Origin of the sequence: Stenotrophomonas sp. CASM114 (assembly GCF_049384325.1) — a bacterium.
Taxonomy (GTDB): Bacteria; Pseudomonadota; Gammaproteobacteria; order Xanthomonadales; family Xanthomonadaceae; genus Stenotrophomonas; species Stenotrophomonas muris.
The window spans coordinates 114,527-338,727 of the sequence record NZ_JBMRGJ010000002.1 but is presented as its reverse complement, the minus strand read 5'-3'; the positions used below and the strand labels follow the sequence as shown (position 1 = coordinate 338,727).

Sequence of the window (224,201 nt, the reverse complement as noted above, 5' to 3'; positions counted from 1 at the left end):
CCATCTCGCGCCTGCCCGGCCTGGCCGCCCAGCGCGTGGCCGGGCGTGCGCAGGTGATCAGCGTGCGCGGCCTGTCGCCGGACTTCGCCACCACCCTGCTCAATGGCCGCGAAGTGGTCAGCACCGGCGACAACCGCGGCGTCGAGTTCGACCAGTACCCGTCCGAGCTGGTCAACGGCGTGACGGTGTACAAGACCCCGGACGCGGCGCTGGTCGGCCAGGGCCTGTCGGGCACCATCGACATGCAGACCGCGCGCCCGCTCAGCTTCGGCGAGCGCGTGATCGCGGTCAGTGGCCGCTACCAGAAGAGCTCGCTGGGCCGCGCCGCCAACACCGATCCGTACGGCAACCGCTTCAGCGCCAGCTACATCGACCAGTTCCTGGACAAGACCCTGGGCATCGCCATCGGCTACGCGCACAGCGACATGCCGATCCAGGAGAACCAGGTCGGCCTGTACGAGCCGTGGACCACCGAGCACACCGACAAGGGCGACCGCCCGGGCGTGGGCGCCGGCACCTACTTCTCCGATGGTATCAAGGCGCTGCGCCGCACCGGCAACAACAAGCGCGACGGCGTGATGGCCACGATCCAGTTCCGCCCGAACAACAGCTGGACCAGCACCTTCGATGCCTTCCACACCGAAGCCGAGCAGATCGACACCGCCAACCAGTTCGAGCTGAACCTCAGCAACTACAACGGCAACTACACCCCGGGCCTGCTGGTCAGCAACCCGCATGTCAACGCCAACGGCTCGTTCACCGGCGGCACCGCCAGCGGCGTGTATCCGCTGGTGCGCGGCATGTACAACAAGCGCAAGGACAAGATCGATGCGTTCGGCTGGAACAACGAGTTCAACTTCGGCGGCGTCAAGCTGGTCGCCGACCTGAACTACTCCAAGGCCACGCGCGACGAGCTGAACCTGGAAAACAACCTGCAGCTGACCCCGATGCCGCAACTGGATACGGTCGGCGTGTCGATCCGCCAGGACGGCTTCTCGCAGATCAGCCCGGGCCTGAACTACTCCAACCCCGATGCGCTGTTCCTGACCAACACGATCTACGGCTCCGGCTACGGCAAGGTGCCGCAGGTGGAAGACCGCCTGAAGGGCGGCAAGCTGGCTGCCACCATCGCCCTTCCTGATGCCATCGCCTCATGGGCACCGGACATCGACATCGGCGTGAACTATGCCGACCGCCGCAAGGTGAAGACCCAGTCCGAAGGCAACATCCTGCTCGGCGCACAGGGCGATGCCAACATCGCCTCGGACCTGCAGTACCGTCCGGTGGACCTGGGCTTCGCCGGCCTCGGCACCATTCCGGCCTGGAACGTACCGGCCGCTGTGGGTCGTTACATGACCTTCAACCCGGTCGACAACCTGGACTACCTGATCCCCAAGTCGTGGACGGTCGAAGAGAAGATCACCACCGCCTGGGCGCGCCTGAACATCAACACCGACATCGGTGAAGTGGGCGTGCGCGGCAACATCGGCGTGCAGATGCAGCACACCGACCAGAGCTCGGATTCGCGCTACTGGGACAGCTCGCAGTCAGCCGGCAACAACGTGCAGCCGTATTCGAACGGCCGCACTTACAACGACTGGCTGCCGAGCTTGAACCTGGCCTTCATGTTCCCCCACCAGCAGACGCTGCGCTTCGCCGCCGCCAAGCAGGTCGCGCGCCCGCGCGTGGACCAGATGCGCGCCGGCCTGGAGTTCGGCGTGGATACCGGCACCGGCCGGCCGGGCGGCAGTGGTGGCAATCCGCTGCTGGATCCGTGGCGCGCCACCGCGCTGGACCTGTCCTATGAGAAGTACTTCGGCGAGAAGGCCTACGTGGCTGCCGCGATCTTCTACAAGGACCTGAAGAGCTACGTCTATACCCAATCGGTGGACAACTACGACTTCACCGCGCTGCTGGGCAGCTACGTGCCGCCGCCGGGCATGACCGCGCCGGTGCTGACCACCGGCACCTTCTCCGCGCCGCAGAACGGCAAGGGCGGCACGTTGAAGGGCCTGGAACTGACCGCATCGTTCCCGCTGGACATGCTGACCGACAGCCTGCGTGGCTTCGGCCTGCAGGCCAGCGCGACCTTCAACAAGAGCGACATCACCATCCTGGATCCGGAGAGCGCCTCCAGCGTGGGCAGTGACCCGATCAGCCTGCCGGGCCTGTCCAAGCGCGTGTACAACTTCACTGCCTATTACGAGCGCAGCGGTTTTGAAGCACGCGTCAGCCAGCGCCGGCGGTCGGACTTCATCGGTGAGATCGGCAACTTCAACGGCAACCGCAGCCTGCGCTATGTCGTCGGCGAAAACGTGACCGATGCGCAGGTCAGCTACACCTTCAGCGACAGCAGCGCCCTGCGTGGCCTGACCCTGCTGCTGCAGGGCAGCAACCTGACCAACGAGCCGTACCGCACCTACGCCGGCAGCAAGGACCGCCCGCTGGAGTACATCGAATGGGGCCGCACCTACATGCTGGGCGTGAACTACAAGTTCTGAGGCAGCGCCGGGCCCTGCCCGGCAGCCCGGACCCGGTAGTGCCGGCCGCTGGCCGGCAACAGAAAACAGGGAGCAGGACCGGAAACCCGCTGCGCAGGCAGCGGGTTTTCCTTTGCGCGGATGCCGGCCGCTGGTCGGCAAGGCCCAGCCACAAAAAAGGGACGGGGCGCTTCGGCCCCGTCCCCGCAAGTACCGCCACCGGAGAAAACGGTCAGCTGCGTCGGGCGCAATACACCGCGCGTGGCGGCAGCTGGAGTTCATTGCCCTGCACCGTGCCCGCATCCGGGCCCGGTACCACCACCTGCTGCCAGTTGCCCGGCGGCAGCGGATGGCTCACCGCTTCGGCCGACAGGTTGAAGGCCAGCAGGAGGGTTTCATCTGCAAGCATACGCTCGAACAGCAGCACGGGCTCGGCGCTTTCAAGAAATCTGATGCTGCCATGCAGGAGGGCCGGCTGGGTATGCCGCCAGGCCAGAAACGCGCGGAACGCCGCCAGCACCGAATGCGGGTCGCGCTCCTGCACGGCGACCGCCGCGGCCCGGTGTTCGGCCGGGATCGGCAGCCAGGGCTGGCCGGTGGTGAAGCCGGCCAGCGGTGCATCGGTCCACGGCAGCGGGGTACGGCAGCCGTCACGGCCCTTGAAATTCGGCCAGAAGGTGATGCCATAGGGGTCCTGCAGGGCCTCGAACGGCACCTCGGCCTCGGCCAGGCCCAGCTCCTCGCCCTGGTACAGGCAGACCGAACCGCGCAGCGAGCACAGCATCGCCACCAGCATCCGCGCCAGGCGCGGGTCGGCGGGGTGGCCGCCCCAGCGGCTGACCGCGCGCTCCACATCGTGGTTGGACACCGCCCAGCATGGCCAGCCTTCGGTCATCGCTGCTTCCAGGCGCGAGACCGTATCGCGGATGTAGGCCGCACTGTAGTCGTCCACCAGCAGCTCGAAGCTGTAGCCCATGTGCAGGCGGCCATCGCGGGTGTACTCGGCCGTGGTGGCCAGCGAGTCTTCCGAAGAGATCTCGCCCAGGCTGACCGCCCCCGGGTAGTCGTCCAGCAGCGCGCGCAGGCGCTCCAGGAACGGCAGGTTCTCCGGCTGCGTGTTGTTGTAGTAGTGGTACTGGTAGGCGTACGGGTTGTCCGGGCTGAAGCCGCGCCCCACCCGCTTGTCGGCGGGCTTGGCCGGGTTGTCGCGCAACTGTGCGTCGTGGAAGCAGAAGTTGATCGCATCCAGGCGGAAGCCATCCACGCCGCGGTCGAGCCAGAAGCGCACGTTGTCCAGGGTCGCCTGCTGCACGTCCGGGTGATGGAAATTCAGGTCCGGCTGGTCGACCAGGAAGTTGTGCAGGTAGTACTGCTCACGGCGCGGCTCCCACTGCCAGGCGCAGCCGCCGAACAGCGACAGCCAGTTGTTGGGCGGGGTGCCATCCTCGCGCGGGTCGGCCCAGACGTACCAGTCGGCCTTCGGATTGCTGCGGTCCTGGCGGCTCTCACGGAACCACGCATGCTCGATCGAAGTGTGGCTCAGCACCTGGTCGATCATCACCTTCAGGCCCAGGCCGTGGGCCTTGGCCAACAGGCGGTCAAAGTCGTCCAGGCTGCCGAACAGCGGGTCGACATCGCGGTAATCGGCGATGTCGTAGCCGAAGTCGGCCATCGGCGACCTGAAGAACGGCGAGATCCAGATCGCATCCACGCCCAGCGCGGCAATGTGGTCCAGGCGCTGGATGATGCCGGGCAGATCGCCCACGCCATCGCCGTTGGCATCGAGGTAACTGCGCGGGTAGATCTGGTAGATGACGGCTCCGCGCCACCATGGATAGTGCGACATCGACAGCCCCCCTCCGGGCATGCGGGACCCGCCGGCAGCGGGCCGAAATCCTGATCCGGCAAGCTTAGCGGCGGGCTCCCAGGCATGGCGCAACCTGCATACGTATTCACGCGGAGGGCCGCGCAGGCCGGGCTGGAATTGCCGCTCGGGCCGGTTTGCGCCCGAATTCACGGCCAGCGCCTATAATCGGTGGTGAGCCTGAAAGCCTGATCGCATGACCATCACCGAAGACACCCGTCCCGCCCTGGGCCTGCCCCAGATCCAGTCGCTTGCCGCGGCCGACATGGCCGCCGTCGACGCCCTGATCCGGCGCCGGCTGTCCTCGGACGTCGTGCTGATCAACCAGATCGCTGACCACATCATTTCCGCCGGCGGCAAACGCCTGCGCCCGATGCTGGTGATGCTGGCCGGCCATGCGGTCGGCCAGGCCGGTCCGGAGCACCACCAGCTGGCGGCGATCATCGAGTTCATCCACACCTCCACCCTGCTGCACGACGACGTGGTGGACGAATCCAGCCTGCGCCGCGGCCGCAGTACCGCCAACGCACTGTGGGGCAACGCGCCCAGCGTGCTGGTCGGCGACTTCCTGTACTCGCGCAGCTTCCAGCTGATGGTCGAGCTGGAGCGCATGCCGGTGATGCAGATCCTGGCCGACGCCACCAACCGCATCGCCGAGGGTGAAGTGCTGCAGCTGCTGCACGTGCACAACCCGGACACCGACGAAGCCGCCTACCTGCGCGTGATCGAGCGCAAGACCGCGGTGCTGTTCGCCGCCGGCACCCGCCTGGGCGCGCTGGCCAGCGGCGTGGATGAAGCGACCCAGCAGGCCTTGTTCGACTACGGCATGCACCTGGGCTACGCGTTCCAGATCGCCGACGACGTGCTGGACTACTCGGCCAACGCCGAGGAGCTGGGCAAGAACCTGGGCGACGACCTCGCCGAGGGCAAGGCCACGCTGCCGCTGATCCACGCGATGGCCCACTCCGACAACGCCACCCGCGAGCGCCTGCGCACCATCGTGCAGGACGGTGACGCCTCGGCGATGCCGGAAGTGCTGGCCGCGATCCGCGCCACCGGCGGCCTGGAGTACAGCCGCGCGCGTGCAGAGGAATATGCCGAAGCCGCCGAGCGCGCGCTCGATGGCCTGGGCGACAACGATGCCGTGGCCGCCCTGCGCGGCCTGGCCCGCTACGCGGTGCAGCGCTCGCATTGACCGGCTGAGGTGTGCCGACCAACGGTCGGCACCCACCAAACCGGCATTCCGGTGGGTGCCGACCGTTGGTCGGCACTGAAGCATCGGTAGTGCCGGCCGCTGGCCGGCATTCCCGATGACATCCGCAGCATCATGAGGTTGCCGGCCAGCGGCCGGCACTACCACTGCACGAATCAACGTTTCTCGAAGCGTTCCTCGAAGAACTCATCCAGCGCCTTCCACGCGCGCTTGGCCGCCCGCTCGTTGTACTGGCACCCCGGCGGACTGTTGGCATCGCGCTCGGCGAAGCAGTGCACCGCCCCGCTGTAGTTGGTGAACTCCCAGTCGACCTTGGCCGCGTTCATTTCCCTCTGGAAACCAGCGATGTCCTCGGCAGTCACGCTCCTGTCGTCTGCGCCGTTGAGCACCAGCACCGACGGATGGCTGCCACCGGCCTGCGCCGGCAGCGGTGAACCCAACCCACCGTGCAGGCTGACCACACCGGCCAGCGGCGCACCGGCACGAGCCAGTTCCAGCACCGTGGTGCCGCCGAAACAGAAGCCCACCGCGCCGATCCGGCCGGCATCGAGCGGCACCTTGCCCGCCTGCGCCCTGAGCACGTTCACCGCCTCCAGCGCACGTGCGCGCAGCAGCGGCCTGTCATTGCGCAGCTTGGTTGCCACCGGCCCGGCCTCGGCATCGGTCTTCGGTCGCACGCCCTTTCCGTAGACATCGGCCACCAGCACCACGTAGTCATCGCCGGCCAGCTGCTTGGCCTTTTCGACCGCCGATTCGTTCACGCCCTTCCAGTTCGGCACCATCACCAGGCCCGGGCGCTTGTCGTTGTCGCCGTCGTCATAGACCAGCACGCCACTGAAGGTCGTGCCCTGGTGTTTCCATTCCACCGGCTGGGTCTTCATCGCCGCCCACGCCGGCATCGCCGCCAGCCCCAGGATCACCGCCACACCGCATCGCCAACGATTCATGCGCCTGCTCCGCAAGAAAAAGGGGACGGAGGGGATTAAGCCGCATTTGCCCCTCCCGCGTCGCATTCTGCATTGGCGACGTGACGCAGGTGTGGTTGGATACGACTTAATCCCCTCCGTCCCCATTTTCCGTATGAACATTGTTGACCGCTTTCTGTCTGGCCTGAACCCGCGCCTGCCTGCTGATGACGCCTCGCAATGGATCCACGTCCAGGGCGCCAGCGCCGAAGACCTGCAGCGCCTGCGTGTGCAGTGGCCGCAGGTGCCGGACAGCCTGGTCGAACTGCTGTCGCGCGTGGATGGCACCCACTTCCGCGAGTACCCCGGCGGCGAGGTCTGCGTGCTGATGCTCGGCTCGGACGTGGAGGACGGCGGCTATCCGTACTACCTGCGCTCGGTCGCACAGATCTTCGAGGACCAGCGGCAGTGGCACGACAGCATCCGTTCCATCTATGAAGAGTGGCTGGATGACGAACCGGAGATCCTCGGCGAGGGCATCGACGCGGATCTGCCGATGAGCCGTCGGCTGTGCTTCTCGCACTGCATGAACAATGGCGGCACCTCGATGCTGTACCTGGATTTCGATCCCGCACCGGGTGGCACGGTTGGACAGGTGGTGCGCTACCTGCATGATCCGGACAGCTACGCGGTGATCGCGCCCAGCTTCGATGCCTACCTGCAGCAGCTGATTGACGGCGATTACGCGTTCATCGACGAAGATCTGTAGATCCACGCCATGCGTGGATAGCTGCACAGGATCCCGCCGGGGTCAGAGCCCTTTCCTGCGGAAAGGGATCCGACCCCTCACCCGATACCCAGCCCGGAAATCGCGCTGATGCTGTCCGGATCGAAGCCGGCCAGCTCGGCGAAATGACGTCCGCGCGCCACGTAGTCGCGGTATGCACCAAAGCTCGGTGCACCCGGCGACAGCAGCACCACCCCGCCCTGTTCGCCCAGCGCGGCGCGCGCCAAGGCCATCGCCTCGGCGAGATCGCCCGCCGCATGCAGGCCGAAGCGACCGGCGTCGGCCAGCGGCTGCAGCATCGCGTGGATGCGCGGGCCGTTGCTGCCCATGGTCACGATCTCCACCGGCGGCACATCGTGCGCCATGTGCTGCATGAAATCGGTCCAGTCCAGGCCACGGTCGTGCCCGCCCACCAGCAGCGCGATGCGCTGGCCGGCGAAGCACTCCAGCGCAGCCAGGCTGGCATGCGGCGTGGTGCTGATCGAATCGTTGACGTAGGTCAGGCCATCGGCCACGCCGATGCGCTGCAGGCGGTTGGGCAGCGGACGGAAGTCCTGCACCGCCGGCGCAAGCGCCGCGCCATCCAGCCCCAGCGCTTCCAGCGCGGCCAGCACCGCGCACAGGTTGCCACGGTTGTGGCGGCCCGGTAGCGGCGTGTTGCGGGTATCAAACACGGCCTGCTCACCGCGATGCACGATGTCGCCGCGCATGTGCCAGCCCTGCGGCTGGTTGAACCAGACCACTTCGCTGTCAGGCAACGACAGCGCGGCAAGACGCGGATCGGCGGCATTAAGCACGGCGATGCGCGGTGCGGCTTCAGTCACCAGCCGCAGCTTGTCTTCGATGTAACGCTGTTCGCTGCCGTGCCAGTCCAGGTGTTCCGGGAACAGGTTAAGCACCACCGCCACCTGCGGGCGGGCGCCACTGCGTGCCACCTCACCGGTCTGGTAGCTCGACAGTTCCACCGCCCAGTACTCGGGCGCGGGCTGGGGATCCAGCACTTCCAGCAGCGGCAGGCCGATGTTGCCGACCAGGCCGGTGCGGTGGCCGGCCGCGCGCAATAGATGCGCGACCAAGGCGGTGGTGGTGCTCTTGCCCTTGGTACCGGTCACGCACACGGTGTCGTGCACGATGCCATCGTCGGCCGCGTGTTCGGCGAACCACAGCGCGGTGCCACCAATGAAGCTGGTGCCCTGCCCTGCAGCCGCCAGCGCGATCGGCTGGTAGGGGCTGATGCCGGGCGATTTGATCACCACGTCGAACGCGGCCAGCGCTTCAGCGGAAGGCTCGCCACGCACGTCCAGCGCGCCCTTCGTTTCCGCACGCGCCGCCTCGACCTCGGACGCCGGGCAGAACAGGCTCAATGCCAGCGTGGGCAGGCGCGCGCGCAGCACCGCAAACGCGGCGCGGCCCTCACGGCCCCAGCCCCACAGCGCGACGCGCTTTCCTTCAAGCTTCGAAATCTTCACGCACCCGTTCCCACAGCGCAGCTGGAACACGGTGCTCACCCTGCAGCTGCAGCAGCGGTGCCAGTTCCAGTTCGGCGGCATCCAGCTGCGGCTGGATCTCGTTGCAGAAGCGCTTCACCAGCACGTCTTCCTTCCACTCCGGGCGCTGTGCCAGGGTCGCCATCGCCGCACGCGATTCGCGGCCTTCGCCCACGCACTCGAACGGCTTGTGGTCCTGGAATTCAAGCAGCGCATCGAAGCCAGCGGCCTGCTCGGCATCGTCCAGCAGGTTGCGGCCGAAGATGCGCACCAGGCGCGTCTTGGGCATGAATGGGGCCAGCGCCAGGAACACGAAATGGCATTTCGGGCAGACGCCGCACCAGCGGTTCACCGGGCGCTCGCCGAGGATGTGGAAGTTGCGGTTGCAACTGGAGAAATGCGCGTCGTAGAAGTCACTCTTGGCGAACTGGCGGGCCACCGCCAGCTCGGACATCGGGCGCAGCAGCGAGTAGTACTGCAGGTCCGCCGCCACGTACTTCTGCACATGGCTACCGAAGGCCTGCTCGCAGGCCCACCCCTTGGACCACTGGTGGTTCACTTCGCCGGTGCCTGGAATCTGGCTGCCGTAGCTGGCCGAGCGCTCGTTGGAGAACACGACCTGGTCCACGCCGTGCAGCAACGCGGCCAGCACCATGATCGCCGAGTTCACCACCGTCACCGGGATATGGCCGTTCCAGGCGCCCTGGCGGTTCAACTCGAACAGTTCCGGTGCCAGCGTGCGGCCCAGGTTCAAGGTCGGCAGGCCAGTGCGCTCGGCGCACGCACGGATCAGCTGCGAGCCACCGATCCAGGTCACGGTCTCGTCCACGCCGGCACGGCGCAGCGCTTCGATGCTGACCAGCGAATCCTTGCCGCCGCCGATGGCCACCAGCGCATGCGGCTGCAGGCCCAGCGCCGGCGCCTGCACGGCCTCGCCCTGCACCGGCAACCGGAAGCGGCCGCGCAGGTTCAGGCCGTTGCGGTAGGCGAATTCGCCCAGGCCGTTGAGGTAAATGGTCTCCACCAGCGCGGCGGTATCGGCATCGATGCTGTAGCTGTCGATGCTGACCGTATCCGGTACGCCGGCCTTGTAGTAGCTGACACCGGCGATCAGGTGCAGCAGCTGCAGCGCGCGCTGCACGGCGGCGCTACGCGCTTCGTCCAGCACGAACGGGGCGCCGGGCACGGTGATGGTTTCCACCATCTCCGGGCCGTCATCGAAGGCGTAGACCAGCCTGGCCACGCCGGTATCCGCGGCGAATTCGCAGCGGACGAAGCGGAAGCGGGAAACCTGGTGTTTGTCGAAAGCAGTCATGGTGTATCCGGTCAGGCACGGGCCCGCGCGATGGCGCGGGGCGTGTCGGTGGGCGGGTGCAGGGCGCGCGCGGTGGTCATTCGATCACGTCTTCGCGCGGCAGCATCCGCTGGTTGTAGGTGTTGGCCATCACATAGCCGTACGCGCCGGCGTCGGCGATCAGCATCACGTCGTCCGGCGCAGTTGACACCGGCAGCTTGCGGCGCTTGCCGAACACATCGCTGGATTCGCAGATCGGGCCGACCACATCGAACGCCGCTTCGGCATAACCACCCTGGCGGCTGAGGTTCTCGATGTCGTGCCAGGCGTCGTACAGCGCCGGGCGCATCAGCGTGTTCATGCCGGCATCCAGGCCCACGCGGCGCACGCCGTCCTTTTCCACCACCTGGGTGGCATGGGTCAGCAGCACGCCCGATTCGGCCACCAGGTAGCGGCCCGGCTCGATCGCCAGGCGGAATGCCGGGTGCAGCGCCTTGACCTCGGCCAGGCCCTCGGCCCAGGCGTCCAGGTCGAACGGCTCGTCTTCGTCGCTGTACGGAATCGGCAGGCCGCCACCGATGTCGATGGTGTGCACGCTGCCGATGCGGCGGGCGAAGCCGGCCAGCTCATCGCACATCAGGCGCCAGTGCTGCGCGGTTTCCACGCCACTGCCCAGGTGCGCATGCAGGCCGACCACGCGGCTGCCCAGCTCGGTGGCCGCGCGCACGAACTCGTCCACGCGGGCGATCGGCAGGCCGAACTTGGACTCCTTGCCGCCGGTGCGGACCTTGGCATGGTGGCCTTCGCCACGCCCCAGGTCGACGCGCAGCCACAGCTCGCGGTTGCGGAACAGGTCCGGCCAGCGCTGCAGCGCTTCGACGTTGTCGACGGTGACGGTCACGCCAAGGGCGAACGCCGCCTCGTACTCGCTGCGCGGGCAGAAGCTGGGAGTGAACAGCACGCGCCGCGGCGACAGCTCCGGCAGGTGCTGGAACACATGCTTCAGCTCGCCGTACGAGACGCACTCCAGCCCGAAGCCCTCGGCTTCCAGCAACTGCAGGATGGCCGGATGGCTGTTGGCCTTGATCGCGTAGTAACGCTGGTCGATCGGCTTGATCGCGGCCAGCGCGCGGGCGCGGGCGCGTACCGTCGGCAGGTGGTAGACATAGCGCGGCGTACCGGCATCGGCCAGCTGCAGCAGGTGCGCACGCTGGCCGCGCCACCACGGCGTGCCGCGCGGGCGCACGGTGCCGGCAATCTCGCGCCAGCGCGGGCCGAACACTTCGGTTTCTTCCACCGGCATCGCACCGCTGTCGATCAGCTCGGCATGCAGGATCGGCAGCAGGCCATCGGCATCGGCCTCGTCGATGACGAAGGTCAGGTTCAGGTCGTTGGACGACTGCGAAATCATGTGCACGCGCTCGCGGCCGAAGGTGGCCCACACGTCCGACAGCTTGTGCAGCAGAGAACGCATGCCACGGCCGACCAGGGTGATCGCCGCGCACGGCACGATCACCTTCACCTTGCAGATCTGCGACAGGTCGGCCGACAGCGCGGCCAGCACATCGGTGTTGACCAGGTTCTCGGACGGGTCCAGCGACACGGTGACGTTGGTCTCGGCCGAACCGATCAGGTCCACCGACAGGCCATGCTTCTTGAACAGGTTGAACACATCGGCCAGGAAGCCGACCTGCTGCCACATGCCGATGCCTTCCATCGACACCAGCACGATGCCGTTGCGGCGGCTGATCGCCTTGACGCCTGGTACCGGTGCAGCACTGCCGTCAATGCTGGTGCCCGGTAGTTCCGGACGCTCGGTATCGAGGATGGCCATCGGCACGCCTGCATCGCGGCACGGCTTGATCGAGCGCGGATGCAGCACCTTGGCACCAGTGGTGGCGATTTCCTGCGCCTCGTAGTAGTCCAGGCGGGTCAGCAGGCGCGCGTCCGGCACATCCTTCGGGTTGGCACTGAACATGCCCGGCACATCGGTCCAGATTTCCACGCGGCTGGCGCCGAGCAGCGCGCCGAAGTACGCCGCCGAGGTATCCGAGCCACCACGGCCGAGGATGGCGGTACCGCCATCGGCATGCCGCGAGATGAAACCCTGGGTGATCAGCAGGCGGGTCGGCTGCGCGCGGAAGCGCTGCATCCACTCCGCGTCGGCACGCCACTGGCAGTTCACCGACAGGCGCTGCGACCAGTCGCTCTGGTTCGGCTGCGGCGGCATCGCGTCCAGCCACTGGCGGGCATCCATCCAGCCCATGTCCAGGCCCGAGGCGCGCAGGTAGGCCGCGCCCAGCGTGGACGACAACAGTTCGCCCTGGCCCAGCACTTCGGCCTGCCACTGCAGCGGACGGGTGGCCGCACGCGGGTCGTCGAGCAGGCCCTGCAGTGCCGCCAGGCGCTCGGCCAGTACTTCGCGGCCCAGGCCCAGTTCGGCCAGGAAGCCTTCATGGCGTTCGACCAGCGCGGCCACGCGATCACGGCTGTCCGGCGCGCCATCGGCGATCGCGGTCAGTTCGTTGGTGACCCCGGACAGCGCCGACACCACCACCAGCACGCGCGAGCCGGTCTCTTCCGCGCGTTTTTTCGCCAGCTTCCCGATCGTGTCCCAGCGGTGACGACGCGACACCGAAGTGCCGCCGAACTTCAGTACGATCCAACGATCGACAAGGGGGGAAGCTGACATGGATTGGCTATGTAGAATGTGGGGAAGCCGCCCTTGGGGGCGGAACCTTTGATTCTAAGCGCAATATCCCCGTAGATGGCCCTCCTCCGTTACCTGCAGCTCGATGTCTTCGCCTCCCGCCCCGGAACCGGGAATCCACTGGGTGCCCTCCTGGACGCCGATGCGCTCTCCGGCGAGCAGATGCAGGCCCTGGCCGCCTGGCTGAACCTGTCCGAGACGGTGTTCTTCCTGCGCCCCAGCGCGCCCGGCGCCGACTACCACATCCGCATCTTCACCCCGACCCGTGAGCTGGCCTTCGCCGGCCACCCGAGCGTCGGCGCGGCCTGGGCGGCGGTGAGCTGCGGCCTGGCCCAGCCTCGCGACGGCGCCCTGCTGCAGCAGTGCGCGGCGGGGGTGCTGCCCGTGCGGGTGAGCGGCCCGGCCGAAGCACTCCAGATCCAGCTGGCCAGCCCACCGGCGCGGCAACTGGCGACTGGCGCAGATGCGGCACCCGAAACACTGCTGGCCCTCGCCGCCAACGGGCACGTGCCCGAACTCTGGGACAACGGCGCGCGCTGGTGGCTGCTGCCGCTGCGCGATGCCGCCGCTGTGCGCGGCCTGGCGCCGGACATGGCCGCCCTGCGTGACTGGAGCCTTGCCACCGAGGCCACCGGCGTGGCCGTATTCGCCGACGAAGCCGGTACCGACCACACCCGTGTGGTGCGCGCATTCTGCCCCGCCGATGCGGCCAGCGTGCCGGAAGATCCGGTCACCGGCAGCGCCAATGCCCTGATCGCTGCCTGGCTGCGGCAGCGCAACGCCCTGCCCGGCCGCGAGGGCCACTACGTGGCCAGCCAGGGCCGCGAAGTCGGCCGCGATGGCCACGTGCAGGTGCAGGTCGACGCGCAGGGCACGGTCTGGATCGGCGGCCAGGTGCAGCCGGTCATCGACGGCCACCTTCGCTGGTAGCGCACGAAAAAAGGGGACGGAGGGAATTAAGTCGCTTATGGCACTTGGGGCACAAGCGACTTAATTCCCTCCGTCCCCTTTTTTGTGCCCCGCGCTACGCTATGCCGCCTGTTTACTGGAGTCCTGCCTGATGTCCACCCGCCGTTTCCTGCAGCTGGATGTGTTCTCCCCGCGCGCCGGTGCCGGCAATCCGCTGGCCGTGGTGCTTGATGCCGAAGGCCTGGACGATGCCAGCATGCAGGCCATTGCGCGCTGGACGCGCCTACCCGAGACCACCTTCGTGTTCCCGCCGCAGGTCGCAGGCGCCAGCTACCGGCTGCGCATGTTCAGCCCGCAGAAGGAGGTCCCGTTCGCCGGCCATCCCAGCGTCGGCACCGCGCATGCGGTGCTGCAGGCGGGCCTGGCCGCGCCAGTCGACGGCGTGCTCGTGCAGGACGGCATCGCCGGTGCGCTGCCGCTGCGCGTGAGCGGCGAGGGCGCGCAGCAGCGCATCGCCATCCGCACCCCGCGCGCGCAGCTGGCGGAGATCGCCGAGGCCACCGACCCGCGCCTGCAGGCGGCGCTGAAGGATTGGCCGCTGGGCTCGCTGCCGCCGGCGCGCATGCAGGGCGGGCGCAGCTGGTGGGTGGTGCAGGTGGCCGATGAAGCGGCACTGCGCGCACTGCGCCCGGACTGGGACGCGGTCGCGGCTCTGGCCGAATCCACCGACAGCATGGGCGTGTTTGCCTACGCCTTCAGCGATGGCGGCGAAGGCTTCGATCTGGCGGTGCGCGCCTTTGTCGGCAATGGCCGCCGCTTCGAGGACGCCGCCTCCGGTGCTGCCAATGCGGTGCTGGCCGCATGGCTGGACCTGCGCGATGCGCTGCCGCGGGGCCGTGAATCGTTCGAAGTCAGCCAGGGCCGCGAAGTCGGCCACGACGCGCGCCTGACCCTGCGCGTCGATGAAGACGGCGAGGTCTGGTCGGGCGGGCAGGTGCAGACGGTGATTACCGGCACCCTTGATTGGTGATCGCGCTGGCGGGTGGTAGAGCCGAAGGCAGCGGCAGGAGCCGCTGCCAACGTCGGACGCGACGGCCCGGAGGGTGGCGGCCAGGAAGGCCACCATAACGCTGGCCGGCTGCTACATGGACCCCGGCATCATGCGGTTGCCGGCCCGCGGCCGGCACTACCGTGGCTCAGCCCAGTTCGGCTTCCAGGCTGATCGGCACCGCGCTCAGCGCCTTGGACACCGGGCAGTTCTGCTTGGCGTCATCGGCAATGGCACGGAACTGTGCGGCGTCGATACCCGGCACCATCGCCTTCACCTTCAGCCGGATCTGCGACAGCTGCGGCCCGCCCTCCAGGGACAGATCTACGTTGGCCTCGGTGTCCAGCGAGGTCGGGGTGAAGCCGGCCTCACCAAGCTTGGCCGACAGCGCCATGGTGAAACAGCCGGCGTGCGCGGCGGCGATCAGCTCCTCCGGATTGGTGCCCTTCTCGTCGCCGAAGCGGCTGTTGAAACCGTAGCGGGTCTTGTCCAGCAGCCCGCTCTGCGGCGTGCTCAGCTGTCCCTTGCCCGACTTCAGATCGCCTTCCCAGTGCGCGGTGGCGTGTCGCGAGATTCCCATGTGCTGCTCCTGCGTGGCGGTGATGAACGGCCACTCTCGCACGGGACGCGTTAGCCCTGCGTCGCTCCGCCGCATGCCGCACGTCCGCCGGACATCGGACAGCTGGTCACTTCTTCGCCAGACCGACGTGGACTTTTCCCTTGTTTTCAGTGGTTTCGCACATTCCAGCAACGGGCAGGCAGCAGCCATCGCGCACGCTGCAGCGCCCCCGTCCCCCACCGCCGGCCATGTACTGAATCGGCCTGGATATGAAAAAACATGCACTTTCCGCGCTTCGGGCTATTGGCGGCGCCCGAGAGTTGCCCTACATTGCGCTTGCCGACGGGGTTCGGCGCCGACCACACAACCAACCGTTCACGGAACAGGAAACCATGGCAAAGACCGCTAAGAAGGCTGCCCCGAAGAAGGCAGTGAAGAAAGTCGCGACGAAGGCAGCCGCCAAGCCGGCCGCTCCGAAGCCGATCAAGGAAGTGCTGACCAAGTCCGGCCTGGTTGCACACATCGCTGAAGCCTCCGGCGTCATCGCCAAGGACGTCCGCGCTGTGCTGGCCTCGCTGGAAAGCGCCGTCGCCTCCTCGGTGCACAAGAAGGGCGCTGGCTCGTTCACCCTGCCGGGCCTGCTGAAGATCACCACCGTCAATGTGCCGGCCAAGCCGAAGCGCAAGGGCATCAACCCGTTCACCAAGGAAGAGCAGTGGTTCGCTGCCAAGCCGGCCACCACCAAGCTGAAGGTGCGTCCGCTGAAGAAGCTGAAGGACGCCGCGCTGTAAGCGCGCGCCCCAACGCGGATTCCGACGGGACGGCTCTGGCCGTCCCGTTTTTTTTTGTCCGCACCACACCCCGCAACACAGCGTTGCCGCGGCCCCGGCAATCCCCGTACAGGCCCGCCAGCATTGGCTGCCGGTGCTCCGCAAAGGGCGCGGAACGTACCGGGTGGAACACTGCGTGCAGCGCCGGCCGTCGCCGCCAGCCGTGGCCTTGCCTATGGTGGGCACATCCTCCACAGCCACGGCGAGCACACCCTCATGGCCAGCCCCTCCACCCGCTACCGGATCTCGGTAACCCCGATCGAAAAGGACGGGCTGCAGTGCACCGGGCGCTGCACCATCGAACTGGAACACCGCGCCGGCCGCGACCTGATGCGCCTGCTGGAAGCGGCCCCGCGTACCGCCGGCATCAGTGGCGACGAGCGCGCGACCCTGGTGATCGCCACCCAGCTGCTGCGCGACATCGTACAGCGCCACGCCGAGACCGACGGCCACGCACTGGCCGCCATCGCCGGCCAGGTCCTGCCGGCGCTGGACGCGCTGGAGCAGCTGCCCTCCTCCCGCTGATAGCGGCGCAACCGATACACTGCCGCCCTCCAGGTTGCCTCGGGGAGGAGGCGGGCATGCGCAGGATCCTGTTCCTGATCGCACCACTGGTGCTGCTGGGTTGTTCACGCCCGGCGGCACAGACGAATGATCACATCACGGCAGCGTCCGCTCCCGTCGCCGCAGCAGCGGACACCGGTCCCGGTCCCGTTCCCGCAGCATTGCAGGCGAGCGATATGACGCTGCTGTCCGCCGTCGACGACGGCGCAGAGCCGCCGTCGACGATGCTCAACCGCTACGTCGCCGCACTGCTCAACCGCGACCGCGCCGCCAGCGATGCTGCCTGGACGATCCCACCCGGCGACCCGCGGCATGCAGACGACGCCGCGCTGCGGCAGCTGCAGGACCTGCGCACGCTGCGCCTGCACAGCGATACCCCGATCGCCCGAGATGACCGGCAGCCACCGCGGCTGCTTGAAGTCCCTGTGCAGATCCGTGCGGTCACCGCCAATGGCACGTTCCGCTTCGGCGGCTGGTACCGCGTGCAGCCCAGCAGTGACGGCAGCGCCTGGCAGATCCAGTCGGCACAGCTGCGTCCAACGCTGGACTGAACCGTTGCAGCGGCATGCACGCGCGATTCAGCCTGCGCGGCTACTCTTTGATCCATCCATCTGCTTCCCACCGGTCACCGACATGCGCCTGCGTTCCTTGATGACCCGCCTCGCGGCCTCCACCGTGCTGATCGCCGCTGCGATCGGTGCACAGGCGGCTCCCTCCATTTCCGGCCGCGAACTGTCGGTGGGCGCCAGCGACGTGCAGCAGTACCTCGATGGCAGCTTCCCGCGCACCCAGGACGCCCTCGGCGGCCTGATCGCCCTGACCATGAGCCACCCGCAGCTGAGCCTTCCGGCCGGCGAACGGTTGAACCTGGGCATGGACGTCGCGCTGGCCACCGCCGGCGGCAACCCGGCCCGACTGGGCACGGTGAAGCTCAGCAGCGGCCTGCGCTACGACGCGCAGACCCAGGGCTTTCACCTGCAGCAGCCGAGCGTGGATGACTTCACCCCGGCCAACCAGGGCGGCCGCCTCGACTCGCGCACCCGTGGCCTGCTCAATGCGTGGCTGAGCGACTACGCCCAGCGCGAACCGATCTACAAGCTGGACCCGGCCGTGGCCGGGGTGCTCGGCGCCCTGCAGGTGCAGTCGGCACAGGTGAAGAACGGCAAGCTGGTGGTCACTTTCAACCAGAACCTGGGCAACCTGGTACCGGCAGGCCTGCTGGGCAAATGAGGTGGTGCCGGCCGCTGGCCGGCAGCACGTCACTGCATCTGCCGGCCAGCGGCCGGCACTACCGGTAGCGCATCAGGCGGCAAGCGCTTTTACCACCGCCTCGCTGAAAGCCGGAATGTCATCCGGCTTGCGGCTGGTGATGACGTTGCCGTCGACCACCACCTCGGCATCGCGCCATGTCGCACCCGCGTTCGCCAGATCCTGCTGCAGGGAAGGCCAGGAGGTCAGCTCGCGGCCATCGGCCAGGCCGCTGTTGATCAGCAGCCACGGGCCATGGCAGATCGCCGCCACGGGCTTGCCGGCTTCATCCACTGAACGGATGAAGGCCAGTACGGCATCATCGGTGCGCAGTGTGTCCGGATTGATGACCCCGCCGGGCAGAACCACCGCATCGAAGCGTGCAGGATCCGCCTCATCCAACGGGATATCCACCGCGACGGCGTCGCCCCAGTTCTTCTCCTTCCAGCCCTTGATCGTCGCTTCCTTTGCGGGCGAGACCACGCTGACGCGCGCCCCTTCCGCTTCCAGCAAACGCTTGGGTTCGATCAGTTCAGACTGTTCGAAGCCGTGGGTGGCAAGGATGGCAATCTGCTTGCCCTTCAATCGCTCTGCCATGGAGGCACTCCGGTTGGGGGAGCCCACAGAATGGAAGAACGGCCCTTGCGCGGCGGTGACCCTGTCGTGCACGGCAGGTGGAGAGCCGCCGGGTGGTGCCGGCCGCTGGCCGGCACCTGGATTGCGCCTTGCCGGCCGGCGGCCGGCACTACCCGGTACCGATCAGCGCTTGGGCTGCAGCATCGTGCCGGTGCACTTGGGCGAGCCGCAACGGCACTCCCAGATCTTCTTCAGCTTGGCGGTGTGGCGCTCGGCCAGGGTGATGCCGTAGTTGTAGGTCAGCTCCTCGCCGGCCTTGATATCACGCAGTGCCTCGATGAACACCTTGTCGCCCCGGCTGTCGCCGTCCTCGTCCTCCTCGATCACCGCCTCGCAGTTCGGGTCGCAGCTGTGGTTTATCCACCGCGCGTCGTTGCCCTTGTAGTTGGCGTCGATCACCCAGTCATCGTTGAGGGTGAACAGGAAGGTATGGCCACTTTCGACGTCGCCGCTGTCATCGGCATCAACGTCGCCGTGGCTGCGCAGCAGGCCCTTGTACTGGATCACGCGCTCGCCCTGCTTGATCGGGGCCACGGCGAACACGCCGTTGCCATGGATGGCGGACTTGCGGGCTTGGATCTTCTTCGGCATCGGCGAGGGCTGTTTGCAGCGAATGGAATGGGGATTCTCGCCCATTCCGGGTGATTGCGAAAATCACCCCGTTGGCGCAGCATTGCGCCCCGGCAACGGCCGCGGTGTGTCCTCCCGGCCTGGCCCAAGCGCCGGCTGAATGCCCGGGTTGGATGGTGGCGAATAAAAGCGTACAATTTCAGTCCGCTTTAAGAACCACTCGCATCCCCATGTTGCGCGTCACCAAACTCACCGATTACGCCACCGTCGTGCTGACCGTGCTCGCCGCCCGTCCGGGCGAAGTGCTCAGTGCCACCGAGCTGGCCGAATTCACCGGTCTGGAGCCGCCCACCGTCAGCAAGGTGCTCAAGCCACTGGCCCAGGCCGGCCTGGTCGAAGGCCTGCGTGGCGTCCGTGGCGGCTACCGCCTGACCCGCCCGGCCATCGAGATCTCGCTGTTCGAAGTGGTCGAAGCGATGGAAGGGCCACTGGCCCTGACCGAATGCAGCCACGACCACCACCAGTGCGGCATGGCGCCCAAGTGCGGCGCGCGCAGCAGCTGGCGGCTGATCAACGACGTGGTCTCCGAGGCCCTGCGCGATGTCACCCTCGCGCAGATCCTGCCCCCTCTCCCCCTTGCCGATGACGAACAGCGCCGCACCATCGCTGTCGACGTCGTCTCCTGATCCGTAGGCAGCCCCCCATGGCCACCGAAACCATCGAAAACGTCGCCCACGACGACACCCCCAACCGCGAGATCCACGAGCAGCTCGGCCGCAAGTATTCGGCCGGCTTCATCACCGAGATCGAGTCGGACTCCCTGCCGCCGGGCCTGGACGAGGACGCCATCCGTGCCCTGTCGGCCAAGAAGGACGAGCCGGAGTGGATGACGCAGTGGCGCCTGGATGCCTACCGCCACTTCCTGACCCTGCCGATGCCGGACTGGGCCAAGCTGGAGATCGCGCCGATCGACCTGCAGGCGCTCAGCTACTACTCCGCGCCGAAGGGCCCGAAGTACGCCTCGCTGGATGATGTGCCGAAGGAACTGCTCGACACCTACGACAAGCTGGGCGTGCCGCTGCACGAGCGCGCCAAGCTGGCCGGCGTGGCGGTGGATGCGGTGTTCGACTCGGTATCCGTGGGCACCACCTTCCGCAAGGAACTGGCCGAGAAGGGCGTGATCTTCTGTTCGATGTCCGAGGCCATCAAGGAACACCCGGCGCTGGTGCGCCAGTACCTGGGCACCGTGGTGCCGGTCGGTGACAACTACTTCGCCGCGCTCAACTCGGCGGTGTTCTCCGACGGCAGCTTCGTGTTCATTCCCAAGGGCGTGCGCTGCCCGATGGAACTGAGCACCTATTTCCGCATCAACGCCGGCCACACCGGCCAGTTCGAGCGCACCCTGATCGTGTGCGAGGACAAGGCCTACGTCTCCTACCTGGAAGGCTGCACCGCGCCGATGCGCGATGAGAACCAGCTGCACGCCGCGGTGGTCGAGCTGGTCGCGCTGGAAGATGCGGAGATCAAGTACTCCACGGTGCAGAACTGGTACCCGGGCGACGAGAACGGCGTCGGTGGCATCTACAACTTCGTGACCAAGCGTGCCGAATGCCGTGGCGCGCGCAGCAAGGTCACCTGGACCCAGGTCGAGACCGGCTCGGCGATCACCTGGAAGTACCCGTCCTGCGTGCTGCTGGGCGACGATTCGGTCGGTGAGTTCCACTCGGTCGCGCTGACCCATCACCGCCAGCAGGCCGACACCGGCACCAAGATGATCCATGTCGGCAAGCGCACCAAGAGCAAGATCGTCAGCAAGGGCATCAGCGCCGGCCGTGGCCAGAACACCTACCGCGGCCTGGTGCGGGTGGACCGCAACGCCGAGGGCGCGCGCAACTACACCCAGTGCGACTCGCTGCTGATCGGCAAGCAGTGCGGCGCGCACACCTTCCCCTACATCGAGGTGAAGAACCCGGGCGCCACCGTCGAGCACGAGGCGACCACTTCCAAGATCTCCGATGACCAGCTGTTCTACTGCCGCGCCCGTGGCATCAGCCAGGAAGACGCGGTGTCGATGATCGTCGACGGCTTCTGCAAGCAGGTGTTCCGCGAACTGCCGATGGAGTTCGCGGTGGAAGCCAAGAAGCTGCTGGAAGTCTCGCTGGAAGGTTCGGTCGGATGAAGGCCCTGTTCGCCTTGGCCCTGCTGCTCGGCACCGCCGCGCCGGCATGGGCGGCCAGCGCCGACGCCGACGGCTGCAATCCGGAAGGCACGCAGATGGAGCTCAACGCCTGCGCCGACCGCGATTTCCGCAAGTCCGACGCCGAGCTCAACGTGGTCTACCGGCAGGTGCTGGCCAAGCTTGCCGGGCAGCCGGTGGCACTGGCCCGGCTGAAGGACGCGCAGCGCCTGTGGGTGCAGCTGCGTGATGCCGATCTGGAGGCGCGCTACCCGGTCGGCAAGGACGAGAATCCGCGCGTCCTGTACGGCTCGATGTACCCGATGCTGTATCTGCACGCCAAGTCCAGCCTGACCGATACGCGCACCGCCTACCTGCGCAGCGAATTCCTGGAGCGCAGCGAAGACGACCTGTAAGTCGCGCTGCCTGCCATCCCCCATTCGACAAGACGACCATTCCAATGCTGAAGATCGAAAATCTCCACGCCCGCATCGGCGACAAGGAAATCCTCAAGGGCCTGTCGCTGGATGTGAAGCCCGGCCAGGTGCACGCCATCATGGGCCCGAACGGCGCCGGCAAGTCCACCCTGGGTAACGTCCTGGCCGGCCGCGACGGCTACGAAGTGACCGAAGGCAGCGTGCAGTTCGACGGCGTCGACCTGCTGGAGCAGGACCCGGAAGCACGTGCCGCCGCGGGCCTGTTCCTGGCGTTTCAGTACCCGGTGGAAATCCCGGGCGTGAACAACACCTACTTCCTGCGCGCGGCACTGAACGCCCAGCGCAAGGCGCGCGGCGAAGAAGAACTCGATTCCATGCAGTTCCTCAAGCTGGTGCGGCAGAAGCTGGCCGTGCTGCACCTGAAGGACGAACTGCTGCACCGTGGCGTCAACGAAGGCTTCTCCGGCGGCGAGAAGAAGCGCAACGAGATCTTCCAGCTGGCCGTGCTGGAACCGAAGCTGGCGATCCTGGACGAGACCGACTCGGGCCTGGACATCGACGCGCTGAAGAGCGTGGCCGACGGCGTCAACGCACTGCGCGGCGCCGACCGTTCGTTCCTGGTCATCACCCACTACCAGCGCCTGCTGGACTACATCAAGCCGGACGTGGTGCACGTGCTGGCCGATGGTCGCATCGTCAAGAGCGGCGGCCCCGAGCTGGCGCTGGAGCTGGAAGCGCACGGCTACGATTTCCTGAAGGACCGGGTCGTGCCCGAGGCGGCGGTCTGATGAGCGCCCTGCTTGACTCCATGGCCCAGGCCTTCTGTGGCAGCGATGCGCGCCGCGAAGTGCTGGATGCGGCCCTGCGCGACGGCCTGCCCGCCGCCCGCAACGAAGCCTGGAAGTACACCTCGCTGCGCCAGCTGGAACGGCGTGCGTTCGCTGCAGCGCCGCTGCAGGGCCCGGCGCTGGACGCCGCGCTGCTGGACGACATCCCGGCGCCGCGCCTGGTGTTCGTCAACGGCCGCCTGGATGCCGCGCTGAGCGATGTGCAGGCCCTGCCGTCCGGCGTACAGCTGCAGCCGCTGTCGGCCGCACTGGCCGCTGGCGAAGACGCCGTGCGTTTCCTTGGCCGTCGCTACGAGCGCAGCGAAGAGATCTTCGCCCGGCTCAACGCCGCGCTGGCCGATGAAGGCGTGGTGCTGCGCGTGGATGAAGGCGTGCAGGTCGAAACGCCGCTGCAGCTGGTATTCGCCAGCGTCGCCGGCGAAGCCGACCTGGCCTGGCACCATCGCCACCTGATCGAACTGCGCGCCGGCGCCAGCCTCGGCGTGGTCGAGCACCGCTTCAGCGTGGGTGACTCCGCCCACCTGGACAACACCGTGCTGCATGCCCACGTCGCCCGCGACGGCGTACTCAAGCACGCCCGCGTGCAGGCCGGCAGCGTCCGCCAGACCAGCTTCCTGCGTACCGACGCGGTGCTGGCCCGCGACGCGCAGTACCACCGCGTGGACCTGGAACTGGGCGCCGCGCTCAGCCGCCACGAACTGAACGTGCGCCTGGAAGGCGACAACGCCCGGCTGACCGCCAACGGCGTGCTGCTCGGCAATGGCCGCCGCCACGTCGAGACCCGCCTGGGCATCGACCACATCGCGCGCGATACCGCCTGCGAGCTGCTGTGGCGCGGCGTTGCCGCCAACCGCAGCCGCGTGGTGTTCCATGGCGGCATCCAGATCCGCGAAGGCGCCGACGGCACCGACGCGAACCTGTCCAACAAGAACCTGCTGCTGTCGGCCGATGCCGAGATCGATACCCAGCCGACGCTGGTGATCGACGCCGATGAAGTGAAGGCCGCGCACGGCGCGACCGTCGGCCAGCTCGATGCCAATGCGCTGTTCTACCTGCGCTCGCGTGGCCTGCCCCAGGTCCAGGCGCAGGCACTGCTGAGCGCTGCGTTCTGCCATGAACCGCTGAAGATCCTGCCGGAGGCGTTGCGCGAGCAGCTGGCACGCCGCCTGGACAAGGCCCTGGCCGAGGCGGGTGTGGCATGAACCTGTCCACGCCACGCCCGATCGAAGAACGCACCGGCGCCCCGGACTGGGATCGCGTCCGCCTCGACTTCCCGCTGCTGATGCGTGAAGTGCACGGCAAGCCGCTGGTCTATTTCGACAACGCCAACACCGGCCAGAAGCCGGTACAGGTGATCGGCGCGGTGGATGAGTTCTACCGCCGCTACAACGCCAACGTCAGCCGCGCGGTGCATGCACTGGGCAGCGAAGCGACCGACGCCTACGAAGGCGCACGCAACAAGCTGGCACGCTTCCTCAACGTGCGCGCCAGCGACCTGGTGCTGTGCAGCGGCACCACCTTCGCCATCAACCTGGTGGCCTACTCGTGGGCGCTACCGCGATTGAAGGCCGGCGACGTGATCCTGATCACGCGCATGGAACACCATGCCAACATCGTGCCGTGGCAGCTGGTCGCGCAACGTACCGGCGCCACCATCCGCGTGGCCGAGATCACGCCCGATGGCGCGCTGGACCTGGATGCGCTGCGCGCGGCGATGACCCCGGAGGTCAAGCTGCTGGCGGTCACCCATGTCTCCAACGTGCTGGGCACGGTCAATCCGGTGCGCGAGATCTGCCGTGAAGCGCGCAAGCGCGGCATCATCACCGTGGTCGATGGCTCGCAGGCGGTGCCGCACCGCAAGGTCGACGTCGCCGCGATCGGCTGCGACTTCTACGCCATCACCGGCCACAAGATGTGCGGTCCGACCGGCACTGGTGCGCTGTGGGCGCGCCGCGAGCACCTGGACGCGATGCCGCCGTTCCTCGGCGGCGGCGAGATGATCAAGGAAGTCAGCTTCGACGGCACCGTGTTCAACGATGCCCCGCACAAGTTCGAAGCCGGCACCCCGAACATCGCCGGTTTCATCGGCCTGGGCGTGGCCGCCGACTACCTGCAGCAGCTCGGCCAGGAGAACGTGGAAGCCCGCGAAGCCGAACTGCTGGCGCACTTCACCGAGGAGCTGCGCCGCGTCGACGGCCTGCGCATCATCGGCGAAGCGCCGGAGAAGGCCGCCGTGGTCTCGTTCCTGATCGATGGCGCGCATGCGCACGATCTGGCCACCCTGCTCGACCTGGAAGGGGTGGCCGTGCGCTCGGGGCAGCACTGCGCACACCCGCTGCTGCAGTACTTCGGCGTCGCCGCCACCTGCCGTGCCTCGCTGGCGTTCTACAACACGCACGCCGAGATCGAGCGCTTCATGACCGCGCTGACCAAGGTACGCAAGCTTCTGGGCTGAGCCGGCACACCGGGGTCAGATCCCTTTCGCGACGCGAAAGGGATCTGACCCCACCAGTATTCCCGACAGCCGCCGCTGCGACCGCAATGCCCGCCGGATCGCGACCAGATGAACGCGGCATACCGCCCGCAGCACACCGGGGTCAGATCCCTTTCGCCACGCGAAAGGGATCTGACCCCACCAGCATTCCCGACAGCCGCCGTTGCGACTGCAATGCCCGCCGGATCGCCAGCAGATCCCCCGCCTGAATACCCGCCTCGATGAACTCCACATAGCGCCTGCACCGTTCATCCGCATCAGAACCCATCAGCTCAAATGCCGAATGCGGCTCGAGCAGCGCATTGGGCCTGCCACGCGCATTGGCACGATAGCTCGACCAGCGATAGTCACCGGGATGCGCCACCTTCCCCGCCCGAACCGGGTTGAGCTCGATGTAGCGCTGGCAGGCCAGCAGATAGCGATCCGTATCCACCACCGTGGAGTGGAAGCGCCCTTCCCATAACGTGCCGGTGCGGCCCTGCCGATCATTCACCCGACGTACGTAGGTCCGGTTCACGGCCTGCATCATCCGCGACAGCCCGCCGCAGAGATCAGGCGTTGCCAGAAGATGGACGTGATTGTCCATCAGCACATAAGCGTGGACCCGGCAGTGCTGCTGGTCTGCGTGATGACACAGCAGACGCAGGTAGGCCACGCGGTCGTCATCCGTGAAGAACACGGGCTGGCGATTGTTGCCGCGCTGGACGACATGTTGCGGGTATCCGGGCGCATCGACCCGTCGTGGCCTCGGCATGGGCTGCTCCTGGTAACAGGGGGTCAGAGCCCTTTGCTGCACAAAGGGATCTGAACCCGAGCATCTGCCGATTCCGGGCCCGTGCCAGTCGGTCCATCGCCTGCCGTTGAGTCAGTAGATACCGGGGGCAGATCCCTTTCGCGTTGCGAAAGGGATCTGCCCCCTCCTCCCCCATTTGCGCCCGCCCACGCCCCACCTAGAATGGGGCCATGAGCACCCTGACCTTCCGCGCCGCCACGCCGGCCGACATCCCCGCCCTGATCGCCCTCGTCACCTCGGCCTACCGTGGCGACGCCAGCCGCGTGGGCTGGACCACCGAAGCCGACCTGCTGGATGGCGCCCGCATCGACGCCGAAGGCATCCAGGCCGACCTCGACCGCCCGCGATCGGCCATCCTGCTGGCCGAGCGCGAAGGCGTTCTTGTGGCCTGCGCCCACGTTGCCGACGTCGACGGCAAGGGCTACTTCGGCATGTTCTCGGTCGATCCGGCCCAGCAGGGCGGCGGCGTCGGCAAGCAGCTGATGGATGCCGCCGAAGCACACGCCGCGCGCGAATGGAACGTACCGGTGATGCAGATGACCGTCATTGACGTGCGCGACGAGCTGATCGCCTTCTACGAGCGCCGCGGCTACAGCCGTACCGGCATCAAGAAGCCGTTCCCGTATGGCGACGAACGCTTCGGCATCCCCAAGCGCGACGACCTGCGCTTCGAGATCCTGGAAAAGCCGCTGAACGGAGCCGCCGCGTGAGTGAGGCCTGGACCTTTGTCTGTGCCGGCAACGAGCTGCTGCCGGGTGAAATGAAGAGCGTGTTCGACGAAGTGACCGGCACGCCGATCGTGGTATTCAACCTCGACGGCGAGCTGTACGCACTGGAAGACCAGTGCACGCATGAAGAGTTCGAACTGTCCTCGGGCGAGTTCAACACGACCGAAGGCAGCGTGGAGTGCGTGCTGCACGGCGCGCGCTTCGACGTGCGCGATGGCCGCGCCCTGTGCGCCCCGGCCTACAGCCCTGTGCCCAAGTTCCCGGTGAAGCGCGAGCACGACGCGGTCTGGACCCGCGACGACCGGGATTGAGGCGGCGCTCGGCCCGGAGAGCCCCCCCAGAGGGCGCCTGGCGGAGAGCATCCACCCGTGAGGTGGAATCTACTGGAGTGCACTGAGGGGCCCTCCAAGGCCCTTCCAGGCCATCCAGATCGGCAACCCGATTGCGCATATGCGAATCATTATCGTTGATGTTATTCTACGTAACATCTTCGTAACGACATCGCCCCTGCGCCATGGCCTCGCCCGCGCCCACTGCCACGCTGTGCCAGCTCGCCCGCCAAGGGTGGCCACTGCTCGTGGCCGTGCTGCTGACGTTGCTGCTGGGCTGGTCGGCCTTGCACGAAGGGCGTGGCGGCGATCCGGCTGCGCACGGCTGGCAGGCACACGCTGAAGATCTGCTGCAGGCGATGCCGCTGCCGCAACCGCCAGCCGACGAATGCCCGCAGCACGCCGCACCAGCACCGGAGCCTCCGTTCGATGGCGAGGGCACCTCGCCCTGCACCGGTCTGGTCCCTGCACGCGCCGCTCTGGTCGCGCGTATCCCGCTGTGGCGCTCCGATGCCCTGCGCTGGCAGTTGCATGATCCCGCGCTGCGGTTGAACCCCGGCCACGCACCGCCCGCACCGCACGCCAGCTGAGGCGCCCTGCGGCCGTTGCCGTGCGCCTGATTGCGTTTCCCGCCAGCCGAGCCTGGCTCGGCTCTACAGCACCCACTTCCCGCCTGTCGCCGCATGCCCATCTGCGCCGGCTCGCGCTCGCCCTTTCCCGATCCAAGCCACTACCCACAGTCATGACCCACATCACGTCCCGCAAGCACGCCCCGCGCGTTTCCCTGCTCGCCACCGCCACCCTGGCCGCGGGCTTTGCTCCGCTGGCTGCGCAGGCTGCCGACGGCGCCGACGCCGGTTCCCGCAACGCCACCGAGCTGGACAAGGTGCAGGTGCGCGGCAGCTGGTTCAACCCGTCCTCGCCTAAGTTCACCGCCGAGCTGCTGGACACCCCGAAGTCGGTGTCGATCGTGTCGGAGAAGCTGATCGCCGAAACCGGTGCGACCAACCTGCAGGATGCGCTGCGCATGGTGCCGGGCATCACCTTCGGTGCCGGCGAAGGCGGCAACCCGACCGGCGACCGTCCCTTCATCCGTGGCTTCGATTCGCAGAGCAACGTCTTCGTCGATGGTCTGCGCGACGTCGGCTCGCAGACCCGCGAGATCTTCGACCTGGAGCAGGTGGAAGTAGTCAAGGGCCCGAGCTCGGCCTACGGCGGCCGTGATTCCGGCGGTGGCAGCCTGAACCTTGTGAGCAAGACGCCGAAGCTGAAGAACGAGACCAGCGCCAGCATGGGCATCGGCACCGACAGCTACGCGCGCGGCACCGTGGACGCCAACTACGTGCTGGGCGATGGCATCGCCGCGCGCCTGAACCTGATGAAGCACGAATCGGACATCGCCGGCCGTGACGCCGCCAATGTCAGCCGCTGGGGCATCGCGCCGTCGATCGCGTTCGGCCTGAACGGCCCGGCCCAGCTGATCGCCAGCCACTACCACATGCAGAGCGATGACCTGCCGGACGCGGGTGGCTTCCCGTATGGCAACCCGAACGGTGCGCCGGCCTCGAAGTGGGTCGACGGCCGCCCGATGGTGCCGGACCGCAACAACTACTACGGTCTGGTCGACCGTGACTTCCAGCGTACCCGCGCCGACATCAGCACCCTGGATGCCAGCTACGACTTCGGCGGCCACAAGCTGCGCAACATCGCGCGCCTGGGCAACACCAGCAACGACTACCTGTGGACCCAGCCGGACGACAGCCAGGGCAACCCGAACAACTACGGCACCCTGTGGCGCCGGACCAACAGCCGTGCCGTCGACGTCAAGAGCTTCGCCGACCAGCTGGGCCTGACCGGTGCCTTCCAGACCGGTGCGCTCAAGCACAGCTACAGCGCGGGCGTGGAATACAGCGACGAGAAGATGACCCGCGGCAGCTATCTGATGACCCCGGGCACCAGCAACCCGCTCACCGGCAACAGCAAGTGCCCGACCACCGGCGCGGCCACCGGCTACAACTGCACCGATTTCGCCAATCCGAACCCGCGCGATCCGTGGGCGGCCACCCATTCGGTGTACCGCAGCGACAAGGCACTGGACGTAGAGCAGCGCACCAGGACCACCTCGGCCTACGTGTTCGACACCATCGAGCTCAATGAGCAGTGGATGATCAACCTCGGCCTGCGCTACGACGACTTCCGCACCACCCTGACCACCCCGGTGGCCGGCAAGGCACCGACCCGCGTGCGCAACAGCAACGACTTCCTGAACTACCAGGCCGGCGTGGTGTTCAAGCCGGCCGCCAACGGCAGCATCTACCTGTCGTGGGGCACCTCCTCGACTCCGCCGGGCATGGACGGTGGTGATGGTTCGGACGGCCTGAGCGCCGCCGTGGCCGACCTCAAGCCGCAGGATACGAAGAACCTCGAGCTGGGCACCAAGTGGGACCTGTTCGACCAGCGCCTGAACCTCACCGCGGCGATCTTCCACACGGTGATGAACAACGCGCGCGTGACGGTCGACAACGGCACCAGCCAGAATGCCGGCAAGAAGGAAATCAACGGCTTCGAGCTGGGCTTCACCGGCCAGCTGACCGACGCCTGGAGCCTGTACGGCGGCTACACCTACCTGGACTCGGAACTGAAGGACAACGGCTTCGTCTGTGGTGCACCGGTCGGCCGCACCTGCCCGTCCAACGTCTACGTGCCCTCGCCGTACAACGGCAACGTATTCCCGAACACCGCCAAGCACAGCGCCAACCTGTGGACCACCTACCGCTTCCCCATCGGCCTGACCGTCGGTGCCGGTGCGTTCTACTCGGACAAGCAGTACGGTGACGTCGCCAACACCAAGTGGATCGCCAGCTACACCCGCTTCGACGCGATGGCCAGCTACGCGATCCAGGACAACATCAGCCTGCAGCTCAACGTGCAGAACCTGACCGACAAGACCTACTTCACCAAGGCCTATGCCTCGCACTACGCGAGCATCGCCCCGGGTCGCTCGACCACCCTGGCACTGAACGTGAAGTTCTGATGTAGCTTCGCTCCCCCACGGCGGCAGGCTCTCCTGCCGCCGTTTTTGTTTCCGGCGATACTCACCCCATGGCAACCCGTACCCCCATCGACAGCGACGCCCTGGCCGAGCTGCTGCAGCACGATCCGCAGGCCGCGTTCGCACGCGTGCGCGACGCTGCGCAGGCTGGGCAGGTCGATGCACAACTGCTGCTCGCGCAGATGCACATGGAAGGCAAAGGCACCGCGCAGGACGCCTCGGCGGCGCTGCTCTGGTACGAAACCGCCGCCAACAACGGCGCGCCGATGGCGATGAACATGCTCGGCCGCTGCCATGAGCTGGGCCACGGCACGGCGGTCAACCTGGCGCTGGCGGCGGTGTGGTACCGGCGCGCGGCCGACACCGGCCTGGACTGGGGCCTGTACAACCTGGCCAACCTGCTGGCCACCGGCCGCGGCATTGCGCAGGACCGCGCGCAGGCACTGGCCCTGTACACCCGTGCCGCGCACCTGGGCCACGCCAAATCGATGAACCTGCTGGCCCGCCACCTCGAAGACGGGCTGGATACCGCACCCGATCCGCAGGCGGCGCTGGCCTGGTACCAGCGCGCGGCCGAGGCCGGTGATTTCCGCGGCCAGGCCAACTACGCCTCGATCCTGCTGCAGGCCGGCCAGGTCGAGCAGGCCGTGCACTGGCTGCGGCTCGCACTGGCGCACGGCAGCCCGGCATTCATGGCGCACATCGTGCCGGAGCTGGCCGCGTCACCGCATCCACAGGTGCGCGCCCTGGTCGCACCGCCGTCCCTCTGAGGAGTCCCGCATGCTGCTGCACATCCCCGACATTCTCAGCGCCGACCAGGTCGCCGACTTCCGCCGCCGCCTCGACGCCGCCGACTGGACCGATGGCCGCGAAACCGTGGGGCATCTGGGCGCACAGGCCAAGCACAACCAGCAGCTGCCCGAGGCTTCGCCGCTGCGCCGCGAACTGGGCGAGATCATCCTCGTCGCGCTGGCCCGGCACCCGCTGTTCTTCAGTGCCGCGCTGCCGCTGAAGTACCTGCCACCACGCTTCAACCGCTACAGCGGTGGCGGCACCTATGGCTACCACGTCGATGGCGCGGTGATGAACCTGGCCAATGGCGAGCAGCTGCGTTCGGACATCTCCTGCACCCTGTTCCTGTCGGCGCCGGACGAATACGAAGGCGGCGAGCTGATCATCAGCGATACCTACGGCGAGCACGAAGTGAAGCTGCCGGCCGGCGACCTGATCGTGTACCCGTCCAGCAGCCTGCACCAGGTGCGGCCGGTCACCCGCGGCGCGCGCGTGGCCTCGTTCTTCTGGGTGCAGAGCATGATCCGCGACGATGTGCAGCGCCGCCTGCTGTGGGAAATGGATGGCGCGATCGAGCGCCTGCGGCAGACCGGCGGCGACGCCGAGGCGGTCCTGCAGCTGACCGGCGTGTACCACAACCTGTTGCGGCGCTGGAGCGAAGTCTGAGCCTTGCCGGGCCGGCCTGCGACATTTTGGCAATCATTCTCATTTGCAACGGCTAACAGCTCTCATTACAATCACGCCCCGTTGATGCCGGCCGCTGCCGGCAGACCCTTGGGGACCCCCGCTTGCTGCGCCCGCTTCGCCCTCGCCCACTCGTCCATCGCAAGATGGGCACCGCCATGCGCGGCCATCGTCCCGCGCTGGCCAGCCTGCTGGCGTGGGTGGCGATGCTGGCGTTGCTGCTGGGCACCCTGCCGCTGCTGCCACAGGCCCACGCCGGCATGGCTGTGCAGGTGCCGTTGGAGGAGCGCGGAGGCGAAGCGCCCCTGCAGGAAGAGGCGCCGGCCAAGCTGCGCCGCTGCGCCTCCGCTCCGGTGAAGTCGGCCGAGAAGGCACGCCCGCCGTTGCTGCTGGCCAGCCACTGGCTGCGCACTGAGCTCGACCTCGTACCCGCCATGCCGGCCATGCCCGGCGTGCGCCCGGACTGGCCGCTGGCCGCTCCGGACACGCCCTGGGCCGATGCGCCCGGGCGCCGTCAGCAACGCGGCCAGGCGCCGCCGCTCGCCTGATCCACGGCCCGACGTGACCGCCTGCGCGGTCGCGCCTGCACGCCGCTGCCTGCTTAATCCCTGCCGCCCCTGACCGGCCCTTCCGTGCCTGCCGCGCCCTTCGCGCACGGCACCGCGCCACCCTGCATCCTTCGAGGTAACTGCCATGGCCCAGCGCCATCGTGTCCGTTCGTCCCTGTCCCGTACCCTGCTGACCAGCGCCGTGCTGGCGGCTTTCGCCAGCCCCGCCTTCGCCCACGGTGACGCCGCAGGCGCGCCGCAGACGCTGGACAAGGTGGTGGTCACCGCCGCCGGCTTCGAGCAGAAGGTGATCGATGCCCCGGCCAGCATCAGCGTGGTCAGCCGCGAGGAACTGAGCAAGCGCCCGTACACCAGCCTGGTCGATGCGCTGCGCGACGTCGAAGGCATCGACGTCGGCCTGGAAGCGACCGACAAGAACGGCCGCGCCACCGTGTCGATGCGCGGCCTGCCGTCCGAGTACACCCTGGTGCTGATCGACGGCCGCCGCCAGAGCAATGTCGGCCAGATCTATCCGAACAACTTCGGTGGCGGCCAGTTCGCCTACCTGCCCCCGCTGGATGCGATCGAACGCATCGAAGTCGTGCGCGGGCCGATGTCCACGCTGTACGGTTCGGACGCGATGGGCGGTGTCATCAACATCATCACCCGCCGAAACCAGGACAGCTGGCACGGTTCGGTCAGCCAGGGCTTCACCGTGCAGCAGGACGACCAGTTCGGCGATGCACGCACCACCGACCTCTACCTCAGCGGCCCTTTGCTGAAGGAGCGCCTCAGCCTGGCAGTACGCGGCAGCTACTACGACGCGAAGGCTTCCAACCCGGAATGGGATGCGTTGTCCCTGCCCGACGGCACCCTGTGGGAGCGCAGCATCGGCTTCGGCGGTGGTGGCAAGTCGGTGGCCAACACCAACTGGAACAGCGGCGTGCGGTTGGACGTCCGCATCAACGACGATCACGAACTGTGGCTGGACTACGACGTGTCGCGGCAGAAGTTCGACAACAGCGAAGGCCAGACCGGCACCCTCGACAGCCTGGCCAGCCTGTGGCGCGTCGGCAATGCCGTCATTCCCAACCCGAACGGCAGCGGTACCATCACCCGTCGCGTGGTGCAGCCGCGCGTGGGCTACACCGCCTACCAGCGCTACGAGCGCGACCAGTTGTCGCTGACCCATCAGGGCCGCTACAGCTTCGGTACCTGGCAGACCTCGCTGACCCGCAGCAAGAGCAGCAACCTGGGCCGTTCGCTGCCGCTGACCCTGGAAGAGCGCGCCAACCTGCAGACGCTTTGGAATGACGTCTGCCGCCGCACCGGTACTGCCAACAACTGTGCGGCCGGCCGCGGCAACGCCCTGGCTGCCCTCAACCCGAGCGAGATGGCGCGCCTGCAGGCGTTCCTGCCGCGCCCGCTGCGCACCATGGAACTGGAAGGCTACGTGCTCGACACGATGCTCGACCTGGACTTCGGCGCGCACACGCTGACCGTGGGCGGCCAGTACAACGACACTGACATGGTCGACGGTGTGTTCGGCATGGATGGCGCCGGCTACCGCAGCAACGTCAAGCAGACGCACCGCATGTGGGCGCTGTTCGCCGAGGACAACTGGGCGCTGACCGACACCCTCACCGCCACCTTCGGCCTGCGCTACGACGACCACAACGTATTCGGCAGCCATGTCAGTCCGCGTGGCTACCTGGTGTGGAATGCCAGCGATGCGTGGACCTTCAAGGGCGGCGTCAGCACCGGCTACAAGACCCCGCGTCCGGACCAGCTGTTCCCGGGCATCACCGGCTTCGGTGGCCAGGGCGTGCTGCCACTGGTCGGTTCGCCGAACCTCAAGCCGGAAACCAGCACCAACTACGAGCTGGCCGCTTACTACGAAGGCCAGCGCTGGGGCTTCAACGTCACCGGCTTCTTCAACACGTTCGAGGATAAGATCGCCAGCGGCGGCACCTTTGCGAACTGCGAAGTGGCCCGCGCCGGCAGCGGCTACTGCGTGGACATCGGCCCGGGCTGGGCGGCACTGGGCTACAGCACGTTCACCCAGAGCGTGAACATCGACAAGGCCGAGACCCGCGGTGCCGAACTGGCCGCTCATGTCGACCTGCTCGACACCCTGCAGCTGCGCGGCAACTACACCTGGACCAGGAGCGAGCAGACCAGCGGCGCGCAGAAGGGCCTGCCGATCAGCGGCACGATGCCGGCCAGGCACATGGCCAATGCAAGCCTCAACTGGCAGGTCAACGAAGCGATCAGCCTGTCGCTGATCGGCGAAGGCCGCTACGACCGCTACCGCGACACGCTGCTGGACGCCAACGGCGCCAGCCACACCCGCTACTACGAGGACTACACCATCTTCCATCTCGGTGGCAGCTGGAAGGCCACGCCATGGCTGACGGTGAACGCACGGGTCAACAACCTGTTCGACAAGGACTTCGTTTCGCAGTCGTGCCTGCTGATCAGCCAGAGCGAGTTCAACTGCGTGGACGACTACGCGACCAAGGACCAGCGCCGCAGCTACTGGATCTCGTTGAACGCGAAGTTCTGATCGCCGCGCCCGGCCCCGGTGGGTGCCGACCTTGGTCGGCACCGCTTCATCCACGCGTGGCGTGGATCTACCGATCGGTAGTGCCGGCCGCTGGCCGGCAATCGCCCTCCAGCGATACAGAACGACACGCAATTGCGAGCTATTCTCATCAATGATGTAATGGGCAGTCCCCGTCCGCCTCGAACCGTGCCGTGAGCCGTCCTGCCTCTTCCACCGTGGCGCAGCAACAGAACCGTGGCTTCTGGCTGCGGACGCTGCACCAGTGGCACTGGATCAGCTCGGCGGTGTGCCTGATCGGCATGCTGCTGTTCGCGGTGACCGGCCTGACCCTCAACCACGCCGCGAAGATCGAAGCCAAACCCCAGGTGCAGAACCAGCATCTGGAACTGCCGGCCGATCTGCTCGGCCAGCTCGGCACGCGCGAAAACGGCAATGCACCGATTCCGCGCCCGGCCCGGCACTGGCTGGACACGCAGCTGGGCATCGCCATCGGCGGGCGCCCGGCAGAGTGGTCGGCCGAGGAGATCTACCTGTCGCTGCCGCGCCCCGGCGGCGACGCCTGGCTGAGCATCGATCGCGGGACCGGCGCGGTGGAGTACGAATCAACCTCGCGCGGCGCGGTGTCCTACCTCAACGACCTGCACAAGGGCCGCAACGCGGGCCCGGCGTGGGGCTGGTTCCTGGACCTGTTCGCCGTGGCCTGCCTGGTGTTCTGCATCACCGGCCTGTTCCTGCTGCACCTGCATGCACGCCAGCGGCGCATGACCTGGCCGCTGGTCGGCCTGGGCCTGATGATTCCGCTGCTGATCGCCCTGCTGCTGATCCACTGACTTTCCTTCGTTTCCGGAGCCGCCCCATGCGCGTCACCCTGACCATCGCCCTCAGCGGCCTGCTGGCCACCTCGCCGGCGTACGCCACCACCCTCGACATCAACGTCGAAGTGCCCAAGCTCAACGTGGCCGAGTACCACCGCCCGTACGTGGCGGTGTGGCTGGAAGGCGCCGACCAGAAGGTCGCGGCCAACCTGTCGGTCTGGTACCAGCAGACCAGCAACAGCGAAGGCCACGGCACCAAATGGCTGCCGGACCTGCGCCAGTGGTGGCGCAAGAGCGGCCGCACCCTGCAGGTGCCGGTGGACGGCGTGACCGGCCCGACCCGCCCGGCCGGCAAGCACGCGCTGTCGTTCAACGACAGGCAGCCGGCACTGAAGCAACTGGCCCCGGGCAACTACACCCTGGTGGTGGAAGCGGTACGCGAAGTCGGTGGCCGCGAACTGCTGAAGATCCCCTTCACCTGGCCGGCCACCGCCGCGCAGAACGGCAAGGCGCAGGGCGCCACCGAACTGGGCCAGGTCACCCTCGCCGTCAAACCATAACTGCCTGAGCCGGGGTCGGATCCCTTCCGCAGGAAGGGCTCTGACCCCATCGCCCTATCCCTCGGGGTCAGAGCCCTTTCCGCTGGAAAGGGATCCGACCCCTTCCAACTGGAGTCTTCCGCATGAAGCGCACGCTCGTCCTCGCCGCCGCCCTGGCCGCTGCCCTTCCCTTCTCCGCCCTGGCCCACAAGGCCTGGCTGCTGCCCTCGCAGACCGTGATCGCCGGCAACGCGCCGTGGATCACCGTCGACGGTGCGGTCTCCAACGATCTGTTCTACTTCAACCACGTGCCGCTGCGCCTGGAATCGCTGGTGATCACCGCGCCGGACGGCAGCACCGTGCAGCCGCAGAACGCGTCGACCGGCAAGTACCGCAGCGTGTTCGACATCGAACTGAAGCAGTCGGGCACTTACCGCATCGCGTCGGTCAATGACGGCCTGTTCGCCACGTACGAGCAGAACGGCGAGCGCAAGCGCTGGCGCGGCAGCGTGGCTACCTTCGGTGAACTGCCGAAGGATGCGAAGAAGCTGGAAGTGAGCCAGTCGATCGGCCGCGTGGAGACCTTTGTCACCAACGGTGCGCCGAACGACACCGCGCTGAAGCCGACCAACCGTGGCATCGAGCTGGTCGCCGTCGGCCACCCGAACGACCTGTTCGCCGGCGAGGAAGCCACCTTCCGCGTGCTGGTCGATGGCAAGCCGACCGCCGGCCTGCAGTTCGAGATCGTGCGTGGCGCCACCCGCTACCGCAACGCGCAGGACGAGCTGAAGCTGACCAGCGATGCCAAGGGCGAGATCAAGGTGACCTGGCCGGAAGCCGGCATGTACTGGCTGGAGACCGGCACCGAGGACAACAAGACGTCGGTGAAGCAGGCCGCCAAGCGCCGCCTGAGCTACGTCGCCACGCTGGAAGTGCTGCCGCAGTAATGTGGACCGCGATGCCGGGCGTTCCCCGGCATCGCCACCGCAACGCATCACCATGACCGATTCCCATCTCGACATCGCCCGCCTCGGTGGCACCACCATGGGCACCACCTGGAGCGTGTCGCTGGTCGCGTCGCGCCAGCGCGACCTGCACCCGCTGCACGCCGGCATCCAGGCGCGGTTGGACGACGTGGTCGCGCAGATGAGCACCTGGGAGCCCGGCTCGGATCTGAGCCGCTACAACCGCGCCGACGCTGGCCAATGGTGCGTGCTGCCGGCGGAGACCCGCCACGTTGTGACCTGCGCACAGGCCATCGCTGCCGCCAGTGACGGCGCCTTCGATCCCACCATCGGTCCGCTGGTTGCACTGTGGGGCTTCGGTGCACATGCCGGTGAACGCCGCCAGCCCGACGCCGCTACCCTGCAGGCCACCCGTGAGCGTTGCGGTTGGCAGCGCCTGCAGTGGCAGGATGATGCGCTGCTGCAACCGGGCCGGCTGGAACTGGATCTCTCTGCGATCGCCAAGGGCTTCGGCGTCGATCACGTCGCCGCCTGGTTGCGTAGGCAAGGGATTGGGGCGGCGCTGATCGAAGTCGGCGGCGAACTGGCCGGCTACGGCCGCAAACCGGACGGCCAACCGTGGCGCGTGCTGGTGGAATCCGCACCGGAAGAGGATGTGCACACCGAAACCCCGCCACGGGTGCTGGCGCTGGACGGCAAGGCGGTGGCCACTTCGGGCGATCGCTGGCACCAGTACCAGGCCGATGGCGAGGCCTACAGCCACAGCCTCGACCCGCGTACGGGCAGGCCGGTGCAGCAGGTCGCCGCAGCGGTCACCGTCGTGGCCGACGACGCCATGCACGCCGATGCCTGGGCTACCGCACTGACCGTGCTGGGTCGCGAACAGGGTATGGCGCTGGCCGAGCGCGAAGGACTGGCCGCGCGCTACCTGCAACGCACCGCAGACGCCCCGCAGGAATTTCTCAGCAGCGCCTTCCAGCGCCTGCTCGACGGGCAGGACGCATGAGCACTCGGCCATCGCGTGCGTGGCTCGGCAACACACTTGTACTGATCGTACTGGCGCTGATCGCCTGGGCGCTGCTGCGCCTGCACCTCGGCGACGCCTGGTGGCAGGGCGCACCGCCGGCACGGCAATCGCAGATCGCCATCATCGCCACCGCGCTGTACGCGCTGGCCTGCGCAGCCCTGTGGTGGCGCACTCGTCCGCGCGATGATGCGGCGTCCGCCGATACCGCACCGCTCCTGCTGGTCTGGTCCAGCCAGACCGGCTTTGCCCGCGAACTGGCCGAACGCAGTGCCGAGGCCCTGCGTGGTGCCGGCGTGCCGGTGCGTGTGCGCGGACTGCACGAGGTGGATGCGGCATTGCTGGCCGACAGCCAGCGCGCGCTGTTCATTGCCAGCACCACCGGCGAAGGCGATCCGCCCGACCACGCCCTGCGGTTCCTGCGCGGGGTGATGGCCGCGCCGCCTCCGTTGCAGCATCTGCAGTACGGCGTGCTAGCGCTGGGCGACCGCAGCTATGGCCACTTCTGCGGATTCGGCCACCAGCTGGACCAGTGGCTGCGCCAGCATGGCGCGCACCCGCTGTTCGATGCGATCGAGGTCGACAATGCCGATCCGGCGGCGCTGCGACATTGGCAGCAGTTGCTGGGACAACTTGGCGGAGGCGCCACTGAACTGCCTGACTGGAGCCCGGCCGAGTATCAGCCGTGGACGTTGCTGCAACGCCAGCATCTGAATCCGGGCAACCCCGGCGGCCCGGTGTACCGGGTGCGCCTGCAGCCACCGCCTGGCGTCGATGTGCAGTGGCAGGCCGGCGACATCGCCGAGATCGGCCCGCAGCACCCACGCCACAGCGCGCGCGCCTGGCTCGATGCACAGGGCTTCAATGCAGACACCGTGCTGGATGACGGGCAGGCGTTACTGGCCCGTATCGAGCGCTCGCATCTGCCCTCGCTGGTTCCCCCGGGTGATCTGCCCGCACTGCTGGCAACCCTGCAACCGCTGCCGCATCGCGAGTACTCGATCGCCTCGGTGATGGCCGACGGCGCGGTGGAGCTGCTGGTGCGCCGCCAACTGCGCGCCGACGGTACACCCGGCATCGGCAGCGGCTGGCTGTGCGACCACGCGCCCATCGGCGAACCGGTGCAACTGCGGCTGCGCCGCAACGACAATTTCCATGGCGTGCCCGCCGATGTACCGCTGCTGCTGATCGGCAACGGCACCGGCATCGCCGGCCTGCGCGCGCACCTGCACGAACGTGCCCAGCGTGGCGCGCGCCGCACCTGGCTGCTGTTCGGTGAGCGCACCGCCGCACACGACTTCCATTTCGGCGACGAGCTGCAGGCAATGCTGGCGAGCGGAACGCTGGCACGGCTGGATGCAGTGTTCAGCCGCGACGGCGGCGCGCATCGCTATGTGCAGGACCGGCTGCAGGCCGAAGCGGCGACGCTGCGGCAGTGGGTCGATGAAGGCGCGACGATCCTGGTCTGCGGCAGCCTGCAGGGCATGGCCCCGGGCGTGGATGCAGTGATCGAGCGGGTGCTGGGTACCGCAGGCAGGGAAGCGCTGCTGCTGGCCGGTCGTTACCGGCGCGATGTGTATTGAACGAACCGTCGGGGTCGGTTCCCTTTCCGCAGGAAAGGGCTCTGACCCCAACCACAGCCGCACCATGACGGCGTGTCCAGGCATGGTGGCAACCGCACGGCAGTAGATCCACGCCATGCGTGGATGGCGCCCACCGGCGCCCAGAAATCATGCCCCCGCCGCGCTCACCCGTATCGCCAACAACTCGCCACCACCGCTGAGCGCATGCCGTTGCCTCTCGCCCCCCGCCAACCACGCGGTGTCTCCCGCCTGCAGCGCCGGCAGGCCACTATCGGCACCGAACTGCGCCTGTCCGGCCAGCAGATGCAGCGCCCACGCAACGCCCGGTTCGCAGAAGAAGAACATCGACCCCACCAGCGGCCGGTGCAGCAGTTCGGCCTGCAGCAGCTCGCGCTTCCACATCAGGTTGAAGTCGTGGGTGGTGCCATCGACCAGTTCACCGTGCAGCGTTTCCTCACCGGCAAAGCGCACCCGCCCGTGCGGCGGCAGCACCTGGGCCACGCGGCCATCCTCGAAACGCAGGCGCACGCCATTGCCCTGCAGCAGCACCAGTTCGCGCTCCACGCCGGGGAAGGTGGAGAACGCAGCGTCCTGCTCGATCTCGGCCACCGACAGGCGCAGCGCCCAGTCATCACCCTGTGCGGGCAGGCGCAGGATCTCGCGGGTCCAGCCAAGTCCATTCCGCCAGCGTTCGCGACGATAGTCCAGGCTGGAAATGACCTGGCTCGGAGTGTGCAACAGGGAGTCGACGTTCATCGGCACATTGCATCACGCCACGCGCCATCATGCATCACCGCGTAGCGAGCGTGCCCTGGCCACCGCATCCGCCGGCCAGCAGCTGCGAGTGCTTCAGCCAATCCTGGTCAGGGTAGTAAGCAAACACCATCGTGCCGCCACGCAACGCATCGATCAGCGGCTTGGCCACCGAAAGGCGCACCGCCGGGCAACCCAGGCTGCGACCCAAGCGCCCCTGCAGCTGCGCGGTGGCCGGGTTCACGTACGGCGCACCGTGGATGACGATCGCGCGTTCGCGCGCACGGTCGTTGAAGCCCGGCTCCAGCCCGGCCAGGCGCAGCGAATATCCATTACCGCCCATGTAGGTCTCCTGCGCGGTGAACGCGCCGAGGCTGGACATGAAACTCCCATCGCGGTTGGAGAAGTGCTGGGTGCGGTTCTCGCCGCTGTTGCGGCCATGCGCCACCCATTCCTCGAACAGCAGGCGCTGGTGGGCTAGGTCGAACACCCACAGGCGCGGCTCGGTGGACGGCCGCGAATAATCGATCACGCTGAGACGATCACCGTTGATGCCCAGCTCCGGCCGCTGCAACGCACAGCGCATGGCGTGCGCCGCCAGCTGCAACACGTGGCGGTCGGCCTTGGGCGCACTGCGCGACAGCAAGGCAGCCAGATCATCAGCGCTGGTGGCAAGGGCGGGCGTCTGTGCCAGCGCCGGGGCGCTGGCCGAGGTCGCCAGCAGGCCGAACGCGGCCAGCCGGCACAGGCGGGATGCAGTCATGGGCACAACGAGGGGACTCAGTTGCCCTTGAGGGTGGACCCTGGCGGCTCGGATTCCAAGACCGGCTGCATTCCGGATTCAGCCGGGCTTGGGCGGACCGCCGGCAACGAGGTCACCAGCAGGGTCGTGCCCGGCACCAGCACCTGGTACAGCTGGCGGGCAAAATCGGCCGGCAGCGCCATTGGCAACGAGGGCGTGGCCAGCAGGTCCGGGGTGGCCTGGGCACGATCCTGGCCCAGCAGCGGATAGGCCGTCCACTGGTGCAGGCGCTGGTTCACGTCCAGCGGGCTGGGCGTATCGCTGTAGCCCTGCCCCATCACGAACAGCGTGGTGCCCTGGAATGCCGGCAGGGCGTCGGCCTTCAGCGGCGACTCGCCGATCATCACGCCATCGCGCAGCACGTACAGGCGCTGGTCATGCAGGCTGACCAGGATGCCGACCTGCCCGGCCGGGGCTGCGCTGTCGTCCCACCAGGCCTGCGCCGGGGCCCCGCCCTCGGTTTCCGGCAAAGCCTGGCCGCGCGCGTTGACCGGGGCCAGCACCGAAGGATAGGCCAGGGTCATCGGCGAACTCTTGGCGTCGGCCACCACCACCGTATCGCCGCGCTGGGTTTCGCTGAACAGCTTCTGCGCGAACGCCTGCGGCAGGCGCACGCAGCCATGCGAGGCCGGATGCCCGGGCAGGCTGCCGCCATGCAGGGCGATGCCATCCCAGGTCAGCCGCTGCATGTAGGGCATCGGCGCGCTGTTGTAGAGGTTGGACCTGTGGTCCTTGTCCTTCTGCAGGATGGTGAACACGCCGGTCGGCGTCTCGTGCCCGGCCTTGCCCGAGCTGATCGTGGTCAGGCCGATGGCGATGCCGTTGCGGTAAACGTAGGCACGCTGCTCATCGAGGCTGACCACCAGCACGATCGGGCCGGTCGGCGAGATTTCCGGATGCCACAGGTACTCGCCCGGTTTCAGGTCGGTCGGCCCGCGCACGTCGGCGGTGCTGGCTTCGGCCGCAGGCTTGGCTGTCGGCGTCGGCGCAGCGGCATGGGCCAGCAGTGGCAGGGTCAGTGCCAGGGCGAGCATCAGGGTCGTGGGGCGGTGCACAAGCATCCAGCGGGGTCCTTTCCATGCGGAGCGGCCACCGTACACCATCGGCCCGTGGTGGCCGCGGCAAAACCAGGCGCCGGAAATGAAATTGCCCGGCGACACAGCCATGTGTCGTGCCGGGCAATCGTTACGTCCTTGTCGGCCTGCTGCCGCCCCCTCGCATCCTGCGCTGTGGGGGTAGCGTTGCATCCTGCACGCGGCCGCGTCTGTCCTGTTTGTATCTCAGCCCCTTCCACAGGTCTGTGATGCCACCATCCTGGTGATTGGTGCCGCGTCCTGCGGCGGTCGGTGGTCACGGCCTTCCTGTCCGTGACCGGTGAACCAGCCTCCTGCCGGTTCCGACGATTCCTGCTGTCAGCGCCTGGGTACGGTCCGCACCGGTACCGATCCGGGTACCGGATCCGCCGGCAACAACCTGTTGCCTACGGTGATCCGCTGTCGATTCCGTTCGACGATCGCTTTCCCTATTCCCTTCACCTGCGTCAGGTCCTCGACGCGATGAAACGGGCCGTGTCTGCGCCGGTGCTCGACGATCGCCTCGGCCTTGGCGGCTCCGACCATCGTCAATCCCTGCTGCAGCGCCTGGGCATCGGCGCGGTTGATGTCGATCGGTTCGGCGGCATGCGCCCCAGCGATCCCCACTACCAGCACCAGCGCCCTCAACACGACAAACCAAGGCACGACGTGTATCTCCCTGTGATTCTGGCCGCCCCGACCGGCAATCCCGTCGGCAGGAACAGTGTCCGTCACCACATGTGCACAGCCTATCGGTTTCCCGGATTTCCGTAAGCCAGCCAAATACCCGACGTGATGTAGGAAAAACCCTACCCGCGGCACAGGCGTAGAATGGCCGGATCAGCCCATGCAACCGGAGTTTCAGATGGACAGCGCCAAGCTCGGCCAATTCGTCAATGACAAGTGGGACAGCGAAATCGTCCCGCAGTTGGTCGACTACATCCGCATTCCCAACAAGTCGCCGATGTTCGACGCCAATTGGGTGCAGAACGGCTACATGGAACAGGCGGTCACCCTGATGGAGAACTGGGCCAAGGCCCAGCAGCTGCCCGGCCTGAAGGTTGAAGTGGTGCGCCTGGAAGGCCGTACCCCGCTGATCTTCCTGGAAATTCCGGCTACCGGCGCCGAAACCGGCGACGACACCATCCTGCTCTATGGCCACCTGGACAAGCAGCCGGAAATGACCGGCTGGGACGACGACCTCGGCCCGTGGACCCCGGTCCTGCGCGGCGACAAGCTGTACGGCCGCGGCGGTGCGGACGACGGCTACGCGATCTTCGGCTCGCTGGCTGCGGTACTGGCACTGCAGGCCCAGGGCCTTCCGCACGCCCGCTGCGTGGTGCTGATCGAAGCGTGTGAAGAGTCCGGCAGCTATGACCTGCCGGCCTACGTCGACCACCTGGCCGACCGCATCGGCAAGCCGTCGCTGGTGGTCTGCCTGGATTCGGGCTGCGCCAACTACGACCAGCTGTGGTGCACCACCTCGCTGCGCGGCCTGACCGGCGGCAATTTCACCGTGAAGGTGCTCAACGAAGGCGTGCATTCCGGCGATGCCTCCGGCGTGATCCCGTCCAGCTTCCGCCTGCTGCGCCAGATCCTTTCGCGCATCGAGGACCAGGACACCGGCCGCATCCTGATCGACGGCATGAACGTGGAGATCCCGGCCGAGCGCCTGGAACAGGCCAAGCGTGCCGCCGAAGTGGTGGATACCGAGATCTTCGAGAAGTTCCCGATGGTCGACGGCCTGCGCCCCATGAACGAGGACCTGACCGAGCTGGTGCTCAACCGTACCTGGCGCCCGGCGCTGTCGGTCACCGGCGTCGGTGGCATGCCGCCGCTGGAATCGGCCGGCAACGTGCTGCGTCCGCAGACCTCGGTGAAGCTGTCGCTGCGCCTGCCGCCGACCGCCGATGGCAAGACCTGCGGCGAGCTGCTGAAGGAAGCACTGCTGCGCGACCCGCCGAACGGCGCGCAGGTCACCCTGGACCTGGAAAAGGCCTCCACCGGCTGGAATGCCCCGGCGATGGCGCCGTGGCTGACCCAGGCCATCGACGACGCCAGCCAGGCCTTCTTCGGCAAGCCGGCGATGTACATGGGCGAAGGCGGCTCGATCCCGTTCATGGGCATGCTGGGCGAGAAGTTCCCGGGCGCGCAGTTCATGATCACCGGCGTGCTCGGCCCGCACTCCAATGCGCATGGCCCGAACGAGTTCCTGCACATCCCGATGGGCAAGAAGGTCACCGCCTGTGTGTCCAAGGTGATCAGCGAGCACTACGCCGCCAGCCTGCGCGGCGAGACCAGCGGCTCGCCGGTGGCTGCCGACAGCGGCACCCGCCACGGCGACCACGGCTGCTGCTGATCCGGCACTCGTGACGGACGCAGCCTGGCCTTGCTAGGCTGCGTCCACACTCAAGCGGAATCCGCGCGCATGAATGGTCTGTTCGGCAGCAGCAGCTGGCTGTACATCCTGCTGGTCGGCTTCTTCGTCGGCCTGCTCGGGCGTTTCTTCATGCCCGGCAACAACCGCATGGGCTGCCTGCTGACCATCGTGCTGGGCATCCTTGGTGCCCTGCTGGCCGGTTGGTTCGGCCAGTACATGGGCTGGTACGCCCCCGGCGAACCGGCCGGTTTCCTCGGCGCGGTGGTGGGCGCGGTGGCCGTGCTGGCCGTCCTGCGCCTGTTCAGCGGTCGCCGCTGACGCCGCTCCCCCTTCCCTTCCTGTTGCCGACGTTGGCGCGCCCGGCGCGCCCGGATATGCCCGCATGACCGAACCCGCCTCCGATCCCCAGCGCAGCGCGCAGCGCCTGCAGTGGGCCCGTACCCAGCTCGATGATGCCAACGCGGTGGTCGAACGCGCTTCGGTTGACGCCGGCATGCGCAGCTACTGGCGCACCACCAGCACGCGCGGCAGCCACATCGTGATGGACGCCCCGCCGGGGCTGGAAGATCCGCGGCCGTGGCTGCGCATGCGCGGCCTGCTGCACGACAGCGGTCTGCGCGTGCCCATGCTGCTCGCGCAGGACCTGGATGCCGGCTTCCTGCTGCTGGAAGATCTCGGCGGCCCGACCCTGGCCAGGATCCTCGACGAGCGCAACGCTGACGAATGGTTCGGTCGTTCGATCGAGCAGCTGCTGCGCCTGCAGGCGATCCCGGTGCCGGCCGACTTCGGCCAGTTCGGCGAAGCACTGCTGCAGCGCGATGCCGGCCTGTTCGACGAATGGTTCCTGCAGCGCCACCTGAACCTTGAACTGGACTGCGGCGAGATCGAAGGCCTGCAGCTGGTGCATCGCCGCCTGATGGACAACGCGCTGGGCCAGGCCCAGCTGATGACCCACCGCGACTACATGCCGCGCAACCTGATGCCGGTCGACGACGGCCCCGCGGTCCTGGATTTCCAGGACCTGGTGCGCGGCCCGATCGCCTACGATGCGGTGAGCCTGTTCAAGGACGCCTTCCTGAGCTGGCCACTGCAACGCGTGGACGAATGGCTGGCGCAGTATCACGAGCGCGCCCGCGACACCGGCCTGCCGGTGCCCGACCGCGCCACCTTCCTGCGCGATGCCGACTGGATGGGCATCCAGCGCCACGTGAAGATCCTGGGCCTGTTCTGCCGGCTGCGTTACCGCGACAACAAGGGCCATTACCTCGACGACGCACCGCGCTTCATCACCTATCTGGATGAAGTGCTGCCGCGCTACCGCGAGCTGGCACCGCTGCAGCAGCTGCTGGACGACCGCATCAAGCCGGCACTGGCCGAGCTGGGCGCGCCGATGCGCGTGGCCCGATGAAGGCGCTGGTCTTTGCCGCCGGCCTCGGCGAGCGCATGCGCCCGCTGACCCTGCACACGCCCAAGCCGCTGCTGGAAGTGGCTGGCAAGCCGTTGATCGTCTGGCACCTGGAACGCCTGGCCGCACTCGGCGCGCGAGAGGTGGTGGTCAACACCGCATGGTTGGCCGAACAGTTCCCGGCGACGCTTGGCGATGGCAGCCAGTGGGGCCTGCGCCTGCATTTCCTGTACGAAGGGCAGACCCCGCTGGAAACCGGCGGCGGCATCCTCAACGCCCTGCCGGTGCTGGGCGATGCCCCGTTCCTGGTAGTGAACGGCGACATCTGGACCGATTTCGATTTCGCCACGCTGCCGCGCGAGCCGCAGGGCCAGGCGCACCTGGTGCTGGTCGACAATCCGGTTCAGCACCCGAATGGTGACTACCGCCTGGATGCACAGGGGTTCCTGCACCACGACCGCGAAGGACCATGCCTGACCTATGCCGGCATCGGCGTGTACCGTCCTTCGATCGTGGCCGACTGGCGCGCGGTGATCGGCGATGCGCCGGGCAGCGAGCGGCTGCCACCGAAGTTCTCGGTGGTGCCGCTGCAGAAGCACTTCATGGCGCAGGGGTTGATGACCGGGCAGCACCATCGCGGGCGCTGGACCGACGTCGGCACCGTGGATCGCCTGCGCGCGCTGGATGCGGAGTTGGCGGCGAACGGCTGAGCCCCTCGTGGCTGGACGTTTTGAGAGCAGTAGCCTTGCTTGGCCGGGCGGGGTGGATTCGCGGGGGACGCCGTGAACCCGTCCCTGGGGGCTTGGCCGCGGCATCCATGCCGCGGACACCCCCGCGAACCCACCCCGCCCGGCCTCTGACAGTTTCCGTGCGCGTCCAGCCACGGAAGAAAGAAAGAAAAGCAGAAGCGGGTCGCTTCGCTCTGGTGACGACCAACGGTCGTCACCCACCACAAGCAAGACACGTATCGACCAAGGTCGACACCCACCAACAGCAGTGCAGTACAGAGACCAGGCAGATCGCGGGAACCTGTCGAAGGCGGGGCGCTGTGGGCTTGCGGGGTGTGAGCCGCATGGATGCGGCGACCAAGCCCCCAGGGACGGGTTTACGGCGGCCCCGCAAGCCCACAGCGCCCCGCCTCCCCTCAGGAAGCCAGCTTTTGACGTTGACGTTGCTTCTGCGGGTGCAGGGCGCAGCCCTGCCGAACAACATCCCTCAGTAACGAGGCCGGCCTTCTTCCAGCACCTGGCGCAGGAACGGCACGGTGATCCGCCGCTTCGCCGCCAGCGATTCGCGGTCCAGCCAGTCCAGCAGGGTGATCAATCCACCCAGCTCACGGCCGGTGTGCGACAGCAGCCACTCGATGGCCGCTTCGTCGATGGCCAGGCCGCGTCGCAGTGCACGCTCGCGCAGCACCGCCGCCCGTCCTTCCTCATCCAGCGGCTGCAGCAGCACGCGCACGCACTGGCCCAGCCGCGAGCGCAGGTCCGGCAGCACCAGGCCCAGTTCGCCCGGCGCCTTCTGTGCCGTGTACAGCACGGTCACGCCCGCAGCGCGCGCACGGTTGTGGAAATCGAACAGCGCGATCTCATCCTCGCGGTTGCCGGCAACCTCGTCCAGGCCGTCCAGCGCCACCAGTTCGCGCGCTTCCAGCCCATCAAGCGCCGCACGGACACGGCCGGCGGCGCTGGCCAGCGGCACGTACGTCGGCAACCGTCCGGCCTGCTCGGCGCTAGAGCACATCGCCAGCGCCTGGTGGGTCTTGCCGGTTCCCGCCGCACCTTCCAGGTAGACCCAGTCGTGGCTGGCGCCAACCGCGATCGCGCGCAGCTGCGCCAGCGCGCCATCCGGCGCGCCGATGAAGGTCTCCAGGCGCTGGTCCCGCGGGTAATGCAGGGCCAGCGGCAGTTGCGGCACACCCATCACTTCAGGTCGGGGCCCTTGTCGTCCGGAACGATGATATGGGGCGCGTCGACCACGCCATCAAGCACGATCGCCGGCTTCTCGCCCACGTACAGTTCGCTCTGCCGATAGCGCTGGTGGGCATAGCGCAGCAGCACGTTGGTCACCGCCGCTACCGGCAGCGCCAGCAGCATGCCGAGGAAGCCGAACAGCTGGCCGCCGGCCATCACCGCGAAGATCACCGCCACCGGGTGCAGGCCGATCTTGTCGCCGACGATGCGCGGGGTCAGCACGTAGCTTTCCAGCAGCTGGCCCACGGTGAACACCACGCCGACCAGGATCAGCAGCTTCAGGTCGAAGCCCTGCGCCTGCACCAGCGCGGCGATCACCGCCATCAGCACGCCGGTGGTCGCGCCCAGGTACGGGATGAAGCTGATCAGGCCGGCAATCAGGCCGATCAGCAGGCCCAGCTTGAGGCCGACCAGCGACAGGCCACCGGCGTAGATCACGCCCAGCGCCAGCATCACCAGGAACTGGCCACGGATGAACGCACCCAGCACCTCGTTGGATTCACGCGCCAGCGCGCTGATGGTGCCGATCTGGTTGCGCGGAATCACCGAGGCCACCCGCTCGACCAGCTTGTCCCAGTCGCGCAGGAAGTAGAACGCCAGGATCGGCAGCAGCAGGATGTTGACCACCCAGGTCACCATCGCAAAGCCCGAACGCGAGACGTAGCCCATGAACGTGGTGGCGAAGCCGCCGGCCTGCTGCCAATGGCTGCGCACCCATTCGATCAGGCGGTCCGGATCCAGCCACTGCATCACTTCCAGGCCGGTCTTGTGCTCGAACCAGGGGATGCCGGTCTGCATCAGCCACGCCTGCGCCTGCGGCGCGGCCGCGATCAGGGTGGTGATCTGGCGCTCGATCATCGGCACCAGCACCAGCAGCAGTGCCACGATCACCAGCACCATCGCTGCGAACACCAGCACCACGCCGGTCATGCGCGAGCGGCCGGTGGCCTCGATGCGGTCCACCAGCGGGTCACCCAGCCAGGCCAGCGCCAGTGCCAGCACGAACGGGGTCAGGATCGGCGCCAGCAGCCACACCACCCAGCCGATCAGGCCGGCGAACAGGATGTACTTCAGCCGGCGCAGGAACTGCGCGATTTCAGCTTCCGGGCTCAGGATCATCGCAGGCGGTACTCGTTGCTGACCGGCGCGGCCACCGGGGCACCGGTGGTGTCATCGATCGGGGTCGGCAGGGCCGGCAGCGGCGCGCTTGGCACCAGCACGCCGTTGTCGCCAAGCATGCGGTTGAAGCCGGCCAGGCCGGTGGTCATCTCCACGCTCAGCTCCAGTTGGCCGGCCGAGGCGTGCAGCGGGGTGACGTTGCGCACCACCGGCACCTCGCGCAGGCCAGCGGCCAGCCGCAGGTAGTCATCGGCGCTGTTGATGCCGGTCACCACCAGGCGGTAGGTGCCGGCCTGGCCGACGGCCACGCCGGCCTTGGCATAGCGCTTGACCAGCGCATCGGCGGCACCGTCGGCACCGGCGGCCATCGCGCGCATGGCGTTGGCGTCCTTGCTGGTCCACTTGTTCAGTTCGCGGCCGTTGTCGACGAACACCCAGTCCGCCTGCCAGCCACCGTTGGCGCGGTACAGCTTGCCGATCAGCTGCATCGGCGGCGAGTAGCGCGAGGAGGCACGGGCCACGGCGGCGCTGTCCTGGCGCCAGATGGCACCGGCCAGGGCCTGTTCGGCAGCACCGCCGCTGGGCAGGCCCAGCTTGTAACCCCGCTCGATGGCGCGGTTCAGCAGCGGGCGGGCGGCATTGGCCTGCTGCACGCTGACCAGGCGCGGGCCACTGCCGTCGTCGACGGCCAGCCACAGCACCGGCTTCGGTCGCGGCTGCGGCCACAGCGGCAGGCCCAGCGCCGAGACCAGCGAATCGACGTCGTCCTCGCGGAAGCGGGCCACCAGCAGGGTCCGGAAGCTCGGTGCGCCGCTGGCACCCACGCTCTGGTCCTGCTTGTAGTCGTAGCTGGCCACGTAGTCCTTGGCATTGCGCAGCGCCTGCACCACGCCGGGGCGTGACATCACGTTGCGGTCGCCGGACAGCTTGCCCAGCACCACGCTCAGGGCACGGGCCAGGGCACCGTTGCGATCGGCCTCGGCCTGGCTGTTGACGGGCACTTCGGCCTCGTAGGCCCCCGAAGCGGTGGCGACATCTCCCTCGGTGCGCAGGCCGCTCTGGGCCATCGTGGCCACCGGCAGGCTCAGTGCAAGGAGCAGGGTCAGAATCAGGCTGCGGCGCATCAGGACATCCATTGGCTCGACGAATCCGGGGGAATTGTTGCCCGAATACGGCCTTTGCGCCAATGCGGCCTGTTAAAATCGCTCATTCAACCCCTGCCAGCGCCGACGCCCGTGACCAACACCCCGTCTTCCGCCCCTTCCCCCCTCACCTACCGTGACGCGGGTGTCGACATCGACGCCGGCAACGCGCTGGTCGAGCGGATCAAGCCCCTGGTCAAGCGCAGCTTCCGCCCGGAAGTGATGGGCGGCCTGGGCGGCTTCGGCGCCCTGTTCGACCTGTCCAACAAGTACCGCGAGCCGGTGCTGGTGTCGGGTACCGATGGCGTGGGCACCAAGCTGAAGCTGGCCCACCAGCTGAACCGCCACGATACGATCGGCATCGACCTGGTCGCCATGTGCGTGAACGACGTGCTGGTGCAGGGTGCCGAGCCGCTGTTCTTCCTGGACTACTTCGCCACCGGCAAGCTGGACATCGACACCGCCGCAGCGGTCGTGGGCGGCATCGCCAACGGCTGCACCGAGGCCGGCTGCGCGCTGATCGGCGGCGAAACCGCTGAAATGCCCGACATGTATGCCCCGGGCGAGTACGACCTGGCCGGCTTCACGGTCGCCGCGGTCGAGAAGAGCGAGCTGAAGGACGGCGCCAGCGTGGCCGCCGGCGACGTGCTGATCGGCATCGCCTCGTCCGGCCCGCACTCCAACGGCTACTCGCTGGTGCGCCGCATCTACGACCGCGCCGGCCGCCCGGCCGACCTGGAGCTGGAGGGCGGCGTGAAGCTGGTCGACGCGCTGATGGCACCGACCCGCCTGTACGTGAAGCCGATCCTGGCACTGCTGAAGTCGCACGGCGAGGCCATCCACGGCATGGCCCACATCACCGGTGGCGGCCTGACCGAGAACATCATCCGCGTGGTGCCCGACGGCCTCGGCCTGGACATCCAGGCCTCGTCCTGGACCCTGCCGCCGGTGTTCCAGTGGCTGCAGAAGGAAGGCGCCGTGGCCGACAGCGAGATGTGGCGCACCTTCAACTGCGGCATCGGCTTCGTGCTGATCGTGGCAGCCGACCAGGTCGCCGCCGTGTCCGAGGCGGTCAAGGCGCAGGGCCTGGACCACTGGACCATCGGCCAGGTGGTCACTGCTGAAGGCGCCGAGCGCGTCCGCATCGGCTGAACCCGGCCCCGAGGAGCCCGCATGGACGCAATGCCCCCGCTGCCCCCTACCCCCGTGCCGCCGCCAACGACGGCGGTACCGGCGTTCAGCCCCCAGGACGCCGACCACCTGCGCATGCTGTCAATCGCGCACTACGTGGTCGGCGGCCTGATCGCGCTGTTCTCGCTGATCTTCATCGTCCACATCGTGCTCGGCGTCACCGCGCTCACCGGCAACCTGCCGATGAACTCCGGCGGCCAGCCCTCGTCGCCGGCCGAACAGCGCGTGTTCGGCTGGATGTTCGTCGTGATCGGCTGTGTCATCGTGTTCGGTGGCGTCACCCTGGGCGCGTTCGTGGCCTACGCCGGCCGTTGCCTGGCCCGCCGCCGCCGCTACCTGCTGTGCCTGATCGTGGCCGGGCTGGCCTGTCTGTTCACGCCGATCGGTACCGTGCTGGGAGTACTCAGCCTGATCACGCTGCTGCGTCCGCAGGTCAAGGCCGCGTTCGACACAGCGGGCACGGCGGCATGACGAGCCCGGGCGCACCGCCGCCGCTGCCGCAGCAGACCCTGGCGCACCTTCAGCTGGGCAGCCACCTGCAGACGCTGAAGGTGCTGTTCTACGCGCTGGCGGTTTTCCACTGGATGGCCGCGCTGGCCTTCCTCGGTTTCATCGGCCTGGTTGCCAGCTCGCGCGGGCTGGACGATGGCGCGGTACTGGCCACCGTGTACGGCGTCGTTTCAGCGCTGGCTGCCGCGCTGGGCTTCGTGCAGCTGCACACCGCGCGCCTGCTGTCGCGCCGCACCGGGCTGGCCTGGTGCCAGCGCGCGGCCTGGCTGGCGGTGCTGGCCGGCCCGCTGGGCATGGCCCTGACCGCCTATGCCTGGGTGTTCCTGTCCAAGCCTGACATGGCCGCCCTGTTCGACCGCGGCGACCATCTCCGCGTCTGAACTTGCCGGCAGACGCCCCGCCCTTTCCTGATCGACTTCCCATGTCCGCGCCTGCCCTCCTCACGACCGCTTCGCTCAGCGCCTTCCGTTTCTCGGGCCCCAAGAAGCTGGCCTTCGCTGCCGTGCTGGCGGTATTCGCGGTCAGCTGGATCCAGCCGCTGTGGCCCACCGAGCAGGCGCTGCACAGCACGCTGACCGTGATCGGCCTGGGCGCCCTGCTGTGGGTCGACCGCCGGGGTGGCTGGCTGGGCAACGGTGCCTTCATCGCGATCTGCGGCTTCATCGCGCTGCACTGTGTGGCCGCCCGCTGGCTGTACTCGAACGTTCCCTACGACGCGTGGACGCAGGCGCTGATCGGCTGGTCGCCGAATGCGGCGTTCGGCTGGCAGCGCAATCATTTCGACCGCCTCATCCACTTCCTGTTCGGCGTCTGTTTCACGCCGGCACTGCTGCAGCTGGCACGTCACGCCTGGCCGGCGCTGCGCCGCGGCCAGGCCTTCGCCCTGGTGGTGATGACGGTGATGTGCGCCAGCCTGGTCTACGAGTGGTTCGAATGGGCCATCGCGCTCGCCCTGTCGCCGGACGCCGCCGAGGCCTACAACGGGCAGCAGGGCGACATGTGGGACGCCCATGCCGACATGCTGATGGCCACCGTGGGCAGCCTGCTGACCTGGCCGCTGATCCGCCGGAGTACCCCGCAATGACCGCGCCCACCCGCATTGCCGTGCTTGCCTCCGGCCGCGGCAGCAACCTGCAGGCCATCCTCGATGCCATCGCTGCGGGACGCCTGCGCGCCGAGGTCGTCGGCGTATTTTCCGACCGCCCGGCCGCCGCCGCGCTGCAGCGGGTCAGCGCCAACCTGCGCTGGGCGCATGCGCCGAAGGAATTCCAGGACCGCGCCGCCTACGAGCAGGCACTGGGCGACGCACTGGCCGCGGTCGCACCGGACTGGATCGTCTGCGCCGGCTACATGCGCATACTCGGCGCCGCCTTCGTGCAGCGCTTCAATGGCCGCCTGGTCAACATCCACCCGTCACTGCTGCCGCTGCACAAGGGGCTGGACACGCATGCGCGGGCACTGGATGCAGGCGATGCCGAGCACGGTGCCAGCGTGCACCTGGTCGTACCCGAGCTGGACGCCGGCGCCGTGCTGGCCCAGGTGCGGGTACCGGTGCTGCCCGGCGATGACGCCGACACCCTGGCCGCGCGTGTGCTGGCGGTGGAGCATCCCCTGCTGATCGCCACGCTGCAGCTGCTGTGCGCCGGCCGCCTGACTGAACGGGAGGGCCAGCCGCAACTGGACGGTCACCCCCTGTTTAGCCCGCTGGCCCTAGATTCCGCCGGGAACCTGAACCGGTAACGCCCACGCACACGCCCCGCTGACTGCGGGGCTGGCATCCTGCCCACCTCCTGCGGCTCCTCTCTTCCATGAAGACCACGACCCTGCTGTCCACTTCACTGCTGCTGTCGCTTGTCGTGCTTCCCGGCGTGGGTTGGGGCCAGGCGCAGGCGCCTGCCGCCTCGCCGGCTCCGGCGCCGGTGCCAGCGGTGCAACCGCCGGCCGAAGCGGCGGCCCCGGCCCTGCCGGCCTTGGCGTGGGAACCGCCGCCGCTGCAGCCGTTCAGCGCCACCTACCAGGCCTTCTACAAAGGCAAGGAGGCCGGCGACGCCAGCATGCAGGTCACCCATACCGGCGGCAACCAGTGGCGGGTCGACATGCAGGTGGTCGGCCGCCGCGGCTTTGCCAGCGTGCTGGGCCTGAACATCGAGCAGAGCACGGTGTTCGAGGAGCGCGCCGGCGCCTATGCACCGCTGAGCCAGAGCACGGTGCGCAAGGGCCTGTTCCTGGGCAAGAAGGCGGTCGGCACGTACAACTGGCAGGCCGGTACCGCGCAGTGGACCGGCGACGTCGAGAAGAAGCGTGCGCAGCCGATTCCGCTGCAGCCGGGCGACCAGAGCGCCCTGCTGATCAACCTGGCGATCATGCGGGATGCCCGTCCGGGTGCCACCATGCACTACCGCTACGTGGACATGGGCAAGGTCCGCCAGCACGACTACCAGGCCGCGCCGCAGACCGAGAACGTCGAGGTCGGCGACCTGTCCTACAACGCGCTGCGGGTCTACCGGACCAACGGCGGCAACAACGAAACCATCCTCTGGATCGCCAACGGTGTCCCCACCCCGGTGCGCATCCTGCAACGCGAAGACGGCGAAGACCGCGTCGATCTGCGCCTGATCGAATACCAAGGAGTCTGAGCATGAGCACCCTGACCCGCCCCCTCACCTGGATCGCTGCAGCCGCGCTGTCGGTGGCCAGCCTGCCGGCCATGGCCCTGCAGCCGTTCAAGGCCGATTACCTGGCCAGCTACATGGGCATGCAGGCCAATGGCAGCATGACGCTGAGCAGCGAGGGTGCCAACAAGTGGCGCTACACGCTGCAGGTGAAGAACCAGCTGGCCGACCTGAGCCAGAGCACCGTGTTCGAAGAAGTGCGCGGCCAGCTGCGCCCGCTCAGCAGCCAGGACCGTTCGGCGCTGCTGGTGAAGAAGCGCAACGTGCAGGCCAACTACAACTGGACCAGCAACCAGGCCACCTGGACCGGCGACATCAAGCCGGACCGCGCTGGACCTATCGCACTGAAATCCGGTGACATGGACGCGCTGCTGATCAACCTGGCGATCGCCCGTGACCTCGCCGCCGGCAAGCCGCTGACCTATCGCATGGTCGACGAAGGCCGCATCAAGAACATGACCTACCGCGTGATCGGCAAGGAGTCGATCACCGTGGGCGGCAAGAGCTACGAAGCGACCAAGGTCTCGCGTGCCGACGGCAACAAGGAGCTGATCGCCTGGATCGTGCCGGAGTTCCCGGTGCCGGCGCGCATGCTGCAGCGGGAGAACGACCGCGATGCCCTGGACCTGACCATCAAGGCGATGAACTGAGTGCCGGGGTCGGATCCCATCCCCTCGGGGATGGGCTCTGACCCCGGTTGTGTGGCTGGGGTCGGAGCCCTTTCCGATGGAAAGGGATCCGACCCCGGGCCCCGCGAAAAGAAAACGCCCGCTTTCGCGGGCGTTTTTCTTACTTCTTTTCTTCGGCCGCCGCCGGCTTGAACTCGGTACGGCAGTCCACGCGGATCTGCTCGCCGGTGCTGCGCCAGACGAAGGTGCGGCAATGGCGGTTGCCGTCCTGGCTGTCATTCACCGCAACCGCATAGAACGACTCGATGATCTCGTCGCGCGAGACCGTGCCATCGCCATTCCAGTCCATGTCCTTCTGCTCGATGCCCTGGGTGATGGCGATGTTGGCGTACCAGGCGTAGCCCAGCCACGCCAGCACGATCAGCACCAGCGCCAGCAGCGCCTTGCGACGCGGGCTGAACTTGCCGCGCAGGATCATGGCACGCGCCGGATGGTGGCACCGAGCGAAGACAGCTTCTCTTCGATGTTCTCGTAGCCACGGTCAAGGTGGTAGATGCGGTCGATGGTGGTCTCGCCGCTGGCCATCAGGCCGGCCAGGATCAGCGAGGCCGAGGCACGCAGGTCGGTGGCCATCACCGGTGCGCCACTCAGGTGCTCGCTGCCCCGCACGATGGCGGTGTGGCCTTCGACCTGGATGTCCGCGCCCAGGCGCAGCAACTCGTTGACGTGCATGAAACGGTTTTCGAAGATCGTTTCGTTGATCACGCCGACGCCGTCGGCCACGCAGTTGAGCGCCATGAACTGCGCCTGCATGTCGGTCGGGAACGCCGGGTACGGCGCAGTGGTCAGGTTGACCGCCTTCGGCCGCTTGCCCTGCATGTCCAGGGTGATGGTGTCGTCGGTGGTCTCGATCTTCGCACCGGCTTCGACCAGCTTGGACAGCACCGCGTCCATGGTGTTCGGGCGCGCACGGTTGACCGTGACCTTGCCGCCGGTCATCGCCGCAGCCACCAGGAAGGTGCCGGTCTCGATGCGGTCGGGCAGCACTTCATGGCGGCCGCCGGACAGGCGCTCGACGCCTTCGATGACCAGGCGGGCAGTGCCCAGGCCTTCGATCTTCGCGCCCAGCGCGATCAGGCAATGCGCCAGATCGGTCACTTCCGGTTCCATCGCACAGTTGTCGAGGATGGTGGTGCCTTCGGCCAGTACCGCGCCCATCAGCACGTTCTCGGTGCCGGTAACGCTGACCATGTCGAAGGTGAAATGGCCGCCCTTCAGGCGCTTGGCCGTGGCCTTGATGAAGCCGTTCTCGACCACGATCTCGGCGCCCAGCGCCTGCAGGCCCTTGATGTGCTGGTCGACCGGACGCGAGCCGATCGCGCAGCCGCCGGGCAGCGACACTTCCGCCGCGCCGAAGCGGGCCAGCAGCGGGCCCAGCACCAGGATCGAGGCGCGCATGGTCTTGACCAGCTCGTACGGGGCGACATGCTGGTTGACCGGGCGCGGGTCGACCACGATCGCACTGCCGCGCGACAGCGTGCCCTGGTCGATGGTGACCTTGGCACCCAGTTCACCCAGCAGCTTCACCGTGGTGACCACATCGTGCAGGTGCGGCACGTTGGTGATCTCCACCGGCGCATCGGCCAGCAGGGTCGCGCAGAGAATGGGGAGGACGGCGTTCTTGGCGCCGGAGATGCTCACTTCACCGTGCAGCGCAGCGCCGCCGGTCACAACGATCTTGGCCATGTATTCGGGATCTTCTGCGGTTCAGCCGGCTTCGGCCGGGGTCACGGTTTTCAGCGCCAGCGCGTGGATCGCGCCGCCCATCAGGTCGCCCAGGGTGGCATAGACCATCCGGTGGCGGGCCAGCGGCATCTTGCCGGCAAAGGCCTCGCAGACCACGGTCGCTTCGAAATGCACGCCATCGTCGCCCTGCACGTCGGCGCGGGCGCCGGGCAGGCCGGTTTCGATCAGGTTGCGGATGGTGTCGGCGTCCAACGGGCTTTCCTAATAAAATGTGCCTCCATTCTACTTCCGCTGCGTGGCGTCCGCATGGCCGAATCCCTGTTGCCCCCCCGTTCCGTCGACCCTGCCGGCCTGGTCGCCAGCGGCCGCCGCGTCTTCGAGATCGAGCGGCAGGCGCTGGATGCCGTGGCCGACCGCCTCGGCGAGGCCTTCCAGCAGGCTTGCCAGGCGATCCTGGCCAGCCGCGGCCGGGTGGTCGCCACCGGCATGGGCAAGTCCGGGCACATCGCCCGCAAGATCGCCGCTACGCTGGCCTCCACCGGCACTCCCGCGTTCTACGTGCATCCGGGCGAAGCCGGCCATGGTGACCTGGGCATGATCACCGAGGCCGACGTGGTGCTGGCCCTGTCCTATTCGGGCGAATCGGACGAAGTGCTGATGCTGCTGCCGGTGCTCAAGCGCCAGGGCAACGTGCTGATTTCCATGACCGGCCGCCCGCAGTCCAGCCTGGCCACCGCCGCCGATATCCACCTGGACGTCAGCGTGCCGGCCGAGGCCTGCCCGCTGGCGCTGGCGCCGACCTCCAGCACCACCGCCTCGCTGGCGATGGGCGATGCGCTGGCCGTGGCCCTGCTCGACGCACGCGGCTTCACCGCCGACGATTTCGCCCGCTCGCACCCGGCCGGCAGCCTCGGCCGCCGCCTGCTGCTGCATATCACCGACGTCATGCACACCGGGAAGGACCTGCCCAGCGTGGGGGCCGACGCCAGCCTCAGCGAGGCGCTGGTCGAAATGAGCCGCAAGCGGCTGGGCATGACCGCCGTGGTCGATGCCGACGGTGTGCTGATCGGCCTGTTCACCGACGGTGACCTGCGCCGGGCGCTGGACAGCGCGCTGGACGTGCGCACCGCGAAGATCGCCGATGTGATGACCCGAAACCCACGTACCATCGGCGCCGACCAGCTGGCGGTGGAGGCTGCCCGGCTGATGGAGACCCACAAGATCACGGGCCTGATCGTGGTTGACGACCAGGGCCGGGCGGTCGGTGCCCTGAACATTCATGACCTGTTGCGGGCCCGGGTGGTTTAACCGACAGTCCGTAGACCCCATTCAGTCTGTACCGTCCCAACCCGAATCCACCGAGCCTGCCACCCTGATGCCCTGGTCCCCCCTGCCCGCCTTCCCCGCCCACCTGCATGCCGCCGCGGCCCGCGTCCGCCTGGCCTGCTTCGACGTGGACGGCACCCTCACCGACGGTCGGCTGTACTACGACAAGGACGGCAACGAGAGCAAGGCGTACTTCGTGCAGGATGGCCTGGGCCTGAAACTGCTGCAGCAGCACGGCATCCACCCCGTGCTGATCACCGCGCGCAACAGCCAGTCCGCGCTCAGGCGCGGCGCCGACCTCGGCATCGATACCCAGATCGCCGTGGGCGACAAGCTGGCCAGCGTGCAGGCGCTGTGTGCGCAGCACGGCGTCGGCCTGGAGCAGGTGGCCTTCATGGGCGACGACCTGCCTGACCTGGCACCGCTGGGCGCGGTCGGCCTGGCGGTGGCGCCGGCCAACGCCCACCCGTGGATCGCCGAGCGCGTGCATTGGCAGACCCGCGCCGATGGCGGACGTGGTGCAGCCCGTGAGCTGTGTGACATCCTGCTGGCCGCGCAGGGCCATGTGGACGCGGTCCTGGCGAGGTTCGGCGCATGAACCTGCCGAGCCTGAACTGGCGCACCCTGCTCGGCATCGGCCTGCTGCTGGCGGCCCTGCTCAGCAGCTGGGCGGCCCTGCGCAACCGCGACAAGGGTCCGGCCACTGCCGGCCAGGATGTCGGCGTGGACTACGTCCTGCACGACTTCCAGGTCGTCGCCCTGGATGAGCACGGCAAGGAATCGACCACCCTGCGCGCACCGTTGCTGGAGCGCCAGCGTGGCGACCAGACCATCAACATCGCCACGCCGCTGTTCGAGATGCCGGACAAGGATGGCAAGCACTGGACCCTGCGTGCCGAGACTGGCTGGTTCAGCGCCAAGGGCGACCAGATGAAGCTGCGCGGCAATGTCGCCGGCGACAGCCCGGCCGATCCGGGCGTGGTGCCGACCACCTTCCGCACCGACCACCTGGACGTGTTCCCGAAGGAGAACCGTGCCCGCACCGATGCGCTGGTCACCATGACCCGCCCCGGCATGGAACAGTCCGGCGTTGGCTTCGAGGTGGATTCGAAGAACAACACGTATCATTTCCTCAGCCAGTCCAAGGGCCGTTACACGCCCCGACGCTGATTCCGCCGCCCTCCTGCGACGTCCCCGGACAGGCGCAAGGCAGGCAGCCCACCCATCCGCCCCCGGTTTCCCGGGCGGCCCCACCGGTAGAACGGACCCCGATGAAGATTCCCTTTGCAGCCGTACTCGCGCTCGGTCTCCTTGTTCCCAGCGCTGCCTTTGCCAAGTCCACCGACCGCAACGAGAACATGAACATCGACTCCGGCGCGCAGTCGGGCGTGCTCACCGGCGATGGCAAGACCGTACTCTCGCAGGGCGTGACCGTCACCCAGGGCTCGCTGGACATCCGCTCGTCCGAAGCCGAGATCTACCTGAAGGACGGCGAGGCCGTGCGTGCGGTGTTCACCGGCAAACAGGCCACGATGAAGCAGCAGCTCGACGATGGCACCTGGATGGACGCGGTGGCTGATCGCATCGACTACGACATCAAGACCGAGATCATCACCCTGACCGGCAACTACAAGGTCACCAGCGCGCGCGGCACCAATGCCGGCCAGCGCATGGTCTACAACACCCGTAGCGGCGAAATGAATTCCGGTGGCGATGGCAGCCGCGTGCGCACCGTCATTCCGCCGAAGAACAAGAACGCGGCGGCACAGCCGGCGGCCACGCCCAAGGCGGCGGCGCCGGCCAGCACGTCGGCCAAGCCGGCCGGGAGCAAGAAGTAATGCTCGTCGCCAAGGGCCTGCGCAAGCGCTACAAGCAGCGCGAAGTCGTGAAGGACTTCGGGCTGACCCTCGACGCCGGTGAAGTGGTGGGCCTGCTCGGCCCCAACGGTGCCGGCAAGACCACCTGCTTCTACATGATCGTCGGCCTGGTCGCCGCCGATGCCGGCAGCATCGTGCTCGACGGCAAGGACATCACCAGCGATCCGATGTACACCCGTGCCAAGCAGGGCGTGGGCTACCTGCCGCAGGAGCCGTCGGTGTTCCGCAAGCTGACGGTGGCCGACAACCTCCGCCTGGTACTGGAGCTTCGCGAAGACCTGGATTCGGCCGGCCGCGAACGCGAATTGAACAGCCTGCTCGACGAGCTGCAGCTGGGCCATGTGGCCGACCAGCTCGGCGCCAGCCTGTCCGGTGGCGAACGTCGTCGCTGCGAGATCGCCCGCGCACTTGCCGCGCAGCCGCGCCTGATCCTGCTCGACGAACCGTTTGCCGGTGTCGACCCGATCTCGGTGGGTGAAATCCAGCGCATCGTCACCCATCTCAAGCAGCGTGGCATCGGCGTGCTGATCACCGACCACAACGTGCGCGAGACCTTGGGAATCTGCGACCGCGCGTATATCCTCGCCGAGGGCACCGTGCTGGCCCAGGGCTCGCCGGAGGCGATCCTGGACAACGCCGACGTACGTCGCGTCTACCTTGGGGATTCCTTCAAGCTGTGACCGCAGGCGCCGGGTCCCTTTCCTTCCGTTCGGCACAGGCATGAAGACTCGGCTGCAGACATCGTTGGGACAACAGCTGGTGCTCACGCCCCAGCTGCAGCAGGCGATCAAGCTGCTGCAGATGTCCACGACCGAGCTGGAGCTTGAAATCGCCCAGGCCGTGGAGAGCAATCCGCTGCTGGACTGGGCCGACAGCAACGACAGCAGTGCCGCCAATGAGGCCAGCGACAGCACCGATGCCGACGCGCCCGCCGAACGCACCGACAACGGCGACGACTGGGCGCCGGCCGAACTCGACTGGAGTGCCGCCGGCAGTGGTGGCAGCTTCGACGATGACGATGACACCGGCAGTGCCGCCGAGCGCGTGGCGGAAACCGAAACGCTGGCCGACCACCTGCTGTGGCAGCTGCACCTGTCGCATCTTTCCACGCATGACCGCAGCATCGGCGCTGCACTGATCGATGCGCTGGACGACGATGGTTACCTGCGCGAACCGCTGGCCACCATCGCCGAAACCCTGCTGCCGGCGGTCCATGCCGGTGAGGATGAAATCCTCGCGGTGCTGCGTCGCATCCAGCGTTTCGACCCGGTCGGCGTTGCCGCGCGCACGCTCGGCGAGTGCCTGCAGCTGCAGCTGGACGTGTTGCCTGCCGACACGCCGGGGCTGGCGCTGGCGCGACAGATTGCCGCAGGCCCGCTGGAACGGCTGCCGCGCAGTGGCGTCTCCGGGCTGGCGCATGAACTGAAACAGCCGCTGGACGAGGTCGAGACGGCGGTCGCGCTGCTGCGCTCGCTGGACCCGCGTCCGGGCACGCAGATCGCGCCGCTGTCGCAGGACACCTACGTGGTGCCCGACGTGGTGGTGTGGCGGCAGAACGGCATCTGGCGCGCAGCGCTGGCGGCCCATGCCGGGCCGAAGGTGGTGATCCACCGTGGCTACGAACAGCTGATCCGCCGCTGTGGCGAGGCCGACGCCGGCTACCTGCGCGGCCAGCTGCAGGAGGCGCGCTGGCTGCTGAAGGGCCTGCAGCAGCGCGGCGAAACCCTGCTGCGGGTGGTGCGCAGCCTGATCCTGCAACAGGCCGGCTTCCTCGAATTCGGCGAGCAGGCGCTGCGCCCGCTGACCCTGCGCGAGATCGCCGCCGAGCTGGGCCTGCACGAATCCACGGTGTCGCGCGCGATCGCCCGCAAGCACGTGCGCACGCCACGCGGCACCCTGCCGCTGCGCGCCTTCTTCGCCTCGGGCATCGATACCGAAGGCGGTGGCGAGGCGTCCAGCACGGCCATCCAGGCGATGATCCGCCGCCTGATCGACGACGAGAACCCGCGCAAGCCGCTTTCTGACGCCAAGCTGGCTGACCTGCTCAAATCGTCGGGAATTCCAGTAGCGCGACGCACCGTGGCGAAGTATCGTGAAGCCATGAACATTTCCGCCTCGCACGAAAGGGTCAGAATCGCTTGACGCGCCGCCGCGCCCGGCGGAGAGGTTCATTGGCACATCCGAACACAGGAGAAACCCGATGCGCATCGAAACGTTTGGCAAAGACGTCGAAGTCACCCCGGCCCTGCAGTCCTATGTAGAGGAGAAGCTGGCCCGGATCGGAAAACACTTCGACCAGCACTGCGAAGCGCGGGTGACCCTCAAGCTGCAGAAGACCGAACACCACGTCGACGCCAGCCTCAACATTCCGGGGCAGACCCTGCACGCCGAGGCCGGCGGCCAGACCATGTATGCCGCGATCGACCTGCTCGCGGACAAGCTTGACCGCCTGGTCATCAAGCACAAGGAGAAAAAACAGCAGCACGCACCGCTGCCGGTGGGCGACAATGGTGGCTGATCGCCACCGTTCCCCGCAGACATGCCCCTGACTGACCTCCTGGCGGCCGTGCAGACCCAGCTCTGCACGGCCACCGACCGTGACAGCGTCCTGCAGGCCGCCGCCGGGTTGCTGGCCTGCCGCCAGGCCAACGCCGAACAGATCTATCTGAACCTGTGCCAGCGCGAAGCCCTGGGCAGCACCGCGATCGGCCACGGCATCGCCATCCCCCACGGCCGCGCGCCGACCCTGGACCGCCCCCGTGGCGCCCTGCTGCGACTGGCGACCCCGGTCGATTTCGGCGGCGACGAACCGGTGGACCTGGTGTTCGCGATGGCCGTCCCCGCCCACTACACCCACCAGCACCTGATGCTGCTGTCCGAGCTGGCCGAGCTGTTTTCCGCACCGGACATCCGCCAGGCCCTGCGCGAAGCCGGCGATGCCCGGGCGCTGCGCGAGGCGCTGGACATGACCCCACCTGCGAGTGCCGCATGAATACCAGCATCACCGCCCGTGAACTGTTCGAACAGCAGCGCGAGCGGCTGGGGCTGCGCTGGGCCGCTGGCAAATCCGGTGAGAAACGCGAGCTGGAGGCCGGCAACACGGTCTCGCGGCGTCCGTCGCTGGCCGGCTACCTCAATGCGATCTATCCCAACAAGGTGCAGATCCTGGGCACCGAGGAACTGTCCTGGCTGGACGCGCTGGAACCCCGCCAGCGTTGGGAAACCATCGAGAAGATCATGCAGTCGCATCCGCTGGCGCTGGTGCTGACCCGCAACCAGGCGTGCCCGGAAGACCTGCGCGCGGCCGCCGATGAATCCGGTACACCGCTGTGGCTGTCGCCCAAGCGCGGCCACGAACTGCTCAACCACCTGTCCTACCACCTGGCGCGCACGCTGGCGCCGCGGGTGATCCTGCATGGCGTGTTCATGGAGATCTATTCCATCGGCGTGCTGATCACCGGTGAGGCCGGGTCGGGCAAGAGCGAGCTGGCGCTGGAGCTGCTAAGCCGCGGCCATCGGCTGGTAGCCGACGATGCGCCCGAATTCACCCAGATCGCCCCGGACGTGCTCGACGGCACCTGCCCCGAACTGCTGCAGGACCTGCTGGAAGTGCGCGGCCTGGGCGTGCTGAATGTGCGCGAGATGTTCGGCGACACGGCTGTAAAGAAGAACAAGTACCTTCGGCTGATCGTCCACCTGACCAAGCCGATGACCGAACCCACCCCGCATGGCTACGAGCGCCTGACCGGCGACTCGGGCACCCGCCATGTGCTGGACCTCGACGTTCCGCTGATCACCCTGCCGGTGATGCCCGGCCGCAACCTGGCCGTGCTGACCGAAGCCGCCACCCGCCTGCACATCCTGCGCACCAAGGGCATTGATCCGGCAGCGATGTTCATCGCCCGCCACAGCAATCTGCTGGAACGGCGAACACCCTGATTCCCCTGCCCTTCGAAGAGCCTGTCCATGAGCACCGCCACCCCCTCCGCCCCGACCCTGATCATCGTCAGCGGCCTGTCCGGCTCGGGTAAATCCGTCGCCCTGAAGACCTTCGAGGATCAGGACTACTACTGCTCGGACAACCTGCCGATCCACCTGCTGCCGGACTTCGTGCGCAGCCTGCTGGCCAACCACGACGGCAGCGCGCCGCGCCGGCTGGCGGTGGGCATCGACGTGCGCGGCCAGGCCGACCTGAGCCAGCTGGGCGACTGGCGGCAGCTGGCCACCGACGCCGGCGTGGAAGTGAAGGTGCTGTTCTTCGAGGCCAGCGACGAAACGGTGCTCAAGCGCTATGCCGACACCCGCCGCCGCCATCCGCTGAGCCAGCTGGGCCTGTCATTGCCCGAGGCGATCGCCCGCGAGCGCGAGCTGACCGCGCCATTGCGCCGCGAGGCCGATGCGGTGATCGATACCAGCAACCTCAACGTGCACCAACTGCGGCGGCGGATCATCACCGAGTTCGCGATGGACCATGCCACCGGCCTGTCGCTGCTGTTCGAATCATTCGCCTACAAGCGCGGTGTACCCGCCGAGGCGGACTTCGTGTTCGATGCGCGGGTGCTGCCCAATCCACACTGGGACCCGGACCTGCGTGCGCTCAGCGGCCGCGAACCGGGTGTGCGCGACTACCTGGAAGCGCAACCGGACGTGCAGCGCTACCTGGCCCAGCTGATGGATTTCCTCGATACCTGGCTGCCGAAACTGGGTGATGGCACCCGCAGCTACGTGACCGTGGCGTTCGGCTGCACCGGCGGCAAGCACCGCTCGGTGTTCCTGGCCGAGCGCATGGCCCGGCATGCCCGCGAGATGGGCTGGCAGGACGTGGCGACGTACCACCGCGAACAGGATTGAGGGGGGCCGGCCGGGCTGCGCCCGGCACCCGTCGGTAGTGCCGGCCGCTGGCCGGCAACAGCAACAGCAACAGCAAAAGCGGCATTCCGTGGGATGGCGGGGCGGTGTGGGTAGGCAGGACACGCCGTGACCCCCCCTCCGGGGTCCGGCCCAGCCGCTGGCGGCTGGGCGTTCGGGCGCTTGCGAAGCAGTGCTTCGCAAGCAAAGCGCCCTCACCCATGGGGGCTCGATGGCGCCAACGGTCCTGCCTACCCACACCGCCCCGCCTCTGACAGATTCCGTGCGCTGTTGGTAGGTGTCGACCTTGGTCGACACGATGGATCCACACCATGCGTGGATGAATCGCTGCCAGGCATCGAAAAACGCATGGGGTCGGATCCCTTTTCCAGGGGAAAAGGGCTCTGACCCCGATAACGCTGAATACGGGACACAGTGCCCCTCATCTGCTGCTATCGCCGATTCACCTTGACCTGTTAACGTGCAGTAATGACCTGTGGCATTCTCCTCGTAACACATCCCGGGGTCGGGACCGCCCTGCTTGACGTGGCGACCCGGCTCCTGCGGCAATTGCCGCTGAAAACCGAAGCTTTCGAAGTACCGTTCGACGCAGACATGGACGCCCTGCTCCCGCTCGCCTCGGCCGCCTTGCGGCGGGTCGACAGTGGTGAGGGCGTGCTGATCCTGACCGACCTGTACGGCGCCAGCCCCGCCAACCTTGCAGGGCAGCTGGCCCGGCTGGGGACCCCGGTTCGCCGGGTGTCGGCACTGAGCCTGCCGATGTTGCTGCGGGTGATGAATTATCCGGAACAGGGACTGGATCAACTGCCCGCCACAGCCGCGGCGGGTACCCGTAATGGAGCGATAGTCGACGATGCTTGAACGAGAACTCACCGTCAGCAACCGCCTGGGCCTGCATGCCCGGGCCACCGCCAAGCTGGTGCAGACCCTGGCGCCGTTCCGCTGCAACGTGACCATGGCCGCCAAGGGCCGTGAGATCAACGCCAAGAGCATCATGGGCGTGATGCTGCTGGCCGCCGGCCAGGGCACTCCGGTCACCGTGCGCATCAACGGCGAAGATGAAGCCGCCGCGATGGAGGCGGTGGTGGGCCTGTTCGAACGCCGCTTCGACGAGGACAGCTGAGCGTGCCACGCGCACGCGCCGGCCAGCTCCCTTCCGGCCAACGGCCGGTACAGCTGTTGGCCGGCCATGGCGCGGCGCGCGGAACGGCGATGGGCCGGGCGCGCGTGCGGCTGCCGCATGCACTGGAAGTGGCCGAGCAACGCGTGGCCGCCCACCAGGTCGAGGCCGAACTGGCCCGCCTGCACCGTGCGCTGGATGCCGCGCGTACGGAAATGCACGAACTGCGTCAGCGCCTGCATGGCGCACTGAACCAGGAAGTGGGCGAGTTCCTCGACCTGCACGCGTTGCTGCTGGACGACCCCGAGCTGCTGTATGGCCTGGACGAACTGATCCGCAGCGGCCCGTACAGTGCCGGCTACGCGCTGCGCCTGCAGCGTGACCGCCTGGCCAAGGTCTTCGATGGCATGGACGATGCCTACCTGAAGAGCCGCATGGACGATCTCGACCATGTGATCGGCCGCATCCACGCCTTCCTGCAACCCGAACGCCCGCCGGTGATGAAGGGCCTGGCCGGCGAGATCCTGGTCTGCGACAACATCGCCCCATCCGAACTGGCGCAGCTGCAGGCGCAGGGCGTGGTCGGCATCGTCACCGCCGCCGGCAGCGCGCTGTCGCACAGCGCGATCCTGGCGCGCAGCCTGCACCTGCCCCTGATCGTCAATGTGCCGCAACTGCTCAGCCGCGTCGCCGACGGCGACGTGCTGATCATCGACGGTGCCGACGGCAGCATCACCGTCAACCCGCTGGCCGACAACCTGCGTGACTACCGCGCACGCCTGAAGGAACACGCGCGCGAGCAGCGCGAGCTTGGCCGCCTGCGCAGCAAGCCCAGCCGTACCCGCGACCAGGTCGACATTGCCCTGCTGGCCAATGCCGAATCGCTGGAGGACGTCACCCAGGCGCATGCGCTGGGCGCGCAGGGGCTGGGCCTGTACCGCACCGAATTCCTGTTCCTGCAGCGCAACGAGCTGCCGGACGAAGAAGAACAGTTCCAGACCTACCGTGATGCCGCACTGGGCATGAGCGGCCGGCCGGTGACCATCCGCACGCTCGACCTGGGTGCGGACAAGGCCGATCGTACCGGCCTGACCCTGAGCAACGAAGAGAACCCGGCACTGGGCCTGCGCGGCGTGCGCCTGTCGCTGGCACGGCCCAAGGTGGCCGACACCCAGCTGCGCGCGATCCTGCGCGCCTCGGCCTACGGCAAGCTGCGCGTGCTGGTGCCGATGGTCAGCACCCGCGAGGAACTGCTGGCGGTGCGCCGGCGCATGCTCAAGCTGAGCGAACAGCTGCGCAGCGAAGGCCATATGGTGTCCGAGCACGTGCCGCTGGGCGCGATGATCGAAGTCCCGGCGGCGGCATTGGCGCTGGAGAGTTTCATCGATCTGGTCGATTTCCTGTCGATCGGCACCAACGACCTGGTGCAGTACCTGCTGGCCGCCGACCGCAACAACGAGGCGCTGGGCGAGTTGTATTCACCGTTGCACCCGGCGGTGCTGCGGCTGTTGCAGATGGTGATCGAGACCGGCGCACGCCACCGCATTCCGGTGGCGGTCTGTGGCGAGATGGCCGGTGATGCGCGGATGACCCCGTTGCTGCTGGCGCTGGGCCTGAGCGAGTTCAGCCTGCATCCCGGTACGTTGCTGGAGGTGCGCCGCGCCATCCGCGAAGCCGATCTGGGTGCGCTGCGCGCCCGTGCCCCGAAGCTGCTGGCCGCGCGCGACCGCCGCGCCATCGAACGCTGGCTGGCGCTGGTGGCCGATACGCCCTGACACCACCCGCTCGCCGGGCATGCACGCCTGGGGTCAGATCCCTTTTCCGCGGGAAAAGGGATCTGGCCCCGTCTCGTTGAAGGCAAAGAGGTTGCCGGCCAGCGGCCGGCACTACCGCCACCCGGCGGCTATGCGCTGAAACATCCCCTTGCGATAATGACGCGCTGAACACCCCTGTTGCCGCATCCTTGCCGGGATCGCGGCTTTTCTTATCCCGCGGGAGCTGCGATGGCTGAAGCTGTACGCCACGACAAGACTGCGCGCCAACTGCGGATGTTGTCCGATGCACTGGACAGCGGCCGGCTGGGCCCGGTACGTCGGCTGGTCAACACCCTGGCCCCGGCCGAGATCGGCAACCTGCTTGAATCGCTGCCGCCGGGCAAGCGCGAGGTGGTGTGGGGCCTGGTTGATCCGGAAGATGACGGCGAGGTGCTGGTCCACGTCGGCGAAGACGTGCGCGAGAGCCTGCTCGCGGACATGGACCCGGACGAGATCATCGCCGCGGTCGAAGACCTGGACATCGACGACCTGGCCGACCTGGTCGAAGACCTGCCCGATACGGTCATCGACGAGGTCCTCAAGTCGATGGACCGCGAGAACCGCGAGCGCCTGGAGCAGGTGCTGTCCTATCCCGAGGACAGCGCCGGCCGCCTGATGAACCCGGACGTGGTGACCGTGCGCGCCGACGTCAATGTCGACGTGGTGCTGCGCTACCTGCGCCTGCGCGGCGAACTGCCGGACCATACCGATCACCTGTTCGTGGTCAGCCGGCGCCATCAGTACCTCGGCCGGGTGTCGCTGGCGGCACTGGTGACCCACGAGGACACCACCCCGATCAACCGCCTGATCGACGACGAGCAGCCGGCCATTGACGTCGGCGAGAGCGACCAGGAAGTCGCCCGCCAGTTCTCCGACCATGACTGGATCTCCGCGCCGGTGGTGGACGACAACAACATCCTGATCGGCCGCATCACCATCGATGACGTGGTCGACATCATCCGTGGCCAGGCCGAGCACCAGGCACTGGGCGCCGCCGGCCTGGACGAGGACGAAGACCTGTTCAGCCCGGTCTGGCGCGCCATGCGCCGGCGCTTGATGTGGCTGTCGGTGAACCTGTGCACCGCCTTCCTGGCCTCCAGCGTGGTCGGCCACTTCGAAGGCACCATCGACAAGCTGGTGGCGCTGGCCGTGCTGATGCCGATCGTGGCGGGCCTGGGCGGCAATGCCGGTACCCAGGTGCTGGCGCTGATGGTGCGCGGCCTGGCACTGGGCCAGGTAGGCGCGTCCAACGCGCGCACGCTGCTGTGGAAGGAGGTGCGGGTCGCCTTGTTGAACGGCGTGATGCTGGGTTCCGTGCTGGGGCTGATCGTGCTGGCCTGGTTCCACTCGCCCGGGCTGTCGGCGGTGATCGCCATCGCGCTGACCTGCAACCTGCTGTTCGCCGCACTGGCCGGCGTGCTGGTGCCACTGACCCTGAAACGCTTCGGCTTCGACCCGGCGCTGGCCAGCGGCATCTTCCTGACCGCCGTGACCGACTCGATGGGCTTCTTCACCTTCCTCGGCCTTGCCACGCTGGTGCTGCTGCACTGAACCCTGCAGGGTCCGATCCCCGCCGCGCGGAGTTCCGACCCACGCCAAAACCCACGGTCGGATCTCCGCTGCGCGGGGCTCTGACCCGATCCCAACTGGAACACCCATGGCAACAACGATCGAAAACTATTTCCAGCCCGGCTGGCGCGACCAGCAGCACACCTGCCCGGCCTGCGAATGGAAGGGCAGCTCGCGTGCCATGGAGATGGAGCTGGACGAGGACGCCACCGAGTACGCCTGCCCGGTCTGCGAGAACCCGCTGCTGGTGGTGCTGCATCCGGACATCGCGCAGGTGCAGGCGGCCGCCGCCGACGGCAATGCCGAAGCGCAGGAGCAGCTGGACATCATTGCCAGTTTCCCGCGACCGGAGTGACGCGCCGCACGATGCCGCGTTGACCTGCGGCGGGCTAGGATGCAGCTGACCCTGCCGCCCCGGGAAATCCCATGGTCCGATCGATGTCGCGCTGGCTGCCGCTGCTGGCCTTTCTGATGATGAGCGGTTGCACTTCGCTGCCGGACAGCGCGCGCGGCCGCTTCGAGGGCCGCGCAGTGAAGGTGGACGGCGAGACCGCCTACTACCAGGTGTTCATTCCGGCCGGCGTTCAGGCCACCGCTCCCACCAGACTCCCGGTCATCCTGTTCCTGCACGGCTCCGGCGAGCGTGGCGGCGACGGTGTCAAGCAGACCCATGCGGGGCTGGGGCCGCACCTGCGCAGGCACGCGGCCGACTTCCCCGCATTGGCCGTATTCCCCCAGGTGCCGGGCCACCAGGAATGGAGCGGGCGCAACAACCGCGTTGCGCTGGCCGCCCTGGACGCCACCATCGCCGAGTTCGGTGCCGATCCCTCACGGCAGTACCTGACCGGGATGTCGATGGGCGGCTATGGGAGCTGGAACATCGCGCTGGATGACCCCGGGCGCTTCGCCGCGATCATGCCCGTGTGCGGCGCGGTGCTGGCGCCGCGCGCGGTACGCCCGACCCTGTTCGTCGAGCAGGTCGCCCAAGAAACCGATCCGTATGCGGCCATCGCCCAGCGCCTGAGAGGCACGCCGATCTGGATTTTCCACGGCGCGCTGGATGATGTGGTGCCACCGGACGACGATCGCAGACTGCACGCCGCATTCCGGAGCGCCGCTGCACGCGACGTGCGCTACACCGAGTACCCGGACGGCAACCACAATGCCTGGGACGCCACCTACTCCGACCCGGCGATGTGGGCATGGCTGTTCGCGCAGAAGCGCTGAGCCGCAGCTTCAGTAGTTGCCAACCTTGGTTGGCATTGACTGCCCTGGTAGTTGCCAACCTTGGTTGGCACTGACTGCTCTGGTAGTTGCCAACCTTGGTTGGCACTGACTGCTCTGGTAGTTGCCAACCTTGGTTGGCACTGACTGCTCTGGTAGTTGCCAACCTTGGTTGGCACTGGCCTACCTGAAACCAACCCATTCCCCGATGTTCACTGGAAGCAGGCCCGTCCATGCTTGCTCCATGCAGAACACACGTCTCCTGCTCGGTCGTCGCTCCAGCATCGGCCTCAGCTATATCCTCACCGCCGTCGTCCATGACCGCGCGCCGCTCTTCACCAACGCCGCAGCGGCCGCCTTGGCAGTCCGCGAATTCCAGCGACTGGATCAGGAAGGCTTCACCCGCTCGATTGCGTACGTGGTCATGCCCGACCACATCCACTGGCTGGTCGAACTACGTGCGGGAACGCTGGAAACCGTCATGAAGCGTTTCAAGTCGCGCACAGCCCAGCAGGCAAACCGGTTGCTGGGGCGAGTCGGGCGCTTCTGGCAGGCCTGCTATCACGATCATGCGATCCGCTCTGACGAATCGTTGCACCGGCGTGCGATGTACCTGATGGGAAATCCGATCAGGGCCGGACTGGCGACGCGGCTTGGGCAATATCCCCATGCAAGGTGCGAATGGGAGCTTGGGGCTTCGTGTGATCCGCTCGACAACTTGGGCGCGGATGGATAGTGCCAACCAAGGTTGGCATCTACCAGAGCGGTGCGCGGACAAGCCGCGCGGCAAGTGTGTCAACCAAGGTTGACACCTACCAGAGCGGGTGGTCAGCCCAGCAGGGTTTCCAGCACGGCCATGCGCACGGCGACGCCGTTGGCGACCTGGCGCAGCACCCACGACTGCGGGCCGTCGGCCACGTCGTCGGTCACTTCCACGCCGCGGTTGATCGGGCCCGGGTGCAGCACCGCGGCATCCTTGCCGGCGCGCGCCAGGCGCTCGCGGGTCAGGCCGTACTGGGCGTGGTACTGCTCCAGCGACGGCACCAGGCCTTCTTCCATGCGCTCGCGCTGCAGGCGCAGCATCATCAGCGCGTCGACGCCTTCCAGCATCGCGTCGAAATCATCGCCGACCACGCAGCCCTTCAGGGTCTCATCGTCCGGCAGCAGCGACTGCGGGCCGCACACGCGGATCTCACCCACGCCCAGCGTGCGCAGCGCATGCAGGTCGGTGCGGGCCACGCGCGAGTGCTTCACGTCGCCGACGATCACCACTTTCATCTTCGAGAAATCCGGGCCCTTGGCCTGGCGCAGGGTCAGCATGTCCAGCAGGCCCTGGGTCGGGTGCGCGCTGCGGCCGTCACCGGCGTTGATCAGTGCGGTGCCCTCGCCCGCCGCTTCTGCCAGTGCGGCTACCGCGCCATCCTCCGGGTGGCGCACCACGAAGCCGCGCACGCCCATCGCTTCCAGGTTGCGCAGCGTATCGCAGGCGGTTTCGCCCTTGCGGGTGGACGAGGTCGAGGCATCGAAGTTGAGCACATCGGCGCCCAGGCGCTGCGCGGCCAGCTGGAACGAGCTGCGGGTGCGCGTGGACGGCTCGAAGAACAGCGTGCACACCGCCGAACCGGCCAGCACGTGGCGCTTGTTGCCGACGCGGCCGACTGCGGCATCGCGGATCTGACCTGCCCGGTCAAGCAGCTGCAGCAGGGTCCCGCGCGGCAGGCCCTCCAGGGTCAGCAGGTGGCGCAGGCGTCCGGAGGCATCGATTTGCTGGGCGGTCATGGCGGTGTCGGGCAGTCAGGGAATGGGGGTGGCGTCGTCGGGAGACGACAGCCAGCGGTCGATGATCACCGCCGCGGCCACGGCATCGAGGGCGGCCGCATCACGGCGGCGCTTGCGCCCTTCGGCGCGCTCGACGGCGAAGCGGCGGGCGGCCTCGACCGAGCTGGAACGCTCGTCGATCATCACCACCGGCAGCTTGAAACGTTCCCGCAGCTGGCGGGCGAAGCCCTGCGCGCGCTTGCGGTTGGGTTGGTCCTGGCCGTCCAGGGTCAGCGGGTCGCCGACCACCAGGCCGTCGGGCTTCCATTCCTTGAGCAGGCGTTCGATCGCGGTCCAGTCCGGGCCATTGCCGTGCACATCGACCACCGCCACCGCGCGCGCATGCGCAGCGAAGGCACTGCCAATGGCCACGCCGATCCGCCGCGAGCCGACGTCGAAACCCAGAACGGTGCCGTCACGGCGGATCGCCGGGACAGCAGGAGCCGGTACGGGCGTGGTCGGCTCAGACATGGCCGCTGTAGTCGGTCAGCCGGAACAGGTCCACGCCGATGCGCGAGGCCGCACCCTGCCAGCGCTGCTCCAGCGGCAACTGGAACACCAGCTCGGCATCGGCCGGCACGGTCAGCCAGCTGTTCTCGGACAGCTCGCTTTCCAGCTGCCCGGCGCCCCAACCGGCACAGCCGAGGGTGACCACGGCATTGGCCGGGCCTTCGCCACGCGCCATCGCTTCAAGGATGTCGCGCGAAGTGGTCAGGTACAGGCCGTCACCCACGATCAGGCTGGAATCCCACGCCCGCGCGTCGTCATGGATGACGAAGCCGCGCTCGGGATGCACCGGGCCGCCGTTGAGCACCATGCGCGCCTGCAGGTCGCCGTCACCGGTGGTGATGTCCATCTGTGCAAGCACTTCACCCAGCGTGTACTCGGAAGGCTGGTTGACCAGCACGCCCATCGCCCCGTTCTCGTCGTGCTGGCAGATCAGCGCGACGCTGCGGGCAAAGGTCGCGTCGAGCAGCGACGGCAGCGCGACGAGGAGGTGATCGGCGAGGGAGGTCGGCGTTACAGGCATGGTCCCATTCTACCTGCTGGGGGCGGGATGGTCGCGCAATGGCGGCGAACCGCGATGGGCTAGGATGGTGCTTTGCCATGGAAGGTCATCGATGCAGTCTTCATCGCCCCTGACCCTGCCGGCACGCAGCGCCATCGTCCTGATTGCCCTGCTGCAGGGTCTGATGCTGTATGCCGCGCAGGAACTGTCCGATGCGTGGCCGTTCCGCGATATCGGCTGGCGCTACTGCTGGTACGCCTGGGTGCTGGCCATTCCCAGCGCGGTGGCGCTGAGCCTGGTCGAGCTGGGCCAGCGCCGCCTGTGGCTGCAGGCCGTGCTCGGCTCGGCGGTGGTGCTGGCGCTGGCCGCCTGGATCGGCTGGAACCTCACTGGCGAGACCGCGCTGGAGTCGAGCGCGCTGCAGTTTCCACTGACCCTGGGCATGGCCGTGGCGGTGTTCGTGGTGCTGCCCTGGTGGCAGTTCCAGCTGCAGCACGGGCATTGGCGCGCCAGCTACCCCGAGCTGTTCGAGCGCGCCTGGCAGAACGGTTTGACCCTCGCCCTGGCGGCACTGTTCACCGGGCTGACCTGGCTGCTGCTGTGGCTGTGGGCGGCGCTGTTCCAGCTGCTGGAGGTCACCGTCTTCCGCGACCTGTTCCGCCAGGATGCCTTCATTGCGCTGGCTACCGGCAGCCTGGCCGGGTTCGGCGTGCTGATCGGGCGCACCCAGCACCGTGCGATCCAGATCACCCGCCAGGTGCTGTTCGCGATCTGCCGCGGACTGCTGCCGCTGCTCTCGTTCATCGCCGTATTGTTCGTGCTGAGCCTGCCGCTTACCGGGCTGGAACCGCTGTGGAAGACCCGCTCGGCCGCCAGCCTGCTGCTGGTGCTGTCGCTGTTGCTGGTGACGTTCACCAATGCGGTCTACCAGCAGGGGGACGACACCGCGCCCTACCCCGTCGTGCTGCGCCGTCTGGTTGAAGCCAGCCTGCTGGCGCTGCCGGTCTACGCCGCACTGGCGCTGTACGCACTGGGGCTGCGCGTGGTGCAGTACGGCTGGACCGTGGACCGGTTCTGGGCGGTACTCGTCGCAGTGGCCGTGGCCGGCTATGCCGTGGGCTACGCGCTGGCGGTGCTGCGCCGACAGCGCCGCTGGTTGCAGATGCTGGAGCCGGTCAACCGCTGGATGTGCTGGGCGGTGCTGGCACTGGCATTGCTGGGCAACTCGCCGCTGCTGGACCCGGTGCGGCTGACCCTGTCCAGCCAGCTGGCGCGCCTGCGTGCCGACCCGCCCGCGATCACCAGCAGTGACGTCAACGTGCTGCGCTTCGATCTTGGCCACCGCGGCGTGCGGGCGCTGCGCGAGCTGCAGCGTGATCCAGCCATCACCGCCGATGCCAACGCGCCACAGGTGATCGCTGCCGCGCTGGCACGTACCTCGCGCTGGGATGACGGCCAGCGCCTCGACAAGGGGCCGCAGGACGTCGTCGCCCTGCAGCGCGCGTTGAAGCTGGCCAAGGGATCCAGCTCGCCACCGGACGACTGGTGGCAGGCACTGGCCACGCGCGCGATCGATGGCGAATCCTGCGCCCAGAGCGAGCGCGACTGCCTGATCGTGCATCGCGATCTGGATGGCGACGGGAACACCGACGTGCTGCTGTGCGAGCTGTACACCATCCGTGGGCCGGACTGCGTGCTGTACGCACGTGGCAGGGACAACCACTGGCGCCGGGCCGGTTCGCTGTTCGGCACCGCCAGCGGCCAGGCCGAGGCGATCAACCAGGCGCTGCGTGATGGCAAACTCACTCTTGAACCGCCGCGCTGGCCGATGCTGTCCATTGGTGGGCGCCCCGCAGTGGCCATCGATCCCGAACCCGAATCCAGCGAGTCTTCCCCATGAGCGGCTACTGCCTCATCGCCCCGGGCCATCCGGTGCACGACTACTACCACGCCAATGAATACGGCTACCCGCAGCGTGACGAGCGCGAGCTGTTCGAGCGGCTGGTGCTGGAAATCAACCAGGCCGGGCTGAGCTGGGAAACGATCCTGAAAAAGCGCGAGGGCTTCCGCGCGGCCTATGACGGCTTCGATGTCGACCGCGTGGCGGCCTATGCCGAGCAGGACATCGAGCGCCTGCTATCGGACGCGGGCATCATCCGCAACCGGCTGAAGGTACTGGCCGCCATCCACAACGCGCAGGTGATCCAGCAGCTGCGGGCCAGTCATGGCAGCTTCGCGGCGTGGCTGGATGCGCATCACCCGCGCAGCAAGGCCGACTGGGTGAAGCTGTTCAAGAAGACCTTCCGCTTCACCGGTGGCGAGATCACCGGCGAGTTCCTGATGAGCCTGGGCTACCTGCCCGGCGCGCACGCCGAGGATTGCCCCGTGCATGCGCGGCTGCTGAAGCTGTCGCCGCCGTGGTTGCAGGCCGCCGTCCGCTGATGGATCTCCGCGCGTGGATGCCGGTAGTGCCGGCCGCTGGCCGGCAACCCCGTTGAACGGTCACACGCCCATGTAACGGCCGGGGCGGTGGTTGAACATCAGCACCAGGCTGAGCACCACCGCGCCGATGGCCGAGTACAGCACCTTCGATGGCGACAGCACGAAGAACGCGGCTACCATCAGGCAGGCGTCGTAGGACATCTGCACCTTGCCGGCGCTCCAGCCTCGGGTGCGCTGCAGGTACACCGCCAGGATGCCGATGCCGCCAAGGCTGGCGCGGTGCCGGATGAAGAACAGGATGCCGAGGCCGGACAAGGCACCACCGACGATCGCCGAATACAGCGGGTTGATGTGCGAGAAGTCGATCCAGCGCGGCAGCAGGTCGGTCAGCACGCCACAGGCGGTGACCGCAGCGAAGGTCTTCAGGGTGAATTCCCAGCCCATGCGCCGCAGCGCCACCCAGTAGAACGGCAGGTTGACCAGCACGAACACCAGGCCGAAGTTCCAGCCCATCGCGTAGTGCAGCAGGAAGGCCATGCCCGCCATGCCGCCGATCATCAGCCCGCCCTTGGCGAAGATGGCCAGGCCCAGCGAAGCCACCATCGTGGCCAGCACCATGCCCTGCACGTCCTCGGCGATCGAGTGACGCAGCGCTTTTTCGTCGGCGGTGGTGCCAGCACTGTCGGGCGGCGGGGTCAGCGGACCGGCGGTGACCAGGTGGCCGTCAGCGTCGTCGCACGGCGCGGGGCCATGGGAAGGAAGGGACATGCGGGTGGGGAACAGCGGGTGGGGAGCGGTATTAGACACGATCTGCATGACAGTTGCAGATGAAATCGTTCAGTCAGATTCGCCCATTCAGGTTATCCCGGGACCGCTACAGGCAGCACGGCCAGCATGTCCTCTCCGTCGTCGTCCATCCCGGTCTCGACGAACCCGAAGCTGCCGTAGAAGGCGCCGGCCACCGGATTGCGCGGGTTGTAGAGATCTCGATCTCGGCCAGACCGGGCGTGGCCCGGATCTGCGCCAGCGCGAGTTCCAGCGCGCGTCGACCGATACCACGGCCCTGCCAGTGTTGATCGACCATGAAGCGCCAGATCGACATCCGCTGCGGCGTCTCCGGCACCCACATGAAGAACCCGACCAGCTCGCCATCGGCCTGGATGGCGCGGGTCTGGTAGCCGGGATGAAACGCCGCCTGCACCAGCGACCAGGTATTGCTGGCCACGAAGCCCTGCTGCGCATCGCTGACGTCGAGGTCGCACACCGCTTCGTAGTTGTCGGGGGTGATCGCTTCCAGCGTGACCTGCATGCGGGCGTCCTGCCTGGGGATGGATGCCCAGTCTGCCCGCCCCTGCATCCGGTGGAGCAAGGCCGCCGACAACCGTTCAGCGCGGGGTTGCCTGCTCAGCCCTTGCCGGCCAGATGGTGAGCCACCAGTGCGTTGGCATGGCCATGGCCCAAGCCATGTTCACTCTTCAGGAAGCTGACCAGTTCCATGTGTTTCAGGCCCTTCTTCCCGGCCAGCAACCCGAACCAGTGCGCCACCGGCTGCCCGTAGGTCTTCTCGATGGAGGGGAAATACGAGGCCGGGCCTTTCGGCTTGGTGTCAGTGCTCATGTGCAGCTCCCGTTGAAGTCATTCATTCGACGAACCACAGACGCAGAAATCGACACACCCAAACGTCCGACCCCGCCTCGCCCGACAGGCCGCAGCCAACTGTCGAAGGCGGGGTGGGTCCGGTTGAGGGGGTGTAAGCGGCATGGATGCCGCGACCAAGCCCCCATGGATGGGTTTACGGCGTCCCCCTCAACCGGGCCCACCCCGCCATCTCACGGATAGCCAGTTTTTGAAGTTGACGTGGCCGTTGACGTTGCTTCGGCAGGTGCCGGGCGCAGCCCGGCCGTATCATTTCAGCATGCCCCGCGAAAACCTCAACGACCTGCAGGCCTTCGTCCACGTTGCCCGCGAGGGCAGCTTCACCAAGGCGGCCGCCCAGCTGGGCGTGTCCCAGTCCGCGCTCAGCCATGCCATGCGCGGCCTGGAACAGCGCCTGGGCGTGCGCCTGCTGACCCGTACCACCCGCAGCGTATCGACCACCGAAGCCGGTGCCCGCCTGCTCGACACCCTGGGCCCACGCCTGGCCGAGATCGAGGACGGGCTGGCCGCACTGGCCGAGTACCGCGAACGCCCGGCCGGCACCATCCGCATCAATGCCACCGGCCATGCCGCCGAGTACATCGCCTGGCCGCGGCTGGCGCCGTTGTTGCAGCGTTATCCGGACCTGAAGGTGGAACTGACCACCGACTACGGCCTGGCCGACATCGTCGCCGAGCGCTACGACATCGGCATCCGCCTCGGCGAGCGCCTGGCGCGCGACATGGTCGCGGTGCCGATCAGCCCGCCGCTGCGCATGCGCGTGGTCGGTGCACCCAGCTACTTCCGCCAGCACGTGGTGCCGCAGCATCCGGACGACCTGGCCAAGCACAACTGCGTGACCCTGCGCCTGCCTACGCATGGGGGACTGATGCCGTGGGATTTCGGCCAGGATGGCAACGAACTGAGTGTGCGCGTTGGCGGGCAATGGACGTTCAACACCATGGGCATGACCCGCGCCGCTGCGCTGGCCGGCAGCGGACTGGCCTGGCTGCCGGAAGACCAGGTGCAGCCGATGCTGGACGATGGCCGCCTGCAGTCGGTGCTGGACGACTGGTGCCCGCACTTCGATGGCTACTACGCGTACTACCCGTCGCGCCGCCACGTCACCGTGGCGATGCGCACGGTGCTTGATGCGCTGCGCGGGCCGCTGGGGTGAGGGTCGAGGCGTGCGGACCAACGGTCCGCACCCACCACCAACGGTCCGCACCCAGCTGTTGATCAGCCCTTGGCCTGGGCGGCGCGCTGCGCGTTGTAGCGCTCGCCGACGATCGACACTTCGTCCAGCGCCTGTGCGATGCGTTGCAGCTCCTCCGGTGCCAGCTGCAGGTCGGCCGCGCCCAGGTTTTCTTCCAGGCGATGGATCTTGGTGGTGCCTGGGATCGGCACGATCCACGGCGCCTGTGCCAGCAGCCAGGCCAGCGCCACCTGCGCCGGCGTCGCGCCCCGTGCTGCGGCAATCGTACTGATGCGATCCACCAGCGCCTGGTTGGCGCGGCGCGCCTCCACTTCGAAACGCGGAACGCTGTTGCGGAAATCGTTGGCATCGAAGGTGGTGTCGGCGTTGATCGTGCCGGTGAGGAAGCCGCGGCCAAGCGGGCTGAATGGCACGAAGCCGATGCCCAGCTCCTGCAGCGTCGGCAACAACTCGCGCTCCGGTTCGCGCCACCACAGCGAGTACTCACTCTGCACGGCGGCAACCGGCTGCACCGCATGCGCGCGGCGCACGGTGGCAGCGCTCGCCTCGGACAGCCCGAAGTGGCCGACCTTGCCTTCGGCGATCAGGTCGCGCACGGTGCCAGCCACATCCTCGATCGGCACGTTCGGGTCGACGCGGTGCTGGTAGAACAGGTCGATATGGTCGGTGCGCAGGCGCTTGAGGCTGGCTTCGGCAACGGCACGGATATTCTCGGGACGGCTGTCCAGGCCGTCATCGGTGCGCGCGCCCTTGAATCCGAACTTGGTGGCAATCACCAGCCTGTCGCGGTAGGGCGCCAGCGCGCGGCCGAGCAGGTCTTCGTTGGTGTACGGACCATACACCTCGGCGGTGTCGAAGAAGGTCACACCGCGCTCGACGGCGGCCTGCAGCAGGGCGATGCCCTGGCCCTGCTCGACCGGCTGCCCGTAGGCATGGGTCAGGCCCATGCAGCCCAGGCCGAGGGCGGAAACCTTCAGGCCACTGCGGCCCAGTTCGCGTGTCTGCATCGTCGTGCTCCAGAGGGGGAGTGATGACGATACGCCTGTCGTGGCGCTGGATTGAGCCAGCCCGGCCGCAGTCGGTCATGACCGGAATTCATCAATCCAGCCACGACCGATGCCGGCCAGGTCAACGGATCTCGGAGATCTCCACGCCGTCCAGCCCCTGCGACAGGGTACGTGCGTCGCCGCCCTGGCTGAGCTTGATGCGCAGGCGCACCTCGTTCTGCGAATCGGCGTAGCGCAGCGCGTCCTCGTAGCTGATCTCGCCGGCCTGGTACAGCTCGAACAGGCTCTGGTCGAAGGTCTTCATGCCCAGCTGGACCGAGTCCTTCATCACTTCCTTCAGCTTGTGGATCTCGCCGTCGCGGATGTAGTCCTGCACCAGCGGCGTGCCCAGCAGGATCTCCATCGCCACCTTGCGCGAGCGGCCATCGGGCGATGGCACCAGCTGTTGCGCGACCACGCCCTTGAGATTCAGCGACAGGTCCATCAGCAGCTGGTTGCGGCGGTCTTCCGGGAAGAAGTTGACGATGCGGTCCATCGCCTGGTTGGCGTTGTTCGCATGCAGGGTGCACAGCACCAGGTGGCCGGTTTCGGCGAACGCGATGGCGTGATCCATGCCTTCGCGGGTACGCACCTCGCCGATCATGATCACGTCCGGCGCCTGGCGCAGGGTGTTCTTCAGCGCGGCTTCCCAGCTGTCGGTATCGATGCCGACTTCGCGCTGGGTGATGATGCAGCCCTCGTGCTTGTGCACGAACTCGATCGGGTCTTCGATGGTGATGATGTGGCCGGTCGAGTTCTGGTTGCGGTAACCGATCATCGCTGCCAGCGAGGTCGATTTACCGGTACCGGTGGCGCCGACGAACAGGATGATGCCGCGCTTGGTCATCGCCAGCGTCTTGATGATCGGCGGCAGGCTCAGTTCTTCCACGGTCGGAATGCGCGTCTCGATGCGACGCAGCACCATGCCGACCTGGTTGCGCTGGTAGAAGCAGCTGACGCGGAAGCGGCCGACGCCGGACAGGCCGATGGCGAAGTTGCATTCGTGCGTCTTCTCGAATTCCTCGCGCTGCGCCGGGGTCATCACGTTGAGGACCAGGTCGCGGCTCTGCTGCGGCGTGAGCGGGGTCTGGGTGATCGGCGAGATCTTGCCGTTGACCTTCATCGCCGGCGGCATGCCGGCCGTGATGAACAGGTCCGAGGCGCGCTGGTGCGCCATCAGCTTGAGGAACGAGGTGAAATCGATGGTGGTCGCGGTGCTGTTCACGGCGGGCTCCCAAGAGGGCATGTACCAGGAAACGGTCGGTGGAGGAAACGGCACGGAGACGGCGCCGCACTGGTGCACGCCGCCCGTGGTTGTCCCGCCTTACTCGAACAGGCGCTTGTCCTTGGCGTACTCGCGGGCCTGGTTGCGGGTGATCAGGCTGCGCTTGACCAGGTCCTGCAGGTGCTGGTCCAGGGTCATCATGCCGTACTGCTGGCCGGTCTGGATGGCCGAGTACATCTGCGCCACCTTGTCTTCGCGGATCAGGTTGCGGATGGCCGGGGTGCCGACCATGATTTCCCACGCTGCGGTACGACCGCCGCCAACCTTCTTCAGCAGCGCCTGCGAGATCACCGCACGCAGCGACTCGGACAGCATCGAACGCACCATCGGCTTTTCGCCGGCCGGGAACACGTCGATGATGCGGTCGATGGTCTTGGCCGCCGAGCTGGTGTGCAGGGTGCCGAACACCAGGTGGCCGGTTTCCGCGGCGGTCAGCGCCAGGCGAATGGTTTCCAGGTCGCGAAGTTCGCCGACCAGGATGATGTCCGGGTCCTCGCGCAGTGCCGAGCGCAGCGCTTCGTTGAAACCATGCGTATCGCGGTGCACTTCGCGCTGGTTGATCAGGCACTTCTGCGAGGTGTGCACGAATTCGATCGGATCCTCGACGGTGAGGATGTGGCCATATTCGTTCTTGTTGATGTAGTCGATCATCGCCGCCAGCGTGGTCGACTTGCCCGAACCGGTCGGGCCGGTCACCAGGATCAGGCCCTGCGGCTGCTGGATCACCTCGCGGAACAGCGGCGGGCAAGCCAGGTCCTCGAGGGTGAGCACCTCGGACGGAATGGTACGGAACACCGCACCGGCGCCACGGTTCTGGTTGAACGCGTTCACACGGAAGCGCGCCAGCGACGGGATCTCGAAGGAGAAGTCCACTTCGAGGAATTCCTCGTAATCGCGGCGCTGCTTGTCGGACATGATGTCGTACACCAGCGCATGGACCTGCTTGTGGTCCAGGGCCGGGATGTTGATCCGGCGAACGTCGCCGTCCACGCGGATCATCGGCGGCAGGCCTGCGGACAGGTGCAGGTCGGACGCTTTGTTCTTTACGGAAAACGCCAGCAGTTCGGCGATATCCATGAGCGGCTACTCCCCAATAACGGCTTCGACTGGAAGGATCTTTCCCCGGGCGGCAGTATAGCCTCCTGATTCAACGGAACGCGTTACGTGGCCACTCCCCTGCCCCAGATCCTGAGCAACCTGCATGCCGCCGCCGAGGCGGCCGGCCGGCCTGATCCGCGCCTGCTGGCGGTTTCCAAGACCCAACCGGCCGAGGCCGTGGCCGCGCTGGCCGCGCAGGGCCAGCAGGCCTTCGGCGAGAACTATGTGCAGGAAGCGCTGGCGAAGATGCAGGCGCTGCAGCACCTGGCGCTGGAGTGGCACCTGATCGGCCACCTGCAGTCGAACAAGGCCGAGGCCGTGGCCACCCACTTCGATTGGGTGCAGAGCGTGGACCGGCCCAAGCTGGTAACGGCGCTGGCGCGCCATCGCCCGGCCGCGCGTGGTCCGCTGAATGTGCTGATCCAGGTCAACATCGACGATGAATCCAGCAAGCACGGCTGTGCGCCGGAGGATGTCGAGGTGCTGGCCGCTGCGATTGCCGCCGAGCCCACCCTGCGCCTGCGTGGCCTGATGGCGATTCCCGCGCCATGGCCCGAGGCGGAACGCCGTCGGGATGCGTTCGTGCGCATGCGCACACTTTTCCAGTCGCTGGCCGCCCAGCACGCGCAGGTCGACACGCTGTCGATGGGCATGAGCAGCGACTACGCCGACGCCATCGCCGAGGGCGCCACCCTGGTGCGCATCGGCACCGCCCTGTTCGGCGCGCGCCCGCGCCCGGCCTGATCTTGCAAGGAGAGTTTCATGGCAGCTGATTCCATCACCTTCATCGGCGGCGGCAACATGGCGCGCAGCCTGATCGCCGGCCTGATCCGCCAGGGCTTGCCCGCCGTACACATCCACGTGGCCGAACCGGTTGCAGCACTGCGCGAGTCGCTGGCCACCGATTTCGGCGTGCAGGTGCACGACAATGCCGCCGATGCCGCCGCACAGGGCCGCACCTGGCTGCTGGCGGTGAAGCCACAGGTGCTGCGCGAGGTCTGCCAGTCGCTGCAGGCACTGGCCCAGGCAAGCCGGCCACTGGTGGTGTCGATCGCCGCCGGCATCACCAGCGCGCAGCTGGAACGCTGGCTGGGCGGCAACCTGCCGGTAGTGCGTGCAATGCCCAACACGCCGGCCCTGCTCGGCGCCGGCGTGACCGGCCTGTATGCCACGCCGTCGGTGGATGCACAGCAGCGCTCGCAGGCCGAACAGGTATTGGCCAGTGCCGGCCGTACCGTGTGGATCGAGCGCGAGGCGCTGATGGATTCGGTTACTGCCGTGTCCGGCAGCGGGCCGGCCTACGTGTTCCTGCTGGCCGAAGCGATGGAAGCGGCGGGCATTGCCCAGGGCCTGCCGGCCGACGCCGCGCGCACGCTGGTGGTGCAGACCCTGCTGGGCGCCTCGCGCATGCTGGATGAAGCCGGCGAAAGCCCGGCCGAGCTTCGCCGCCGTGTGACCTCGCCGAACGGCACCACCCAGGCCGCGATCGAGAGCTTCCAGGCCGGAGGTTTCGAAGTGCTGGTGGACAACGCGCTGCGTGCTGCGCAGGTGCGCGGGCAGGAATTGTCTGCGGCGAATGATTGATCCCGATGTGTGCCGACCAACGGTCGGCACCTACCATCATCCACGCATGGCGTGGATGCTCATTGCCCCAATGTGGTCATGACGAAATCGACGAAGCACTGCAGCCGCGGGCGCGGGCGTCGATCGGGCAGGTAGATCAGGTGCATCGGTCGCGGTTCGGGCAGGTAGTCGCGCAGCAGCGGCTTCAACCGCCCGGCCGCGATCTCGCCGGCCAGCAGTGCGGTCGGCTGCAGCACCAACCCGGCCCCGGCCACGGCGGCTTCGCGCAGCGCGAACCCGTCGTTGCAGGTCAGCCGCGCCTCCCAATCCACCTGTTCACCGTTGGCCAACTGCCAGCCATGGCCACCACGCCAGGCAAGATGGCTCAGGCAATCATGCCCCTGCAGGTCCGCCGGCGTGCGTGGCGTGCCGCGCCTGCGCAGGTAAGACGGCGCCGCGCACAGGCTCATCGCATACGGCGGCAGCGGCCGCGCCACCACCTCCTGCGATGGCAACGGCCCGACCCGGATCGCCACGTCGAAGCCGTCCTCGATCAGGTCCACACGGCGGTTGCTCAGATCCAGTTCGATGTTCAACTGCGGCTGCGCGCGCAGCAGGCCGGCCAGCTGCGGCGCCAGCACGCAGCTGCCCCAGGTGGTCGGCGCACTGACCCGCAGCAGGCCACGCGGCTGTACCTGCAGACCGGCCACATCGGCCTCGGCCTGCTGCACCTGCTCCAGCACTTGCCGGCAGCCGGCCAGATAGGCGCTGCCGGCTTCGGTCAGGCGCTGGCGGCGGGTGTTCCGTTGCAGCAGCGCGGTACCCAGATGCGCCTCCAGCTGCTGGATGTACTTGCCCACCATCACCGCCGAGACCTGCAGCTGTTCGGCGGCGCCGGCGAAGCTGCCACGCTCGGCCACGGCAACGAAGGCCTGCATGCATCGAAGGGTATCCATTACTAATCCTTAGTTAGGAATCTGCGAATCATACGCCGCTTACCTAACCCCATTGTGAGGGCGCAGACTGCGCTCACTCCCTTACGCAAGGAACAGCCATGAAGATCCTCCTCGTTGGTGCCAGCGGCACCCTCGGCCAGGCAGTCGCCCGCCAGCTCGGCCAACAGCATCAGATTCTCGCCGCCGGCCGCAGCAGCGGCGAACTGCGCGTGGACCTGACCGATGACGCCAGCGTCGCCGAACTGTTCGCACGTACCGGCCCGGTCGATGCGGTGATTTCCACCGCCGGCAAGCTGCACTTCGGCCCGCTGCAGCAGATGACGCCGGCGCAGTTCAACCTCGGCCTGCAGGACAAATTGCTGGGCCAGGTGAGGCTGGCACTGGCCGCGCAGCATCATCTCAACAGCGGCGGCTCGATCACCCTGACCAGCGGCATCGTCAGCGCACAACCGATCCGCGACGGCGTCAACGCCACCTCGGTGAATGCCGCACTGGAAGGCTTCGTGCGCGCAGCCGCACTGGAGCTGCTGCCGCGCGGCCTGCGCATCAACGTGGTCAGCCCGAACGTACTGATCGAATCGATGGCCGCCTACGGCCCCTACTTCCCGGGCTTCGAGGCGGTAAGCGCACAGCGCGCGGCACTGGCCTTCCAGCGCGCGGTGGAAGGCATCCAGAGCGGCGAAACCATCACGGTATGGTAAGAAAAAGGGGACGGAGGGGATTAAGTCGCAAGTGCACAAACGACATAATCCCCTCCGTCCCCTTTTTGTCGCTCACTCCCAGCGCATCGGGCCGTCGCCGCGTTCGCCGAGGACGTCGCCGGGATTGGCCAGGCGGCAATGCTGCAGCGACAGGCAGCCACAACCGATGCAGCCGGTCAGTTCGTCGCGCAGCAGCTGCAGCATGTGGATGCGCTCTTCCAGCTCGGTGCGCCAGCGCGCGGACAGCCTGGCCCAATCCGCTTTGGTCGGTGCGCGGCCGTCAGGCAGGCTTTCGAAGGCACGGCCGACTGCTTCCAGCGGCATGCCCACCCGCTGCGCCACGCGGATCACCGCCAACCGGCGCAGCACGTCCCGGCTGTAACGACGTTGGTTGCCCGAGGTGCGCAGGCTGCTGATCAGCCCCTTGCGCTCGTAGAAATGCAGTGCGGAAACGGCCACGCCACTGCGCTGGGAGACCTCGCCAACGCTGAGTTCCTGGGATGCCATTGCTTGACCTCAACTACAGTTGAGGTGGCATGCTGCTACCTTCGCCGCCCGTTGACAAGCGCGGCCTGCACCTGACCCGTATGACCCCGACCCTCTCTCCCGCCGACACCCACCTGCCGGCTGACAGCTCGATCCTGTCCGCGCGCTACCGCGCCACGACCATCGGCATGGTCGCACTGGTCGCGCTGCACGCGTTCGAAGCACTGGCCGTCGCGGCCGCGATGCCCACCGTGGCCGAAGCACTCGATGGACTGCGCCTGTACGCGCTGGCCTTTGGCGGCACCCTGGCCACCAGTGTAATCGGCATGACCCTGGCCGGGCGCTGGGCCGATCGCCACGGCCCCGCGCGGCCACTCTGGTACGGCCTGGGCTGCTTCGTGCTGGGCCTGCTGCTGGCCGGCTTTGCGACGCGCATGGGCATGCTGGTGGCCGGGCGCCTGATGCAGGGCCTGGGCGCGGGCGCGATTTCGGTCTCGCTGTACGTGATGGTCGGCCGCAGCTACCCCGAACACCTGCGGCCGAAGGTGTTCGCGGCGTTCTCCGCAGGCTGGGTGGTGCCCTCGATGGTCGGCCCGGCGTTGAGTGGCCTGATGGTGCAGCACCTGGGCTGGCGCTGGGTATTCCTGGCAGTGCCACTGCTGGCGATACCGGCCGCACTGCTGCTGCGCCCGGCACTGGCGCGCATGCAACCTCCCGTTGCGGTCTGCAACGATGGCGAACGCAGCAACGTGGTGCGCTGGGCCTCTGGCGCCTCACTGGCCGCACTACTGCTCTACGTCGGCGGCCAGCAACAGGGCATGGCCGCCCTGCTCTGCATCGGCGTGGCGATGCTGGCGCTGCTGTTCTGCGTGCATCGGTTGCTGCCGGCCGGAACGTTGACCCTGCGCCGCGGGCTGCCCAGCGTGATCGCGCTGCGTGGCATTGCGGCGGCGGCGTTCTTCGCCTGCGAGGCCTATCTGCCCCTGCTGCTGCAGCGCGAGCGCGGGCTCTCTCCGAGTTGGGCCGGTGCGGTGCTCAGCCTGGGCGCCCTGGGCTGGTTCGCTGGCTCATGGCTGCAGGGTCACCAGCAGCGCGGCTGGTCACGCCAACAGCTGCTGCGCGCTGGCACGGCGATGATGACCGTGGGCATTGCCGCAACACTGGCGGTACTGTTCAGCGCGGTGCCGCTGCCGGTGTCGCTGGTCGGCTGGGCGATGACGGGCTTCGGCATGGGCATGATCTACGCCAGCCTGTCAGTGCTGACCCTGTCGCTGTCGGCGCCGCATGAGCAGGGCGCCAATACCTCTGCGCTGCAGCTGAGCGAGGCCCTGTCGGTGGCCACCGCGCTGGCGGCCTCCGGTGCACTGTTCGCCCTGTTCGTGGACAGTGCGCCGCACACCGGTTACCTGCTGTGCCTGGCCATCACCTTCGGCCTGGCGGTGATGGCCGCAGTGATCGCGCGGCGGGTGTAGCGCCGCCGGATTCTGGTAGTGCCGGCCGCTGGCCGGCAACCTCCGCGCACGCGGGAATCCGATGATGGCGACGGCCAGAGGCCGGCATTACCGTGTACCGGTCCCGACATCATCGATATCCCGATGCAGGATGCGGCGCACTTCCAGCACGGCCTGCGGGGTCTCCTGCACGCTGTGGCCGGAAATGATCACCTTCTCCGACAGCGCGCCCGGCAGGTGCGCGCTCCAGTACGGCACCAGCCCGTCATCGGACTTCTCCACCGGCAGCTCCGGCTTGCGCTGGGCGATGATCGAGTGGTACTTCAGGCCCGTTTCGATCGGCAGCTGTGCGGCGGCCTTCACGAACGGATCGCTGGCCTTGAGGTTGTCGATGCTGTTGGGAATCTTCGGCTTGGCGGTGCCGTCCTCCTGCTGCTCCGCCTGCGCCAATGCCAGGAACACATCTTCGAATTTGCCAAGGATGGTCAGCGGCAGGCGCACCAGCCGGCCCAGCAGGCGCCCGACCTTGTTGCCGGCGATGTCCGTGCCCTGGTGCGGCGCGGCGATGAAGATCGCGCGTTCCACGTTCGGCTGCGCCTTGAAATGCAGCAGTGGCCCCAGCTTGGCCTGCACCCGCTTCAGCCGCTCGCCCTTCAGGTCATAGTTGGCCAGCAGGTCATCCCACAGCACATCACCCGAGTCGCTCACCAGCAGCCGCGCGAGCACGCCGCCCATGCTGTGGCCGATGTAGACCATGTCCTTCGATGCGCGCGTGCTGCCGTTGGGGTCGAAGTGCTTGAGCGTGTCATTGAACGCGTTGGCGATCTCGTAGCGGTTCAGCGCGATCGGCGCGTTGGTCGGGTAGTAGACCTGCCACACCTGGAACTGCTGGCGCAGCTCGGGGTCGCCCATGATCTCGTTGGCCAGGTTCACCCAGGCTTCCGGGCTGCTGGCCAGGCCGTGCAGCATGAAGATGATGCGGCGGTTCGGGTCCCACGGCTGCATCAGGTAGATGTGCGGTTCGCCGATGCCCTCACTCATGCCGAACAGGGTGCGCAGTGACTGCCGGGCGAAGCCACTCTGCGCCAGCCACAGGCCGTAGGCAGCGGTGAAGTTGCCCGCCAGCGGCACCTGTTCGCCGTGCAGGGTGATGCGTTCGGTGGCCTCCGGCGAATAGGCGTCCAGTTCGACCCGGCGCGTGCGCATCACGTCTTCCAGGCTGCTGCCTTCGAAACGCAGCAGCGCGGTGACGTTGATCGAGGACATCTCGCTGAATTCCGGCACCGAATCGTCATGCCGATGGCGGCGGCCACGGCGCTCGTCGTCGGCATCATCCGCCGCTGTTTCCGCCTTCGGCCCATCGCCCGCGATCACCGGCGCGACCAGCTTGGGCGGGTCCATCACCATCACCAGCTCGGCACCGAAGCCATCGCGGCGATAGGTGCTGCGCAGGCCGACGAAGCTGACCGTGCCGGCCGGCACCAACTGCGCCGGAATGCTCTTCAGGTTCAACTGCTGGTAGTTGGAGGCCAGCGACCAGCTGCCGACCGAGATCGGCTTCGTATAGTCCTCGCCGGCCAGTGCCGCTGCACGCGCGCGCACGAACAGCACCACCGCCGCCTTCTCGGCGGCGTAGTTGTAGTAGTCGCGCACCTGCGTCTGCCGGTCCTCGAAGGCGCGGTCGGACGGCGAGCGGCCGCTGTAGAACAGGTAGGCATAGGCATAGCGCGCGGCTTCCAGCCAGGCATCCAGCGCCGCATCGCTCATCGGCGGATCGCCAGCGGCGGTCTTCTTCGGCGTCAGCGCCAGCGCGGCCTTCACCCACAGTTCGGACAGCGCCGACAGCCGCTGCTCGACGTTGAGGTCATCGGTCATCAACAACGTGCTGCGGCAGACCAGGAAGTCCTTCTCGCACTGCGACTCATCCAGGCCCGCCGCACTGAGCGTCTCGCGCGCGGCCGGGCTGAGCTTGCCGGTGTTGAGCACATCGGCGCGCTTGTTCACCAGCGAATCGCTGGACTTCACCTGCTTGACAGTCACCATCGCGCAGCCGCTGCTGCCCAGCAGCAGGAAGGCGGCGAACAACACCGGCAGCGCGCGCTGCCAGCGGATCAGGAAGAGTCGGGTCATTACTGCGGGTCCTGCTCGGTGCCGGGCACGCCCTGGCGGATCACGGTGGAGAAGTGGTCGCCGCTGCCCAGGTCCAGCGCACGCTGGGTGATGCGGCCCTTGTCATGCAGTTCGGCATAAGGCACGCCCGGCGTGAGCGCGCCGACCTCCTGTGCGTATTCGGCCAGGTAGCCGGACAGCAGCAGGCGGTAGTCCAGCGGCAGGCGCGGCGCGATGTGGCGGGCCAGATCGAAGACGATGGTGGTGCAGTTGCTGGTGAGCGTGTTGTAGAAGCCCGGCTTCGCATCCAGTTCGCGCGCCTGCGCGATGTACGCGGCGAACAGTTGCTTCAGTTGCGCCTGGTCCATGCCGTGCAGGCGGTACAGGTAGACATCCTCGCCACGCGCGTTGGTGCGGGTGCGGATGATGTCGGTCTCCTCCGCGGCCACCAGGGTCATCTCGAATTTGCGGAAGAAGCCGCCCAGCGCCGAGAACGATTCGCCGCGTTCCTTGCGGATCTCCAGCGAGAACACCACGTGGCGCCCATCCTCGAAACCGAACGAGATCAGGGTGTGGGCGATCGCCGGGCCCATCCAGTACGACAGCACCAGATCGGCCGAGCGGAGTTGGTCCAGGTCGTACGCGCGGCGCACCCAGTGCGCGTCGTAGTCGGTCTCGCTGCGCCAGGTGAAATCACGCACGTTGTCGAGCACCACGTGGCGCCCGTCGAAGGACACCACGTGCAGGCGCTGGGCCACGTCATCGGCCCAGACGCGGTCCTGGCGCGGGGTGAGCAGCAGCCACCACAGGCCGGCCAGCGCCAGCGACGCGCCGAACGCCATGCCCAGGCGACGATGGCCACGGCCACGCGCGACCTGCCACGACGCCCACAGCGCAACCAGCAGCCACAGCACCGCAATGCCATTGGCCAGCCAGCCCGGCCCCGGCACCTGATAGGCCAGCAGCCCGGTCACCCACAACGCTGCCAGCGCCATGGCACTTCCTGTCATCCAACGTCCTGCGGCTCTCACTGGCATCCTGTCGCGGTCCCGAAGCCGCATAGTTAGCCACAAGCGGGTTCACCGTGGCATCTACGGCCCGTTCAGGGACCGCGGCGCACCGTCTGCGGCGGTCCATGCGGCCAGGTTCACCTCACAGGAGCAACGATGGGCATCACTTCCGTGGCCGGCGTTCCGGTCCAACCCCAGCACCGCGCCACCTGCCACTGCGGCACGGTCGAGCTGTTGCTGGACCTCCCGGACGGCATCGTCGACCCGCGCCGCTGCGACTGCTCGATGTGCCGGCGCCGGGGTGCCATCGCCGCCAGCGTCCCCCGCCAGGGCCTGCAGGTGGTGCGCGGGCAGCATCACCTGCAGAAGTACCAGTTCAACACCCATGTGGCCGAGCACTACTTCTGCGGGGTGTGCGGCATCTACACCCATCACCGGCGCCGCTCCAACCCCGACCAGTACGGCTACAACGTGGCCTGCCTGGAGGGCATCGACCCGTTCGCGCTGGGGGTGATCCCGGTCAGCGACGGGGTCAACCACCCATCAGACCGCACCGGCTAGTGGCGCGTGCGCCGCGGTGGCGTGGCCACCTTCTGCCAGGGCGCCATGCCGCTGCGCCCGGCCCGCGCCGGGCGTTTCAGCCAGGGTCGGCGTGACGGTGCCTGTGGCGCGTCCTCGACCGGGGGAGGAAGCGGTCGACGGCTGGGCCAGAGATGGTCGAGCAGCCACATGGCGGGTCTCCGTGGGGGACGCGGACGATCAACACTAGGCCCGGGTGGGCATAGGCGGCGTGAGCGGGACACGACAACGGGATGACGGCGGAGGCGGCGATGAGCCTGCTACACCATGTCCCCGACCAAGGCACCTGTCCTTTTCCGCAGCAACAGGCGCAACACGGCGGCACAGGCGGCGGTCAGCAGCGCCAGTACACGCAGCAGTGTCGCCAGCGCCTCACTACTGGCGTGCTGCAGCTGCATGCGGCTCATCGTCGGTAGCAGTGCCTGCGCCTGTTCCCGCGCCCCCGTGGCCAGATAGGCACCGGCACGCACCAGCGATGCCGGCGACGCGCCCTGCAGCTGATGGCCGATCAGCAGCGCAAGCAAGGCAGTGACTGCGGCCAACGCGATGCCTTCGCCGGCCACCCGCACGGTTCCGAATATGCCTGCGGCCATGCCGGCACGTTGCACCGGTACCACGCTCACCGACAGTCCATCCATCAGCCCCCACGGCAAAGCCGTGCCTGCGCCGACCAGCATCAGCAGCGGCACCCACTGCGCGGGCGACGGGTGCGACGCCTGCCGCGACAACAGGTACAGGCCGGCGGCACACACCAGCAGACCCAGCGTGCACAATCGCGCGCTTCCCACGCGCTCCGCCCAACGCGCGGCCAGCATCGGCAGGAACAGCATCGGCGCGGACAGCGCCAGCATCTGCAGTCCCACCAGCGTCGCGCTCTGGCCATGCACGCCCAGCAGTTGCAGAGGTAACGCGACCAGCAGCACCACGTAGCCGAAGCAGGTCGCCACCGGCAGCAGCTGGACACCGAGGAACGCCGGTTGTGAGAACAGTGAGAGGTCCAGCAACGGTGAGGGGTGCCGCCGTTCGATGAAGACGAACACCCCGCCCAACAGCAGCGTCACCAGCAGCGCCAGCCGCACGCGCGCGGCATGCAGGCCGAACTCGCCCAGCCACAGCAGGGCCAGGGTCAACGCCGCCAGCGTCAGGCTGAAAATCAGCATGCCGCCGATATCCAGCGGTCGGCGCTCGCCATGACTTTCAGGCAACGCGCGTGCCCCCAGGCCGAAGGCCACCAACGTGAGCACACCGCCCGCGGCGAACACGCTGCGCCATCCCAATGTCTGCAGCAGCAGGCCCGCGAGCAGGGGCCCCAGCGCCAGCCCCATGCCGAACGTGGTGCCCAGCAGGGCGAAGACACGGGCACGCGCCGGCCCCTGCCAGGCCTGTGCCAGCAGCGCCGTGCCGGATGCCAGCGCCGCCGCCGCGGCAACGCCCTGCAACCCGCGCGCCAGATCCAGCCATAGCAGCGTGCGAGCAAGGCAGACGGCGGCGGTGGCGGTGGTGAAGCCCGCCGTGCCCAGCAGGAACAGCCGCCGACGGCCATATCGATCGGCCAAGCCACCCGCAGCGAGCAACAGACTGCCGAAGGTGAGCATGAAGGCGTTGGTCACCCAGGCCAGCGCGGTGGGCGATGCCGCCGCGGAACGGGCCAGCGCCGGCACCGCGACTGCACCGGCAGAGAAGGACAACGGCAACGCCAGCGCGGCCAGGCAGACCGCAAGCAGCGCCCAGCGCTGCTGCGCGCGGACAGGTACAGGGAGCATCGAATCCGGGGCCATGCGGGCCTCCATCCATCAGGGGCATTGATGATGGACAGGCCGCTATTCCAGAAAAACAGGCTCGGTGGATGTTGATTGCGGCCAGATGTTCCGCAATCATCCAAGCATGGACTCCATCTCCGCCCTGCTCGCCTTCGTCCGCACCGCGGAGGCCGGCAGCATTGTCGGTGCCGCCCGCGTACTCGGCCTGTCAGCCTCGGCCGTCGGCAAGCGCATCGCCCGGCTTGAACAGGAACTCGGCACGCGCCTGTTCCAGCGCACCACCCGCCGCGTGCATCTCACCGACGAAGGCGAACTGCTGCTGCAGCGCTGCCGGCGTGCACTGGACGAGCTTTCCGAAGCACAGGCGGACTTGGCGCAGCGACAGCACGCCCCCAGCGGGCTGCTGCGCATCGGCCTGCCCACCATCGGCTACCGCTTCCTGCTGCCGGTGCTGCCCGGCTTCCAGCAACGCTATCCGCAGGTGCAGCTGGAACTGGACTTCAACGACCGCATCGTCGATGTGGTCAGCGAAGGCCTGGATGCAGTGATACGCAGTGGCGAACTGGCCGATTCCAGCCTGACCGCACGGCGGCTGGGGGGTTTTCGTTTCATCCTCTGTGCGGCGCCGGGCTATCTGCAGATGCATGGAACGCCCGGCGATGTGGGCGACCTGCGCATGCATACCGCGCTGCGCTTCCGTTACCCCACCACGGGAAAGCTGCATCCGTGGCAGCTGCCCGGCATCGAAGGCGACGCCGGGGCGCGCCTTCCCACGGCGATGACCTGCAACAACATGGAAGCCGTGCTGGCCGCTGCGATCGGATGCATGGGCCTGGCCTGGATGCCTGACTTCCTCGCAGCCGACGCGCTGGCCGATGGCCGCCTGCAACAGGTGCTGCCCACACTGCCCACGCACCAGGGGCAGTTCTCGCTGCTGTGGCCCGGCGGGCGCCATCCCAGTGCACGCCTGCGGGTGTTCATCGACTACGCCGTTGCGCACCTTTTCCGCAGCCCCCCGGAAAAGGGGACGGAGGGGATTAAGTCGTAATTGGTCCTGCTGTGCCTGAAACGACTTAATCCCCTCCGTCCCCTTTTTCCTAGCGGCTGAAGCGGCGCGCGCCGGCGACGCAGATCACCGCGACCAGAGTCACCAGCACCATGCTGAGGCGGACCGACTCGTGCAGCAGCAGCGCGGCCAGGGCCAGGCCGAAGAACGGCTGCAGCAGCTGCAGCTGGCCGACGGCAGCGATGCCGCCCTGGGCCAGCCCGCGGTACCAGAACAGGAAGCCGATCAGCATGCTGAACACTGCCACGTAGCCCAGTGCCCACCACGCCGAGGCACCGACCGCGGTGAACGAGGCCGGGCGCATCAGCACCGTCAGCGGCAGCATCACCGGCAACGCCAGCAGCAGTGCCCAGCTGATCACCTGCCAGCCGCCCAGATGACGGGCGAGCCGACCACCTTCCGCGTAGCCCAGCCCGCACACTACGATCGCCGCCAGCATCAGCAGGTCGGCCTGCAACGAGGCTTCGATTCCGTTGCGCGCGGCATAGCCGACCACGCAGGCACTGCCCAGCAACGAGAACAGCCAGAACGCCGGGCGCGGCCGATCGCCACCGCGCAGCACGCCGAACACCGCTGTACTCAACGGCAGCAGGCCAAGGAACACGATGGTGTGCGCCGACGACGCGTGACGCAGCGCGAGCGCGGTCAGCAGCGGGAAGCCGACCACAACGCCGAGGCTGACCACCACCAGCCCCGGCAGGTCGCCGCGCCGCGGCCATGGCTGGCGCAGCAGAAGCAGCAGCCCCAGACCGAGCACCGCGGCGATGGTGGCGCGTGCGGCGGTGACGAACCCGGCATCCAGCTGCAGCACCGCCAGGCGGGTGGCCGGCAATGAGCCGGCGAAGATCACCACACCGATGAAGCCATTGATCCAACCACTCGCCGACCGTTCCACGCCTGTACTCCTGAAGGTGCCGGACGATGCCCGGCTGCACCTGTATGGAAGCATCCGGCGCGGAACGACCCCAGCTACAATCCAGTACAGCCGCAAGTAACTGTACTGCCCACACTTCCACTACGGTTCCACCATGCCGCGCCCGCTCACCCGCATCGAATCGGTCATCCAGACCGTCCGCACCCGCATCAGTGCACGGGTGGATGGCCCCGGCTCCCGCCTGCCTTCGGTACGTGCGCAGGCGGCGACCATGGGGGTTTCAGTCTCCACCGTGGTCGAGGCCTACGAGCGCCTGGCGGCCGAAGGCCTGATCAGTGCGCGCGCAGGCTCGGGCTTCTACGTCAGTGGCCCGGCCGCACCGCTGGCGCTGGCCGAAATGGAGCCGCGGCTGGATCGCGCGGTGGATCCGCTGTGGGTGTCACGGCAATCGCTGGAAACGCCCGCGGGCGATCTCAAGCCAGGGTGCGGCTGGATGCCCAGTGACTGGCTGTATCACGATGGCGTGCGCCGCGGCCTGCGCCGGCTGTCGCGTGCCGATGCCATGCAACTGGTGGACTACGCCGGTCCGCTCGGGCTGCCCGCGTTGCGCCAGCTGCTGCAAAGGCGCAGCGCCACGCTTGGCATCGATGCACCGATGGAGCAGATCCTGCTGACCGAATCCGGTACGCACGCGGTCGATCTGCTCTGCCGTTTCCTGCTCAAGCCCGGCGACTGCGTGCTGGTCGATGACCCGAGCTACTTCAATTACCACGCGCTGCTCAAGGCGCACCAGGTGCAGGCCATCGGCGTGCCGTACACGCACAGCGGCCCGGACCTGGAGGCGTTCGCGCAAGCCCTGCAGGCGCATTCGCCGCGGCTGTACATCACCAATTCCGGCCTGCACAACCCGACCGGCGCGGTGCTTTCGGCCAACACCGCGCACCGCCTGCTGGGCCTGGCCGAACGCAGCGAGTTGATCATCGTCGAGGACGACATCTTCGCCGACTTCGAACTGCAGCCGGCACCGCGGCTGGCCGCGCTCGATGGACTGTCACGGGTGATCCACGTCGGCAGTTTCTCCAAGACGCTGTCGGCAGCGTCGCGCTGCGGCTACATCGCTGCGCGCCACGACTGGATAGAAGCACTGACCGACCTGAAGCTGGCGACCAGCTTTGGCGGCGGCCATCTGGCCGCGCAGTTGATGCACATCGCGCTGACCGATAGCGGTTACCGCCGCCACATGCAGTCGATACGTTCGCGCCTGGCCGATGCACGCCGGCACACACTGCGGAAACTGCAGGCGCTGGGCATCACGCCGTGGCTGCAGCCGGAAGCCGGCCTGTTCCTGTGGTGCCAGCTGCCCGACGGCCGCGACGCCGCCGCACTGGCGCGGCAATGCCTGCGCGAGGGCATCGTGCTGGCGCCGGGCAACGCGTTCAGCCAGTCGCAGCGCGCGGCCGACTATCTGCGCTTCAACGTCTCGCAGTGCCAGGACCCGAGGATCTGGCAGGTGCTGGCGCGGGCGTTGCGCTGAGCTGGATGCAAGCCGGTCAGCGCAGGCAGGAGCGACCCGCGGCAAAGGCACTTGCATGCCACGGTACAGTGGTATGTCCCTGTTGCAGGAATGCACGCATGTCTTCGTTCTCCGATCCGCAGGCCGTTGCCCGCTATGCCGAGGGCCCGCTGCGCCAGGTGCCGGGCTTCCTCGCGTTGCAGCAGATGAGTCGCCTGCTGCTGGCCGAACACGTTCCTGCGCAGGGCCGCGTGCTGGTGCTGGGCGCCGGTGGCGGGCTGGAGCTGAAGGCATTTGCCGAGGCGCAGCCGGGCTGGCAGCTGCTGGGCGTGGACCCGGCTGCACCGATGCTGGCCCTGGCCGAACAGACACTGGGCCAGCTGATGTCGCGCGTGCAGTTGCTGGAAGGCTACATCGACGATGCCCCCGACGTGCGCTTCGATGGTGCCAGCTGCCTGCTGACCCTGCACTTCCTCGACGGCGCGCAGCGCCTGCACACGCTGCGGGAGCTGCACAGGCGCCAGCAGCCCGGCGCGCCGCTGGTGGTGGCCCACCACAGCGTGCCGCAGGATCCTGCCGGCAAGCTGCGCTGGTTGCAGCGCTACGCCGCGTTCGCCGAAGCCTCCGGCGTTGCCCACGCCGATGCACAGCGCGCGATCGACGCCATTGCCGAGCGGCTGCCGCTGCTGGCCCCCGAACAGGAGGTCGCCCTGCTGCAGGAGGCCGGCTTCGACGATGTGGAGCTGTTCTATGCGGGCTTCAGCTTCAAGGGCTGGGTGGCGTACGCCGGCTGATGCCTACGGCACCACCGTGATGCCGATGCGCTGCATCAACAGCGCCACCTGCTGGACATCCAGCGTGGCGCCACGCAGGTTGGTGCTGCGCAGGTCCAGCTCGCCCAGATCGGAATTGGTCAGGTCGCAGTCGGTGAAGTTGGCGCTGTTCCAGTCGATTCCCTCGAACTGGCCACCGGACAGGTCCGAGCCGGCAAAGCTGGCGCCGCTGACGTTTGCACCGTCCCAGCGGTTCTCCCACAGTTCGCATTTCTCCAGCGTGACCCGCGAGAAATTGGCATAGCGCAGGTTCGACTTCTTGATGAAGGCGCTGCAGAACCAGCTGCGCGTGGTGATCTGGTTCATGAAGCTGGCGTTGCTGAAATCCGCACCCTGCGCGCGGCACTCGCTGATCTCCAGGCCCAGCGCCTTGATGAAGTTGAAGTGGCACATGCTGATGTCGCAGCTGCGGAAGCTGGCCTCCTTCAATGTGGCGCCATTGAAGCGGCAGCCGCTGCGGCTGTCGGCATCGTAGAAGCTGCAGTTGATGAACTCGGTGGCGGTCAGGTCGGCACCGGAAAAATCGCACTCATGGAACTGCTGGTCGACCACTTTCTGGCCGGTGTACTGGTCGCCGGCAATACGCAGGCGGTGATGGACAGCGGGGGTCATGCGATGGAATCCAATCGGGTTCGGTCATTGCGCCGCGTCAGCGGCCACGGGTCGCCAGCAGGCCATTGGCGCCGGCCCACTGGTTGATGTCATCGCGTCGGATGGCAGCGGCCATCAGGCCGGGGAACGCATCGGGCGTGCAGGCGAACGAGGGTACGCCCAACGCGGCCAGCTTGCCTGCCAGCTGCTGGTCGTAGGACGGCGTACCTTCATCGCTCAGCGCCAGCAGCACGATGAACTGCACGCCCGACTCCACCAGCTCGTGCGCACGCGCCAGCAGCTTGTCCTCCACTCCACCTTCGTAAAGATCGGAAATCAGCACGAGGATCGCGCCATGTGGTTCGCGGATAAGCCCCTGGCAATAGCTCACCGCGCGATGGATGTCGGTGCCGCCGCCGAGCTGCACGCCAAACAGCAGATCGACCGGGTCATCCAGCTGCTCGCTCATGTCCACCACTTCGGTGTCGAACACCACCAGCCGCGTGGACACTGCCGGCAGCGAGGCCATCACCGCACCGAAGATGCTCGAATACACCACCGAAGCCGCCATCGAGCCGCTCTGGTCGATGCACAGCAGCACCTCGCGCTGCGGCTTGCGCGCCTTGCGCCCATAACCCACCAGTTCCTGTGGCACCACCGTGCGCAGTTCCGGCTGCCAGTGCCGCAGGTTACTGCGGATGGTGCGGTGCCAATCGATCTCGGCCAGGCGCGGCCGGCGGTTGCGGCGGGCACGGTCCAATGCACCGGTCACCGCCGAACGCATGGGCTCTTCCAGCCGCCGCAGCAGGTCGTCGACCACCGCGCGCACCACCATGCGCGCGGTGTCCTTGGTCTCCGCCGGGATGACCTGGCCCAGGCCGATCAGGTTGGCCACCAGGTGCACGTCCGGCTGCACCTGCTCCAGCATTTCCTTCTCCAGCAGCATCTGGGTCAGGTTGAGCCGCTGCAGGGCATCGCGCTGCATCACCTGCACCACCGAGGAAGGGAAGTAGCGGCGGATGTCGCCCAGCCAGCGCGCCACGTTCGGCGCCGATCCACCGCGCCCGCCGCGCCGGTTGAGGCCGCCCTGGCCCTCCGGTTCGTATAGCGCGGAGAGCGCCTGGTCGATGCCCTGCAGGGGCTTGGGCAGTGCGCCGCAGCTGCCATCGGCCTGCTGGCCCAGGATCAGCCGCCAGCGCTGTTCGCGCGTGGTGGGCAGCTGGCCCACTGTGTCATTGGACAGGTCGTCTGGCGTGCTCATCCGGCAATCCCCAACAGTTCGCGCAGCATCGGCAGCGCGCGCTCGGCGCGTGCCAGGTTCCAGTCCGGGGCTTCGCTGGCCACCGCCTTCGTCACAGTGGCCCGCGCAACCCGGGTGCCCAGGTCGCGGCGGTCAGCCGCCTCGAACGCGGCAAAGGTGCGCCGCACCAGCGGCAGCACGCGCACCAGCTGGGTTTCATCCAGGCTCACCACCCAGTCATCGATCATCCGCCACACCGCATCGTCATGCAGCAGCACGGTGGCGTTGCGGTTGAGAAAGCCATCCAGCCACTGCGCGGCCTGCAGCGGCTCGGCACCCGGCGAGAGTTGCTGCTGCAACTGGGTGTGCACGGTGCCGGCGTCCAGCGCGCCAGTATCGAACAGCAGGCGCAGGCTGACACCACGCAGCAGTGCCGTGCTGGCCTGCGACAGCGCGACCCGGCGCAGCGCCTGCCGCCACGCATCGCGGCCGTCGGCATCGTCGCGCAGGCTGATCGCCCGCTCGGCAGCCAGCACGACCTCGCGGGCCGCTTCCGCGCGTGCTTCGTCCAGTCCGGTCAGCGCCAGCGACAGGCCGATCACCGCGCGTTCCAGCATGCTGTCAAACAGGTGCGCGACCTGCACGCCCTCGGTCTGCCGCACGTTGCCATAGCGATGGATGTTGGCCAGCGGCGGCAGCGCGCCAAGCAGGGCCAGCGGATCGGCATCGGTGGCCGCGCGCGCTTCCAGTTCGGCCGCAATGGCCTGCACGGCCTGCGGCAGATCGGCCAGCAGCACCTGGTCGACCAGCTCGGACAACGCCGGCAGGTCAGCCGCTGCGCGTGCCTGGCTGACCGCCAGGTTCGACGCCGCATCCACCAGCGTCTGTCCATGGCGGCTGGCTTCCACCAGCGCCACCAGGAAATGCGGCTGCCAGGCCAGCTGCCAGAGTTCGTGGAAGGTGCCACGTGCAGCGTGGCCGGAGCGCGCCAACCGGCCCCATTCAATGCCCAGTAGGCGCAGGCGGTGCAGCAGGTGGCTGCGGGCCAGATCGTTGTCCTTGCGCAGGTCCAGGTCGAGGGTCTTTTCCAGTGCCTCGGGCTTCAGCCGCAGGCGCTTCTGCTGCGCTTCCAGGTCACGCTGCAGCGGTACCACCGGCACGCCGTCAGGCACCTGGCCCAGCGCATTGCCAATCAGCAGCTGCTCGCGGATCAACTGCATCGGCGCATCGTCGCCATTGCAGATGATGCTGCGGCTGGCCTCGCCGATCTCCTCAAGGCCAGGCGCCGGGCGCCCGCGCAGGGCCGCCAGGGTATCGGCCAGGCGTGTCGCCTCGATCAGATGCGCGGACGAACAGTCCAGGCCGTGTTCGCGCAGCAGGCGGCCCACCCGCGCATACCAGCCCACCGCACGCTGGCCATGCACCCCGGCATTGCGCCACAGGTGGTCGTACCAGCCCGGTGCATCGACACCGGCGCCGTAGCCGCTGCCTGCGCTCAGGTGGCGGTAGGTCCACGGCACCCACGTGCTCTGCGTTTTGCGCCGGCTCTGGCCCTTCAGCAGGCGGTTGTCGGCAGCCGCACTGTTGGCGCGCAGCGCCGCCGGCTGCAGCGCCGGCACGTGCCACGCGCCGCAGACCACGGCCACGCGGCTGAAGTTCTTGCTTGCCGCGCGCAGTGCCGTGCGCATGTGCGCCTCGCGCATCGCTTCCTGCTCGCCGCGGCGGCCGGGATAATCCAGGGTGTGTTCGCGCAGCGCGGTCATCGCTTCGGCAATCGCCTCGAACAGCCCCTGGCCATCGCCGCGTTCCTCCACCATGTGGTTCCACCAGGCCTCGCCATCGGCGTGGCCGGCGACCCGTGCCAGCCAGTCCAGCGGATCGGCCGGGCGCTCCTCGGCGGCCTCTTCGGCGGCGGCCTCAGCAGCATCGTCTGCCTCGGCATCCTCGGCATCCTCGTCCTGCGGCGGCGCCGGCCGCGCCTGCTCCAGCCACTCCAGCGACAACGCCGGTGGCACGTCCATGAAGCGCACCTCGACCGCATTGCGCGCGGCCCATTGCAGGGCCTGCCATTCCGGCGAGTACAGCGCGTACGGATGGAACACCGCCAGCTGCGGGTCGTCCACGCTGTAGGACAGCAGGGCCACGGGGGGCTGCATGGCCGCATCCAGCACGTGCGGCAACAGGTCCTCGGTACCGGCCGGACCCTCGATCAGCACGCAGTCCGGCTGCAACGCGTCCAGCGCGGCCAGCAGGCTGCGCGCGCAGCCCGGGCCGTGGTGACGGATGCCGAACAGGGAAGTCCCTTCACTCATCGGCGCGGGCCTGCTCAGGCGTGTTCGCGGAAGGCGCGGTACAGATCCTTCCACTCACTGCGTTCCTTCACCACCGTCTCCAGGTATTCCTTCCACACCAGCGCGTCCTGCACCGGGTCCTTGACGATGGCGCCGATCATGCCAGCGGCCATGTCCGCCGGGCGCAGCACGCCATCGCCGAAGTGGCCGGCCAGCGCCATGCCATTGTTGATGACCGAGATGGCCTCGGCGGTGGACAGCGTAGCGGTCGGGCTCTTCAGCTTCGACTTGCCATCCTCGGTGACGCCGTTGCGCAGCTCGCGGAAGATACGCACCACGCGCGCCACTTCCTGCAGCGCCGGCGGCTCGGCCGGCAGGTCCAGCGCCGTACCCAGTTCACCCACGCGCTTGAGCACGATGGCCACTTCGTCTTCCTCGCTGGACGGCACCGGCAGGATGACCGTGTTGAAGCGGCGCTTGAGTGCGCTCGACAGCTCGTTGACGCCCTTGTCGCGGTTGTTGGCCGTGGCGATCACGCTGAAGCCGCGCACGGCCTGCACTTCGCTGCCCAGCTCGGGCACCGGCAGGGTCTTTTCCGAAAGCACGGTGATCAGCGCATCCTGCACGTCGGCAGGAATGCGGGTGAGTTCCTCGATGCGGGCGATCTTGCCCAGGCGCATCGCGTTCATCATCGGGCTGGGCACCAGGGCCTTTTCGCTGGGGCCGTTGGCCAGCAGCTGCGCATAGTTCCAGCCGTAGCGGATCTGCTCTTCGCTGGTGCCGGCGGTGCCCTGCACCAGCAGGGTCGAATCACCGCTGATGGCCGCAGTCATGTGCTCGGACACCCAGGATTTGGCCGTGCCCGGCACGCCGAACAGCAGCAGCGCGCGGTCGGTGGCGATGGTGGCCACGGCGATTTCCATCAGCCGGCGGTCACCGATGTACTTGGGGCTGACCACGAAGCCGTTGTCCAGCGTGCCACCCACCAGATAGGTGACGACCGCCCACGGCGACATCGTCCAGTTGGCCGGGCGCTGGCGGTTGTCCTGGCGGCGCAGCTCCTCCAGTTCCTCGGCGTATTGGTGTTCGGCGTGCTGGCGCAGGACGGCAGTGGTCATGGTGGCTCCGTGTGTAAGGGGTTCGATCAGAAGGGGGAATACAGGGCCTGGCGCAGGGCCAGCAGCGCACGCGCCTGTTGCGCGCAGTGCAGCATCGCGTCGGTGGCCGTGGCCGGCGGCTCGGCGATCTGCACGCCGGCCAGCGTGGACGGATGCAGCACCGCCAGCAGTTCCAGCAGGCGGTCGCGCAGCAGGTAGTCGTAGCGCAGGCGTTCATCGCCGAACAGTGCGCCCACGCTGGGGGCCAGCGCCTGCGAATAGGCCGCACTCAACGACTGCGCCGCGCCGGTGCTGTCCAGCACATCATCGAGCAGGCCCTGTGCGATCAGGTCCTGCAGCTTGGCCGGCCAGTACCGCTCGCGCTGCGCCGCAGGCAGCAACGCCAGCAGCTCGCTCTTGCGCGCATGGGTTTCCTTCAGCGCGACCAGCGCTTCCACCCACTCCGGTTCGCTGGCATCCACGCGCTCCAGCCACGCGCGCAGCAACGCCTGGTACCAGTCGCCCTCGCGCGCCCAGGCCACGACCTCGGCGGCCGGCTTTTCCAGCGTCCGGCACCACCAGGCCAGCGGCAGCTGGCGCGCCAGCTGGTACAGCCACCAGGCCCGCTCGCCCAGCACTTCGCCGTTGGGCCGCTTGCCGTCGATCGCCGCTTCGGCCCAGCCCGGGTCAAGCGTGGCCGGCGCCTCCAGCGTCCACGCCAGGCGACGCAGCAGGCCGCTGCGCGACTGCTGCAGCAACGCCGCCATCTGCGCCTGCAGGTATGCCGCGTGCGCCGAGTCGGGCAGTCGCGCCAGCATCGGCCCGGCCAGCGCGCGCACCTCGCGGCTGCGGTCCTTCAACAAGGCCTGCAACAGCGGCGCATCGTCCGCGCCCAGGCCCGCCTGCAGCGCGGCCACGAACGCGGCACGCTCGCGTGCGGGCAGTTCCTTCAGGCTGTCCTGCAACCGCGTACGCGCCGCCGCTACATCCTCCAGGCGCTGCTGCTGGAACACGGCCAGGCGTGCCTCGCTGGTGCCCTCTTTCCAGACCTGCTCGACCTCCTCCGCGCTGGCCTGCGCTTCCAGCGGTGCAGACGCATAGCGCCACTCCGGATTGCAGGCCGCCAGCCAGTAACCGCGCACCCCCAGCACCGCACGCAGCGCCTCGCGCAGCACGGCCAGGCGCGCGCCTGCCTCCAGCGCCTGTGGCAGCACCGCCACCGGCAGGTGCCGGCCGTGTGCGGCCAGCTGCGCGCAGGCCTGCAGCCGCAGCCGCTTGCCCCAAGGCGAGAACTGGCCGGGCTGGAACACCGTGGCCAGCAACGCAACCCACGGGTGGTCGGCCGCCAACTGCAGTGGGTCATCCGCCACTGGTGGCGGCACGCTCACCGCTGCGGCCGTGCGCACGGCGGCGCGCTCGCAGGCGGCGAGCACGCCCACTTGGCGGCTGTAGGCCAATGCCGGTTCGTCCGCATCGGCCACCGCCTGCAGCAGCACATCCAGCGCGCCACCCACGGCAATCACCTGCGGGCGGTCAATGCCCAGCAACGCCGGCTTCAACCAGGCCTGGTTCATGCGGCACTCCTTTCCCAGCGCTCGTCGCGCGCATTCCATGCCGACAGTGGCAACAGCACCTGGCCGTCCCACTCACCCATCACGCACACCGGATGACCACCGGCAAACGCCATCAACGCCCACGCCTGCAGGCCCGGCAGCTGCAGCGGCAGCGCGCCTTCGGCATGCTGCAGCCAGCACTGCGTGCCGTCATGGGCGATGTGGACGTCCTGCAGGCGCATCGGCACCTGCGGCAACCAGGGGTTGCGCGCGTACGCCTGCGAGGCCGCGTCGAAGGTATCGGTGCGGGGCGTGGTGGTTTCAGCGCGGGCCGCTTCGAATTCGCTCACCAAAGCGCGCAGCGGCACACTGCCGGCATGGAAATGCAGCCGCGCCGCATGCACGCTGCCAGTGCGCCATTGTTCCTGCCAGCCGCGACCGCCGTGGCTGAAATCCTGCACCAGCGCACTGCGCCCGCTGTCCAGCCCATGCAGCCAGACGCGGCGCTCGACCAGGTTGCCCGGCTGTTCCAGCAGCCATTGCCCCTGCACGTGCCAGCGGTCGTGCACCGCCTCGCCATCGCGCTGCACCGCCTCGCGGTCTACCGGCCAGCCCAGCGCGGCGCGCAGGTCGGCCAGTCGCGCCGGTTCGTACTGCGCACGGCGTGCCACGGCCTGGGTCAGCAGCTGCAGCAGCCCCAGCCGCGCGCCCAGTTCGCCCAGGCCAGCCAGGCCCGGTATGCCCTCGCCCAGCGCAGCCTCCAGCTGGCTGGCCAGCCCCGGCGCCTGCGCATCAATCATGCGCGCGACCATGGTCTGGCCCTGCGCGTGGAAATCGGCGGGCAGGTTGGCCAGGCCCTGGCGGAACTGATCGGCAATCCAGCGCTGCAGCTCGGCTGCACCGGCTTCGATGCGGCCCCAGCGCACCTGCTCGCGCTTGGCGGTAGCCGCAGCCTGCGCCTGCGGGTCCGGGGGCGGCGCAACAGCGGCCGCCTCCACGGCAGCCTCCTTGCGCGCGGCGCGGTCGCGGCGTCCGTTCAGCCATTCGTCCACCCACGCCGGTCGCGCCTGTGGCACGCAGCGCGGGTTGCCGGCGGCATACAACAGCAGCAGGGCCAGCCCGTGCTTGCAGGGAAATTTGCGGCTGGGGCAGGAACACCGGCTGACCAGCGCGGCCAGGTCCACCTGGGTCTGGTAGGGCTTGGAACCGCTGCCCTGGCATTCGCCCCACAGCGCCTCGTCATCGGCACCCAGCAGGCCCCATTTGCCATCGATGGCCAGGCCGCCGCCGGCCTTGGCCGACGCCGCATCCGGCGCAAGCGCGAGTACCTGCTCGCGCGTGAGTCGTACTTCCATATGCGTACCCACTTCAGATCGACCCATCATAGCGAAGGCGGATGACAATGACTGTGGCAACGATCATCACGCACGGGCGTATCACCACGCGAGACCGGCCGCCATCATCCCCTTCGCTGGCGCGGCCGGCCGAATTTCATCCGCAGGCGACGGTAGCCGATCACCACGCCAGTCGCGCACAGCCCCGTACCCGCGACGCTCAGCAGCAACAGCACGCCCAGCCGCGTGTTCTCCTGCCGTAGCATGCCCGGCAGGTCCCAGCTGTGCAGGAAGTAGAACAGCCAGCGGCCGACGCGTTCGCGATGGCCCAGGATCAGCAACGGATCGCCGGTGGCCAGATCGATGTACACCCGCGTGGCGTGTTCATCGCCGAAGTCGGCCACCGCCACCGGGAAGCGCCGCACCGCCGCACCGTTCATCGCCTCAGGCGCGCGGGGATAGAACCAGGCATCCGGTGTATGCAGGATCGTGAATGCACGCAGCGGTGCGGTGCCCAAGACCGGTGCACGCTGCTGCAGCCACGCCACCGGCAGTTGCTTCGCAAGCTGCAGCTGCCCATCTACGCGCGAGACGATGCGCGTACCGCCCTGCCCGTCCAGCAGCACCGCAAACAGCTGGCCATCGATACGCCGCCACTGGATCTCCACCGGCGCAAACCCCGCCCGTGCCGCGGAGGCCAGCAACGCCTGCGGCTGGGCCAGCGCATCATCCAGCGCCACCACCGCACCGCGATAACGCTCGGCATTCGTCGCATCCGCCGGGCTGCTGAACACCTGCAGCGGATTCATCGACATCAGGCCGCTGAAAATCCAGGTGAACACGAAGGCCGCAGCACACAATCCGATCAGATGGTGCCAGCGCATCCACGACTCCACGTACGGCGTCTTCGCACCGGAACGATAGTGCCCACGGAAACGCCAGCGCCATACGCCCACCACGATGCCGCTGATCGCCGCCACCGTACACAGTGCGGACAGCACGATCACCACCCACGTCCACACCGGGTCGACCGACTGCATGCGCAGGAAGTACAGCCAGTGCAGCCAGGCGCCCACATAGTTCCAGCGCTGCTGCACATGCGGAGCGTCCAGCACCACTTCACCGGTACGCGAGGACACATACAGGTCGCCCGGCTGCGCGCCGCCCACCTCCACCCGATACAGCGGCCGATGCGCGTCCAGTGCACGCGAATGCGTCCAACGATCCTCATTCACGCGCATCGCACCCACGAAGGCCTGGCCGCCCGCGAACTGCGCAGCGGATGCTTCGGCGCGCTGTGCCGACACCGGCAGCAGCGCCTGGCCGGTCACGGCAGACCAGGCGCCCACGTTGCTGCCACTGCGCACCACATACGCCGGCTCGCCACGCAGCGTGGTCAATGCCACAGCCTCCGGCTCGGCCTGCACGGCGGCAGGCAGTACCGACAGCCCCTGCAGGTCGCGGGCCTCACCCAGCACCGGCAACGCCGCCAGCCGCTCGCCGGGCGTCAGCTTCGGGTAACCAATGAACAGCATCACCATGCCGCTGACGAACCACAGCAGCATCAGCAGGCATCCGCCGATGCCCAGCCAGCGATGCACCAGGTAGGTCCAGCGCTTGGCGGTGGAACGCATCGTCATCGCCAGCGCCCTCAGAAGCGATGGTCGACGGTGAATTCGACGCGCCGGTCCGCACCCAGCAACCACTGCGTACTGGTGTAGTACGCGGTGGCGTAGTACCCCTTGTCGAACACGTTGAACAATCGCGCGGACAGCCGCGTGTGCGGTGCCGCCTGCCAGGTCAGGGCGAGGTCGGTGGTGCTGTAACCGGGCAACTCCAGCGTGTTGGCATTATCGGCGTAGCGCTTGCCGACATAGCGAACGCCACCCGCCGCGCTCCAGTCCGGCGCGAACTGCCAGCTCAACCACATACTGGCCAGGCGCTCGGCCACGTTCGGCGGCACGTTGCCGTCGCGCGACACCAACACCGCCGGCGAACCCGTGGTTTCCAGGAAGTCCTCGAATTCGGCCTTCAGCACCGTCGCGTTGGCATCGAGCGACCAGCGCGGCGCGAAGTTCCAGTTCAACGACGCTTCAATACCGCGCGAGGTCTGCGCGCCCACCTGCACCCGGCGATCCGGCACCAGCGGATCGCGGCTGAGCAGCCCGGTCTTGCGGATGCGATACGCCGCCAGCGTCCACTCGCCACCGTCGAAGGCCTGCTTCAGGCCAACCTCGATCTGCCGGCCCTTGGCCAGGTCAAAGGCGCCGTTGGCCGGGCTGATCATCAGCAGGCCACTGACCGGGTCCGCCGCCTGCGAATACTGCGCATACAGGCTCAGCGTCGGCTGCAGCGCGAGTACCGTACCCGCACGCCAGCCTGTGCTGCTGTAGGTCTTCGAGAACGCATTCTGGCCACTGATCAGATCGGTGCGATCGATGCGCGCGCGGTCGTGGCGCAGGCCACCCAGCACCGACCAGCGCTCGCTCAGCGCCAGCCGGTCTTCCACGAACAGCGCGTACTGCTCGGCAAGGTTGCGGTAGCGCGGCAGGTTCGGCGCGTCGCTGGCGAACTGGCCCGGGACAGGATCGAACGGATCGACCGGGCCCGAGCTGCCGGCATAGGTGTTGTTGGTGTGCTTGAAGTGCGCGCGGTTGGCATCCAGGCCCACCGCGAAGCTGTTCGCCCAACCGCCCACATTGCCCAGCACGCGCAGCGTCGAGGTCAGTCCGGTCTGGTCCTGGTTGTGGGTGATCTCGGTATTGCCCGAGCGATCAATCAGGCCGGTAGCGCGGTTGTAGACATAGGCCTCGGCATTGCGCCAATCACGCTGGCTGTCGATCTGGTAGACGCGGGTTCGCCATTCCACGTTCGCGTTCGGTGTCCACAGCGCGTCGAGCTGGGTCCAGCGGTCGCGGAAGCGGATCTCGCTGTCGTCCACGTTGTAGTTGCGGTGGCGCAGCGCCTCCAGCTGGCGGCCCTCGACCAGCGGCGTGCCGAAGTAGCGCATCGGTTGCTGGTAGCCCTGCGCATGGGTGAGCATCAGCTGCAGGTCCGCACGTGGCTGCCACAGCAACGCACCGGAGAATGTCGCGTCGCTGTTGCGTCCACGATCAACCCAGCCACCGCTGTAGTTGCCGCTCACATCAACCCGATAGGCCAGCTCAGGCGTCAGCGCGCCACCACTGCCGAAGCCCAGGCGCGCGGTGTCCTCGCTGCCCACGGTCATGCTGATCTGGTTCTCGATGGCGCCGCGCGTGGGCTTCTTCGGCACGATGTTGATCACGCCGCCGATCGCCCCGTCGCCATGGATGACCGAGGCCGGGCCGCGCAGCACTTCGATGCGCTCGATCGACCAGGTATCGAACGGGAACGTGATGCCCACGCCGCCGTACTGGCGCAGCCCATCGTACAGCCGCATCACCGAGGCACCGTCGGTGAAGCCGCGGCTGGACAGCGCACTCAGGCCATTGCCCGGATGCGGCATGGCACTGATCGCACCCGCCCGGCTGATCGCATCGTTGAGGTTGCTGTCGCCGCGTTGCTCCAGCTGCTCGCGCGAAATCACCGTCAGGCTGGCCGGTGTCTGCAGCACGCTCAGGCCCAACGCAGAGCCCGCGCTGGCGGTGGACGACAGTTCACCGCTGCGGGTATCGACCACCCGCACGGTATCCAGCGTGGTCGGTGGAGCCGCGTCAGCGGCAAGTACGGGGGCGGTGTGCAGGAGCAACGCGCACAGGACAGGCAGCGTCGCCCGGCGCAGGCGCGCGGAGTTGGGGTTCGTTTTCATTTTTTCACGGCATGCAAGGCCACCCCGCAATGGCAGGGCAGCAATCAGAAAGGGACAGACACGCGCGTGCGGGCACCGGCCGTGGCCGGCAACCTCATGGAAGAACGTTCAATGCAGCGCGCGTGCGGCTCAGGCGGCCATCAAGGCCGGCGGCCCACGCGCGCCCAACGTGCCGCTGATCCGTTGCGGCAACGCCCGCACCGCGCCGCGCAGTGCGCGGCACACCGGTGCCATCGGCGCCAACAGCAGCACGGCCGCCACCAGCAGGGTGATCAGCCGTGCAGCGATCAGGCAGTAATCGCAGTCCACACCCATCTCATGATCGGCATGTGGATCGGCGGGCGGCTTCTTCGTGGCCCCGCCGTGCGGCATGGCCATTGCGTGATGGTCGTGGTGCCCTTCCATCGCGTGCAGCGCGTGCTCTGCGTGCATTGCGTGGTCCATGGCCGCCACCGGCGCAGCGGCAGCCACGTGACCATGCGCCAGCCAGCGGCTCACCAGCGGGGCGAGCAGCACCAGCAGCATGGCAAGCCATGCCAGGGCCTGGAACCGGCGGTGGAGAACAGAATGGCGCACGCCGCCATTCTACGGGGCCATAGCCAACCTTGGACCCCGTTCAGGGTTTGGCCCCTGCGACACGGTGACGCAGGGGCTCGCCTCCAGCGGCGACATGTGAATGCACCGCACCGCGGTCCCTACGCTTGCAGGCCCCGCCTCGCCAACGTTAGGGTTCAGATGGCCACGGCAAGGAGCCAGAGGGATCCGCATGACCACTCGCATCACACACCGGCTGCGCATCAGCCTGCTCGGCCTGACCGCGTTGCTTGCCGCCTGTGCCGACAAGGGGCCGCCCCCACCGCCAGAGCCGCTGGAACTCTCACAGCCCATCGCCGTGGACACGCCGGGCCAGCAGGTGCAGTTCGAGTTCGAAACCACGGCGCGCAATTTTGCCAGCTACCGCACTTATGCGGTGGAACTGGAACTGCAGCGGCGAAGTCCAGCTACAACGGGCACGCCCGATATAGCAAGTATCAACATCCCATTCGAAGTATCCCTGCAGCGTCGGGAAGGTACTACCTGGCAGGAGATTGCAACACAGGACAGCTATCAGGCACGCGCGCGCAACGGTGTTGAGCCGCTCCCCTCATGGCACCACTCTGAGAGCTGGCGCTATGCCTCGCTCGCATCAGGCAGCGACGGCAGCTACCTCCTGAACGTGACAGCGCTGCCGCTGGAGCTCGACAGCAGATACCGGCTGCAGATTCAAACGGTCCATGCCATATCAGGACTGCAAGACTATTCGGCAAGGCTAGTCGTCCACGCCTCGCGTCCTGCAGGGAAGTGACACCATTCATTCGAAGGAACGAAGGAGTTTCCATGAACAAGCCCCGCTACAGCCTGGACATTGTCATTGCCGCACCCGGCACCCCACTGCTCGATCCCGATTCGGGAAAGCAGCAGCTGACGCCCGATGGCACTCCTGATACTTCCGGGCCTGGCCACATGTTCTACGTTCTGCACGCTCCAGGTAAAGCGGCGCAGAGTTTCGGCTTCGCACCCGTCGAGCATGGCAGCATGAATGGTCCCGGGCGCATCGTCAGAGACGACGTGAAAGTCTATAAGGACCCCGCCCATGTCCGTACCATCGAAATCACCGAAGCCCAGTACAACAAGCTCAAGGCGTTCGGCGACGATCCAGTGGCGCACGGCTTCAGCAAGCACTACGCCGACGTGCGTCACAACTGCGTGGACTTCACCTGGGACGCATTGAATCATGCCGGCATCCAGCGCAAGCACAGCCTGGACGTGAACAGCATCGGCGGCCCCGTCGGCCAATTGCTGCCAGACGTCCGCATTCCGCTGGGCGTCCCGTCACAGGGCAAGGACGGTTATCGCCCCCTGCGCAACATCCATGGCGTGGACAGCATTGAACCGCCCTTCCCCAACAGCGAACTCAACCGCACCACCACCCATCCCCTGCCCGAGCGCAGCTTGAAGCAGCGTCTGCTCAGCGAAACCGATGGTATTGATGGCCCCTTGGGCGAGCGTCTGGCTGCGGACGCGCGCGCACCGGGGCACAGCCTTCATGCCTTGGACCAGAAAGTGCGTACCGCACTCGCCCAGGCCAGCGAACAGCAGGGACTGCCCCCCGGACAGGAGCACGAACGACTGGCCGGCCATCTGACCCACGCGGCGGTGCAGGCCGGCTTCAGCGAAAAGGACACGCTGCAGGTGGCATTCAGTTCAAACAGCACCGCCGAGGCACCCGGCTACGTATTCCTGCATCGCAGCGGCGACACCGCCTCGCCGGACCCTGCCGCCAATCGCCAGCGCCTGTCCCTGCTCGATACGCAGCAGGGCGACGCGGACACGCTGTATCAGCAGGTCAACGTGCAGCAGCAATCCCGCGACGCAAGCCGGCTGGCGCAGGACGAGCAACAGGCACAACAGCAGGCGTCGCCGCGCATGGCCTGACCAAACCGCGTGAGGCGCAGGCACCGTTCCCGCATCAACTCACGTACTGCGCCTGCCCATTGCCAAACGACCAGTTCTCCTTCTTCACCTCCACCAGGTTGATGAACACATCCTCGCGGCGGATACCCACCGCCGCATGCAGGCCATCGGCAATGCCCAGGTACAACGCCTTCTTCTGCTCCAGCGTGCGCCCTTCGTTCCAGGTGATCTGGATGCAGATGAAGTCGTCGGTGCGATCCACGCCCAGGTAGCCGGGGTCGTGGATCAGCGTGCCGGGCGCGTGTTCCTGGAAGATCTGGAAGCGATCATTTTCCGGCACCCCCACCGCGCGCATGGCCTGGTAGATGGTTTCGCCGACGCGTTGCAGGTAGTCGGCGGATTTACCTTTGCGAAGATCGATGCGGGCGAGCGGCATGGTGGCACTCCAGAGTGGATGGGCACGGCAACGGGCTGAGACTACGCCTGCCCGGGGCGGCGGGACAGCGCAGGGATGGAACCCTCTGGCTCCATGCGTGGCATGGTCCCGCCTCGCCGCGCAGGGTGACGCGATTGCCGTGGCGGCGCCGCTCTGGAGTCGTCTCGTGCACGGTCGGCAGGGGCGGCGATGTGCGCCATCAGTGATGGGCCGCACTACTCGCAGGTGTCCGACGGCACACATCGGAAAACGTCTGGCCTGCCTAGGGCCAGTTGAGAACTTTCCTTACAGACTGATGTGATGGCCCGGCTTGAAGATCGCCGCGCCGAGGCAAGACGCCTTGGCCGGGATTGGCGTCTCGAATAAACGAACAGGCTTCAAGGACTGCGAGAGAAATCGCAGTTGAGAGAATGCACCGACTGCCCTCAATGGCGGGCGGTGCGTGGGGATCGCAAGATCCGCCAGGCGTTCTTCTCCCTTGAAGCTTGTTTGCCTTGGCACGCCAACCCGCACCGTCCGCCACCTTCACTCCAGAAGGTGGCCCTACGCCAGTGAGGGTTTCGCCATGACCAACCGAACCGCCATCCATCCCCGCCTGCACGCGCTTATCGGCGACGTCGCAGCCGACGTGCCCGAAGACCTTGCGCGTGAGATCGAATGCGCTCTAGCGGAGCGACTGCTGCCGCCTTCGCGCCCAACGTTCCTTTCCTGCCTCGATGCCATCCGCGCCGGTGATGACCAAGCCGGGCGCGCATGTACCCCGCAGACACTCAGCGCCACAGGCTTCGGCTCGCTCGACCGCTCGCTGGCCGCTTTGAATGCCGTACTGGATCTACTGCATGCCGCCGAACGTGCGCGCCTGGATGGCGATCCGCAGGATCAACTCGGTGACTTCCATCGGGACGGATTGATCGTTGCCGCACGCCAGATCGCGCGCGCTGCACAGGATGGGCTAGGCCATGCCATGGGATTCGCGGCAGGAAGACCTGGCTGATGCACGCGCAGCAAAGATGGCCCATTGCTGGAGGCCCTTTTTGTTCTGCAACATGGTAGGTGGCACAGGGATGGACGCGGCTCTTCTACCCAGCGAAGGCGGCCATTGCGGTATATGATCCACTCGGATCGGTGCACGAACGCCACGGTCATACTGCCTAGTCAAGTCATCTTGGACAGCGCTTTCGGGGAAAGAAAGGATGCATACATTCAAAAGGAACGCGGGCGATGAATCCGCCTGCGCATCAAGGGTTGGAGTTCGTCTCCGAACACTGGTTGCAGCAAGTACTTGGCTACACATTGCGCTGCCAATTGGGCTTGGCCTGCCTCCATCCGCGAACGCTGCAGGTCCGGAGACGGTTACCTACATTCATACCGACGCCCTTGGCTCCCTTGTTGCTGAGAGCGACGCCAACGGCAACGTGATAAAGCGTTATGACTACGAGCCCTATGGGACCCTGGTAGGAGGACAGGTCACCGACGGACCCGGATACACAGGGCATGTGAGCGACTCGACTACGGGCTTGAGCTACATGCAACAGCGATACATGGATCCGGAGCTGGGAGTCTTCCTCTCAGTGGACCCGGTCTCAGCGTATGACCAGCCTGTAGGCCAGTTCAATCGCTATCGGTATGCCAACGGGAATCCGTACAAATTCACTGATCCAGATGGGCGAAATCCAGCCCTGCCATTCATCTATGGCGCGATAGCGGGGGGCCTGTCCAATATTGCCATCCAGAAGCTGATGAATCCGGATAAACCAATCGATCAGACGCAGGCATTGATAGCAGCAGGGGTGGGTTCGGTCTCAGGCGGCGTGGGCGGTATCGCTGTCGCAGCCGTGGAGTCTGGAGTGATTTCTGTCGGCCGAGCCGTTGCCATTCAAGCAGCGGCGAATTTCGTCACTGGCGGCGCCGGTGCCGCCGCAGAGAGCGCCCTCAAGGGAGAGCCGATTTCCGCTGGTGGAGTGCTCACGGCAGCGACCGGAGGCGCTGTTGGTGGTCTGGCAGGTTCCGGTGTTGCAGCTGCAGCAGGCGACTTCGCGGGACCAGCCGCCAAAGGCGCTCTGAATAGGCTGAGCAGCTCCGCATCTCCCGGCGCCCCGAACATCGCCTCCACCACCGCATCAACAGGAGTCGCAATTCCTCGTCAGTCGATCACACAAGCGGGAGCATCACAGCTAGGGCAGAGCACCGCCGGAGCCGCCGTAGATGCGGCACAAAAGACGATGGAGAAGAAGAAGTGAATCCAGTACTACGTGGCTTTCTCGCATACCAAGCCGGGGGCATTCTCGTTCTTGGCGCCCTCTACTTCATTGCGATTCAATCAGGAAATCCACATCCCTTTCGCGCATCATTCAGATTGTGGGCGGCGTATGCAGTTTTCTTTGCTGCCATATCTGCATTTGAGCTAGTAAAGCGACGACGGTATCGCAATCGGCGATGATCGGCCTCTGAAGTCGGGCTGCGCTCAACAATCGAATGAGAATCGAAAAGCGCTGAACCTAAAATCGGTCATCCAGACGTCCTCGAACTTCGACCATCGACTTGCAAGGATACGGATAGTGGAGTTCACGAAGGGTTTCGAGTACGAAAGCGTACAGGTGATAGTGGAGCGGGTAATCGAACGCAGAGACCTGCTTGACTATGTACGCACAAGCCTTTTCGCTAGGGAAAAAGTCAAAGCGGGCCAGGGTAAGCTAGTAGAGTCCCATATCCATCTGACGGCGAGTCACCGGTTACTTGGAGCCGACACGACCTCCATGCACTTACTCTGCGCATACGAAAAAGCCGGCTGAAAGCCGGCTTCTTCATAACACCTGAAAAGTCAGGTCTACTATTTGGTGGGCGGTACAGGGATCGAACCTGTGACCCTTGCCGTGTGAAGGCAATGCTCTACCGCTGAGCTAACCGCCCGGTGTGTTGCTGAGCCGCTCATTATAGGGGCTTTTCAGAGGCCGTCAACAGTTTTTCACAGTCGTGTTCACGGGCATTTCGGGGCACGCAGCCGGGCATGACCCGACGCTACCGGAATCACATCGTATGGGTCGGTTTGTCCGAACCGGTCAGCCCGGCCAGCAGGGTCTCGATCTTGTGGCGCACGCCCTCGCCTTCGGCACCGTCGGCCAGCTGCACGCCGATGCCGGCGGTGCGGTTGCCCTGCGCGCCGGCCGGGGTCACCCAGATCACCTTGCCGGCCACCGGCAGGCGCTCGCTGGAATCGGGCAGCGTCAGCAGCAGGAACACCTCGTCGCCCAGGAAGTAGCGCTTGGGCGTGGGCACGAAGATGCCGCCATTCTTCACGAACGGCATGTACGCGCTGTACAGCGCGGCTTTGTCCTTCACAGCCAGGGACAGGATGCCCTGGCGGGCGTTGCTGGCACTCATCGATTTCCCCTTGCGGCAGGCCGCTCGTTCACCTTGTTCCAGGCCAGCAGCAACTCGACCACCGCAAGGTCTGCACGCACCGTGGTGCGCAGCAGGTCGCGGGTGCGGTTGGCCGCATCGAACCAGGCTGCAAGCTTGTGCAATCGCTCCGGCGTGGTCAAGGCATCGGTGCTGGCCTGGGCCAGCGCCAGGTCGGCAGCGAAGCGCAGGCGCAGCGCCGCGTTGTCATCACCACACCACTTCTGCGCCAGCTCCACCGCGCCGGTCTTGCCGGCGGCCAGCTGTTCCAGATCTCGACCGACTTCGCGGCGCAGGCTCAGGCCGTCTTCGCGCAGCCAGTTGTCGGCCTGGCCGGGATGGCCGCGGGCGGCCTCCAGCGCTTCGCGCGCCGATGCTTCACTGTGGCCCAGCTGCTGCAGCCAGGCCAGTGCTTCGTGCTGCGGCGGCAGCTTGAATTCCAGTCGCTGGCAACGGCTGCGGATGGTCTGCGGCAGGCGTGCCGGGTCGCTGCTGATCAGCCACAGGTAGCGGCCGGGCTGCGGCTCTTCCAGGGTCTTCAGCAGCGCATTGGCCGCCGAGCGGTTGATCGCATCGGCCGGATCGACGATCACCACCTGCGCCACGCCGTACTGCGGGGTCAGCGCCAGCTTGTCGGTGATCTCGCGCACCTGCTCGATGACGATCTCGGTACGCAGCTTGTCGCCGCTCTTGTTCGGAATGAAGCTGACCAGCTGCAGGTCCGGATGGGTGCCGGCGGCGATCAGCTGGCGCGTGCGCGTGGCGTGCGTTGCATCACCCTGCGCCAGCACGTGGTCGGCCAGCGCCAGCGCCACCTCGCGCTTGCCCAGCCCGGCCGGGCCGCAGATCAGCAGGCCATGACCGAGGCGACCGGCGTCGAGCGCGGCCACGGTCTGGTCGAACGCGCGCTGCTGCCACGGCGAAAACGTGCTCATGCGCCCTCCCCGTCCTGCAGCCAACGCTCGACACGTGCGACCACATTGGCGGCCACGCGTTCCTGCACCTGGCCGGCGTCGATCAGCGCGAAGCGCTGCGGGTCCTGCTGTGCGCGGCTGCGGAACACGGCGCGCACGCGCTGGAAGAAATCGTCCTGCTCGCTCTCGATGCGGTCCGGCCACAGGTCGCGGCCGTTGGCACGGGCGCGGCCCACGGCCACGTCCACGTCCAGCAGCAGGGTCAGGCCCGGCAGCAGGCCGACCGCGCGGCGCTCCAGGTCGGCAATCCACTGCGGGTCCAAGCCACGGCCACCGCCCTGGTAGGCGTAGCTGGAATCGGTGAAGCGGTCGCTCAGCACGTAGGCACCGCGCTGCAGCGCCGGCCGGATCACCTGGCGCACATGCTGGGCGCGTGCGGCGAACACCAGCAGCAGCTCGGCTTCGGCGCTGAGCGGTTCGGCAGCGATCTCGGCATCGGGCTTCAGCAGCAGGCCGCGGATGCGCTCGGCCAGTGGCGTACCGCCCGGCTCGCGGGTCAGCACCACCTCGTGGCCGTGGCGGCGCAGGCAGTCACGGATGGCATTGATGGCGGTGGTCTTGCCTGCGCCCTCGCCGCCTTCCAGGCTGACGAAACGCGGGTGGCGAAGCAGCGCGGGACTCATTGCGCCGGGGTCTCCTGGGTACGTTGCTGGCGCAGCTGCTGCAGGTAGCGGGCTACGGCGGCGTTGTGCTGGTCCAGGCTGGGCGAGAACACGTGCGCGCCGCTGCCGTCGCCCACGGCGACGAAGTACAGCGCATCACCGGCGGCCGGCTGCGCCGCGGCCATCAGCGCGTCGCGACTGGGCATGGCGATCGGGGTCGGGGTCAGGCCCGCACGGGTATAGGTGTTGTATGGCGTATCGGTGGTCAGGTCGCGGCGGCGGATGTTGCCGTCATATGCGGCACCGATGCCGTAGATCACGGTCGGGTCGGTCTGCAGGCGCATGCCGATCTTCAGGCGGCGCATGAACACGCCGGCGATCTGCGGGCGCTCGCTGGCCAGCGCGGTTTCCTTCTCGATGATCGACGCCAGCGTCAGCAGTTCGTAGGGCGTGTTGATCGGCAGGTCCGGCGCGCGGCTTTCCCAGGCTTCGTCCAGCGCCTTTTCCATTGCGGCGTGGGCGCGCTTGAGCACGTCCAGATCACTGTCGCCGCGCTGGTAAACGTAGGTCTCCGGCAGGAAGCGGCCTTCCGGGTGCTGGCCACCGAAGCCAAGGCGCTGCATCAACGCGGCGTCATCCAGGTTGTCGGTGGTGTGCAGCAGCGGCTCGGCGCGCTTGAGTGCGGCACGCAGCTGGCGGATGTTCCAGCCCTCGACAATGGTGACGCGGTGCTGCAGCACCTTGCCGGCGCGCATGCGCAGCAACAGCTCGCGCGGGGTCAGCTCGCCACCGAGCGCGTACTCGCCCACCTTCAGCTTGCCGGCCGCATCGAGCTGGCGCGCCAACAGCTGCCACTGGGTGTCCTGGCCCTCGTCCACGCCGGCATCGCGCAGCTTGCGCAGCACGCTGTTCATGCCATCGCCGCTGGCGATGACCACGCTCTCGGCGGTCGGGGTGATCGGGGCGTCGGCGAAGCGGGTCTGCTGGTAGAAGAACCACGCGCCCGCGCCGGCCACGACGGCGGCCAGCACCACCACCAGCGTTACCACGAACAGACACCCGCGCTTGGCTCGCGCCATGGACTACCTCTGAACTCGATTCCGTCGTGCAGGATACCGTGCCGATGGATTGGGGTCATGACCGGGGTGGCGCCTGCGTGCCGACCAACGGTCGATCAGTAGATCCACGCCATGCGTGGATGAACGCCCGGCGGCATGACTGCGGGGGTCAGAGCCCTCGCGCGGTGCGCAAGGGATCCGACCCCGACCGGATCAGCCCTGCTGGCCGAGCGCGCGCAGCAGGCCGCGGGCCTTGGCGCGGGTCTCGTCCAGTTCCTTGTCCGGGTCCGAATCGACCACGATGCCGGCGCCGGTGCGGAAGCTGACCTGGTGGCCATCCACTTCGGCGGTGCGGATCAGGATGTTCAGGTCCAGGTCGCCATCGCGGTTCAGCCAGCCGAACGCGCCGGTGTAGGCGCCGCGCGGCACCTGCTCCAGCTCGCTGATGATCTGCATGCAGCGCACCTTGGGGCAGCCGGTGATGGTGCCGCCCGGGAAGGTCGCGGCGATCACCTCGCCGGGGGTGACCTCCGGGCGCAGGTGGCCGCTGACGTTGCTGACGATGTGGTGCACGTGCGCGTAGCTCTCCACGGTCATCAGCTCGTCGACCACCACGGTACCGGGCATGCAGATGCGGCCCAGGTCGTTGCGCTCCAGGTCGATCAGCATCACGTGCTCGGCGCGCTCCTTGGGGTGGCCGACCAGCTCCTGGATGCGCGCGGCATCATCGTCCCCCTCGAAGCGCGGACGCGTGCCGGCAATCGGACGGGTCTGCGCTTGGCCGGCATGCACCGACACCAGCCGCTCCGGCGAGGAACTGACCACATGGCGGCCGTGCGCGCTGAACAGGCCGGCGAACGGTGCCGGGTTGGCGCGGCGCAGCTGCGCGTACAGCGCCTGCGGGCTGACCGGCGCGGCAAACTGCGCGCTCCAGCGCCGCGACAGGTTCACCTGGAACACATCGCCGGCACGCAGGTACTCGATTACCCGGCGCACACCGTCGGTGAAGCGCTGCGGCGCATCCTCGCCCACCGCCTGCGGCGGCTGCCAGCCCTGCCCGGCTTCGGGCAGCGCGGCCGAGGCCAGTGCCACCAGCGCATCCAGCAACGCCTGCTCGCCGGCCTCGGCGATGACGAAGCTGGCATCGTTGTGGTGGTCGTGCAGCACCGCGGCCGGGCAGCGCAGCGCCAGCGCGGTCGGGCGGCCGTCCTCGCGCGCACGCGCCGGCAGCACCGGTTCGATCTGGCTGGCCACTTCGTAATCGAGCATCAACGCCCAGCCGCCGCGGAACGGCAGGCTGTGGCTGCCGTCATGCGGCAGGCGTTCGCGCTGCCAGGCACGGTCCAGCACCTGCAGGAAGCTGCCGGCGTGCACCGCGTCGTGCTGGTCGCGCACCTGGCCATCCGCATCCAGTCGCAGGCGATCGCCCTGCGCGGCCAGCAGCAGGCTCCAGCGGCCCTGCGCGGTGCCCGAGGCAGTGGATTCCATCAGCAGCGGAAAGCGCGCCGGGTCATGCTGCTGCAGGGCCAGCAGATCGATCGGGTGCGGCAGCGGGTGGATCAGCGGTGCGTGGGTCATGGCGGCCAGTTCGGGGGTTCAGATGCACGGAAGCCGCCTTGCGGCGGCTCCGTAGAACGCGGCGTCGAGCATGGCCCGACGCTACAACTCGGTCAGACGCGCTTGAAGACCAGCGTGCCGTTGGTGCCGCCGAAGCCGAAGCCATTGGACATCACCACGTCGACCTTGGCCTGGCGTGCTTCGTTGGGCACGTAGTCCAGGTCGCAGCCTTCGCCCGGCTGCTGCAGGTTGATGGTCGGCGGGATGACGTTGTCCTGCAGTGCCATCACCGAGAAGATCGCTTCCACGCCGCCGGCAGCACCCAGCAGGTGGCCGGTCATCGACTTGGTGGAGCTGACCATCATCTTGTAGGCGTGGTCGCCGAAGGCGGTCTTCATCGCCATGGTCTCGCCCAGGTCGCCCAGCGGCGTGGAGGTACCGTGCGCGTTGAGGTAGCCCACCTGTTCCGGGCTCACGCCCGCGTCCTTCATGGCCATGGCCATGCAGCGCGCGGCGCCTTCGCCGTTCTCGCTCGGTGCGGTCATGTGGTACGCGTCGGAGCTGGCGCCGAAGCCGGCCAGTTCGCAGTAGATCTTCGCGCCACGTGCCTTGGCGTGCTCGTACTCTTCCAGGATCAGGATGCCGGCGCCGTCGCCCAGCACGAAGCCGTCACGGTCCTTGTCCCACGGGCGCGAGGCCTGTTCCGGGGCATCGTTGCGGGTGCTCATGGCCTTCATCGCGCAGAAGCCGCCCAGTGCGGTCGGCGACGAGCCACGCTCGGCACCGCCAACCACCATCACGTCGGCGTCGCCGTACTGGATCATGCGCATCGCGGTACCGATCGAATGGTTCGAGGTCGCGCAGGCCGACACCGCCGAGAACGACGGGCCCTTCAGGCCGGTGATGATGCTCAGCTGGCCCGGCAGCATGTTGATGATGGTCTTGGGCACGTAGAAGGGCGAGATCTTCTTGCCCTCGTGGAACTCGATGGTCTGCTCTTCGATACCGAGCAGGCCGCCGATGCCGGCGCCGACGATGGCGCCGATGCGATCGGCATTGGCGTCGGTGATCTCCAGGCCCGAGTCGTGCAGGGCCATGAACGAGGCACCGAGGCCGTAATGGATGAACGGGTCCATCTTCTTGGCATCCTTGCCGCTGACCCGGAACTTGCCGAACAGTTCATTGTCGGCGGTGATGTCGAATCCCTTGACCTCACCGGCAATCTTGGTGGTGAACCGATCCAGATAGGCATCCGCAACGTTGGTCAGCGGACCGATGCCCGAACGACCGTGGGTGATGCCTTCCCAGCTGCTGGCCAGATCATTGCCCAACGGCGAGACGATACCCAGGCCGGTTACGACGACGCGACGCTTCATTGCTGATTCTCCTGACCCGGCTGATTTCAACGGGCAACTCGGTTTGCTTCGGTGTGATGCTCAAACACACGGGGCCGCAACTGCGGCCCCATGGGGTGCGGTGCGCGGCGAGCGTGGGCCCGCGCGCGCACTGCCGTCTGACATCAGGCCTTGACGTGGGCCTTGATGTAGTCGATGGCGGCCTGCACGGTGCTGATCTTCTCGGCTTCTTCGTCCGGGATCTCGCACTCGAATTCTTCTTCCAGGGCCATCACCAGCTCGACGGTGTCCAGCGAGTCAGCGCCCAGGTCATCGACGAACGATGCGCTGTTGGTGACTTCTTCTTCCTTGACGCCAAGCTGTTCGACGACGATTTTCTTGACGCGTTCTTCGATGGTGCTCATGGGATCTCGCTCCAGATGGAGTTGTGGTTCAAAAGTGGTCGCCATCAAAGGCGATGGCCGTGGGATAGTGTAGTGGAAACCGGCGCGGCCTTGCATTGCAGCAAAAACCTCCGCAGATCAACCACTTGCGGCGCAATCCCTGCGCCCCTTGCTTACGGCATGTACATGCCGCCGTTCACATGGAGGGTTTCGCCGGTGATGTAACCGGCAGCCGGGCTGGCCAGGAAGGCCACCGCATGGGCGATGTCTTCCGGCGACCCCAGGCGTTCGAGGGCGATGTCGTTGATCAGCGCGGTGCGCGCTTCTTCCGGCAACGCCTTGGTCATGTCGGTGTCGATGAAGCCAGGTGCGACAACATTGACGGTGACGCCGCGCGAACCGATTTCCTTGGCCAGCGACTTGCTGAAGCCGATGATGCCCGCCTTGGCCGCGGCGTAGTTGGACTGGCCGGCATTGCCGGTCACGCCCACCACCGATGCGATGTTGATGATGCGGCCCTTGCGCGCCTTCATCATGCCGCGCATCACCGCCTTGCTGGTGCGGAACACGCTGGTCAGGTTGGTGTCGATGATCGACGCCCAGTCCTCGTCCTTCATGCGCATGAGCAGGTTGTCGCGGGTGATGCCGGCATTGTTGACCAGGATCGAGATCGGGCCGAATTCCTTGGCGATGCCATCGAGCACGCTGTCCAGCGCGGCGGCATCGGTGACGTTCAGCGCGCGGCCGTGACCACCGTGGGCGGCCAGGCGTTCGCCGATCGCGGCAGCGCCGGATTCAGTGGTGGCGGTACCGATGACGGTGGCGCCCTGGGCGGCCAGCAGATCGGCGATGGCGGCACCGATGCCACGGCTGGCGCCGGTGACCAGTGCGATTTCACCCTGCAGGGGCTTGCTCATGATGTTTTCCTCAGGCTGGGGCGACCGCCGCACCCGTGCCGCTTGCCGCGGCCACCGGTACGGTCGGCAGGAACAGGGGGGATCAGGCCGACCATGCCTCGCGGGCGGCTTCGAAGTCGCCCGGCGTGGCCAGCGAACGGCCGTCGATGGCCTTGTCGATGCGCTTGACCAGGCCGGTCAGCACCTTGCCCGGGCCGCACTCGGCGATCCGGGTGACGCCACGGGCAGCCAGCGCCTGCACGCACCCGGTCCACTGTACCGGCTGGTACAGCTGCTGGACCAGCGCGGTGCGGATCGCGTCGATGCCGCTGTGCACCTGGGCGTCGACGTTCTGCACCACCGGCAGCTGCGGCGCGTGCCAGGACAGGCCGGCCATCACTTCGGCCAGGCGGTTGGCGGCTTCGCGCATGAGCGGGGTGTGCGAGGGCACGCTGACGGCCAGCTTGACCGCCTTGCGCACGCCCTTCTCGGCCAGCAGCGCCAGCGCACGGTCGACCGCGTCGGCGTCGCCACCGATCACGATCTGGCCCGGCGAATTGAAGTTGGCCGGCACCACCACCTGGCTGCCTGCCGCTTCGGCGCAGACGTCCAGCACCAGCTGGTCTTCAGCGCCGAGCACGGCGGCCATGGCGCCGACACCGGCCGGTGCGGCTTCCTGCATCAGCTGGCCGCGCAGGCGCACCAGGTGCGCACCGTCATGCAGGCTCAGTGCGCCTGCGGCAACCAGGGCGGTGTACTCGCCCAGGCTGTGGCCGGCCAATACCGACGGGCGCGGACCGCCCACGGCGTTCCAGGCGCGCCACACGCCGATGCTCGCGGCCAGCAGGGCCGGCTGGGTGTATTCGGTACGGTTGAGCATTTCCTCCGGGCCGCCCTGGGACAGCGCCCACAGATCGACGCCGGCACCATCGGATGCCTCGGTGAAGGCTTCACGCACCTGTGGGTGCAGTTCGGCCAGCTCGGCCACCATGCCCACAGACTGCGAGCCCTGGCCGGGGAAGACAAAAGCGAGGGTGGATACGGTCACGCGGTCATCCGCTTGTTGCAATCGAAGCGGGCCATGATAAGGGGGAACATGCCGTGTCGTCTGTACGTGCGCGTATGCACGCGTATGGTGAATGGCCGGGCAAGCGCAACGGGGTCAGATCCCTTTTCCTGCGGAAAAGGGATCTGACCCCTATCAGCCTCAGCAGAACAGCTGCAGGACGTCCAGGTCGCCGTCGGCGAGGAAATCCACGCACAGGCCCACCAGCATCAACACGCCGGCGGTGCTGGCGCCGTGGGCGATGAAGATGGAATGGGCCAGCGCGCGCGCCGAACGGCCCAGCTTCATGCAGACCCGGGCCAGGCTGCGCAGGCGGCCGCTGACCGCATGCACGTGCTCGCGCACCGGTGCCTGAACGTCACCCATCGCCTCGGCCATCATCGCCTGCAGGTGCCCGGGGCGGTCGGCGTAGTACTTGGCCACGCCGTAGCCGAACATCAGCCAGTCGCGGGCCTGCGCTTCGGACAGATCCATCACTTCCAGCGGATCTTCCTCGAAATCGATGAAACCGACCTTCTCGCCATCCCATGTGAGGTTGCGCGGCAACGGCTGGCCGAAATAGGCGCCGCGGGCATGAGCTTCAGCGATGGCCAGCATCGCCGCCATCACCAGCCGATCGCGACCGGCTTCGTCGGCTTCGCGCAGGCAGGTATTGAACGAGCTGCCGTTGTCGCCGATCACCAGCGCGGCATGACCGGTGCCCAGTACGTCCGGCACGTTCACACCCTGCGCCTGCAGTTCCGCGAGGCGGCGGGCCTCGGTTTCGCGTGCGGCGTCGCCACCGCGGTGCGGCGGCGGGCGCAGCGCATCCAGATGGAAACGGCGCGCAACAAAATTGAGCAGGCCCAGGGCCATTGCCCGGCTTCCCTTGCCGTACTGCTTCAGCCAGGCACGTTGCCCTTCGATGACGATGGGCTCAACCATGACAGGTCCTCCTTAAACGCGTTACGGCCCCGGAGGGGCCGTAACGACAAGACTTCACATTGTCGTAACTTGCACTATCAATAGCGCAGCAGGGCCGAACCCCAGGTGAAGCCGCCGCCGAAGGCCTCCAGCAGCAGCAACTGGCCACGCTCGACCTTGCCCGAACGCACCGCGGCATCCAGCGCCAGCGGCACCGAGCCGGAGGAGGTGTTGCCGTGCTTGTCGACGGTCACCACGACCTGGTCCATCGACATCTCCAGCCGCTTGGCGGTGGCTTCGATGATGCGCAGGTTGGCCTGGTGCGGGATCAGCCAGTCCAGGTCGGACTTGTCCAGGCCGTTGGCGGCCAGGGTCTCGTCCACGACCGAGTCCAGCGCCTTGACGGCGTACTTGAACACGTCGTTGCCCTTCATGTTGATGGTGCCACCACCATTGGCGCCGTCCTTGAAGCCGGTCGAAACGCCGACCGGGTTCCACAGCAGTTCCTTCTTGCTGCCATCGGCATGCAGGTGGGTGCTGAGGATGCCGGTGTCTTCGTCGGCCTTGAGCACGACAGCGCCGGCGCCATCGCCGAACAGCACGCAGGTGGTGCGATCGTTCCAGTCGACCATGCGGGTCAACGTTTCGGTGCCGATCACCAGCACGTGCTTGCAGTCGCCGGAGCGGATGAACTTGTCGGCCACGCCCAGCGCGAACACGAAGCCGGAACAGGCTGCGTTGACGTCGAAGGCGGGGCACCCGGCCACACCGAGCTTGGCCTGGATCAGGCACGCGGTGGACGGGAAAATGAGATCAGGGGTGGTCGTGCCGACCACGATCATGTCGAGCTGCGAGGCATCGATGCCTGCGGCTTCAAGCGCGCGCAGGGCGGCGTTGTAGCCAAGGTCGCTGGTGGTTTCGCCTTCGGCCGCGATGTGCCGTTCACGAATACCGGTGCGCGACTGGATCCACTCATCCGAGGTTTCGACCATTTTTTCCAGGTCGGCGTTGGTCAGGACTTTTTCCGGCAAATAGCTACCGGTGCCCGCGATCCTCGAATAGATCCGCTTGCTCATCATGTTTCCTGTTGCGCGGGCCGCCGATCACCGGCACGCCCGGGAAAGAAGGCAAAGGCCGCTGCCCGGAGGCAGCGGCCTTTTCGGCACATCAATCTTCTTCGACGGCCGAGGTCTTGGTCTGGATGACCTTCTTGCCGCGGTAGAAACCATCGGCAGTGATGTGGTGACGCAGATGCACTTCGCCGGTGGTCGGGTCGGTCGACAGCTGCTTGGCGCTCAGGGCGTCATGCGAACGGCGCTGGCCGCGGCGGGACGGGGTAACACGGGATTTCTGCACAGCCATGGGATTGCTCCAAACTCGGTTCGTTTTGCTTCGTCGTATCGTCGCGCAGGACGCCAGCGCCCAGCACACTTTCGCTTTCGCCGCAGCCGCCGACGACAATCCGGCTGCTATTGTTTCTTCAGTGCCGCCAACGCCGCGAACGGGTTGGCCTTCTTCGTTTCTTCTTCGCTCGGTGCCCAGTCCTTGTCGACTGCTTCACCGTCGGGCGACAGCGGCACCACGGGCACCGCCAGCACCAATTCGTCCTCGACCAGATCCAGCGGACGCAGCTGGCCGTCTTCCGGCACCAGCAACGCCTCGTACTCCTCCGGCAGGGACGATTCCTCGTCCTCGTCGCGGATCAGGCCAAGCCTCTGGGTCACCTTCACCGGCAACAGGAATCGCTGCATGCTGCGCTGACAGGTCAGCGGCAGCGCGGTGTCGATGGTCAGTTCCACATAGGATACCCGCAAGACGTCGTCGCGACCGAATTCAAGCGAGTAGACACACTCGCCGTCGGTATCTGCGACCAACCCCTGCAGGCGGGTCAATTCAGCCAGGGAGACCTGACCGTCGAAGCGCCTTCGCGCTACAACCATCCGCCAGGCATCCAGCGTTTCGGGCACGTTCGCGGACATAAGCCGCTGAATACTAAGGATCGCACCGCCCGCTGTCAAATGCCCGCCCTGCAGCACTTGCCGCTGGCGCCGTGGAGGGGCCAGACTGCCGCGCCCTGCCCCGGTATTGTCACATGTCACTGGTCCTGGCCTCCACCTCCCGCTACCGTCGCGAACTGCTGGAACGGCTGGGCCTGCCCTTCGACTGCGCACGCCCGGACGTGGATGAAACCCCTCTGGGCGCCGAGACCCCGCTGGCCCTGGCCACGCGCCTGGCCGCCGCCAAGGCCGCCGACGTGGCCGCCCGCCATCCGGGCGCCTGGGTGATCGGCTCGGACCAGGTGGCCGACCTGAACGGCCAGCCGCTGGGCAAGCCGGGCACGGTCGAGGCGGCCTGTGCGCAGCTGGCGGCAATGTCCGGACAGACGGTGCGCTTTCACACGGCAATCAGTCTCAGGCGGGATGGAGAATCCCTCGCCACCCTGGATCTGACCGAAGTACGCTTCCGCGTGCTGGACCCGCAGGAAATCGTCCGCTACGTCGCCGCCGAGCAGCCGCTGGACTGCGCCGGCAGCTTCAAGTGCGAGGGCCTGGGCATCAGCCTGTTCGAGGCAATCGACAACCGCGACCCGACCGCGCTGGTCGGCCTGCCACTGATCGCGGTGTGCGGCCTGCTGCGCAGGGCTGGATTCGCGGTGCCGTGAACGGTGGAGCCGAGCCCTTGCTCGGCCGCCTTTTTTTTAGGCTGCCCGCCATCTGTAGCAGAAGCAGCCGAGCATCGGCTCGGCTCTACAGGACCAGGGGACCTCAACGAACTTCGAACGGCTGCTCCTGCCACGCCTCCACGCTGCCGTCGCGGCCGTGCAGGCGCAGGCCAAGCCAATGCCGCCCCGGCGCCAGCGTGGTGGTATCCAGCGATGCGTCGAAGCCCACCGCCGGATGCTGCGGATCGGTGCTGTCCGGCCAGGTGTGGCGGATGTCGAACATGCGCCCGTAGCGCGCATCGCCAATCGAATGGCCATCGACCAGCACTTCGATGCGCGCCAACCCCACGCCATCCTTGAATGCCCAGCCCTTGATGGCGAGCGTTCCGGAGACCTTCTCACCGTTGGACGGCGCATCCAGCCAGGCCATTGCCGGCGTCACGCAGGGCCCCTGCGCGCGCTGCACCGGCAGCTGGAACAGCAGGAAGCGCTGGAAACCATGATCGCTGCTGACCACGCGCGGCGCCGGCAACGGCCCCACCTGCTCGCAGATCGCGTGATAGCGCGCCAGCAGATCGCGGTAGCGCTGGTCGCTGGGTGACAGCACCAGCAGCATCGGCGCACTGCGCGGGCCTTCGTGCAGCAGGCCCCACTGTGCCAGCTGTGCGGTCCGCCCATGCTTGTCGTTGAGCGGGTGCGGCAGCACCTCGATATCACCGTTGCCCAGCTGGAAGCCCAGTTCGGCACCGACCTTGAAGTTGCCCGCCAGCACACGCGTGCCCGGCGGCATCTGCCGCAGTTCGTCGCGCACCGCCACGGCCAGCGGCTGCCAGCCGGCAAAGTTGCGCGGGTAGTACTTGCTGCCGGCCATCTGCTCGCGCAGCGCCGGCGTGGACGCCATCAGGTAGTAGCCGAAAGCCAGTACGGTGCCTGCAGCTGCCAGCCACCAGCCGGTGCGGCGCAGCCAGCGTGGCCAGCCGTTGAGGACCACCGGCACGGCCACCAGCAGCGCCAGGTAGCCCGGCAACGGCCAATGGAAACTGATCCGCTCGACATCGGTGAAGAAGCCCAGCAGGAAGATGCCCAGCGTCGACACCCCGCCCACCAGGCCGAAATAGCGCCATTGCACCCGCACACCACCACCGCTGCGGGTACCCGCCAGGGCGACCTTCCACATCGCGATGCACAGGATCGGCGTCACCAGCATCGGCTGGATCACCAGGAACCACAGCCCTTCCCACTCGAACGTCCACGGGTGGCGCTCGACCACCTGGAACTTCAGGCCGGCATCATGGTTGTCCGCATTCCACGCCAGCAACGGCAGCCAGGCCAGTACACCCACCGCCAGCGCCACCCATACGCGCGGGTCGGCCAGCATGCGGCGGCCCTGCGGCAGCGCCAGCAGCGCAATGAAGCCGACACCGATGACGCCAATGAAACGGTAGTGGCTGAGCGCACCGATCAGCAGGCCCAGCGCCAGCTTCATCGCCGACGACGCATCCACGTTGTGCAGCAGGCGCGCACCGGCGTGCAGGCAGATCACCGCCGCAAGCGCCATCGGCACATCCGGCACGGCCAGCAGGCCCAGCGTGGCCGACAGCGGCATCAGCAGGGTCAGGCTGCCCGCCTGCCACCCTGCGACGTTGCCAAACCAGCGCGTGGCGATGCGCACCACCAGCAACGGCAGCAACGCACCGATGGCCAGGAACGGCAGGCGCAATGCGAGCACGTGATGGCCACCGATTTCCACGCCCAGGCGTGCAAGCCATGCTGTCAACCCCGGCAGGTCGGAATAGGCGGCGGCCAGGTGCTGGCCTTCCTGCCAATAGAACGCCTCATCGACGAACAGCGGCAGGCGTGCAGCCACCACCAGCTTGGCCGCTGTGATCAGCGTCCATAACCAGAGAAATATTGCCCGTGCGCGCTGTTCGCCTTGCATTGCTCTATGGATAATCGAGTGGATTCCAGACCTGAGACGATCATGCCAGCCTCGTCCCCCAATCCCAGCATGCTAACCGATCAACTGCGCCAGGCCCTGCGGGAGGCACAGGATCAGGTGAACGCACTGGTACTGGGCAAGGTGCCGGAAGTCAGGCTGGCCTTTGTCGCCCTGCTTTCCGGCGGCCACCTGCTCATCGAAGATCTGCCCGGGCTGGGCAAGACCACGCTGGCGCATGCATTGGCCAGCAGCCTCGGCCTCAGCTTCCAGCGCGTGCAGTTCACTTCCGACCTGTTGCCGGCGGACGTACTGGGCGTATCGGTGTACGAGGCCGGCAGCCGCCAGTTCCAGTTCCACCCCGGCCCGGTGTTCACCCACGTGCTGCTGGCCGATGAGATCAACCGCGCACCGCCGCGCACGCAGAGTGCGTTGCTGGAGGCGATGGCCGAGCAGCAGGTCACCCTGGATGGACAGACGCATCCACTGCCCGATCCATTCTTCGTGATCGCCACGCAGAACCCGGTCGACCTGTCCGGCACCTTCCCGTTGCCGGATTCGCAGCTCGATCGTTTCCTGCTGCGGCTGGCGATGGGCTACCCGAGCGTGCAGGCCGAGCGCGAGCTGCTGCGTGGCAGCGATCGCCGCGACCTGATCGCCCGCGCGGTGCCGAAGCTGGATGACACCCAGGTGCGTGCGCTGCGTGAAGCCGTTGGCCAGGTACACGCCAGCGACGCGCTGATCGACTACGTGCAGGCACTGTTGACCCGCAGCCGCCAGCATGCCGGCGTACGCGTGGGCCTGTCACCGCGCGCCGGGCTGGCCCTGCTGCGTGCCGCCAGGGCGCATGCACTGCTGCTCGGCCGCGGGCATGTGGTGCCCGAAGACGTGCAGACCCTGTTCGTGGCAGTGGCCGGCCATCGCCTGGTGGCGGAGGCCGAATCCAGCTCCGGGCCGGCATTGGCGCGGGCGATCCTGCAGACCGTCGCGGTGGACTGAAGGTGGCCACACGCTGGGCACGCATGCAGCTGCTGGCACGCCCACGCAGGCCCGAAGCCCTGCCGCAGCGACTGGATCGCCATCGCATCTATGTACTGCCGACGCGCTTCGGCCTGTTCGTCGCCACCCTGCTGTCGGCGATGCTGCTGGGCGCATTGAACTACAACAACAACCCGGCCCTGCTGCTGGCACTGTTGCTGGCCGCAGCAGCGATCGCCAGCGCCATTGCCGCGCACCTGCAGCTGTCCGGCATACAGATCGATGCAATCTCCGCCGAGCCGGTTCCGGCCGGGCACCCCCTGCGCCTGCGCGTGGACCTGTCGTTGCGCGACCCGCGCGCGCGCCACGGGCTGCACCTGCAGCTGGGCGCAAGCGAGGCGTGGGTCGCACTGCCTGCACACGGTCGCGGCGAAGTGGAGCTGGATGTCCCCAGCGAGCGCCGCGGCTGGCTGGAACTGCCGCGCATCCGCCTGTCCAGCACGCAGCCGCTGGGGCTGGTGCGGGCATGGTCGTGGGTGTGGCCGGAGCAGCCGCTGCTGGTTTATCCACTGGCCGAGGCACTGGCACCACCCCTTCCGGAAAGTGGCAGCGATCCACTGCACACCCGCGCCCATGCCAGTGGCGACGAGCTGCACCAGCTGCGCCCCTATCGTGCCGGCGACGCCCCGCGCAGCATTGCCTGGAAACACTCGGCACGCCGCGACAGCCTGCTGGTACGCGAATACGAGAAGCCGATCGGCATCGAAGTGGTGCTGGACTGGCGCACGCTGGCGCCGCTGGGCCATGAAGCACGCATCGCGCGGTTGGCACGCTGGGTCGACATGGCCGAGCGCGAAGGCCGGCGCTACACGCTGCTGCTTCCAGCCCATCCCCCGTTCGGGCCCGGCCAGGGCGCCAGCCACCACCACCTGTGCCTGCGCGCACTGGCGCTGATGCCCCATGACTGAGCCTGCCGTCCTGCTCGATCGCAACGCCCGCAGCTGGACCCTGGCCAGCGCAGCGCTGGCGCTGCTGCCACTGCTGCTGCAGCTGCCGCCGGTGCTGGCCGTCGTGATCGCGATCACCGCCGTGCTGACCGCTGCGCTTTCCTGGCGGCGGGTGCTGCCGATGCCGGTGCGCCTGCTGCTGGTGCTGGCCATGCTCGCCACCATCGTCTGGCAGATGGGCATGGTGCGGCCGGGGCGTGATACCGGCTGTGCGCTGCTGGCGGCGATGCTGGCCATCAAATCCAGCGAACTGCGCAACCTGCGTGATGCGCGCAGCCTGCTCGGTTTCGCGCTGTTCTCGCCGTTCGCGGCCTTCCTGCTCGACCAGGGCCCGCTGACCACGGGACTGGCTGCGCTGGCCGCGGTTGCCGCACTGCTGGCCCTGCAACGCCTGGCCCAGGACGAGGGCCGCAGCCCACGCCTGCCACTGCACGGTCAACTGCGCGGCGTCGGCCGCCTGCTTGGCATCGGCCTGCCGCTGGCACTGGCCTGCTTCTGGCTGTTCCCGCGCTTGTCCACGCCGTTGTGGGGCGTACCCGAACGAGCGGTGGGTACACCCGGCCTGGCTGACAGCATGGCGCCGGACCAATGGCTGGACCTGATGGCCGACGACACCCCGGCGCTGCGCGTGCAGTTCTTCGGCGCGGTGCCCGAGCCCGCGCAGCGCTATTGGCGCGGCCCGGTGCTGACTTCCTTCGATGGCCACCGCTGGAGCCGCGATCGCGCGACGGCCCGGCGCCCCGCCCCCGTGGTCGAAGCCGCCGCACAGGGATGGGACTACCAGATCGACTACGAACCCACCGACCGTCGCCTGCTGGTGGCCCTGGACCTGCCCAGCCGCGCACCGGAAGGCAGCAGTTTCGATGCGGACATGAGCCTGCGCAGCGACCGCACGCTGTCCGCGCTCAGCCGCTGGCGGTTGCATTCGGCGCCTCCGCAACGGTTCGACACCGATCTGTCGCCCTACCTGCGCCGTGCCGCGCTGCAGCTTCCCCCCGGCTTCAATCCGCGCACCGCCCAGCTGGCACGGCAATGGCGGCAGGAGGCCGGCAACGATGACGAAGCCATCGTCCGCCGAGCGCTGCAGTGGATCACCCGCGACTTCTCCTACACGCTCGATACCCCGGTGGCCGGGCGCGATCCGGTCGACGATTTCCTGTTCAACTACAAGGCCGGCTTCTGCCAGCACTTCAGCTCGGCCTTCGTGGTGCTGATGCGCAACGCCGGCATTCCGGCCCGGGTGGTGACCGGCTTCGCAGGTGGCACCCGCAACCGCATCGGGGACTACTGGGTAGTGCGGCGCATGGACGCCCACGCCTGGGCCGAAGTCTGGCTGCCCCAGCGCGGCTGGGTCCGGGTCGACCCGACTGCGGCCGTGGCACCGGAACGCATCCTGGACACGCTGGACGACCGCTTGCAGGCCGGCACGGACACCCCGCTGCAGCAGCGCTGGCTGCAGCTGGGGCAGATGGGTGACTGGCTGCGCCGTGGCTGGAACGACCTGGTGCTTTCCTTCGACGCACGCCGTCAGCAGCAGCTGCTCAGGCCGTTCGGGCTGGATGATCTCGGGCCGGCGCAGCTGGTGGCCGGCTTCGTGGTCGCCGCACTGCTGGCATTGGCATGGATGGCCTGGCTGCTGGCCCGCGGCGAGCGCGAGCGCGACCCGCTGCTGCGCGCCTGGCACCGGCTGGGGCGGCGCTATGCACGCCTTGGCCTGGCCCGCGTACCCCACGAGACGGCATGCGACTGGTCACGACGGGTACACGCCGTGCGCCCCGACCCCGCCCTGCTGGCACTCAGCCAGCGTTTCGCCGACGCGCGTTACGCTGGAACTTGCACCGACCTCGCTTCATTATTGCGGGACCTGCGCAGGCATCGCCCGACTTCCGGAGCCTCCCCATGAACACCAAGTTCCTCCTCACCGCTGTGGCCACGCTGGCCCTGTCGGCCTGCGCCACGGCCCCCAAGCCGCTGCAGGGACAGTTCAGCCTGGTCTCCCCGCGCGACTCGGTCGCCACCCAGCAGGTCGGCACGCCGGTCCGATGGGGTGGTCGCATCATCGAGACCAAGCCCGGCCAGGGCGAGACCTGCTTCCAGATGATCTCGCGCCCCCTCAACGCCAGTGGCCGCCCGAACACCACCTCGTCCGACGCCAGCGACGGCCGCTTCATTGCCTGCCGCGCCGGCTTCTACGACCCGGCCGTGTTTGAAGCCGGCCGCGACGTGACCTTCATCGGCAAGATCGACGGCTACCAGAACACCCGCATCGGGGAGTACGACTATCGCCTGCCGAAGCTGTCGGCCGATGTGATCTACCTGTGGCCGGAACAGCGCCAGGTCGATGTGGTGCCCTATCCCTATGGCCCGTGGGGCCCGGGCCCGTATGGCCCGTACTGGGGTGGTTACGGCCGTTGGGGCTGGTGGTGATCGCCACCGGCCATGCGTGATCGAAAAAGGCCGCCTTCGGGCGGCCTTTTTTTCATCCACGCATCGCATGGATCCACTGCGGGCAATGGTGGATGCCAGGCGCTCAGCGCCCCGGCGTACCGAAATGCCCCAGCGGCGCACCGGCCAGCAGGTGCATGTGGATGTGGAACACGGTCTGCCCGGCATCCTCGCGGCAGTTCATCACGATGCGGTAGCCGTCCTGCGCGAACCCTTCGCGGCGCGCATATTCGGCGGCAGCCAGGGCAAGCTTCCCGATCAGGTGCGCCTGCGACGGCTGCAGGTCGTCCAGGGTCGGGATGATCTCGTTCTTCGGAATGAACAGTACGTGCACCGGCGCCTGCGGTGCGATGTCCTTGAAGCCCAGCACCTCGTCGTCCTCGTAGACGATGGTGGCCGGGATCTCGCGACGGATGATCTTGCTGAAGAGGGTTTCGTTGCTCATGGTCGGCCTCGGCGGGAGTGTCTTCCGCATTGTAGGCCGGCCGCGCCGGGCGATGCCCGGGTGGCGCTCAATCGCGGAATTCGCTGCGCGTGCCGAACGCGTGCGACAGCGTGCCGCGGTCAACGTATTCAAGCTCGCCACCGAGCGGCAGGCCCTGTGCCAGGCGGCTGGGCTGCACCTTGCGCGCGCGCGCCAGCTGCGCCAGGTAGTGCGCGGTGGCTTCGCCTTCGACGGTGGCACTGGTGGCGATGATCAGCTCCTGCACCTCACCGTCGGCCAGACGCTGCTCCAGCTGCTCCAGGCCCAGCTCGCGCGGGCCGATGCCATCGAGCGGCGACAGCCGGCCCTGCAGCACGAAGTAGACACCGCGGAAGCCGGTGGCGTTTTCGATGGCCAGGCGGTCGGCCGGCGATTCGACCACGCACAGCTGGCTGCGCTCGCGGCTGCTGTTGGCACAGGTCGGGCACAGCTCGGTTTCGCTGAAGTCGCGGCACTGCGCGCAGTGGCCGATGCGCTCCACCGCCAGCGCCAGGGCTTCGGCCAGTCGCTGGCCACCTTCGCGCTCGCGCTCGAGCAGGTGGTAGGCCATGCGCTGTGCGGTCTTCTGGCCCACGCCAGGCAGCACCCGCAGTGCGTCGATCAATTGTTCAAGCAGGGGTGCGGACACGGCGGCATGCTTTCATGGCGTCGAGCAGGCTCGACGGCTACAGATTCTGTGGCACCCGCTTGCACGGGTGCCACGCTGGCAATCAGAACGGCAGCTTCATGCCCGGCGGCAGCTGCATGCCGGCGGTGGCCGAACCCATCTTCGACTTCGACTCGGCGTCGATCTTGTTCGAAGCGTCATTGAAGGCGGCGGCGATCAGGTCTTCCAGCATCTCCGGGTCGCTGGTCAGCGACGGGTCGATGCGCACCTTGCGGCATTCCTTGGCACCGGTCAGGGTCACGCTGACCATGCCGCCGCCAGCGCTGCCGGTCACTTCGATCCGGGCGATTTCTTCCTGGGCCTTCTGCAGGTTTTCCTGCATCTTCTGGGCCTGCTGCATCAGTTGGGCGATGTTTCCGCGCATGGTGTCTTACTCGTCAAAAGAACGGATGGAATCGGAAACAACCCGCGCGCCGTGCTGTTGGATCAGCACCTGCACTTCCGGGTCGTCCATGAAAACGGCCTCTGCCACCTGCTGCCGCTCGCCACGCTGGCGGTCGGCCCGCTGATGCAGGGTCTCGGCCGGAACGTGTTCGGTTTCCACGGTCTCGACCACGATCTTCGGCGCCTGGCCAAGGGCCTTCTGCAGCATCTCGCCCAGGGCAGCCAGCGCGCGCTCCGAGCGCAGGTATTCAAATCCGGGCGAAAGGCCCAGTTTCAAGGTCCCGTGCTGGCAGCTGATGAACGCGGCGTTGGCAGCCAGCTGCCGCGAGGGGCCGCTCAGGCCGCTGTTGGCGACCAGGTCCAGCCAGTCTTCGGCCGTGGCCAGCTCGCTGACACCTTCCTGCGGCGCGGCGGCATGCGCCGGGGCCGGCTTGGCATGTTCGGCCGGCGCAATGGCAATGCCTTCGGCGCGGAACGGGCGCTCGGGCGGCGCAGGCTCGCTGGGAGCCGCGACGGGAGCCGGCGGTTCGTGCCAGGGCGCAGCCATGGCAGCGTCCGGGCCGGACATCTCGGCCGCCAATGCCTCGTCACGCGCCTCGGCTTCGTCAGTGGCCCACGGCGGCAGGTCGTCGCCTGCCTCTGCAGTGACGGCAGGCGCCGGCACCTGTGGCTCAGCCTTCACCGGCGGCGGCGACACGGGCTCTTCCACCGGAACCGGCTCGGGCTCCGGCGTCGGATCTGGTTCCGGTTGCGGGGCCGGTTCGGGCTCGGGTTCAGGTTCGCGCGGCGCGGCCTGCACCGGCGCGGCGGCCTGCGCCGCTACCGCCGGGCTGCCCGAAGCGGCAGCAGCGGCCGGCGTCGCATCGCGGCTACCGGTACCGGCGCCACCACCGGCAGCGTTGCCACCTGGCGTGCCGCCCAACGCACCGTCGACGGCCTTCGGCACCGGCGGTACCGCTGCGGCTGGACGGAACGCCAGCATGCGCAGCACGGCCATTTCAAAGCCCGCGCGCGGGCTGGGTGCCAGCGGCAGGTCGCGGCGGCCATTCAAGGCCATCTGGTACCAGAGCTGCACCACTTCCGGGCGCAGGCGCTCGGCGAATGCGGCGACATCCAGGCCTTCCGCCGCGGCAGCGCCCGGCACCAGCTGCTGCACCTGGATGCGGTGCAGCCCTTCGGCCAGCGCTTCCAGCACACCACTCCAGTCCGGCGAGAACTCTGCCAGCGCGGCTACCACCTGCAGCAGGCGCGGGCCATCGCCGTCGGCCAGCGCATCGAGCATCGCCGCCACCTGGGTGCGGTCCACGGTACCCAGCATGGTGCGCACCACGTCCTCACGCAGCGCGCCGCCGGCATAGGCGATCGCCTGGTCCAGCAGTGACAGGCCATCGCGCAGGCTGCCGTCAGCGGCCTTGGCCAGCTGCACGATGGCGCTTCCATCGGCCTCGATCGCTTCCGCCGCCAGGATGCGGGTCATCTGGCCCTGGATCTGGTCTTCATCCAGGCGCTTGAGGTTGAACTGCAGGCAGCGGCTGAGCACGGTGACCGGCAGCTTCTGCGGATCGGTGGTGGCCAGCAGGAACTTCACATGTTCCGGCGGTTCTTCCAGCGTCTTCAGCAGCGCGTTGAACGCCGCCTTGGACAGCATGTGCACTTCGTCGATCAGGTAGACCTTGTACTTGCCGCGCGAGGGCATGTACTGCGCGTTCTCGATCACCTCGCGCACGTCATCCACACCGGTGTTGGACGCGGCGTCGATTTCCAGCAGGTCGATGTAGCGGCCGGCGTCGATGTCCAGGCAGGCCGCGCACTGGCCGCACGGGTCGGCGCTGGTGCCCTGCTCGCAGTTCAACGATTTGGCGAAGATGCGCGCGATGGTGGTCTTGCCCACGCCACGCGTACCGGTGAACAGGAACGCATGGTGGACCCGGCCGCTGTCCAGCGCGTTGCTGAGCGCACGGACCACGTGTTCCTGGCCCACCAGCTCGGCGAAACGCTTCGGACGCCACTTGCGGGCAAGGACGAGATAGGACATCGGGCCACCGTTTTCCATCGGATGTTCCATTGTGCCATGCCTGTCCAGCCCCCTCGCCAACAATGCCGCTGGATGCGCCCCTGATCGGGGTGCTTGTGTCCGGCCGCGCCGCCCGCTAGAATCTGCGCCCCTGCTGAGGCGTTTGCCGATGGCAGGGATCCGGAGAGGTGTCCGAGTGGTTGAAGGAGCACGCCTGGAAAGTGTGTAAGCGTCTAAACCGCGCTTCGGGGGTTCGAATCCCCCTCTCTCCGCCAGACAAATGAAGAAGCCGCCCTCTGGGCGGCTTTTTTATTTGGCTGGCGGAGAGCATCGGGCGAGAGAAGCCCTGCCGGGGTTCGACGGTTCTGCAGGAGCAGAACCGGACCGCCGAAGGCGGGTCCCGGGGCGCAGCGCGCACCGGGATCGGGTGCATGGATGCACCCGACAATCCCCCTCTCTCCGCCAGATAACTGAAAAAGGCTGCCTTCGGGCAGCCTTTTTCAGTTATCTGGCGGGGGATGCGAAGTGCGCTGCGCGCGCTTCGCCCCAAACGTTGCTGCGCAACGTTCGGGCCCCTTCCCTTGCCGGCCTCTCCCCGCCCCTGTCGGGGCAGCCCCTCAACAGAGGGGCTTGTTGCTCCAGATCCATCAATGGGCTTCCGTCGTGCGGGGATGCCTGGTCGACCGTCCCGCTTCCACGTTCGATGGCCGTCCAACGACAGGATCTGCCCCACGTCGTGGCACCCCGCGCTTCCTGTCCACGCCCTGACCACTGGCCGTGCCGTGGCGATGCAACGACACGCTGGCACTCACTGCCTGTTGCTATGCTCGGGCCACAGGGGATTGATGCCCGCTATCGGGCCGGATGAGGAACATCAACATGCGGTATTTCATGACGAAGCTAGTGATCACCTCCGCCTTGCTGATCGGCAGCGGCACCGCAGTCGCACAGGGCGGCGGTGCGGCGCAGTTCGGCGCACTGGGAGGCACGCATGCAGGCAATGCCCTGGCGTGCGGCGCAACCCCGGAACAGGCCGCCAAGCTGCGCGCAAGCCACAAGGCACAGGCAAAAACCGTGTTCGGCGCCGAAGCAGGCTTCGACCAGGCCTATGACACGGCCGAAGCGCAGACACAGAAGAAGATCACCGATGCCTGGAAGAAGGGCCAGTACAAGCCCACCAGCGAAGTCTGCAACGAACTGATGAAGCAGGTGCGTTCATGACGCAGAAGCACGGATCGACGATGTCCGCAGTGCGCGCGAGCCTGTTGGCCGCCAGCCTGGTACTGGCACTGGGTGCCTGCAAGCGCGCTGGCGAAGCGCCTGCAGAGGGTGGCGCTTCCTCGGCCGCACCTTCCAGCACCGCAGCCGAACCATCACCGCAGGCGGCTGCGGCCACGGATGGAAGCCAGAAGGCCGCAGCATTCAATGTTGCCGAGCTGCCCGTATCGCAGGCAACGATCGGCAGCTTCCCTTATCTCGGACTGCCGCAGGGCTACACCAGCCAGGACGTCGTAGACAGCGAATTCGATCGCGTACCGTTCTGGACCGGCGATCGCGTGGAATGGATTGAAGGCAAGGTTCATTCTTCGGTCCTGCAGAGCAGCAGCGATCACCCTTATTCGCAGCTGGAGCTCAGCCGCAATGTACAGAGCCTGGTCGAGGCCCTGGGGGGCAAGCGCATTTTCTCCGGCACCATACCGGCCGATGCATCGCGTGACATCGGCAACAGCAAGGCGGCGACCACCTATGTCGGCGGCATCGGCGACATCTACAACGAACCCGCAGAAACCTATGTCATCCATCGCGAAGATCGCGATATCTGGATTCACCTGGGCTCGGGTGGAAACTCCGGCGGCCTGCTCGTCGCAGAGACAAAACCGGTGCAGATCACGGCCAAGGTCATTGAAGCGGACACGCTGAAACAGGCACTGGACAGCAGTGGCAAGGTATCCATCCAGGTGAACTTCGCAACCGACGCCGCCGAGATCCTGCCCGATTCGGAACCGCAGATCGCACAGGTCACCCAGCTGTTGAAGGCCGACCCACAGCTTCGCCTTTCCGTTGAAGGACACACCGACAACAGCGGCAGCCAATCGCACAACCAGACGCTCTCGCAGGCGCGTGCGGAGTCGGTGCGCACGCGTCTTGTCGGCGGTGGAATCGCAGCCGAACGCCTGAGCGCGAAAGGCTATGGGCAGAGCCAGCCGGTCGCCGACAACGCAACCGAAGAAGGGCGTCGCGCCAATCGTCGCGTGGAACTGGTCAAGCGCTGATATCACCACGACGTTACTGCGTTGAAGCACTCCGGAAAAAGCACATGCCCTGCATGTGCTTTTTTTCTTTTCCGCGCCGCACGGTCATTTGTTTTGCCGCGGATGCAACGAGATAAAAACACGCGGATCTCTCATCCCGTTCGAACAAGAAGCAGGCCGTGCACGCGCCCTCTGTAGCGCGCCAATATTCCGGCACCACAAGCCGCCTGCGTGACACAAATATGTCAGTTAAGTGTTAATTTCCTTAACGAAAAGCGGTGCATCTAGCTCAAATTTGACGTGATTATGTGCAGACAATTGTTAATCTGCGATGTGCATCACATTTTCAAATATTTCATTGCATATCGGAAAAACCTGACTTGTATCGTCAATTTTCTGTCGATAGGCTTGGCCCCGTTCTCGAACAAGCGACAAATTTTCGACGAACCAGGGTGTGAGCTTCCTGTCTTTACCTCGCCCTGCCATTAATCAGGATCCCCCAGCGGACACGCCGAATATCCCGCACACCCGGGAGGATTCCTGCCATCAAGGAGGAAATACATGGAACGCAGCCGTCGTCACATCCGTTTTTCCCGTAAGCAGGCCGGTCAGGGCATGACCGAGTACATCATCATCACCGCGCTGATCGCCATCGCCGCGATCGGAGCCGTCACCTTCTTCGGAGGCACGGTTCGCAGCCAGGTGGCAGGCATGTCGAAAGAACTTTCCGGCCAGAGCGCGACGCAGTCGATCAACCGCGCCAAGAACCAGGCCAACAGCGCCCAGCAGGAAGCTGACAAGACCAAGGGCATGGACGCGTACAAGAACAAGTAATACCCCAGCCCTGGCGGCATGAAGCCGCCAGGGCCCTCCCAGCATAATCTCCCTGCGCGCACCGCACGCGGCGCGCGACGGGCAGCCATGGCCTCCGGCCCAGGAATTCGTTATGCGCAGCGCATTGGCTTTGGCACGAAGCCGTGCGGCCCGGGGCGTTTCCAGCCACCGAACGGTCGCCGGCCAAGCAATGGTTCTCGGGCTGGCACTCATTCTGGTTCTATGCATCGGGATTGTCCTGCTGTTCAACACAGGGCAGGTGGTGAACAAGAAGGTGGAGCTGGTCAATGCGGCCGACGCCGCCGCCTACAGCGTTGCGATCCAGCAGGCACGCGCACTGAACTACGCGGCCTACATGAACCGTGCCCGCGTTGCCAACGAAGTAGCCGTGGCACAGACGATCAGCCTCTATTCGTGGCTGAACCAGATGCACACCACCTCCATCGTCATCCGCACCACGCTGGATGTGCTCTCCGCCATTCCCTACATCGGCGTGGTGTTCAAGGCATTGGCAACCGCCTTCAAGGTCGCCGAACGCATTCTCAAGGTCACCCGCCAGACGTTCCAGCCTGTCGCGCAGGCGGCCATCATCGCCATCGACAAGCTCAACATGATGTTCGCCGCCTCGGTGCAGCTCGTCATCGAGGGCGTATCGCGGCTGGACAGCTACACCATCGCCAAGGATGTACTGCAGCGGAACTCACCGCAGGCACAACTGGGCACCATCGGAACCGCGGTGCTCGGCACGCAACTGGCCACGGCCGAGAACCGGCTGCTGCAGCGCTACAGCATTCCCCGTACCGCCAACGGTGGCTCGGCCACGCAGCGCCAGGGCGCCGACCGCTTCCGCAATGTGGTGATGCAGTCGCGTGATGGCTTCAGCAAGAGCCGCAGCGATGATTTCCTCGGCTTCCTGGTGCAGTCCGGCGGCACCGACATGGTCGACTACAACCGATGGGCAGCGCTGGACACCATGGCCGTCGAGCTTCCGCTGCCATGGCCGCTTTCCGATATCGATATTCCGGTCGGCTGGGGCGGTGCGCAGGCCGTGGAAAGCTATCGCAACCAGCGCTTCCTCAACGGCTTCGGCAACGGCAACGGCTGGTACTCGGACTGGGACCGCCGCCGCTACCGCCCGTATGGCGAAGCGGTGCGCCGCAATCGTGGCGCGGCGTGGATTGTCGACCGCAGCCAGGATGCCAACGTGCGCTTCGCCAATGGCCAGCATCGCAAGGCCTTCTTCACCGGCTACAACGGCCTGCGCGACTATCACGACGTCAAGGCCGGGCAGGCACTGCAGCCCTACGCCGAGAATGATCGTGACCGCGACAAGGTCGGCCCGGTCTTCACCATCTATGCCGAGACCGCCGGCACCAGCGCGCGCACCACGTCCGGCGCCGGCATCGGCGCCCCGGCCGGCTCGCAGATGGAACTGCCGGACAGGATGGCCAACAACAAGATCGCCGCACTTTCCTCCGCGCAGGTGTTCTTCGACCGCCCGGTGCAGCTGCGCATGTTCAGCCGCGATGACCGCAAGCGTGAAACCGGAAACCTGTTCAGCCCTTACTGGCAGGCACGACTGGTCAAGACCGATGCCACCACCAAGGCTGCCCTGGCGGCAGCCGGAGCCTTGATGCCATGACGTTTGCTGTTTTCAATCGCTTGCACCTGTCGATCGCCACACTGCTGATCAGCGGCTGTGGCAGCGCGGCGGACAACGGCGAGCCCGCCGCTGCCAGGAACATGCCGGGCATCCATCTTGACCAGATTGCCGAAACCCTGGTGGATGGACGCAACGCGGCGCGCACCAGCTACCAGCAGGCACTGAGCGACTGCCAGGCGGCAGGATTGCCGACCCGCGCACTGGATGACGCCGATGTCGCCCGCCTGGGAACCGTCCGTTACGAAGCCTGGCTTTCCAGCAAAGAGGAAGTGTTCCGTACCCGCGAGTGGCGCCTGCTCAACGATGGCCCTGCGACCAGCTGCCAGTTCCGGCTGGAGGCTACCGGCCTGCAGGAGACCCAGAGCGCCTCCGGCGTGGAGCAGGTCGATCTGGCAACGGGAGAGCGTAGCCAGTCCCCCGCCGACAGCGACGGGCTCACCCGCTTTGCCGCCGAAGCCGACGAAGGCAGCGCCTCGCCGGGCTTCCAGCGCGCGGGCAACCGCAGGGTCGCTGGCCAGCCGTGCAACGTGTGGAAGGACGAGAATGGACGGTTCAGCCAGTGCGTGTGGTCGGCTGGTGCCAGCTGGGGCTTCACCCCCGGTGCACTGAACGACTACCGGCCGAGCCGCTACGCCATTGTCCTGGAGCAGGAACCCCTCGACGGCAATGGCACCCGCCTGACCACGCAGCGCATGACGGTGGGCCAACCCTTTGAACGCGGCGACCTCGAGGTACCGAGCGAACCGTCCTCCCAACGATGACCTGCTGAGGTAGCCATGGACAGGGAACGCCCATTCCGCGGCGCGCGTCGCCAGCGCGGCCAGAGTCTCACCGAAGTCGCCGTGCTCTGCGCCGTGCTGGTGCCGATCTTCCTGCTGATCCCGATCCTGGCCAAGTACATCCACGCCCGCCAGGCCACCCAGCAGGCCGCGCGCGCGATCGCCTGGGAAGCCACCGTATCGCCGGACTACAAGCTGCCGGCCAGCGGCCGCCAGCGCGATCTTGCCGTCGACCGCTATTTCGGGCGTGCCAACGATCCCATCGTCAGCCAGGCGCAGACCGGCGCACGCGATGCCGCCGTCGGCGACGTCCTGATGAATACCTTCTCCAACCAGCCGCTGGTGCGGCGCGGTGACCTCGCCCTGGTCTCCTACACCAGCACGTCGGCAGGCGGCTTGATGAAGAAGATCGGCGACGTGACCTCGATGTTCGGTTCGTTCCCGCCCAACCGCAACGGCCTGACCCAGGCCCAGCTGCGGTTGGATGTGCAGGATCTGAAAAGTGCCAACGGCAGTGCTGCCGCCTATCTGGAACCCTTCGATTCGCTGGGCCTGAAGCTGCAGGCCACCCATGTGGTGCTGGCCGACCCCTGGAATGCAGCCGGTTCCGGGCTCAAGGTCAACTCGTCACGCTCGGTGATCGCGCAGGTCAGGCCACTGGTGCCATCCCAGCACATGGCGGGCATCGCCAAGGCGTTTGACGGCCTCTCCGGCATCCCGATGATCGGGACGCTGAGCAGGCTTGATCCCGGTTACATCGCGCCCGACGTGGTGCCTGTCGACAAGTTGCCTGCCTATGCGCCGTCGCGTTGACCTGCTGGCGGCACTGGCCGCGCTGCTGTTCGCCTGGCCTGCGCTGGCCGCGTCCTGGCCGGACATTCCCGAGCCCGAGGGCGCGCAGAGCGAGTGGGTGGCCAAGGACATGCTCTACAACGGCCTGCCCATGCGCATCTCGCGCTTCACGTCCGCATTGCCGGTGTCGTCCATCGTCAGCTACTACAACCGCGAATGGCCCGGGCAGACCGTGATCAACGAGGTCGGCGGCAAGACCGTGATCGGCCACGCACACGGCGAGTACTACGTGACCATCGAGGTATCGGCCAAGGGCAGTGGCAGCCAGTCACAGATCGGCATTACACGCCTGCTCAAGCGCAAGCCCGATGCCGCGGCCGGCGCCGATTTCCCGAAACCGTCCGGGACGCAGGTGATCAATGACATCACCTACCTGGACACGCCCGGGCGCAGCCTGTCCATGGAAAGCACGCTGTCTCCGTTCCAGACCGATGCCTTCTATGCCAGCCGCCTCCCTGCGGACGGCTGGAGCCGAAGTTCCGGCCCTGCGGGGTGTTCGATGATCGCGCTGCAGTGCGTTGTCCGCTACAGCAAGGGCAGCCAGGAAATGACCATGACCTTCAACCGGCACGAGCAGGGAACCTCGATTGTCGTCAACCAGTCGCAGCACTGAGACCACCGCCATGAGAAAACGCATTCCCCCGTCCCTACGCCGCCAGCGCGGGGCCGCACTGATCGAGTACGCCGTGGTCGCTTCCGTCGGTGTCCTGGTCCTGGTCGCCGAGCCGAACATCGTGCTCGAGCTGATCGATTCACTGCGCAAGGCGTACCAGGGGTTCACCTACATGCTGTCGATGGGAGTCGTATGAAGGCGCTCCCGCTGAAAGCCAACCGCAACGTCGTCTTCATCATCATCGCCCTCGCCCTCGGCCTGTTCGCGGCCCTGGTCGCCGTGCGCTACGTGCAGAAGGCAGTGAACGAGCGTGCCGCTCCGCCGGTGGAAATGGTGCCGGTAGCCGTGCCCAAGACCGACATGGAGCCGGGCAGCATTGTCACCGTTGCCGACCTTGCAGTGCGCGAAGTCCCCGCCGACCTGCCGCCTGCCGATGCGATCACGCCGGACAATGTGTCCGAATACAGCGGCCGCATGCTGCGCGCGCCGATCCGCGAAGGTGCACCGCTGGGTGCCAGTGCACTGGTACCGCTGTACGACCAGTTCTCGCGCGTGATCGCCAAGGGCAACGTGGGCTACACCCTCCAGGTGGACGAGACGAACTCGATCTCCGGCATGATTGCTCCCGGAGATCACGTCGACATCCTGCTCACCGTCGAGCAGGAACAGACCGGTGCCCGGGTGCTGCCGCTGCTTGAGGACATCAACGTTCTGGCAACCGGCAACCGCGTCGGCGAAACGCCGGCCTCGGAAGACCAGCAGGGCTATTCGAACATCACTCTGGAACTGACACCGGCACAGGCGCAGCGACTCACGGTCGCCGCCAAGGCCGGTTCGATGCGGGTGATGCTTCGCCAGGTGGAGGATCGTGGTGCGTTCGGCCTCAGTGGCATGACGCAGAGGGAACTGCTCGGCAACGGCACGCAGGGTCGTGCTGGCGTGCAATTCATCATTGGGGGCAAAGGGTCGACGAATGCGCAGCAATAATGGAATCCGCAGCCTCATCGCCGCCACTGCGGCCATCGCTGTTGTCACCTCGCCACTGCTGGCCGTGGCACAGACCACCGGCACCCAGCTGACCCCGGTACCGGTCATGGCCGCACCGCGCCCTGCTGTCCAGGCGCAACCGCAGCCCAGCACCAACCATGCACCGGTACCCGGTGGGCAGAGCGCCTTCCCGGCGCCGGTTCCCGATCCCGCCTATCGCACCAGCGCGTCGGCCATGCCCGCGGTGCCACTGCCCACCCGCGCCCGGATCTATGCCGGCCAGGCCGCCGTCTACACGCTGCCCAGCGGGCTCAAGCGCGTGGCCGTCGGTAGTGGCGAGATGCTCGAGGTCACCAACGTCGGCCCGCGCGACCTGATCATGATGGGCATGAAGCCCGGCTCCACCACGGTTCACCTGTGGCTGCAGAACGGCAAGCAGCTGCAGGTGCAGGTGGACATCTCCGAGAACGATGCCGTCAGCCTGGCCGAGACCATCCGTACCCTGCTGGCCGACGTGGAAAAGATCAATGTGCATGCGGTCGCCGACCGTGTGGTCATTACCGGCCAGGACATCAACCCGGGCATCGGCAGCCGCATCGATGCGATACAGAAGATCTACCCGACGGTGTTGAATTTCACTACCGCCGATCCGGTGGGCATGCGCCCGATGGTGCAGATGGACGTGAAGATCATGGAATTCGACACCAATGCGCTGGAAGAACTCGGCATCCAGTGGGACAACGTCATCCGTGGCCCGGTGGCGGGCATCGTCAAGGATTTCACCAACAACAACTACTACCGCATCAACCCCGAGCAGAGCCCGGCCAACGGCGTGCTGCTGCCGAACAAGCTGCAGGGAACCCAGGCCTTCTTTGGCATCGCCACGCAGATCGGCTCGGCGATCAACTTGATGATGAACAAGGGCAAGGCGTTCCTGCTGGCCTCGCCCCAACTCAGCGCCCGCAGCGGCGGGCAGGCCAAGTTCCTGGCCGGCGGCGAAGTGCCGATCCCGGTTCCGCAGGGTTTCGGCCAGGTCACCGTCGACTACAAGGAATACGGCATCAAGCTCGACATCGAGCCCCTGGTCAACTTCAACCAGGACATCTCCACCCGCATCCTGGCTGAGGTCAGCCGCGTCGATCCGACGGTGACCGTGCAGGGCGTGCCTGGCTTCACCACCCGCCGCACCGAGTCGGAAATCAACGTCCACGCAGGGGAAACCATCGTCATCTCCGGGCTGATCGACTCCAGCGCGCAGCAGGATGCCAAGCGCCTGCCGCTGCTGGGCGATATCCCGATCCTCGGAAAGCTGTTCCGCTCCGATGGCTTCCGTGGCAATCGTACCGAGCTGGTGATGTTCGTTACTCCGCGCGTGGTGACGCCGGGCTCGCAGGAAAACCTCGATGGCCTGGAGCGTGCGCGACAGATCCAGGAGCGCGGCCAGCAGGCCATGCCGCGCCGGAACAAAGATTTCGTGCAGTGACCGGAGCCGTCGCATGTTCAACATCCTCATCGACACACCCAACCGCGACCAGCGACGTGTCCGCTGCCTGCACCGTGAATGCGGGATCGGCCGTGGCGACGGCAACCTGGTGGTGCTGCAGGGCTGGAGCATCGCCCAACGCCATGCGGCGCTGAAGCGCGAGGACCAGGGCATCTTCATCGAGAGCCTGGGAGGCCGCTCGCCGGTACTGGTGAATGGCGAACAGGTCAAAGGCAGCCGTGGCCCGCTCACCAGCCGTGACCGGGTGCAGATCGGCGACTACCTGCTGCAGGTGGTGGACGACGACCCGCCGGCCGAACCCACCGCCGATGCTGGAAGTTTCAATGCGGGCGCCGCCAACGATGTACCGGTGGACGCCACGCCCGCACCGGCACCCGCACCGGCGCAGCCATCCAGCGAACGCCAGCTGGCGCGGCCAGAGCAGCTGCCGCCGGACATGGCGGTCTATCGTGCAAAGCTGCATGCCTCGCTGGTCAAGCAGATGGATCTGCGCCGGCTCGACGTGCGCAGCATGGACGATGAGTCGCTGCGCAACGCCACGATCAAGCTGATCGATGAAGTGATGCAACGGGAGTTCTCCGAGCTGCCCAAGACGATCAACCCACGCAGGCTGGCCAAGGAGGTGCTCGATGAGGCCATCGGCCTGGGCCCGCTGGAAGACCTGATCGACGATGCGACGGTGACGGAAATCATGGTCAACGCGCACGACCAGATCTTCATTGAACGTGCGGGCCGGATCGAACGGTCCCCCATTGTCTTCACCAGTGACCGCGCGGTGCTGTCAGCCATCGAGCGCATCGTGACGCCCCTCGGTCGCCGCATCGACGAAAGCTCGCCGATGGTCGACGCGCGACTGAAGGATGGCTCCCGCGTCAACGCCATCATTCCGCCGGTGGCGCTGCGCGGCCCGAGCATCAGCATCCGAAAGTTCGCCAAGCGCAAGCTGGAAGGAAAGGACCTGCTCACCTTTGGTTCGCTCAGCCAGCCGATGCTGGAATTCCTGATCGTTGCGGTGCGCGAACGGCGCAACATCGTCGTCACCGGCGGCACCGGCTCCGGCAAGACCACCCTGCTCAACATCCTTTCCAACTTCATTCCCGATACCGATCGCATCGTCACCATCGAGGACGCGGCCGAACTGAAGCTCGTCCAGCCCAACCTGGTTGCCCTGGAAGCGCGTCCTCCCAACATGGAAGGCAAGGGCCATATTTCCATCCGCGACCTGGTGCGCAACGCGCTGCGCATGCGCCCGGACCGCATCGTGGTCGGCGAGTGCCGCGGCGGCGAAGCACTTGACATGCTGCAGGCCATGAACACCGGCCACGAAGGATCGCTGACCACCGCCCATGCCAACAATCCGCGCGAGGCGCTGTCGCGCCTGGAAGTGATGGTCATGATGTCCGGCATGGAGCTGCCGATGACGGTGGTGCGCGAACAGATCTCGTCGGCAGTGGACCTGATCGTGCACCAGAAGCGCTTCCCCTGCGGTTCGCGCAAGGTCAGCCACATCACTGAGTTGACCGGCATGGAAAGCGGAACCATCCAGCTGCAGGATGTGTTCCTGTTCAAGGCACGCTCCACTGCCGGACGCGATGGCAAGGTGGTGGGCGAGTTCGTCGCGACCGGTGCAGTGCCGGAGTTCTATGAAGAGCTTGCCGAGCGCGGCGTCGCCGTTGACCTGGACATTTTCCGTACCGGGGGACGGCGGAATGAGTGACATCCTGCTGATCGCCCTGCTGTGTTTTGCCTGCGTGACGGGCTCGGTGCTGTTGCTGGCGCGTGCCAGCTCCGGCTTCATGGACCGCTACCGCGCCAACTTCATGGACCAGGCGCGGGTCAATCTGGCCGACATGTTCCTGTTCGTCGACCCGCGCGTGCTGTTCAGGACCAATGTCCTGATGCTGCTGGCGATTCCCGTGCTGCTGTGGATCGTCACCGGCGGCAACCTGCTGCTGCCGATCCTGGCCCTGATCCTGCTGGCCATAGCGCCACGCAAGATCTACCTGTGGCTGAAGCAGCGCCGCCTCGACCAGATCCAGCAGCAGTTGCCCGACGGGCTGCTGATGCTGGCCGGCAGCCTCAAGGCCGGCGTCGGCTTCAATCCTGCGCTGGAAGCACTGGCCCATGACGGCCTGCCTCCGCTGGCCCAGGAGCTGGCACTGGTACTGCGCGAGCAGCACATGGGCGTGCGCACGGAGGAGGCGCTGGACAACTTCGCCGCCCGCGTGCCCATTGCCGACGTGAAGCTGTTCGTGGCCGCCGTCAGCATTTCGCGCGAGGTTGGTGGCAATCTCGCCGAGAGCCTCTCCACGCTCGCCGAAACGCTGCGGCGCAAGCTCATCATGGAAGGCAAGGTCAAGGCACTTACCGCGCAGGGGCGCCTGCAGGGCATCGTCATGGCGATGCTGCCAGCCGGCCTTGTCGGCTTCCTCGTGCTGTTCTATCCAGAAACGATGAACCCCATGTTCCACACCTTCATCGGCTGGTGCGTCATGGCCCTGATCGGGGTACTGGAATACCTCGGCTACCGCATGTGCCGCAAGATCATGACGATCGATATATGAACGCCCTGCTCATCCTGGTCGCACTGCTTGCCGCTGCCGCTGTTGGGCTGCTTGCATTCGCGCTGCGCGGACTGGTGCAGTCGGTCGAGGTGGACCAGCGCAACTACCAGGATCCGCTGCCGCTGCTGCTGCGCATCCTGTGGCCGCTGATTACGGTCGCTACGCGCCTGGCCGGGCCGCGCCTGTCCTCGGCACAGCTGGAGCGCGCGCATCGCAGCCTGCAGTCGGCCGGCCAGGACTTCGTGCTGTCACCGGAAGAACTGTATGGCGCACGCATTGTCTCCGCCGCCGTGGCCAGTAGCTTCCTGTTGCTCACCATCATCCTGCTGGGCCGGTTCGGAGTCGGCTCCGTGCTGATGGCCCTGGCATTCGGCGCACCCTTCGGGTGGATGTATCCCACGCTGTGGCTGGGCGAACGGCGGAAAGCGCGCTCCAAGCATGTGATCCGCGACCTGCCTATCTTCCTCGACTTCATCACCATGGCCGTCGAAGCGGGCCTGAACATCACCGGTGCGATCGAACAGTCCGTCGACAAGGGTCCACCCGGTCCGCTGTCACAGGAGTTCTCGCGCATGTTGCGTGATCTGCGCGCGGGCCTTCCGCGCGCCGAAGCACTGCGACGCATGTCCGATCGCGCCGACATCTCCCAGTTGACCAGCTTCACCAGCGCCTTGATCCAGGCGGACCGGGTGGGTGCCAGCCTGAGTGACACACTGCGCTCGCAGGCCATGCAGCGCCGCGAAGAGCGCTTCCTTCGCGCCGAGAAGCTGGCCCTGGAAGCACCGGTGAAGATGATGCTGCCGCTGGTGCTGTTCTTCTTCCCGCTGATCTTCGTCGTCCTGGCCTACTTCATCTTCCTGCAGATGAAGCAGCAGGGCATCCTGTGAGTGCCCGCACATGAGAACCGGCGCCCTGATCCGCGACCACCAGCAGCTGCTCAGCTGCGTCTGGCATGCCGATCGCTGGCACCAGCGGCTGCGCGGCCTGCTGTTGCGCGCGCCACTCCAGCCTGGGCAAGGCCTGCTGATAACCCCCTGCTCGAGCGTGCACACCCTGGCCATGGGGTATCCACTCGACCTGTTGTTCCTGGACCGCGATCAGCGCGCCGTTGGCTGGCGCGAGGCCGTGCGCCCATGGCGCGGCGCCTGGTGCCGCGGCGCCTACTCGACGCTGGAAATGCCGGTGGACAGCCTCAGGCATATTGCCCCGGTGCTGGGCGAGACGTTCCAATGGTGCCCTTCTCCGCCTGCGGCACCGCCATCCACGAGGGCGTTGCAATGAAGCACATCCGCACATCCATCCGCCAGCAGCGGGGCCAATCGCTGATTGAATTCTGCATCGTGGTTCCGGCCTTCGTCTTCCTCATCCTGGTCATCTTCCAGTTCGTCCTGATCTATCGCGCCAAGTCGCTGCTGGATTTCGCCACGCTGCAGGCCGCGCGTGCCGGCGCGGTCAGTGGCGTCAATCATTCCGAGATGCGCAGCGCACTGGAAATGGCGATGGCTCCCCTGTACGCGACCTCGCCGGATGCCGCCGGTGCCGTCGCCGCCCGCGCCAAGGTCGCCCTGCTGTGGAAGAACCCGTTGCTGTCACCGAAGATCGAGGTCATTTCACCCAGCCGCGCGGCGTACAACGAGTTCCGCGAGCGCCAGTTCGATGGGCGCTATGCGCTGCCGAACGACAATCTTGCCTTCCGCGATGCACGTGTCGGCAGCAGCCGCGTCAGCGTGCAGGACGCCAACATCCTCAAGATCAAGGTCACCTATCCGATGCCCCTGATCGTTCCATTTGCCGACCGGGTGATTGCCGGTCTTTCAGACCTGGTCAGCGAAGGCGACAGCTTCCGCCCGGCCTCGATGCTGATCGAGGACCCGATCACCGGCCATCGCCGCATGCCGATCGAGTCCTACGCGATCGTCCGCATGCAGAGCCCCGTGCATGACAGCAACAACCTGGCGCGCTGACATGCAGGTGCTGCTGGCCAGCCTGTTGATGGCAGCAACCTGGGCCGCCGCCGCGCAATCCACGGACGCTGCTGACAACGAACCTCCACAGGCGCGATTGCTGGCACGCGCTTATGGCCTGGGCCCACTCGGTCCAAGCTCGCCTGGTGGTGAGGTCGAGGTCGAGATCCGTTTGCGCGGGCCTGCCATCCGTATTGATTTCCGCGGCGACAATGCGCCCGATGCATGGCTGACCACCCAGGGCCAGCGCGGCCGGGCATGGCTGGTGAGCGAGCGCGGCAACTACACGCTGCCGGTCGCCGACGCCAGTGGTCCCTACTGGTACGATCCTGCCGCCCCATGCCACACGATCGGAGGGCGCTGCTCTCCCGCACCCGGCGAGTTCATCCTGGGGCGCCTCGCTGCTGGCTGGCGCTATGACAATGCGCATGGCCCTGATGGCACCACCTCCGGCACGTTGTGGATCGATACCCGCACGGGCCTGCTGTTGGGTTACCGCGGACGCACCGGCAACCAGCGTACCGAACGCGGCCTGCGGGTTACCGAGGTCACTTTCGATGAGGTGCCGTCGAGCCTGTTCGACCCGCCCGCCGGATTGCGTCGACGCACGCAGGATGCGGCGAACTGAGCGAGGTGGTTGCAGCGCCGACACCGTGGCGCGGGAGGTCTCACTCCCTCCGCGCCGGTAGATCCACGCAGCGCGTGGATCTACCGCTGGCCCGCCCCCCTTAGAAGCCTACCCGCAGGTTGATCTGCCCGCCGACATCGCGGCGGCCATCACCGTGCTGGCCCTGCACGAACATCGACAGCTGGCTGTTGCGACCCAGGCCGACCGCCACGCCGAGCTGGCTGACCAGCGCATTGCGTGCCATCACCGCGCTGTAGACATCGAAGGCATCGCCACCGACCGCGAAGCGGTTGCGGCTGGCCACATCGGTGTCACCCGATGCATGCTGCCAGCCCAGGCCGACGGTCAGCTGCGCCGGGAAGCGCGCGCCGCTACCCACGTCCCAGCGGCCCCGCACGCCCACCGTGCTGACGTTGAGCGTGTCCTTGCCGCCTTCCAGCACCAGTGCGGCACTGCCACCCTGCTCCAGCGCACGATCACTGTCGACCCAGTGCCGGGTGAACTGCACGTACGGCTGCAGTTGGGTCCTGCCATGGGTCCAGGTCCAGCTGCCTTCGACCTGGGCGATGGTCACGTCCGAATCCTGGCGGCTGTACAGGGTCTGGCCCAGCAGAGGCACTTCACGCGTGGTGCGCGTGCGGTAGTCACCGCGCGACACGCTGCCACCGACCGCAAAGCCGTTGTTCCACTGTCCCTGTGCATACAGGCCGAACGTGTTGCCGCGCAGGCGGGCGCGCGAACTGCGATCGTACAGGCGCGTATCCAGCCGTTCGTTGCCGGCCGCCGCACCCAGCACCACGTGTTCACCCAGCTGCCAGTCCACACCCGCCATCACCGCATTGCGGTTGGAACGGATCTCATCGCCATTGCCATCGCCATCCTGCTTGAACACCTTGCCGCTGCCGGCCAGCCAGGCCGAGGCACGCTCACCACGCACGGTCGGCAGCTCACTGCCCAGGCGTTGGCGGATGCCCTCTTCCAGATAGTTGTCGTACAGCAGCACCGCGCGGCTGGCCGCGTGCACTTCGCCGGAGAGCTGGTCGAATGCGCTGCGCGCAGTGCTGGCGTCATACAGCAGCACCGTGTTGTACAGGCCCAGCGCCGCGCCACTCTGCGGCAGGCTGTCCAGCGCCGCAGCGGTGTTGTACTGGTTGCGCGTGTTGGCCACGGTGGTGAACGCCGCCGTCTGCGCCACGTCGATCTGCAGGTTGGCGGTATTGGCGGTGTAGACCGGGGTGATGGTCAGGAAGGCCGACGGCGAGTTCGCCGAGGCGAACTGCCCGCTCACCCCACCGCCCGCATTGATCACCGTGTACTGCTGGCCCTGCTGGTAGCTGGTGCTCGGCGAGATGGTGTTCACCTTTACGGTGCTGCCACCCACGTTGGCGCTGCCGCCCACCTGTACCGTATCGCTGCCGCTGGCACCCAGATCGATGCCCAGCGTGCTGCCCGGCGACAGGGTCAGGTTGCCACCCACGGTGATCGTGCCGGTGCCATTGCCTGTGCCGCTGCCGTTGCCCGGGCCATTGCCCGGCGACAGCACGCCACCACTGGACACCGTCACGCCACCGCCGGTGCCACCGATGGTGCCGGTGCCGGACAGCGTGGTACCGCTGCCGATGGTCCACTGGCCGCCGATGGTGCCGGTGACATTCAGGCCGCCGCCGGTGACCTGGCCGGTACCGTTGAAGCCACCACTGTTGCCGCCGAGGTTCAGGCCACCGGGGCCGGCCTGCACGATGCTGCCGCCGCCGCTGATGTTGCCGCCCAGCGTGGTGGTGCCACCGGTGTTGATCACCAGGCCACCGTTGTTGGTGATGTTGCCGGTGATCGCGCCGCTGGCCCCACCGTTGCCGACCTGCACCGTGCCACCGGCGTTGATGGTGGTGCCACCGGTATAGGTGTTGTTGCCGGTCAGGATCACGATGCCGGTGCCGGCCTGGGTCAGGCCGCCGCTGCCGCTGATGGTGCCGCCGACGGTGGTGTTGCCACCCACGTTGAACACCAGGCTGCCGTTGTTGCTGACGTTGCCGGTGATCGCACCGCTCGCGCCACCGTTGCCGACCTGCAGCGTGCCGCCGGTGTTGATGGTGGTGCCGCCGGTATAGGTGTTGTTGCCGGCCAGGACCACGGTGCCGGTGCCGGCCTGGGTCAGGCCGCCGCTGCCGCTGATGGCGCCGCCGACGGTGCTGTTGCCACCCACGTTGAACACCAGGCTGCCGTTGTTGACGACACTGCCGCCGATCGCACCGGTCGCACCGCCATTGCCAACCTGCAGCGTGCCACCGGCGTTGATGGTGGTCGGGCCGGTATAGGTGTTGTTGCCGGTCAGGGTCAGCGTGCCGCTGCCGGCCTGGGTCAGGCCGCCACTGCCGCTGATGGTGCCGCCCAGCGTGGTGTTGCCGGCCACGTTGGACAGCAGCGTGCCATTGTTGGTGACATCACCGACGATCGAACCGGTCGCACCGCCATTGCCCAGCTGCAGCGTGCCACCGGCATTGATGGTGGTACCGCCGGTGTAGGTGTTGGTGCCGGTCAGCAGCAGCGTACCGCTGCCGGCCTGGGTCAGGCCGCCACTGCCACTGATGGTGCCGCCCAGCGCGGTGTTGCCGGCCACGTTGGAAATCAACGCACCATTGTTGGTGATGTCGCCGGCGATGGCGCCGGTTGTACCGCCATTGCCCACCTGCAGCGTGCCGCCGGCATTGATGGTGGTACCGCCGCTGTAGGTGTTGTTGCCGACCAGGGTCAGCACCCCGCTGCCGGCCTGGGTCAGGCCACCACTGCCACTGATCGCGCCGCCGACGGTGGTGTTGCCCGCGACGTCGAAGACCAGGCTGCCGTTGTTGGCGACATTGCCGGTGATCGCACCGGTGGCACCGCCATTGCCCACCTGCAGCGTGCCACCGGCATTGATGGTGGTACCGCCGGTATAGGTGTTGTTGCCGGTCAGGGTCAGCGTACCGGCACCGGCCTGGGTCAGGCCACCGGTGCCGCTGATGGTGCCGCCCAGCAAGGTGTTGCCGGCCACGTTGGACACCAGCGCACCGTTGTTGGTGATGTCACCGACGATCGCGCCGGTCGCACCGCCATTGCCCACCTGCAGCGTGCCGCCGGCATTGATGGTGGTACCGCCGGTGTAGGTGTTGTTGCCGGTCAGCACCAGCGTGCCACTACCGGCCTGGGTCAGGCCGCCGCTGCCACTGACCACCGCACCCACGGTTGCCGTCGTGCCCAGGTTGTAGACCAGGCTGCCATTGTTGGTGATGTCGCCCAGCACCGAGCCGGTGCTGCCGCCGTTGCCGATCTGCAGCGTGCTGCCACCATTGATGGTGGTGCCGCCGGTATAGACGTTGTCGCCGCTCAAGGTCAGCGTGCCGGTGCCGCTCTGCACCAGGCCACCAGTGCCGCTGAGCACACCGCCGAAGGTGGTGCTGCCGTTGTTGCCGCCGGTGGTCAGGGTCGCACCGCCCAGCACCACGCTGGATCCGGTCACGCCGGCCAGGCCACCGATGCTCTGGCTGCCACCGGCACTGATGTCCAACGTGCCGGCGCCGGACAGGTTCACCGTGCTGGCACCGGACAGGCTGCCACCGGCCGCCACCGCCAGCGTGCCGCTGTTGATGGTGGTGGTACCGGTGTAGGTGCTGGCGCCGCCCAGGGTGACGGTTGCCGCGCCATCTTTCAGCAGGCCGCCAGCGCCGCTGATCGGGCCATTCAAGGTCAGCGCGTTGCTGCCCGCCAGGGTCAGCGTGCCATTGGCCAGCTGCACGGTGTTGGCCAGGGTCAGCGCGCTGGTGCCGTCCAGGCTGGCGTCGCCGCCCACGGTCAGCGCGCCGGTGCCCAGCGAACCGTCGTTGCCCAGCAGCAGGCCACCGGCATTGAGGGTCACGCCACCCGTGAAGACGTTGACGCCAGTCAAGCCCTGGATGCCTGCGCCGTTCTTTACCAGGCCACCGGCCCCTCCGATGGTGCCGGCGAACGTGGTATTGCCCACGCCATTGAGGGTCAGCGTGCTGCCGCCCAGCGCAACGGTCGAACCCGCCACGCCTGCCAGCGAACCGATCGCCTGCGCACCACCCGCGCTGATGTCGAAGGTGGTACCGGCATTGGCCAGGTTCACCGCACCGGTCGCCGCCAGGCTGCCACCGGCGCCGATCGCCAGCGTGCCGGCGTTGATGGTGGTACCCCCGGTGAAGGTGTTGGTGCCGGTCAGCGTCTGGGTCCCCGAGCCTTCCTTGATCAGGCCACCCGAGCCGGCCAACGAACCACTGAACGTGCCATTGCTGGCATCACCGATCGTCAGCGTGTTGGCCCCCAGGTTCACCGTACCGTTGCCGACCAGTGTGCCGAACTGCTGCGTGCCGCTGCCCGCCGACAGATCGAAGGTCGCACCCGAGGCCAGGTTGACGATGCCACTGGCGTGCAGGCTCGCGCCAGCACCCAGTGCCAATGTACCGGCGTTGATGTTGGTGCCACCGGTGTAGGTGTTGGTGCCGTTCAGGGTCAGCGTTGCGGCTCCCTCCTTGGTCAGGCTGCCGGTGCCGCTCAGGTTGCCGTTGAGGGTGAGGTTGTTGCTGCCGAGGACGGTCAACGCGTTGTTGAGGGTGAAGTTGTTGGCGAGGGTGACCGCTGTGTTCGAATCGAGCGTCGCAGCGCCTGCGACCGTCACCGCACCGGTGCCCAGCGCAGCATTGTTGCCGACCACCAGGCCGCCGGCGTTGAGCGTTACGCCGCCGCTGAAGGTGCTGCCGCCGTTGAGCGTCTGCACGCCTGCGCCGTTCTTGACCAGGCCGCCGTTGCCACTGATCGCACCGCTGAAGGTGCTGTCCACGGTGCCGCCCAGGGTCAGCGTGCTGCCGCCCAGCGCCACCGTACTGCCGGCGACGCCGGCCAGCGAGCCGATGGCCTGGTTGCCCGCCGAAATGTCGAACGTGCCGGCACCGGCCAGGTTCACCGCGCCGGTCGCGGCGAGGCTGCCACCCGCGCCGATCGCCAGCGTGCCGTTGTTGATGGTGGTACCACCGGTGTAGGTGTTGGCACCGCTCAGGGTCACGGTGGCCGCACCGTCCTTGACCAGGCCGCCGGTACCGGAAATCACACCGCCCAGTGTCAGCGCCTGGCTGCCAAGCAGGTCGAGGTTCGCGCCCGCTGCGAGCCCGATGTTGTTGGCCAGGTTGACGCCTGTCGATGCATCCAGCGTCGCGTTGCCGCCCACTGCCAGCACACCGCTGCCGAGCGCAGCGTTGTTGCCGACCACCAGGCCACCACCGTTGAGTGCGACGCCACCACTGAACAGATTGGCGCCTCCCAGTGTGAGGACGCCGGCGCCATTCTTGACCAGGCCACCGGTGCCGGAAATCGCGCCATCGAAGAGGCTGTTGCCCACACCACCGAGTGTCAGCGTCTGTGCACCCAGGCTCACCGTCGAGCCCGCCACGCCGTTCAACGAGCCGATGGTCTGGGTGGCCCCTGCGGTGGAGATATCGAAGCCGGTGCCTGCAGCGCTCAGCGTCACCGCGCCGGTGGCTGCAAGGCTGCCGCCCGGACCAATCGCCAGCGTACCGGCAGTGATGAAGGTGCCGCCGGTGTAGGTGTTGGCACCGGTCAGCGTCTCGATGCCCGTACCGACCTTGGTCAGGCCACCCGTGCCTGCGATCGAGCCACTGAAGGTGCCATTGGTGGCGCCGCCGACTTCGATCGAGTTGGCGCCGAGGTTCACCGTACCGTTGCCGACCAGGGTTCCGAACACCTGCGTGCCGCTGCCGGCAGACAGATCCAGCGTGGCACCTGTGGCGAGGTTCACGGTACCGCTCGCCGCCAGGCTGGCACCGGCCCCCAGCGCCAGCGTGCCGGCGTTGATGTTGGTGCCACCGGTATAGGTGTTGATGCCATTCAAGGTCAGCGTCGCGCTGCCGTTCTTGGTCAGGCTGCCGGCACCGGAAAGGACGCCGTTGAGCGTCAGTGCGTTGGTCCCGAGCACGGTCAGCCCGGCGTTGAGCGCGATGTTGTTGGCCAGCGTTGCCAGGCCGGTGGTATCCAGCGTGGCAGCACCGCCGACCGTCAATGCACCGGTGCCCAGCGCCGCGTCATTGCCGAGTACCAGCCCGCCTGCATTGAGGGTCACGCCGCCGCCAAAGGTGTTGGCACCGGACAGCGTCTGCACGCCCGCGCCCACCTTGATCAGCCCCCCGCCGCCACTGATCACGCCGTCGAACGCGGCGTTGCCGGCCGTACCGAACGTCAATGAGTTTCCGCCCAGCGCCAGCGTGCTGCCGCCCAGACCATTGAGTGCGCCGATGGTCTGGCTGCTGCCGGCACCGGAGATATCGAAGCCGGCGCCCGCCCCCAACGTGACGTCACCCGCCGCGGCCAGGCTGCCGCCCGTGCCCAGCGCCAGCGTGCCGGCATTGATGGTGGTACCGCCGGTGTAGGTGTTGGCACCGGACAGCGTCAGCGTGGTAGCGCCGTTCTTGATCAGGCTGCCATTGCCGCCGACCACGCCCGACAGCGTCAGCGCATTGCTGCCCGGCACCGTCAGTGCAACGCCCGAGCCCAGCGTGACCGCATTGCCGAGCGTCACTGCCGCGCCCGCATCCAGCGTGGTGCTGGTATTCACCGCCAGCGCGCCGGTACCAAGCGCACCATCCGCACCGACGACCAGGCCACCACCGTTCAGGGTCAGGCCGCCAGCGAAGGTGTTGGTGTTGTTGAGGGTCAGCAGGCCCGTACCGTTCTTGACCAGGCTGCCATTGCCGGCCACCACGCCACCGAGCGTGACATCGTTGCTGCCGCTCAGCGTCAGCTGCGTGCCCGCACCGAAGTTCACTGCATTGGCCAGGTTCAACGCCACCGTGCTGTCCAGCGTGGTGGTGCCACCGATGCCCAGCGCACCGGTGCCGAGCGCGCTGGCATTGCCGAGGATCAGGCCACCCGCGTTGAGTGCAACACCGCCACTGAAGGTGTTGGCACCGGACAGCGTCTGCACGCCGGTACCCGTCTTGACCAGGCCGCCAGTGCCACCGATCACGCCGGCAAAGCTGCCGTTGCCGGCGCCGCCAAAGGTCAGCGACTGCGCGCCCAGCGCCAGCTGGCTGCCTGCGACGCCGTTGAGTGCGCCAATGGTCTGCGCGGCACCGGCTGCGGAGATGTCCAGCGTCGCACCGGCACCGGCAAGATCCACCGCACCGGCCGCGGCAAGGCTGCCACCGGCCCCCAGCGCCAGCGTGCCGGCGTTGACGGTGGTGCCACCCCCGAACGTGTTGGCGCCAGACAGCGTGAGGCGCGCCGCGCCATCCTTGATCAGCCCGCCGGCGCCGAACACCGGACCGGTCAGCGTCAGGTCATTGCTGCCCAGCACGGTGAGGTTGGCGCCGGCGGCGAGGCCGAGGGTGTTGCCCACGGAAAGCGCCGCAGTGGCATCCAGCGAAGCGTTGCCGCCCACATCCAGCTGGCCGGTACCCAGCGCCTGTGCGTTGCCAAGCTGCAGTACGCCCGCGTTGAGCCCGACGCCCCCGCTGAACGTATTGGCGCCGTTCAACGCCAGTGTCGCCGCACCGTTCTTGACCAGCCCGCCGGTGCCGCTGATGACGCCCCCCAGCGACACGTTCTGGCTGCCCAGCAGATCCAGCACCGCACCGGCGCCGAGGTTGACGCTGTTGGCCAGGTCCAGCGCCACCGAACTGTCCAGCGTGGTATTGGCCCCCACCGACAATGCACCGGTGCCCAGCGCGCCGGCATTGCCCAGCAGCAGGCCGCCGCCGTTGACGGTCAGCCCGCCACCGAAGCTGTTGGCGCCATTGAGGGTCAAGGTGGTGGCACCGTTCTTCACCAGCCTGCCCGCACCGGACACCACCCCACCCAGCGTGATCGACTGCGAACCCGGCAGCGACAACGCGGCGCCTGCACCCAGTGCCACGTTGTTGCCCAGGTTCAGCGGCGCACTGCCGTCGAGCGAGACGTTGCCACCGATGCCCAGCGTCCCCGTGCCGAGTGCGCCGCTGTTGCCCAGCAGCAGGGCGCCAGCGTTTGCGTTCAGTCCACCACTGAAGGTGTTGGTACCGTTCAAGGTCAGTGTCGCCGCGCCGTTCTTGACCAGGCTGCCGGTGCCCGTGATGTTGCCGGCCAGGGCCAGGTTCTGGCTGCCCGGCAGGGTCAGGGCCGCGCCGAGGTTGATCGCATTGCCCAGGTTCAACGCTGCCGTGGTATCCAGCGAACCGTTGCCGCTGACCGTCAACGCCCCGCTGCCGATCGCACTGCTGTCGCCCAGCAGCAGGCCGCCCGCCGTCAGATTCACGCCGCCACTGAAGGTGTTGGCGCCGCTCAGCGTCTGGATGCCCGTGCCCTGCTTGACCAGGCCGCCGGTACCACCGATCACGCCCGCGAACGTCTGGTTGGTGGCATCACCGAAGGTGAGCGTGCTGCTGCCCAGCGTCACCGTGCTGCCGGCAATACCGGACAGCGCGCCGATGGTCTGGTTGCCGCCGAGCGAGATGTCCAGGTCCGCGCCAACGCCGGCCAGGTTGACCGCACCGCCGGCGGCCAGGCTTCCGCCGCTGCCCACCGCAACCTTGCCGGCATTGATCGCCAGGCCGCCGGTGAAGGTATTTGCGCCACCCAGCGTAAGCGTGGCGGCACCGTTCTTGACCAGGCTGCCGGTGCCACCGATGGCGCCGCCCAGCGTCAATGCGTTCGAGCCCAGCACATTGAGCGAGCCACCCGCGCCCAGCGTGATGCCATTGCCGACCCCAAGCGCCGCGCTGGTGTCGAGCGACACCACGCCACCAACATTCAGCGCACCGGTTCCCAGTGCTCCAGCGTTGCCCAGCACCAGGCTGCCGGCATTGAACGCCACGCCGCCGCCGAAGGTGTTGGCGCCATTGAGCGTCAGCGACGACGCACCGCTCTTGACCAGGCCACCGGCGCCACCGATCACGCCGTTGAACGTCAACGCCTGGTTGCCGAGCAGATTGAGGCTGGCACCCGAACCGAGGTTGACCGCGTTGGCCAGTGCAAGCGCCCCCGTGGTTCCATCGAGCGTCACGTTGCCGCCGACACTGAGCGCACCGCTGCCCAGCGCAGCAGCATTGCCCAGCAGCAGGCCACCGCCGTTGAGTGCCACGCCGCCACTGAGGTTGTTCACGCCCGACAAGGTCTGCACGCCGGTGCCCAGCTTGACCAGGCCACCCGTGCCTGCGGCGAACGTACCGCTGTAGGTGGTATCGCCCAGCCCCGCGAGGGTGAGCGTGTGGCTGCCCAGGTTAACCGAACCGCCGAGGCCCGCCAGCGAACCGATGGTCTGGTTGGCGGCCGCCGACAGGTCCAGGGTGGTACCGACGCCGACCGTGATCGCGCCGGTGGGTGACAGGCTGCCGCCCGCGCCCAGCGCCAACGCGCCTCCGGCCAGGTTGAAACTGCCGGTCAGCGCATTGGCGCCGTTCAAGGTGAGGGTGCCGGCGCCGCTCTTGGTCAGGTTGCCGGCACCGGAGATCGAACCGTTCAATGACAACGCATTGCTGCCGAGCAGGTTCAGCGAGCCCCCGCCATTGATCACCAGATTGTTGCCCAGGGTGAAGCCCGCCGTCGTATCCAGTGAAGCGCTGCCACCCACGGTCAGGTTGCCGCTGCCCAGTGCACCGGCATTGCCCAGCACCAGGCCGCCGGCATTGAGGTTGACGCCGCCGGAGAACAGGTTTGCGCCGCCGAGAGTAACGATGCCGGTGTTGTTGACCGTCAGCCCGCCAGTACCGGACAGCAAGCCCCCCAGGCTGAACGCATTGGTCCCTGCCAGGGACAGATTTCCACCAAGGCTGAAAGGGTTGGCCAGGTTCAGACCGGCCGTGGCGGAGGCGATGGCACCGCCGTTGGCGGTGAACAGCCCTGTGCCGAAGGAACCGGCATTGTTGAAATTGACCAGGCCATCATTGAGCGTAGTCGTACCTGCACCCGCCCACGCACCCTGCAGGTTCCAGGTGCCGCTGTTGACGGTGAGCTTCTGGAAGTTGAGGTACTGGTTCCAGCCCAGCGTGGTCACCGCTCCGCCGGTGCCGGACCCCGGACCGCTGACGACGTTCTGCAACACCAGCGTGTTGTTGGCCGCACCACTGCCGGTACCGGCGTCGACCGATCCCGCAGCCGCAACCTTTACCCCGGTGACACCGGTAATCACGCCGGCAAGAGCGCTGCCGCCGCCGCTCACAACGCTGGAACCCGACACTGCGGTGAAGGTGTTGCCACCGGTTGAATCACCCAGGTGAACGCTGCCACTGACCGCCCCCGCATTGAGGAACGTGTTACCGCCAGAAGCACCCAGGCCGACGCGTCCGTCGATGGTGCCTGTGTTGGTCACATTGGCGGCTGCACCACCATAGGTCACTACCGTGGTCGCGTCGGAAACGCTGCCTGCACCGATCAGCGACGTGCTGATCAGGCCGGCGTTGTTGATGGTGGTGGTGCCGTTGACATTCTGTGCCACCAGCGCCTGTCCACCGAAGCCCAGCAGCGTTGCGATGTTGACGACACCCTTGATCTGTCCGCTGGCGTTGTTGTTGACGACGATCGCGCTGTTGTTGGCAGAACCATTGCCGATGACCAGGCCGGGCGAGGCGAGGATGATCGAGCTCGGATCGATCGTGCCATTGTTGTTGACCGTCACGTTGTCGCCGGTCAGCGTTGCTGCGTTGCCGCCGCCTACGATCGGCGGCGTACGCAGCAATGCACCCGCGTCGATGTTCAGCGTGAGGCCGTTGGTCGCGTTGGAGTAGTTGTTGATGCTGGTGGTGCTGTCGCAGTTTACGGTTGTGGTGCCGGTGCACGCTGCGAATGCCGATCCGCTGGCCAGTGTGGCGGCCAAAGCCGCCGCCAGCTGGTGCGCCCGCAATCGCGGCACCCGCCCTGCGCTGACCGCGCTTCCGCCGGGGTTCTGGGCGACCTCCGAAGCAACCTGCATTACCCCAAGGGCACGATTGAAAACCAGACGGTAAATGCGGTTCATCGGTAAATCTCCATGAAAAGACCGGATGGCACAGCTGGCAGGTTTTTTGGAGACAATGCGGCCCACCCCGGCTCCCCGAACGGGAACAAGGCCTGAAGGCATTAACTCCTGAAAATCTTCACATCTTCACGCGATCGCACCCGGGGACAGGTGCGCCAGCGCGTCCGTCAAGGCGAAAACTCCCCGATTTCGCCCGACGAATGGCGGCACTGTGCGACCGACGGTGCCAGCGGCATGTGAATCACGCGCGCTATTTTTATGACGTGCGTCAAATAACAGGGGCGGACAAAATTGTTTTGCCGAAAATGCATATTGCTGCATGTGGCGGAGAATCCATTCCCCGCCATGAGTAAATAAATTCAGCTGCTGGAGAGTTTCATCAGCACCAGGCCGGAAACGATCAACACCGCCGCACCGATCCGCATCGGGCTGACCTGCTCGCCCAGGAACACAATGCCAACCACGAACGCCCCGACCGCGCCGATGCCGGTCCAGATCGTATAGGCGGTTCCCAGCGGCAGGCTGCGCATGGCCACCGCCAGCAACCAGAAGCTGGCGATCATGCCGATGATGGTGACCACGGTGGGGGTGAGCCGGGTGAAGCCTTCGGACTGCTTCATGGACACGGCCCAGACGATTTCCAGCAGGCCGGCAAACAACAGATAGATCCAGGCCATGACGGCCCTCCTCTTGGTAGGGCCAGGCCGTCCTGGTCATTGGTTCCCGATGTGGGGGAGGTCGTTCCTCCTGGCCGGCATTCTAGCAACGGGGGTGGGTACCGGCCGCCGCCGCCGGGAGCGGGTTACAGCCGATTCAGTGCATGAAGCTGGCGTCGATGGGCCTGCCTGCGCTAGAATGCGCGTCTGCCATCGGCCAGCCCGATGTGCAGTCCGGCTGTGGTCTCCGGCGCGCCGCGCGCTGTTTCCCCTGATCCGTGAACTGGCCGCCCATCGGGCGGCCAACGTCTCTATGGTGGCCCCGTCGGCCCCTCGCGACGCTAGGTCGAAAACCCCGCCAGGGCCGGAAGGCAGCAACGGTATCGATCGACGCGGGCGCCGAGGTCAGCCGGCGGGGCCACCGCCTTTTCCGCACTGGGGTCAGTTCCCTTTGCATGGCAAAGGGATCTGACCCCGGCTTCGCATTCTTGGCCCGGCATGGCGCCGCGCTACCCTGCCTCGGGCGTGCCCTGGTGGAACACCATGCGCCATCTGTCCCCGTGCCGGCGCCACAGCGAACTGCGCAGCACCCAGTGCTGCAGCTGCCCATCAAGGTGATGGCGGCTGCGGTAGCGCACCTGGGCCAGGTCCTGCGACAGCAGCCAGACGGCGTACTGCTCCGATTCGATCTGCACCTGGGCACGCTCCAGCGGAATCTCCACCAGCGCGGCCGCACGGTCGTAGCACTGGCCGGAGCTGCCGATCTCGCTGAAATCCTCATCCAGCAATGCGGCCAGTTGCTCGCGGTCGGCACGCACCTGCGGCGCATGCAGTGCACGCTCCAGCGCCTCCAGCCCGGCAGCCAACGCCGCACCTGCGGGCTGGCCGGTACCGCTCACGGCGGGTCCTGGGCCAGCACGTGCGGGGCGGTCGGGCTCGCCAGCGGCACGCACTGCCCCGGCTGCGCCACGCGGTGCCCACGCGCAGCCAGCGCCAGACCATCGGCCGCGCTGGCGTAGTGGTACAGCATCATCCGCGCCTGCAGTTCGGCGCTGTACTCACGCTCCAGATCGTCCACGCCGGTATGCGAGGGATTGCCGTGCAGGCCGCAATCGTGAGCGATCAGTTCGTTGTCACTGGCAAAGCGTGCCAGCATCTCCGGAATCGGCCGGGTATCGCCGCTCCAGGTCAGCGCGCCCTGCAGGCGCAGGCCATAGGCCGTCTCCGGCCAGTGGTGGCGCACCGGAAACACTTCCAGGCGCACGCCCTCGTGCCAGAACGCCTCGCCCACCACGATCAGCTGGAAGGCATCCCAGAAGTTCGCACCGCCCTCGGCCAGCACGTTCGGGTAATCCCCGATGCGCTTGTGCAGCAGCGGCACCACCGTGGCGGGCACGTACAGGCGCACCTTGCCGCGCCGGTGCGCATTGAAGAAGGTATCCACGAACAGGCGCTCGAAGCCGGCCACGTGGTCCAGGTGCACATGGGTGACGAACAGCGCCTGCGGCATCTGCCCGTAGTGCGCCTTGAACGCGGTCAGGCCTTCGCCACCACAATCGATGGTCAGCCATGGGCGCCCCTCCCGTTCAATCACCGACATCGGCGACCCCAGCTCGACCGCCGACGCATTGCCGACGCCGAGGAAACGCAGCGACCAGTCCATCAGGTGCCCCGGTTCCAGGCCATGTCATAGGCACGGCGCAGCCGCGCGTAGTCCTTCTGCACGTCTTCCACGCTGCGCTCGCCGCGCAGCTTGATCAGCGAGCGCAGCAGGCGCTTGAGGTTGCGCTCGCGCCAGGCGGTCGCCGGGATGCGGATCACGCCGCGGTCGAAATCGATCAGCCAGCCATGGCCGCTGCCATCGAACAGGATGTTGTGCGCGTTGAGATCGGCATGGTCCAGGCCGGCACGATGGAAACGGGCAATCAGGCGCCCGGTCTCCTCCCAGGGTGCCCCCCGGCCGGCCACCAGTGCGCGGTCGGCCAGCGAGCGCACGCCCTCGATTCGCTCCATCAGGATCGCCGCCCGGTAGCGCAGGCCCTCGCGCATGTAGAACGCGGCGATCGGCCGTGGCACCGGCAGCTTTTTCTCGCGCAGGGCGCGCATCAGGCGGAATTCGGCGAAGCTGCGGGTCCGGTCCGAGCCGCGCCAGAGGTACTGGTCATGGCTTATACGGGCCGCCATGCCGCCGCGCAGGTAGTGGCGCAGCACGCTGGCACCGAACGGCGCATCGACGAACCAGGCGCTGCCGCGGCCGCCCTCGCCCACCGGCCGGGCCCTGCTGCCCCAGTGCTGGGGCGAGAACAGGCCGATCTCGGCTTGCCGCAGCCGCTCGCGGTCGAACAGAATGGCCCCGATGCCGCGACCCTCGCGGCATGGCGTCAGCGCTTCATTGGCGTCGAATGCGACCATTTCATTGAGTCTAACAACACATGGCATCAGCGTCCTCCTCCTTGTGCCTCCTGCGCCTGTCCGCACTTGGCGATGTCACCCACGTGGTGCCCCTGGTGCGTACCCTGCAGGCCGCGCGCCCGGACACGCCGATCCACTGGATCATCGACAAGGTCGGCCACAAGCTGCTCGACGGCCTGCCCGGCGTCACCTTCCATGCCTACGACAAGAAGAGCGGCATGGCCGGGGTCAAGGAACTGCGCAGGCAGCTGCCGCCGGGGCGCTTCGAAGCGCTGCTGCAGATGCAGGTCGCGTTCCGCGCCAACCTGCTGTCGGCCTTCATTCCGGCCGAGCGCCGCATCGGCTACGACCGCAGCCGCTCGAAGGACCTGCATGGGCTTTTCATCAACGAACGCATTCCCGACCGTCCGGGCATCCATGTGCTCGATGCCATCGGCAGCTTCTGCGAACCGCTGGGCCTGCGCCAGACCGAGGTCAGCTGGGACCTGGCCGTGCCGCAGTCGGCATATGAGTGGGCCGCCGCGCAGTGGCACGACGATGGTCGCCCGGTGCTGATGATCTCGCCGTGCTCCAGCCACGTGCGCCGCAACTGGTACGCCGACCGCTACGCCGCCGTGGCCAACCACGCGGTCACGCGCGGCTGGCAGGTGGTGCTGTGCGGCGGCCGCAGCGAACTTGAGCGCAGCATGGCCGACGCCATCCAGGCACAGCTGCACACGCCGGCGCTGGACCTGGTAGGCAAGGACACGCTGAAGCAGCTGCCCGCCCTGCTGGCCCGCGCCAACCTGGTGATGACGCCCGATTCCGGCCCGATGCACATCGCCAACGCGATGGGCGCCAAGGTGCTGGGCCTGCATGCGGCCAGCAATCCGAACCGCAGCGGCCCGTACTCGGATCGTCGCTATTGCGTGGACCGCTACGACGATGCGGCACGCAAGTACCTCGCCAAGCAGGCCACCGATCTGAAGTGGGGCACCAAGATCGAGTTCGACGATGTGATGGAACTGATCACCGTGGAAGACGGTATCGCTGCCTTCGAACGCTACGTCGCCGACCACCTGGGGTGAGCGGCAGGCCGCCCGGGATTACACGCGCTGCGCGTAATCCTGATAGGACTTCTCCTCCACGTACGCCGAGCCCAGTGCGAGGTTGATCGCCTTCTTGATGCGCGCGCGTTCGTCATTGCGCAGGTACACGCTGCGCGCCAGGTCGATGAAGCCCTGGTCGAACGCCTGCGCCTTCTCCTTCAGCCGGATGTCGTCCTCGATTTCCCACAGCTGCTCGTTGACCACCTTCAGCTCGGCACGCAGCCTGGCGATGTCCTTCACGGCCGCCGGGTGTGCCATCCAGGTCTGCTCCAGCGCCGACAGCTCCCTGCGCACGTTGGCCAGCTTGCCCTCGTCGCTGATGCGCTCGGACTTGATCTGCAGGATCGAAATCTTGTCCAGCAGCTCGCCGAAAGAAACGGGAACGAGGATTTCAGCGGTCATGGGGAAAAGCTCCAGCAGGTGATGCGTACATGGTAACCCGCAGCGTCCGCACGGATATCCCCGGTAGATCCACGCCATGCGTGGATGAGCCTGCCAGCAGGAACAGCATCCACGCACCGCGCGGATCTCCCGTGATGCATCTGGAGGACCAAGCCCCTCTGTTGAGGGGCTGCCCCGACAGGGGCGGGGAGAGGCCGGCAAAGGGAGGGGCCCACACGTTGCACAGCAACGTGTGGGGCGACACGCAGAGCGCGTCGCGTCCCGCGCCAGATAAAGAAAAAGGGCTGCCTTTCGGCAGCCCTTTTTCTTTATCTGGCGGAGAGGGGGGGATTCGAACCCCCGAGGCGCTATAAACGCCTGCCTGATTTCGAGTCAGGTACATTCAACCACTCTGCCACCTCTCCGGGTGGTCCCCGGCGGACCGGGGACGCGCATCATACGAGGAAGTCAGGCCGACGACAAGTCATTCCGGTCAATGAAGTGAAAATTTCCTGGATGCATGCCTTGCCGGATGCCCGCAGCCCCCCGATGATGCCTGTCTCCCCAGCAATACCCCGCCCCCTGCACACCATGATCGAATTCGGACACCTCACCCACCCCGGCCTGCGCCGCGAGCTCAACGAAGACACCTACTACGGTGACAGCGAGCTGGCCCTGTGGCTGGTGGCCGATGGCATGGGCGGCCACGCCTGCGGCGAGGTGGCCAGCGCGCTGGCGCGCGAAACCATCGTGCGCGAGATCCGCCGTGGCGCGCCGCTGGCCCAGGCCATCCGCACCGCCGACGAAGAGATCATCCGCGCCTCGCGGCGGCGCAACGACACCCTGCCGATGGGTACCACCGTGGTCGCCGCACGCGTGCAGGGCAATCGCTATGAAGTGGCATGGGTCGGCGACAGCCGTGCCTACCTCTGGCGTGACGGCCAGCTGGCACAGCTCAGCCAGGATCACAGCGTGGTGCAGGAACTGGTCGCGCAGGGCAACCTGACGGCCGAACAGGCACGCGCGCATCCACATCGCAACGTGGTCACCCAGGCGCTGGGCGTCACCGATCCGGCACATCTGAACGTGGCCACCACCAGCGGCGAGCTGCGCCCCGGCATGCAGCTGCTGCTGTGCAGTGACGGCCTGACCGAGGAAGTGGACGACCGCGGCATCGCCCGCACCCTCGCCTTCGAGGATGCAAGCGCACAGGAATGCGTGGACACGCTGGTCGCCGCCGCGCTCGACGGCGGTGGCCGCGACAACATCAGCGTGATCCTGGTGCGCTGCCATTAACCCGTAGATCCACGCCATGCGTGGAGGCGGTAGTGCCGGCCGCTGGCCGGCTCACCGGGAAACGTGTTCACGCAGATGCCGGCCAGCGGCCGGCACTACCTCTTCCAGGCATTACGCGCTGGCGGGCTCTTCCACCTTCGGCCCATCCCACAGTGCGTGGCCGGCCTTCTTGCGCAGCCGCTCCAGCCGCGCGGCATGCGCTTCCAGCTCCGACGGCGTGGCCACTACGCGCGGGCGCGGCAGCAACTTGCTGGTATCGAAGGCCTGCAGCGCCGCACCGGCGCCACCGCCATCGTCATCCCCCAGGCCGAATCCGATCTCTTCCTGCCCCGAGGTCAGCGCGATGTAGACGTCGCCCAGGATCTGCGCATCGAGCAGGCCGCCATGCAGCGCACGGTGCGAGTTGTCCACGCCCAGCCGCTTGCACAGCGCATCCAGCGAATTGCGCTGGCCCGGGAAGCGCTCGCGCGCCATCACCAGGGTATCGATCACCGTGCAGCGATCGGTGATCTTCCCGTACTGCGGGCCCAGCAGCGACAGCTCGTTGTCGAGGAAGCCCAGGTCGAACGCCGCGTTGTGGATGATCAGCTCGGCGCCATCGATGAAGGCCAGGAACTCATCGGCGATCTGCGCGAAGTCCGGCTTGTCAGCCAGGAACTCCAGGGTCAGGCCAGTGACTTCCTGCGCGCCCTGTTCGAACTCGCAGTCCGGCTTGATGTACTGGTGGTAGTTGTTGCCGGTCGGGCGGCGCTTGAACAGCTCCACGCAGCCGATTTCGACGATGCGGTTGCCCTTCTTCCATTCCAGGCCGGTGGTTTCGGTATCGAGGATGATCTGACGCATGGGCTCAGTTTACCGGGCTGGCGTCGCGGATCTGGATGGCCGCGTTGCGCGCCAGCGTATCCACCCGCTCGTTGTCCGGGTCACCGGAGTGGCCCTTTACCCAGCGCCAGTCGATCTGGTGCCGCAGCGTCGCGGCATGCAGGCGCTCCCACAGCTCGCGGTTCTTCACCGGGTCGCCGCCGGCGGTCTTCCAGTTCTTGCGGATCCAGCCGGGCAGCCACTGCGTCAGGCCCTGCCGCACGTACTGCGAATCGGTATAGAGCACGATGTTGCAGGGCTCGGTGAGCGTCTCCAACCCGGAAATGGCCGCCATCAGCTCCATCCGGTTGTTGGTGGTGTGCGCTTCGCCGCCGCTCAGTTCACGCTCGTGGCCCTTGTAGCGCAGCAGCGCAGCCCAGCCGCCGGGGCCGGGATTGCCAAGGCAGGAACCGTCGGTGTGGATTTCGATGGTTTTCAATACAACTCCAGATCAGGTGGCAACGGTGCCGAGCCAACGCACCGGCAACGGTTTCGGCCCGGGCAGGGCCAGCGTGCGCTTTTCAGCATGGAACAGGCAGGCCGCGCGCAGCGGCGCCCAACCGCCCGTGCGGCGACTGCCTGCACCGCGCCAGAGCGGGCCGAGGTAACGCATATCGTCGCACTCCAGCCCGTGGCGGCCGAGCAGCAGGCGGATCCGCTGTGGCGTGCGCACCACCAGTCCGTGCTGGCGCCAATGCGTGCGGTAAGGGCTGAACGGGTTGAGGCTGCTCAGCCACAGGTGGCCGCCCGGCATCAGCACGCGCTCGCACTCGTCCAGCAGTCGCTCCGCATCGCCCGCGGTCACATGCTGCAGCACGACCGCGTTGACGCTCTCGCTGGCCAGCGGCAGCGGCAGCGCACAGCGGGTGTCGCCGGCATAGCCCTGGCCCTGCCGGAACAGCCGCAGCCCGCGCCCGCCCAGCTGCGCATCCTCCAGCCAGGCCGCACTCGGTGCGATCCACAGCCAGGGCTGCGTCGGCAGGACGGACAGCTGCGGCAGCAGCAACTGCCGCTCCAGCACGCGCAAGGAGCCCGCCGGTTCAGTGTCGAACCACGGGGCCTGGCTCGCTTGACGGGTGCTCTGCAGCGCGGGCATGGTCCAATTCTATGCGACTGACTGCCCTGCCCGCATTTGCGGACAACTACATCTGGACGTTGATCGACGACGCTGGCGCCGCCGTGGTCGTCGATCCCGGCGATGCCGCGCCGGTGCTTGCGCTGGCCGATCAGGGCCTGCGCGTGGACACGATCCTGCTCACCCATCACCACGATGACCACATCGGTGGCGTGCCCGCGTTGCAGGCACGTTTTCCCGGTGTACGGGTCATCGCGCCCGTCGAGGAGCGCATCCCTGCAGCGACCGAGCGGGTCGGTGAAGGTGAACGCGTTCAGGCACTAGGCCGGACGTTCCACGTACTATCCGTGCCCGGGCATACCCGCAGCCACATCGCGTTTCACACTGCTGAACATCTTTTCAGCGGAGATTCGTTGTTCAGCCTGGGCTGTGGACGCCTGTTCGAAGGTACGCCGTCCCAGCTGCTGGCATCGATGCGCAAGCTGGGTACCTTGCCCGCGCAACTGCTGCTTTGTTGCGCCCACGAGTACACCGTGTCAAATGCCGTCTTCGCGCGGCATGTCGACCCCGCCAACGCTGCCCTGTGGCAGCGCCAAGAGGAGGCTTTGGCCATGCGCCGCGATGACCGTTCCACCCTGCCGGTAACCCTGGCCAACGAATTCGACTGCAATCCGTTCCTGCGTGTGCACACGGCGCCGATCCGCGCGGCAGTGGCGGCGCACCTGGGCCGCGACGTCGTTGACGACGTCGACGTCATGGCCGGTCTCCGGCACTGGAAAGACGGCTTCCGCGCATGATGCGCCGAAGTCTGCCGCTGGCCCTGGGCCTGGTCCTGGGGCTGGCCGGAACCGCCGGTGCCCAGTCGCTGGGCGCGGGCATCGGCCAGAACCTGGCCGCCGCGGCGGCCCTGCCGCTGGATCCGGCTGCGTTGCCGGCCGCGTCGGTCCGCAATGGCCAGGAGATCTTCTCCAGCTTCCGCGACGGCCTGGCCGAGCCCACCTGCAATGCCGAGGCCACCAGCCCGCGCTGGCAGAAGCAGTTCGCCCACGCCCCGTCGCGCCTGGCCAACCAGGATGACGATGCGCTGGTGCTGTTCGGCTACGTGGTTGAAGAGCTGCGCAAGGCCAACCTGCCTACCGAATTCGCACTGATCCCGTTCGTGGAAAGCGGCTACCGGCCCAATGCCCGCAATGGCAGCGGCCCGACCGGCCTGTGGCAGTTCATCGCCACCACCGCGCGCAACCACCGCGTGCCCATGGCCAACGGCTACGATGGCCGCCTGTCGGCGGTCGATTCCACCCAGGCCGCAGTGCGCTACCTGAAGACCCTGCACGGCATGTTCGGCGGCGACTGGCGCCTGGCCACCATGGCCTACAACGCCGGTGAGTACCGCGTGTTGCAGTCCATGCGCAAGGCCGGCATGAACGCGCAGAACGCCAAGCCGTCGGCGCTGCCCGGCCTGTCGCCGGTCACCCATGCCTACGTCGAGAAGCTGCATGCCCTGGCCTGCGTGCTGGAAGACGTGGAAGACCAGCCGGGCGTGATGGCCTCGCTGGACCGCACCGTGCCGGTGCTGAAGGACCACACCCTGCCCGCCGGCACCAGCGTCCAGCAGTGGGCCGCACAGCGCGCCCTGGACCCGGCCAGGATCGCCCGCCTCAACCCCGCCCTGGCGGGCGGTGGCCGCGCCTCGTCGGGTACCACCCGCGTGCTGGCTCCTGTCTCGGCTGCCAATGCGACGGTGGCGGACACCGCATCCGCCCTGGTCGCCAGCGCTGCGCCAGTCGCCACCGCAGCACCGACGCCGCAGGTGGCCAAGACCGTCGCCGCGATCGCTGATCGTCCGCGCAGCCGCCGCCACACCGTGCGTGATGGCGAGTCGGCCTGGACCATCGCCCGCCGCTACGGCATGCCGGTCAAGGCTCTGTTGTCGCTGAACGGCCTGAGCGGCAGCAGCGTGCTGAAGCCGGGCGCCGTGCTGCGCGTGGAAGACTGACGCGTAGGCCAGGGCCCTCCTGTAGAGCCGAGCCCATGCTCGGCTTTTTTCTTGCCTGCGACTTGTCGGGGTTCATGACCAGCCGAGCACGGGCTCGGCTCTACAATTCGATTTCCAGCAGCGCCCGCACAAAAAAAGGCCCGGCAATGCCGGGCCTTCTTCGATCTGCTCGCCGCAAGGCTTACAGGTTCGCCTCGGTGGTCTGGATCACGAACTTCTTGCGCATCGCCTCGATGTAGGCCTTGGCCGCGGCCATGCCATCGATCTGGCTCAGCTGTTCCTTCAGCTGCTTCTGCTGCTCTGCAGTCACTTCCTTGATGTCGCCCGGATTGACCTTGTTCACCGCGAACAGCAGCGCGTGGCCATTGACGTCGACCTTGCCATAGCTCGGCTTGCCTTCGGCCGGCACCGGCGCACTGAAGATCGCGCGGTTGATTTCCGGGGTCGGCACCGGCTGGCTGCGCGGCAGGCCCGGCATCGGGCTCAGCTGCAGCTTCTCGCTGGCGGCCAGCGACTGCAGGGTGGCACCCGCCTTCAGCTTGGCCAGGATGGCATCGGCCGCCTTGTCGCTGGCCTGGCGCTGGCGGTCAGCGCGGATCGCGGCGATCACCTGTTCACGAGCCTTGTCCAGCGGCAGGGCCTGTTCCGGGGTGTGCGCAGCCACGCGGATGACCACGCTGTGGTTGGTCGCGCCCCCCAGGGCGATCGGGTCACTGGCGGTGCCGTCCTGCACCAGCACGTCGGAGAACGCCGCACGCAGCACGGCCGGGTCAGCGGCAATGCCACTGGCGGTCGCGCGGGTGATCGGGCCCAGCGTCTGCAGCGGCAGGTTCACTTCCTTGGCGGCAGCGGCCAGGTCGCTCGGGCTCTTGTTGATGGCATCGACCAGGCGACCGGCCAGCTCGTTGAAGCCGCGCTCACCGTCGGCCTTCAGCTGTTCGGCGGCCAGCGTGTCACGCACTTCCTCGAACGACTTGCCCTGGCCACCGCGCACAGCGGCCACCTTGATGATGTGGTAACCGAACTCGGTCTTCACCGGGCCGATCACATCACCGGCCTTGGCCGCAAACAGCGCGTCCTCGAACGGCTTCACCATCGCACCGCGCTCGACCCAACCCAGGTCCCCGCCCTGGTCCTTGGAGCCCGGATCTTCCGAATTGGCCTTGGCCAGCGCGCCGAAATCGGCACCAGCGGCCTTGGCTTCGGCAGCGATCCTGTTCGCCTTCGCTTCTGCACCGTCACCGGTGATCAGGATGTGCGAGGCCTGGCGCTGCTCCGGCGAGGTGAACTTCGCCTTCTCGTCTTCATAGCGCTTGCGCAGGGTGGCTTCATCGGCCGCCGCCGGTGCCGGCAGGTTCGCGCCGTTGATCTCGACGTACTCCAGCGACACGCTCTCGGCCTGGCGGAAATCCTTGCCGTGGCTGTCGTACCACTGCTTGATCTGCTCATCGGTGACCGGCGCGGTATCGGCCGGTACGGGCGGCAACGCGGCCAGCTCGACGTCGCGGGTTTCGCCCAGCAGCTTCAACAGGCGCTCGGTCTCTGCCTGGGTGACGAAGCCGGAGCTCTGCAGGCCCGACGGAATCACCGACTGCTGCAGGCTCTCGCGCACCAGCTCCTGGAACTGGGTCGGCGTACGCGGCGGGTTGCCGCCGGCCAGGGCCAGGCGATAGTTGTTCTCGTTGAACTTGCCGTTCGAATCGAGGAATGCGGGCATGGTAGCGATGTACTCGCGCACCGCGCCGTCGCCGATCACCACGCCTGCCTGCTCACCGACCAGGCGCACGACCTGCTCGTCGATCAGCTGATCGAGCACGGCCATCTTGTTCTCGGTGCTCTCGAACGCGCGCGGGTCGAAGTTGTCGCCCTGCTGCTGGCGCTCACGCATGCGCTCCTGCTCGAAACGCGTGCGGAAATCCTGCGAGCTGATCTCGTGGTGCTGCCACAGCATGCGCACCGGCCACCACGACGGCGCCGAACGCCACCAGGTCGGCGGCGCGGAAACCTTGGCCACGTTCTGTGCGCCAACGCCACCGAGGTAGCTGTTGTCGATCACGAACAGGAACGGAATCATCAGCAGCCCCAGGATCACAGTGACGATCCAGCCTGAGGTCTTGTCGCGGAGTTTCTGCAGCATGGTGAGGAATCACAAGGCCTTATTGGCGAGCCCGGCAGTGTAACCCGCTTCGCCGCAGGGACCAAAAGCAGCGCCAGCGCGGCCTGCGTCCACATCGGCAGGCATGCGCCATCCGCGTGTCGGCCATTTCCACCATGGCGCAAAGAAAAAGCCCCCGGCTTGCGCCGAGGGCTTTTGAAGTTGGCGGAGCGGACGGGACTCGAACCCGCGACCTCCGGCGTGACAGGCCAGCATTCTAACCAGCTGAACTACCGCTCCGCGCTTGAACTTTGCAGGCGCCCAGTATATCCGAAGACTGCCTGGAAACCCAGCCCGATGAACACTTTTTTCAAAGTTTTTTCACAGGGACTTAAGAATTCTGCAATGGCGGAGCGGACGGGACTCGAACCCGCGACCTCCGGCGTGACAGGCCAGCATTCTAACCAGCTGAACTACCGCTCCGTTCTTGCAAAAACCTTTTCGCCTTCCTTCCGAACCTGTCGGTGAGAAGACAAGGCCCCCAGCTTCAGGCCGGGGGCCTCGATGTAATGGCGGAGCGGACGGGACTCGAACCCGCGACCTCCGGCGTGACAGGCCAGCATTCTAACCAGCTGAACTACCGCTCCGCGTTGTTACCTTTTTTGCTTTCAGCCGGCCTGGACCGGGAGAAAACAAAGCCTCCAGCTTTTGGCCGGAGGCCTCGTTGAATGGCGGAGCGGACGGGACTCGAACCCGCGACCTCCGGCGTGACAGGCCAGCATTCTAACCAGCTGAACTACCGCTCCACACTCAAACTTTTACCGCGGTGCTGTGGTGGGTGCTGAGGGTTTCGAACCCCCGACCCTCTCCGTGTAAAGGAGACGCTCTACCGCTGAGCTAAGCACCCCAGCGAGCCGCTTAGTTTACAGCATCCTTCAGGGCCTTACCAGCCTTGAACGACGGATTCTTCGAAGCAGCGATCTTGATGGTGTCGCCGGTCTTCGGGTTGCGGCCGGTGCGGGCAGCACGGTCGCGGACCTGGAAGGTACCGAAGCCAACCAGGGTGACCGCATCGCCGTCCTTCAGCGCCTTGGTGACGGCAGCAACGACGGCATCGACAGCGCGGCTGGACTCGGCCTTGGTCAGGTCTGCAGCTTCAGCAACGGCATCGATCAATTCGGTCTTGTTCATTCTCTACAACTCCTTTGGCGGTGGGTTCCGCTTATTCGACAGGGAAGCAACCGCACGCGCTCTGCATGCGGCCGCCATGTGGAAACGGTTCGCCGAATTCAGCGATCGCCAGACTGCGATCACTCATTCGCGAGTGCTGCTTTTATACCAGTGGCCCTACCCCCACGCAAGCTGGAAAGCCAGCAACGACGCGGGTTTCGGGCCATTGGACAGCGCGCGTCAATGCTTGACGCGCGCGTTTCCACTCGGTTTGGCCTTGCTGCGCACCGTGACACGTTGCGCACTCTTGCGCGCCTTCTTCGGTGCCAACGGACGCTCCAGCGCCAGGTCCAGGACTTCTTCGATGTACTTCACCGGCACGATCTCCAGATCGCGGGTGACGTTGGCCGGGATGTCGGCCAGGTCCTTGCGGTTCTCCTCGGGAATGATGACCGTGCGGATTCCGCCACGCAGTGCGGCCAGCAGCTTCTCCTTCAGTCCACCGATGGCCGTGACGCGACCACGCAGGGTGATCTCGCCGGTCATCGCCACGTCGGCACGCACCGGCACCTTGGTCAGCATCGATACCAGCGAGGTGACCATCGCCGCGCCGGCACTCGGGCCGTCCTTCGGCGTAGCGCCATCGGGCACATGCAGGTGCACGTCGTGCTTCTGCAGGAAGTCGCTGTCGATGCCGAAGCCGACGGCGCGCGAACGCACCACCGACAGCGCCGCTGAAGCCGATTCCTTCATCACGTTGCCGAGCTGGCCGGTCAGGATCAGCTGGCCCTTGCCCGGCACCAGCGTCGATTCGATCTGCAGCAGATCGCCACCCACCTCGGTCCAGGCCAGGCCGGTGACCAGGCCGATCTCGTTCTCTTCCTCGGCACGGCCGAAGTCGAAGCGACGCACGCCCAGGTACTTGTCCAGGTTCTTGCTGGACACGCTCACCAGCGCCTTCTTCTTCGCGCCCTTCTTCGCCTTCACCGGCTGCGGGCCGGCCAGCGCGATCTCCTTCACCACCTTGCGGCAGATCTTGGCGATCTCGCGTTCCAGGTTGCGCACGCCCGACTCGCGCGTGTAGTAGCGCACGATGTCCTGGATGGCGTCACTGCCGATCTCCAGCTCTTCCGGCTGCAGGCCGTTGGCCTTGACCTGCTTGGGCACCAGGTAACGGGTGGCGATGTTGAGCTTCTCATCCTCGGTGTAGCCGGGGATGCGGATCACTTCCATGCGGTCCAGCAGCGGGCCGGGAATGTTGAGCGAGTTCGAGGTGGCCACGAACATCACTTCAGACAGGTCCAGGTCCACTTCCAGGTAGTGGTCGTTGAACGCGTTGTTCTGCTCAGGGTCGAGCACTTCCAGCAACGCCGAGGACGGATCGCCGCGGAAGTCCATCGACATCTTGTCGATCTCGTCGAGCACGAACAGCGGGTTCTTGCTGCCGACCTTGTTGAGGTTCTGCACGATGCGGCCCGGCATCGAACCGACGTAGGTGCGACGGTGGCCACGGATCTCGGCCTCGTCACGCACGCCGCCCAGCGACATGCGCACGAACTTGCGGTTGGTGGCCTTGGCGATGGACTGTCCCAGCGAGGTCTTGCCCACGCCCGGCGGCCCGACCAGGCACAGGATCGGGCCCTTCATCTGCTTCACGCGCGACTGCACCGCCAGGTATTCAAGGATGCGTTCCTTGACCTTCTCCAGCCCGTAGTGATCGGCATCGAGGGTGTCCTGCGCCACCTTCAGGTCCTTGCGAACCTTGCTGCGCTTCTTCCACGGCACGCCCAGCAACCACTCCAGGTAGTTGCGCACGACCGCCGCTTCGGCCGACATCGGCGACATCTGCTTGAGCTTGTTCAGCTCGTTGCGCGCCTTGGCCTCAACGGCCTTCGGCATGCCGGCCTCGGCGATCTTGCGCGCCAGCTCTTCCAGCTCGCCAGGCGCATCGTCCAGGTCACCCAGTTCCTTCTGGATGGCCTTCATCTGTTCGTTGAGGTAGTACTCGCGCTGGCTCTTCTCCATCTGCGACTTCACGCGGCCGCGGATGCGCTTCTCCATCTGCTGGACGTCGATCTCGCCGTCGACCAGGCCGACCAGCATCTCCAGGCGATCACCGACGGCCAGCGTTTCCAGCAGGCGCTGCTTGTCGGCCAGGCGCACGCTGATGTGCGCGGCGATGGTGTCGGCCAGGCGCGCCGGCTCATCGATGCCCGACAGCGTCTGCAGCAGTTCCGGCGGCAGCTTGCGGTTGGTCTTCACGTACTGCTCGAACAGCGACATCAGCGAGCGGGCGATCGCCTCGACCTCGCGCGCTTCGCGCTCGTCGCTGGCGTCGATCTCCACGGCCTGGCCGTGCAGCGAGCCGTTGCGCTCGTCAACGTGGGTGACCTGCACGCGCGACAGGCCTTCGACCAGCACCTTGATGGTGCCGTCGGGCAGCTTCAGCAGCTGCAGCACCTGCGCCAGCGTACCGACCTGGTAGAGGTCGGCCGCATGCGGGTCGTCGGTTTCGGCCGACTTCTGCGCCAGCAGCAGGATGCGCTTGTCCGCCTCCATTGCCTGTTCGAGCGCGTGCATGGACTTGTCACGGCCGACGAACAGCGGAATGACCATGTGCGGGAACACCACTACGTCGCGCAGCGGCAGGACCGGCAGGTCGAGGGTTTCACTTGGGGAACGGGCCATGGGGGCTCCAGGGAAGGGGGAAAACCGCCTCCGGGAGGGCATCTTCCGGAGACAAAAAAAGCCGATGGCCCCGTTATGGGGCCATCGGCTTTCAGATGCAAGGCATTCCTTGAAAATCCTTTCCAATCAACAACCTGGAAGGATCACTCGGCGCCTGCGGCCTTCTGTTCAGGGACCGCCGGGGTCTGGTAGATCAGGTACGGCTCGGACTTGTGCTCGATCACCGATTCGTCCACCACCACCTTGCTGACGTTTTCCTGCGACGGCAGGTCGTACATGGTGTCCAGCAGGACCGATTCGACGATGGTGCGCAGGCCACGGGCACCGGTCTTGCGCTTGAGCGCCTTCCTGGCGATGGCCGACAACGCGTCCGGACGGAACTCCAGCTCGACGTTCTCCATCTCGAACAGCTTCTTGAACTGCTTGGTGATGGCGTTCTTCGGCTCGGTCAGGATCTTGATCAGGGCCGGCTCGTCCAGCTCCTCCAGGGTCGCCACCACCGGCAGGCGGCCGACGAACTCCGGAATCAGGCCGAACTTGATCAGGTCTTCCGGCTCGACTTCGGCCAGCACCTTGCCCACTTCCTGCTTGCGCTCGCTGCTCTTCACCTTGGCGCCGAAGCCGATGCTGCCGACGTCGGTGGAACGGGCCTGGATCACCTTGTCCAGCCCGGCGAACGCGCCGCCGCAGATGAACAGGATGTTCTTGGTGTCCACCTGCAGGAATTCCTGCTGCGGATGCTTGCGCCCGCCCTGCGGCGGAACGCTGGCCACGGTGCCTTCGATCAGCTTCAGCAGGGCCTGCTGCACGCCTTCGCCGGACACATCGCGGGTGATCGACGGGTTCTCGCTCTTGCGCGAGATCTTGTCGATTTCATCGATGTAGACGATGCCCTGCTGTGCCTTCTCGACGTCGTAGTCGCACTTCTGCAGCAGCTTCTGGATGATGTTCTCCACGTCCTCGCCCACGTAACCGGCTTCGGTCAGCGTGGTGGCGTCGGCCATGGTGAACGGCACGTTGAGCAGGCGGGCCAGGGTTTCGGCCAGCAGCGTCTTGCCCGAACCGGTCGGGCCGACCAGCAGGATGTTCGACTTCGCCAGTTCGACGTCGTCGTTCTTCTGCCGGCTCTCGATGCGCTTGTAGTGGTTGTACACGGCCACGGCCAGGGTGCGCTTGGCGCGGTTCTGGCCGATCACGTACTGGTCGAGGACCTCGAGGATCTCGCGCGGCTTGGGCAGCGAACTGCGCGCCGACTGCGCCTTTTCCTCAAGTTCCTCACGGATGATGTCGTTGCACAGCTCCACGCACTCATCGCAGATGAATACGCTCGGACCCGCAATCAGCTTGCGCACTTCATGCTGGCTCTTGCCGCAGAAAGAGCAGTAGAGGATCTTGCCGGTGTCCGTGGAACGACCTTGGCGGTCTTCGCTCATGCTTCGCTTACCCAGTTACCCCACCCGCTGAACGGGGGTTCGATTCGAGAATAGCACAGGGCCGAGGGGACACCAGTCCCGCCCGACCCTGCAGGAACGGGGCCTCCCTGGCCCCGTGAAGGCCGGTCAACCGGCCTGGATCGACTCATCCGGACGACGCTCCAGGACCTGGTCGACCAGACCGTAGGCCTGCGCCTCGAAGGCGCTCTTGAAGTTGTCGCGCTCGGTGTCGCGGGCGATCGTCTCCAGCGACTGGCCGGTGTGCTTGGCCAGGATCTCGTTCAGGCGCGAACGCAGGGTCAGGATCTCACGCGCGTGGATGTCGATGTCGGTGGCCTGGCCCTGGTAGCCGCCCAGCGGCTGGTGGATCATCACGCGCGAGTTCGGCAGCGCATAGCGCTTGCCGGCTTCGCCCGCGGCCAGCAGCAGGGCGCCCATCGAGGCGGCCTGGCCGATGCAGGTGGTGCTCACATTCGGCTTGATGTACTGCATGGTGTCGTAGATCGCCATGCCGGCGGTGACCACGCCACCCGGCGAGTTGATGTAGATGTTGATGTCCTTTTCCGGGTTCTCCGATTCCAGGAACAGCAACTGCGCCACCACCACGTTGGCCATGTGATCGTCGATCGGGCCCACGAGGAAGATCAGGCGCTCCTTCAACAGGCGCGAATAGATGTCGTAGGCACGCTCGCCGCGGCTGGTCTGCTCGACCACCATCGGAACCAGGTTCAGGGCTTTGGTTCGGTTGTCCATTACGTGAGGTACCTATCTTGGGGGGCAACAACCCCGCGCCGGCAAAGGCGCGGGGCATCCGGTGATCCGCCGGCTTACTGGCGGATCGCGTCCTGGAACGACAGCTTCTCTTCGGTGTGCTGGGCACGCTCGGCGATCCAGTCGATCACCTGCTCTTCCATCACACGGTTCTGCAGGCCAGACATCAGCTGGGGGTCGTTACGGTACATCTCAATGACCTGCTCCGGCTCTTCGTAGGTCGAGGCGATCAGACGCATCGTTTCGTTCAGGCGTTTGGCTTCCAGGCGCAGGTCGTTGATGCGGGCCACTTCACCGACCAGCAGGCCGACCAGCACGCGCTTGGCGGCGGCGTCCTTGAAGCCTTCGTGGGCATCGGCCGGGATCTCGCCGACGTTCTGGCCGTTGCGGCGCAGCTGCTCGACCTGCTGGGCCAGCATGGCGCGGGCTTCGTTCTCGACCAGGCGCGGCGGCATTTCCACCGACGAGTAGGCCGCGATCAGCTGCTCGCCCACTTCGCGGCGCAGGCGGTTCATCAGCGCGCCCTTCAGCTCACGCTCCAGGTTGGCGCGGATGTCGCTGCGGAACTGCTCGACGTCGCCCCCCTTCACGCCGAAGCTCTTGATGAAGGCTTCGTCGACCGCCGGCACGACCGGCTCGGACACTTCGGCAACCTTGACGGTGACCTGCACGGTCTTGCCGGCCAGCACCGGCACGCGCCAGTCAGCCGGGAACTCGACGTCCAGGGTCTTCTCTTCGCCCTTGGCCAGGCCGACCAGGCCCTTTTCGATGGTGTCGAACATCATGCCCTGGCCGAGCACGATCGAACCCTTCTCGGTGCCCTCGGCCGGCAGGCGCTCTTCGCCGGCCTGCGACCAGGTTTCCACCGCGACCAGGTCGCCGTCCTGCGCGCCACGGCTGACCGGGGCCCAGGTGCGACGCTGGTTCTGCAGGTTCTCGATCATCTGGTCGATGTCGGCGTCGGTGATCTCGGCGGTGTGGCGCACGACGGTCAGCTTGCTGACGTCGATGTCGCCGAAGTCCGGCACCACTTCCACGGTGGCCACGAAGGAGAACTCACCCTCGTCGCCCTTGTCGATGCGCGGGCTGCCGACGACGCGCAGGTCGTGCTCGCGCACGGCCGCGTCGAAGGTCTCGCGCAGCAGGCCGTCCAGCGCCTCGCCACGGACCTGCGCGCCGAAGCGCTGCTCGATCACCTTGGCCGGCACCTTGCCCGGACGGAACCCCTTGATGCGGGTGGTACGGGCGATTTCGCCCAGGCGGCCGGCGATGTGGCTCTGCAGACGCTCTTCCGGCAGCGAGAAGCTCAGGCGGCGTTCCAGGTTGCCGGTGGATTCGATCGAAGCTTGCATGTTGACTCCTGCCACCGGTGGCCCAGGCCCCCGGCTCGATGATTGGGATGAAACGGTTGTTAGGACACGACGTCTGGGACGCGCCTGCTTGCCGCAGCCCTTTAGTTTCGCCCAATTCGGCCTGCACTGCCAGCGCGTGCCGGTCAAGGGGGCGCCGATGGCCCGATCAGGGCGGGGACAGGCCGGCACTGGTGCGAAAGGGGGGACTCGAACCCCCACGCCTTGCGGCACTGGAACCTAAATCCAGGGCGTCTACCAATTCCGCCACTTTCGCGTGGCCGGCACAGGTGTTCATTGTCGCAGGCGGCGACTGGAATCGGAAGGCCTGCACAAAGCTGAATCCACTACGCTCCGCGCCATCGCTGCATCGCGGCCAGCCCGGCGGGTGCGCGACCCGCCGGGCTGGCCGCAGCCTACTGCTGCGGTACCGTGCGGGCCGGCGCCGCGCCTGAGCCCGGGTCGACGGCCGCATCCACCTTCCGGACCTCCACGCCCCCATCGTCGGTGCGACGCAGGGCCACCGACGCCGGCGCAGCCCTGCGCACATCCACCGAACCGTCCGCATTGCGCTGTACGTCCACCGCGCCGGGCAGGACCTCCCCCTCCGCGGGCCGGGCCGGCCGCAACTGCATGGCGTCGTCGATCTGGCGCGCCGGAATGCGCTCTGCGCCCGCATCACGCTCGACAGCCTGCGCAGGATCATTGCCCGGCGTGCAGGCCGCCAGTGCCATCAACGCGAAGGGAATCCACACCGTGCCGTGCAATCGAGTGATCTCAGCCATCAACATCTTCCTTCCTGCATGCGCCATCGGCGCGGAAGATCTATTGGGTGCGATGCAGGACGCCATGCGGTGAGAAGCAGTGCACAGCATTGAAAACACTGATGACGCGTATGCCCCTGATTTCAGCACTGCTTCAGTGGATCCACGCCATGCGTGGATGAAGCGCAACCCGGCGTGCGGGCAAGAAAAAAGCCACCTGGATGACCAAGTGGCTTTCGTCTGGTGGGCTGTCAAGGATTCGAACCTTGGACCTATTGATTAAGAGTCAACTGCTCTACCAACTGAGCTAACAGCCCGAAATCGGGGCGCGAATTATGACCCGATCCGCTCGGTGAGTGCAAGCACTTTCTTCAACATCGTTGAAACCAGCACTGCGATCCCAATGCGTTGCAGATCCACGCCAGGCGGGGCCCTGCAACGTGTGGCCCATTGAAATGAAAGGGTCACACCTATAAGAAAAAAGCCACCTGGCGTACCAGGTGGCTTCCGTCTTGGTGGGCCGTCAAGGATTCGAACCTTGGACCTATTGATTAAGAGTCAACTGCTCTACCAACTGAGCTAACGGCCCGTGAAACTCAGACGCACATTGTAGCGTGCTTTCTGTTTATTGCAATACCGTTTCGGCTGCGCCGATGCGGTTGAATCAGTGGGGTGGCTGAGGGGATTCGAACCCCCGACCACCGGAATCACAATCCGGTACTCTAACCAACTGAGCTACAGCCACCACTGAAACTTTCGCTCCACCGCCGATACCGCCAGCACTGGAACCTTGAAACCTTGCCTGGAGACTGTCACCGAAGTTCCGGTCCGCCGAAGCGAGTCCGATATTCTGGTGGAGTCTTTACGCTTTTGCAAGCACTTCTTCACATCCGCCGATGCGATCCCGCTGTCCCGCCAATGGCGCGCCCGACAGGAATCGAACCTGTAACCGCCGGCTTAGAAGGCCGGTGCTCTATCCAGTTGAGCTACGGGCGCCCGAACCGGAACGGTGTCCAATCCGACGTGACGTGGGATTGGTCGGGGTAGAGGGATTCGAACCCCCGACATCCTGCTCCCAAAGCAGGCGCGCTACCAGACTGCGCTATACCCCGGTCTTGCAATCCCCTCGGGTCAGGCCCGGGGAGTTGGTCATTGTCGCCAAGCGCGTTGGGAACTGTCAACGAAGGATGCGCAGTTCCGCGGCCTGCCACAACGCCGAAAGCAGTCATCGGCTATGCTCACGCCCATCGGCCGGATGGCCGTCCTGACCCTCATTCGCACGGAGAACACGCATGCGCAGCGGCAACCCGGCTCTTTCCGAGTCGACCTTCCTCGACCTCGCCAGCGGTTCGGTGGTGACCAGCCCCGACCAGGCAATGACCCTCAACGGCACCGTCAACAAGACCGGTTTCCTGCTGCTGTTGACCGTGCTGACGGCCGCTTTCGCCTGGAACCAGACCATCGACGACTACGGCCAGGTCATGGACGCGGCCAAGCTGTACGCCTTGGGCGGCGGCATCGGCGGCCTGGTGCTGGCGCTGATCACCATCTTCAAGAAGGAATGGTCGCCGGTCACCGCGCCGATGTACGCGCTGGTGGAAGGCGTGTTCCTCGGCGCCATCTCGGCCGTGTTCAACGCCAAGTTCCCGGGCATCGTGTTCCAGGCCGTGCTGCTGACCTTCGGCACCCTGTTTGCGCTGCTGTTCGCGTACCGCAGCGGCGTGATCAAGGCCACCGAGAACTTCAAGATGGGCGTGGTCGCCGCCACCGGCGGCATCGCCCTGCTCTACCTGGCCTCGTTCGTGCTGGGCTTCTTCAACATCAACGTGCCGGTGATCCACGACTCCAGCTGGCTGGGCATCGCCTTCAGCCTGTTCGTGGTGGTCGTGGCGGCGCTGAACCTGGTGCTGGACTTCGACTTCATCGAAACCGGCGTGGCCCAGCGCGCGCCGAAGTACATGGAGTGGTATGGCGCATTCGGCCTGATGGTGACCCTGGTCTGGCTGTATGTGGAGTTCCTGCGCCTGCTGTCGAAGATCCAGCAGCGCTGAGTCCAGCCACGCCGAGAAAGACAAGCCGCGATCCGCAAGGGTCGCGGCTTTTTTGTAGAGTCGAGCAAGCCCACACGTCCCCTGCCCCCATGCCCGACACCTTCCACAGCTACCGCCCGGCAGAGGGCCACCGTCTGCCGCATGACCCGTTCAACGCCATCATCGGCCCGCGCCCGATCGGCTGGATTTCCAGCCGCGACGCACAGGGCACGTTGAACCTGGCGCCCTACAGCTTCTTCAACGCCTTCAACTACACCCCGCCGATCATCGGCTTCTCCAGCCAGGGCCGCAAAGACTCGCTGCGCAACATCGAAGCCACCGGTGAATTCGTCTGGAACCTGGCCACCTTCGACCTGGCCGAGGCGATGAACGAAAGCTGCCGTGCGGTCGCGCCGGATGTCGACGAGTTCGTCCTTGCCGGCCTGACGCCACTGGCCTCAACGCAGGTCACACCGCCCCGCGTGGCACAGAGCCCGGTAAGCATGGAATGCCGCTGCACGCAGATCGTCCGCCTGCGCGATGCCGCCGGCCAGGACACCAACGGCTGGCTGGTGCTGGGCGAAGTGGTGACGGTGCATATCGATGAACGGCTGCTGGTCGATGGCATCTACGACACCGCTGCGGCGGCGCCGATCCTGCGCGGCGGCGGGCCTGCCGACTACTTCCGCATCGGCGCCGGACAGCGCTTCCGCATGTTCCGCCCGACCTGACGTTCAACCGGTTACGACCGCGCCAGCAGCGCCGGCATCGACGACGCCAGCAATGCGATGCCCGACGCGGTCAACAGGCTCAGTACGATCTGCCGGAAGCGCGCCTCGCTGATGCCGATGTAGACGCGCGCACCCAGCAGGGTCGGCACCAGCATCGCCGGCGCCACGATGGCGAAGTACGGCAGCATCTGCCGGCTCACCAGGCCGCTGCCGACATAGGTGGCCATGGTCACTGCCAGCATCGCCAGGTTGAAGTTCTGGATGACCGCGCGCTGCTCGTCCTTGCCGAAGCCACGCAGCGTGCTCCACAGCGTCGGCACCGGTCCGGCGAAACCGCCGATGCCGCTGAGCACCCCACCTGCCATGCCGGCGATCGCGTCACCGATACGACCACCCACGCGGATCGGCGGCAATGATCGCGCCATCAGCATCACCGGGCACCACAGCGCAAGGAAGCCGCCCAGCAGCGCCTTGAACCAGTCCATGTCCAGGTGTGGCAGTACCATCACGCCGAGCGGAATGCCCACCAGGCCGCCCAGCACGAACGGCAGCAGCAGGCGCAGGTTGAAGCCACGCCGCACGGTGAACACGGCCACCAGCTGACCGACCAGCGCGCCGAACACCGACAGCGCAGCGGCCAGTCGCGGCTCCAGCCCCCATGCCCAGAACGACATCGCTACCATCCCGAAGGCGAAACCGGACAGGCCCTGTACGAATCCGGCGACGATCGCGCCAAGCGCGACCAGCAGATACACCGACTCCATCATCACCCCGGCTGCAACCGCGCGACTACCCTGCCGCGCTCACCTGTGCAGCGTAGTGCGCCGCGAGATGCTCGACCAGCGCACGCACCTTGGGCGCCAGTGCACGTGCATGCGGGTACAGCGCGAAGTAGCGTCGCTGGCCCGCATGCCAGGCCGGCAGCACGCGGATCAAACGACCGGCGCGCAGATCCTCCTGCACGGTGAAGGCGGTGAACAGGCTGATGCCCATGCCGGCCAGCGCGGCGGCGTACAGTGCGGGCGTGGCATCCACGCGCAGGCGCTGCCCGGCTTCGATGCTCGCGGTTGCGCCGCGCGGCCCCTGCAACTGCCAGGGCGGCATTGCTGGCGTGGGACTGAAACCCAGCAGCGTGTGATGAGCCAGGTCCGCTGCCTGCCGCGGCAGTCCGTGGTGTGCCAGGTAGGCCGGTGCGGCGACCAGGATGCGCGGGCAGCTGGCCAGCTCGCGCGCGACAAGCTGGCTGTCCGGCAGTGAAGCCGCGATGCGCAGGGCCAGGTCGAAACCACCACCGACCACATCGACCAGCTGGTCATCGGCCGACAGGTCCAGCGTGACCTGGGGGTAACGCTGCAGGAATGACGGCAGCCAGTGCGGCAGCTCCTGGCTGGCCACCACCTGCGGCACGCTGATCCTCACGCTTCCACTGGGCTGCGCCTGCCCGGCACGGGCACGGTCGTCGGCTTCCTGCAGGCGGTCCAGCAGCGTTGCCGCCTCACGGTAGTAGTCGCGCCCGGCCTCGGTCAACGACAGCCGGCGGCTGTTGCGATCGAGCAGGCGCACCTGCAGGTGTTCTTCCAGCTGCCGCAGTTGCCGCGACATCGCCGAGTGGGTGGTACCGAGGCGCTCGGCTGCCGCGGTGAAGCTGCCCGCATCGACGATGGCGCGCAGTGCACGCAGGGCAGCGAAGTGATCCATCGGCGGGCAGCTCCACGTGGCGGAGCCCGCGGCATGCGGGCCCCGCCAGCTTATCAAGCGCCGTCGCCGGCCTTGCGCACCGGCAGTGCCAGGATCGCGTCAGTCGTCATGACATCGCCGAAGGCGTCCTCGATCTGGGCCAGAGCGGCTTCATGCAGCGTGCGATGGCCGATGCGCCGGCCGCCAGCCAGGTCCAGGTCACGGCTGGCGCTGGCATCGGACGAGACGATCACCCGGTAACCACGGGGCGCGGCCGCCGCGTCGCGCGCGGCACCAGCCACGCAGGCATGGGTCTGCAGGCCGGTGACGATCAGGGTGTCGATGCCGGCGTTCTTCAGCAGCGGGTCGAGCACGGTGGAGGACGCGCCGGCGAACACGCTGACATTGTCCTTCTGCACCACGGTCTCGCCCTGGCGCGGCTGCAGGTCGCGATGGAAGGCAGCATTGACGCTGCCCTGTGCGAACAGCGGCGCACCCGCCGGCAGCACGTGCTGCACATGGATCACGCGGATGCCATGGGCATCGGCGAATTCGACCACCCGCTTCGCCTGCCGCAGCGCGGCCACGCCATCGGGAATGACCATGCGGCCACCGGCAAAGCCCGGTGCGGCCGTGGCATCGAAGTACTCATTCTGGAAGTCGATGACCAGCACGGCGGTCTTTGCCGCATCCAGCGAGGTCGCGACCAGCGCGCCAGCCATGTGGCGGATGGTGGGATGGGCCGGCTCGGCGGCGGCGACCGGGGCGGTGGTGGCCATGCCGATCAGGCTGGCCAGGCCGAAGGCAGTGAGGTTCATGTTCGAGCTCCAGTGCGTTGGGAAGTGGGCACAGGATGCGGAGCGCATGACGCACGAACCAGCCGCGTAGCGGCACATGATCTGTGCAATATACGCACAGACAATTCCCCTGTAGAGCCACCCCATGGGTGGCTGCGGACCAAGGCCCCGTCATTCCACGCACGGCGTGGATCTACCGGGCCGGCCCACAACGCAACGGGGCGCCCGAAGGCGCCCCGCTGTGGATCCAACCGAGGTCGGCCGGCCGCTTACAGGCGGCTGGCGATGGCCTGGGCAAAGCTCATGGTGGTGCCGGTGCCGCCCAGGTCGCCGGTCAGCGAATCCTTGGCTTCCATGGTCGCCACGATGGCCTTGCGCAGGCGCTCGGCGTTTTCCGGCTGGCCGACATGGTCCAGCATCTGCGCGGCTGCCAGCAGCAGCGCGCACGGATTGGCCTTGCCCTGGCCGGCGATGTCCGGCGCGGTGCCGTGCACGGCTTCGAAGATCGCCGCGTCCTTGCCGATGTTGGCACCCGGGGCCAGGCCCAGGCCGCCGACGAGACCGGCGCACAGGTCGGAGATGATGTCGCCGAACAGGTTGGTGGTGACGATCACATCGAACTGTTCCGGACGCATCACCAGCTGCATGCAGCAGTTGTCGACGATCATTTCCTGGAACTCGATCTCCGGGTACTGTGCGGCGACTTCACGGGCGACGTTCAGGAACAGGCCCGAGGTCGACTTGATGATGTTGGCCTTGTGCACGGCAGTGACCTTCTTGCGGCCAGTGCTCTTGGCCAGCTCGAAGGCGTAGCGCACGATGCGCTCGGAGCCCTTGCGGGTGATGCGGGTGCCGGAGAAGGCGGTTTCGCCGTCGGCCGACACTTCCTGGCCTTCGGCCAGGTAGGCACCTTCGGTGTTCTCACGGACGGTGATCAGGTCGACGTTGTCGAAACGCGACTTGGTGTTCGGGAAGGTGTGGGCCGGACGCACGTTGGCGTACAGGTCGAAGTGGCGGCGCAGGCTGACGTTGATCGAGGTGAAGCCACCACCGACCGGGGTGGTCAGCGGGCTCTTCAGCGCGACTTTGTTGCGCGCGATCGATTCCAGGGTCACTGCCGGCATCAGGTCGCCGTGCTTTTCCAGGGCCACCAGGCCGGCGTCGGCGTCTTCGTACTCCAGGCCAGTCTTGAGCTGGTCGAGCACGAACAGGGTGGCGTCCATGATTTCCGGGCCAATGCCGTCGCCGCGGATGACCGTAATTTTCTGCGTCATTGATCGATGTTCCGAACAGGGGGAAAAACGCCGTCCGGACGTGCCCGGAAACGCCGGCGCAAAGGAAGTTTCACCGGCAATTATGCCTGAGCCGGGGCCGAGGTCCCAAATAGACCATGGTCCCAGTGCCCGGCCCAGGCAGAATTGCCCGCGCATTCCGCCTTATCCCCGCGCCTGTCGGCGCGCCCCCTTGAACAACAAGGGGGCTCCTGGGCTGTTGGATCGTGGGAAGGCCCCTCGCGGGTGCGGTAGTGCCGGCCGCTGGCCGGCAACCCCGGCCATGCCGGATTCAGGGAATACCGGCCAGCGGCCGGCACGCCCCTCAGTGCTCGTGCGCTGCCGGGGCGGCGGCGCCACCTTCAAGCTGGTCGAGGAAGTCGACCGCGCGGCGCAGGTGCGGGATCACGATCGATCCGCCCACCACCAGGCCGACCGAGAAGGTCTCGAAGAACTCCTCGCGGGTCACGCCGGCGTCCTTGCACTGGGCCACGTGATAGCTGATGCAGTCGTCGCAGCGCAGCACCATCGAGGCCACCAGGCCCAGCAGCTCCTTGGTCTTCACGTCCAGCGCGCCGGCCTGGTAGGTCTGCGTGTCCAGCGCGAAGAAGCGGCGCACCACCTGGTTCGGCTCACCCAGGATCCGCTCGTTCATGCGCTTGCGGAACTCGGTGAACTCGGCGATGCGGTCCTTGCTGCCGTCGTCGGCCGCGCTCATGCCTGGCCCTGCCCGGCCAGCAGCGGCTCGAGCTTGCCTTCACGGTGCAGGGCCATCATGTCGTCGTAGCCGCCGACATGGACGTCGCCGACGAAGATCTGCGGCACGCTGGTGCGGCGGGTCAGCGCCATCATCTTCTCGCGCTCGGCCGGGTCCAGGTCGATGCGGACCTCGGTCCACTGCTGGCCCTTGCTCTTCAGGAAGTTCTTGGCGGCCACGCAGTACGGGCAGACGGCGGTGGAATAGATGGTGATGGCGGGGGCACCGCCGGCGGTCTGGGCTGTCACGGGAAACTCCACGATGGATCGACGGTCTACATATGGTACCGGTGCGCTGGAATTTCCACGCCACGGCCGCAACACTGTGGATTAACGAATGGTTGCCCCCCGCCCTGCCACGCTTGGCGCGCCCCGCCCGAGGAACTCCTGCTTGCGAGCCCTGCTGCTGACTACCGCCGTCACCCTGGCCCTGGCCATGCCGCTGGCCCAGGCCCAGGAGAAGCTGCCCGACATCGGCTCCTCGGCCGGCGAGCTGCTGACCCCGGCCCGCCAGGCCGAGTACGGCGCGATGATGCTGCGCGAGCTGCGCAACTACGGCTACCTGCTGGAAGATCCGCTGGTCAACGACTGGCTGCAGACCATGGGCACCCGGCTCGGCTCCAACAGTGACCAGCCGCGGCAGCCGTACACCTTCTTCGTGATGAACGACCGCCAGATCAACGCGTTCGCCACGCTGGGCGGCTACATCGGGGTCAATGCCGGCCTGGTGCTGACCGCCGAGCGCGAGGACGAGGTCGCTGCGGTGCTGTCCCACGAAATCGCCCACGTCACCCAGCAGCATGTGCTGCGCGGCGTCGAGCGCGCCCAGCGTGACCAGATCCCGATCCTGCTGGGCATGCTGGCAGCGGTGGTGGCCGCCCAGGCCAGCAACAGCACGTCGTCCGGCAACGCGACGATGGCCGCGATCAGCTCGGGCATGGGCTTGATGCAGCAACGGCAGATCAACTACACCCGCTCCAACGAGTCCGAGGCCGACCGCCTGGGCATCCGCACCCTGTCGCGCAGCGGCTACGACGTGGATGCCATGGCCGGCTTCTTCGAACGGATGTCGGCGGCCATGCGTGGCAACGAAGGGGGCTACAGCGTGCCCGAGTTCCTGCGCACCCACCCGGTCAACATCACCCGCATCAGCGAAGCCAAGGCCCGCGCCGAGCAGATGAAGAAGGATACAGTGCTGCTGACCACCAGCACCCCCACCGGCGAGCGCAAGGAGCGGGTGGACCCGGCCGATCCCAGCCTGGGCGAGCCGCTGCTGCGCGGCAACAACCCGCTGCTGCCCAGCAGTGTGCTGCGCCTCCCGATCGGCCAGCTCAACCGTGGCGCCAGCGGCGACTTCGACTGGGCACGTGAGCGCCTGCGCGTGCTCAGCGCGGATTCCACCCCCGAGCTGGAACGCGAGTATGCCGACCTGGCCAAGCGGCAGAAGGACGGTCTCAACGATGCGCAGCGCTATGGCCAGGCGCTGGCGGTCATGCGCGGTGGCCGTGCCGGCGCCGGCCAGGCCCGGCAGACCCTGGCCGGCCTGCTCCAGACCCATCCCGGCAACCTGTGGCTGGCGCTGGGCCTGGGCGAAGCGGAATCGCGGGCAGGCCAGGCGGCCCAGGCCAACAGCCGCTTCGAGCAGCTGCTTCGCGAACACCCCAACAGCCGCCCGGTGGCGCTGACCTATGCCGAGATCCTGAACGAACAGGGCAACCGCGAGGCCGGCCAGCGCGCGCAGGCGATGCTGCGCCCCCTGTTGTCGCAAAGCGGTAACGATCCGGTCTTCCAGCAGCGCTTTGCCCGCGCCAGCGAGCTGGCCGGCGACAGCGTGCGTGCCAGCGAGGCCTATGCCGAGGCCGCCTTCCTCAGCGGTCGGCCGGAACAGGCGCTGCTGCAGCTGCAGGCGCTCAAGCGCAACCCGGCGCTGGATTACATTGGCCGCGCGCGGGTCGATGCCCGCATCGAAGCGATCACCCCGACCGTGCTGGAGCTGCGCCGCCAGGGCGTGCAGGACCCGGACCTGGACCGGCGCTGAGCGCTGCATGACCGGCCGATGGCAATCCAGGCCGGTTCCGGCCGGGCAGTCACAAACATGTCATCAAACCGTAGTCTACTGGCACCACTCCAGTAACCGAGCCCTACGGTGTCCTCGTGCAGAAACGCATCCTGATCGTCGATGACGAGCCCGCGATCCGTGAAATGGTCGCCTTCGCCCTTCGCAAGGGCGATTACGAACCGGTCCACGCCGGCGATGCCCGGGAGGCCCAGACCGCGATCGCCGACCGCGTTCCGGACCTGATCCTGCTGGACTGGATGCTGCCCGGCACCAGCGGCCTGGACCTGGCCCGTCGCTGGCGCAAGGAAACGCTGACCCGCGAAGTGCCGATCATCATGCTGACCGCCCGCGGCGAAGAGAACGACCGCGTCGGTGGCCTGGAAGCCGGCGTCGACGACTACGTGGTCAAGCCGTTCTCGGCGCGCGAACTGCTGGCGCGCATCCGTGCGGTCATGCGCCGTGCCCGCGAGGACGACGAGGACGGCAGCGTGGCAGTCGGCCCGATCCGCATCGACGGCGCCGCCCATCGCGTGTTCGCCAACGACCAGCCGGTGCCGATCGGCCCGACCGAATACCGCCTGCTGCACTTCTTCATGACCCATCCGGAGCGCGTCTACACCCGCGCGCAGCTGCTGGACCATGTATGGGGTGGCAGCGTGTACGTGGAGGAGCGCACCATCGACGTGCATATCCGCCGCCTGCGCAAGACGCTGGAACCGTTCAACGCCGAGAACATGGTGCAGACCGTGCGCGGCGCCGGCTACCGGTTCTCCACTGCCACCTGAGTCTCGTCGTGCCGGCACCGCGCACCTGCGGGTGCCGGTGCCGGCAACTCTGCTATAACCCTTGGTTCACTCCAGTGAACCGCCGCACCTCAACGACGAGACCGCAATGCCCCGCCACATCCGCTCTGCCTGGTTGAAGACCCTGGCCACCGTTGCCGCGGTACTGCTGTTCGCCGGACTGGTGGGGTGGTTCACGGGCCATCTGTGGTTGTGCATCGCGCTGGGCGCGCTGGCCACCCTGGCCTGGCATTACTGGCGCCTGCGCAGCGTGCTGCGCCGCCTGACCGCACGCCAGCGCTGGGACACCGCCGAAGAAGGCACCGGCGTCTGGAACGAACTGGACCGCCTGCTGTATCGCAACCAGGTGGAAATGCGCGTGCGCAAGCGCCGCCTGCTGGACATGCTGCGCAGCTACCGCGCCGCCGCCGCCGCATTGCCCGACGCGGTGGTGGTGCTGGACCGCAACAGCCAGCGCGTGCAGTGGTTCAACGAAGCGGCCACCGCCCTGCTCGGCCTGCACCATCCCGGCGACCTTGGCGAGGCCCTGGTCGAACGCCTGCAGCCGATGCCGCTGGCCCACTGGCTGGCCGGTGGCCGCAATGCCGAACCGATCCTGGACGTGCCCTCGCCGGTCGATCCGGCGATCCGCCTGAACCTGCGCCTGATTCCCTATTCGTCGGATTACTGGCTGCTGATCGCCCGCGACGTCAGCAAGCTGCTGCGCCTGGAACAGGTACGCCGCGACTTCGTGGCCAATGTTTCACACGAGCTGCGCACGCCGCTCACCGTGGTCCACGGCTACCTGGACATGATGGATCCGGAGGACTTCCCCGGCACCGGCCCGATGCTGGAAGAAATGCGCAAGCAGAGCCAGCGCATGGCCCAGCTGGTGGAAGACCTGCTGACCCTGTCGCGGCTGGAATCGCAGGAGCACAGCGAGGAAGAGACCGTGGCCATGCAGCCGATGCTGGCGACCCTGCGCCGCGAGGCCGAGGCGCACAGCCAGGGCCGCCACCAGATCAGCATCGATGATCTGGCCGGTGTCGACCTGCAGGGTTCGACCAAGGAACTGCACAGCGCCTTCTCCAACCTGGTCACCAACGCGGTGCGCTATACCCCGGCCGGGGGCCGCATTGCGGTGGAGTTCCGCCGCGAAGGCGACGGCGCCGTGCTGGCGGTGCGCGATTCCGGCTACGGCATTCCCGCCACCCACCTGCCGCGCCTGACCGAACGTTTCTACCGTGTGTCCAGCAGCCGCTCGCGCGAGAGCGGCGGCACCGGGCTGGGCCTGTCCATCGTCAAGCACATCCTCGGCCTGCACCACGCACGGCTGGAGATTGAAAGCGAAGTCGGCAAGGGCTCGGTGTTCTCCTGCCATTTCGATGCCGACCACGTGCGCCCGCGCGAGTCCGCCCCCCTGACCTCCATCGAAGAATGACGCCATGAGCAGCCTCGGATCCCTCCCCCTCCCCGTGAGCCCGGACAACGATCCGTTGCGCGACCCGTCGCTGTACATCAACCGCGAGCTGTCGCAGCTGGATTTCAACTTCCGCGTGCTGGCGCAGGCCATGGACCCGCAGGTGCCGCTGCTGGAGCGCCTGCGCTTCATGTGCATCTCCTGCACCAACCTCGACGAGTTCTTCGAGATCCGTGCCGCCGCCGTGCGCCACGCGCAGGAATTCGGCCTGCCGCCGGCGCCGGACGGCATGAGCCCGCAGGCCATCCTCAACGCCATCCATGACCGCGCTGCGGAGCTGGTGGACCAGCAGTACCGCTGCTGGAACGAGACGCTGCGCCCGGCGCTGATGGAGGCCGGCATCGGCGTGCTCGGTCGCCATTCCTGGACCGACCGCCAGAGGCGCTGGCTGCGCGCCTACTTCCGCAACGAGATCATGCCGGTGCTGTCGCCGCTGGGCCTGGACCCGGTGCACCCGTTCCCGAAGATCCTCAACAAGTCGCTGAACATCGTGGTGGTGCTGAAGGGCACCGATGCGTTCGGCCGCGCCGGCCACCTGGCGATCGTGCGTGCGCCGCGCTCGCTGCCGCGCATCATCCAGCTGCCGGAGAAGCTCGGCGGATCGCAGAACTTCGTGTTCCTGTCCTCGGTGCTGTCGACCTTCGTCGATGAGCTGTTCCCGGGCATGGAAGTCCAGGGTGCCTACCAGTTCCGTGTCACCCGCAACTCCGAGCTGGTGGTGGACGAGGAGGAAGTCGAGAACCTGGCGCTGGCGCTGCGCGACGAACTGGTCGACCGCGGCTACCGGCCGGCGGTGCGCCTGGAGATCGCCCACGACATGCCGCGCGAGATCGTGCGCACGCTGCTGCAGAATTTCGGCCTGACCGAGAACGCGGTGTACCGCATCGACGGCCCGGTCAACCTCAACCGCATCATCCAGCTGTACGACCTGATCGCGCAGCCAGACCTGAAGTACCCGCCGATGACCCCGCGCACGCTGCGCGACAGCGACGGCATCTTCGAGACCACGGCGCGCCAGGACCTGCTGCTGCACCACCCGTTCGATGCCTTCACCGCGGTGCTGGACCTGATCCGGCAGGCGGCGATCGATCCCAACGTGCTGGCGATCAAGCAGACGCTGTACCGCACCGGCAAGGATTCGCTGATCGTCGACGCACTGATCCAGGCCGCGCGCAACGGCAAGGACGTGACTGTAGTGGTCGAACTGCGTGCGCGCTTCGACGAAGAGGCCAACCTGGGCCTGGCCGATCGCCTGCAGGAGGCCGGGGTGCAGGTGGTGTACGGCGTGGTCGGCTACAAGACCCACGCCAAGATGCTGCTGATCGTGCGCCGCGAAGGCCGCAAGCTGCGCCGCTACGTGCACCTGGGCACCGGCAACTACCACAGCGGCACTGCCCGCGCGTACACCGACATCAGCCTGATCACCGCCGATCCGGACATCGGCAATGACGTGCACCTGTTGTTCCAGCAGCTGTCCGGGCTGGCCTCGAAGATGAAGCTCAAGCGCCTGCTGCAGTCGCCCTTCACCCTGCACACCGGCATCCTCGGCCGTATCGAGCGCGAGACGCGCATCGCCGCCGCCGGCCGCCCAGCGCGGATCATCGCCAAGATGAACGCGTTGAACGAACCGCAGGTGGTGCGCGCGCTGTACGCCGCGTCGCAGGCCGGCGTGCAGATCGACCTGATCATCCGTGGCGCCTGCACCCTGCGTCCGGGCGTTCCGGGTGTCTCGGACAACATCCGCGTGCGCTCGATCGTCGGCCGCTTCCTGGAGCACAGCCGCGTCTACTGGTTCGGCAACGACGGCGCGCCGGAGATGTACTGCGCCAGCGCCGACTGGCTGGAACGCAACCTGCTGCGCCGGGTCGAGACCTGCTTCCCGATCCTCGATCCGGAACTGGCCAAGCGGGTGTACCGCGAGGTCCTGCAGAACTACCTGGACGACAACCTCAACGCCTGGGAACTGGACGCCGACGGCGTCTACCACAAGCGTGCGCCGGCGCACGACGAAGCCCCGCATTCTGCGCAGATGGCATTGATGCAGGGGCTGTAGTCCTGCCCCGGTGGATCCCGACCGCTGGTCGGGATTCGATCAGCGGTCGCCCGGGGTCAGATCCCTTTCCTGCGGGAAAGGGATCTGACCCCTTGCAATCCTGCTGCACGCCTCCTTCCAGAATGTGAAGGCCGCGCGGTGACGAGCACACCGCCGCTTCGGCTAACATTCGCCCATGCCGCATACCTCCACGACTCCGCCCGCATTGCAGGATGGCGACCTGCTGGCCGCCATCGACCTTGGCTCCAACAGTTTCCACATGGTCATCGCGCGCTACACGCTCGGCCAGCTGCGGGTGATCGACCGCCTGCGCGAGACGGTGCGCATGGCCGACGGGCTGGATGGCAAAGGCGGACTGTCTTCCGCCGCACGGCAGCGCGCGCTGGAATGCCTGGCCCGTTTCGGCCAGCGCATCCGCAATGTGCCGCCGCATCGGGTGCGCGCGCTGGCCACCAACACGGTGCGCCAGCTGCGTTCTCCCCAGTCGTTCCTGGTCCCGGCCGAAACTGCACTGGGACACGCCATCGAAGTGGTCAGCGGCCGCGAAGAAGCCCGCCTGATCTACCTGGGCGTGGCCCACGCGCAACCCCCCAAGCCCGGCCAGCGCCGGCTGGTGATCGACATCGGTGGCGGCTCCACTGAATTCATCATCGGCATGGGCATGCAGACCCTGGAGCGCGAAAGCCTGCAGGCCGGTTGCATCGCCAGCACCCGGCGCTTCTTCCCCGGCGGCAAGCTCAGCAAGAAGCGCTGGAAGGACGCGCTGGCCGAGATCGGCCGCGAGTTCCAGCCCTTCGCCAGCAAGTACCGCGCGCTGGGCTGGCAGGAGGCGCTGGGTTCTTCGGGCACGCACAAGGCGATCAGCGAGATCTGCGCGACGATGAAGCTGAGCAAGGGTGCGATCACCGCCGAGGCCCTGCCGCAACTGCGCGATGAGCTGCTGAAGGCCAAGAAGATCGACGACATCCAGTTGCCGGGCCTGTCCAGCGACCGCCGCCCGATCATCGCCGGCGGCATCCTGGTGCTGGAAGCGGCGTTCCAGGCACTTGGCCTGCAGAAGCTGCTGGTCAGCAAGGCCGCGATGCGCGAGGGCATCCTCTACGACATCGTCGGCCGTGCCGGCGAGAACGACCTGCGCGATGAATCGGTGGCCGCGCTCAGCCAGCGCTACGGTATCGATACGGTACAGGCCGACCGCGTGCAGGACACCGCTCTGTCACTGCTGGAGCAGGTGCAGGAACGCTGGAAGCTCGATGCCGATGATGCGCGCATGCTCGGCTGGGCCGCACGCCTGCACGAACTGGGCCTGATGATTGCCCACAGCGGCTACCACGTGCATGGCAGCTACGTGCTGGAGCACTCGGACATCGCCGGCTTCTCCCGCCAGGAACAGCAGATGCTGGCCGCGCTGGTGCGCAGCCATCGCCGCAGCGTGACCAAGACCGCCTTCGACGCCCTGCCCGAGCGACTGCTGCTGACCGCGCGCCGGTTGGCGGCCCTGCTGCGGCTGGCGGTGCTGCTCAACCGCGCGCATGAGGACGACCCGCTGCCGGCGCTGGAGCTGACCGCCGACGACAACCGGCTGTCGCTGATCGTGCCGCAGGCATTCATCGATGCCCGTCCGCTGCTGCGCGCCGACCTGATCGGCGAGACCGACGGGATCGCCGGGCTGGGCATCCAGTTCCGTCCGTTCGTAGCCTGAATACGCCGTCGCCTGTTGTCCACAGGACAGCAGGAGTGACGCACTTCGCACCCCCACTTTGCGCAGTCTGGCGGTTTTTTGTGCTGCTTCGCAACACAGCGGCGGGGTACGGGGCGTCCCGACCATCACGTAAGCGCCTGCTTTTGTTCACGTTTTGTGAAGGGTGAGGGTGTCCCGTGACATAAATCGATACGAACTCTTTACAGAGCATTAACTAACGAGACTACTATCGGGTCACCGGCTCGGTCATCAACCCAGCTGGCTCCTTCGACGCCCACTTTGGCGTCTTGTGCACGACCTGAGAGAGAGAGCTCGCCATGACTTCACGCACCACCGCACTGGGGCAGGCCATCCGCTATGCCCTGGCTACCACCGCAACGTTGGCCGCCCTGCCCGCGTTTGCCCAGGACGGCAGCAGCGCCACTCCCACCAACCTCGACCGCATCGAGATCACCGGCTCGCGCATCCGCCAAGTGGACGTGGAAACCGCCCAGCCGGTGTTCGCGATCACCCGTACGGCCATCGAGCAGCAGGGCTTCAGCTCGGTCGCCGACATCCTGCAGAACGTCACTGCGATGGGCAGCCCGGCGATCAGCCGCGCCAACGCGCTGACCGCCGGTGAGAACGCGGGTGGTTCGTATATCGACATGCGCAACCTGGGCACCCAGCGCACGCTGGTGCTGATCAACGGCAAGCGCCTGGGCATCAGCACCTCCGGTTACCAGGACATCTCCACGATTCCGGTCTCGGCGGTGGAGCGCATCGAAGTGCTGAAGGACGGCGCGTCGGCCATCTACGGTTCCGATGCCATGTCCGGCGTGGTGAACATCATCACCCGTTCCAATGTCACCGGTGTGACCGCCAACGTCTACCACGGCCAGTTCAGCCAGGGCGACGGCGCGCGTGACCGCTTCGACGTGGTGGCGGGCTGGAGCAATGACCGCATCTCGCTGACCGTCGCGGCCGAACATGCCGAAGAGAAGGCGGTGTGGGCCAAGGACCGTGGCTTCAGCGCCTACGGCCTGACCGACCGCCATGCCGACAACCTGACCAACTGGACCACCATCAGCCAGTGGGGCCAGTTCACCGGCCTGAAGGGTCGCCCGGGCTGCACCACTGCCAGCGGCTGCAACTACTCGCTCAACCGCGGTGCTGACCCGACCAACCCGGCCAACTACCACATCACCGATCCGTCGGCGTTCACCGGCGACGTCAGCAACGCCAACGAGCAGATGCACCTGAACTTCCCGCTCAAGCGCGATTCGGTGTACTTCGACGGCCGCTTCAAGATCACCGACAACGTCAACTTCCGCACCGAGCTGGGCTACAACAAGCGCAAGGCCGTGCGCCAGATTGCCGGCTACCCGCTGCAGTCCAGCACCGCTGGCGTGGGCTCGATGTCGATCGACAGCTACTTCAACCCGTTCGGCCGCCAGCACGGCTACGCCACCCCGACCGCCGTGGCCTGGAACCGCCGCACCTGGGAAGTGCCGCGCGTGACCACCAGCGAGCTGAAGACCTACCGCGCAGTGGCGTCGTTCGACGGTTCGTTCGAGATCGGCAGCCGCTACTTCGATTGGGAAGCGGGCTACCAGTACAACCGCAACGAGCTGGAAACCATCGCCACCGGCAACCTGCACAAGGCGCGCGTCGCCGGCGGCGTCGGCCCGTCGTTCTACAATGCGGCCACCGGCAAGGTCCAGTGCGGCACCGCTGCCGCGCCGATCTCCTATGACGTGTGCAAGCCGTGGAACCCGCTGGTGCCGTACGGCACGATCGATCCGAACGGCATCGATGGCAACGCCGACCTGCAGGCCTGGCTGTTCCCACCGGAAGTCACCACCGGCAAGACCACCAGCAAGAACTTCTTCGCCAACATCGCCGGTTCCATCGTGACCCTGCCGGCCGGCGACCTGGGCTTCGCGTTCGGTGTGGAAAGCCGCAAGGAGACCGGTGAGTACCGTCCGGATCCGCTGGCGCAGGCCGGCGCCACCACCAACCTGGCCGCAGGCCCGACCGGTGGCGGCTACAAGGTCAACGAGGCGTACCTGGAAATCAACGTGCCGGTGCTGGCGGACCTGCCGGGTGCCAAGGAACTGACCTTCAACGGCGCCACCCGCTTCTCGGACTACGACACCTTCGGCAACACGCTCAACAGCAAGTTCGGCTTCAAGTGGAAGCCGTTCGACCAGCTGCTGGTCCGTGGTACCTGGGCTGAAGGCTTCCGCGCCCCGACCATCAGCGATCTGTACGGTGGCGGCTCGCAGACCTTCGCCCAGTTCAGCGATCCGTGCGACGTGCAGTTCGGCTCCTCGCGCACCAGCGCCGAGGTGCGTGCCCGCTGCGCCCGTGACATTGCCAACGCCGCGACGTTCCGCCAGTTGCGCCAGGGCAACCAGCCGGTCGCCACCTCGGTCGACGCGACGCCGGTGCCGTTCGTGTCCGGCTCCAACCCGGACCTGACCCCGGAAACCTCGACCAGCAAGACGCTGGGCCTGGTCTGGAGTCCGAGCTTCATCAAGAACTTCAACGCCTCGCTGGACTGGTGGAAGATCCGCATCGACAACACCATCGTTGCCGACAGCCCGACCCAGATCCTGATCGACTGCTACGAGCAGGGCATCGACGCACGTTGCCAGCGCTTCACCCGTGACAAGTCGACCGGCCCGACCGCCGGCATCGTCGATACCCTGCAGTTCGGCAGCCGCAATGCCGGCTTCATGGAAACCGAAGGCTACGACCTGGACCTGAACTACCGCCTGGATACCAGCGTCGGCAAGTTCAACGCCGGCTGGGCCACCACCTATGTCAGCAAGAGCGAGTTCCGCTCGACCAACGACAGCACGGTGGTGCCGACCGTCTCCAACGGCATCGGCAGCAACTTCCGCGTCCGTTCGAACCTGGTGCTGGGCTGGGACCTGGGCAACTTCGGCGTCAGCTGGACCGCGCGTTACTACTCCGGCGTGAAGGAGCAGTGCGTGGACATCCGTGCCTATCCGGACGAGTGCTCCGATCCGGGCGTGTACGCCCCGTGGTACAAGGGTGCCCGCAACTACAACGAGCGTGGTTCGGTCACCTTCCACGACGTGCAGTTCCGCTACTCGCTGCCGTGGGATGCCACCGTCTCGGTCGGTGCCAACAACGTGTTCGAGAAGACCGGCCCGATCATGTACACCAAGCCGAACTCGGCCTTCTCGTACTACGGTGGCTACGATATCGGCCGCTTCATCTACATGAAGTACCAGCAGCGCTTCTGATCCATCGCGCTGTGACGGAAGCATGACGACCACGGCCCTTCGGGGCCGTGGTTTTTTTGTGGGCGCCGGCCTTCATGCGGTGGCTGGCGCCGCCGTCATCTGATGGTCGCAAAGCGGTCATTTCGGCTACATCGCCAGGCCCGAGCATGCCGGAAACCCGGAGGCCCGCCATGCGCTATGCTATCGTCACCGAGACCTATCCACCGGAAGTGAACGGCGTCGCCCTCACCGTGCAGGGGCTGGAACAAGGTCTGCGCGCAGCCGGGCACGAGATCGACCTGGTCCGCCCCCGCCAGTCCAGCGAAGCGCTGGATTCGGCACCCGGCACCTTGCTGGTTCCCGGCGCCGCCCTGCCCCGCTACCCCGGCCTGCGTTTCGGACTGCCGGCACCGATCCTGCTGGGCCGCCATTGGCAGAAACAACGCCCGGATGCGGTCTACATCGCCACCGAAGGTCCGCTCGGCTGGTCGGCACTGCGCACTGCGCGCCGCCTCGGCATTCCGGTCGCCAGCGGCTTCCACACCCGCTTCGACGAGTACCTGCCCGACTACGGCGTGGCGTGGCTGCAGGCCGCAGCCATGCGCTGGATGCGCCGTTTCCACAACCAGGCCGATGCCACCCTGGTGCCGACCCGCGAGCTGCAGCAGTTCCTCGGCGAACAGGGCTTCGAGCGCGTGCGCCTGCTGGCCCGCGCGGTGGACAGCCAGCAGTTCGATCCGGGACGGCGCGATCCCGCGCTGCGCGAGGAATGGGGCGTGGATGGCAACGGCCTGGTGGCGATCTATGTCGGCCGCATCGCTGCTGAAAAGAACCTCGGCCTGGCAGTGAAGGCATTCCGCCGGCTGCAGCAGATCCGGCCCAAGGCACGCTTCGTGTGGGTCGGTGATGGCCCAGCCCGCGAGAAGCTGGCACATGAAAACCCCGACTTCATCTTCTGTGGCATCCAGCGCGGCGATGCGCTGGCCCGGCACTTCGCCAGCGGCGATCTGTTCCTGTTCCCCAGCCGCAGCGAGACGTTCGGCAACGTGACCCTGGAAAGCATGGCCAGCGGTGTGGCCACCGTGGCCTTCGACTACGGCGCCGCGCGCGAGTACCTGCGCAATGGCGAGAACGGCGCAGCCGTGGACAGCGACGATCAGTTCATCGATGCCGCCGTGCGACTGGCCGCCGATGACGCGCAGCGCCGCGAACTGGGCGGCAATGCCGCACGCGCGATGAAGCGCCTGCATCCACAACAGGTGGTGGCCGAGTTCGATGCACTGCTGGCCGAACTGGCACAGTCGCGGAGGAACGGCCATGCGCACTACGCCGCTTGAGCTGCTGGCCGGGCGCGAAGCACGCTGGTGCCGGCGCGCAAACCACTACTGCCGGCGGCGCCGCGTGCGTCGCCTGTTCGCGGTCATCAGCCGGCTCGGCGATGGCGTGTTCTGGTACGTGCTGATGGCCGCGCTGGTGGTGCTGGACGGCTTCGACGGCCTGCGCGCCTCGGTGCACATGGCCGCCACGGGCCTGGCCGCGCTGCTGCTGTACAAGGTCCTCAAGCGCTGGACCCGGCGCCCGCGGCCCTACGCGGCCGACCTGCGCATCCGCGCCTGGGTGGCGCCGCTGGACGAGTTCAGTTTCCCCTCCGGACACACCCTGCATGCGGTGTCGTTCACCATCGTGGCACTGGCCTACTACCCGTGGCTGGCGCCGCTGCTGGTGCCGTTCACCTGTGGCGTTGCACTGTCGCGGGTGGTCCTGGGCCTGCACTATCCTTCCGATGTGCTGGCAGCCACCGCCATCGCCATCGTGCTGGCTTCGGCCAGCCTGACCTGGCTGCCGCTGCCGGTATAGCCCCGGGGTCAGATCCTTTTCCTTCGGAAAAGAGATCTGACCCCCACAATACCGGCGGCGCTACCGTCATCATTGATGGCCTAGAATGCGGGCATGACCACGCTGTTCATTTCCGACCTGCACCTGGACCCCAGCCGTCCGGAGATCACCGACCTGTTCCTGCGCTTCCTGCGCGAGCAGGCGCCCGGCGCCGATGCGCTGTACATCCTCGGCGACCTGTTCGAGGCCTGGATCGGCGACGACACGCCCTCGCCCGCCGCCGACACGGTGGCCGATGCGTTGAAGGTGCTGTCCGACAGCGGCGTGCCGGTGTACTTCATCCGCGGCAACCGCGACTTCCTGCTCGGTGAGGACTACGCGCGTCGTGCCGGCCTGCGCATCCTGCCCGACCCGTGCATGATCGAACTGTACGGCCGCGCGGTGCTGCTGCAGCACGGTGACCTGCTGTGCACCGATGACATTCCCTACCAGCAGTTCCGTGCACAGACGCGCGACCCGGTATTCCAGGCGCAGTTCCTGTCGCAGCCGCTGGCCGCACGCATCGCGTTCGCGCAGAAGGCGCGCGAAGCCAGCCAGGCGCGCCAGTCCGAGATGAAGCAGGACGATCGTGCGCAGTTCGAGTCGGTGACCGACGTGGCCCCGGCCGAAGTCGATGCCACCTTCGTGCGCCATGGCGTGGACATCATGATCCATGGCCATACCCATCGGCCGGCGATCCACACGCTGCAGGCCGGTGGTCGCGAGCGCACCCGCATCGTGCTGGGTGACTGGTACGAACAGGGTTCGGTGCTGCGCGTGGATGCCAGCGGCTGGACGCTGGATACGCTGGCGCGCGAATAACGGATCGCAAGGTGCCAACCAAGGTTGGCATCTACCAGAGCAGGTGCATGCGCCCGGGTAGACGCCGGCCTTGGTCGGCGCCTGGACAGTCAGCGGAAGGCTGCGATGGTGGCCTTGGTGTTGACCAGCACGCGCTGGTTGTCGGCGGTGCTGGCGTTGCCCATCGGGATGCCGTTGTAGCTGATGTTGGGGTTGGACCAGTAGTTCAGGCGCGGGCAGCTGCGGGTGCAGTTGTAGGCCATGATCGTGCGCCAGCCGGTGCCGGTGGCCGGCTCGTAGCGGTAGCCGTGGCCATAGGCATAGGGCGAGGTGCTCGAGTCGGTGGCGATGTCATGCCGCGCACTCTGCAGATGGCCGATCTCGTGCGCGAACGAGTAATAGCCGGTCGCGCAATCCCAGTACACGGCCGCGAACGCGGTCGACGCCGTCGAGCCGATGCCCGAGGCCAGGCCGCAGTAGGCGGTGTTGTTGATCAGCAGCACGCCCACATCAGCCGTGTAGGTATTCCGGCTGGTGTGGATGCTGTCCATGTAGCCATCGCTGGTGCCACGGAAACGCGCCAGGTCGGTATCGAAGCTGCCCGATTCGGTGTAACTGGTGGTTTCGTAGCGGGCCAGTTCCATGGTGATGCCGACGTTGCTGTTGACATAGCCCTGGTTCGATTCGGCCACGGCCAGCTGCACCAGTGACTGCATGTTGCCGCCATAGGCGGCGACGGCGGCATTGGTCGCCACCACCAGCACGCGGATGGTGGCCGGCGTGCCGGACGACGCCTGCGCGATGCCGAGGCGATCGTTGTTGCCCATCGGGATCTTCGGCAGCTGGTTGTAATCGGCCGGATGGTCGGCCGGCATCCGCGACTCGTCCACTTCCACAAGCACGTGGCGGTTGCCCAGCGGGCGCAGGCGGTACAGCTTTCCATCCTTGCGGATCGAGCCGGTGATGGTATCGCCCGAGCGCACCAGGATCAGCGAATTGCCGGGGTCGTCCTGGCCGTTGGAGGTGGCCGCGGTCAGCTTGTCCGAGGGCGAACGGAACTGGCCATACCAGATGCTGCCGCCATCGGGCAGCGCTTCAACCTTGCTGCGCACGGCCTGCACGCGCTGGCCGAGCAGTTCGAATTCCAGCTGCGGCTGTGCAGTCGCGGCTGCATCAACGCGCACTTCCTGTACCGTAGCGGTGGACGGAGTGGCCAGCAGCTTGCCCAGCGCGGGCTCACTGTTTGCCGATGCGCGGCTGATGACCGTCACCGGCTCGAACAACGGTGCCGCATGCGCGGCCGCCGCCACCGACAAACCCAACACCAGGCCACCTGCCGCTTTGCCAATCGATCTGGACAACATTGCGTCGCTCCTTGAATGATGTGAACAGCGTTGATGCAGCACGACCCGGTTTGCCGGGTTTGGCCATATGGCCTGCGCGGCTCGTGTGAATTCAATAGGCGAGTGGAATGAAAGTCAGGATTTGTGATCCACCGCATCTGCGTTCAGTCAGGTCAAAAGCGTCACTACACTTCGCCAACACACCACTTTCGCGCTACCGTGACGCAGCCACGACGGGGAATGCACATGGCACCATCGCAGGGCACGGACGAAGATGTCGGCTTGCTGCGGATCGGCCTGTTCTTCGATGGCACCCGCAACAACGCGCACAACCTCGCGCGTGGTCGACCACAGCAGCCGCGACCGCGCCCGGCGCAGCTGCGTGCGGATGATGATTCGACCTACCAGAGCCGGCTGACCAGCAGCTACGACAACGGCCTGACCAACATCGCACGCCTGCAGCAGCTGTACCCGGACAGCCGCCGCGATGCGATGGCCACGCCTTCGCTGTCGATCTACGTGGAAGGTGTCGGTACCCGCGATGACGCCGACGACGACCTGATAGGACTGGCGTTCGGTATCGGCGCCAGCGGCGTCCGCGCAAAGGTGCAGCGCGCGCTGCAGGTGGTGCTCCCAGCTGCGCTTGCAGAACTGTCCACGCGTTGGCGGCAACCGCTGCGTCGCGTGCAGCTGGATCTGTTCGGGTTCTCTCGAGGCGCTGCCGCCGCACGTGATATCGCCAACCAGCTGCAGGGCTGGGATACCACGCGTTGGCGGCAACTGCTGCAATCGTCCGGCCTGGTCTGTACGTCGGACTTCGCCCCTGCCCTTCCGGTGCTGCGATTCATCGGCCTGTTCGATACCGTGGCTGCGGTCAGCGGTGGCCGCGCCGACGAACAACCGCAGCTTGCCCTGTCCAGTGGCATCGCTGCACGCGTAGTGCAGTTGACCGCGCGCGACGAGCATCGCCAGCACTATCCGCTGACCACGGTGGCACCGCCGTTCACCGAGATCGCTTTGCCCGGCGTGCACGCCAACATCGGCGGAGGCTACAACCAGCTGGAGGAAGGCCCCAAGCTGCTCAGCCGCCCACGTCGCCAGCAGCTGCGCCGCCCCGCCGTTGCCGACTACCAGATTCCCCCGCTGGCGATGCTGCAGGCCACCACGGCCTACGCTGAAACGCAGGCCGATGCCGAACGCTGGCGGCAGCAGCTGGGCGTGGACGAAAAGGAAGTGTGGGTGGATGTCTGGCACCAGTGGCAGCAGCAGCGCCGCGCCGGCAGCCGCAGCGTGCTGCTGTCACCGGTGCTGTACGTGACTGCCGCCGTGGTACTGCGGCGGCGCATCGACTGGCGCTACCAGTTGATCGCGCTGCAGGTGATGCAGCAGCATGCCATCGATGCCGGCGTGACCTGGCGCGCCAGCGCTGCCGAGATTCCCGGCTGGGAACTGCCGTCGGCCCTGCAACCGATCGCACGGCGGCTGGTGGCAGGGCAGGCGTTGACCCAGACCCAGGAGGCGCTGCTGCGCCGACGCTACCTGATGCAGTCGGCGCACTGGAATTTCGACGCGCTGGGCGACACCGCCCTGACCTATGCCGCCGATGCCGGCGTCAGCGAACTGCCCTACCGGCCCGGTCCCGGCCTGTTCTACATCAACCGGCCCACCGTGGATGGCAAGCGCGTGGTGCTGCCCAACGCATGAAAAAGGGGACGGAGGGGATTAAGTCGTTTGTGCCACAAACGACTTAATCCCCTCCGTCCCCTTTTGTTCAACCGGCCTGTTCGACCAGGTTGGCGAGCTCGTCGGCGTCGAAGCCGGCCAGCAGGCGCGCTTCGATGTTGAACGGCCCGTGCAGGTAGCCGCCGGCGTATTCCACCAGCAGCGCCTTGAAGCGCGCACGCGGCTCGACGCCGGCGCGATCGCAGTACCAGCGGTACCAGCGCGAACCGGCGGCAACGTGCGCCACTTCCTCGCGCAGGATCACTTCCAGTACGTCGGCGGTTTCACCATCACCGACATTGCGCAGCTTCTCGATCATGCCCGGTGTCACGTCCAGGCCGCGCGCTTCCAGCACGCGCGGTACCAGGGCCATGCGCGCCAGGCCGTCATGCGCGGTCTTTTCGCACATGTCCCACAGGCCGTTGTGCGCGGGGAAATCGGCGTAGTCGTGGCCATGCGCCTGCAGGCGCTCGCGCAGCAGCATGAAGTGCCGCGATTCGTCGTCGGCACAGCTGACCCAGTCGGCATGGAACGCTGGCGGCGGGCCGCGGAAGCGGTACACCGCATCCCAGGCCAGGTCGATCGCGTTGAGTTCGATGTGGGCGATGGCGTGGATGAAGGCGGCGCGTCCTTCCACGCCGCCCAGCCCGCGCCGGGGCACTTCGCGCGGATGCACCAGCACCAGCCGTGCCGGCCGGCCAGGCATGCGGATCGGTTCCGGCGGCGGCGCATCGGCAGCCACCTTCAGGCGGCCGGCACGGAACGCGGCGGCATACGCCTGGGTCAACGCGACCTTGCGCAGCGGGTCGGCTTCGGCCAGGCACTGCTGCGCTGCGCGCAGCAGGTCGCCACCAACGTCGGGTACATCGACCACGCCTGGACCTCAGGCGCGGCGCTTGTGCTTGGCGTCGTCCGAACGCAGCTGCTGGATGCGCTCGAAGTAGCCCGGCTCGATACCCGTCGGGTAGTGGCCGTTGAAGCAGGACGAATCGAAGTTGCGCAGCGCCGGGTTGCCCTCGCTCACCGCCGCTTCCATGTCTTCCAGGTCCTGGTAGATCAGCCAGTCGCAGCCCAGGTGGGCCTCGATCTCTTCCACGGTGCGGTTGTGCGCGACCAGCTCTTCGGCCGCCGGCATGTCGATGCCGTAGATGTTCGGGTAGCGCACCGGCGGTGCCGCGCTGGCCAGGTAGACCTTGCGCGCGCCCGCATCACGGGCCATCTGCACGATCTGCTGGCTGGTGGTGCCACGCACGATCGAGTCGTCCACCAGCAGCACCACGCGGTTGCGGAACTCCAGGTGGATCGGGTTGAGCTTGCGGCGCACCGACTTCACGCGTTCGCCCTGGCCCGGCATGATGAAGGTGCGGCCGATGTAGCGGTTCTTGATGAAGCCTTCGCGGTACTTCACCCCGAGCACGTTGGAGATCTCCAGCGCGGCATCACGCGAGGTATCCGGGATCGGGATGATGGTGTCGATATCGTGGTCCGGGCGCAGGCGCAGGATCTTCTCGCCCAGCTTGATGCCCATGCGCATGCGCGCCTTGTGCACCGAGACGTTGTCGATCATCGAGTCCGGACGCGCGAAGTACACGTACTCGAAGATGCACGGGGTGTGCTCGGCCGGCTCGGCGCAGATTTCCGAGAACAGCTCGCCGCGGGCGGTGATCACCAGGGCTTCGCCCGGCTGCACATCGCGCACGCGCTGGAAGCCCAGCACGTCCAGCGCAGCCGACTCGGAGGCCACGATGTACTCGTCGCCCTCGGCATGGCTGCGCTTGCCCAGCACCAGCGGACGGATGCCGTGCGGGTCGCGGAAGGCCACCAGGCCCAGGCCCAGCACCACGCTGACCACCGCATAGCCGCCCTTGCAGCGGCGGTGCACGCCAGCCACCGCGCGGATCGCGGCTTCCGGGCTCAGCTGGCGCTGCTGTTCCAGCTCATAGGCGAACACGTTCAACAGCACTTCGCTGTCCGAATCGGTGTTGACGTTGCGGCGGTCCTGCTCGAACACCTGCTGGCGCAGCGCCTCGGTGTTGATCAGGTTGCCGTTGTGGGCCAGCGCGATGCCGTACGGCGAGTTGACGTAGAACGGCTGCGCCTCGTCCATGCCTTCCGAGCCGGCCGTCGGGTAGCGCACATGGGCGATGCCGACGCTGCCTTCCAGGGTGGACATGGTGCGTGCATCGAACACATCGCGGACCAGGCCGGTGGCCTTCTGCACCCGCAGGCGGCTGCCATTGGCCGTGGCGATGCCCGCCGCATCCTGGCCGCGATGCTGGAGAACGGTCAAGCCGTCATACAACTGCCCGGCGACGTTCTGGTTGCCGACGATTCCGACGATGCCACACATGGTGCGAAGTCTCCGCTGGGCTGTGCCCAGTTACAAGGAAGGTGGCCGTACCTGGCCGCGGTGGTCGCCGCGCCTGCGGTCGACATTGGCCGGATCGCCCGGCTCGATACTGTCTGGCAGTGCTGGGGCGTCCGGGCGCACTTCGGCCGGATCGTATGCGTCGCCCTGTTCCGCTTTCGCGGGCCGCAGCCATCCGCTGCCCGCCACTACCTGGTTGAGGATGCCATTATCGCCTGCCGCGCCCGGCTTTCCCAGATCGGCGCCTGCGCTCTTCCCCAGCTCCATCAATGCAGATGGGGACAGCATGTCGGTCGGCAAGGTCTTGGGCAGCAGATCGGCGCCGGGCACCTGCCAGTGCGGCAGCTTCCCGTTCATCCAGGCCACGGCCGGGTTCAGCACCGGGCGGACCGCCGAGCGCTTCCAGGAGGGTTCGGCGGTCAGCGGGGTGAAGCCGGCCAGCAGCACCAGGATCGCCGCGATCAGGCCGCCACGCACGGCGCCCAGCACGCCGCCCAGCAACCGGTCCAGGCTGGTCAGCATGCTGCGATGGATCATCGCCTTGATGACCATGCCGATCACCGCGACCACGATCATCACGCCAATGCCCACGCCCAGGTAGCCGCCAACGAAATGCTCGCCGCCGGGTGCGGCCGGGGCCGCCCACCAGCGTGCCGCATCGTTGCCGAAGGCGAAGGCCGCCCACGCGGCCAGCAGCCACGACAGCGTGCCGATGACGATTCCAACAAAGCCACGCAGCATCCCGAGCAGGGTCGAGGCGGCGATCACGATCAGCAGCACCACGTCGATCATGGCGCCCCGCTCCTTCGGCGGCGCTGGCAACGGGCCTGCGCGTGGATCATGGGTGCGGTCGGACCATGCCGGCCACGCCGACCTTGGCGGCGACCTGCGCCTTCAGCTGCTCGGCGTCAGCGCGGTTGGCCACCGGTCCGACGCGGACGCGATGCAGCGTGCCCTTTTCAGTGCGTACCTGCTCGACGAAAGCACTGAAGCCGGCGGCGCGGACCTTGTCGCGCAGCGCGTTGGCATCGTTGGCCTGGCCGAACGCGCCCAACTGCACGGCGAAGCCGACGCCACTGGCTGCCGGTGCTGTCGGCGTGGCAGGCGCCGGCTTGTTGGCGGCGGCCTCCGGCTTCGGCTCGGGCTTGGCGTCCGGCTTCGGAGCCTCGGGCTTCGGTGCCGGCTTGGGCGGCTCTGGTTTGGTGGTCGCCGTCGGCGTGCTTGGCGGCAGGCTTTCGCTGCGCACCGGGTTGCTGGTGGCCGACGGCGTGGTGGCCGCGGCCGGGGTGCTGGTGGTCGGCGCCGGCGTGGTGGCAACCGCCGCACTGCTGCCTGCCGCCGCATCCAGGGTGATGACTTCTGCCTTCACATCGGCGCGGATCTTGACCGCCTGCAGGCGCGCGGCTTCGGCCTGGGCACGGTCGGCATACGGCCCGACACGCACACGCCACGCCTGGCGCCCGCTGATGGTGGTGGTTTCGGCGAAGCCTGGCAGCTGCGAGCGCTGCAGGTAGGCGATCACCGCATCGGCGTCGGCCTTGCTGCCGTAGGCGCCAAACGTGACGGCGAAGTTGCCGGCGGCAACCGCCGGAGACGTGTCCACGGTCGGCGGCGTAGCCGGCGCGGCCGTCTCCTGCAGCGGCTTGGCCTGCCCGGTCTGCAGGCCGGTGGCTCCACCGGCCGGAGCAACCAGCGGCAGCTCACGGGTTTCGAACTGGCCATCGGCCGGTGCGTCCGGCGCGGCGATCGGCACCGAGGCCACACCGCTGTCCGGCGCCGGTCCCTTGACCAGCATCGGCAGGAAAATCACGGCCAGCGCCACCAGCACGATGGCACCAATCAGACGCTGTTTCAGAGGCGTATCCACGTGAGGCGGCAACTGTCCGGAGGTTGCGGTCGATTATACGGGTGCCGGACCGGACGGCGTCGGCGTTGGCTGAACGCGGATCAGGCGGCGCCCTGCAACCATTGCAGCGCGGCAGCGGCGGTATGGAAGGAGCCGAACACCAGTACGCGGTCACCGCGCCCGGCCTGGGCCAGTACCTGTGCCAGCGCCTGCTCGACAGTATCAGCGCGCTGGGCCTTGGCCGCCGCCGTACCGGCCAGGCGGGCCTGCAACTGGGCAGCACTCTGCCCGCGCGGGCCGTCCAGTCCGGCCAGGGTCCACTCGCCGACCACGTCCTGCAGCGCCTGCACAACGCCCGCCGCGTCCTTGTCCTGCAGCGCGGCGTACACCGCCAGGGTGCGCCCGGCCGACGCTTCGGCCTTCAGCGCGCGCGCCAGCTGGCCCGCCGCCTGCGGGTTGTGCCCGACATCGACACGGACCTGCACGCCGTCACGCTCGAACGCCTGCAGGCGGCCAGAGATGCGCGCCGCCGCGACACCAGCAGCCCACGCCGCACGCGGCACCGGCTTGTCCAGCGCGCGCAGCGCAGCGATGGCGGCACCCGCGTTGGCCAGCTGGATCGGGCCGGCCATCGCCGGGGTCGGCAGTTCCATGCGCAGGCCGACATCGCGCCAGCGCCAGCGCTGGGCATCGATTGGTTCGTAGAAATAATCGCTGCCGCCGCGGATCGCGTTGGCGCCGACCAGGTAGGCACGTGCGAGCACGCTCGACGGCGGGTCGGTCTCGCCCAGGATCACCGGCTTCCAGCCACGGATGATGCCGGCCTTCTCGGTGCCGATCGCTTCGCGGTCCCCGCCCAGCCATTCGGCATGGTCGATGTCCACGGTGGTGATCACCGCCACGTCAGCGTCGACGATGTTGACCGCATCCAGGCGACCGCCCAGGCCCACTTCCAGCACCGCCAGGTCCAGCCCGGCGTCGGCGAACAGCTGCAGCGCGGCCAGCGTGCCGTACTCGAAATAGGTCAGCGTGATATCGCCACGCGCGGCCTCGATGGTGTTGAAGGCGGCGACCAGCGCCGCATCCTCCACATCGTGGCCGTCGATGCGCACGCGCTCGTTGTAGCGCAGCAGGTGCGGCGAGGTGTACGCGCCGACCTTCCAGCCGGCAGCACGCGCGATGGCTTCGATGAAGGCCACGGTGGAGCCCTTGCCGTTGGTGCCACCGACCACGATGGTGCGCTGGGCCGGCGCCCCCAGGCCCATCGCCGTGGCCACGGCGCGCACGCGCTCCAGGCCCATGTCGATGGTCGCCGGGTGCTGGCGTTCAATGTAGTCCAGCCAGTCGGCCAGGGTGGTCGGGGTGTTCGTCACGGCAGCGGTTCCAGCAGAAGCAGTTGATGCGAGGGGATGGATCAGAGTGCGCGGTGCTTGGCTTCGCCAAAGAACGGCGTGTGGTGGGCACAGTCGTTCAGGCGCACCACTTCCAGGCTGTCCAGGTCGGCGCCTTCGAGCAGGTTGAGCGTGGTCGGCGCCTGGCGGAAGGTCCACAGGCGGGAGATCGGCAGGCCCAGCACCCTGCACAGGATCACGCGGTTGACCGCGTCATGGGCGACCACCAGCAGGGTGTCGTGCTCGCCGAGGCCTTCGGTGGCGCGGGCCAGGCCCCGCCAACTGCGCTCCAGCACCAGGCGCAGCGATTCACCGCCGGGCATCAGCACGGTGTCCGGCTCCTCGCGCCACGCCTTCAGGCGCGACGGGTCCTTTTCGTTGATTTCGCTGGCCAGCAGGCCTTCCCACTCGCCGTGGGCGATTTCCTGCAGCTCCGGCTCGGTCAGCAACATGTCGGCACGGGCGGCACCGAGTGCCAGCTGCGCGGTGCGCTGCGCGCGCGACAGCGGCGAGGCGACGGCACGGGTGATGTCCACCGAGGCCAGGCGGGCGCCCAGGGCCTGGGCCTGGGCTTCACCGATCGGCGAAAGCGGGATGTCGATCTGGCCCTGGTAGCGGCCTTCGGCGTTCCACGGCGTTTCGCCGTGGCGGGCAAGCAGGATGCGCATGCGTGCAAGGGGTCCTGGGGGGAGGAGGTTTCCGCGTTTCGTTCACATCCTGTGAAGTACGCGGAACAGGGATGATACCCGTTCGGCGCACCGGGCCGTGCCGGGCATGAAAAAACCCCGCGACGTGGATCGCGGGGTTTTGGAAACTCCGGCTATCTGGTCGGGGTTGCCGGCCAGCGGCCGGCACTACCGCAACGGGTTTATTTCGCCAGGTTCAGTTCCTTCAGCAGCGCCGGCGCCGGCGCCACTTCCTGCATGATCCACTGCATGTAGCGGCTGTCGACCGCGATCATGCGGGTCATCACCGGGTCGAACACCCAGTTGGAGCTGACCGATTCCCAGTTGCCGTCGAAGGCCAGGCCGACCAGCTTGCCGTTGGCGTCCAGCACCGGCGAACCCGAGTTGCCACCGGTGATGTCCAGGTTGGACAGGAAGTTCACCGGCACCGAGCCCACGCGCTTGTCTTCCAGGCCGCCGTAGCGCTTGGCCTTGACCGCGTCGAGCAGGGCCTTGGGCGCATCGAACGGATCGACGCCGGTGTCCTTGGCGACGATGCCCTCCAGCGTGGTGAACGGGGTGTAGGCCACGCCGTCCCTGGGCTCATAGCCCATCACGTTGCCGAAAGTGATGCGCAGCGACAGGTTGGCATCCGGGTACACGAACTCGCCCTGGCTCTTCTTGTAGTCAGCCAGTGCCTGCAGGTACAGCGGACGTGCGGTCAGCGACTCGCCTTCGCGGATCTTCTTCTGCTCTTCCTGCTTCAGCAGCGACGGCATGATCGCCACCGCGTACTGGATGGCCGGATCGGTGCTGGCTTCGAACGCGGCGCGGTCGGCCTTGAACCACTTCAGGCGTGCATCCAGGCTGCCCAGCTCAGTGCCCGACAGCTTGCTCACCAGTGCCTTGACCGCGCTGGCATCGCTGCCGCCCAGCCAGGTGTTCAGCACGTCGTTGTTGCGCTGCGCGGCCGGCAGGGCGACGTACTGGTCCAGCCAGTAGGTCTGCAGCTGCTGGTCCATCTTCGCCACATAGCGGCGATCCATCTGCTTCAGGCCGCCTTCCAGGGTCGGCAGGTCGCGCTGCTGGTAGCCGACCTCGCGCTCGGCGTCCGGCTTGGTGCGCTCGATCGACAGGCGGTACAGGCCGATGGCGGCGTTGACCGCCGAGGTGTTGTTGAACTGGCCGACGAACAGATCGCGCTCGCGGGTCGCCTTGCTGGTATCCAGGTGCTTGACCAGCTGCGCGTGCGCTGCCAAGGCCGGCTTGCCGGCGGCGCCCTGCTTCTTCAGCCAGGCCAGCACGGCGGCTTCTTCAGCCTGCTTCTGGCCAGCAGCGTCGATGCGCTTGAAGCCTTCCAGCTGGCCGGCGTAGTTCTTGGCCACGTTGTTCATGCTGGCCGCGGTGGCGGCGTACTTCACCTTGACGTCGGCGTCGGCCTTGCCCGCCTCATCGATCATCTTCAACACTGCGTTGTAGTGCCTGGCGATGGTCGGGTAGGTCCAGCTGGCGGTTTCGTTGAACTCACCGGCCAGCGCGTAGCGGTTGGTGCGGCCCGGATAGCCTGCCACCATCACGAAGTCACCGGCGCCCAGCGGCTGGTCGGTGAACTTCAGGAAGTGCTTGGGCTGGTACGGCACGTTGTCGGCCGAGAATGCGGCCGGCTTGCCGTCCTTGCCGACGTAGGCGCGGTAGAACGAGAAGTCGCCGGTGTGGCGCGGCCACATCCAGTTGTCGACGTCGCCGCCGTACTTGCCGACGCTGCCCGGGGGCGCGTAGACCAGGCGCACGTCCTTGATTTCCATGTTGCGGAACAGTCGGTAGGTGTTGCCGCCGGAGAAGGTGTACAGGCGGCAGCGGAAGCCGTCCTCGGCTTCACACGCGGCGACCTGGGCCTTGTCGAAGGCGTCCAGCGCACGGCTGCGGGCCAGCGGGTCGTTGCCGGCGGCGGCAATGGCGGCCTTGGCCTGGGCGGTGACGTCGGTGATCTGGTCGAGCACGTAGACGCGGGCGTTCGGGCCGGCGCTCAGTTCATCGCTGTGCTTCGGCGCGTTGAAGCCGTCCTTGATCAGGTTCTTCTCGGCGGTCGAATTCAGCTGGATCGCACCGTAGGCGCAGTGGTGGTTGGTGACCACCAGGCCCTGCGGCGACACGAAGCTGGCGGTGCAGCCGCCGAGGGCGACGACCGCGCCCATCGGGTCGCCGGTGAGGTTGGACAGCTGCTCCGGGGACAGCTTCAGGCCGGCCTTCTGCAACGGACCGGCGATTTCCGGCAGCTGCTGCGGCACCCACATGCCTTCAGCGGCATGGGCGACCTGGGCCAGCCCGAGGCTGGCGACGATGGAGAATGCAAGCAGGTTCGAGCGCATGGAGCAGCCCCTGGTAGTGGAACCCTCGATTGTAGCCCGCCGCCCTGCCCCGGCCCGAACCCCGGAAGTCATGGGCCTACTTCTTGCTCTGCCATGCGCACATCGGCCGCGCACATGGAATCGTCCAGAGGGGGCGTGGTCACCCTGGCCGGGACCGTTGGCGCCATGGGCCGGGCGCATGCGACTGGCGGGTTGGGCAGGACGCCCAACCCCGGTCTTGCCGTGTGCGCAGGATAGCGCGCACGAGCAAGGCGCCGTCGAGCACCATGGATGGGCTTTTGCGTGTCCCGGCCAGGGTGACCGCGCGCCCTCCCCAGGAATCAAGGAGGCGCTGCTGTTTGCAGCACGTTCGAAACGCCCGTCGGCGCACGCCTTTCGTTCCGCCATTGCACCCGCAGCGCAACATGGGAAATCCGCGCGGCACCCTATAATCCGCGCTTTCCCCCTGATGAGTTCCACCCCGATGGCGCAGCAAACGATGAAGGCCCTGGTCAAGCGCGAAGCGGCCAAGGGCATCTGGCTGGAAGAAGTTCCGGTTCCGACCCCGGGCCCGAACGAGGTCCTGATCAAGCTGGAAAAGACCGCGATCTGCGGCACCGACCTGCACATCTACCTGTGGGACGAGTGGAGCCAGCGCACCATCAAGCCGGGCCTGACCATCGGCCATGAGTTCGTCGGCCGCATTGCCGCGCTCGGCTCGGCGGTGACCGGCTATGAGATCGGCCAGCGCGTCTCGGCCGAAGGTCACATCGTCTGTGGCCATTGCCGCAACTGCCGTGGCGGCCGCCCGCACCTGTGCCCGAACACCGTCGGCATCGGCGTCAACGTCAACGGCGCCTTCGCCGAATACATGGTGATGCCGGCCAGCAACCTGTGGCCGATTCCGGACCAGATCCCGTCGGAACTGGCCGCGTTCTTCGACCCGTACGGCAATGCCGCACACTGCGCGCTGGAATTCGACGTGATCGGCGAAGACGTGCTGATCACCGGCGCCGGTCCGATCGGCATCATCGCCGCCGGCATCTGCAAGCACATCGGTGCGCGCAACGTGGTGGTGACCGACGTCAACGACTTCCGCCTGAAGCTGGCCGCCGACATGGGCGCCACCCGCGTGGTCAACGTCGCCAACCAGTCGCTGAAGGACGTGATGAAGGAGCTGCACATGGAGGGCTTCGACGTGGGCCTGGAAATGAGCGGCAACCCGCGCGCGTTCAACGACATGCTCGACTGCATGTACCACGGCGGCAAGATCGCCATGCTCGGCATCATGCCCAAGGGCGCCGGCTGCGACTGGGACAAGATCATCTTCAAGGGCCTGACCGTGCAGGGCATCTACGGCCGCAAGATGTACGAGACCTGGTACAAGATGACCCAGCTGGTGCTGTCCGGCTTCCCGCTCGGCAAGGTGATGACCCACCAGCTGCCGATCGACGAGTTCCAGAAGGGCTTCGACCTGATGGAAGAAGGCAAGGCCGGCAAGGTTGTTTTGAGCTGGAATTGACCCTTCGCCGTGCGCGATGGGTGGGTGCCGAGCTTGCTCGGCACACCTTGAAATTGAAAAAGGCGCCCGATGGGCGCCTTTTTCTTTGGTGTTGCCGGCCAGCGGCCGGCACTACCCGTAACGCCTTCGGCGTTACTTGCCGACGGCGACGCTCAGCATCACCCGGCTGTGGGCCAGCTTGCCGGAATTGTCACGGCCGTTGCCGTCGGTGCCGTAGTAGCCCAGGCCGACGTTGAACAGGCCGAACTGGCGCGCGACGCCGACGTTCCAGTCGGTGTAGTCCTTGGCGATGCCGTCCTCGAAGGTGCTGCGACCGACGTTGGCATTCAGGGTGAAGTCCTTCGGCAGGCCCCAGCTGCCGCCCAGGCCGAAGTACCAGCCATCGGTGCTGCTGTTCCAGACATCGTTGGTGTAGGCCACCGTCAGCTTGTAGGTGTCATCCAGCGTGGTGGTGGTGATCAGCTCGTTGTAGTTCTGGTGGCTGGACTTCAGGTAGGTGTAGCGGTTCAGCAGCACGTCGAAGTTGACGCGCTCGGTGACGTCCACGCCGTAGCCGATCAGGTAGTCGACCTCGGTCTTCGGGTCACCCGCACCAAAATCCACGCCCGAGCCCCACACGCCTGCGTACAGGCCAACCGGGCTGGTGTAGGTGAAACCGGCCTGCAGGGTCGGATCCTCGTCGGTCTGCGACACACCACGGAACAGGTAATCGGAAACAGCGGTGACGTTCCAGCTGTACGGCGATTCGTTTTCCTGGGCGCTGGCGGCGAACGGGGCGGCCAGGGTCAGGGCAGCGGCAATGGCGAGGCAGGCACGGGCGTGCTTCATGGGCGTCTCCGAGGGTGGCGGGGGCGGGAAGGGGGAGCGGGCAACCGGCGCCAGACAGGCGCAGTTCACGAATTTTTAACCCGTTTGCTATTGCGATGCAACATGTGCCACCCGTGGCGGTGCCCTGCCCGGCCCGGTCGAAGGCCGTCGTAGCCCGGTAGAATCAACGGTTTCCCCGTTCAGAGCCGTGCCCACGCCATGACCGACGCCTCCTCCGCCCTGACCCGCCACTACGCCGAGGAACTGGACGCCATCCGCGCCCAGGGCCTGTTCAAGTCCGAGCGGATCATCACCAGCCCGCAGTCGGCCGAGATCACCCTCGAGGATGGCCGCAAGGTGCTGAACTTCTGTGCCAACAACTACCTGGGCCTGGCCGACCATCCGGACCTGATCCAGGCCGCCAAGGATGCGCTGGATACCCACGGCTTCGGCATGGCCTCGGTGCGCTTCATCTGCGGTACCCAAGACCTGCACAAGCAGCTGGAGAAGCAGATCGCCGACTTCTTCGGCAAGCAGGACACCATTCTGTACGCGGCCTGTTTCGACGCCAACGGCGGCCTGTTCGAACCGCTGCTCGGTGAGAACGACGCGATCATTTCCGATGCACTGAACCACGCCTCGATCATCGACGGCGTGCGCCTGTGCAAGGCCAAGCGCTTCCGCTACGCCAACTGCGACATGGCCGACCTGGAAGCCCAGCTGCAGGCCGCCGATGCCGCCGGCTGCAAGACCAAGCTGATCACCACCGACGGCGTGTTCTCGATGGACGGCTTCATTGCCCCGCTGGACGAGATCACCGCGCTGGCGAAGAAGTACAACGCGCTGGTGCACATCGACGAATGCCACGCCACCGGCTTCCTCGGTGCCACCGGCCGCGGCTCTGCCGAAGTGAAGGGCGTGCTGGAGAAGATCGACATCATCACCGGCACCCTGGGCAAGGCCATGGGCGGCGCACTGGGCGGCTTCACCTGCGCCAGCGCCGAGGTGATCGAGCTGCTGCGCCAGCGTTCGCGGCCGTACCTGTTCTCCAACTCGCTGCCGCCGCATGTGGTGGCCGCCGGCATCAAGGCGTTCGAGATGCTGGCCGCCGCTGACGACCTGCGCGACACCCTGGTGGAGAACACCCGCTACTTCCGCGAAAAGATGGTCGCCGCCGGTTTCGACGTGAAGCCGGGCGTGCACCCGATCAGCCCGGTGATGCTGTACGACGCGCCGCTGGCGCAGAAGTTCGCCGAGCGCCTGCTGGAAGAAGGCATCTACGCGATCGGCTTCTTCTTCCCGGTGGTGCCCAAGGGCCAGGCGCGCATCCGCACCCAGATCAGCGCTGCGCACAGCCGCGAGCACCTGGACCGCGCGATCGATGCGTTCACCCGCATTGGCGTCGAGCTGGGCGTGATCAAGAGTTGATCCCAGCGGTCAAAGCGTGCCGACCAAGGTCGGCACCTACCAGAGCTTGAGGGCGTGCCGACCGAGGTCGGCACCTTCCCGGCATCACTTCTTTTTCTTCTTGCCCTTCGGCTCTTCCTTGCTGGCCACCACTACCGGCTTGGCGGCGGCGTCCTGGCCGTTGCCCTTGGCAACGCGGATGCCGTTGGCCTTCATCCAGGCATCGAACTCATCGGCGGTCATCTTCTTGTCGCCGTTGCTCATCAGGAAGCGGTAACTGCCGCGACCATCCAGCTCCGGGGTCTTCACTTCCACCACCGGGGTCTCGGCAGGCGTTTCCGCCTTGGCCACCTTCTTGTGGCCGCCACAGGCGGCCAGCAGCACCATCGGCAGCAGCAGGCCTGCGCAGCGCAGGGTTTGGTTGAGGGTCGGGTGGTACATGGGCAGGCTCCGTTCGGGAAATTCAGCAACCAGGCGCCCCCTACGCCTGGAACGGTGGCCGGCGACTGCCGGCCGCGGGCGATGATCAGCCCGGTGCAGCGGCCCCCAGCCGCTGCTGGTCGCTGACCTCCAGCACCCGCCATTGCCCCTTGCCGAGATCGCCGAGCAGCAGCCCACCGATCGCGACCCGGACCAGGCGCAGCACCTGCAGGTCGAAGGCCGCCAACAGGCGGCGGATATGGCGGTTGCGTCCCTCGTCGAGGACCACCTCCAGCCATGCGGTCTTGTCGCCACTGCGCAGTACGCGCACGGCCTGGGCGACGAGGAACTCGCCCTCGTCCTCGACACCGGCGCGCAGCGCGGCCAGGGTGTCCTCATTGGGAAGACGATCCACCTGCACGTGATAGGTCTTCTGCGGGCCGGTCTCCGGATCGGTCAGGCGCGCCGCCCACTGCGGATCGTTGCTGAACAACAACAGTCCTTCGCTGGCCTTGTCCAGGCGCCCGACCGGCGCGATCCACGGCAGGCCGGCACCATCGAAGCAGCGATACACCGTGTCGCGACCACGCTCGTCCTGCGCCGTGGTCACCACGCCGCGCGGCTTGTTGAGCACCAGGTACAGGCGCTGCGGCGCATCCATCGGCCGGCCATCGACTTCGATCGGCGGGTGCGGACTGGCAATCGGGAACTCGGGATCACGGATGATGCGGCCGGACACGCGCACGCGGCCCTCGGCAATCCAGCGCGCGGCCTCGCTGCGTGAGCACACGCCGGCCTTGGACAGCACGCGCGCCAGGCCATGGCGCACGCCATTGGAGACATCCGGAACCGCACGCCCACGCGGTGCGTGGGAGCGGGCAGCGGGGGCAGCAGGTGGGCGGCGCGTGCGCAAGCCTCTGCTCCCCGCCGCGCTTACTTCTTGTCGACCGGCTTGGTCTCAGCCGGTGCTTCGGCCGCAGCCGGAGTGGCGGCCGGAGCCGGACGCGCCTTGACCACACGCACGCCACGCGCCTTCATCCAGGCGTCGAACTCTTCGGCGGTCATGCGCTTGCCGTTCTGGCTCATGTCGAAGCGCCAGGGCGTGTTGTCGAATTCGGTCTGCGGCTTGTAGGCCGCCGGATCGTTCGGCTTCACCGCCGGTGCGCTCGGAATGGCCTTGGCGATGTTCTGGCACCCATCGATGCGCAGGCGCTGCAGCACCTGGTCCAGCGACTGCGACGGATCGTAGTTGCTGCTCAGCACGCCGGCCGGCATGCCCAGCTGGTTGCCACGGATGTAGAGCTCGTCGGCCACCGGCGCGATGGTCGTGGCCGGCAACGGCAGCGGCGAGGCGCTGGTGTTGACCGAGCAATCGACCGCAGCGTGGGCGGCGGGAACCAGGGCCAGCGCCAGGAAGGCGGCCGATGCAGAGCGCAGCATGAAGGGCATCCAGGAAAGGAAGTGACGCGGCGAGTTTAGCAATGCCGCGACAGCTTTCAAGCGCCACTTTCAATGAATACGGCAACTCATTGGTTTTATGGGCAAAATCCCGACGAACGGTTACTCCCGCGCCTGAAACGCCGGGTTCCGGACCGCAGAAACAACAAGACCCGGCCGAAGCCGGGTCCTGCTGTGTCCTACTGGCAGAGCGTCAGAACTTAGTTCTGGACGTTCAGCTCGGTACGACGGTTCTTGGCGCGACCTTCCGGGTTGTCCGAACCATCCGGGTTGGTGTTCGGAGCAATCGGACGGCTCTCGCCGTAGCCGATCGGGCCGACCAGGCGACCGGCGTCGACGCCGTTCTTGGTCAGGTAGTTGTACACGGCGGTGGCGCGACGCTCCGACAGCTTCTGGTTGTAAGCGTCGGTACCCTTCGAGTCGGTGTGACCGGCAACTTCAACGCGCAGATCCGGGTAACGCTTCAGGATCTCGGTGGCTTCGCTCAGGATCGCCACGGCGTCCGGACGCAGGTTCGACTTGTCGAAGTCGAAGTTGACGCCCTTCAGGTCGATGGAGACCGGAACCGGGCAACCGTCCGGACCGATGGTCTGACCCGGCTGCGAGTTCGGGCACTTGTCGTCGCAGTTGTTGACGCCGTCACCGTCGTCATCCAGGTCGGCGCAGCTCGGGGCAACCGGAGCCGGAGCCGGAGCAGCCGCGACCGGAGCCGGGCCCAGCGGGATCACGACGCCGACCGAAGCCAGCACGTCGCCGAACCAGCTCTCGTCCTTGGCGGCGATGCTCTGGTCGTCGAAGTCAGCGCGGTAGGCCACTTCGGCGCGGACAGCAACACGCTTCTCGAAGGTGGTCTGCAGGCCGACGCCCAGCTTGGCGGCAACGTTGCCGTCCTTACGCTGGCGCGGACCGTTGTTGTCGATTGCAGCGTACTCTTCTTCCGACTTCTGGTAGCCCAGGCCACCGACGATGTACGGGTTCCAGCCGCGGCCTTCCTTGATGAAGTGGCGACGCAGGTCCAGCGAGACGCCGTACTGCGACCAGTTCAGGTCCTGGTTGCTGTCGAAGTTCGGGTTCTGGTAGTTCAGTTCACCGTCCAGCGACCAGTTCGGGCTGATGAACTTACCCAGGCCCAGGGTCACGAACGGAGCGTCATTGGTCAGACGGTCGCTGTCCTGGAAGTTGAAGCCGGCCGAACCGGTCAGGTACCAGCGGTCATCGAACTCCTGCGCCGAAGCTGCCTGGGCGAAAGCCAGGCCGCCCAGCAGCGCGGCAGTAAGGATCTTCTTGTTCATTGAGTACAGCTCCTATTTCGGGGGTATGAAACCGGTAGAGGCATGGGCCAGCACTAGTGCGTCGATGTACGACAGCCGATTCAGCACGCCACCGCCGCGAACATTATGCTCAGGCGGGTGAAGGCCATGTTAACAGTCCCGTAACATGTGAAGTGTTGCGCCCGACCGTCGACCGGTCCGACGTTGAAACCCTATACAGGATGATGAAAATCCGCAAGACCCACACGCTGCAAGGGTTTGACGGGGTTTAAGCGCGAAAACCGACATACTGCGCAGCACATTGCATCGCACGGTTCAGCAGGTTTGCGGAAACGTGAGGAACCTTATGATGGGATCACGAACCCAGCCGGAGCCGTGATGAAAGCCGTCGCCCTGAGTCGTGAATACGCACCTGCCCTGCGTGATGTCCTGCTGCCGCCGCCGCTGCCTCCTCGCGGCCGCGATCTGCTGGTGCGGATCGAAGCGGTATCGGTCAACCCCGTCGATGGCAAGCAGCGGGCCGCTACCGATCCGGCCACCCTTGAGGTTCCCCGGGTGCTCGGCTGGGACGCCGCCGGTGTGGTCGAAGCCATCGGTGACGAGGCCAGCCTGTTCGCCTCTGGTGACGAGGTCTACTTCGCCGGTGACGTTACCCGGCCGGGCTGCAACGCCCAGTACCAGTGGGTGGACGAGCGCCTGGTCGCCCGCAAGCCGACCACGCTCGATTTCGCCGAAGCCGCCGCACTACCCCTGACCACGCTGACCGCCTGGGAGCTGTTGTTCCAGCGCATGCCGCTGCATCTGGATGATCGCCGCCATGGCGGCCAGCACCTGCTGGTGATCGGCGGTGCGGGAGGCGTGGGCTCGATGGCGATCCAGCTGGCCCGCCATGCCGGCTTCGAGGTGATCGCCACCGCCTCGCGCGAGGCCTCGATCGACTGGTGCCGGCAGATGGGGGCCACGCATGTGATCGACCATCGGCAGCCGCTGCAGCCCCAGCTGCAGGCACTGGGCATCGACGCAGTGCAGGTGGCGCTCAACCTGGCCGACACCGATCACTACTGGGACGAACTGGGCCAGCTGCTGGCACCACAGGGCCATGTCGGCCTGATCGTGGAGCCGCGTGGCGCACTGCGCATCGGCGATCCGTACAAGGCCAAATGCATCGGCATCCATTGGGAGTTCATGTTCGCGCGCTCGCGCTTCGCCACCGCCGACTGCATCGAACAGCATCGCATCCTCAGCCGCGCCGCCAGCATGATCGATGCCGGCCAGCTGCGTGGCACGCTCAGTGAAACGCTGGGCACGATCAATGCGGCCAACCTGGACATCGCGCATCAGCGCCTGGCCAGCGGGCACACGGTGGGCAAGCTGGCGCTGGTGGGCTGGGACGACTGACGCCGTGATGTAGGCCGAGCCCACGCCAGGCTGCTACGCCTGCCGCCACCAGCAGAGCACGGGCGCGGCCCTGCACAACCGCCCGCATGCAGGATCGGCGCTGCCTGTACCAGCGGATTGGCTGGGATCTGTATCTATGGCCTCAAGGAAATCAGGGATACGGTGGAAACAGATATCCTCTCCCCCGAGCCCACCATGCCTACCGCCCTGCCCCTGCGCCTGCTGCAACTGATCACCGGCCTGTTCCTGTATGGCTTCGGTGCCTCGCTGATGATCCGTGCCGCCATCGGCGTGGCGCCCTGGGACGTGCTGTCGCAGGGCATCGCCGCACAGACGCCGCTGTCCTTCGGGCTGGCGACCAATGTCATCGGCGCACTGGTGCTGTTGCTGTGGTGGCCACTGCGCCAGAAGCCGGGCGTCGGCACGGTGCTCAACGTGATGCTGATCGGTCCCTCCGCACAGTTCGGGTTGTGGCTGCTGCCACCGGCCATCGGCGTGGGCTGGCAGCTGGCGATGTTCTGTGCAGGCATGCTGCTGGTCGCGCTGGCCACCGGCCTGTACATCGGCGCCCGCCTCGGCCCGGGACCGCGCGATGGCTTGATGACTGGCCTGCATGCCCGCACCGGTTGGCCGATCTGGA

Annotated in this window: 208 protein-coding genes, 14 tRNA genes, 1 other RNA gene and 1 pseudogene (2 of these 224 running past the window's edge); 114 read left to right on the top strand and 110 right to left on the bottom strand. The window is 67.1% G+C overall.

Features of this window, described 5'->3' with window-relative positions; translation table 11 throughout:
* Positions 1–2,501 carry the 3' portion of a TonB-dependent receptor gene (locus VG566_RS04175; RefSeq protein ID WP_241884098.1) on the top strand. The gene continues 256 nt to the left of window position 1, outside the view, so 2,501 of the gene's 2,757 nt are visible here — the last part of the coding sequence; its start codon lies off the left edge, out of view; its stop codon occupies positions 2,499–2,501.
* Positions 2,502–2,712: 211 nt separating this feature from the next.
* Here VG566_RS04175 and VG566_RS04170 read toward each other — a convergent pair whose 3' ends face one another.
* On the bottom strand, positions 2,713–4,326 hold the full coding sequence (locus VG566_RS04170; RefSeq protein ID WP_014646287.1) for an alpha-glucosidase family protein: 1,614 nt from the start codon (positions 4,324–4,326) through the stop codon (positions 2,713–2,715).
* Positions 4,327–4,540: 214 nt separating this feature from the next.
* Between VG566_RS04170 and VG566_RS04165 the strand changes: the two genes are divergently transcribed.
* The gene (locus tag VG566_RS04165) at positions 4,541–5,539 is read left to right on the top strand and encodes a polyprenyl synthetase family protein (RefSeq protein WP_014646286.1); all 999 of its coding nucleotides are present in this window, start codon (positions 4,541–4,543) and stop codon (positions 5,537–5,539) included.
* A 173-nt stretch (positions 5,540–5,712) separates the two neighbouring features.
* Here VG566_RS04165 and VG566_RS04160 read toward each other — a convergent pair whose 3' ends face one another.
* A complete protein-coding gene (locus VG566_RS04160; protein ID WP_049404968.1) occupies positions 5,713–6,504 on the bottom strand; it encodes a dienelactone hydrolase family protein in 792 nt (263 codons plus the stop codon).
* Positions 6,505–6,637: 133 nt separating this feature from the next.
* Here VG566_RS04160 and VG566_RS04155 point away from each other — a divergent pair, with 133 nt between their 5' ends.
* On the top strand, positions 6,638–7,231 hold the full coding sequence (locus VG566_RS04155) for an SMI1/KNR4 family protein (protein WP_164165320.1): 594 nt from the start codon (positions 6,638–6,640) through the stop codon (positions 7,229–7,231).
* Between the two features lie 77 nt (positions 7,232–7,308).
* Here the strand turns inward: VG566_RS04155 and murD are convergent, their stop codons facing one another.
* The 3 genes from murD to VG566_RS04140 all read right to left on the bottom strand — a co-directional run bounded on the left by murD (position 7,309) and on the right by VG566_RS04140 (position 12,722).
* Complete coding sequence (gene murD, locus VG566_RS04150) at positions 7,309–8,718, bottom strand: UDP-N-acetylmuramoyl-L-alanine--D-glutamate ligase (RefSeq protein ID WP_164165318.1); 1,410 nt, start codon at positions 8,716–8,718, stop codon at positions 7,309–7,311.
* Positions 8,699–10,051, bottom strand: coding sequence for a UDP-N-acetyl-alpha-D-muramoyl-L-alanyl-L-glutamate epimerase (gene murL / locus VG566_RS04145; RefSeq protein WP_100449583.1), 1,353 nt, complete (start codon positions 10,049–10,051; stop codon positions 8,699–8,701). The genes murD and murL overlap by 20 nt, the downstream gene beginning before the upstream one ends.
* Before the next feature lie 76 nt (positions 10,052–10,127).
* Complete coding sequence (locus VG566_RS04140) at positions 10,128–12,722, bottom strand: bifunctional aspartate kinase/diaminopimelate decarboxylase (RefSeq protein ID WP_241884097.1); 2,595 nt, start codon at positions 12,720–12,722, stop codon at positions 10,128–10,130.
* A gap of 75 nt (positions 12,723–12,797) precedes the next feature.
* Here VG566_RS04140 and VG566_RS04135 point away from each other — a divergent pair, with 75 nt between their 5' ends.
* Both VG566_RS04135 and VG566_RS04130 read left to right on the top strand, forming a co-directional pair.
* Complete coding sequence (locus tag VG566_RS04135; RefSeq protein ID WP_014646278.1) at positions 12,798–13,670, top strand: PhzF family phenazine biosynthesis protein; 873 nt, start codon at positions 12,798–12,800, stop codon at positions 13,668–13,670.
* Positions 13,671–13,800: 130 nt separating this feature from the next.
* Positions 13,801–14,679, top strand: coding sequence for a PhzF family phenazine biosynthesis protein (locus VG566_RS04130; RefSeq protein ID WP_032957811.1), 879 nt, complete (start codon positions 13,801–13,803; stop codon positions 14,677–14,679).
* A gap of 166 nt (positions 14,680–14,845) precedes the next feature.
* Here VG566_RS04130 and VG566_RS04125 read toward each other — a convergent pair whose 3' ends face one another.
* Complete coding sequence (locus VG566_RS04125; protein WP_241884096.1) at positions 14,846–15,277, bottom strand: OsmC family protein; 432 nt, start codon at positions 15,275–15,277, stop codon at positions 14,846–14,848.
* 371 nt (positions 15,278–15,648) lie between these two features.
* Between VG566_RS04125 and VG566_RS04120 the strand changes: the two genes are divergently transcribed.
* From VG566_RS04120 to VG566_RS04105, 4 genes are all read left to right on the top strand, one after another.
* Positions 15,649–16,047, top strand: coding sequence for an HU family DNA-binding protein (locus VG566_RS04120; RefSeq protein ID WP_010483539.1), 399 nt, complete (start codon positions 15,649–15,651; stop codon positions 16,045–16,047).
* 255 nt (positions 16,048–16,302) lie between these two features.
* Positions 16,303–16,611: a DUF3861 family protein gene (locus tag VG566_RS04115; RefSeq protein WP_014646275.1), complete on the top strand. Its 309-nt coding sequence runs from the start codon at positions 16,303–16,305 to the stop codon at positions 16,609–16,611.
* A gap of 56 nt (positions 16,612–16,667) precedes the next feature.
* Positions 16,668–17,201 carry a hypothetical protein gene (locus VG566_RS04110; protein WP_049405946.1) on the top strand — a complete coding sequence of 178 codons (534 nt, stop codon included), beginning with the start codon at positions 16,668–16,670 and terminating at the stop codon, positions 17,199–17,201.
* A gap of 82 nt (positions 17,202–17,283) precedes the next feature.
* Positions 17,284–17,880 (top strand): DUF1439 domain-containing protein, encoded by a 597-nt coding sequence (locus tag VG566_RS04105; protein ID WP_014646273.1) that lies wholly within the window; start codon positions 17,284–17,286, stop codon positions 17,878–17,880.
* A 72-nt stretch (positions 17,881–17,952) separates the two neighbouring features.
* Here the strand turns inward: VG566_RS04105 and VG566_RS04100 are convergent, their stop codons facing one another.
* Both VG566_RS04100 and VG566_RS04095 read right to left on the bottom strand, forming a co-directional pair.
* A complete protein-coding gene (locus VG566_RS04100; protein ID WP_032957815.1) occupies positions 17,953–18,495 on the bottom strand; it encodes a type 1 glutamine amidotransferase domain-containing protein in 543 nt (180 codons plus the stop codon).
* A gap of 162 nt (positions 18,496–18,657) precedes the next feature.
* Complete coding sequence (locus tag VG566_RS04095) at positions 18,658–19,125, bottom strand: SET domain-containing protein (RefSeq protein ID WP_012479369.1); 468 nt, start codon at positions 19,123–19,125, stop codon at positions 18,658–18,660.
* A gap of 209 nt (positions 19,126–19,334) precedes the next feature.
* Here VG566_RS04095 and VG566_RS04090 point away from each other — a divergent pair, with 209 nt between their 5' ends.
* Genes VG566_RS04090 through VG566_RS04065 form a run of 6 tightly spaced genes read left to right on the top strand, consistent with a single transcriptional unit; the run spans position 19,335 to position 25,020 of the window.
* Positions 19,335–19,790, top strand: coding sequence for an SUF system Fe-S cluster assembly regulator (locus VG566_RS04090; protein WP_005408436.1), 456 nt, complete (start codon positions 19,335–19,337; stop codon positions 19,788–19,790).
* A 17-nt stretch (positions 19,791–19,807) separates the two neighbouring features.
* Positions 19,808–21,283, top strand: a complete 1,476-nt coding sequence (gene sufB, locus VG566_RS04085) for a Fe-S cluster assembly protein SufB (RefSeq protein ID WP_241884095.1) — start codon at positions 19,808–19,810, stop codon at positions 21,281–21,283.
* Positions 21,280–21,696, top strand: coding sequence for a lysozyme inhibitor LprI family protein (locus VG566_RS04080; protein ID WP_032957816.1), 417 nt, complete (start codon positions 21,280–21,282; stop codon positions 21,694–21,696). Before sufB ends, VG566_RS04080 begins: the two co-directional genes overlap by 4 nt.
* Before the next feature lie 44 nt (positions 21,697–21,740).
* Positions 21,741–22,505 carry a Fe-S cluster assembly ATPase SufC gene (sufC, locus tag VG566_RS04075; RefSeq protein ID WP_032957818.1) on the top strand — a complete coding sequence of 255 codons (765 nt, stop codon included), beginning with the start codon at positions 21,741–21,743 and terminating at the stop codon, positions 22,503–22,505.
* Positions 22,505–23,767, top strand: a complete 1,263-nt coding sequence (gene sufD / locus VG566_RS04070) for a Fe-S cluster assembly protein SufD (protein WP_241884094.1) — start codon at positions 22,505–22,507, stop codon at positions 23,765–23,767. Before sufC ends, sufD begins: the two co-directional genes overlap by 1 nt.
* On the top strand, positions 23,764–25,020 hold the full coding sequence (locus VG566_RS04065) for a cysteine desulfurase (RefSeq protein WP_032957821.1): 1,257 nt from the start codon (positions 23,764–23,766) through the stop codon (positions 25,018–25,020). The genes sufD and VG566_RS04065 overlap by 4 nt, the downstream gene beginning before the upstream one ends.
* Positions 25,021–25,162: 142 nt before the next feature.
* On the opposite strand, the gene VG566_RS04060 is transcribed toward VG566_RS04065, so the two are convergent.
* Positions 25,163–25,813: a transposase gene (locus VG566_RS04060; RefSeq protein ID WP_241884093.1), complete on the bottom strand. Its 651-nt coding sequence runs from the start codon at positions 25,811–25,813 to the stop codon at positions 25,163–25,165.
* 209 nt (positions 25,814–26,022) lie between these two features.
* Here VG566_RS04060 and VG566_RS04055 point away from each other — a divergent pair, with 209 nt between their 5' ends.
* The 13 genes from VG566_RS04055 to VG566_RS03995 all read left to right on the top strand — a co-directional run bounded on the left by VG566_RS04055 (position 26,023) and on the right by VG566_RS03995 (position 39,477).
* Positions 26,023–26,562: a GNAT family N-acetyltransferase gene (locus VG566_RS04055; protein WP_032957356.1), complete on the top strand. Its 540-nt coding sequence runs from the start codon at positions 26,023–26,025 to the stop codon at positions 26,560–26,562.
* Positions 26,559–26,891, top strand: coding sequence for a non-heme iron oxygenase ferredoxin subunit (locus VG566_RS04050; RefSeq protein WP_005412525.1), 333 nt, complete (start codon positions 26,559–26,561; stop codon positions 26,889–26,891). Before VG566_RS04055 ends, VG566_RS04050 begins: the two co-directional genes overlap by 4 nt.
* Positions 26,892–27,094: 203 nt before the next feature.
* The gene (locus VG566_RS04045; protein WP_005408427.1) at positions 27,095–27,499 is read left to right on the top strand and encodes a hypothetical protein; all 405 of its coding nucleotides are present in this window, start codon (positions 27,095–27,097) and stop codon (positions 27,497–27,499) included.
* Between the two features lie 152 nt (positions 27,500–27,651).
* Positions 27,652–29,943, top strand: coding sequence for a TonB-dependent receptor domain-containing protein (locus VG566_RS04040; RefSeq protein ID WP_241884092.1), 2,292 nt, complete (start codon positions 27,652–27,654; stop codon positions 29,941–29,943).
* 68 nt (positions 29,944–30,011) lie between these two features.
* On the top strand, positions 30,012–30,731 hold the full coding sequence (locus VG566_RS04035; protein WP_014646262.1) for a tetratricopeptide repeat protein: 720 nt from the start codon (positions 30,012–30,014) through the stop codon (positions 30,729–30,731).
* Between the two features lie 10 nt (positions 30,732–30,741).
* On the top strand, positions 30,742–31,419 hold the full coding sequence (locus tag VG566_RS04030; protein ID WP_014646261.1) for a Fe2+-dependent dioxygenase: 678 nt from the start codon (positions 30,742–30,744) through the stop codon (positions 31,417–31,419).
* Between the two features lie 164 nt (positions 31,420–31,583).
* Positions 31,584–31,985, top strand: a complete 402-nt coding sequence (locus tag VG566_RS04025) for a hypothetical protein (protein WP_241884091.1) — start codon at positions 31,584–31,586, stop codon at positions 31,983–31,985.
* A 145-nt stretch (positions 31,986–32,130) separates the two neighbouring features.
* Positions 32,131–34,551, top strand: a complete 2,421-nt coding sequence (locus VG566_RS04020; RefSeq protein ID WP_241884090.1) for a TonB-dependent receptor domain-containing protein — start codon at positions 32,131–32,133, stop codon at positions 34,549–34,551.
* Between the two features lie 191 nt (positions 34,552–34,742).
* On the top strand, positions 34,743–35,381 hold the full coding sequence (locus VG566_RS04015; RefSeq protein WP_014646258.1) for a PepSY-associated TM helix domain-containing protein: 639 nt from the start codon (positions 34,743–34,745) through the stop codon (positions 35,379–35,381).
* 26 nt (positions 35,382–35,407) lie between these two features.
* Positions 35,408–35,926 (top strand): DUF2271 domain-containing protein, encoded by a 519-nt coding sequence (locus VG566_RS04010; protein WP_005408420.1) that lies wholly within the window; start codon positions 35,408–35,410, stop codon positions 35,924–35,926.
* A 122-nt stretch (positions 35,927–36,048) separates the two neighbouring features.
* On the top strand, positions 36,049–36,852 hold the full coding sequence (locus tag VG566_RS04005; protein ID WP_049405594.1) for a DUF4198 domain-containing protein: 804 nt from the start codon (positions 36,049–36,051) through the stop codon (positions 36,850–36,852).
* A 52-nt stretch (positions 36,853–36,904) separates the two neighbouring features.
* Positions 36,905–37,876, top strand: coding sequence for an FAD:protein FMN transferase (locus VG566_RS04000; protein ID WP_041864081.1), 972 nt, complete (start codon positions 36,905–36,907; stop codon positions 37,874–37,876).
* The gene (locus tag VG566_RS03995; protein ID WP_423172599.1) at positions 37,873–39,477 is read left to right on the top strand and encodes a sulfite reductase subunit alpha; all 1,605 of its coding nucleotides are present in this window, start codon (positions 37,873–37,875) and stop codon (positions 39,475–39,477) included. The genes VG566_RS04000 and VG566_RS03995 overlap by 4 nt, the downstream gene beginning before the upstream one ends.
* 147 nt (positions 39,478–39,624) lie before the next feature.
* On the opposite strand, the gene VG566_RS03990 is transcribed toward VG566_RS03995, so the two are convergent.
* The 4 genes from VG566_RS03990 to VG566_RS03975 all read right to left on the bottom strand — a co-directional run bounded on the left by VG566_RS03990 (position 39,625) and on the right by VG566_RS03975 (position 42,771).
* Entirely contained in the window at positions 39,625–40,233 is a 609-nt protein-coding gene (locus tag VG566_RS03990; RefSeq protein ID WP_241884088.1) for a HutD family protein, read from the bottom strand.
* A gap of 34 nt (positions 40,234–40,267) precedes the next feature.
* Entirely contained in the window at positions 40,268–40,993 is a 726-nt protein-coding gene (locus VG566_RS03985) for a murein L,D-transpeptidase catalytic domain family protein (protein WP_032957373.1), read from the bottom strand.
* A 17-nt stretch (positions 40,994–41,010) separates the two neighbouring features.
* Positions 41,011–42,093 carry a L,D-transpeptidase gene (locus tag VG566_RS03980; RefSeq protein WP_041863141.1) on the bottom strand — a complete coding sequence of 361 codons (1,083 nt, stop codon included), beginning with the start codon at positions 42,091–42,093 and terminating at the stop codon, positions 41,011–41,013.
* A gap of 351 nt (positions 42,094–42,444) precedes the next feature.
* The gene (locus VG566_RS03975) at positions 42,445–42,771 is read right to left on the bottom strand and encodes a ComEA family DNA-binding protein (RefSeq protein ID WP_014036262.1); all 327 of its coding nucleotides are present in this window, start codon (positions 42,769–42,771) and stop codon (positions 42,445–42,447) included.
* 199 nt (positions 42,772–42,970) lie between these two features.
* On the opposite strand from VG566_RS03975, the gene VG566_RS03970 reads away from it, so the two are divergent.
* The 4 genes from VG566_RS03970 to murU all read left to right on the top strand — a co-directional run bounded on the left by VG566_RS03970 (position 42,971) and on the right by murU (position 46,600).
* Positions 42,971–44,464, top strand: a complete 1,494-nt coding sequence (locus tag VG566_RS03970) for a M20 family metallopeptidase (protein ID WP_032957377.1) — start codon at positions 42,971–42,973, stop codon at positions 44,462–44,464.
* Between the two features lie 69 nt (positions 44,465–44,533).
* A complete protein-coding gene (locus VG566_RS03965) occupies positions 44,534–44,803 on the top strand; it encodes a GlsB/YeaQ/YmgE family stress response membrane protein (RefSeq protein ID WP_005415577.1) in 270 nt (89 codons plus the stop codon).
* A 64-nt stretch (positions 44,804–44,867) separates the two neighbouring features.
* The gene (locus VG566_RS03960; RefSeq protein WP_241884087.1) at positions 44,868–45,893 is read left to right on the top strand and encodes a phosphotransferase; all 1,026 of its coding nucleotides are present in this window, start codon (positions 44,868–44,870) and stop codon (positions 45,891–45,893) included.
* Positions 45,890–46,600 carry an N-acetylmuramate alpha-1-phosphate uridylyltransferase MurU gene (gene murU, locus VG566_RS03955; protein ID WP_241884086.1) on the top strand — a complete coding sequence of 237 codons (711 nt, stop codon included), beginning with the start codon at positions 45,890–45,892 and terminating at the stop codon, positions 46,598–46,600. Before VG566_RS03960 ends, murU begins: the two co-directional genes overlap by 4 nt.
* Before the next feature lie 505 nt (positions 46,601–47,105).
* Here the strand turns inward: murU and hda are convergent.
* The 3 genes from hda to VG566_RS03940 are packed head-to-tail and all read right to left on the bottom strand — an operon-like array spanning position 47,106 to position 50,118.
* On the bottom strand, positions 47,106–47,813 hold the full coding sequence (hda, locus tag VG566_RS03950) for a DnaA regulatory inactivator Hda (protein ID WP_014646247.1): 708 nt from the start codon (positions 47,811–47,813) through the stop codon (positions 47,106–47,108).
* Positions 47,813–48,982, bottom strand: a complete 1,170-nt coding sequence (locus VG566_RS03945) for an AI-2E family transporter (RefSeq protein WP_014646246.1) — start codon at positions 48,980–48,982, stop codon at positions 47,813–47,815. The genes hda and VG566_RS03945 overlap by 1 nt, the downstream gene beginning before the upstream one ends.
* Entirely contained in the window at positions 48,979–50,118 is a 1,140-nt protein-coding gene (locus VG566_RS03940; protein WP_032957235.1) for a DUF2066 domain-containing protein, read from the bottom strand. Before VG566_RS03940 ends, VG566_RS03945 begins: the two co-directional genes overlap by 4 nt.
* Before the next feature lie 99 nt (positions 50,119–50,217).
* Between VG566_RS03940 and purM the strand changes: the two genes are divergently transcribed.
* The 7 genes from purM to VG566_RS03905 all read left to right on the top strand — a co-directional run bounded on the left by purM (position 50,218) and on the right by VG566_RS03905 (position 55,147).
* A complete protein-coding gene (purM, locus tag VG566_RS03935) occupies positions 50,218–51,276 on the top strand; it encodes a phosphoribosylformylglycinamidine cyclo-ligase (RefSeq protein WP_049405378.1) in 1,059 nt (352 codons plus the stop codon).
* A 21-nt stretch (positions 51,277–51,297) separates the two neighbouring features.
* Positions 51,298–51,786 (top strand): hypothetical protein, encoded by a 489-nt coding sequence (locus VG566_RS03930; RefSeq protein ID WP_032957615.1) that lies wholly within the window; start codon positions 51,298–51,300, stop codon positions 51,784–51,786.
* On the top strand, positions 51,783–52,205 hold the full coding sequence (locus tag VG566_RS03925; RefSeq protein ID WP_014646242.1) for a hypothetical protein: 423 nt from the start codon (positions 51,783–51,785) through the stop codon (positions 52,203–52,205). The genes VG566_RS03930 and VG566_RS03925 overlap by 4 nt, the downstream gene beginning before the upstream one ends.
* A 41-nt stretch (positions 52,206–52,246) precedes the next feature.
* Entirely contained in the window at positions 52,247–52,909 is a 663-nt protein-coding gene (locus tag VG566_RS03920) for a DUF2238 domain-containing protein (protein ID WP_241884085.1), read from the top strand.
* Positions 52,906–53,565 (top strand): phosphoribosylglycinamide formyltransferase, encoded by a 660-nt coding sequence (gene purN, locus VG566_RS03915; protein ID WP_014646240.1) that lies wholly within the window; start codon positions 52,906–52,908, stop codon positions 53,563–53,565. The genes VG566_RS03920 and purN overlap by 4 nt, the downstream gene beginning before the upstream one ends.
* Positions 53,566–53,633: 68 nt before the next feature.
* Positions 53,634–54,461, top strand: coding sequence for a DUF3108 domain-containing protein (locus VG566_RS03910; RefSeq protein ID WP_049405384.1), 828 nt, complete (start codon positions 53,634–53,636; stop codon positions 54,459–54,461).
* A 2-nt stretch (positions 54,462–54,463) separates the two neighbouring features.
* A complete protein-coding gene (locus VG566_RS03905; RefSeq protein ID WP_014036249.1) occupies positions 54,464–55,147 on the top strand; it encodes a DUF3108 domain-containing protein in 684 nt (227 codons plus the stop codon).
* A gap of 139 nt (positions 55,148–55,286) precedes the next feature.
* Here VG566_RS03905 and VG566_RS03900 read toward each other — a convergent pair whose 3' ends face one another.
* From VG566_RS03900 to VG566_RS03890, 3 genes are read right to left on the bottom strand one after another with little or no spacing between them, the layout of a single operon-like run.
* Positions 55,287–55,604 carry a hypothetical protein gene (locus tag VG566_RS03900; protein WP_032957609.1) on the bottom strand — a complete coding sequence of 106 codons (318 nt, stop codon included), beginning with the start codon at positions 55,602–55,604 and terminating at the stop codon, positions 55,287–55,289.
* Complete coding sequence (gene murA / locus VG566_RS03895) at positions 55,601–56,872, bottom strand: UDP-N-acetylglucosamine 1-carboxyvinyltransferase (RefSeq protein WP_014646237.1); 1,272 nt, start codon at positions 56,870–56,872, stop codon at positions 55,601–55,603. Before murA ends, VG566_RS03900 begins: the two co-directional genes overlap by 4 nt.
* 21 nt (positions 56,873–56,893) lie before the next feature.
* Positions 56,894–57,124, bottom strand: coding sequence for a BolA family protein (locus VG566_RS03890; protein ID WP_005408396.1), 231 nt, complete (start codon positions 57,122–57,124; stop codon positions 56,894–56,896).
* 54 nt (positions 57,125–57,178) lie between these two features.
* Here VG566_RS03890 and VG566_RS03885 point away from each other — a divergent pair, with 54 nt between their 5' ends.
* The 17 genes from VG566_RS03885 (at position 57,179) to VG566_RS03805 (ending at position 71,407) form a co-directional block, all read left to right on the top strand.
* Complete coding sequence (locus VG566_RS03885) at positions 57,179–58,180, top strand: KpsF/GutQ family sugar-phosphate isomerase (RefSeq protein ID WP_241884084.1); 1,002 nt, start codon at positions 57,179–57,181, stop codon at positions 58,178–58,180.
* A gap of 67 nt (positions 58,181–58,247) precedes the next feature.
* Positions 58,248–58,796, top strand: coding sequence for a KdsC family phosphatase (locus VG566_RS03880; RefSeq protein WP_164109425.1), 549 nt, complete (start codon positions 58,248–58,250; stop codon positions 58,794–58,796).
* Positions 58,793–59,368: an LPS export ABC transporter periplasmic protein LptC gene (gene lptC / locus VG566_RS03875; protein ID WP_241884083.1), complete on the top strand. Its 576-nt coding sequence runs from the start codon at positions 58,793–58,795 to the stop codon at positions 59,366–59,368. Before VG566_RS03880 ends, lptC begins: the two co-directional genes overlap by 4 nt.
* A 101-nt stretch (positions 59,369–59,469) precedes the next feature.
* The gene (lptA, locus tag VG566_RS03870; protein ID WP_032959333.1) at positions 59,470–60,036 is read left to right on the top strand and encodes a lipopolysaccharide transport periplasmic protein LptA; all 567 of its coding nucleotides are present in this window, start codon (positions 59,470–59,472) and stop codon (positions 60,034–60,036) included.
* Positions 60,036–60,755: an LPS export ABC transporter ATP-binding protein gene (lptB, locus tag VG566_RS03865; RefSeq protein ID WP_005415558.1), complete on the top strand. Its 720-nt coding sequence runs from the start codon at positions 60,036–60,038 to the stop codon at positions 60,753–60,755. Before lptA ends, lptB begins: the two co-directional genes overlap by 1 nt.
* Before the next feature lie 40 nt (positions 60,756–60,795).
* Positions 60,796–62,217 (top strand): RNA polymerase factor sigma-54, encoded by a 1,422-nt coding sequence (locus VG566_RS03860; protein ID WP_241884082.1) that lies wholly within the window; start codon positions 60,796–60,798, stop codon positions 62,215–62,217.
* 58 nt (positions 62,218–62,275) lie between these two features.
* On the top strand, positions 62,276–62,593 hold the full coding sequence (gene hpf / locus VG566_RS03855; protein WP_005415556.1) for a ribosome hibernation-promoting factor, HPF/YfiA family: 318 nt from the start codon (positions 62,276–62,278) through the stop codon (positions 62,591–62,593).
* A gap of 21 nt (positions 62,594–62,614) precedes the next feature.
* On the top strand, positions 62,615–63,067 hold the full coding sequence (locus VG566_RS03850) for a PTS sugar transporter subunit IIA (protein ID WP_032130191.1): 453 nt from the start codon (positions 62,615–62,617) through the stop codon (positions 63,065–63,067).
* Complete coding sequence (gene hprK, locus VG566_RS03845) at positions 63,064–64,014, top strand: HPr(Ser) kinase/phosphatase (protein WP_005408388.1); 951 nt, start codon at positions 63,064–63,066, stop codon at positions 64,012–64,014. The genes VG566_RS03850 and hprK overlap by 4 nt, the downstream gene beginning before the upstream one ends.
* 27 nt (positions 64,015–64,041) lie before the next feature.
* Complete coding sequence (gene rapZ / locus VG566_RS03840; RefSeq protein ID WP_014646231.1) at positions 64,042–64,926, top strand: RNase adapter RapZ; 885 nt, start codon at positions 64,042–64,044, stop codon at positions 64,924–64,926.
* Between the two features lie 486 nt (positions 64,927–65,412).
* A complete protein-coding gene (locus tag VG566_RS03835; protein ID WP_032958481.1) occupies positions 65,413–65,805 on the top strand; it encodes a PTS sugar transporter subunit IIA in 393 nt (130 codons plus the stop codon).
* A complete protein-coding gene (locus tag VG566_RS03830; protein ID WP_005408385.1) occupies positions 65,798–66,067 on the top strand; it encodes an HPr family phosphocarrier protein in 270 nt (89 codons plus the stop codon). Before VG566_RS03835 ends, VG566_RS03830 begins: the two co-directional genes overlap by 8 nt.
* Before the next feature lie 2 nt (positions 66,068–66,069).
* Positions 66,070–67,839, top strand: a complete 1,770-nt coding sequence (gene ptsP / locus VG566_RS03825) for a phosphoenolpyruvate--protein phosphotransferase (protein WP_032958484.1) — start codon at positions 66,070–66,072, stop codon at positions 67,837–67,839.
* Between the two features lie 228 nt (positions 67,840–68,067).
* A complete protein-coding gene (mgtE, locus tag VG566_RS03820) occupies positions 68,068–69,429 on the top strand; it encodes a magnesium transporter (protein WP_008266103.1) in 1,362 nt (453 codons plus the stop codon).
* A 106-nt stretch (positions 69,430–69,535) separates the two neighbouring features.
* Positions 69,536–69,802: a hypothetical protein gene (locus VG566_RS03815; RefSeq protein ID WP_049405333.1), complete on the top strand. Its 267-nt coding sequence runs from the start codon at positions 69,536–69,538 to the stop codon at positions 69,800–69,802.
* Positions 69,803–69,873: 71 nt separating this feature from the next.
* Positions 69,874–70,674 carry a prolyl oligopeptidase family serine peptidase gene (locus tag VG566_RS03810; RefSeq protein ID WP_241884081.1) on the top strand — a complete coding sequence of 267 codons (801 nt, stop codon included), beginning with the start codon at positions 69,874–69,876 and terminating at the stop codon, positions 70,672–70,674.
* 241 nt (positions 70,675–70,915) lie between these two features.
* Positions 70,916–71,407: an REP-associated tyrosine transposase gene (locus tag VG566_RS03805; protein WP_241884080.1), complete on the top strand. Its 492-nt coding sequence runs from the start codon at positions 70,916–70,918 to the stop codon at positions 71,405–71,407.
* 92 nt (positions 71,408–71,499) lie between these two features.
* Here VG566_RS03805 and VG566_RS03800 read toward each other — a convergent pair whose 3' ends face one another.
* Genes VG566_RS03800 through VG566_RS03790 form a run of 3 tightly spaced genes read right to left on the bottom strand, consistent with a single transcriptional unit; the run spans position 71,500 to position 73,519 of the window.
* Positions 71,500–72,450 (bottom strand): aspartate carbamoyltransferase catalytic subunit, encoded by a 951-nt coding sequence (locus VG566_RS03800; protein WP_014646226.1) that lies wholly within the window; start codon positions 72,448–72,450, stop codon positions 71,500–71,502.
* Between the two features lie 15 nt (positions 72,451–72,465).
* Complete coding sequence (gene ruvX / locus VG566_RS03795; protein WP_241884079.1) at positions 72,466–72,960, bottom strand: Holliday junction resolvase RuvX; 495 nt, start codon at positions 72,958–72,960, stop codon at positions 72,466–72,468.
* Positions 72,953–73,519 (bottom strand): YqgE/AlgH family protein, encoded by a 567-nt coding sequence (locus VG566_RS03790; RefSeq protein WP_014646224.1) that lies wholly within the window; start codon positions 73,517–73,519, stop codon positions 72,953–72,955. The genes ruvX and VG566_RS03790 overlap by 8 nt, the downstream gene beginning before the upstream one ends.
* Positions 73,520–73,610: 91 nt before the next feature.
* On the opposite strand from VG566_RS03790, the gene VG566_RS03785 reads away from it, so the two are divergent.
* Both VG566_RS03785 and VG566_RS03780 read left to right on the top strand, forming a co-directional pair.
* Entirely contained in the window at positions 73,611–75,398 is a 1,788-nt protein-coding gene (locus VG566_RS03785) for a DUF4153 domain-containing protein (RefSeq protein WP_049440990.1), read from the top strand.
* The gene (locus VG566_RS03780) at positions 75,395–75,940 is read left to right on the top strand and encodes a DNA-3-methyladenine glycosylase I (RefSeq protein WP_241884078.1); all 546 of its coding nucleotides are present in this window, start codon (positions 75,395–75,397) and stop codon (positions 75,938–75,940) included. Before VG566_RS03785 ends, VG566_RS03780 begins: the two co-directional genes overlap by 4 nt.
* Before the next feature lie 60 nt (positions 75,941–76,000).
* Here VG566_RS03780 and VG566_RS03775 read toward each other — a convergent pair whose 3' ends face one another.
* The 3 genes from VG566_RS03775 to VG566_RS03765 form a co-directional block, all read right to left on the bottom strand.
* The gene (locus VG566_RS03775; protein WP_014036228.1) at positions 76,001–76,708 is read right to left on the bottom strand and encodes a YitT family protein; all 708 of its coding nucleotides are present in this window, start codon (positions 76,706–76,708) and stop codon (positions 76,001–76,003) included.
* A gap of 106 nt (positions 76,709–76,814) precedes the next feature.
* Positions 76,815–77,249: a GNAT family N-acetyltransferase gene (locus VG566_RS03770; RefSeq protein WP_241884077.1), complete on the bottom strand. Its 435-nt coding sequence runs from the start codon at positions 77,247–77,249 to the stop codon at positions 76,815–76,817.
* A gap of 95 nt (positions 77,250–77,344) precedes the next feature.
* Positions 77,345–77,557 (bottom strand): DUF4287 domain-containing protein, encoded by a 213-nt coding sequence (locus VG566_RS03765; RefSeq protein WP_014646220.1) that lies wholly within the window; start codon positions 77,555–77,557, stop codon positions 77,345–77,347.
* A 298-nt stretch (positions 77,558–77,855) separates the two neighbouring features.
* On the opposite strand from VG566_RS03765, the gene VG566_RS03760 reads away from it, so the two are divergent.
* Entirely contained in the window at positions 77,856–78,752 is an 897-nt protein-coding gene (locus VG566_RS03760; RefSeq protein ID WP_049405028.1) for a LysR family transcriptional regulator, read from the top strand.
* 62 nt (positions 78,753–78,814) lie between these two features.
* On the opposite strand, the gene VG566_RS03755 is transcribed toward VG566_RS03760, so the two are convergent.
* From VG566_RS03755 to VG566_RS03745, 3 genes are all read right to left on the bottom strand, one after another.
* Entirely contained in the window at positions 78,815–79,798 is a 984-nt protein-coding gene (locus VG566_RS03755) for an aldo/keto reductase (protein WP_049405029.1), read from the bottom strand.
* A gap of 121 nt (positions 79,799–79,919) precedes the next feature.
* Positions 79,920–81,083: a PilT/PilU family type 4a pilus ATPase gene (locus tag VG566_RS03750; protein ID WP_042358565.1), complete on the bottom strand. Its 1,164-nt coding sequence runs from the start codon at positions 81,081–81,083 to the stop codon at positions 79,920–79,922.
* 78 nt (positions 81,084–81,161) lie between these two features.
* Positions 81,162–82,199 carry a type IV pilus twitching motility protein PilT gene (locus tag VG566_RS03745; protein WP_004147099.1) on the bottom strand — a complete coding sequence of 346 codons (1,038 nt, stop codon included), beginning with the start codon at positions 82,197–82,199 and terminating at the stop codon, positions 81,162–81,164.
* Positions 82,200–82,286: 87 nt separating this feature from the next.
* On the opposite strand from VG566_RS03745, the gene VG566_RS03740 reads away from it, so the two are divergent.
* The gene (locus VG566_RS03740) at positions 82,287–82,964 is read left to right on the top strand and encodes a YggS family pyridoxal phosphate-dependent enzyme (protein WP_032958502.1); all 678 of its coding nucleotides are present in this window, start codon (positions 82,287–82,289) and stop codon (positions 82,962–82,964) included.
* Between the two features lie 18 nt (positions 82,965–82,982).
* Positions 82,983–83,804, top strand: a complete 822-nt coding sequence (gene proC, locus VG566_RS03735) for a pyrroline-5-carboxylate reductase (RefSeq protein ID WP_241884076.1) — start codon at positions 82,983–82,985, stop codon at positions 83,802–83,804.
* Positions 83,805–83,863: 59 nt separating this feature from the next.
* Here proC and VG566_RS03730 read toward each other — a convergent pair whose 3' ends face one another.
* Positions 83,864–84,739, bottom strand: a complete 876-nt coding sequence (locus VG566_RS03730) for a LysR family transcriptional regulator (protein ID WP_032958506.1) — start codon at positions 84,737–84,739, stop codon at positions 83,864–83,866.
* A gap of 71 nt (positions 84,740–84,810) precedes the next feature.
* Between VG566_RS03730 and VG566_RS03725 the strand changes: the two are divergent.
* Positions 84,811–85,440, top strand: a pseudogene (locus tag VG566_RS03725) (short chain dehydrogenase); the annotation flags it as partial.
* Between the two features lie 72 nt (positions 85,441–85,512).
* Here VG566_RS03725 and soxR read toward each other — a convergent pair.
* On the bottom strand, positions 85,513–85,947 hold the full coding sequence (soxR, locus tag VG566_RS03720; protein ID WP_021202603.1) for a redox-sensitive transcriptional activator SoxR: 435 nt from the start codon (positions 85,945–85,947) through the stop codon (positions 85,513–85,515).
* Between the two features lie 29 nt (positions 85,948–85,976).
* Between soxR and VG566_RS03715 the strand changes: the two genes are divergently transcribed.
* Positions 85,977–87,398, top strand: coding sequence for an MFS transporter (locus tag VG566_RS03715; protein ID WP_241884075.1), 1,422 nt, complete (start codon positions 85,977–85,979; stop codon positions 87,396–87,398).
* An 87-nt stretch (positions 87,399–87,485) separates the two neighbouring features.
* On the opposite strand, the gene VG566_RS03710 is transcribed toward VG566_RS03715, so the two are convergent.
* Positions 87,486–89,507: an alpha/beta hydrolase gene (locus tag VG566_RS03710; RefSeq protein WP_241884074.1), complete on the bottom strand. Its 2,022-nt coding sequence runs from the start codon at positions 89,505–89,507 to the stop codon at positions 87,486–87,488.
* Positions 89,507–90,481, bottom strand: a complete 975-nt coding sequence (locus VG566_RS03705; RefSeq protein WP_197561208.1) for a DUF4105 domain-containing protein — start codon at positions 90,479–90,481, stop codon at positions 89,507–89,509. Before VG566_RS03705 ends, VG566_RS03710 begins: the two co-directional genes overlap by 1 nt.
* A 171-nt stretch (positions 90,482–90,652) precedes the next feature.
* Here VG566_RS03705 and VG566_RS03700 point away from each other — a divergent pair, with 171 nt between their 5' ends.
* Entirely contained in the window at positions 90,653–91,057 is a 405-nt protein-coding gene (locus VG566_RS03700) for a GFA family protein (RefSeq protein ID WP_014646209.1), read from the top strand.
* 278 nt (positions 91,058–91,335) lie between these two features.
* Here VG566_RS03700 and VG566_RS03695 read toward each other — a convergent pair whose 3' ends face one another.
* Positions 91,336–92,853: an MFS transporter gene (locus VG566_RS03695; RefSeq protein WP_241884073.1), complete on the bottom strand. Its 1,518-nt coding sequence runs from the start codon at positions 92,851–92,853 to the stop codon at positions 91,336–91,338.
* A 106-nt stretch (positions 92,854–92,959) separates the two neighbouring features.
* Here VG566_RS03695 and VG566_RS03690 point away from each other — a divergent pair, with 106 nt between their 5' ends.
* Positions 92,960–93,883: a LysR substrate-binding domain-containing protein gene (locus VG566_RS03690; protein WP_049405071.1), complete on the top strand. Its 924-nt coding sequence runs from the start codon at positions 92,960–92,962 to the stop codon at positions 93,881–93,883.
* Positions 93,884–93,932: 49 nt separating this feature from the next.
* On the opposite strand, the gene VG566_RS03685 is transcribed toward VG566_RS03690, so the two are convergent.
* Positions 93,933–94,796: a DMT family transporter gene (locus tag VG566_RS03685; RefSeq protein WP_241884072.1), complete on the bottom strand. Its 864-nt coding sequence runs from the start codon at positions 94,794–94,796 to the stop codon at positions 93,933–93,935.
* Between the two features lie 133 nt (positions 94,797–94,929).
* Here VG566_RS03685 and VG566_RS03680 point away from each other — a divergent pair, with 133 nt between their 5' ends.
* Together VG566_RS03680 and VG566_RS03675 are read left to right on the top strand one after the other, a co-directional pair.
* Positions 94,930–96,309 (top strand): PLP-dependent aminotransferase family protein, encoded by a 1,380-nt coding sequence (locus tag VG566_RS03680; RefSeq protein WP_041863130.1) that lies wholly within the window; start codon positions 94,930–94,932, stop codon positions 96,307–96,309.
* Between the two features lie 98 nt (positions 96,310–96,407).
* On the top strand, positions 96,408–97,082 hold the full coding sequence (locus tag VG566_RS03675) for a class I SAM-dependent methyltransferase (RefSeq protein ID WP_241884071.1): 675 nt from the start codon (positions 96,408–96,410) through the stop codon (positions 97,080–97,082).
* Between the two features lie 3 nt (positions 97,083–97,085).
* Here VG566_RS03675 and smqnr read toward each other — a convergent pair whose 3' ends face one another.
* The 9 genes from smqnr to VG566_RS03630 all read right to left on the bottom strand — a co-directional run bounded on the left by smqnr (position 97,086) and on the right by VG566_RS03630 (position 109,542).
* Entirely contained in the window at positions 97,086–97,733 is a 648-nt protein-coding gene (gene smqnr / locus VG566_RS03670) for a SmQnr family pentapeptide repeat protein (RefSeq protein ID WP_100449558.1), read from the bottom strand.
* A 37-nt stretch (positions 97,734–97,770) separates the two neighbouring features.
* Positions 97,771–98,973: a vWA domain-containing protein gene (locus VG566_RS03665; protein WP_049405055.1), complete on the bottom strand. Its 1,203-nt coding sequence runs from the start codon at positions 98,971–98,973 to the stop codon at positions 97,771–97,773.
* On the bottom strand, positions 98,970–101,264 hold the full coding sequence (locus tag VG566_RS03660; RefSeq protein WP_049419215.1) for a DUF5682 family protein: 2,295 nt from the start codon (positions 101,262–101,264) through the stop codon (positions 98,970–98,972). Before VG566_RS03660 ends, VG566_RS03665 begins: the two co-directional genes overlap by 4 nt.
* A gap of 14 nt (positions 101,265–101,278) precedes the next feature.
* Positions 101,279–102,361, bottom strand: a complete 1,083-nt coding sequence (locus VG566_RS03655; protein WP_049405058.1) for an ATP-binding protein — start codon at positions 102,359–102,361, stop codon at positions 101,279–101,281.
* Between the two features lie 26 nt (positions 102,362–102,387).
* A complete protein-coding gene (locus VG566_RS03650; protein ID WP_241884070.1) occupies positions 102,388–103,914 on the bottom strand; it encodes a DUF5691 domain-containing protein in 1,527 nt (508 codons plus the stop codon).
* A complete protein-coding gene (locus VG566_RS03645) occupies positions 103,911–105,248 on the bottom strand; it encodes an SWIM zinc finger family protein (protein WP_049405062.1) in 1,338 nt (445 codons plus the stop codon). Before VG566_RS03645 ends, VG566_RS03650 begins: the two co-directional genes overlap by 4 nt.
* Positions 105,249–105,352: 104 nt before the next feature.
* A complete protein-coding gene (locus VG566_RS03640; protein WP_241884069.1) occupies positions 105,353–106,867 on the bottom strand; it encodes a PepSY domain-containing protein in 1,515 nt (504 codons plus the stop codon).
* Between the two features lie 11 nt (positions 106,868–106,878).
* Entirely contained in the window at positions 106,879–109,017 is a 2,139-nt protein-coding gene (locus VG566_RS03635; protein WP_164109387.1) for a TonB-dependent receptor, read from the bottom strand.
* A 129-nt stretch (positions 109,018–109,146) separates the two neighbouring features.
* A complete protein-coding gene (locus VG566_RS03630; RefSeq protein ID WP_014646198.1) occupies positions 109,147–109,542 on the bottom strand; it encodes a DUF2946 family protein in 396 nt (131 codons plus the stop codon).
* Positions 109,543–109,783: 241 nt separating this feature from the next.
* On the opposite strand from VG566_RS03630, the gene VG566_RS03625 reads away from it, so the two are divergent.
* The gene (locus tag VG566_RS03625) at positions 109,784–110,362 is read left to right on the top strand and encodes a hypothetical protein (protein WP_032958533.1); all 579 of its coding nucleotides are present in this window, start codon (positions 109,784–109,786) and stop codon (positions 110,360–110,362) included.
* 32 nt (positions 110,363–110,394) lie between these two features.
* Positions 110,395–111,492: an XVIPCD domain-containing protein gene (locus tag VG566_RS03620; protein WP_241884068.1), complete on the top strand. Its 1,098-nt coding sequence runs from the start codon at positions 110,395–110,397 to the stop codon at positions 111,490–111,492.
* 34 nt (positions 111,493–111,526) lie between these two features.
* Here VG566_RS03620 and VG566_RS03615 read toward each other — a convergent pair whose 3' ends face one another.
* The gene (locus tag VG566_RS03615; protein ID WP_014646195.1) at positions 111,527–111,907 is read right to left on the bottom strand and encodes a tautomerase family protein; all 381 of its coding nucleotides are present in this window, start codon (positions 111,905–111,907) and stop codon (positions 111,527–111,529) included.
* Between the two features lie 565 nt (positions 111,908–112,472).
* Here VG566_RS03615 and VG566_RS03610 point away from each other — a divergent pair.
* Entirely contained in the window at positions 112,473–112,901 is a 429-nt protein-coding gene (locus tag VG566_RS03610; RefSeq protein WP_014646194.1) for a hypothetical protein, read from the top strand.
* A 199-nt stretch (positions 112,902–113,100) separates the two neighbouring features.
* Positions 113,101–114,147, top strand: a complete 1,047-nt coding sequence (locus VG566_RS03605; protein ID WP_080281850.1) for an RHS repeat-associated core domain-containing protein — start codon at positions 113,101–113,103, stop codon at positions 114,145–114,147.
* Between the two features lie 595 nt (positions 114,148–114,742).
* Here VG566_RS03605 and VG566_RS03600 read toward each other — a convergent pair.
* From VG566_RS03600 to VG566_RS03535, 14 genes are all read right to left on the bottom strand, one after another.
* Positions 114,743–114,817 (bottom strand) — tRNA-Val (locus VG566_RS03600).
* 117 nt (positions 114,818–114,934) lie between these two features.
* Positions 114,935–115,288 carry a PilZ domain-containing protein gene (locus VG566_RS03595; RefSeq protein WP_005412452.1) on the bottom strand — a complete coding sequence of 118 codons (354 nt, stop codon included), beginning with the start codon at positions 115,286–115,288 and terminating at the stop codon, positions 114,935–114,937.
* On the bottom strand, positions 115,285–116,241 hold the full coding sequence (locus VG566_RS03590; RefSeq protein WP_046429215.1) for a DNA polymerase III subunit delta': 957 nt from the start codon (positions 116,239–116,241) through the stop codon (positions 115,285–115,287). The genes VG566_RS03595 and VG566_RS03590 overlap by 4 nt, the downstream gene beginning before the upstream one ends.
* On the bottom strand, positions 116,238–116,903 hold the full coding sequence (tmk, locus tag VG566_RS03585; protein WP_049404895.1) for a dTMP kinase: 666 nt from the start codon (positions 116,901–116,903) through the stop codon (positions 116,238–116,240). Before tmk ends, VG566_RS03590 begins: the two co-directional genes overlap by 4 nt.
* Entirely contained in the window at positions 116,900–117,961 is a 1,062-nt protein-coding gene (gene mltG / locus VG566_RS03580) for an endolytic transglycosylase MltG (RefSeq protein ID WP_049404894.1), read from the bottom strand. The genes tmk and mltG overlap by 4 nt, the downstream gene beginning before the upstream one ends.
* A gap of 192 nt (positions 117,962–118,153) precedes the next feature.
* Positions 118,154–119,518 (bottom strand): aminodeoxychorismate synthase component I, encoded by a 1,365-nt coding sequence (locus VG566_RS03575; protein ID WP_241884067.1) that lies wholly within the window; start codon positions 119,516–119,518, stop codon positions 118,154–118,156.
* Between the two features lie 92 nt (positions 119,519–119,610).
* A complete protein-coding gene (fabF, locus tag VG566_RS03570) occupies positions 119,611–120,873 on the bottom strand; it encodes a beta-ketoacyl-ACP synthase II (RefSeq protein WP_241884066.1) in 1,263 nt (420 codons plus the stop codon).
* Between the two features lie 143 nt (positions 120,874–121,016).
* Entirely contained in the window at positions 121,017–121,256 is a 240-nt protein-coding gene (gene acpP / locus VG566_RS03565; RefSeq protein WP_005415509.1) for an acyl carrier protein, read from the bottom strand.
* 152 nt (positions 121,257–121,408) lie between these two features.
* Positions 121,409–122,152: a 3-oxoacyl-ACP reductase FabG gene (fabG, locus tag VG566_RS03560; RefSeq protein ID WP_164166525.1), complete on the bottom strand. Its 744-nt coding sequence runs from the start codon at positions 122,150–122,152 to the stop codon at positions 121,409–121,411.
* 82 nt (positions 122,153–122,234) lie between these two features.
* Entirely contained in the window at positions 122,235–123,179 is a 945-nt protein-coding gene (gene fabD / locus VG566_RS03555; RefSeq protein ID WP_032958546.1) for an ACP S-malonyltransferase, read from the bottom strand.
* A gap of 159 nt (positions 123,180–123,338) precedes the next feature.
* Complete coding sequence (locus VG566_RS03550) at positions 123,339–124,121, bottom strand: serine/threonine protein kinase (protein ID WP_014646187.1); 783 nt, start codon at positions 124,119–124,121, stop codon at positions 123,339–123,341.
* Positions 124,122–124,198: 77 nt separating this feature from the next.
* Positions 124,199–125,176 (bottom strand): beta-ketoacyl-ACP synthase III, encoded by a 978-nt coding sequence (locus VG566_RS03545; protein ID WP_014646186.1) that lies wholly within the window; start codon positions 125,174–125,176, stop codon positions 124,199–124,201.
* 91 nt (positions 125,177–125,267) lie between these two features.
* Complete coding sequence (rpmF, locus tag VG566_RS03540) at positions 125,268–125,462, bottom strand: 50S ribosomal protein L32 (protein WP_005408308.1); 195 nt, start codon at positions 125,460–125,462, stop codon at positions 125,268–125,270.
* A 107-nt stretch (positions 125,463–125,569) separates the two neighbouring features.
* On the bottom strand, positions 125,570–126,079 hold the full coding sequence (locus tag VG566_RS03535) for a YceD family protein (protein ID WP_049404889.1): 510 nt from the start codon (positions 126,077–126,079) through the stop codon (positions 125,570–125,572).
* Between the two features lie 113 nt (positions 126,080–126,192).
* On the opposite strand from VG566_RS03535, the gene VG566_RS03530 reads away from it, so the two are divergent.
* On the top strand, positions 126,193–126,762 hold the full coding sequence (locus VG566_RS03530) for a Maf family protein (RefSeq protein ID WP_049404888.1): 570 nt from the start codon (positions 126,193–126,195) through the stop codon (positions 126,760–126,762).
* 103 nt (positions 126,763–126,865) lie between these two features.
* Here the strand turns inward: VG566_RS03530 and VG566_RS03525 are convergent, their stop codons facing one another.
* Positions 126,866–128,701, bottom strand: coding sequence for a glycosyltransferase family 39 protein (locus VG566_RS03525; RefSeq protein WP_046429196.1), 1,836 nt, complete (start codon positions 128,699–128,701; stop codon positions 126,866–126,868).
* Positions 128,702–128,743: 42 nt separating this feature from the next.
* Between VG566_RS03525 and VG566_RS03520 the strand changes: the two genes are divergently transcribed.
* The 4 genes from VG566_RS03520 to VG566_RS03505 are packed head-to-tail and all read left to right on the top strand — an operon-like array spanning position 128,744 to position 133,110.
* The gene (locus VG566_RS03520; protein ID WP_032958559.1) at positions 128,744–129,697 is read left to right on the top strand and encodes an AAA family ATPase; all 954 of its coding nucleotides are present in this window, start codon (positions 128,744–128,746) and stop codon (positions 129,695–129,697) included.
* Between the two features lie 23 nt (positions 129,698–129,720).
* Entirely contained in the window at positions 129,721–130,644 is a 924-nt protein-coding gene (locus VG566_RS03515; protein ID WP_032958561.1) for a DUF58 domain-containing protein, read from the top strand.
* Positions 130,637–132,586 (top strand): transglutaminaseTgpA domain-containing protein, encoded by a 1,950-nt coding sequence (locus tag VG566_RS03510; RefSeq protein ID WP_134966797.1) that lies wholly within the window; start codon positions 130,637–130,639, stop codon positions 132,584–132,586. The genes VG566_RS03515 and VG566_RS03510 overlap by 8 nt, the downstream gene beginning before the upstream one ends.
* The gene (locus tag VG566_RS03505; protein WP_014036182.1) at positions 132,583–133,110 is read left to right on the top strand and encodes a Slp family lipoprotein; all 528 of its coding nucleotides are present in this window, start codon (positions 132,583–132,585) and stop codon (positions 133,108–133,110) included. Before VG566_RS03510 ends, VG566_RS03505 begins: the two co-directional genes overlap by 4 nt.
* A gap of 103 nt (positions 133,111–133,213) precedes the next feature.
* Here VG566_RS03505 and VG566_RS03500 read toward each other — a convergent pair whose 3' ends face one another.
* From VG566_RS03500 to dnaX, 4 genes are all read right to left on the bottom strand, one after another.
* The gene (locus tag VG566_RS03500; protein ID WP_014646179.1) at positions 133,214–133,573 is read right to left on the bottom strand and encodes a histidine triad nucleotide-binding protein; all 360 of its coding nucleotides are present in this window, start codon (positions 133,571–133,573) and stop codon (positions 133,214–133,216) included.
* A gap of 67 nt (positions 133,574–133,640) precedes the next feature.
* Positions 133,641–134,240 carry a recombination mediator RecR gene (recR, locus tag VG566_RS03495; protein ID WP_014646178.1) on the bottom strand — a complete coding sequence of 200 codons (600 nt, stop codon included), beginning with the start codon at positions 134,238–134,240 and terminating at the stop codon, positions 133,641–133,643.
* Between the two features lie 82 nt (positions 134,241–134,322).
* Positions 134,323–134,643 carry a YbaB/EbfC family nucleoid-associated protein gene (locus VG566_RS03490; protein ID WP_019659509.1) on the bottom strand — a complete coding sequence of 107 codons (321 nt, stop codon included), beginning with the start codon at positions 134,641–134,643 and terminating at the stop codon, positions 134,323–134,325.
* A 6-nt stretch (positions 134,644–134,649) separates the two neighbouring features.
* The gene (gene dnaX, locus VG566_RS03485; RefSeq protein WP_241884065.1) at positions 134,650–136,716 is read right to left on the bottom strand and encodes a DNA polymerase III subunit gamma/tau; all 2,067 of its coding nucleotides are present in this window, start codon (positions 136,714–136,716) and stop codon (positions 134,650–134,652) included.
* 143 nt (positions 136,717–136,859) lie between these two features.
* On the opposite strand from dnaX, the gene VG566_RS03480 reads away from it, so the two are divergent.
* The 17 genes from VG566_RS03480 (at position 136,860) to VG566_RS03400 (ending at position 151,317) form a co-directional block, all read left to right on the top strand.
* Positions 136,860–136,952: transfer RNA gene (locus VG566_RS03480), tRNA-Ser, on the top strand.
* A gap of 616 nt (positions 136,953–137,568) precedes the next feature.
* Positions 137,569–137,898: a hypothetical protein gene (locus VG566_RS03475; protein ID WP_126411778.1), complete on the top strand. Its 330-nt coding sequence runs from the start codon at positions 137,569–137,571 to the stop codon at positions 137,896–137,898.
* A 44-nt stretch (positions 137,899–137,942) separates the two neighbouring features.
* Complete coding sequence (locus VG566_RS03470) at positions 137,943–138,950, top strand: OmpA family protein (RefSeq protein ID WP_168708242.1); 1,008 nt, start codon at positions 137,943–137,945, stop codon at positions 138,948–138,950.
* Between the two features lie 540 nt (positions 138,951–139,490).
* A complete protein-coding gene (locus VG566_RS03465; RefSeq protein WP_014036176.1) occupies positions 139,491–139,763 on the top strand; it encodes a hypothetical protein in 273 nt (90 codons plus the stop codon).
* A 112-nt stretch (positions 139,764–139,875) separates the two neighbouring features.
* On the top strand, positions 139,876–141,405 hold the full coding sequence (locus VG566_RS03460) for a pilus assembly protein TadG-related protein (RefSeq protein ID WP_321210539.1): 1,530 nt from the start codon (positions 139,876–139,878) through the stop codon (positions 141,403–141,405).
* Positions 141,402–142,187, top strand: a complete 786-nt coding sequence (locus tag VG566_RS03455) for a hypothetical protein (RefSeq protein WP_197561576.1) — start codon at positions 141,402–141,404, stop codon at positions 142,185–142,187. Before VG566_RS03460 ends, VG566_RS03455 begins: the two co-directional genes overlap by 4 nt.
* A gap of 15 nt (positions 142,188–142,202) precedes the next feature.
* Positions 142,203–143,018, top strand: coding sequence for a hypothetical protein (locus VG566_RS03450; protein ID WP_197561577.1), 816 nt, complete (start codon positions 142,203–142,205; stop codon positions 143,016–143,018).
* Positions 143,002–143,670: a hypothetical protein gene (locus VG566_RS03445; protein WP_014646172.1), complete on the top strand. Its 669-nt coding sequence runs from the start codon at positions 143,002–143,004 to the stop codon at positions 143,668–143,670. The genes VG566_RS03450 and VG566_RS03445 overlap by 17 nt, the downstream gene beginning before the upstream one ends.
* A 10-nt stretch (positions 143,671–143,680) precedes the next feature.
* Positions 143,681–143,866: a hypothetical protein gene (locus VG566_RS03440; RefSeq protein ID WP_014646171.1), complete on the top strand. Its 186-nt coding sequence runs from the start codon at positions 143,681–143,683 to the stop codon at positions 143,864–143,866.
* Entirely contained in the window at positions 143,863–144,657 is a 795-nt protein-coding gene (cpaB, locus tag VG566_RS03435; protein ID WP_014036170.1) for a Flp pilus assembly protein CpaB, read from the top strand. The genes VG566_RS03440 and cpaB overlap by 4 nt, the downstream gene beginning before the upstream one ends.
* Positions 144,644–146,140: a pilus assembly protein N-terminal domain-containing protein gene (locus VG566_RS03430; RefSeq protein ID WP_069117568.1), complete on the top strand. Its 1,497-nt coding sequence runs from the start codon at positions 144,644–144,646 to the stop codon at positions 146,138–146,140. Before cpaB ends, VG566_RS03430 begins: the two co-directional genes overlap by 14 nt.
* Positions 146,141–146,153: 13 nt before the next feature.
* Entirely contained in the window at positions 146,154–147,878 is a 1,725-nt protein-coding gene (locus VG566_RS03425) for an ATPase, T2SS/T4P/T4SS family (RefSeq protein WP_014646169.1), read from the top strand.
* Positions 147,871–148,725 (top strand): type II secretion system F family protein, encoded by an 855-nt coding sequence (locus tag VG566_RS03420; protein ID WP_014646168.1) that lies wholly within the window; start codon positions 147,871–147,873, stop codon positions 148,723–148,725. Before VG566_RS03425 ends, VG566_RS03420 begins: the two co-directional genes overlap by 8 nt.
* A complete protein-coding gene (locus VG566_RS03415; protein ID WP_049404978.1) occupies positions 148,722–149,612 on the top strand; it encodes a type II secretion system F family protein in 891 nt (296 codons plus the stop codon). Before VG566_RS03420 ends, VG566_RS03415 begins: the two co-directional genes overlap by 4 nt.
* Positions 149,613–149,622: 10 nt before the next feature.
* Positions 149,623–150,006 carry a DUF192 domain-containing protein gene (locus VG566_RS03410; protein WP_032958206.1) on the top strand — a complete coding sequence of 128 codons (384 nt, stop codon included), beginning with the start codon at positions 149,623–149,625 and terminating at the stop codon, positions 150,004–150,006.
* Complete coding sequence (locus VG566_RS03405; RefSeq protein WP_032958205.1) at positions 150,003–150,689, top strand: TadE/TadG family type IV pilus assembly protein; 687 nt, start codon at positions 150,003–150,005, stop codon at positions 150,687–150,689. The genes VG566_RS03410 and VG566_RS03405 overlap by 4 nt, the downstream gene beginning before the upstream one ends.
* A 1-nt stretch (position 150,690) precedes the next feature.
* Complete coding sequence (locus VG566_RS03400; protein ID WP_014646165.1) at positions 150,691–151,317, top strand: hypothetical protein; 627 nt, start codon at positions 150,691–150,693, stop codon at positions 151,315–151,317.
* Between the two features lie 100 nt (positions 151,318–151,417).
* Here the strand turns inward: VG566_RS03400 and VG566_RS03395 are convergent, their stop codons facing one another.
* The gene (locus tag VG566_RS03395; protein ID WP_241884064.1) at positions 151,418–162,310 is read right to left on the bottom strand and encodes an autotransporter-associated beta strand repeat-containing protein; all 10,893 of its coding nucleotides are present in this window, start codon (positions 162,308–162,310) and stop codon (positions 151,418–151,420) included.
* Between the two features lie 359 nt (positions 162,311–162,669).
* On the bottom strand, positions 162,670–162,987 hold the full coding sequence (locus VG566_RS03390; RefSeq protein ID WP_005415486.1) for a DMT family transporter: 318 nt from the start codon (positions 162,985–162,987) through the stop codon (positions 162,670–162,672).
* 301 nt (positions 162,988–163,288) lie between these two features.
* On the opposite strand from VG566_RS03390, the gene ffs reads away from it, so the two are divergent.
* An RNA gene (ffs, locus tag VG566_RS03385) (signal recognition particle sRNA small type) lies at positions 163,289–163,385 on the top strand.
* A gap of 90 nt (positions 163,386–163,475) precedes the next feature.
* Here the strand turns inward: ffs and VG566_RS03380 are convergent.
* From VG566_RS03380 to VG566_RS03370, 3 genes are read right to left on the bottom strand one after another with little or no spacing between them, the layout of a single operon-like run.
* Positions 163,476–163,865, bottom strand: coding sequence for a DUF4440 domain-containing protein (locus tag VG566_RS03380; RefSeq protein WP_049405685.1), 390 nt, complete (start codon positions 163,863–163,865; stop codon positions 163,476–163,478).
* On the bottom strand, positions 163,862–164,629 hold the full coding sequence (locus VG566_RS03375) for an MBL fold metallo-hydrolase (protein ID WP_032958196.1): 768 nt from the start codon (positions 164,627–164,629) through the stop codon (positions 163,862–163,864). The genes VG566_RS03380 and VG566_RS03375 overlap by 4 nt, the downstream gene beginning before the upstream one ends.
* The gene (locus VG566_RS03370) at positions 164,629–165,378 is read right to left on the bottom strand and encodes a 3-deoxy-D-manno-octulosonic acid kinase (RefSeq protein WP_032958195.1); all 750 of its coding nucleotides are present in this window, start codon (positions 165,376–165,378) and stop codon (positions 164,629–164,631) included. Before VG566_RS03370 ends, VG566_RS03375 begins: the two co-directional genes overlap by 1 nt.
* A 20-nt stretch (positions 165,379–165,398) precedes the next feature.
* On the opposite strand from VG566_RS03370, the gene VG566_RS03365 reads away from it, so the two are divergent.
* Positions 165,399–166,445 (top strand): glycosyltransferase family 9 protein, encoded by a 1,047-nt coding sequence (locus VG566_RS03365; protein WP_046429133.1) that lies wholly within the window; start codon positions 165,399–165,401, stop codon positions 166,443–166,445.
* A gap of 18 nt (positions 166,446–166,463) precedes the next feature.
* Here VG566_RS03365 and VG566_RS03360 read toward each other — a convergent pair whose 3' ends face one another.
* The gene (locus VG566_RS03360; protein ID WP_014646159.1) at positions 166,464–166,868 is read right to left on the bottom strand and encodes a DUF6165 family protein; all 405 of its coding nucleotides are present in this window, start codon (positions 166,866–166,868) and stop codon (positions 166,464–166,466) included.
* 313 nt (positions 166,869–167,181) lie between these two features.
* Positions 167,182–167,272, bottom strand: a tRNA-Ser gene (locus VG566_RS03355).
* A 166-nt stretch (positions 167,273–167,438) separates the two neighbouring features.
* Between VG566_RS03355 and VG566_RS03350 the strand changes: the two genes are divergently transcribed.
* Positions 167,439–168,143, top strand: a complete 705-nt coding sequence (locus tag VG566_RS03350; protein ID WP_014036153.1) for a PP2C family protein-serine/threonine phosphatase — start codon at positions 167,439–167,441, stop codon at positions 168,141–168,143.
* Between the two features lie 111 nt (positions 168,144–168,254).
* Here VG566_RS03350 and dnaQ read toward each other — a convergent pair whose 3' ends face one another.
* Genes dnaQ through VG566_RS03335 form a run of 3 tightly spaced genes read right to left on the bottom strand, consistent with a single transcriptional unit; the run spans position 168,255 to position 170,100 of the window.
* Positions 168,255–168,986: a DNA polymerase III subunit epsilon gene (dnaQ, locus tag VG566_RS03345; protein WP_014036152.1), complete on the bottom strand. Its 732-nt coding sequence runs from the start codon at positions 168,984–168,986 to the stop codon at positions 168,255–168,257.
* A 4-nt stretch (positions 168,987–168,990) separates the two neighbouring features.
* Positions 168,991–169,443 (bottom strand): ribonuclease HI, encoded by a 453-nt coding sequence (rnhA, locus tag VG566_RS03340; protein WP_014646157.1) that lies wholly within the window; start codon positions 169,441–169,443, stop codon positions 168,991–168,993.
* Positions 169,444–169,455: 12 nt separating this feature from the next.
* Positions 169,456–170,100 (bottom strand): methyltransferase domain-containing protein, encoded by a 645-nt coding sequence (locus VG566_RS03335; RefSeq protein WP_041863105.1) that lies wholly within the window; start codon positions 170,098–170,100, stop codon positions 169,456–169,458.
* A gap of 11 nt (positions 170,101–170,111) precedes the next feature.
* Between VG566_RS03335 and gloB the strand changes: the two genes are divergently transcribed.
* Both gloB and VG566_RS03325 read left to right on the top strand, forming a co-directional pair.
* Positions 170,112–170,876 (top strand): hydroxyacylglutathione hydrolase, encoded by a 765-nt coding sequence (gene gloB / locus VG566_RS03330; RefSeq protein ID WP_032961823.1) that lies wholly within the window; start codon positions 170,112–170,114, stop codon positions 170,874–170,876.
* Positions 170,873–172,075, top strand: a complete 1,203-nt coding sequence (locus VG566_RS03325; RefSeq protein ID WP_046429131.1) for a lytic transglycosylase domain-containing protein — start codon at positions 170,873–170,875, stop codon at positions 172,073–172,075. The genes gloB and VG566_RS03325 overlap by 4 nt, the downstream gene beginning before the upstream one ends.
* A gap of 181 nt (positions 172,076–172,256) precedes the next feature.
* On the opposite strand, the gene VG566_RS03320 is transcribed toward VG566_RS03325, so the two are convergent.
* The 18 genes from VG566_RS03320 to VG566_RS03235 all read right to left on the bottom strand — a co-directional run bounded on the left by VG566_RS03320 (position 172,257) and on the right by VG566_RS03235 (position 183,457).
* Positions 172,257–174,212 (bottom strand): peptidyl-prolyl cis-trans isomerase, encoded by a 1,956-nt coding sequence (locus VG566_RS03320; protein WP_164167009.1) that lies wholly within the window; start codon positions 174,210–174,212, stop codon positions 172,257–172,259.
* 181 nt (positions 174,213–174,393) lie between these two features.
* Positions 174,394–174,470: transfer RNA gene (locus tag VG566_RS03315), tRNA-Asp, on the bottom strand.
* Positions 174,471–174,576: 106 nt separating this feature from the next.
* Positions 174,577–174,653 (bottom strand) — tRNA-Asp (locus VG566_RS03310).
* An 87-nt stretch (positions 174,654–174,740) separates the two neighbouring features.
* Positions 174,741–174,817: transfer RNA gene (locus VG566_RS03305), tRNA-Asp, on the bottom strand.
* Positions 174,818–174,899: 82 nt separating this feature from the next.
* Positions 174,900–174,976 (bottom strand) — tRNA-Asp (locus VG566_RS03300).
* A gap of 26 nt (positions 174,977–175,002) precedes the next feature.
* Positions 175,003–175,077: transfer RNA gene (locus tag VG566_RS03295), tRNA-Val, on the bottom strand.
* An 11-nt stretch (positions 175,078–175,088) separates the two neighbouring features.
* On the bottom strand, positions 175,089–175,361 hold the full coding sequence (locus tag VG566_RS03290; protein ID WP_004146343.1) for an HU family DNA-binding protein: 273 nt from the start codon (positions 175,359–175,361) through the stop codon (positions 175,089–175,091).
* A 219-nt stretch (positions 175,362–175,580) separates the two neighbouring features.
* Positions 175,581–178,028, bottom strand: a complete 2,448-nt coding sequence (gene lon, locus VG566_RS03285; RefSeq protein ID WP_014646100.1) for an endopeptidase La — start codon at positions 178,026–178,028, stop codon at positions 175,581–175,583.
* 143 nt (positions 178,029–178,171) lie between these two features.
* The gene (clpX, locus tag VG566_RS03280) at positions 178,172–179,461 is read right to left on the bottom strand and encodes an ATP-dependent Clp protease ATP-binding subunit ClpX (RefSeq protein ID WP_014646099.1); all 1,290 of its coding nucleotides are present in this window, start codon (positions 179,459–179,461) and stop codon (positions 178,172–178,174) included.
* A gap of 126 nt (positions 179,462–179,587) precedes the next feature.
* Positions 179,588–180,214, bottom strand: a complete 627-nt coding sequence (clpP, locus tag VG566_RS03275) for an ATP-dependent Clp endopeptidase proteolytic subunit ClpP (protein ID WP_019659528.1) — start codon at positions 180,212–180,214, stop codon at positions 179,588–179,590.
* Positions 180,215–180,288: 74 nt separating this feature from the next.
* A complete protein-coding gene (tig, locus tag VG566_RS03270) occupies positions 180,289–181,584 on the bottom strand; it encodes a trigger factor (protein ID WP_032961818.1) in 1,296 nt (431 codons plus the stop codon).
* 189 nt (positions 181,585–181,773) lie between these two features.
* A tRNA-Leu gene (locus VG566_RS03265) sits at positions 181,774–181,858 on the bottom strand.
* Between the two features lie 139 nt (positions 181,859–181,997).
* The gene (locus VG566_RS03260; protein ID WP_100449487.1) at positions 181,998–182,366 is read right to left on the bottom strand and encodes a hypothetical protein; all 369 of its coding nucleotides are present in this window, start codon (positions 182,364–182,366) and stop codon (positions 181,998–182,000) included.
* A 220-nt stretch (positions 182,367–182,586) separates the two neighbouring features.
* A tRNA-Lys gene (locus tag VG566_RS03255) sits at positions 182,587–182,662 on the bottom strand.
* Between the two features lie 196 nt (positions 182,663–182,858).
* Positions 182,859–182,934: transfer RNA gene (locus VG566_RS03250), tRNA-Lys, on the bottom strand.
* A 79-nt stretch (positions 182,935–183,013) separates the two neighbouring features.
* Positions 183,014–183,090 (bottom strand) — tRNA-His (locus VG566_RS03245).
* Between the two features lie 174 nt (positions 183,091–183,264).
* Positions 183,265–183,341: transfer RNA gene (locus VG566_RS03240), tRNA-Arg, on the bottom strand.
* 39 nt (positions 183,342–183,380) lie between these two features.
* Positions 183,381–183,457: transfer RNA gene (locus VG566_RS03235), tRNA-Pro, on the bottom strand.
* Between the two features lie 180 nt (positions 183,458–183,637).
* Between VG566_RS03235 and VG566_RS03230 the strand changes: the two genes are divergently transcribed.
* Both VG566_RS03230 and VG566_RS03225 read left to right on the top strand, forming a co-directional pair.
* A complete protein-coding gene (locus VG566_RS03230) occupies positions 183,638–184,396 on the top strand; it encodes a Bax inhibitor-1/YccA family protein (RefSeq protein ID WP_032961785.1) in 759 nt (252 codons plus the stop codon).
* 89 nt (positions 184,397–184,485) lie between these two features.
* Positions 184,486–185,106 (top strand): flavin reductase family protein, encoded by a 621-nt coding sequence (locus VG566_RS03225; protein ID WP_014646094.1) that lies wholly within the window; start codon positions 184,486–184,488, stop codon positions 185,104–185,106.
* Positions 185,107–185,117: 11 nt separating this feature from the next.
* On the opposite strand, the gene VG566_RS03220 is transcribed toward VG566_RS03225, so the two are convergent.
* The 6 genes from VG566_RS03220 to grxC form a co-directional block, all read right to left on the bottom strand.
* Positions 185,118–185,870: a sulfite exporter TauE/SafE family protein gene (locus VG566_RS03220; RefSeq protein ID WP_069118519.1), complete on the bottom strand. Its 753-nt coding sequence runs from the start codon at positions 185,868–185,870 to the stop codon at positions 185,118–185,120.
* A 25-nt stretch (positions 185,871–185,895) separates the two neighbouring features.
* On the bottom strand, positions 185,896–186,804 hold the full coding sequence (locus tag VG566_RS03215) for a LysR family transcriptional regulator (RefSeq protein ID WP_032961780.1): 909 nt from the start codon (positions 186,802–186,804) through the stop codon (positions 185,896–185,898).
* Positions 186,805–186,857: 53 nt separating this feature from the next.
* A complete protein-coding gene (locus VG566_RS03210) occupies positions 186,858–187,601 on the bottom strand; it encodes a cysteine hydrolase (RefSeq protein ID WP_241884063.1) in 744 nt (247 codons plus the stop codon).
* Between the two features lie 248 nt (positions 187,602–187,849).
* A complete protein-coding gene (locus tag VG566_RS03205; protein ID WP_014036138.1) occupies positions 187,850–188,854 on the bottom strand; it encodes an isocitrate dehydrogenase in 1,005 nt (334 codons plus the stop codon).
* A 322-nt stretch (positions 188,855–189,176) separates the two neighbouring features.
* Entirely contained in the window at positions 189,177–189,569 is a 393-nt protein-coding gene (locus tag VG566_RS03200; RefSeq protein ID WP_004154542.1) for a carboxymuconolactone decarboxylase family protein, read from the bottom strand.
* Positions 189,566–189,856, bottom strand: a complete 291-nt coding sequence (grxC, locus tag VG566_RS03195; protein WP_004154541.1) for a glutaredoxin 3 — start codon at positions 189,854–189,856, stop codon at positions 189,566–189,568. Before grxC ends, VG566_RS03200 begins: the two co-directional genes overlap by 4 nt.
* Before the next feature lie 88 nt (positions 189,857–189,944).
* On the opposite strand from grxC, the gene VG566_RS03190 reads away from it, so the two are divergent.
* The 9 genes from VG566_RS03190 to lpxH all read left to right on the top strand — a co-directional run bounded on the left by VG566_RS03190 (position 189,945) and on the right by lpxH (position 203,616).
* Entirely contained in the window at positions 189,945–191,645 is a 1,701-nt protein-coding gene (locus VG566_RS03190; RefSeq protein ID WP_169410554.1) for a M48 family metalloprotease, read from the top strand.
* A gap of 116 nt (positions 191,646–191,761) precedes the next feature.
* Positions 191,762–192,451: a phosphate regulon transcriptional regulator PhoB gene (gene phoB / locus VG566_RS03185; protein ID WP_005408258.1), complete on the top strand. Its 690-nt coding sequence runs from the start codon at positions 191,762–191,764 to the stop codon at positions 192,449–192,451.
* Positions 192,452–192,557: 106 nt separating this feature from the next.
* Positions 192,558–193,889: a phosphate regulon sensor histidine kinase PhoR gene (gene phoR / locus VG566_RS03180; RefSeq protein WP_005415460.1), complete on the top strand. Its 1,332-nt coding sequence runs from the start codon at positions 192,558–192,560 to the stop codon at positions 193,887–193,889.
* Between the two features lie 4 nt (positions 193,890–193,893).
* Positions 193,894–195,981 (top strand): polyphosphate kinase 1, encoded by a 2,088-nt coding sequence (ppk1, locus tag VG566_RS03175; RefSeq protein WP_032955925.1) that lies wholly within the window; start codon positions 193,894–193,896, stop codon positions 195,979–195,981.
* Positions 195,982–196,156: 175 nt separating this feature from the next.
* A complete protein-coding gene (gene ppx, locus VG566_RS03170; RefSeq protein ID WP_032955928.1) occupies positions 196,157–197,683 on the top strand; it encodes an exopolyphosphatase in 1,527 nt (508 codons plus the stop codon).
* A 317-nt stretch (positions 197,684–198,000) separates the two neighbouring features.
* The gene (locus VG566_RS03165; protein WP_241884062.1) at positions 198,001–200,940 is read left to right on the top strand and encodes a TonB-dependent receptor domain-containing protein; all 2,940 of its coding nucleotides are present in this window, start codon (positions 198,001–198,003) and stop codon (positions 200,938–200,940) included.
* A 170-nt stretch (positions 200,941–201,110) separates the two neighbouring features.
* Positions 201,111–202,256 carry a glycosyltransferase family 4 protein gene (locus VG566_RS03160; protein ID WP_241884061.1) on the top strand — a complete coding sequence of 382 codons (1,146 nt, stop codon included), beginning with the start codon at positions 201,111–201,113 and terminating at the stop codon, positions 202,254–202,256.
* Positions 202,237–202,776 carry a phosphatase PAP2 family protein gene (locus VG566_RS03155; RefSeq protein WP_032955935.1) on the top strand — a complete coding sequence of 180 codons (540 nt, stop codon included), beginning with the start codon at positions 202,237–202,239 and terminating at the stop codon, positions 202,774–202,776. The genes VG566_RS03160 and VG566_RS03155 overlap by 20 nt, the downstream gene beginning before the upstream one ends.
* A 93-nt stretch (positions 202,777–202,869) precedes the next feature.
* Complete coding sequence (gene lpxH / locus VG566_RS03150; protein ID WP_241884060.1) at positions 202,870–203,616, top strand: UDP-2,3-diacylglucosamine diphosphatase; 747 nt, start codon at positions 202,870–202,872, stop codon at positions 203,614–203,616.
* 89 nt (positions 203,617–203,705) lie between these two features.
* Here lpxH and VG566_RS03145 read toward each other — a convergent pair whose 3' ends face one another.
* Complete coding sequence (locus tag VG566_RS03145; RefSeq protein ID WP_014646083.1) at positions 203,706–204,959, bottom strand: M12 family metallo-peptidase; 1,254 nt, start codon at positions 204,957–204,959, stop codon at positions 203,706–203,708.
* Positions 204,960–205,184: 225 nt separating this feature from the next.
* Between VG566_RS03145 and VG566_RS03140 the strand changes: the two genes are divergently transcribed.
* On the top strand, positions 205,185–206,642 hold the full coding sequence (locus tag VG566_RS03140; protein ID WP_241884059.1) for a DUF2235 domain-containing protein: 1,458 nt from the start codon (positions 205,185–205,187) through the stop codon (positions 206,640–206,642).
* A gap of 67 nt (positions 206,643–206,709) precedes the next feature.
* On the opposite strand, the gene VG566_RS03135 is transcribed toward VG566_RS03140, so the two are convergent.
* From VG566_RS03135 to VG566_RS03105, 7 genes are all read right to left on the bottom strand, one after another.
* Complete coding sequence (locus VG566_RS03135; protein ID WP_241884058.1) at positions 206,710–207,534, bottom strand: ferritin-like domain-containing protein; 825 nt, start codon at positions 207,532–207,534, stop codon at positions 206,710–206,712.
* A 9-nt stretch (positions 207,535–207,543) separates the two neighbouring features.
* Entirely contained in the window at positions 207,544–209,010 is a 1,467-nt protein-coding gene (gene purF / locus VG566_RS03130; protein ID WP_005408246.1) for an amidophosphoribosyltransferase, read from the bottom strand.
* A 30-nt stretch (positions 209,011–209,040) separates the two neighbouring features.
* Positions 209,041–209,820, bottom strand: a complete 780-nt coding sequence (locus VG566_RS03125; protein ID WP_014036126.1) for a CvpA family protein — start codon at positions 209,818–209,820, stop codon at positions 209,041–209,043.
* A gap of 46 nt (positions 209,821–209,866) precedes the next feature.
* Positions 209,867–210,895: an SPOR domain-containing protein gene (locus VG566_RS03120; RefSeq protein WP_197557505.1), complete on the bottom strand. Its 1,029-nt coding sequence runs from the start codon at positions 210,893–210,895 to the stop codon at positions 209,867–209,869.
* 80 nt (positions 210,896–210,975) lie between these two features.
* The gene (gene folC / locus VG566_RS03115; protein ID WP_241884057.1) at positions 210,976–212,247 is read right to left on the bottom strand and encodes a bifunctional tetrahydrofolate synthase/dihydrofolate synthase; all 1,272 of its coding nucleotides are present in this window, start codon (positions 212,245–212,247) and stop codon (positions 210,976–210,978) included.
* Between the two features lie 41 nt (positions 212,248–212,288).
* Positions 212,289–212,933, bottom strand: a complete 645-nt coding sequence (locus VG566_RS03110; protein ID WP_049440278.1) for a histidine phosphatase family protein — start codon at positions 212,931–212,933, stop codon at positions 212,289–212,291.
* A gap of 200 nt (positions 212,934–213,133) precedes the next feature.
* Positions 213,134–215,299 (bottom strand): S46 family peptidase, encoded by a 2,166-nt coding sequence (locus VG566_RS03105; protein ID WP_046429104.1) that lies wholly within the window; start codon positions 215,297–215,299, stop codon positions 213,134–213,136.
* Positions 215,300–215,777: 478 nt separating this feature from the next.
* Between VG566_RS03105 and tdh the strand changes: the two genes are divergently transcribed.
* Entirely contained in the window at positions 215,778–216,800 is a 1,023-nt protein-coding gene (tdh, locus tag VG566_RS03100; RefSeq protein ID WP_032955954.1) for an L-threonine 3-dehydrogenase, read from the top strand.
* Positions 216,801–216,932: 132 nt separating this feature from the next.
* On the opposite strand, the gene VG566_RS03095 is transcribed toward tdh, so the two are convergent.
* Positions 216,933–217,628 carry a TorF family putative porin gene (locus VG566_RS03095; protein WP_005412357.1) on the bottom strand — a complete coding sequence of 232 codons (696 nt, stop codon included), beginning with the start codon at positions 217,626–217,628 and terminating at the stop codon, positions 216,933–216,935.
* A 198-nt stretch (positions 217,629–217,826) separates the two neighbouring features.
* Here VG566_RS03095 and kbl point away from each other — a divergent pair, with 198 nt between their 5' ends.
* A complete protein-coding gene (gene kbl / locus VG566_RS03090; protein WP_197557503.1) occupies positions 217,827–219,035 on the top strand; it encodes a glycine C-acetyltransferase in 1,209 nt (402 codons plus the stop codon).
* 84 nt (positions 219,036–219,119) lie between these two features.
* Here kbl and VG566_RS03085 read toward each other — a convergent pair whose 3' ends face one another.
* The 4 genes from VG566_RS03085 to VG566_RS03070 form a co-directional block, all read right to left on the bottom strand.
* Complete coding sequence (locus VG566_RS03085; protein ID WP_005415439.1) at positions 219,120–219,455, bottom strand: hypothetical protein; 336 nt, start codon at positions 219,453–219,455, stop codon at positions 219,120–219,122.
* An 85-nt stretch (positions 219,456–219,540) separates the two neighbouring features.
* Positions 219,541–220,347, bottom strand: a complete 807-nt coding sequence (locus VG566_RS03080; protein WP_277877622.1) for a pseudouridine synthase — start codon at positions 220,345–220,347, stop codon at positions 219,541–219,543.
* 20 nt (positions 220,348–220,367) lie between these two features.
* Positions 220,368–220,874: a hypothetical protein gene (locus tag VG566_RS03075; RefSeq protein WP_014646073.1), complete on the bottom strand. Its 507-nt coding sequence runs from the start codon at positions 220,872–220,874 to the stop codon at positions 220,368–220,370.
* Between the two features lie 218 nt (positions 220,875–221,092).
* On the bottom strand, positions 221,093–222,184 hold the full coding sequence (locus VG566_RS03070) for an OmpA family protein (protein WP_014646072.1): 1,092 nt from the start codon (positions 222,182–222,184) through the stop codon (positions 221,093–221,095).
* Positions 222,185–222,541: 357 nt separating this feature from the next.
* Between VG566_RS03070 and VG566_RS03065 the strand changes: the two genes are divergently transcribed.
* Both VG566_RS03065 and VG566_RS03060 read left to right on the top strand, forming a co-directional pair.
* On the top strand, positions 222,542–223,561 hold the full coding sequence (locus tag VG566_RS03065; RefSeq protein ID WP_032955885.1) for a zinc-binding alcohol dehydrogenase family protein: 1,020 nt from the start codon (positions 222,542–222,544) through the stop codon (positions 223,559–223,561).
* A gap of 195 nt (positions 223,562–223,756) precedes the next feature.
* Positions 223,757–224,201 carry the 5' portion of a YczE/YyaS/YitT family protein gene (locus VG566_RS03060; RefSeq protein ID WP_014646070.1) on the top strand. 185 nt of this gene lie beyond the right edge of the window, so only the first 445 of its 630 coding nucleotides appear in the window; its start codon is at positions 223,757–223,759; its stop codon lies off the right edge, out of view.

What these genes read in the sequence shown, in the direction of transcription:
- VG566_RS04170 (WP_014646287.1), bottom strand. Translation starts at nt 4,326, where the DNA reads ATGTCGCACTATCCATGGTGGCGCGGAGCCGTCATCTACCAGATCTAC.
- VG566_RS04165 (WP_014646286.1), top strand. Translation starts at nt 4,541, where the DNA reads ATGACCATCACCGAAGACACCCGTCCCGCCCTGGGCCTGCCCCAGATC.
- VG566_RS04160 (WP_049404968.1), bottom strand. Translation starts at nt 6,504, where the DNA reads ATGAATCGTTGGCGATGCGGTGTGGCGGTGATCCTGGGGCTGGCGGCG.
- VG566_RS04155 (WP_164165320.1), top strand. Translation starts at nt 6,638, where the DNA reads ATGAACATTGTTGACCGCTTTCTGTCTGGCCTGAACCCGCGCCTGCCT.
- murL (WP_100449583.1), bottom strand. Translation starts at nt 10,051, where the DNA reads ATGACTGCTTTCGACAAACACCAGGTTTCCCGCTTCCGCTTCGTCCGC.
- VG566_RS04140 (WP_241884097.1), bottom strand. Translation starts at nt 12,722, where the DNA reads ATGTCAGCTTCCCCCCTTGTCGATCGTTGGATCGTACTGAAGTTCGGC.
- VG566_RS04135 (WP_014646278.1), top strand. Translation starts at nt 12,798, where the DNA reads ATGGCCCTCCTCCGTTACCTGCAGCTCGATGTCTTCGCCTCCCGCCCC.
- VG566_RS04130 (WP_032957811.1), top strand. Translation starts at nt 13,801, where the DNA reads ATGTCCACCCGCCGTTTCCTGCAGCTGGATGTGTTCTCCCCGCGCGCC.
- VG566_RS04125 (WP_241884096.1), bottom strand. Translation starts at nt 15,277, where the DNA reads ATGGGAATCTCGCGACACGCCACCGCGCACTGGGAAGGCGATCTGAAG.
- VG566_RS04120 (WP_010483539.1), top strand. Translation starts at nt 15,649, where the DNA reads ATGGCAAAGACCGCTAAGAAGGCTGCCCCGAAGAAGGCAGTGAAGAAA.
- VG566_RS04115 (WP_014646275.1), top strand. Translation starts at nt 16,303, where the DNA reads ATGGCCAGCCCCTCCACCCGCTACCGGATCTCGGTAACCCCGATCGAA.
- VG566_RS04110 (WP_049405946.1), top strand. Translation starts at nt 16,668, where the DNA reads ATGCGCAGGATCCTGTTCCTGATCGCACCACTGGTGCTGCTGGGTTGT.
- VG566_RS04105 (WP_014646273.1), top strand. Translation starts at nt 17,284, where the DNA reads ATGCGCCTGCGTTCCTTGATGACCCGCCTCGCGGCCTCCACCGTGCTG.
- VG566_RS04100 (WP_032957815.1), bottom strand. Translation starts at nt 18,495, where the DNA reads ATGGCAGAGCGATTGAAGGGCAAGCAGATTGCCATCCTTGCCACCCAC.
- VG566_RS04095 (WP_012479369.1), bottom strand. Translation starts at nt 19,125, where the DNA reads ATGCCGAAGAAGATCCAAGCCCGCAAGTCCGCCATCCATGGCAACGGC.
- VG566_RS04090 (WP_005408436.1), top strand. Translation starts at nt 19,335, where the DNA reads ATGTTGCGCGTCACCAAACTCACCGATTACGCCACCGTCGTGCTGACC.
- sufB (WP_241884095.1), top strand. Translation starts at nt 19,808, where the DNA reads ATGGCCACCGAAACCATCGAAAACGTCGCCCACGACGACACCCCCAAC.
- VG566_RS04080 (WP_032957816.1), top strand. Translation starts at nt 21,280, where the DNA reads ATGAAGGCCCTGTTCGCCTTGGCCCTGCTGCTCGGCACCGCCGCGCCG.
- sufC (WP_032957818.1), top strand. Translation starts at nt 21,741, where the DNA reads ATGCTGAAGATCGAAAATCTCCACGCCCGCATCGGCGACAAGGAAATC.
- sufD (WP_241884094.1), top strand. Translation starts at nt 22,505, where the DNA reads ATGAGCGCCCTGCTTGACTCCATGGCCCAGGCCTTCTGTGGCAGCGAT.
- VG566_RS04065 (WP_032957821.1), top strand. Translation starts at nt 23,764, where the DNA reads ATGAACCTGTCCACGCCACGCCCGATCGAAGAACGCACCGGCGCCCCG.
- VG566_RS04060 (WP_241884093.1), bottom strand. Translation starts at nt 25,813, where the DNA reads ATGCCGAGGCCACGACGGGTCGATGCGCCCGGATACCCGCAACATGTC.
- VG566_RS04055 (WP_032957356.1), top strand. Translation starts at nt 26,023, where the DNA reads ATGAGCACCCTGACCTTCCGCGCCGCCACGCCGGCCGACATCCCCGCC.
- VG566_RS04045 (WP_005408427.1), top strand. Translation starts at nt 27,095, where the DNA reads ATGGCCTCGCCCGCGCCCACTGCCACGCTGTGCCAGCTCGCCCGCCAA.
- VG566_RS04040 (WP_241884092.1), top strand. Translation starts at nt 27,652, where the DNA reads ATGACCCACATCACGTCCCGCAAGCACGCCCCGCGCGTTTCCCTGCTC.
- VG566_RS04035 (WP_014646262.1), top strand. Translation starts at nt 30,012, where the DNA reads ATGGCAACCCGTACCCCCATCGACAGCGACGCCCTGGCCGAGCTGCTG.
- VG566_RS04030 (WP_014646261.1), top strand. Translation starts at nt 30,742, where the DNA reads ATGCTGCTGCACATCCCCGACATTCTCAGCGCCGACCAGGTCGCCGAC.
- VG566_RS04025 (WP_241884091.1), top strand. Translation starts at nt 31,584, where the DNA reads ATGGGCACCGCCATGCGCGGCCATCGTCCCGCGCTGGCCAGCCTGCTG.
- VG566_RS04020 (WP_241884090.1), top strand. Translation starts at nt 32,131, where the DNA reads ATGGCCCAGCGCCATCGTGTCCGTTCGTCCCTGTCCCGTACCCTGCTG.
- VG566_RS04010 (WP_005408420.1), top strand. Translation starts at nt 35,408, where the DNA reads ATGCGCGTCACCCTGACCATCGCCCTCAGCGGCCTGCTGGCCACCTCG.
- VG566_RS04005 (WP_049405594.1), top strand. Translation starts at nt 36,049, where the DNA reads ATGAAGCGCACGCTCGTCCTCGCCGCCGCCCTGGCCGCTGCCCTTCCC.
- VG566_RS04000 (WP_041864081.1), top strand. Translation starts at nt 36,905, where the DNA reads ATGACCGATTCCCATCTCGACATCGCCCGCCTCGGTGGCACCACCATG.
- VG566_RS03995 (WP_423172599.1), top strand. Translation starts at nt 37,873, where the DNA reads ATGAGCACTCGGCCATCGCGTGCGTGGCTCGGCAACACACTTGTACTG.
- VG566_RS03990 (WP_241884088.1), bottom strand. Translation starts at nt 40,233, where the DNA reads ATGAACGTCGACTCCCTGTTGCACACTCCGAGCCAGGTCATTTCCAGC.
- VG566_RS03985 (WP_032957373.1), bottom strand. Translation starts at nt 40,993, where the DNA reads ATGACTGCATCCCGCCTGTGCCGGCTGGCCGCGTTCGGCCTGCTGGCG.
- VG566_RS03980 (WP_041863141.1), bottom strand. Translation starts at nt 42,093, where the DNA reads ATGCTTGTGCACCGCCCCACGACCCTGATGCTCGCCCTGGCACTGACC.
- VG566_RS03970 (WP_032957377.1), top strand. Translation starts at nt 42,971, where the DNA reads ATGGACAGCGCCAAGCTCGGCCAATTCGTCAATGACAAGTGGGACAGC.
- VG566_RS03965 (WP_005415577.1), top strand. Translation starts at nt 44,534, where the DNA reads ATGAATGGTCTGTTCGGCAGCAGCAGCTGGCTGTACATCCTGCTGGTC.
- VG566_RS03960 (WP_241884087.1), top strand. Translation starts at nt 44,868, where the DNA reads ATGACCGAACCCGCCTCCGATCCCCAGCGCAGCGCGCAGCGCCTGCAG.
- murU (WP_241884086.1), top strand. Translation starts at nt 45,890, where the DNA reads ATGAAGGCGCTGGTCTTTGCCGCCGGCCTCGGCGAGCGCATGCGCCCG.
- hda (WP_014646247.1), bottom strand. Translation starts at nt 47,813, where the DNA reads ATGGGTGTGCCGCAACTGCCGCTGGCCCTGCATTACCCGCGGGACCAG.
- VG566_RS03945 (WP_014646246.1), bottom strand. Translation starts at nt 48,982, where the DNA reads ATGATCCTGAGCCCGGAAGCTGAAATCGCGCAGTTCCTGCGCCGGCTG.
- VG566_RS03940 (WP_032957235.1), bottom strand. Translation starts at nt 50,118, where the DNA reads ATGGATGTCCTGATGCGCCGCAGCCTGATTCTGACCCTGCTCCTTGCA.
- VG566_RS03930 (WP_032957615.1), top strand. Translation starts at nt 51,298, where the DNA reads ATGGACGCAATGCCCCCGCTGCCCCCTACCCCCGTGCCGCCGCCAACG.
- VG566_RS03925 (WP_014646242.1), top strand. Translation starts at nt 51,783, where the DNA reads ATGACGAGCCCGGGCGCACCGCCGCCGCTGCCGCAGCAGACCCTGGCG.
- VG566_RS03920 (WP_241884085.1), top strand. Translation starts at nt 52,247, where the DNA reads ATGTCCGCGCCTGCCCTCCTCACGACCGCTTCGCTCAGCGCCTTCCGT.
- purN (WP_014646240.1), top strand. Translation starts at nt 52,906, where the DNA reads ATGACCGCGCCCACCCGCATTGCCGTGCTTGCCTCCGGCCGCGGCAGC.
- VG566_RS03910 (WP_049405384.1), top strand. Translation starts at nt 53,634, where the DNA reads ATGAAGACCACGACCCTGCTGTCCACTTCACTGCTGCTGTCGCTTGTC.
- VG566_RS03905 (WP_014036249.1), top strand. Translation starts at nt 54,464, where the DNA reads ATGAGCACCCTGACCCGCCCCCTCACCTGGATCGCTGCAGCCGCGCTG.
- VG566_RS03900 (WP_032957609.1), bottom strand. Translation starts at nt 55,604, where the DNA reads ATGATCCTGCGCGGCAAGTTCAGCCCGCGTCGCAAGGCGCTGCTGGCG.
- murA (WP_014646237.1), bottom strand. Translation starts at nt 56,872, where the DNA reads ATGGCCAAGATCGTTGTGACCGGCGGCGCTGCGCTGCACGGTGAAGTG.
- VG566_RS03885 (WP_241884084.1), top strand. Translation starts at nt 57,179, where the DNA reads ATGGCCGAATCCCTGTTGCCCCCCCGTTCCGTCGACCCTGCCGGCCTG.
- VG566_RS03880 (WP_164109425.1), top strand. Translation starts at nt 58,248, where the DNA reads ATGCCCTGGTCCCCCCTGCCCGCCTTCCCCGCCCACCTGCATGCCGCC.
- lptC (WP_241884083.1), top strand. Translation starts at nt 58,793, where the DNA reads ATGAACCTGCCGAGCCTGAACTGGCGCACCCTGCTCGGCATCGGCCTG.
- lptA (WP_032959333.1), top strand. Translation starts at nt 59,470, where the DNA reads ATGAAGATTCCCTTTGCAGCCGTACTCGCGCTCGGTCTCCTTGTTCCC.
- lptB (WP_005415558.1), top strand. Translation starts at nt 60,036, where the DNA reads ATGCTCGTCGCCAAGGGCCTGCGCAAGCGCTACAAGCAGCGCGAAGTC.
- VG566_RS03860 (WP_241884082.1), top strand. Translation starts at nt 60,796, where the DNA reads ATGAAGACTCGGCTGCAGACATCGTTGGGACAACAGCTGGTGCTCACG.
- hpf (WP_005415556.1), top strand. Translation starts at nt 62,276, where the DNA reads ATGCGCATCGAAACGTTTGGCAAAGACGTCGAAGTCACCCCGGCCCTG.
- VG566_RS03850 (WP_032130191.1), top strand. Translation starts at nt 62,615, where the DNA reads ATGCCCCTGACTGACCTCCTGGCGGCCGTGCAGACCCAGCTCTGCACG.
- hprK (WP_005408388.1), top strand. Translation starts at nt 63,064, where the DNA reads ATGAATACCAGCATCACCGCCCGTGAACTGTTCGAACAGCAGCGCGAG.
- rapZ (WP_014646231.1), top strand. Translation starts at nt 64,042, where the DNA reads ATGAGCACCGCCACCCCCTCCGCCCCGACCCTGATCATCGTCAGCGGC.
- VG566_RS03835 (WP_032958481.1), top strand. Translation starts at nt 65,413, where the DNA reads ATGACCTGTGGCATTCTCCTCGTAACACATCCCGGGGTCGGGACCGCC.
- VG566_RS03830 (WP_005408385.1), top strand. Translation starts at nt 65,798, where the DNA reads ATGCTTGAACGAGAACTCACCGTCAGCAACCGCCTGGGCCTGCATGCC.
- mgtE (WP_008266103.1), top strand. Translation starts at nt 68,068, where the DNA reads ATGGCTGAAGCTGTACGCCACGACAAGACTGCGCGCCAACTGCGGATG.
- VG566_RS03815 (WP_049405333.1), top strand. Translation starts at nt 69,536, where the DNA reads ATGGCAACAACGATCGAAAACTATTTCCAGCCCGGCTGGCGCGACCAG.
- VG566_RS03810 (WP_241884081.1), top strand. Translation starts at nt 69,874, where the DNA reads ATGGTCCGATCGATGTCGCGCTGGCTGCCGCTGCTGGCCTTTCTGATG.
- VG566_RS03805 (WP_241884080.1), top strand. Translation starts at nt 70,916, where the DNA reads ATGCAGAACACACGTCTCCTGCTCGGTCGTCGCTCCAGCATCGGCCTC.
- VG566_RS03800 (WP_014646226.1), bottom strand. Translation starts at nt 72,450, where the DNA reads ATGACCGCCCAGCAAATCGATGCCTCCGGACGCCTGCGCCACCTGCTG.
- ruvX (WP_241884079.1), bottom strand. Translation starts at nt 72,960, where the DNA reads ATGTCTGAGCCGACCACGCCCGTACCGGCTCCTGCTGTCCCGGCGATC.
- VG566_RS03790 (WP_014646224.1), bottom strand. Translation starts at nt 73,519, where the DNA reads ATGCCTGTAACGCCGACCTCCCTCGCCGATCACCTCCTCGTCGCGCTG.
- VG566_RS03785 (WP_049440990.1), top strand. Translation starts at nt 73,611, where the DNA reads ATGCAGTCTTCATCGCCCCTGACCCTGCCGGCACGCAGCGCCATCGTC.
- VG566_RS03780 (WP_241884078.1), top strand. Translation starts at nt 75,395, where the DNA reads ATGAGCGGCTACTGCCTCATCGCCCCGGGCCATCCGGTGCACGACTAC.
- VG566_RS03775 (WP_014036228.1), bottom strand. Translation starts at nt 76,708, where the DNA reads ATGTCCCTTCCTTCCCATGGCCCCGCGCCGTGCGACGACGCTGACGGC.
- VG566_RS03770 (WP_241884077.1), bottom strand. Translation starts at nt 77,249, where the DNA reads ATGCAGGTCACGCTGGAAGCGATCACCCCCGACAACTACGAAGCGGTG.
- VG566_RS03765 (WP_014646220.1), bottom strand. Translation starts at nt 77,557, where the DNA reads ATGAGCACTGACACCAAGCCGAAAGGCCCGGCCTCGTATTTCCCCTCC.
- VG566_RS03760 (WP_049405028.1), top strand. Translation starts at nt 77,856, where the DNA reads ATGCCCCGCGAAAACCTCAACGACCTGCAGGCCTTCGTCCACGTTGCC.
- VG566_RS03755 (WP_049405029.1), bottom strand. Translation starts at nt 79,798, where the DNA reads ATGCAGACACGCGAACTGGGCCGCAGTGGCCTGAAGGTTTCCGCCCTC.
- VG566_RS03750 (WP_042358565.1), bottom strand. Translation starts at nt 81,083, where the DNA reads ATGCCCTCTTGGGAGCCCGCCGTGAACAGCACCGCGACCACCATCGAT.
- VG566_RS03745 (WP_004147099.1), bottom strand. Translation starts at nt 82,199, where the DNA reads ATGGATATCGCCGAACTGCTGGCGTTTTCCGTAAAGAACAAAGCGTCC.
- proC (WP_241884076.1), top strand. Translation starts at nt 82,983, where the DNA reads ATGGCAGCTGATTCCATCACCTTCATCGGCGGCGGCAACATGGCGCGC.
- VG566_RS03730 (WP_032958506.1), bottom strand. Translation starts at nt 84,739, where the DNA reads ATGGATACCCTTCGATGCATGCAGGCCTTCGTTGCCGTGGCCGAGCGT.
- soxR (WP_021202603.1), bottom strand. Translation starts at nt 85,947, where the DNA reads ATGGCATCCCAGGAACTCAGCGTTGGCGAGGTCTCCCAGCGCAGTGGC.
- VG566_RS03715 (WP_241884075.1), top strand. Translation starts at nt 85,977, where the DNA reads ATGCTGCTACCTTCGCCGCCCGTTGACAAGCGCGGCCTGCACCTGACC.
- VG566_RS03710 (WP_241884074.1), bottom strand. Translation starts at nt 89,507, where the DNA reads ATGACCCGACTCTTCCTGATCCGCTGGCAGCGCGCGCTGCCGGTGTTG.
- VG566_RS03705 (WP_197561208.1), bottom strand. Translation starts at nt 90,481, where the DNA reads ATGGCGCTGGCAGCGTTGTGGGTGACCGGGCTGCTGGCCTATCAGGTG.
- VG566_RS03700 (WP_014646209.1), top strand. Translation starts at nt 90,653, where the DNA reads ATGGGCATCACTTCCGTGGCCGGCGTTCCGGTCCAACCCCAGCACCGC.
- VG566_RS03695 (WP_241884073.1), bottom strand. Translation starts at nt 92,853, where the DNA reads ATGGCCCCGGATTCGATGCTCCCTGTACCTGTCCGCGCGCAGCAGCGC.
- VG566_RS03690 (WP_049405071.1), top strand. Translation starts at nt 92,960, where the DNA reads ATGGACTCCATCTCCGCCCTGCTCGCCTTCGTCCGCACCGCGGAGGCC.
- VG566_RS03680 (WP_041863130.1), top strand. Translation starts at nt 94,930, where the DNA reads ATGCCGCGCCCGCTCACCCGCATCGAATCGGTCATCCAGACCGTCCGC.
- VG566_RS03675 (WP_241884071.1), top strand. Translation starts at nt 96,408, where the DNA reads ATGTCTTCGTTCTCCGATCCGCAGGCCGTTGCCCGCTATGCCGAGGGC.
- smqnr (WP_100449558.1), bottom strand. Translation starts at nt 97,733, where the DNA reads ATGACCCCCGCTGTCCATCACCGCCTGCGTATTGCCGGCGACCAGTAC.
- VG566_RS03665 (WP_049405055.1), bottom strand. Translation starts at nt 98,973, where the DNA reads ATGAGCACGCCAGACGACCTGTCCAATGACACAGTGGGCCAGCTGCCC.
- VG566_RS03660 (WP_049419215.1), bottom strand. Translation starts at nt 101,264, where the DNA reads ATGAGTGAAGGGACTTCCCTGTTCGGCATCCGTCACCACGGCCCGGGC.
- VG566_RS03655 (WP_049405058.1), bottom strand. Translation starts at nt 102,361, where the DNA reads ATGACCACTGCCGTCCTGCGCCAGCACGCCGAACACCAATACGCCGAG.
- VG566_RS03650 (WP_241884070.1), bottom strand. Translation starts at nt 103,914, where the DNA reads ATGAACCAGGCCTGGTTGAAGCCGGCGTTGCTGGGCATTGACCGCCCG.
- VG566_RS03645 (WP_049405062.1), bottom strand. Translation starts at nt 105,248, where the DNA reads ATGGAAGTACGACTCACGCGCGAGCAGGTACTCGCGCTTGCGCCGGAT.
- VG566_RS03640 (WP_241884069.1), bottom strand. Translation starts at nt 106,867, where the DNA reads ATGACGATGCGTTCCACCGCCAAGCGCTGGACCTACCTGGTGCATCGC.
- VG566_RS03635 (WP_164109387.1), bottom strand. Translation starts at nt 109,017, where the DNA reads ATGAAAACGAACCCCAACTCCGCGCGCCTGCGCCGGGCGACGCTGCCT.
- VG566_RS03630 (WP_014646198.1), bottom strand. Translation starts at nt 109,542, where the DNA reads ATGCTGCTGGTGCTGCTCGCCCCGCTGGTGAGCCGCTGGCTGGCGCAT.
- VG566_RS03625 (WP_032958533.1), top strand. Translation starts at nt 109,784, where the DNA reads ATGACCACTCGCATCACACACCGGCTGCGCATCAGCCTGCTCGGCCTG.
- VG566_RS03620 (WP_241884068.1), top strand. Translation starts at nt 110,395, where the DNA reads ATGAACAAGCCCCGCTACAGCCTGGACATTGTCATTGCCGCACCCGGC.
- VG566_RS03615 (WP_014646195.1), bottom strand. Translation starts at nt 111,907, where the DNA reads ATGCCGCTCGCCCGCATCGATCTTCGCAAAGGTAAATCCGCCGACTAC.
- VG566_RS03610 (WP_014646194.1), top strand. Translation starts at nt 112,473, where the DNA reads ATGACCAACCGAACCGCCATCCATCCCCGCCTGCACGCGCTTATCGGC.
- VG566_RS03605 (WP_080281850.1), top strand. Translation starts at nt 113,101, where the DNA reads ATGCATACATTCAAAAGGAACGCGGGCGATGAATCCGCCTGCGCATCA.
- VG566_RS03595 (WP_005412452.1), bottom strand. Translation starts at nt 115,288, where the DNA reads ATGAGTGCCAGCAACGCCCGCCAGGGCATCCTGTCCCTGGCTGTGAAG.
- VG566_RS03590 (WP_046429215.1), bottom strand. Translation starts at nt 116,241, where the DNA reads ATGAGCACGTTTTCGCCGTGGCAGCAGCGCGCGTTCGACCAGACCGTG.
- tmk (WP_049404895.1), bottom strand. Translation starts at nt 116,903, where the DNA reads ATGAGTCCCGCGCTGCTTCGCCACCCGCGTTTCGTCAGCCTGGAAGGC.
- mltG (WP_049404894.1), bottom strand. Translation starts at nt 117,961, where the DNA reads ATGGCGCGAGCCAAGCGCGGGTGTCTGTTCGTGGTAACGCTGGTGGTG.
- VG566_RS03575 (WP_241884067.1), bottom strand. Translation starts at nt 119,518, where the DNA reads ATGACCCACGCACCGCTGATCCACCCGCTGCCGCACCCGATCGATCTG.
- fabF (WP_241884066.1), bottom strand. Translation starts at nt 120,873, where the DNA reads ATGAAGCGTCGCGTCGTCGTAACCGGCCTGGGTATCGTCTCGCCGTTG.
- acpP (WP_005415509.1), bottom strand. Translation starts at nt 121,256, where the DNA reads ATGAGCACCATCGAAGAACGCGTCAAGAAAATCGTCGTCGAACAGCTT.
- fabG (WP_164166525.1), bottom strand. Translation starts at nt 122,152, where the DNA reads ATGAGCAAGCCCCTGCAGGGTGAAATCGCACTGGTCACCGGCGCCAGC.
- VG566_RS03550 (WP_014646187.1), bottom strand. Translation starts at nt 124,121, where the DNA reads ATGGTTGAGCCCATCGTCATCGAAGGGCAACGTGCCTGGCTGAAGCAG.
- VG566_RS03545 (WP_014646186.1), bottom strand. Translation starts at nt 125,176, where the DNA reads ATGAGCAAGCGGATCTATTCGAGGATCGCGGGCACCGGTAGCTATTTG.
- rpmF (WP_005408308.1), bottom strand. Translation starts at nt 125,462, where the DNA reads ATGGCTGTGCAGAAATCCCGTGTTACCCCGTCCCGCCGCGGCCAGCGC.
- VG566_RS03535 (WP_049404889.1), bottom strand. Translation starts at nt 126,079, where the DNA reads ATGTCCGCGAACGTGCCCGAAACGCTGGATGCCTGGCGGATGGTTGTA.
- VG566_RS03530 (WP_049404888.1), top strand. Translation starts at nt 126,193, where the DNA reads ATGTCACTGGTCCTGGCCTCCACCTCCCGCTACCGTCGCGAACTGCTG.
- VG566_RS03525 (WP_046429196.1), bottom strand. Translation starts at nt 128,701, where the DNA reads ATGCAAGGCGAACAGCGCGCACGGGCAATATTTCTCTGGTTATGGACG.
- VG566_RS03520 (WP_032958559.1), top strand. Translation starts at nt 128,744, where the DNA reads ATGCCAGCCTCGTCCCCCAATCCCAGCATGCTAACCGATCAACTGCGC.
- VG566_RS03515 (WP_032958561.1), top strand. Translation starts at nt 129,721, where the DNA reads ATGCAGCTGCTGGCACGCCCACGCAGGCCCGAAGCCCTGCCGCAGCGA.
- VG566_RS03510 (WP_134966797.1), top strand. Translation starts at nt 130,637, where the DNA reads ATGACTGAGCCTGCCGTCCTGCTCGATCGCAACGCCCGCAGCTGGACC.
- VG566_RS03505 (WP_014036182.1), top strand. Translation starts at nt 132,583, where the DNA reads ATGAACACCAAGTTCCTCCTCACCGCTGTGGCCACGCTGGCCCTGTCG.
- VG566_RS03500 (WP_014646179.1), bottom strand. Translation starts at nt 133,573, where the DNA reads ATGAGCAACGAAACCCTCTTCAGCAAGATCATCCGTCGCGAGATCCCG.
- VG566_RS03490 (WP_019659509.1), bottom strand. Translation starts at nt 134,643, where the DNA reads ATGCGCGGAAACATCGCCCAACTGATGCAGCAGGCCCAGAAGATGCAG.
- dnaX (WP_241884065.1), bottom strand. Translation starts at nt 136,716, where the DNA reads ATGGAAAACGGTGGCCCGATGTCCTATCTCGTCCTTGCCCGCAAGTGG.
- VG566_RS03475 (WP_126411778.1), top strand. Translation starts at nt 137,569, where the DNA reads ATGACGAAGCTAGTGATCACCTCCGCCTTGCTGATCGGCAGCGGCACC.
- VG566_RS03465 (WP_014036176.1), top strand. Translation starts at nt 139,491, where the DNA reads ATGGAACGCAGCCGTCGTCACATCCGTTTTTCCCGTAAGCAGGCCGGT.
- VG566_RS03460 (WP_321210539.1), top strand. Translation starts at nt 139,876, where the DNA reads ATGCGCAGCGCATTGGCTTTGGCACGAAGCCGTGCGGCCCGGGGCGTT.
- VG566_RS03455 (WP_197561576.1), top strand. Translation starts at nt 141,402, where the DNA reads ATGACGTTTGCTGTTTTCAATCGCTTGCACCTGTCGATCGCCACACTG.
- VG566_RS03450 (WP_197561577.1), top strand. Translation starts at nt 142,203, where the DNA reads ATGGACAGGGAACGCCCATTCCGCGGCGCGCGTCGCCAGCGCGGCCAG.
- VG566_RS03445 (WP_014646172.1), top strand. Translation starts at nt 143,002, where the DNA reads ATGCGCCGTCGCGTTGACCTGCTGGCGGCACTGGCCGCGCTGCTGTTC.
- VG566_RS03440 (WP_014646171.1), top strand. Translation starts at nt 143,681, where the DNA reads ATGAGAAAACGCATTCCCCCGTCCCTACGCCGCCAGCGCGGGGCCGCA.
- cpaB (WP_014036170.1), top strand. Translation starts at nt 143,863, where the DNA reads ATGAAGGCGCTCCCGCTGAAAGCCAACCGCAACGTCGTCTTCATCATC.
- VG566_RS03430 (WP_069117568.1), top strand. Translation starts at nt 144,644, where the DNA reads ATGCGCAGCAATAATGGAATCCGCAGCCTCATCGCCGCCACTGCGGCC.
- VG566_RS03425 (WP_014646169.1), top strand. Translation starts at nt 146,154, where the DNA reads ATGTTCAACATCCTCATCGACACACCCAACCGCGACCAGCGACGTGTC.
- VG566_RS03420 (WP_014646168.1), top strand. Translation starts at nt 147,871, where the DNA reads ATGAGTGACATCCTGCTGATCGCCCTGCTGTGTTTTGCCTGCGTGACG.
- VG566_RS03415 (WP_049404978.1), top strand. Translation starts at nt 148,722, where the DNA reads ATGAACGCCCTGCTCATCCTGGTCGCACTGCTTGCCGCTGCCGCTGTT.
- VG566_RS03410 (WP_032958206.1), top strand. Translation starts at nt 149,623, where the DNA reads ATGAGAACCGGCGCCCTGATCCGCGACCACCAGCAGCTGCTCAGCTGC.
- VG566_RS03405 (WP_032958205.1), top strand. Translation starts at nt 150,003, where the DNA reads ATGAAGCACATCCGCACATCCATCCGCCAGCAGCGGGGCCAATCGCTG.
- VG566_RS03400 (WP_014646165.1), top strand. Translation starts at nt 150,691, where the DNA reads ATGCAGGTGCTGCTGGCCAGCCTGTTGATGGCAGCAACCTGGGCCGCC.
- VG566_RS03395 (WP_241884064.1), bottom strand. Translation starts at nt 162,310, where the DNA reads ATGAACCGCATTTACCGTCTGGTTTTCAATCGTGCCCTTGGGGTAATG.
- VG566_RS03390 (WP_005415486.1), bottom strand. Translation starts at nt 162,987, where the DNA reads ATGGCCTGGATCTATCTGTTGTTTGCCGGCCTGCTGGAAATCGTCTGG.
- VG566_RS03375 (WP_032958196.1), bottom strand. Translation starts at nt 164,629, where the DNA reads ATGGACTGGTCGCTGCGTTTCCTCGGCGTCGGCAATGCGTCGGCGGTC.
- VG566_RS03370 (WP_032958195.1), bottom strand. Translation starts at nt 165,378, where the DNA reads ATGGTCGCATTCGACGCCAATGAAGCGCTGACGCCATGCCGCGAGGGT.
- VG566_RS03365 (WP_046429133.1), top strand. Translation starts at nt 165,399, where the DNA reads ATGGCATCAGCGTCCTCCTCCTTGTGCCTCCTGCGCCTGTCCGCACTT.
- VG566_RS03360 (WP_014646159.1), bottom strand. Translation starts at nt 166,868, where the DNA reads ATGACCGCTGAAATCCTCGTTCCCGTTTCTTTCGGCGAGCTGCTGGAC.
- VG566_RS03350 (WP_014036153.1), top strand. Translation starts at nt 167,439, where the DNA reads ATGATCGAATTCGGACACCTCACCCACCCCGGCCTGCGCCGCGAGCTC.
- dnaQ (WP_014036152.1), bottom strand. Translation starts at nt 168,986, where the DNA reads ATGCGTCAGATCATCCTCGATACCGAAACCACCGGCCTGGAATGGAAG.
- VG566_RS03335 (WP_041863105.1), bottom strand. Translation starts at nt 170,100, where the DNA reads ATGCCCGCGCTGCAGAGCACCCGTCAAGCGAGCCAGGCCCCGTGGTTC.
- gloB (WP_032961823.1), top strand. Translation starts at nt 170,112, where the DNA reads ATGCGACTGACTGCCCTGCCCGCATTTGCGGACAACTACATCTGGACG.
- VG566_RS03325 (WP_046429131.1), top strand. Translation starts at nt 170,873, where the DNA reads ATGATGCGCCGAAGTCTGCCGCTGGCCCTGGGCCTGGTCCTGGGGCTG.
- VG566_RS03320 (WP_164167009.1), bottom strand. Translation starts at nt 174,212, where the DNA reads ATGCTGCAGAAACTCCGCGACAAGACCTCAGGCTGGATCGTCACTGTG.
- VG566_RS03290 (WP_004146343.1), bottom strand. Translation starts at nt 175,361, where the DNA reads ATGAACAAGACCGAATTGATCGATGCCGTTGCTGAAGCTGCAGACCTG.
- lon (WP_014646100.1), bottom strand. Translation starts at nt 178,028, where the DNA reads ATGGCCCGTTCCCCAAGTGAAACCCTCGACCTGCCGGTCCTGCCGCTG.
- clpX (WP_014646099.1), bottom strand. Translation starts at nt 179,461, where the DNA reads ATGAGCGAAGACCGCCAAGGTCGTTCCACGGACACCGGCAAGATCCTC.
- clpP (WP_019659528.1), bottom strand. Translation starts at nt 180,214, where the DNA reads ATGGACAACCGAACCAAAGCCCTGAACCTGGTTCCGATGGTGGTCGAG.
- tig (WP_032961818.1), bottom strand. Translation starts at nt 181,584, where the DNA reads ATGCAAGCTTCGATCGAATCCACCGGCAACCTGGAACGCCGCCTGAGC.
- VG566_RS03260 (WP_100449487.1), bottom strand. Translation starts at nt 182,366, where the DNA reads ATGGCTGAGATCACTCGATTGCACGGCACGGTGTGGATTCCCTTCGCG.
- VG566_RS03230 (WP_032961785.1), top strand. Translation starts at nt 183,638, where the DNA reads ATGCGCAGCGGCAACCCGGCTCTTTCCGAGTCGACCTTCCTCGACCTC.
- VG566_RS03225 (WP_014646094.1), top strand. Translation starts at nt 184,486, where the DNA reads ATGCCCGACACCTTCCACAGCTACCGCCCGGCAGAGGGCCACCGTCTG.
- VG566_RS03220 (WP_069118519.1), bottom strand. Translation starts at nt 185,870, where the DNA reads ATGGAGTCGGTGTATCTGCTGGTCGCGCTTGGCGCGATCGTCGCCGGA.
- VG566_RS03215 (WP_032961780.1), bottom strand. Translation starts at nt 186,804, where the DNA reads ATGGATCACTTCGCTGCCCTGCGTGCACTGCGCGCCATCGTCGATGCG.
- VG566_RS03210 (WP_241884063.1), bottom strand. Translation starts at nt 187,601, where the DNA reads ATGAACCTCACTGCCTTCGGCCTGGCCAGCCTGATCGGCATGGCCACC.
- VG566_RS03205 (WP_014036138.1), bottom strand. Translation starts at nt 188,854, where the DNA reads ATGACGCAGAAAATTACGGTCATCCGCGGCGACGGCATTGGCCCGGAA.
- VG566_RS03200 (WP_004154542.1), bottom strand. Translation starts at nt 189,569, where the DNA reads ATGAGCGCGGCCGACGACGGCAGCAAGGACCGCATCGCCGAGTTCACC.
- VG566_RS03190 (WP_169410554.1), top strand. Translation starts at nt 189,945, where the DNA reads ATGGTTGCCCCCCGCCCTGCCACGCTTGGCGCGCCCCGCCCGAGGAAC.
- phoR (WP_005415460.1), top strand. Translation starts at nt 192,558, where the DNA reads ATGCCCCGCCACATCCGCTCTGCCTGGTTGAAGACCCTGGCCACCGTT.
- ppk1 (WP_032955925.1), top strand. Translation starts at nt 193,894, where the DNA reads ATGAGCAGCCTCGGATCCCTCCCCCTCCCCGTGAGCCCGGACAACGAT.
- ppx (WP_032955928.1), top strand. Translation starts at nt 196,157, where the DNA reads ATGCCGCATACCTCCACGACTCCGCCCGCATTGCAGGATGGCGACCTG.
- VG566_RS03165 (WP_241884062.1), top strand. Translation starts at nt 198,001, where the DNA reads ATGACTTCACGCACCACCGCACTGGGGCAGGCCATCCGCTATGCCCTG.
- VG566_RS03160 (WP_241884061.1), top strand. Translation starts at nt 201,111, where the DNA reads ATGCGCTATGCTATCGTCACCGAGACCTATCCACCGGAAGTGAACGGC.
- VG566_RS03155 (WP_032955935.1), top strand. Translation starts at nt 202,237, where the DNA reads ATGCGCACTACGCCGCTTGAGCTGCTGGCCGGGCGCGAAGCACGCTGG.
- lpxH (WP_241884060.1), top strand. Translation starts at nt 202,870, where the DNA reads ATGACCACGCTGTTCATTTCCGACCTGCACCTGGACCCCAGCCGTCCG.
- VG566_RS03145 (WP_014646083.1), bottom strand. Translation starts at nt 204,959, where the DNA reads ATGTTGTCCAGATCGATTGGCAAAGCGGCAGGTGGCCTGGTGTTGGGT.
- VG566_RS03140 (WP_241884059.1), top strand. Translation starts at nt 205,185, where the DNA reads ATGGCACCATCGCAGGGCACGGACGAAGATGTCGGCTTGCTGCGGATC.
- purF (WP_005408246.1), bottom strand. Translation starts at nt 209,010, where the DNA reads ATGTGTGGCATCGTCGGAATCGTCGGCAACCAGAACGTCGCCGGGCAG.
- VG566_RS03125 (WP_014036126.1), bottom strand. Translation starts at nt 209,820, where the DNA reads ATGATCGACGTGGTGCTGCTGATCGTGATCGCCGCCTCGACCCTGCTC.
- VG566_RS03110 (WP_049440278.1), bottom strand. Translation starts at nt 212,933, where the DNA reads ATGCGCATCCTGCTTGCCCGCCACGGCGAAACGCCGTGGAACGCCGAA.
- VG566_RS03105 (WP_046429104.1), bottom strand. Translation starts at nt 215,299, where the DNA reads ATGCGCTCGAACCTGCTTGCATTCTCCATCGTCGCCAGCCTCGGGCTG.
- tdh (WP_032955954.1), top strand. Translation starts at nt 215,778, where the DNA reads ATGAAGGCCCTGGTCAAGCGCGAAGCGGCCAAGGGCATCTGGCTGGAA.
- VG566_RS03095 (WP_005412357.1), bottom strand. Translation starts at nt 217,628, where the DNA reads ATGAAGCACGCCCGTGCCTGCCTCGCCATTGCCGCTGCCCTGACCCTG.
- kbl (WP_197557503.1), top strand. Translation starts at nt 217,827, where the DNA reads ATGACCGACGCCTCCTCCGCCCTGACCCGCCACTACGCCGAGGAACTG.
- VG566_RS03085 (WP_005415439.1), bottom strand. Translation starts at nt 219,455, where the DNA reads ATGTACCACCCGACCCTCAACCAAACCCTGCGCTGCGCAGGCCTGCTG.
- VG566_RS03075 (WP_014646073.1), bottom strand. Translation starts at nt 220,874, where the DNA reads ATGCTGCGCTCTGCATCGGCCGCCTTCCTGGCGCTGGCCCTGGTTCCC.
- VG566_RS03070 (WP_014646072.1), bottom strand. Translation starts at nt 222,184, where the DNA reads ATGAACAAGAAGATCCTTACTGCCGCGCTGCTGGGCGGCCTGGCTTTC.
- VG566_RS03065 (WP_032955885.1), top strand. Translation starts at nt 222,542, where the DNA reads ATGAAAGCCGTCGCCCTGAGTCGTGAATACGCACCTGCCCTGCGTGAT.